Below are 222,574 nucleotides of genomic sequence, written 5' to 3' on the forward strand. Positions count from 1 at the left end.
CTGGCGGCCGACAATCTGTTCGACGCCGAGGTCGAGGTCTCCGAAACCGCCGGCGGCGTCGCCGGCTACGCCCCGCCCCGCACCCTGTCGCTGGGGGTCAGGTACGCATACTAGAAGCGAGTTCAGACGACGGCTTCGGCATTATAGGCTCGCTTTCGCAGCGCGTGGAGTTTGGTAGAACTTTAAGGTTTGGTGACTGTTACGCGATAAAGCGGATTGCAGGTGTGAGTATCGTCCAAATCCCGCTCCCTCACCCAAGCATCACTAAAACCCCCGTAGCCCTCGCTCCGGGGGTTGCTGCTTTTGGGGACCTGCCCAAGGGTCAGGAATGCTGAAGAAGGCGGACGGCCCGTTCCATACGGCGCCGAGCGCTCCCCTATTTCTGGCGCGGAGCTTCCAGGCCTTGCTCGGAGGCGTCTGAGCCGCCGTCACGCTGGGCCTGAACGGCGCGGGCCAGTTCTTCCGCCGCCAGTCGGACCTCGTCCTGAACGGCCTGGTCGCGATCCAGCGCGTCATGACTGGTCGCGTAGGGCTGCCAGTAGCCGATGTAGCGGTCGATCTCCGCGTCGGGGCCGGCCGACGACAGCTTCATCGAGATCAGCCAGTCGGACAGGGAGCGGCGCACGTTCTCAGCCCCCTCGACATCGCCGTGGACGACCAGGGCGAAGCGGCGGCCCGCCAGGTGGCGGGGATAGGGCCACCCGGCCAGTTCCAGCGCCTTGGCCATGGCGACCGTCTTGCCGTGGGTCGTAGTCGGATCCGGGTTGCCGCCGTCGGCGCACACCAGCCTGTCCATCATCAGTTTGAACGGGCTGGAGGCGTGATACCAGTTGACCGGAGTGACGATCAGGACGCCGTGCGCCCGCACCCACATCGGATAGATGTCGTTCATCCAGTCGTGAACCTGACCCAGGCTGTAGTTGGGATAGCAACTGCACGGCCAGTGGCAGAGCGCCGCCGCCGTGGAGAAGCAGGCCTTGCAGGGATGAATCTCCCGCCCGTACTCCGACGCCAGCCGCGACAGGTCGAGGACCTCGGTCTCCATGCCTGCGTGGCCCTCCACGACCTCCCGGGCGATCTGGACCAGGCGCCAGCTCTTGGACATCTCGCCGGGGCAGGAGTGCTCGGATCGGCTGGAGGCGTTGATGATCAGGATGCGCGCAGGGGCGGAAGCATCCTCGTGTCGGGCCTGGGCGTCGCGCACGGCCGCGTGGGCGTTCAGCCAGTCCAGCGCCAGCTCATAATCCGGCTCGGCGAAGCCGGGACCGGCGGGACGCGTCAGCGGCGATTTGCGCCCGCCGATGTAACCGTCCCAGGCCGCAGCGGCCAAGCGATCGATCTCGTCGCGCAGGGGATCGAAGACGGGGTCCGCGAACCGGCTGCGGAAGCGGGTTTCGAAGGTCGACCGGTCCAGCTCGGGGCTGGGCATGCCCTTGCGAGGCGCCGGGGCGGCAGGCGCTTGGGGAATGGGCATGCGGCGTCTCCTGGGCTCGGGTTCGCCCGAAACGCTGCATCTGATCGCGACGTTCCGTCGGATCGCGGGGACGTCCGAGGCCGCCCTTCAATGGCTAAGGAGAAGGGCCACGCCCGACCGCCTCATGCAGAAACTCGTCATCGGTATCCGCGTGGGTAGTTTCTCGTGCCGGTCGTTACGAGACGCTAGTGTCGTGGCATGGTTTTAAGAAAACCACAGTCTGTTCGGTTGATTGAGGCGTGGGGTAGGGTGAAAATTTAAAGAAGCATAGATTTCGTTGAGTTGTTGCTTTGTGGTTCTGGAGCTTTGAATGGTTTGGCGTTGCGGGTTTGGTCTGCGAGTGATTTTCATTTCCTAAAAAATAAGATCCCTGCACCAACGAATGTGAACACAATATGGATGAAACGGCTTCAAAACTATAACCCCGAAAGCTCGGCTATAGCGCTAGATCGGCGCCCCGAAAGACAATCGTTCTCGGGGGATGCCGAACATGACCAACACTCGCCTCAAGTCGATGCTGCTATGCGGCGCGGCTTCAATTGGACTTGGCCTGGGTCTGACGCCCGCTGCGGCCGTTGCTGACGAGGGCGTTTCCGCCGCCGTCGCTGTCGCCGACGCGGGCCAGGTCAGCGGCGTCGTGACCGACGCCGACGGGCGGAGCTATCTGGTCGGCGCCGAGGTGCGCATCGACGGCTACAGCCAAGTCGCCGTGACCGACCGCGAAGGGCGCTTCACGCTGCAGCGGGCGCCGGTGGGGCGCCATACCCTGAGCATCGCCTATGTCGGCCGCGTCACCCATCGCATGGAGGTCGACATCGCCGCCGACGCCGTCACGCCTGTGACGGCTGCCCTGGCGATCGACACCGGCGCGTCGTCGGTGGCCGACGTCGTCGTCACGGCCTCGCGCCCCATGGCTGAATCGGAAGCCGCCGCGCTGCAGATCCAGCGCTCGTCGACGTCGCTGGTGAACGTGGTGGCCGCCGACGCCATCGGCCGCTTCCCCGACCAGAACATCGCTGCGGCTCTCAGCCGTCTGCCGGGCATCGCCGTCGAGCGCGACCAGGGCCAGGAGCGCTACGTCAACCTGCGCGGCGCCCCGTCGCGCTGGACCACCATCGCCTTCGACGGCGTCAACGTCATCAGCCCCTCGGGCCGCACCGCCCGCCTCGACACCATCCCGGCCGCCATCGCCAGCTCGGTGCAGGCGCGCAAGGCCGTCACCGCCGCCATGCCGGGCGAAACCCTGGCCGGCAACATCAACATCATCACCCGCAGCGCCTTCGACTATCCGGGCCTGATGGCCGCAGCCGATCTGGGGCTGGGCTATAACGATCTGGGCGGCGGCGCCCAGTACAACGCCGGCGGCTTCATCTCGAACACCTTCGCCGACGGTCGCTTCGGCGTCCTGCTGTCGGCCTCGCGCTATGAGCGCGAGATGGTCACCGACAACTTCGAGACCGACTGGGAAACGGCGAAGGAAGACCAGGAGCCGGGCTTCGAGACCCGCACCTGGGCCGACGCGCACCAGAACAAGCTCTATCGCCTGACGCGCAGCAACACCGCCTATTCGGGTCGCCTAGACTATCGCCCGTCGGATGATCACCGCTTCTTCCTGAGCAGCATCTACACCGAGTTCACCGACGACGAGATGCGCAATGCGCATGAGTTCGACTTCGACGACGGCGCCGTGGCCACCAACAAGGCGGGGATATCCAACGGCTACGCCGATGTCCGCACCGGCAATACGGCGACGCGGGGCACGATCTACAACGTCGACCTCGACAGCACGCTGAACGTCAACCACACGACACAGAGCATCTTCACCACCACCCTGGGCGGGGATCAGCGGTTCGGCGGCTGGAACGCCTCCTGGCGGTTGAACTACACGGACGCCAAGAGCGACGGCGGCCCGTCCTTCAACTCGACCTGGAAGAGCCCGAACAATCGCCGTCCGACCGTGGTCTATGACTTCACCGACCGCGAGAACCACAGCGTCCGGTTGTATGACACCATCGTCAATCCCGACGGTTCCTTCAGCCAGGGCGAGATCAAGCGCTCGCTTGATCCTCAGGACTACGACTTCGTCAACATGCGCGTGAACGCCAGCCTGGCTCAGACCAAGGCCTATACGGCGCGCCTGGACCTGACCCGCGACATCGACCTGTTCGGCCTGCCGACGGAACTGGCCTTCGGCTTCCAGTACGACGACCGGACCAAGGAGAATAATTCCTCGCGGCTGGAGATCACGGCTGCGGCGCTGGCGGCGGCGGGCGTCGCCCTGCCGACGACCGACGATTTCGCCCTGAACACCCCCTACAAGGGTAAGCTGCCGCTGGGCTACGCCTTCCGCTACCACTCGGAAAAGGGCGCCTGGGACCTGTGGGACCGTCTGAAGCCCAACGCGGTCGACAAGCCCGACGTCGCCAATGAGAACTACTACAAGGTCAGCGAGTCGGTCATTGCCGGCTACGCCATGGCCACCACCTATTTCAACTGGGGTAATGTGGTCGCCGGCCTGCGCGCCGAGCGTGTCGAGAACACCAGCCAGGCCCTGGTGCAGATGGAAGAGGACGGTCCCTTCGAACCACTGGAGTTCAAGGACGACAACCTTGAGGTCTTCCCCAGCCTGCACCTGAACTGGGACATCAACGACGAGATGAAGCTGCGCCTGTCGGCCAACACCGGGGCCGCGCGTCCCGACTATACCGACCTGCGCCCGAACTACAGCATCAGCGACGAGGATGGCGAGATCAGCGGCGGCAACCCCTACGCCGGTCCCGAGAAGTCGATCGGTTTCGACGCCTATTTCGAATGGTATCGTCCGGGCGGCGCCTTCCTGTCGGCCGGCGTCTACTACAAGGACCTCCGCGACGTCCTGTTCGATATCGAGCGGACGCCGTACGGCAGCGACGCCCTGAACGTGCCGGGCTATGATCGCTCGGGCTATACCTACTTCACCATCGACAACGGCGGCGACGGCTTCATCCGTGGCCTGGAGTTCTCCTACTCCCAGACGATGGAGCCCTTCGCCGAGCGCCTGGGCCTGCCGGACTGGGCTGCGGGCTTCGGCGTGCGCGCCAACCTGACGCTGAACGAGTCGGAAGCCACCACGCCGGACGGCCGCAAGGTCGGCCTGCCGGGCGCGTCGGACATGATCTACAACGCCGCCCTGTCCTATGAGCGTTACGGCTTCTCGAGCCGCATCAGCTGGCAGTACCGCACCGAGTGGCTGGACGGCCTGGGCGGCGGCGACATCGTCGGCGACAGCTATTGGGATGAAGTCGGCCGGCTGGACTTCAAGGCCAGCTACGCCTTCAACGACAACGCCGAAATCTATTTCGACGCCAACAACCTGCTGAACGAGCCGGGCGTTCGCTACCAGGGCGAGACCTGGCGCGTCTCCGAATACGAGCGTTTCGGCGCCCGCTACATGATCGGTCTGCGCCTGAACTTCTAGGACCGGCTGAGCGACCGTTCGCCGTTCCTCCTCCCTGGCGGCGGACGGTCGCGCTCTCCTTCAACAGAATCTCCCTCGGCCCGTGCGGCCGCTCATTTGAACGGGGCGTCTCATGTTCAAGCGAACCCTCTTCCTTTCGGCCGGATTGGTCATGGCGCTCGGCCTGGCTGTTCCGGCGGCGGCGCAGAGCGCGGCCAGCGTCGCGCGTCCTGCGTGGGCGCCGTCGGGTCTTCCGGACCGTGTGGTCCTGAGTCCTGGCGCGGATGCTGCGCGCCAGATGGCTGTCGCCTGGCGGACCGACGCCCGTCAGGCGGACGCCGTAGCCGAGATTGTGGAAGCGATCGACGGCCCCGCCTTCGAAAACCGGGCGCGAACTGTCGACGGTCTGTCGACGGACGGCGTCGTGCGGGGCGGGCAGGGGCGTTACCACACCGTCCGCTTCACGGACCTGAAGCCGGGCGCGGGTTATCTCTATCGGGTCAAGGGCGCCGACGGCTGGTCCGAATGGCTGAGTTTCCGGACGGCTGCGGATGATGCGGCGCCGTTCCGCATCCTCTATTTCGGCGATACCCAGAACAGCATCCTGTCCAAGGGCGCCCGCACCATCCGCGCGGGTCTGATGCGGACCTCGCCGGACGTGGTGGTCCACGCCGGCGATCTGACCGGGCGATCCCATGACTGGGAGTGGGGCGAGTGGACGGCGGCCGGCGGCTACGGCTACGCCATGGTTCCGCAGATACCGGCGGCCGGCAATCATGAATACAGCGACGACGATGACGGCCGGCGCCGGCTCGGGCCGCTGTGGGCCGCCCAGTTCGCCTTGCCTGAGAACGGCGCCGAGGGCGTCGTCGAGACCAGCTACTACACCGACTATCAGGGCGTGCGCTTCATCGTCCTGGACGGAACGGCGGGAACCAGTCTGGATGCGCTGGACGCCCAGGCCCGCTGGCTGGACCGGACCCTGGCGTCGAGCACGGCCCGCTGGAACATCGTCATCCAGCACCAGCCGATCTACACCTGCGCCCGTCCCAACGACACCGAGGCACTGAAGGCGGCCTGGGAGCCGATCTACCGCGCGCGCAACGTCGACATGGTCCTTCAGGGCCACGATCATTGCTACAGCCGGATCACCGATGGCGACGGCAAGGCGTCAGGCGAGGCCCGGCGTGCGCAGGGCGCGGCCCAGGGACCTGTCTATGTCGTCTCTGTCGCAGGGCCGAAGATGTACGGTCTGAACGACCGCGCCCTGACTCAGCCGGACCGCGTGGCGGCCGACACCCAGATGTATCAGACCATCGACGTGGAGGCCGGACGGCTGCGCTATCGCGCCTATACGGTGTCGGGCGTGCTCTATGACGCCGTGGACGTCGTCCGAGCGGCGGACGGGACCAAGACTCTACGCGAACCGGTCGACAGCTTGCCGCCGCTCCGGCTTTGCGACGGCGATGTCGGGCCTGACGGGGCGCCGTGCGTGGGCAGCGCGAAGTAGCGCCACCGCCCTCAACTTCATCTCATTCAGGACAGGATTTCCCATGACGAACCTCGCGCGCCGGCTGCTGGTTTCCGCGCTTTCGGCCTCGCTGGCCGCCACCGCTTTCGCTGGGCCGGCATGGGCGCAGGCTCATGCGCCTTCCCGGGACGCCGCGGCTCCGGGACGGGCGAAGAACGTCATCCTCTTCCTGGCCGATGCGGCGGGCGTTTCCTCGCTCAACGCAGCCAGCCTGATGGCTCATGGCGAGCCGATGAAGCTGCACATCCAGCAATGGCCCCACCTGGGGTTGAGCGAAACCTCGCCGGTCGATCAGTTCGTCTCGGACTCGGCCAACGGCATGTCCTCGATCATGACGGGGGTGAAGACGCGCAACGGCGTGATCAGCCAGACCGCCGACGCCGTGCGCGGCCGTCAGGACGGCGCCCCGGCCAAGACCCTGCTGGAGTACGCCGAGGAACGCGGCCTGCGCACCGGCGTGATCTCCAGCCAGTCGATCGCCGACGCCACGCCTGCGGCGACCTACGCCCACTCGAACGATCGCGGCAAGTGGGGCGAAATCTTCCCTCAGGCCTTCTCGCCGCGCTTCGGCGACGGGGTGGATGTCCTGTTCGGCGCCGGCCGTCAGAAGATCGGCGAGCAACTGGCCGCGAGAGGGACCAGCTTCGACGCCCTGAGCCAGGCGCATGAGCGGCCGATCTACGCCCGCCTGGACGAAGCGCCCGCCTCGAACGCCCGGCCGGTGGTCGTGGCCGACCGGATGGACGTGCGCGCGGCGACCCTGAGGGCCCTGGACCTGCTGCAGGCCGCCCCCGAGGGCTATCTGCTCGTGGTCGAATGGGACGCGCATACGGATGACGTCCGCAAGGGGCTGCAGAACATCGCGGACTTCGACCGTCTGATCGCCGAGGTCGAGGGGCGCGTCGATCTCGACGACACCCTGCTGCTGTTCACCGCCGACCACTCCTTCGGCCTGCAGGTCGACGGCGGACGGCGCGGCGAGCCGGTTCTGGAAGGCTACGACGCCTGGAAGGCGGCCGGAGGCGACGACGATGTGGTCCGGCTGAAGAACGTCCTGGTCAATCGCACCCACACGGCCGAGGAAGTCCCGGCTCTGGCCATCGGCGCCGGCGCCGACGGCGTCCGAGGCTACTTCCCCAACACCCGCCTGTTCCATGTGATGATGGAGGCGTGGGGGTGGAGTGCGGCGGCGGTCGACTAATGCCGTCGAACGTTAGCCGTTGCGAAAATCGCCAGGCTTCAGATTGTGACGCTTGAGCTTGTCGTAGAGGGTCTTGCGAGGGATCTTCAGTTGGCGGATGGCGTCGTTGACGTTGCCCCCCAGGGCTTCAAGCGTATCCTTCAGTATGCGCTTTTCGAACTGGGCGACGCGATCGACGAGGCCGCGCTCCTGTTCTCCAGCCGTCTCACGACCTTCCAGACCCAGGGCGAAGCGCTGGGCGAAGTGGGAGAGCTCGCGGATGTTGCCGGGCCAGGCATGCTCCAGCAGGCGAGATCGCACGTCGTCCGTGATGATGGGCGTTTCGCCGCCGGCCTTGATCGGCGCGCGCGCCAGCAGGCTGGCGAACAGCAGGGGGATGTCGTCGCGACGCTCACGTAGGGGCGGCACGCGAAGGCGCACGACGTTCAGGCGATAATAGAGATCCTCACGCAACTGGCCGTCGGACAGGGCGTGGTCGAGGTCGCCGGTCGCCGAGGCCAGCACTCGGATATCGACGGCGCGCGGTTCGGACGCGCCGATCGGATGGACTTCGCGTTCTTCCAGCACACGCAGCATCTTGACCTGGGCGGCGGTGGGCATGGTCTCCACGGCGTCCAGAAACAGCGATCCGTTATGGGCGCGTTCGACGTGGCCGACGCGGCGTCGCAAGGCGCCGGCGAAGGCGCCCAGCTCATGGCCGAACAGTTCGCTCTCGATCAGCCCGTCCGGCAGGGCGCCGCAGTTGACCGCGACGAAGGGGTGAGGCCGGCGGCGCCCCCCGTTGTGCAGGGCGCGGGCCACGGCTTCCTTGCCGACGCCGGTCTCACCCTCGATCAGCACGTCCATGCGGGCGTCGGCGATCTGGGCGATAGTGGCGCGCAGCGACCGGATCGCCGGGCTGTCGCCCAGCAGCGGCAGCTCCAGTCCGGCCTCGGACGACAGGGCGGTCAGGCGCCGGTTGTCCAGAACCAGGGCGCGCTTCTCCAGCGCGCGCGTCAGACTTTCGGACAGGCGTTCAAAGGCGAAGGGCTTGGCCACGAAATCATAGGCGCCGCCGCGCATGGCGGCGACGGCCTCGGCCACATCGCCGTGCCCGGTGATGAGGATGACCGGCAGGGCCGGGTCCAGGGCCTGAAGCCGGCTCAGCGTCTGGCGGCCGTCCAGGCCGGGCATCCGCAAGTCCGTGACCACCACGCCGGGGAAGTCGGCGTCGATGTTCGTCAGCGCCGTCTCGGCCTTGCGATAGGCGCGCACCGTCAGGCCCTCGACCTCCATCCGCTCGGCCAGGGCGCTGCGGAAATCATCGTCGTCCTCGATCAGGGCGACGGTCTCAAGACGCGGAAACTCCATGGCGCGCGCCTCCATCACGCGGCTTTCAGGCTGACGACGAAGACGGCGCCCGTTTCGGCCGGGCGCAGATTCAGCTCGCCGCCGAATCCGGCGACGAGGTCGCGACAGATGACCAGGCCCAGCCCCAGGCCGTTGGCCTTGCTGGTCAAGAAGGGGGTGAAGAGCTGGTCGCGGATGGCGTCGGCCACGCCGGGGCCGTTGTCGGCGATGCTGAGTTCGACCAGCCCGCCGACCCGTCGGACCGTCAGATGGATCCTGCCGTCGGCGCGCCCTTCCAGCGCCTCGGCGGCGTTCTGCATCAGGTTGACGATGACCTGCTCCAGACGAAAGCGGTCGGCGATGACCTGCACGTCCCCGCCTCGGGCTCGCACCAGTCGGACGCCCCCCTGGCGCAGGCGCCCGCCCAGCAGCAGCAGGGCGCCGTCGATCGCTTCGTTCAGCGATACGGGGCGAAGCTGCGGCTCCGACTTGCGCGAGAAGGCGCGCAGCTCCTGGGTGATGGCGCCGATCCGGGCGGTCAGCTCGCCGATGCGGCCCAGGGCGCGCACCGCCTTGGCCTCCTGGGCCCGCTCCAGATAGGCCGACGCCGTCTCGGCCTGGGTGCGAATGGCGGCGACGGGCTGGTTGATCTCATGGGCCACGCCGGCGGCGATCTGGCCCAGCGCCGCCAGCTTGCCGGCCTGGACCAGTTCATCGCGCAGGGCTTCGCGACTGGCCTCGGCGCGCATCCGCTCCTCGATCTGGCGATTCAGGGCGACGTTGGCCTGACGCAGGTCGCGGGTCCGCTCCTCGATGCGACGCTCCAGCTCCTGGCGAGCGGCCTCGGCGGCGCGCTGCCGCACGACAGCCTGCTGGCGGCGACGCAGAAGCACGGCGGCGACGCCGAATGCGAGGGTCGCGATCAGGGCGGCCAGAACGCGGGCGTTTGCGACGCTCGTTTCGATGGCGCCCCGGTCGGGGGTGAGCAGATGCAGCGTCCAGCCCGGCGTCATGGTGTCGATGCGGGCGTGCATCCAGGGGCGGTCGACGCCGTCCAGAGGCGCCTCGATCAGGCGCGTGGCTCCGTTGTCAGGCGTCTGGAAGGGCAGGGGCGTCAGGGCGCCGTCGCCGAGGGTCTGGTCGGCCAGGGTCAGGCGGCGGCTTTCGGCGTCCATCGGCCGCAGGGTCCGGAAGCGCCAGGTGGGAATGCTGGTGATCAGCACCACGCCGCCGGGATCGACCACATAGGCCGGTTCGCCCGAGGCGCGCCATTCGGCCTCCAGGGCGTCGAACTCGACCTTGACGACCACGACCCCGATGGTGCGGTTCCCGTCGACGACCCGACGGGCCAGGAACAGGCCGGGCGTGCCGCTGACCGTCCCCAGGGCGAAGAACTCGGCCGAGCCGTCCCGCATCGCCTTCACGAAATAGGGGCGGAAGCTGTAGTCGGCGCCGATGAAGCTGATCGGCTGGCGCCAGTTGCTGGCGGCGCGGGTCACCCCGTCGGTCCCGATGACATAGATGGCCGAGGCGCGGGTCTGGTCGGCCAGGGCCTCCAGCCGCTGATTCAGCATCGCCGGGTCGGGGCGAGAGCTCAGCAGCAGTCTGGCGACGTCGGCGTCGGTCGCCATGGCCGGCGCCAGGGCGCGATACTTCTCCAGTTCGCTGCGCAGAACCGCGGCGTGGAGGGCGGCGGCGGACTCCGATTGGCGCGCCAGTTCGGCCGAGGCGCCCTTCCGGGCGGTCTCGCCCAGCCCATAGGCGGCCGTCGTCGCCACGACCAGCCAGGCCAGGATCAGGGCGATCCAGAGTCTCGCATGTCGCCGTACGAGGCCTTCCGAATGTGATGCAGCCGCCGGGGTCGTCATCTTCTCAATGTGCGGTATTCCGCACTTTTGCGCCACAAGTTCGAGCGGTATTTCGCACTAAACGCATGCCCTTGAAATGCGGCGCGTAAAAATAACATTTATTGTCAATGAGTTGATGAATCTTTCGGGCGCCGTTTCCTCCTGGCGGCGCTGTGGCCACACTGAGGTCGAAGCGTGGCGAAGATCGCGCCGAGAGGAAATCCGCGAGCGTGCTGCTCGCCATCAGGAGCGACCTTCTTGATTCCCATCGCGTCAGAGACGGCGGCTGTCGCGCGCCGCCCCTTCTATCGGCATCTCTATTTCCAGGTGCTCGTCGCCATCGTGCTGGGCGGCGCGATCGGCCATTTCTGGCCGAACGTCGGCGAAAGCCTGAAGCCGCTGGGCGACGCCTTCATCAAGCTGGTGAAGATGGTGATCGCGCCGGTGATCTTCCTGACCATCGTCACCGGCATCGCCGGGATGCGCGACATCGGCCGCGTCGGCCGGGTGGCGGCCAAGGCCTTTGGCTACTTCCTGGTCTTTTCGACCCTGGCGCTGATCGTCGGCCTGATCATCGCCAACGTCGTGCGGCCCGGCCACGGTCTGAACATCGATCCGGCCACCCTGGATAAGGGCGCGGTGGCCCAGTACGCCCAGGCGGCGCATGAAAGCACCATTGTCGGCTTCCTGACGGGCATCATTCCCGACACCGTGGTCAGCGCCTTTTCGACCGGCAACATCCTGCAGGTCCTGTTCGTCTCCATCCTGTTCGGCATCGCCCTGGCCATGATCGGCGATCTGGGCAAGCCGGTGATGACCTTCCTGGAGTCGGTCAGCGCGGCCTTCTTCAAACTGGTCGCCATCCTGATGAAGGCGGCGCCGATCGGCGCCTTCGGGGCCTTCGCCTTCACCATCGGCGCCTATGGCATCGCCTCGGTCGCGAACCTGTTCGCCCTGATCGCCACCTTCTATCTGACGTCCGCCATCTTCGTGGTGGGGGTGCTGGGTCTGGTCGCCATCGCCAACGGCTTCAACATCCTGAAGCTGATCCGCTATCTGAAGGAGGAGCTGCTGCTGGTGCTGGGCACCTCCAGCTCCGAGGCCGCCCTGCCCAGCCTGATCTCCAAGATGGAGCGCGCGGGCGCCGCCAAGTCGGTGGTCGGCCTGGTCGTGCCGACCGGCTATTCGTTCAACCTGGACGGCACCAACATCTATATGACGATGGCGGCCCTGTTCATCGCCCAGGCGCTGAATATCGACCTGAGCCTGCAGGACCAGATCCTGCTGCTGCTGGTGGCCATGCTGTCGTCCAAGGGGGCGGCCGGCATCACCGGCGCGGGCTTCATCACCCTGGCGGCCACCCTGTCGGTGGTGCCTTCGGTGCCGGTGGCGGGCATGGCGCTGATCCTGGGCATCGACCGCTTCATGAGCGAATGCCGCGCCCTGACCAACTTCATCGGCAACGCCGTGGCCACCATCGTCGTCGCCCGCTGGGAAGGGGAACTGGACCGCGATGCGCTGAAGGCCGCGCTGGACGGCGGGCCTCAGCCCCTGGCCGCCGCGCCGGATCCCGCCGCCGGACCGGGCGACGACCTGGTGCTGGCCGACGACTGACCCTGAACCACGACCTCAACGACATGATCGCCGCACACGGCGACTGGGAGAGAGACATGAGAAACCCATCCAAGATCGCCCTGATGGCGACGACCGCATCGACCGTCCTGTTCGCCGGGGCGGCCCTGGCCCAGGAGGCCCTGCCCGCCGAGCCCACCCAGGTCGAGGACATCGTCGTCGTCGGCACCAACATCCGCGGCGCGCGCACCACGGCGGCCCTGCCGGTGGTGGTGGCCGACCGCGAGCAGATCGAGGCCACCGGCGCCACGACCGGCGACGAGCTGATGCGGACCATCCCGCAGATGGGCGACGTCCTGTTCGATTCCGCCAACAATCCCCAGACCTCGAACTCGGCGCGCGGCGATGTGAACTCGGTCAATCTGCGCTCGCTGGGCGTAGGCAACACCCTGGTGCTGCTGAACGGCCGTCGTCTGGTCCAGCACCCGACCAGCCAGGGCACCTCGGACACGGGCACGGTGCCGGTGCTGAGCTACAACTCCAACGCCATCCCTGTGTCGGGGCTTGAGCGGCTGGAGGTCCTGCTGGACGGCGCCGCCGCCATCTATGGCGCGGATGCGGTGGCGGGCGTGGTCAACACCGTCTTGCGCGACAACATCGACGGCCTGACGGTCAGCGCCCGCTACGGCGGCGCCGAGGGCACGCAGATGCGCGACACCGAGTTCAACCTGTTCACGGGCAAGAATTTCGATCGCGGCAACGTCTCCCTGTTCGCCAACTACGCTCAGCGCACCGCCCTGTGGGCCTCGGATCAAGACTTCACCCGCTCGGACGACCTGCGCCCGCTGTTTGCCGACCACCCCGACTTCGCCGACGTCCAGTCGCTGGACGGCCGCTCCTCGCATACGCCGTGGGCGCGCCTCTCGGTCGGCTCGCGCCCGGTGATCAGCTCGAACGGCGTGGCCGTAACCAACTCAGCCGGGGCCTTCCACTATCAACCCGGCAGCTTCGGATGCGCCGTCGACGTCGGCAATGACATCTGCCTTGAGGCGGGCAACCACAACTTCAACCGTGCTCATCGCGACATGCGCTACGACACCCGTCATGAGACGACGGTGCGCCCGTCGGTCGAGCGGCTGAACCTGTTCCTGACGGGTCGCTATGACCTGACCGACAGCATCGAGGCCTTCGGCGAGGTCGGCTATTACAGCGCCCACAGCCGCGCCGTGCAGCCGCCGGTGGTCAACCTCAATGACATCTGGATTCCGGCCAGCAACTACTACAACCCCTTCGGCCCGGTGACCTTCGCCGACGGCACGGCCAATCCGAACCGCCTGCCGGGTCTGACCGGTGTTCCCGCCGAGGGCCTGCCGGTCCTGATGACCAACTACCGCTTCGTCGACACCGGCTTCCAGGTGGTGAAGGTCGACAACTACCAGGCGCGTCTGCTGGGCGGCCTGCGCGGCGAGTGGCGCGGCTTCAACTGGGAGACGGCGGTCGTCTACTCCGAGGCCGAGGCCAAGGACGTTTCGCCCAACGTCAATATGACGGCCCTGCAGAAGCAGTTGGCCCTGTCGACGCCCGACGCCTACAACCCCTTCAGCGGCGGTTGCGTCGCCACCACCAGCTATGGCGACTGCTCGCCCAGTTCGCAGGCGGCGATCGACGCCATCGTCTTCGACCTGCGTCGGGTGTCGCGCACGACCCTGACCATGGCGGATTTCAAGCTGTCGCGCGGCGACCTGTTCCAGTTGCCGGGCGGGCCGGTCGGCATGGCCTTCGGCGTCGAGGCGCGCCGCGAGACCCAGAAGGATGACCGCGACGCCAATCTGGACGGCACCTACACCTTCACCGACATGGTCAGCGGCGAGACCAACCTGTCCAACGTCTCGGCCGTCAGCCCCAACCCCGACACCTCGGGCAGCCGTGAGGTCTTCTCGACCTATGTCGAGTTCGCCGTGCCGTTGGTCTCGCCCGAGATGAACATTCCTCTGGTCTATCAGCTGGATGTGCAGCTGGCGGGCCGGTACGAGCACTATTCCGACTTCGGCTCGGTGGCCAAGCCGAAGATCGCCGCGGCCTGGGACGTGGTTCCGGGCGTGCGGGTCCGCGGCTCCTATTCGCAAGGCTTCCGCGCGCCGAACCTGGAGCAGACCCACGCCACGGAATACGCCCGTCTGGCCAGCGGCACGGACTATGTCCGCTGCGAGGCCGATCTGCGCGCCGGCCGCATCAGCAACTTCTCGCAGTGTTCGCAGAACACCTCGGGCGCCTCCCTGCTTGTCGCGGGCAACCCGGACCTGGAGCCGGAAGAGAGCACCAACACCTCCTACGGCCTGGTGCTGCAGCCCTCCTTCATCCCCGAGCGTTTCGGCGCCTTCACCTTCACCATCGACAAGTGGCGGATCGAGCAGGAGAAGATCGTCGGCCTGCTGGGCGCCCAGACGGCCCTGGCGCTGGACTACCTGAACCGCGTCGAAGGCGGCTCCAATCCGCTGGTCAACCGTCGCGCGCCGACGCCCGAGGACATCCTGCTGTTCCAGGGCACGGGCCTGACCCCGGTGGGCGAGGTGATCTCGATCAACGACCGCTTCATCAACCTTCAGCCCCAGACCGTCAGCGGCTTGGACCTGGCCGTGAACTGGTCGCTGCGTCGCACCAAGTACGGCACCTTCATCGTCAATGTGAACGCCAGCAAGCTGGACGAATTCACACGCGATCCGGGCGACATCGTCAATGAGCTGTACGCCGCCCGCGAGGCCGGAACGATCAATGCCGGCACGACCTTGCCGGACTCCTCGCAACTGGTGGGGCAGAACGGGCGTCCAGAATGGCGCCTCAACGCCAGCCTGACCTGGCGCAAGGGCCCCTGGCGCGCAGGGATGACGACCCAGTACATCAGCGACTTCCAGCAGCCCGGCCTGCTGGGCGCCTCGGGCGACCCGTGGGTCGTCGACGCCCGCCAGACCGTCAACGCCTATGTCGACTATGAATTCCCGGCCGAGACGCGACTGCGTCTGGGCGTCCGCGACCTGACGGATCAGGGACCGCCGCTGGCCGACAACGGCTATCGCGGCTCGGTGCACAGCCCGTGGGGCCGCTATTGGTACGTCACGGCCACCAAGTCGTTCTGATCTGAGGAGGCGATAGGGATGCGTCTGTTTTCGATGCTGGCGGCGGCCGCCGCCGTCACGCTGACCGGCGCGCCCTTCGCCGCCGCCCAGGATGCGCCTGCGGCCTCGTCGCCGGCGCCCGCCCCGGCCGTCTGTCCCGATTTCCTTCCTCAGCAGGCGCACTGCTGGTCGGGGCGGGCGGCCAAGGGCGGCTACTACTGGATCGCCGTGCCCGAGAATTGGAACGGCTCGCTGATCGTCCACGCTCATGGCGGGCCGCGCACGGGCGCTCCCAGGGCCGATGATCCGCTGGAGGATCTGGAACGCTTCTCCATGACGGTGAAGGAGGGGTTCGCCTGGGCGGGCTCGACCTATCGCCGGGGCGGCTACGGCGTGCGCATGGCCGTCGAGGACACCGACGATCTGCGCCAGATCTTCTGGGACGCCTTCGGACGTCCGCGCCGCACCCTGCTGCACGGCCAGTCCTGGGGCGGCAATGTCGCCGCCAAGGCGGCCGAGCTCTATGCGCGCGACGCCGAGGGCCAGGTGGTCTGGGACGGCGTGGTCCTGACCAGCGGGGTTCTGGCGGGCGGGACCGAGGCCTACAGGTTCCGCGCCGATCTGCGTGCGGTCTATCAGTATTATTGTCAGAACCATCCGGCGCCCGACGAGGCGCAGTATCCGGTCTGGCAGGGCCTGCCCGAGGGCGTCCGCCTGACCCGCGCCCAACTGGCCCAGCGGGTGCAGGCCTGCACGGGCGTCGGCCTGGCTGAGACCGAACGCTCGCCGGAGCAGAAGCGGCGGCTGGCCGATATTCTCAACGTCGTGGGCATAGGCGAGGGCCAGCTTGTCTCTCACCTGGCCTGGGGGACCTTCCTGTTCCAGGACCTGGTGCAGCGGCGTCTGGACGGCCTCAATCCGTTCGACAACAGCCGGACCGTCTATCAGGGCTCGCACGACGATGCGGCGCTGAACGCGGGGGTCGAGCGGTTCGCGGCGGACTCGATGGCGGTTGCGCGCCTGGCCTACGACGCGGACCTGTCGGGATTGATCGTGGCCCCCACGATCACCATTCACGGCAAGGACGACCCGACGGCCTTCGTCTGGCATGAGGCGGCCTATCGCGACCGCGTGGCGGCGGCGGGGCGCTCAAGCCTGCTGGTGCAGACCTTCACTGACGAGGCGTCGCACAGCGCCCTCAGCCCGCCGGAATACGTCGCGGTTTTCGAGGCCCTGATGGCCTGGATAGACGATGGAACGAAACCGGAGTCGCGCTCGGTGGCGGCGCTCTGCGAAGCTGCGCGGGCGCGCTATGACGCCGCCTGCTTCTTCGACGAGGACTATGCGCCGGCTTTGGGCGGCCAATAGCGGAGCCTGCCGAAGGCTGACTGAGAATCGGGCGCAAAAAAAGGGGCGGCTCGCGCCGCCCCTTCAGATCCTTCCGATCACGGACGCCGAGGCGTCGGCGGTCAGTCGTTGCGATAGGTCACGCCGCCCTTCATCACGTATTTGACGTGCTCCAAGGTGGTGACGTCGCTCAGCGGATCGCCCGAGACGGCGATGACGTCGGCGGCGTAGCCGGGCGTCAGGCGACCGATCTCGTCCTGCAGGCGGAAGTGGGTCGCGGCGCCGACGGTGGCGGCGCGGACGGCTTCCAGCGGGGTCAGGCCGGCCTGGACCAGCAGGGCGAACTCCTTGGCGTTTTCACCGTGCGGCGAGACGCCGGTGTCGGTGCCGAAGGCGATCTGGACGCCGGCGCGGTGAGCGCGGCGCGCCATGTCCAGCATCTGCGGACCGGCTTCCAGCGACTTCTTGCGCTGGTTCGGGGTGAAGAAGGTTTCGGGACGCGCGGCTTCGCGAGCGACGAAGTCGCCGGCCAGCAGGGTCGGCACGAGCCAGCCGTTGTTGGCCTTGAAGATGCGGATGGATTCGTCGTCCAGGAAGGTGCCGTGCTCGATCGAGTCGCCGCCGGCGCGCAGGAAGCTGTTGATGCCGTCCGTGCCGTGGGCGTGGGCGGTCACTGTGCGGCCCATGAAGTGCGCGGTCTCGACGATGGCCTGCAGTTCCTCGTTCGAGAATTGCTGGTTCAGGCCCGCGCCGGTGTCGGACAGGACGCCGCCCGTGGCCGTGATCTTGATGATGTCGGCGCCCGCGCGCACGCGCTCGCGCACCGAGCGACGGCAGTCGTCGGCGCCGGAGCAGACGCCGTTCTGACGCAGCACCGGCACCAGGGCGCTGTTCACGCCGTTGGCGTCGCCGTGGCCGCCGTGCGGAGTCACCGTGCCGGCCGAGACCAGCAGGCGCGGGCCGGGAATCTTGCCCGCCGCGATGCCGTTGCGCAGGGCGATGACGGCGTCGCTGGCGCCGCCCAGGTCGGCGACGGTGGTGAAGCCGGCCTGCAGCGTCACCAGGGCATAGGCCGCGCCCTGCACGGCGGAGTCAGCGGCGGTGTTGGTGAAGCGGGCGACGCGGTTGCCTTCGCCCTGCTGATTGGTGATGTGGACGTGGCTGTCGATCAGGCCCGGCAGCACGAACTTGTCGGACAGGTCGACCACGTCGCCCTGGCCGACGAAGCCGTTGACGATTTCACGCACGCGGCCGTTCTCGATCACCAGGGTCTGGTTCTGAGCCACGCGGCCGGTGGCCGGGTCAGCCAGCAGGCGACCGGCATGAATATAGGAGACGTTCGGCGCCGAGGCCGCCTGCTGCGCGACCGCCGGGGTCGAGGCCAGAAGGGCGGCCGCCAGGCCGACAAACCATGATTTCTTAGATGACAACTGCACTGTCCTCCTCCACGCGGCGAAGGTCGCCGCCCCATTTGAAAATGTCGCCGGCCCGCCGGGCCGGGATCAGGTGCGGCGGGACAAGATCCCGCCGCGTCTGGCTTCAGGTCTCCTGACGGAGACCTAGAAGGTCTTGGTGACCGCAACCGTGTAGTAGCGGCCGATGGTGTCGTAGTTCTGCGGGTCGTAGGTGCCGCGGACATCCCCGACCTGCGGCGGCGCCTCGTTGAACAGGTTCGTCACGGTGAAGCGCAGGGAGGTGTCGTAAGGCAACGTCACCCGGGCGTTCAGATCGAAGACGTCATAGGCGTCCACGCCGCGCGCGGTGCTGGTCGGCGAGGTCACGCGGGCGCTGTTGATCATCTCCGACATGTGGCGCCAGCGCAGGCCGACGTTCCAGCTTTCACGCGAGTAGGTGACGCTGGTCGACGCCTTCCATTCGGGGTGCGCCTGGCCGGCGTTGGCTTCGATCGCCGTCCCCCAGGTGCCGGCGTAGTCGTACGTCGGCGCGCCCGGCAGGGCCTGGATCTCGAAGCTGTTCAGGTAGCTGATCGCCGAACTGACGCTGAGCTGACCCTCGTCCGGCAGGCCAACATCGCCCAGATGCAGGCGCCAGTCCAGCTGCAGGTCGATGCCGGTGACGTTGAACTGGCCCAGGTTCAGCAGAGGCTGACGCGGGTTGATCATATAGCCGTCGTTGGTCCCGCGATCCTGCAGGGTGCAGTAGTAGTTGTTGGGATCGAACGTCGGGTTGTTGCCGCCGTCGTTGAAGCAGTAGCGGATGCCGTTGCCGACGCCCAGGACGCCGACCGCATCGGCCACCTTGATCTGATACCAGTCGATCGAGGCGCTGATGTTGCTCAGCCACGGCGACTGGAAGGTCGGCTGCAGCACCGTGCCGAACGAATAGGTGTCGGCCGTTTCTTCCTGAAGGTCGGGGTTGCCGCCGGTCAGGGCGAACACCTGGGCGGCGCCGAACTGGAAGTCGTTGATCAGGGCCGAGGGCACGCCCAGCGACACGCACAGGGCCTTGACCTTTTCGGCGTCGGGTCCGTTGCGGAACGAACTGCGGTAGTCGCAGGGATCGCCGTTGGTGTTGCTGGCGGACGGGGTGCCGATATCGACCGTGGCCGACGAGACGGGCGAGTAGAGTTCGCCGACGCTCGGCGCCCGCACCGCCCGATTGTAGCCGCCGCGCAGGCGCACGATGTCGTTCACCTGCCAGTTCAGATCGGCCTTGTAGGCATGGACGCCGCCGACGGAGCTATAGTCGGAGTAGCGATATCCCAGGTCCATCTCCAGCGACTTGACGAAGGGCAGGTCGCGCAGCAGCGGGATCAGGAATTCGGCGAAAACCTCGGTCGTGTCGACGCTGCCCGAAGACGCGCGCAACTCGCTATAGCCCAGGATGTCGCTGGTGCCGTCCGGCTGGTCCAGGGCGCTGTCGGGACGGAAGTCGAACTGGTTGTAGCGATAGCCCAGGCCGGCGGCGAAGCGGACTTCGCCGGCGGGCAGGTTGAACAGGCCGCCCTGCATGGAGGCTTCGGCCATGCGCTGGGTCAACTCATTGGTGTTGGTCGTATTGCGGCGCACATAGTTCACGCACTCGGCCGAGGGGTCGTGATTGCCGAAGGGGTTGAAGCCTCCGGCGCAGAACTCGGACCCTCCCGTCGGGCTGTACAGCAGGCGAGTGATGGCCGAACGGCTGACGCCGCCGGTCTGCACATTCTCGAAATCAGCCTGGGAGGCGCTGGCGTAGGCTTCCCAGGTCCAGTCCTTGTAGCCGACCTGACCCGACAGGCCGCCGATGAACTGATAGACGTTATAGGCGTAGGACTGCAGGCGCTCCCCTGCGAAGTCCAGGTCCTTCCACAGGGCGAAGTCGGCGGTCGGGTTCGGGCGCGATGCCAGGATATGGGCGAAATCGGCCCCGATGTAGGGATTGGTCACCGGCGCCGACAGGGCATAGGCGAGGCCCGCCAGGGTCGGGTTGAACGTCCCTTCCGACTCATAGCTGGTCAGCGAGCCCTGCAGGAAGAAGTCGATATTGGGAGCAATCTCATAATCGACGCGGCCGAACAGCGAGTAGCGCTCGTTGTCGTTCTGGATACGGCCCTTGTTCCAGCCCCACAGCATGTTGGTGCCGGCGGCGTTCAGGAAGTGGCCGTCGGTTTCCGGGTCCTTCAGGTTCATGACCGGCGAGGCGCCGCCCAGGTTGAACAGGGTCTGGTCGCCGGTGTTGAAGCCGATCTGGCCGTTATAGAAGTCGCCGGCGCCCAGCACCGGATTGACGCCGTACTGGCCGACGAAGACGTCGTTGACGGCGTCCAGCGTGGGACGGTTGCTGCCGAACCAGGCGGCGCCTTGGGCGATGATGGCGGTGTTGGACTCGCGATTGCGCGTGAAATAATAGTCCCGCTTCGACTGGTAGGCGACGTCGCGCATCGAATAGTCGAGCGAAACCACGGCCCTGCCGCGATCATTGGCGAAGCTGTCCCCGGCCGTAACCGACAGGCGGAAGGTTTCGCCGTCGCCATAGTCGCTGACGCCGTATTGCGACGCCACGGTCACGCCGCTGAAGTTGCGCTTCAGGATGAAGTTCACGACGCCCGCTGTGGCGTCGGAGCCATAGGCGGTGGAGGCGCCGCCGGTGATGACCTCGACGTTGCCGATCAGAGCTTCCGGAATGACGTTCAGGTCGACCGAGCCGTCGGGGTTCGACGGCTGCAGGCGCTTGCCGTCCAGCAGCAGCAGGGTGCGCTTGGAGCCCAGGCCGCGCAGGCTGGCGTAGGCCTGGCCGCCGTTCAGAGAGGTTGAGGACGAACCGGCCGTGCTCTGGCCCATGGCGCCCGAAAACTGCGGCATCTGGGTCAGGGCCTTTTCGACCGTCACCTGGCCGGTGTTCTCAATCGCCTCGGTTGTGACGGAGACGAGGGGACTGTTGGAAGCGTAGTCGCGGCGGGCGATACGCGAGCCGGTGACGACGATCTCGCCCACTTCGACCGCGCCGGATTCTTCGGGCGTTTCCTGGGCGGAGACGGTTCCCGCCGCGCTCATCAGGGCCAATGACGCGCACCCGCTTGCCAACAGAGCACGATACATCACGGGGCGAACGCCCCGAGAAACGCAAAACAGCATGAAATCCCCTCTGATGCTGACGATTCTTTGCCAGCAGCTCCCCTCACGGCGCCGCTTGATTTTAGAAAGATGCTTCCCATCACCAGCCTAGTTGCTGGCAATAATTTTGCCCATGGGGCAGGGATTGAAATCCAAAAATCTAAATTAATGTCTGAAAATGGCAGGCAAGACGAAATTTCCTCCTCGTCAGGGCCCGGTGAAATGGGGCTTTTTTAGGGAAGCTCCAGGCGGGGCCAGGTCGCCTCCTCGCATGGCGCGGCATCCCAGGCGCCGGCTGAGACGCTGACATCCTCCGAGGGGCTGTGCGGCCCAGAACCCGCCGTTTTTCTGCGACTGCGCCGGTTGCGTTTTTACGGCGCCGGTCCATCTCATAAGCGAGGCTCGGCTGTACGGGAGCGCCGGGCGCCAGAGGAGATAGGCGATGACCCAGCAGAATTCAGGTTCCACGACGGGCGCGGGCGCACCGGCCGTCAGTGATCGGAACTCGCTCACCGTCGGGCCGAACGGGCCGATCGTGCTGCATGACGTGCACTTCCTGGAGCAGATGGCGCACTTCAACCGGGAGAAGGTTCCCGAACGCCAGCCGCACGCCAAGGGCTCCGGCGCCTTCGGCGAGCTGGAGATCACCCACGATGTTTCAGCCTACACCAAGGCGGCGCTGTTTCAGCCGGGCGCCAAGACCGAGATGCTGGCGCGCTTCTCCACCGTGGCGGGCGAACAGGGCAGTCCTGACACCTGGCGCGACGTGCGCGGATTTTCGCTGAAATTCTACACGACCGAGGGCAACTACGACCTGGTCGGGAACAACACCCCGGTTTTCTTCGTGCGCGATCCGATGAAGTTCCCGCACTTCATCCGCAGCCAGAAGCGCCTGCCCGACTCCGGCCTGCGCGACAACCACATGCAGTGGGACTTCTGGACCAACAACCCCGAGACCGCTCACCAGGTGACCTATCTGATGGGTGAGCGGGGCCTGCCGCGCACCTGGCGCGAGATGAACGGCTACGGCTCCCACACCTATATGTGGATCAACGCGGCGGGCGAGAAATTCTGGGTCAAGTATCACTTCCACACCCGCCAGGGCATGGCCTTCTTCTCGAACGCCGAGGCGGCGGCCATGTCGGGCGCCGACGCCGACTTCCACCGCCGCGACCTGTTCGACGCCATCAAGCGCGGCGAGCATCCGTCGTGGGATCTGTCGGTCCAGGTCATGCCCTATGCCGAGGCGGCGACCTATCGGATCAATCCCTTCGATCTGACCAAGACCTGGTCGCACAAGGACTATCCGCTGATCCCGGTCGGGCGGATGACGCTGAACCGCAACCCGGAGAACTTCTTCGCCCAGATCGAGCAGGCGGCCTTCTCGCCGGGGAACACGGTGCCCGGCATCGGCCTTTCGCCGGACAAGATGCTGCTGGGCCGGGCCTTCGCCTATAACGACGCCCAACGAAACCGCATCGGGACCAACTTCCACCAGTTGCCGGTCAACCAGCCCAAGGTTCCGGTGAACACCTATATGTTCGACGGGCAGATGGCCTATCACCACTCGGGCGCCCAGCCGGTCTATGTCCCCAACAGCGGCGGCCGCGCCTGGTCGGATGAGACCGGCCCGGTCCATGACGGCTGGGAGGCCGACGGCGACCTGGTCCGCAGCGCCTATACCCTGCACGCCGAGGACGACGACTTCACCCAGCCGGGCGTCCTGGTGCGTGAGGTGTTCAACGACGACCAGCGCGCCAGACTGGTCGATCAGGTGGCGGGCAGCCTGCTGGGCGGCGTGCGCTCGCCGGTGCTGGAGCGCGCCTTCGACTACTGGAAGAGCATCGACCCCGAGGTCGGGGCTCGGATCGAGGCGGCGGTGCGCGCCGGCGGCGCGCCTCGACCGGCCGAGGGCATGGGCGAGGGCTGAGGCCCGGATTTCACGATCTGAACTGAAGACGCCCCCCGTTCCCCGGTCGGAGCGGGGGGCGTTCCGCATCTGCGGGCGCGCCCGTGCGTGTTGACAATGATTGTCGAGCGCAATGTGATGGTTTTCGCGCCTCAATCGCTCCTGCTACGGTCACAATCGCGCCAACTCGTCGCTTTGACGCAAGCGCGTCATTTCCCTTAGGAAAAACTCTGGCAGAACGAAAAGGCGCGATCCGCAGTCTTTCGGGCGCCGCCCCACAACCCATCGGAGATGATCGACACGCCCGTGCCCGCCAGCTTCCTCCTGCTCGTCATTCTCGTCCTGCCCTTTCTGGGGGCCATGATCGCCTCAGGGCTGCCGCGTCATGCGCGGACCTCTGCGGCCGTCCTGTCGTGGATCATCGCCCTGATCAGCGTCGGCTGCCTGGCGGTGCTCTGGCCCAGGTTCCAGGACGGCGAGGTGTTGAAGCTGACCCTGGCCTGGCTGCCGTCGCTTGGGGTCAATCTCACCATCCGCCTGGACGGCCTGTCCTGGCTGTTCAGCGCCCTGATCCTGGGGATCGGCGCGCTCGTGGTCCTGTATGCGCGCTACTACATGTCGCCGAAGGATCCGGTGCCGCGCTTCTTCTCCTTCCTGCTGGCCTTCATGGGCGCCATGCAGGGCGTGGTGCTGTCGGGCAATCTGATCCAGCTGGTCGTCTTCTGGGAGCTGACCAGCCTCTTCTCCTTCCTGCTCATCGGCTACTGGCACCAGAACGCCTCGGCGCGCGAGGGCGCGCGCATGGCGCTGACCATCACCGCCACCGGCGGGGTCGCCCTGCTGGTCGGCATGATTCTGATCGGCCGGATCGTCGGCAGCTATGAGCTGGACGCCGTCATCGCCGCGCGTGACGTCATCCTGGCCAGCCCCCTCTATCCGGTCGCTCTGGGTCTGATCCTGATCGGCGCCCTGACCAAGAGCGCCCAGTTCCCGTTCCATATCTGGCTGCCGCGCGCCATGGCGGCGCCGACGCCGGTCAGCGCCTATCTGCATTCGGCCACCATGGTGAAGGCGGGCGTCTTCCTGCTGATGCGGTTCTGGCCCGTCTTCGGCGAGACCGAGATGTGGTATTTCGTGGTCGGCGGCCTGGGGCTGACGACCCTGCTGGTCGGCGCCTGGTGCGCCATCTTCCAGCACGACCTGAAGGGCCTGCTGGCCTATTCGACCATCAGTCACCTGGGCCTGATCTGCCTGCTGCTGGGGCTGGGGTCGGACCTGGGCGCCATCGCCGCCATCTTCCACACCATCAACCACGCGACCTTCAAGGCTTCGCTGTTCATGGCGGCGGGCATCATCGACCACGAGGCCGGCTCGCGCGACATGCGCAAGCTCAGCGGCCTGATCCGCTTCATGCCGATCACCGCCACCCTGGCTATGGTCGCCGCCGCCGCCATGGCGGGCGTGCCCCTGCTGAACGGCTTCCTGTCCAAGGAGATGTTCCTGGCCGAGGCCCTGGCCAGCACCCAGACCTCGGCGCTGAACCAGGCCCTGCCGGTGCTGGCGACCCTGGCCAGCGCTTTCAGCGTCCTCTATTCGCTGCGCTTCATCCATACGACCTTCTTCGGCCCGCCGCCGACCGAGCTGGACCGCGTTCCGCACGAGCCGCCGGGCTGGATGCGGCGTCCGGTCGAGGTGCTGGTGGCCCTGTGCCTTCTGGTCGGGGTGTTCCCGGCGGTCACCGTCGGGCCCTTCCTGCGCAGCGCGGCCGTGACCATGCTCGGCTTCGACCTGCCCTATTACAGCCTGGCCCTGTGGCACGGCTTCAATCTGCCGCTGCTGCTCAGCGTTATCGCCATGGCGGGCGGGATCGGCCTCTATGTCGTGTTCGGCAAGGCGCTGAACGCCAATCCGCGCGGCGGCCCCTGGGGCATGAAGCGGCTGAACGGCGGCTATCTGTTCGAACGGTCCCAGGTCATCCTCATGGACCTGTCGCAGTGGATCGTGCGCCATCTGGGCGCGCAGCGCCTGCAGCCGCAGCTGCGGCTGATCCTGTTGACGGCCCTGCTTTCGGCGGCTGTGGCCGCGGCGGGCGGCTTTGTCCTGACCTGGCCCGAGTTCCGTGTTCCCCAGCCGCACAACCTGGCCTTCGCCGCCCTGTGGCTGGCGGGCGGCTCCTGCGCCCTGGCCGCCGCCTGGCAGGCCAAATATCACCGCCTGGCCGCCGTCATCCTGATGGGCGGGGCGGGCCTGGCCAGCTGCCTGACCTTCGTCTGGCTGTCGGCGCCCGACCTGGCCCTGACCCAGCTGGTGGTCGAGGTGGTGACGACGGTGCTGCTGCTGCTGGGCCTGCGCTGGCTGCCCAAGCGCCTGGCCGAAATCCATGTGCCCGAGTCCGAGCAGCGCCGCGCCCGCTGGCGTCGTCGGCTGGACCGGGTGATCGCCATCTGCGCCGGGGCCGGTGCCGCCCTGATCGCCTGGGCCGTCATGGTGCGCCCGCCGGTCGAGGGGGTGTCGCGCTTCTTCGTCGAGCGGGCCTATGAGGAGGCGGGCGGCCGCAACGTCGTCAACGTCATTCTGGTCGACTTCCGCGCCTTCGACACCTTCGGCGAGATCACCGTCCTGGGCGTCGTCGGCCTGACGGTTCTGGCCCTGCTGCGTCGCTTCCGTCCGGCCAGCGACAGCCTGTCCCAGCCGATGCAGAAGCGGGTCCAGGATGCGTCGGACCGCGCTCGTGAGGGCCGCAGCGAAGGCGACACCCTCAGCGACACCATGATGATTCCCGGCGTGGTGATGCGCTGGCTGTTCCCCTTCATCATCCTTCTGGCCGTGCACCTCTTCCTGCGCGGGCATGACCTGCCCGGCGGCGGCTTCGCGGCGGGGGTGGCGCTGTCGATCGCCTTCATCCTGCAATACATGTCGTCCGGCGCCCGCTGGGTGGAGGAGCGGCTGGAGATCCGCCCGATCATCTGGATCGGCGTCGGCCTGTTGATCGCCGCGATCAGCGGCGCCGTGGGCTGGATCTTCGATCAACCCTTTCTGACCAGCTACTTCCAGTACGCCGATCTGCCGCTGCTGGGTCGCGTGCCCCTGGCCAGCGCCGTGCTGTTCGACCTGGGCGTGGTGGTGCTGGTGGTGGGCGCCACCGTGCTGATCCTGGTCGCCCTGGCGCACCAGTCGCTGCGTCGTGCGCGCATAGAGGAGGCCGAGGCCGAAGCGGAAGCCGAGCAGAAGGGAGGGGCGCAATGACCCAGATCGTCCTGGCCCTCGCCATCGGCGTCCTGACCGCCTCGGGGGTGTGGCTGATGCTGCGCCCGCGCACCTTCCAGGTCATCATCGGCCTGTCGCTGGTCTCCTATGCGGTCAACCTGTTCATCTTCTCCATGGGGCGGCTGCGTTCCGGCGCGGCGCCGATCACCAGCAAGGGCGCCGAGGACCCGGCCCTCTACGCCGATCCGACGCCCCAGGCCCTGGTGCTGACGGCCATCGTCATCAGCTTCGCCCTGACGGCCCTGTTCCTGGTGGTGCTGCTGGCCTCGCGCGGCGAGACCGGCAGCGACCATGTCGACGGCCAGGAGGCGCCCGAATGACCGACTGGCAGGAACATCTGATCATCGGGCCGATCGTTCTGCCCATGGTCATTGCGGCGGCCATGCTGCTGTTCGACGAGCGCCGCCGCCTGCTGAAGGGGGGCCTCAGCCTCTTCGCCATGGCGGCCATCCTGGCCATGGCCCTGGCCCTGCTGCATGAGAGCGCCACCGGCGCCACGGGCGGGGGCGACACCGCGCGCGTCTATCAACTGGGCGACTGGCCGGCGCCGTTCGGCATCGTCCTGGTGGCGGACCGCCTGTCGACCCTGATGGTGGCTCTGACCAGCGTGCTGGGCGCCTGCTCCATGATCTTCGCTCTGGCGCGATGGGACCGGGCGGGGCCGCGTTTCCACGCCCTGTTCCTGTTGCTGGTCATGGGGGTCAACGGCGCCTTCTTGACGGGCGACCTGTTCAACCTCTTCGTCTTCTTCGAGATCATGCTGGCGGCTTCCTACGGCCTGGCCCTGCACGGTTCGGGCGAGGCGCGGATTCGGGCGGGCCTGGCCTATATCGCCGTCAACCTGACGGCCTCCATGCTGTTCCTGATCGGGGTCAGCCTGATCTACGGCGTCACCGGCACGCTCAACATGGCCGACCTGGCCGTGCGCATCCCCCAGATCGCCGAGGCGGACCGAGGCCTGTTCCACGTCGGCGCCGCGATCCTGGGCGTGGCCTTCCTGACCAAGTGCGCCATGTGGCCGCTGGGCTTCTGGCTGACCACCACCTATTCGGCCGCCAGCGCGCCGGCGGCCGCCGTCTTCGCCATCCTGTCCAAGGTCGGCGCCTATGTGATCATCCGCCTCAGCTTCCTGTTGTTCGCGGCGGACAGCGGCGCCTCGGCCGGATTCGGGCAACTGTGGATCCTGCTGGGCGGTCTGGCGACCATCGGCTTCGGCACGGCCGGCATCATCGCCGCGCGAGACCTGTCGATCGCCGCCGCCTACGCCGTCATCGTCTCGTCCGGCACGGTGCTGGCGGCGGCGGGCACGGGCAACGCCGACGTCCTGGGCGGGGCGGTCTTCTACCTGGTGGGTTCGACCCTGGCCTGCGGCGCCCTGTTCATGCTGGCCGAGGTGCTGAACCGGGGCCAGGACCCCGGCGCGCGCTCGGGCCGCGCCGTCTTCGAGGACGAGTATATCGATCCCTTCGACGACGAAGAGCGCAATGAGCCCGGCCTGGTCATTCCGGCCGCCGTGGCGGCCCTGGGCGGCGCCTTCCTGATCTCGACCCTGATGATCGCCGGCCTGCCGCCGCTGGCGGGCTTCATCGGCAAGCTGGCCATGATGGACGCCCTGTCAGGCCTCGCCGGCTGGGCGGGTTATGGGGTGATCGCCGCCCTTTCCCTGGCCTCGCTCGGCGCCCTCATCGGGCTGACGCGCCTGGGCATGGCGGCCCTGTGGGCGCGGGACGACGACGCCGAGCCGGCGGTCGTTGTCGGCGCGGCCGAGGGCGTGGCCATCGCCGGTCTGCTGGCGGCCTGCATCTTTCTGGCGATCTTCGGCGAGGCGGGCTTCGCCTATGCCGACCACACGGCCGACTGGCTGGTGCGCCCCGACGCCTATGTCCGCGCGGTGCTGGGAGGCGGCTCATGATCCGGGCGGTTCTGCCTCATCCCATCCTGTCGGTGGCCCTGTTCGGCGCCTCCCTGCTGCTCAGCGGGTCGGTCGCGGCGCCCGCCCTGGCCCTGGCCCTGCTGATGGCCCTGGCCGCGCCCCACATCATGCGCGCTCTTGAGGTCGAGCCGGTGCGGGTCAGAAGGCCGCTGACCCTGCTGAGCTTCGCCCTGGTCGTCACGCGCGACATCATCCGCTCCAACTGGGAGGTGGCCCTGGTCATCCTGGGGCTGAACGCCTCGCGCGAGAATCGCGTCTCGGGCTTTGTGCACATCCCGCTGGAGATGCGGGATCGATACGGCCTGGCCGTGCTGGCCGTGATCATCACCAGCACCCCCGGCACCATCTGGGTCGAGTACGAGGACGCGACCGGCGTGCTCCTGCTGCATATCCTCGACCTTCAGGCTGGCGACGACTGGGCGGACCGCATCAAGAATCGCTATGAGCGCCGCCTGATGGAGATTTTCGAATGAGCGGCGCCGTCTTCTACTGGGCGCTGGTCGTGGCGCAGCTGTTCCTAGCCGGGGCGGCCCTGATCGGCGTGTGGCGCATCGCCAAGGGGCCGCGCGCCCAGGATCGCATTCTGGGCCTGGACACCCTCTATCAGGCGGGGATGCTGCTGGTCGTCGCCTTCGGGGTGCGGACGGGCAGCCACCTGTATTTCTATGCGGCGGTGATCATCGGCATGCTGGGCTTCACCTCCTCGGTCGCCCTGGCCAAATTCCTGATGCGCGGCGAGGTGATCGAATGACCGGATTTCCCGCGAACGTCCCGGCCTGGGCGGCCCTGCTGGCGGCGTGTCTGGTTCTGGCCGGGTCCGCCCTGACCTTCCTGGGCGCGTTCGGCCTGGTGCGGCTCAAGACCTTCTATGAGCGGGTCCACGCCCCGACGCTGGGGGCGACGCTCGGCATGTTCCTGATCCTGGGCGGGTCGGTGGTCTATTTCACTGCCGCCGAGGGGCAGTTCATGCCGGTCGAACTGCTGGTGGCCGTCTTCTTTACGGTGACGACGCCCGTGACGCTGATCATTCTGGCGCGCGCGGCTCTGTTCCGCGACCGCACTGATCGTTCGGGCGACGGGGTGAGGGTGCCGCTGGAGGGCGAATGCGCCGGCGTGGTCCGTACTCCGCCGGACCTGACTACTGATCCTCGTCGAAGCGACGCGCCACAAGATCGGTGAGGGCGGCGACGGCCTCGGCGGCGTCCGGCCCTTTGGCCTTCACCTCGACGCCGCAGCCGATCCCGGCGCCCAGCATCAGAAGACCCATGATCGAGCGGGCGTCCACGGTCACCCCGTCGCGCGTCACCTGAATCTCGGCTTCGAACTCCGAGGCCAGCTTCACGAACTTGGCCGAGGCGCGGGCGTGCAGGCCGCGCTGGTTGCAGATGTTCAGGGTCGCCTGGGCGGACGGGACGACGTCGCTCATTTCTCGCCCGCCAGCACCCACGACGCCACCGAGATATATTTGCGGCCGGCGTCCTGGGCGTGGGCCACGCAGGCTTCCAGGCTTTCACGGCCGCGCACGCTGGCCAGTTTGATCAGCATGGGCAGGTTCAGTCCGGCGATCACCTCGGCGCCTGTCTGCTCCATCACCGAGATGGCCAGGTTGGAGGGGGTGCCGCCGAACATGTCGGTCAGAAGGATGACGCCCTCGCCTTCATTGACTGCGGCGGCGGCGTCGACGATGTCGCGGCGCCGGCGCTCCATATCGTCCTCGGGACCGATGCAGATGGCGGCGACGCCGCGCTGCGGCCCCACCACGTGCTCCATCGCCGACAGGAATTCGGAGGCCAGGCCCCCGTGGGTGACGATCACCAGCCCGATCATATAGGCTTCACCAAAGACATCCCCAGCTCGCCTCGACGAGCGACAAGCCTCGTTTCATAGGGCAATCGCGGCGCGGATCAAAGAGCGCTGTCGCCGCGCCGGCCCGCAGCCCTCATGGCGCGGTTGATGGCGGCCGCCACGACCAGGGGCGCGGAGGCGGGACGAGGGTCCAGAACCAGACGCGGCACGGCGACGCCGTCGATCACGTCCTGGGCCGCCTCGGGCATCCGTTCGACCGGTCCATGCGTCAGGTGCAGCGAGAGGGCGATCCGCGTCGAGGGCAGGAAAGGGCGGCTGACGACGCCCAGGCCGCGCACCTCCATCCGCCCGGCGATGGTCGCGGGCGCAGCGGCGTAGAGGGCGCCTTCGCAGGCGAAGACGTCCACCCAATCGTCGCCGACCAGCCTCCAGCCGACCTGCATCAGCCGCAGGGCAAGGTCGCTCTTGCCTGCGCCGGACGGCCCCTGGATCAGGACGCCGCGCCAGGCGTCGTCGATGCGGACGGCGGCGACTGTGGCGTGCAGGGGCTGGCGCGGCGGGGTCACGCGCGTTTTCCGGTTGCGGGCAGCCGCACTTCGAAGCGGGCCCCGACCACGGCGCCGTTTGCGTCGGTGCGGTTCTCGGCGTGGACCCGTCCGCCGTGGGCGTCGATGATCTGGCGCACGATGGCCAGGCCCAGGCCCGAGTTGGCGCCGAAGGCCGTGCCCTTGGGGCGGGAGGTGTAGAAGCGCTCGAACACCGTCTCTAGATTCTCGGCCGGGATGCCGGGGCCGTCGTCCTCGACGCGGATACGCAGGGGAACGTCGGGCTGGCTATCGTCGCGTTCCAGGCGGACCCTCACCTCGCCCTCGGACGGGCTGAAGGAGCGGGCGTTGTCGATCAGGTTGCGGAACACCTGGCCCAGGGGAATGTCGCGGCCGACCACTCGGGCGTTCTCGGCGGTTGAGGCGAAACGCACCGGCGGCTCGCCCGGCTTCTGCCCGGCTTCATAGACGCCGATGATGTCGCCCAGCAGTTCGTTCAGGTCGATGGCGCGCGGGCGATCGCGCGACAGTTCGGCGTCGAGGCGCGAGGCGTTGGAGATGTCGGTGATCAACCGGTCCAGCCGCCGCACGTCCTGTTGCAGCAGATTGGTCAGGCGGGCCCGCTGTTCTTCGGTCTTGACCAGCGGCAGGGTCTCGAGCGCCGAGCGGATCGAGGTCAGGGGGTTCTTGATCTCGTGGCTGACGTCGGCGGCGAAGCGTTCGATGGCGTCCATACGGGTCGACAGGGTGTCGGTCATGGACTCCAGGGCGCGGGCCAGGTCGCCGATCTCGTCGCGACGATCCTCGAGATCGGGCAGGGAGATGGCGCGCGCGCGCTGCAGCCGCACCTGGTCCGCCGCCGCCGACAGACGCATCACCGGTCGCGCCACGAACAGGTGCAGAACCAGGGACGCCAGCAGGTTGACCGCCAGAGCCACCAGGGCGAAAGGCGTCAGGGCGCGGCGCTGGGCGGCCAGGGTCTCGTTGACGTCACCCGCCTCCAGCGTCAGCACGCCCAGGACCTGCTGCACATGGCGCACGGGCAGGGAGACGGAGACCACCCGTTCGCCCTCTTCATTGCGACGGATGGCGGCCTGAGGCACGCCCTGCAGGGCGCGTTCGACCTCGGCCGACAGTTCGGCATCGGCGCGGGCCAGGCGCGCGGTCTCACGCGCGGACGGCTCGCTGGGCGCCAGGGCGGTTCCCGCGGGATGGGCCGGGGGGAGGGGCTCGCCCGGAATGGTGTCGCTGACCCGATAGGAATCGGACACCTCGATCCCGTCCATGTCGAACAGGCGGGCGCGCTGTCCGGCCGGAATGAAGTTGTCGCGCAGCCACAGAGCGGCCGCGCGATCGTCCAGCATGGGATAGGGGTCGCCCTGGGTGATGCCCAGTTCGCCCAGGACGTTGGCCAGCAGCTCAGCCTGGACGCCCAAGGATTCCTGGCGCGCCTCGATCAGGCCGCGCCGCCATTCGTTCAGCGCCAGGGCGCCGCCGAACAGGATCAGCAGGCTGAGGAGATTGAGGGCCAGGATGAAGCCGCCCAGGCGCGATCCGCCGAAGCGGAATCGGCGCCGCGCCGGGACGTCTTCGGCTTCAGCTCTCGCGGTAGCGGTATCCGACGCCATACAGGGTCTCGATAGCGTCGAACTCGGGGTCGACCATGCGGAACTTCTTTCGCATCCGTTTCACATGGCTGTCGATGGTGCGGTCGTCGACATAGACCTGATCGTCATAGGCGGCGTCCATCAGATTGTCGCGGCTCTTCACGAAGCCGGGGCGCTGGGCCAGGGCCTGCAGCAGCAGGAACTCGGTGACGGTCAGCTTGACCGGCCGGCCGTCCCAGGTCGATTCGTGGCGCGCCGGGTCCATCGACAGCTTGCCGCGCTTGATGGCCTTGCCGGCCTCGGCGGCGGCGGGGTCGATCGGATCCAGGCCTTCCACGCCCGCGCGGCGCAGCAGGGCCTTCACCCGCTCGATCAGCAGGCGTTGGCTGAAGGGCTTGTGGATGTAGTCGTCGGCGCCGAGGTTGAAGCCGAGAATCTCGTCGATCTCCTCGTCCTTGGACGTCAGCATGATGACCGGAATGCTGGAGGTCTGACGCAGGCGGCGCAGCACCTCCATGCCGTCCATGCGGGGCATCTTCACGTCCAGGATGGCCAGGTCGGGCGGACTGGTCTCCAGCGCTTCCAGGCCCGAGGCGCCGTCGTGATAGGCGGTCACCTTATGGCCGTGGCTTTCCAGCGCCAGAGAGACGGAGGCCACGATGTTCTCGTCGTCGTCGACCAGGGTGATGTTAGCCAAGGGCTTCTCCTTAGTGCGGGCGGGGCGATCGTCTGATCGGCCGCCTTATCCGGTAACGCGCGGCAAGCGTAACCGTTCTATGCAATCGCGGTGACTTTACGGCCACTGCAAAATGGTTCGCATGACTCTGCCTTTCAACCCGCGCGAGGAAAAGGCGAAACCTCGCCTTAAAGCCTGAAGAGGCAGGATGGCCGTCTTGTTGTCTCTGAAGGCGCCATGGCCGGTCCTGTCCACTACGAAATCTACATCCGCCGCACGCCGCCGGACGACTGGTCCCTGTCGCAGGCCACGGAGGATCGCCGCCGCGCCATGGAGACGGCCGAGGACCTGATGCGCGACCGCCAGGCCGTGGCGGTGCGCGTCACCAAGGAGACGCTCGACCCCGAGACCATGGAGTTCGCCAGCGTCGTCATCCTGACGCGGGGCGCGCCCGAACTGAACCGCAGGCGTCCGGCGCCGGTCGAGCCGCGCGGCCCGGCCTGTCGCGGCGTGCACGACCTCTACGCCCCGCATGGCCGCGAAACGATCGGCCGGGTCCTTGAGGACTGGCTGGCCCGTCAGACGGCGACGGCCTTTGAACTCCTGCATCGCCCGGATCTGGCGGAGCGGCTGGAGGCGTCGGGCGTGGAGCTGCAACACGCCATACAGAAGGTGGCCGTGCCGGAGGCCCAGGCCGTTCCCGGTCAGTCGGTGCACGATCTGATGCGCCACTATCAGCGCCTGGCCGAACAGGCGATCGAGCGGCTGCTGAAGGCCGGTCGCGACAGGGCGTTCGCCGATCTGGAGACGCAGCCTGTGGCCGATCTGGCGCAGGGCCTGGCCGGCGCGCCGGATCGGGCCTTCCTGATGGGCGGGGCGGTGGCCGGGTCCCTGCGCGGCCTGATCGGGGCGCGGGCGCGGTTGGAGCGGCTGATGGACATCTGCGACCGTGCGCCGGTCGAGGGCGCTCCGCGCGCCCTGGTGTTCGTCTCGGTCGAGCAGATCCTGTGCGAACTGCTGGGTTCGCGGGCGGGACTGGCCCAGATTCTGGGCCCCGGCCTGGATCAGGGCTCCAGCCTGGCGGCGGCGGTGCGGATGGTCGCCCCGCGCGAGGTCGGCGCCATTCTCGCTCATGATCCGCGCCTGGCCCTGCTGGTGCCGCCGGTCGAAGGTCCGCCCGCGAGACTGGGCGAGCGGCTGGCGGCGGGCGAATTCCCCCTGCTGGCGGCCGCCTTGGCGCGAATGGTGCTGCGCGAGCTGATGAGCCAGCGCCGCCTGCGGCCCGGCGATGCTGAAGGCGAGATCGACATCCTGCGCGCCCTGGCCACGGCCCTGACGGCCACGGCGGGACGGCTGCTGACGCTGGAAGAGGTGCAGACCGCCTTCATCGAACGTTCGCGCAGTCTGGTCGCCGCCGATTTCGTCGCCGCCTATGTGGCCGACTGCACGTCCGTCCTGGCCGAGGCGGAGCGCCTGACCCGTCTGTGCGAGAACGTCACGGGCGGCGCCAACAAGCGGGCGGCGGCGCGCTGGCTGGACGCCTGCGTGGCCTCCCTGCGCTTCGAAACCGAGATGCGCGGGCGCCTGACGACCGAGACCGCGCCGCCGGGACAACGCCTGCTGTCGCTGGTCGCCCTGCAGCGGTCGGTGCGCAACGCCGGCCTGCCTGAGCGCGAGACCCAGGCCATCGTCGACGCCTTGGGCATGGTCGGAGGCGCGGTCGAGGCCGACGCCCGGCTGACGACGCAGATCGCCCGCGCGCCGGTCCCGATCCCGCAGAAGCTCGCGGCCCTGCTGCGTCTGGCGGCGGCCGAGACCGGTCCGACCGGCCCGGTCGCCGAGCGCGCCCGCGCCGAGGCGATGCGGTTGATGCGCGCGCCCGACACCCGCGCGGCCCTGGGGGCCGAACCGCAGGCGGCTCAGGCCCTGCGACCCCTGATGCAGGCGGTCGGCCTGGCGGCCTGATCGCTCTTCCGCGTCAGTCGAAGATGTCGAAGATATCCAGCCGCTTCTTCTTCTTGCGGTGGTGATAGTCGTCGTCGCGGCGACGGTCGTAGTCATAGCGGTCGTCGCGATGACGCGGCGGTTCGCGATAGGTCGGCTGGCTTTCCCAGGGCTGCTGGGGCGGTTGCTGCGGCGGGGCGTAGGCCGGCGCGGCGGGCGGGGCGGCGCGGCCTTCATCGGCGGCGGCGGCCATCAGCTTTTCCAGCTCGCCGCGATCCAGCCAGACGCCGCGGCAGGTCGGGCACATGTCGAACTGGACGCCGTGGCGGTCCAGCGTCTGCATGGGCGCATTGTCGTTCGGGCACATCAGCAGGGGCATCGTCATCCTCTTTCGTCGTTGAAGCGGTCCGACATCACGCCGCCGAAGCGCCGCCAGAGGGGCCCGTCCCGCTAGAGGAAAAGACGTAGGGAGGGCCCGCCCGCGCGACAACGCGCCGCGTCGCCGCAGGCTCTGTTTTCACGCCGTCAGCAGTGCTGGCCCGCCGCCCAGCCCGACGACCAGGCCCACTGGAAGTTGTAGCCGCCCAGCCAGCCGGTGACGTCCACGACCTCGCCGATGAAGAACAGGCCGGGGACGGTCTTGGCCTCCATCGTCTGCTGGTCCAGGACGGCGGTGTCGACCCCGCCCAGCGTGACCTCGGCGGTGCGATAGCCTTCGGAGCCGACCGGCTTGACCGTCCAGGCGTTGACCGCCTCGGCCAGGGCGCGCAGCTTCTTGTCGCCGACCTCGGCCAGCTTGCCCGACAGGTTCTCACGCGCGCACAGGGCCTCGGCCAGACGACGCGGCACGACGTGGCCGACGGCCGTGTGGACCGCCTGCTTTCCGTTCTCGGTCTTGGCGGCCAGAATTTCGGCGGCGGCGTCGCGGTCGGGGGCCAGATCGACGGTGATCGCCTCGCCCTCGCGCCAGTAGGAGCTGATCTGCAGGATCGACGGGCCCGACAGGCCGCGATGGGTGAACAGTAGGCCCTCGCGGAAGACGGTTTCCTTGGCTGGGCGGCCCGCGCCCGCGTCCTTGGGCGCCTTGTGCCGCACCACAGCATCGACCGAAACGCCCGCCAGCGGCTTGAGCCGCTCCAGCAGCCCCGGCTCGAACGTCAGGGGCACGAGGGCTGGCCGAGTGTCGGTGACGCGCAGGCCGAAGCGCCGCGCCACCTCATAGCCCCAGCCGGTGGCCCCCATCTTGGGAATGGACTTGCCGCCGGTCGCCACGACCAGAGAGGCGGCCGTCACCCGCGATCCGTCGTCCAGATCGACCTGAAATCGCTCGCCCGCGCGCTCCACCGCCTTGACGCCGAGGCCCAGCGACAGGGTGACGCCCGCCGCCTTCATCTCGTCGGTCAGCATACGGATGATCAGCTTGGCGCTGTCGTCGCAGAACAGCTGGCCGAGGGTCTTCTCGTGCCAGGCGATGCCGTGGCGGTCGACCATCTTAATGAAGTCGTGCTGGGTGAAGCGCCGCAGGGCCGACAGGGCGAAGCGTGGGTTCTCGCCCAGAAAATTGGCGCCGCTCGTCCCCAGATTGGTGAAGTTGCAGCGCCCGCCGCCCGAGATGCGGATCTTCTCGCCGGGCGCGCGGGCGTGGTCGATCACGCGTACGCGGCGGCCGCGCTTGCCCGCCTCGATGGCGCACATCATGCCGGCCGCGCCGGCGCCGACGATCAGGACGTCGATGTCTGAAGACTTCATCGCCCCGCCCTAGCAGGCGGCGGGGCTTGAAGCGATGCCCTACAGGCCCAGCATGGCCCGATAGGTCGGATGCACCTGATCGGCGTATTCCGGGTGCTTCTTCAGATAGCTGGAGAAGAAGGGGCAGGTCGGCAGAATCAGCAGGTCCTTCGCCTTCAGATCGGCCAGGACGTGCTTGGCCATGCGGCTGGCGATGCCGCGGCCTTCCAGCGGGACCGGCACGATGGTCTCGGTGATCAGCCGCCCGCCCGCGACGGGGTTGTAGATGACCACGGCGGTCTCGCCGTCGACCGTCAGCTCGTAGCGCTTGGCCTCTTCGTTGTCGCGGATTTCGGGGTCCAGGCTCATGTCGTCGTCCTTGGTTGGAGTTAGTGCGCGTCGTCCCAGTTGCCGGCGGCCTTGGCTTCGACGTCCAGCGGAACGCTCAGGGCCACGGCGGGTTCGGCGGCGGTCTCCATGACGCGGCGGATCACGGCGACGGCGCGTTCGGCCTCGGCCTCGGGGGCCTCGAACACCAGTTCGTCGTGGACCTGCAGCAGCATCCGGGTCTGGAGACCGGCCTCGGCCAGGGCGCCCGGCATGCGGATCATGGCGCGGCGGATGATGTCGGCGGCGGCGCCCTGGATCGGGGCGTTGATGGCCGCGCGCTCGCCGAACTGACGCTCGGCGCCGGACTTGGAGTGGATGGCCGGGATGTGGATGCGCCGCCCGAAGACGGTGGTGACGAAGCCCTGCTCCTTCACCAGCGCCTTCGTTTTGTCCATGTAGTCGCGGATGCCGGGGAAGCGCTCGAAATAGGTCTTGATGTAGGCCCCGGCCTCGCCCTGGTCGATGCCCAGCTGGGCGGCCAGTCCGAAGGCGCTGATGCCGTAGATGATGCCGAAGTTGATGGCCTTGGCCCGGCGGCGCGTCTCGCTGGGCATGCCCTCGACCGGCACGCCGAACATTTCGGATGCGGTCGCCGCGTGGATGTCCAGACCGCTCTTGAAGGCGCGCTTCAGCTCGGGAATGTCGCCGATGTGGGCCAGCAGGCGCAGCTCGATCTGGCTGTAGTCGGCGCTGATCAGCACATGGCCCGGCGAAGCGATGAAGGCCTGACGGATCTGGCGGCCCGTTTCGGTGCGGATCGGGATGTTCTGCAGGTTGGGGTCGGATGAGGCCAGACGCCCCGTGGTCGCGGCCGCCAGCTGATAGGAGGTGTGGACCCGGTTCGTCTGCGGGTCCATGGCCGCCACCAGGGCGTCGGTATAGGTGCCCTTCAGCTTGGACAGCTGACGCCAGTCCAGAATGGTGCGGGGCAGGGGGTGGTTCTGGGCCAGGTCCTCCAGCACGCTGGCGTCGGTGCCCCACTGGCCGCTGGCGGTCTTCTTGCCGCCGGGCAGGTTCATCTCGCCGAACAGGATCTCGCCGATCTGGCGCGGGCTGCCGACGTTGAACGGGCGGCCGGCCAGTTTGTGCGCCTCTTCCTCCAGCTCGGCCATGCGCTGACCGAAGGTCGAGGACAGGGAGCGCAGCCGGTCCGGATCGACGCGCACCCCGGCCCGCTCCATGTCGGCCAGGACGGCGGGCATGCCGCGCTCCAGCGTCTCATAGACGCTCGACAGGCTCTCAGCCGCCAGGCGCGGCTTCAGCAGGCGATGCAGGCGCAGGGTCACGTCCGCATCCTCGGCGGCGTAGCAGACGGCCGATTTCAGCTCGACGTGCTTGAAGCTCTTCTGGCTCTTGCCGGTCCCCGCCACGCTCTTGAAGGTCATCGGTTCGTGGCCGAGGTGCAGGCGCGCCAATTCGTCCATGCCGTGGCCGTGCAGACCGCCTTCCAGCACGTAGGAGATCAGCATCACATCGTCGATCGGGGCGACGCGCACGCCGCGCCGGGCCATGACGGCGAGGTCGTATTTGATGTTCTGGCCGACCTTCAGCACCGACGGGTCTTCCAGCAGCTCCTTCAGCCGGGCCAGGGCCGTCGGCTTGTCGATCTGTTGCAGGGGCGGGCGCGCGTCGCCGCCGTCACCGAAGTCCAGGCCGCCGTCGCCGGTCGGTTCATGCTCATGCGTCAGGGGGATGTAGCAGGCCTCGTTCGGACCGACCGCCAGCGATACGCCGCACAGCCCGGCGTGGGTCGAGGACAGGGCGTCCGTCTCGGTGTCGAAGCCGACCACGCCCGCCGCCTTCGCCCGCGCGATCCAGCGGTCGAGGTCTTCCAGCGTCTGTACGCACTCATAGCGGTCGAGGTCGATCGCCTGGGTCTCGGCGGGGGCGGCGACCTCGGTCTGACCGTAGCACGGCGTGGCGACCGGCGCGCTGGGCTGGCGCGTGAAGGCCGAGCCTTCCTTCTGCGGCGTTTTGCCGTCGCCGACGCGGCGGGCCAGCGACTTGAACTCCATCATCTCCAGGAAGGCCGACAAGGCCTCGGGATCCGGGTCGCGGATGATGAAGTCGTCGATCGGCTCCGGAATCGGCGCCTCGCAGTCCAGCGTCACCAGTTCGCGCGACAGGCGGATCTGATCGGCGAAGTTGATCAGGGTCTCGCGGCGCTTGGGCTGTTTGATTTCGCCCGCGCGGGCCAGCAGGGTGTCGAGGTCGCCGTATTCATGGATCAGCTGGGCCGCCGTCTTGGGTCCGATGCCGGGGGCGCCGGGGACGTTGTCGACGCTGTCGCCGATTAGGGCCTGAACCTCGACCACCTTGTCCGGCGTGACGCCGAACTTTTCGAACACGGCCTCTTCTTCGAGGCGGCGGTCCTTCATCGGGTCGTACATGACCACGCCGTCGCCGATCAGCTGCATCAGATCCTTGTCGGAGCTGACGATCACCGCCTCGCCGCCCGCGTCGCGCGCCTGACAGGCATAGGTGGCGATCAGATCGTCGGCTTCGTATCCGGCCATTTCGACGCAGTGGACGCCGAAGGCCTTGGTCGCCTCGCGCACCAGGGGGAACTGCGGGACCAGGTCCTCGGGCGCCGGGGGACGATGGGCCTTGTACTGGTCGTAGAGATCGTTGCGGAAAGTCTTCTCCGAATGGTCGAAGACGGCGACCAGGTGCGTCGGTCCGTCCTCGCCCTTCATGTCCTTCAACAGCTTCCACAGCATGTTGCAGTAGCCCTGCACCGCCCCCACGGGCAGGCCGTCCGACTTGCGGGTCAGCGGCGGCAGGGCGTGATAGGCGCGGAAGATGTAGGCCGAGGCGTCGATCATCCACAGCCGCAAGGGCGGCCCGTCTTGCGTGAGGGAGCGGGCGGGGATTTCGGCGGTCGCGTCGGTCATGGCGCGAACATAGGGGGCGGCGACGCCCCCGTCATCCAGCCATGTGACGGATTACGGCTGCCAGCCGCCCGGCGTTTCGGGAATGACGTCCTCGCCTTCGTCCGAGACCTCGCCGCGGGTCTTCTTCACCTCCGCCCAGGCGGCGCGCAGCAGTTCGGTCACGCCCTCGCCCGAGACGCCGGACACCAGCATGGGGCGACGACCCGCGACGGCTTCCAGCGCCGCCGCCTTCTCCTCGCGGGCCTCGGGCGTCAGGGCGTCGATCTTGTTCAGCGCCAGGATCTCGGTCTTGTCGGCCAGGCCCTCGTCATAGGCCTCCAACTCGCCGCGGATGATGCGATAGGCCTCGACCACGTCGTCCTGCGTGCCGTCGATCAGGTGGATCAGGCTGGCCGACCGCTCGACGTGGCCCAGGAAGCGCGTTCCCAGCCCTGCGCCCTCGCTGGCGCCTTCGATCAGACCGGGGATGTCGGCGATGACGAAGCGTTCCGACGGGCTCAGGTCCACCATGCCCAGGTTGGGCGTCAGGGTGGTGAAGGGATAGTCCGCCACCTTGGGCCGCGCCGCCGAAACGGCCGACAGGAAGGTCGACTTGCCGGCGTTGGGCAGGCCCGCCAGGCCGATGTCGGCGATCAGCTTCAGCCGCAGCCAGATCCAGCGCTCCTGGCCGTCCTGGCCGGGATTGGCGTGACGCGGCGCCTGGTTGACCGGCCCCTTGAAGCGGGTGTTGCCCCAGCCGCCGTTGCCGCCGGACAGCAGCTTCACCTTCATGCCCGGCTCGTCCAGATCGACGAGCACCGTCTCCTTGTCCTCGTCCAGCACCTGGGTGCCGACGGGGACGCGCAGGACCACGTCCTCGCCCTTGGCGCCATGCATCTGGCGGCCCTGGCCGTGGTGGCCGGTCTGGGCCTTGAAATGCTGTTGGTAGCGGAAGTCGATCAGGGTGTTCAGCCCATCGGCCGCCTCGACCCAGACGTCGCCGCCCTTGCCGCCGTCGCCGCCGTCGGGGCCGCCGTTGGGAATGAATTTTTCGCGACGGAACGAGACGGAGCCCGCGCCGCCGTTGCCGGAGCGAATATAGATCTTGGCCTGATCGAGGAACTTCATGGGCGCCTTATGGCCCAGAAGCGCGGCGAATTACAGGTGGGTGCGATTCAGCCCCTTGCCCGAGTATCGGCCCAGACGCCGAAGGGGTCGCGCCAGTCCATGCCCAGGGCCTGGCCCACCGCCGGATGGGTGATCTCGCCCTTCAGTACGTTCAGTCCCCTGGCCAGGTGCGGGTCGGCGCGCAGGGCGTCCAGCCCCCGGTCGGCCAGGGCCAGTCCGAAGGGCAGGGTGGCGTTGTTCAGAGCCTCCGAACTGGTGCGCGGCACGGCGCCGGGCATGTTGCCGACGCAGTAGTGGATCACCTCGTCGACCACATAGGTCGGATCGTCGTGGGTGGTCGGGCGCGAGGTTTCGAAACAACCGCCCTGGTCGATGGCGACGTCGATCAGGACGCTGCCCTTCTTCATCGACGCCAACTGGTCGCGGCGCACCAGGGTCGGGGCCTCGGCCCCCGGCGTCAGGACGGCGCCGATGACCACATCGGCCTTGGGCAGTTCCTCCTCGATGGCGTGCAGGGAGGAATAGCGGGTGATGACCCGCCCGCCGGTCACTTCGTCGATCTGGCGCATCCGGGGAATGGAGCGTTCCAGCACCACCACCTCGGCGCCCAGACCCATGGCCATGCGTGCGGCGTTCAGCCCCACGACCCCGCCGCCCAGCACCAGCACGCGCGCCGGCGCCACGCCCGGCACGCCGCAGAACAGCAGCCCCGAGCCGCCCTTGTGCTTGAGCAGGGTCTCGGCCGCCGAGAAGACGGCGATGCGCCCAGCCACCTCGGACATCGGCGCCAGCAGCGGCAGGCCGCCGTTTCGGTCCGTCACCGTCTCATAGGCCACGGCGGCGCAGCCGGAGGCCAGCAGGGCCTTGGTCTGCTCGGGGTCGGGAGCCAGGTGCAGATAGGTGAAGAGGATGTGGTCTTCGTTCAGCAGGGCGAACTCGGCCGGCTGCAGCTCCTTGACCTTCACGATCATGTCGCTGCCGGCGAAGACCGTCCGGGCGTCCGGCGCGATGCGGGCGCCCGCCTTGACGTAGTCGCCGTCGGCAAAGCCCGCGCCTAAGCCCGCCCCGGTCTCGAGGACCACGGCGTGGCCATGGGCGACGTACTCGCGCACGGCGGCCGGCGTCAGGCCGACGCGATGTTCATTGGTCTTGATTTCTCGGGGGCAGCCGACGCGCATGTTATTTTCAAAGTCCTGGCCCTGGCATAGGGCGCGGGGACGCTAAACAAGCGGCCAGGGTCGCGCCAGTGAAAAATAAAACCCCGCCAGGCGAAGCGCGCGGCGGGGTTCCGGTGGCGTCGATCCTTCCGTGAAGGATCAGTTCTTGGCGTCCCGGGCCGCGCCTTCGACGGCTTGTCCGGCGGCCTGGGTGTCCCTGCCGACGCCCTGGATGGTGTTGCAGGCGGCGGTGGTCAGGGCGGCGGCGGCGACAGCCAGAATGATGAGTTTGCGCATAGGAAGCTCCTGAAGGTTTCGGGCTCGGCACCCGTCCCGGAAACAACGCTACGCTTGAGGGGCGGTTCCGCTGAGACGGAAGGCGGCAACCTCGCGCACCTGGGCGCCGCCGTGCGCCTCCGGCGTGGCGAAGGTCAGTCTGGCGATCAGGCCTCCTTCGGGCGCCGGGACGATCTCGGCCTCGCCGCGCAGCTGTTTGGCGAAGGCGATCATCAGGGTGCGGCCGACCCCGGCCGCAGCGGCGTCGGCCACGCCGGGGCCGTCGTCCTGCACCTCCAGGACGCTGGTGTCGCCCCGGACGCGGAAGCGCACCTGAAGGTCGCCGCCGCGTCCGGCGAAGGCGTGCTTCTGGGCGTTGGAGACGGCCTCGACCACCCACAGGGCCAGGGGCGCCAGCTTGTCGGGGTCGATGACCAGGGGATCGGCTTCGATCGTCGTGGTCACCAGGGGGCCGCGCACCGCCTCGCCGGCGATCAACTGGCCGACCAGTTCGCGAAGGAAGGTCTCGGAGTCGGCCTCGCGGACATGCTCGCTCTGGTAGAGGATGCGATAGATCAGGGCCAGGGCGGCGATCCGCTGGCGCGTGTCCCCCAGGGCCGCGCGGGCGCTGGGGTCGGCCACGGCCCGCTGCTGCATCGACAGCAGGGAGGAGATGATCTGCAGGTTGTTCTTCACCCGGTGATGGATCTCGCGCATCAGCGCGTCCTTCTCGTCGAGGGCTTCCAGAAGGGCCTTGTCGCGCCGGGTGATGTTGTCGCCCAGGACGCCGAGGGTGCGGGCCAGGACGCGGATCTCGGCCGGGGCGTGCTCGGCCTGCACGGGGCGGACCGAGAAGCGGCCTCTCGCATAGATGGCGGCGACCCGTTCCAGATAGCCGAGCCAGCGCACGACGATCCGTTCCGACAGCAGCATCACGGCGGCGAAGGTCGCCAACCAGGCGCCCAGCGGCAGAAGCAGGGTGCCGAACGGATTCAGCCGCGCCCACGACAGCAGGCCGGGCGCGGGCGCGGACAGCAGGACGAAGACGTCGCGCCCCGACAACGGCGCGCCGGCATAGACGTGACGACGGCCGCGCGCGTCCTTCGCCTCGAACAGGGCGGTGTCGCCACGCTCGGCCTGGGCGGCCCAGGCGGCGATCGCCTGGGGATCATCGAGTTGGAAGGCCGCGGGGTCGGTCGCGGTCAGCACCCGGCCGGAAGTATCGATCACCGCGGCCTGGGCTCCGAGCGGCAGGGCGGGGTCGCGGATGTCCGGCTGCAGCGCCGACAACGGCAGGACGGCGGCCATCGCGCCCTGGAAGGCGCCCATGGGACGTTCGGAACGCACCCCTACCAGCAGGGCGTTCGGCTGGCCGGAAGTCCATTCCATGGCCACGCTCTCGCCGCGCCGCAGCCGTTGATACCAGGCCCGTTCGCGCACCTGGGCCGCCGTGGGCGGGCGGGCGTCGCGGGAGGCGCAGACGGGCTCGCCCGTGGGGCTGAAGCGGGCCAGGGCGACGATGCTGTCCATCCGATCGACCAGGGCCGTCAGGCGCGGCTCGCAGTAGAAGCCGACGCCCTCTGGAGCCAGGGCGTGCAACAGCACCACGGTGCTGTCGATATTGTTCTTGGCGTGAGCGGCGCTGCGATCGGCGGCCAGTTGCAGGTCGATGCGTTGTTCAGCCGCCTGGCGGCGAAACCCGGCCTCGGTCTGGATCGCGGCCAGCAGCAGGATCGGCAGCAGGGCGATGGCCATGGCGACGCCGAGGCGGAACCGGATTCCCTGCACGCTGGGTCTTCCGAGCTTTCGCCCCAGAAGCCGGCCGACCCGCAGCACGACTAGCGCCGCCCGGAGCCGCTCAGCCTGTCGGCGTCGGCCAGGATGGAGCGCATCGCGTCCCCGGCGGACTTTCCGTCGCGGGTGTAGCCGCCGCGCTCCAGCGTGGCCTGCAGCGCCTTGCGGGCGCGGGACACCCGGCTCTTCACCGTGCCCACGGCGCACTGGCAGATTTCGGCCGCCTCCTCATAGGCGAAGCCCCCGGCTCCGACGAGGATCAGCGCTTCCCTCTGCTCCTCGGGCAGGGTCTGCAGCGCCTGGCGCAATTCGTCCAGGGCGACGGGCGCCTCGGGATCGTCGACGGCGATCAGGGTGCGCTCGGCGGCTTCCTGGTCCAGTTGGGTCTGGCGCCAGGAGCGCCGCTTTTCCGAATAGAACTGGTTGCGCAGGATCATGAAGGTCCAGGCCTTCATGTTGGTGCCCATCTGATAGCTGGCGCGCGCGTCCCAGGCCTTCATCATGGCTTCCTGGGCCAGGTCGTCGGCCGAGGTCGGATCGCCGGTCAGTGTGCGGGCGAAAGCGCGCAGATGGGGGATCAGGGTGACCAGTTCGGCCTTGAAGGCGCCGTCGTCGGCCGACGGGGGCCGGGATGGAGTGCTGGTCACTGTCCCTCCTTGGAGGACGACGCCTGATCCGCGCGTCTGAGAATCTCGAGGAACTCGTCGGGGACGGGCTCGTTCACGACCTCGTCGAACATGTGGCGCAGCTTCACGCCGATCGCCTGCTGACGCAGGCGAACCTCTTCAAGCCCTCGATCGCGCGACGGTGTCCCGTCGGGGTGAGCGGGGGTGTCCTTGGTGTTGATCATCGAGTTTACGGCTGCCGCCCAAGCCAGTTGAAACGCCTGTAGAAGCGGAAAACGCCGCCTCTTGCATACGGTTCCTAGCCTTCTGCGTTTTTATGCTCAAGCTGGCGAAGGAACTGGGAACCGTGGCGCATTTGATACGTTGAGACCGCTGGTGCGCCGACACGTGCGCGGCGCTGAGATTGTCGGGGAAAGACCGTATGAGCCTTCTGGCCAGACTTGCGCCTCATCTGCCCTATGTTCGTCGTTACGCCCGTGCGTTGACCGGCGACCAGGCCACGGGCGACAACTATGTGCGCGTGGCCCTCGAGGCGCTCGCGGCGGGCGAGCGCCAGCTGCCCACGGACATGACGCCGCGTGTCGCTCTCTATCATGTGTTTCACGCCATCTGGTCGGCCACGGGGGCGCAGCTCGAGGACGGCGCGGCGGTCGAGGGCGACGACGCGGCCCACCGTCTGATGCGGATTTCGCCGCGCTCGCGTCAGGCCTTCCTGCTGACAGCCCTGGAGGGCTTCACCCCGTCCGAGGCCGCCCAAATCCTGGCCGTCGATCCGCGCACGGTCGAACGCCTGATCGCCGAAGCGCAGTCGGACATCGACGCCGAACTGGCGACCGACGTCCTGATCATCGAGGACGAAGCCATCATCTCGGCCGACATCGAAAGCCTGGTGAAGGAGCTGGGCCACCGCGTCACCGGCACCGCCACCACCCACGATGAGGCCGTGGACGCGGTGTCGCGTCACAAGCCGGGTCTGGTGCTGGCCGACATCCAGCTGGCTGACGGCTCTTCCGGCATCGACGCGGTCAAGGACATCCTCAAGCGCTTCGACGTGCCGGTCATCTTCATCACCGCCTTCCCCGAGCGGCTGCTGACCGGCGAACGCCCCGAGCCGACCTTCCTGATCACCAAGCCCTTCCAGCCGGAAACGGTGAAGGCGGCGATCAGCCAGGCGCTCTTCTTCCATCCTTCGCGCCAGAAGCAGGCTGCGTAAGGGCGACCCGACGGGACCGTTTCGAAAGGCCCCGAGCGCCGTCTCGGGGCCTTTTCCGTGTCTGGGCCATTGAGCGAACATCCGGGTTCGCAGGCGATCGCATGTGAACCGATGTCGCTCTAGGTGGCGGGTTCGGCCAGCGCCGCAGCCGGAGCTTCGGCCGAAGCCTCGACCGGCGCGGGTTCGGAGGCGCCGTCCTGACGCGCGAAGCCGCTGTTGCTGACCGCCCACATGCCGATCAGCAGGACGGCGGCGGCTCCGGCCGAGAGCAGCAGGATCATCAGGATTCGCCGCCCGCCGCGGCCCTGGCGGACATACTGCGCCTCGACCGCATGGTGCGTGTTCACGGCGTCGGCGGAATGGGAATGCGGGTCTTGATGGGTCATCGGCTCGCCTCCTTGTCGCGGTTAGAAAACCTGTATGGCGAACGTCGCCGTCGCGCGGCCGTTCCTTCGACGTCGAGGGCGCCAGGAAGTCGGCCGGGTCGGGAACCGAGTTGCGCGCCCGTCGTTATCCGATCGCCGAGGGCTATTCCCCCGGACCGGCCTGACCGTCGGTCTTCGCCCTCGCCTCATTCTCGATGATGCGACTCCTGGCGGATCCTGAACGGGTCCGCCTTCTTTTTTGTCGGCAAGCGGGCTCCGGGACGCCTGATCCGCTTGCTCTGTGAGGAAGAGGCGTCACTATGGGTCTTGAAAGAAAACGCTCAGGGAGACGGAATGATGAGCCTGCGCAACAGACAATGGATCCTGCGTCAGCGGCCGCACGGCCTGATCCAGGACGGCGATCTGGAGCTGGTGGAAAGCCTCGTGCCGGAGTTGAAGGACGGCGAGGTTCTGGTCCGCACCGTCTATCTGTCGATCGACCCGACCAACCGCACCTGGATGAATGATTCCGAGGGCTATCTGCCGCCCGTCGGCCTGGGCGACGTCATGCGCGGCCTGACCCTGGGCGTGGTCGAGCAATCGCGCGGCGAGCGGTTCAGGGAAGGCGACCTGGTCATGCCCCTGTCGGGCGCCTGGGCCGATTACGCCGTCGTGCCCGAGGCCGGGCTGCGGCCGGTCCATCGCGCGCCGGGCCTGCCGCTGACCGCCAACCTGTCCGTGCTGGGGATGACCGGCATGACCGCCTATTTCGGCGTCACCGACGTACTGAAGGCCAAGCCGGGCGAGACCCTGGTCATCTCAGCGGCGGCGGGCGCGGTGGGCTCCATCGCCGGCCAGGTGGCCAAGCAGCGCGGCTGCCGCGTCATCGGCATCGCCGGCGGCGCCGAGAAATGCCGTTGGTTGACCGAGGACCTCGGTTTCGACGGCGCCGTCGACTACAAGAACGAGGACGTCGGCGACGCCTTGGATCGGCTGGCTCCGGACGGGGTCGACCTCAATTTCGAGAACGTCGGCGGCGACATCATGATCGCGGTGTGGAACCGGCTGAAGGTGCACGGCCGCATGGCCGTCTGCGGCCTGATCTCGGCCTATAACGCCACGCGGATGCCGCTCTCGCCCAACTTCGCACGCATCATCACCCACCGTCTGGACGTGAAGGGCTTCCTGGTCCTCGACTACGCCCATCGGGCCAAGGAGATGGTCGCCGAGATGGGGCCGTGGCTGGCGGACGGGAAGATTCACTGGAAGGTCCATGTCGACGACGGCCTGGAAGGCGCGGTCGGCTCGCTGAACCGCTTGTTCACGGGCGACCATGACGGCAAGCTGATGGTTCGGGTGTCGGAAGAACCGGCCGCCTGACCGAGGGAAGACCGCGCATGACCGAGCCGCTGCACATCCATTTCGAGGATCTCGAGATCGGCCAGGTCATCCCCCTGGGAGCTTGCGCGGTGGATGCGGCGGCGCTGGACCTGTTCGCGGAACGCTTCCTGCCGGGGTGGGACGTGGCCTATGGCGCGCCCGAGGCCATGGTCTACGCCCTGTGGAGTCGTCTGGCCGCCGACCGCACCAGCGGCTGGGCGGGCGCCAAGACCCTGGCGGTCGACGGCCTTCGCTTCCTGCGCAGCCCTCCGGCGGGCGAACTGCTGCGCGGTCGCCTGACCATCATGGGCAAGGATCCGGTCGGCGACGAGAAGGGCGTCGTCATCGCCCAGCAGGACCTGCTGGACGAGGCGGGTCGCCTGGTCTTCTCCTGCCTGACCCGCGCCTTGGTCGCACGCCGCTAGAATCCTTCTCCCCTTGCGGGAGAAGGTGGACGGCGAAGCCGGACGGATGAGGGGTTTCGCGCCCCTGACCGTCAGCCGGCGTCAAACTTCGGAGAGACCCCTCATCCGGCCCTGGCGGGCCACCTTCTCCCACAAGGGGAGAAGAATAAGAAAAACGCCCCGCCAGTGTCCTGACGGGGCGTTTGATCTTTTGGACTTCTAGCGGCCTCAAGCAGCGCGAAAGCGCGTTAGGCCCTCGAAAGAGCCCTCACGCCGCGCGAACGCGCGTTAGGCTCCTCAAAAAAAATCAGGCGTTCGCGGCGACCGGCTGCTGCTTGGCGGCGCGGGTCAGGGCCATGGCGATCAGGCGATCCCAGCCCAGCAGCGACACCAGGTGGGCGTAGATCTGGCCCAGGGCGCCGTTGTCGCGCAGTTCGGCCAGCTTCTCGGCCGGCAGGGCCTTCAGCTTGTCTTCCGAGACGGCGAAATATTCGGCGATCTTCTGCGGCGTTCCGGCCGAACCGTCGGCGTTGCGCGGGGTGTAGTTGGCCTCGCGCACCTCGAACAGGTCCAGTTCCTTCAGCAGGGCGACGAAGGACTCGCTGCGCACGCGCTCCTGCTCGAAGTTGTTGCAGAACTCCATACCGAAGTTGACGTAGCCGCTGGGCTGGCCGTTCTCGAACAGGGGGGTCTCGCCGCCTTCGACCACGAAGGGCGCGGCGCGGTCGATGCACAGCACCAGACGCTTCTGCTCGTCGTCATTGGCGAAGACGAAGGGATAGCGGCGGACGTAGGCCGGGATGTAGGCGTCGGGGCGGAAGTCGCCGTCCTCGATGAACAGGTTCTCGGCGGCGTTCAGGCCCATGGCGGCGACCGGCTGCTTGGCGTCGCCGACGAAGATGACCGGATAGGACAGGGCGGCCGGGGCGAACTCGGTCACCGTCAGCGGCACCACATTGGTCTGGGCGACGAAGGCGTAGGGCTTGTCCGCCGGGGTCACGCCCAGCTTGCCGTGGGCCTCGGCCGACAGCGGCTCGGGCTGGGAATAGAACAGGACGTTGCCCGACAGGGGGCTGTTCGCTTGGGTCGCGTCGGTCATGAAAAAGGATCTTCTGAACAGAAAGGTCGGTTCTTCTAGCCTATGGTCGGAGCCTCCGCAAACGCCGCTGTTTGGCCACATTGCGTCAGCGGTCGGCGGCGTCGCGCGCGGGTGCGACCGTGGATGCGGTTGCAGCGGCGGTCATGACCTCCTAGCTGTAGGCCATGGGTCTGGCCTGCGATCACGAACACGCTGAACACCATCTCGGCGCCGCCGAGGTGGACCGCGCCCTGGCCGCCGTCGAGGCGCGCTGCGCCGCCGACGGCGAGCGCATGACCGCCCCGCGCCGCCGGGTGCTGGAGCTGCTGCTGACGGCGGGCGAGCCGGTGAAGGCCTATGACCTGATCGCCCGCTACGGCCTGGACGGCCAGGCGGCCAAGCCCCCGACCGTCTATCGCGCGCTCGACTTTCTGGAGCGCCGAGGCCTGGCGCACCGCATCGCCTCCATCAGCGCCTATGTCGCCTGCACCGCCGACGCCCTGGGCGAGGACAAGGGGCACGCGGCCGCCTTCCTGATCTGCGATTGCTGCGGCGCCGCCGAAGAGGTGGCGGTTCAGGGCGGCGACGCCTTCGCCCGCGCCGCCGCCGGCGCCGGCTACGCCATCGAACGCACCACCATAGAAGGGCATGGCCGCTGCCCGGCCTGTCGCGTGGCGGCCTGAACCTGATGGACGCCCTGGCCCTGTCGGCGCCGCGCCGGATCAGCGTCCCCATCGACAACCGCTGGGGCGCGGGCCAGATGGCGGTGCTCGACTTCGGCGATCCCGAGCGACCGGTCGATCTGGTCTTCGTCCACGCCAACGGTTTCAACGCCCGCACCTACCGCACCCTGTTGCAGCCTCTGTCCAGCGCCCTGCGCATCTGGGCGCCTGACCTGCGCGGCCATGGGGCGACGCGTCTGCCCGCCCAGCCCGAAGGCCATCGCAGCTGGAAGGATCACCGCGACGACCTGATCGCCCTGCTGGAGGCGACCGGCGGCCCGCCCGTGGCCCTGGCCGGCCACTCCATCGGCGGGACCAGCGGCCTGTTGGCCGCCGCCGAGCGGCCGGATCGAGTGTCGCGCCTGCTGCTGCTCGACCCTGTGATCTGGCCGCGCCCCATGGTGATGGCGCTGAATCTGCCGCTGGCCGGACGGCTGTCGCGACGCTTTCCGATCGTCTCGCGCACCCTGAAACGCCGCGCCGTTTTCGACAGCCGGGAGCAGGCCCTGGCCGCCTATCGGGGGCGGGGCGCCTTCAAGGGTTGGCCGGATCTGATGCTGGCCGACTATCTGGCCGACGGCCTGATCGAGACCGACAAGGGGTTGGAACTGGCCTGCAGCCCGGCGTGGGAGGCCTCGAACTACGCCGCCCAGGCGCACGACCCCTGGCGCGCCCTGGCCCGCTATCCAGGTGCGGTGCGCATCCTCAAGGGCGAGACCGGCAGCCTGTGCGCGGTCCGGCCCGGCGGGCGTCGGCCCGATTTGCAGGTCGAGACGGTGGCGGGCGGCGGCCATCTGTTCCCCATGACCCACACAGAGATCACCCGCGACGCCCTGTTCGACCTGGCGGTCTGACGGTCTGACCCTGCGCCGGGACGTCTCCGTCGCGCCTAGAAGCAGTATGGAACCGGCTGGGAGGGAGGATCGTCATGACCTCAGAACTGACGGTGCGCCACGCGACGGCGACGGACGCCGGGCGCATCCACGCCCTGATGCGCGCTCTGGCGGAACATGAGGAACTGACGCCCTATCTCGCCGCCACGCCGAACAGTCTGGCGCAGGCGTTGTCGGCCCAGCCGCCGCGCGCCGCCTTCATTCTGGCTGAGATCGCGGGGCGGGCGGTGGGTTTCGTCTCCTGGACGCGGGTCTACGGCATCTGGCGGGGTGGAGACTACCTCAACCTCGACGACCTGTTCGTGGCCGAAGAGGCGCGCGGCGCCGGCGTAGGCGAGGCGCTGATGCGGGCGTTCGCGGCCGAGGCTGCGGGCGAGGGGCTGAGCGGCCGCTGGGAGGTTCGCGCGGACAATCACGGCGCGCGGCGCTTCTACGCCCGCCTCGGCGCCGAGCAGGAAGAGAAGGTCGTGGTGCGCTGGTCGGCCCAGGCCATGAAGACGAGGCCCTAGCCTCAGGGGTTGTCGTCGGGCGGTTCGATGCTAGTCCTGACGGACGATGACGTCGTCCGCCGCCCCTTCCCAACTGCCGCGCATCCTGCTGGGCGTCGTGATCGGCGCCGTGCTGGGTCTGCTGATGCTGGGGGTGGCGCTGGCCGCCTGGTGGCTGGCTGTGGCGCGTCATACGCCGCAGCCGATCGTCGCGCCCGAGGGGGTCGAGGCGCGTCTGGAAACGGCGGCCGGGCCCGCCGCCTTCGGCCTTGCCCCCGTCTATGTTCACGGCGCCTCCAGCGGCGCCGACTGGCTGGCGCAGATCGCCCCCGAGTTGGAATCTCAGGGGTATGACCTCCGTCCGACGCCGCCCGACGATCCCGTGCTGGCGCGCGAGATCGAGCGCCTGGCTCGCCGGTGGGCCGAGCCGCCGCGTCGTCCCCTGCTGATTTGGCGAGGGCCGACCGGCTTGGTGCTGTGCCGGTGCGATCATCCCCGCGCGCGGGCGCAGGCGCGTCAGTTGCTTGCGGCCGCAGCCTCGCTTGATGGAGCGCCGACGTTGACGCCTCCGGCCGTCGCCTCGCGCCGCGCCGCCGAACCGGCGGGCCCGGCCTATCCGCGTCTCGGGCCGCCGCCGGCCAAGACCGTTGCGCCCTCCGCGCCGCCTGCAGCCCCGGCGCGAGCTGCGCCTCCGGCCCCCGCCTTGCCGGGCGATCCGGCGCCGAGAGCCAAGGCGCCGCCCTCGCCGGGCCGATCCTCGCCCGCTCGCCCGGCCTCGCCCCGGCGCACGGATCCGCCCGAGGCCCGGCGCGACGCCGACAGCCTGTTCTTCTGATGGCCTAATCCAGCCGGGCGCAGGCGTGGATCAGCCGCGCCACGTCGTCCTCGCTCTGATACAGGCTGAAGCCGAAGCGGATCACGTCGTCGCGCACGTCGGCGATGACGTTCATCTCCTGCAGGGCCGCCTTCCAGCGCGGGGCGTCGGCGTGACGCAGCGCCAGGAAGCGGGCGCGCGGCGCCGCTCCCTCGACCGGGTTCAGGATCTCGGCCTTGTTCAACGCCCCGGCGTCTCCGCCCTGGATCGCCTTCTGGAACCGGGTCTGAAGGCCGCGTGCGTGGTCGGCGATCATCGCCGTGGTCAGGCCGTGCTGGTCCAGCATCCGGCGCACGGCGTTGAAGCGGTAAAGAGCGCTGGCGTCGAAGGTGGCCCCCCAGAAGCGGCCGCCGTCGGTGCGGTACTGGACGCCGCCGGGCGGGCCTTCCAGATGACCGAACTCGGCGAACCAGCCGGTCACGACCGGGCGCGGGCCGAAGCCGGGCGGAGCGTGCAGGAAGCAGGCGCCTTCGCCCGCCATGGCGTATTTATAGCCGCCGGCCAGATAGAAGACCCGATCCGCCACGGCCGACAGGTCCGTCGGCGTCGCCATGAAGCCGTGGTAGCCGTCCACCACCACCCACGGTCCCGCCGGATCGGCCAGCTTCGCCAGCTCGCCGATTCGCTCGAACAGGCCGCCGGTGCGGAAGAAGACCTGGCTGACGAAGATCAGGTCATGACCGCCCGCCCTGGCCGCGGCGACGAAGCGGTCGGCGAAGGTCTCGAACGGCGCCAGAGGCACGCGGGTGACGATCGCCTGTCCCGCCTCCTCCCAGCGTTCCGACTGGCGGCGGAAGGAGTGGAACTCGCCGTCGGTGGCCAGGATGCGCACGGGCGCCCTGTCGACCGCCGAGACGATGCGCAGCAGGATTTCATGCGTATTGGGCGCGAAGATCAGGCTGTCGGGGGAGGGCAGGCCCAGCTCTCCGGCTACATGGCCCTGAGCCTCGGGAATGACGTCGCCGAACACCAGGTCCCATTTTCGGTCGGCGAAGCGGTTGGCCTCGGCCCAGGCCTGAACCTGGCCGTCGAAGCTGGCGTCGGGCCACAGGTGGTGGCTGTGGGCGGCGAAATGCAGGCGTTCCGGATCAAGGCCGAGCGCGCGCGAGAACAGGAGCTTGTAGTTCATGGCCGCACGCTAACCTGCGTGGCAGGCGGCGTCACCGGCCAAAGAAAAAGGCGGGCCGCTTTCGCGAACCCGCCTCATTATCCTTAGATCAAACTACCATGGCAGTGCTTGAACTTGCGGCCCGAGCCGCAGGGGCAGTCGGCGTTGCGGCTGGTGCGCTCCCAGCCGATGGGCAGGGCTTCGACCGGCAGTTTGGAGCGGTCGTCGCCCGTCAGCTGGCCTTCGGGATTCTGAGCCATCGGGTTCAGCATCTCGTTCTCGCCGGTGCCGGGGTTCAGGTGGATTTCCTGGAACTCGGGCATCTCCATCGGCGGGGGCGCCTGGAACTGGAACTCGACCGTCATCAACCAGCGCGTGACGTTGTGGCGCAGGTCGTGCAGCAGCGTCTCGAACAGGTTGAAGGCCTCGGTCTTGTATTCGTTCAGCGGGTCGCGCTGGCCGTAGCCGCGCAGGCCGATGACGCCGCGCAGGTGGTCCAGGTGAACCAGGTGCTCGCGCCACTGCATGTCGATCATCTGCAGCATGAACTGCTTTTCCAGACCGCGCGTCTGGTCGGCGCCGATCAGTTCCAGACGCTCGGCGGCGCGGGCGTCGGCGGCGGCGAGGATGCGTTCCTCGATCTCCTCGTTGGAGACGCCTTCCTCCGCGGCCCAGTCATGCAGGGGCAGTTCGAGGCCGAGGGTGGACTTCACCCGCTCGTCCAGGCCGTTGATGTCCCACTGCTCGGCATAGGCCTTGGGCGGCATGTAGCGTTCGACCAGATCGTTGATCGCGTCGTTGCGGAAGTCGGCGACCAGTTCCGACAGATCCTCGGAGTCCATGAACTCCTGGCGCTGTTCGAACACGGCCTTGCGCTGATCGTTCACGACGTCGTCGTACTTCAGCACGTTCTTGCGCATGTCGTAGTTGCGGGCCTCGACGCGCTTCTGGGCGGTCTCGACGGCGCGGTTCAGCCAGGGGTGGCTGATGGCCTCGCCCTCGGCCACGCCGAAGGACTTCATGATGCTGTCCAGACGGTCGCCGGCGAAGATGCGCAGCAGGTCGTCTTCGCACGACAGGTAGAATTTCGAGGTGCCGGGGTCGCCCTGACGGCCGGTGCGGCCGCGCAGCTGGTTGTCGATACGGCGGCTTTCGTGGCGTTCGGTGCCCAGGACGAACAGGCCGCCGACGGACATGGCCTTCGCCTTGGCGGCGGCGATCTCGGCCTTGAATTCCTCTTCCTTGGCGGCGAGGGCTTCGGGCGTCACCTCGACGGCCATGTTGCGCTGTTCCTGGGTCCAGCGCTGGACGCGCATCTCCAGGTTGCCGCCCAGCTGGATGTCGGTGCCGCGGCCCGCCATGTTGGTGGCGATGGTCACCGCGTGCGGCAGACCCGCCTCGGCGACGATGTAGGCTTCCTGCTCGTGCTGACGCGCGTTCAGCACATTGTGCGGAATGCCGCGGCCGGTGACGTATTCCACGTCATAGGCCAGGTCGCCGGCCTTCTGGGCGTCCTTTTCGCGGCCCTCGTATTCGGGCTTCACCTTGCGCGAGACCTCGACCTGATAGTCGTAGTCCTTCAGCAGGTCGGACAGTTCCTCGGACTTCTCGATCGACACCGTGCCGACCAGGATCGGCTGGCCGCGCACGTAGCAGTCGGCGATCTGGGCGGCGATGGCGCGATTCTTCTCGGCGAAGGTGCGATAGACCTCGTCGTCGTAGTCCTTGCGCTGGATCGGGCGGTTGGTCGGCACTTCCAGGACGTCCATCTTGTAGATGTCGAGGAATTCCTGGGCCTCGGTCGCGGCGGTGCCGGTCATGCCGGACAGCTTTTCGTAGAGGCGGAAGTAGTTCTGGATGGTCACCGAGGCCAGGGTCTGGTTCTCGGGCAGGATCTTGACGTCCTCCTTGGCCTCGATGGCCTGGTGCAGACCTTCGGACAGGCGACGGCCGGACATCATGCGGCCGGTGAATTCGTCGATCAGGACGATCTCGCCGTCCTTGATGATGTAGTCCTTGTCGCGCTGATACAGGGTGTTGGCGCGCAGGGCCTGGTTGACGTGGTGGACCAGGCTGACGTTGGCCGGGTCGTACAGGTCGACGGTGTCCTCGGCGAAGTGGCCGCCCTGTTCGAGCATCTGCTCCATGCGTTCCGAGCCCAGCTCGGTCAGCAGGGCCTGGCGCTGCTTTTCGTCGAGGTCGAAGGTCGCCTTGTCCTTGACCAGCTCCTTCACCAGGGCGTCGACGATCTTGTAGAGGTCCGACCGGTCCTCGGTCGGGCCCGAGATGATCAGCGGCGTGCGCGCCTCGTCGATCAGGATGGAGTCGACTTCGTCGACGATGGCGAAGTGGTGGCCGCGCTGCACCATCTCGCGACGGTCGTAGACCAGGTTGTCGCGCAGATAGTCGAAGCCGAATTCGTTGTTGGTGCCGTAGGTGATGTCGGCCTGATAGGCCATCTGGCGCTGGCCCTGCGACAGGCCGTTGACGATGACGCCGACCTCCAGGCCCAGGAAGCGATAGACCTTGCCCATGGTGTCCGCGTCGCGGCGGGCCAGGTAGTCGTTGACGGTGACGACATGGACGCCCTTGCCGGCCAGGGCGTTCAGATAGACCGGAGCCACGGCCACCAGGGTCTTGCCTTCGCCGGTCCGCATCTCGGCGATGCCGCCCTCGTGCAGGATCATGCCGCCGGCCATCTGCACGTCATACTGACGCTGGCCCAGAACGCGCTTGGAGGCTTCGCGCACGACGGCGAAGGCCTCGTTCTGCAGCTTGTCGAGGCTTTCGCCGCCCTCGACGCGGTCCCGGAAGGTCTGCGTCATCATGCGCAGTTCATCGTCCGAGAAGGCCTCGAACTTGGATTCAAGGGCGTTGATCTTCTGGACCTGGGCCTGGAAGGCCTTGACCTTGCGGTCGTTGGAGGAACCGAGAAGTTTCTTGGCGAAGCCGAGCATGGGCGATCCGGGTCAGGCGGTCGAGCGGCTGAAGGCTCTGAGAAAGACAGGTTTCGCCCGGTCGGGAGGCCGCGATCACGCCGACCCCAGGCCTTCCCTGCAGTCAGGGCGCGCGAAGGGCCGCGCATACGATCGAAAATCCCTCGACTTGGGCGCAGGCGGGACTTAAGCACCGCCCTTACCCCTGTCAACGCGAGGGCCTTTTTAAGGGCGGCGCGGCGCAGGCGCGAACGGCCGTTCCGGCGGCCTGCCCCCAGACCCCTGTCAGGAGCGTCCGATGCGAGCGCGGCGTCCCCTCCACAGCCTGTTCCTGATCGCCGCCGTCGGGCTGGCGCTGGGCGCCGCCGCCTGCGGGCGCGGCGGGGATGAAGCCGCGCCGGAGAAGAACGACCGCGTCGTCGCCAAGGTCAACGACCGCGCGGTCTGGGCCTCGGACGTGCGCCGCGAGGCGGTGGCCCAGGGGCTGATCGGCGAGGACGATCCTCTGGACCTGTCCTCCGAACTGTTCCGCCGGGTGATGGACGAGGTGGTCGACCAGAAGCTGCTGGCCGCCGAGGCCGAACGTCGCGGCCTTGATTCCAGCCCGGCCGCCCAGCGCCGCCTGCAGGCCGTGCGCGAACGCATCCTGGGCGACATGCTGGTCGAGAAGGTGGTGTCCGGCGCCGTGTCCGACCAGGCGGTCGAACGTCTCTACGCCGAGCAGCAGCGTCTGGCGCGCACGACCGAGGAGGTTCGGGTGCGGTTGATCCTGGCGCCGACAAAGGAACAGGCCGACGCCGTTCTGGGCGTCCTGGGCCAGGGCGCGGCCTTCGAGGCGGTCGCCGCCCAGCGCTCCATCGACGACGCCACCCGCTATTCCGGCGGCGATCTGGGCTATTCGACGCTGGACGTCCTGCCGGGGGCCTACGCCTCCGCCCTGCAGGGCAAGACGCCGGGTCAGGTCGTCGGCCCGATCCAGACCGAAACCGGCTGGGCCGTGCTGAAGGTCGAGGATCGTCGCGCCGAGACGCCCCCGACCCTGGAGCAGGCGCGCCCCCAGATCGTGCGCTACCTGACCTATGAAGGCGTGCGCCAGCTGCTGGAGCAGCTGCGCGGCAAGGCCGAGGTCGAGATCACCCTGGACGAGGCGAAGACGCCGTCGCCTGCCGCCACGCCTCCCGCCCGGAAAACCTCCGCTCCTCCCGCCGCCGGAACCGCCACATGAGCCAGCCGTCCAAGTCCGCCTCGACCGGCAAGAAGATCGAAACCGTCATCGAGAAGGCGCTCGACCCGCTGGCCTCGGCGCTGAAGCGCGCGACGCAGTCGGCCGCCCAGGCGGTCGCCGCCGCGCCCGGCAAGCCCGGCCTGATGATCTCGCCGCTGGGCGTGCCCTTCCCGGCCATTCCACCGATCGGCGGGGTCGAGATCGCGACGGCGCAGGCGGGCTTCTACAAGCATGAGCGCGACGACCTGGTGGTCTTCCGCTTCCCGCAGGGCGCGTCCTGCGCGGGCGTCTTCACCCGGCACAAGGTCGGCTCGGCGCCGGTCGACTGGTGCAAGCGTCATCTGGACGCCGACAAGGGCGGCGAGGGGGTCAAGGCCCTGGTCGTCAACGCCGGCTGCGCCAACGCCTTCACCGGCAAGGCGGGCGCCGATGCGGCGCGCCGCACGGCCTCCGAGGTCGCCAAGCGCTTCGACTGCCGCCAGCGCGACGTCATGCTGGCCTCGACCGGCGTCATCGGCGTGGTGCTGGACGACAAGAAGATCACCGCCCGCCTGTCTGCGGTCGAAGCCGGTCTGAAGGCCGACAACTGGACGCAGGCCGGTCTGGGCATCATGACCACGGACACCTTCCCCAAGGGCGCCTACGCGGAGTGCGAGATCGAAGGCGTCAAGGTCCGCATCGCCGGCATCGCCAAGGGCTCGGGCATGATCGCGCCGGATATGGCGACCATGCTGGCCTTCATCGTCACCGACGCCGACATCGCCCCGCCGGTGCTGAAGGCCCTGCTGAACCTGCACGTCCGCACCACCTTCAACTCGGTGACGGTGGACGGCGACACCTCGACCAATGACACGGCGCTGCTGTTCGCCACCGGCGCGTCCGGCGCGCCGCGCATCGGCCGGGTCGGCGACCGCCGCCTGAAGGAATTCTCGGCTGCGCTGGACGACGTCATGCTCGACCTGGCCCACCAGCTGGTGAAGGACGGCGAGGGCGCGACCAAGTTCGTCAAGGTGACGGTGGAGGGCGCCGCTTCGCCCGCCTCGGCGCGCAAGCTGGCCAAGTCGATCGCCGACAGCCCGCTGGTGAAGACCGCCATCGCGGGCGAGGACGCCAACTGGGGCCGCATCGTCATGGCCGTGGGCAAGACGGAGGAGGCGGTCGACCGCGACCGCCTGGCCATCCGCTTCGGCCCCCACGTCGCCGCCGTCGACGGCGCGCCCTCGCCGACCTACGACGAGGCGGTCATGAGCGCCTATATGAAGAACCCCGAGATCGACATCACCGTCCACGTCGCCTCGGGCCGGGCTTCGGCCACCGTCTGGACCTGCGATCTGACCAAACGCTACATCGAGATCAACGGGGACTACCGCTCGTGAGCGAGACGTCCGCCGTTCCCACCGTCCTGGTCGTCGCCGTCGCCCTGATCGACCCGGACGGCCGCGTGCTGATCGCCAAACGGCCCGAGGGCAAGCAACTGGCGGGCCTGTGGGAATTCCCCGGCGGCAAGGTCGAGCCGGGCGAGCGGCCTGAACAGGCCCTGATCCGCGAGCTGAAGGAAGAACTTGGAATCGACGTGAAGGAGGCCTGCTTGGCCCCCTTCGTGTTTACCAGTCACGCTTACGAATCCTTTCACCTGTTGATGCCACTCTACCTATGCCGGCGCTGGTCCGGCGTGGTCGAGGCGCGCGAGCACGCGGGTCTGGCCTGGGTGAAGCCGGACAAGCTGTCGGCCTATCCCATGCCTCCGGCCGACGAACCGCTGATCGCCTGGTTGCGCGATCTGCTCTGACGGGCCGACGACAGGGGAGGGCCGGGCGTGAAGGGTTTCATCTGCCGGTTCCATCGCGACGAAGGCGGCGCCACGGCCATTGAATACGGCCTGATCTGCGCCCTGATCTTCCTGGTCATCATCGCCGCCGTCACCGCCTTCGCGGTGCGATCGAACGCCATGTACGACTACATCTCGACGACCATCAGCGCTGCGATCAGCGGAAGCTGAGCCTCAGTCCTCCTCGCCGGTCTGCTCCCTGACGCCCAGGGCGTCGGCGAGACGCGTCTTGGCCGAGCCGCGCCTGGCGGGCTTCTGCTGGCTCTCGTGCGGCGCCCATCCGGCCAGATGCACCATTTCGAAAGTAGCGGGGATGCGCCCGTCCGCCTCGGCGTGACGCTCGGCGTAGAGCTGGGCCGCGCGGGCCAGCACGGCGCGGCTGAGGGGGCGGATCGGCCCGGCCAGCACGTTCGTCTCGCCCATCGCCCGCAGGTCGCGCATCAGGGCGAAGGGATCGCCATAGCGCACCGTCACCCGGTCCACGTCCGTCACCGGCAGGGCGAACCCGGCCCGTTGCAGCAGGGCCGCCCCGTCGAAGCCGTCGGCGAAGGGCGAGACGCGCGCCTGGGCGCCGCCGTTGATCTCCAGCTCCGCCTCGGTCAGCACGCCGCGCAGCTCCTTCAGCGTCGCTGCCCCGAACAGGCTGGCGACGAACAGGCCGTCCGGCTTCAGCGCGCGGCGGATCTGACTCAAGGCGCCCGGCAGGTCGTTGGCCCAGTGCAGGCCCAGCAGGTTGACGATCAGATCGGCCGATCCGTCCTCAAGCCCCAGCGGTCCGGCGCCGGGCGCGGCGCGCTCGGTCGTCGAGCCGACGGCGCGCACCTGCGCCACCCGTTCGCGCGCCGGGCTGTCGGCCAGGGCGCGGGCGAAGACGCCGGGGTGCGGCGACAGGTCGACGGGCGTCTGAAACTCGCGCAGGATCACCTCCAGACTGTTCACCGCATTATCGGCGGCGCGCAGGTGCAGGAAGTCGGCGTCGGGGAAACGTCGGGCGGCGCGGCTCAGGCGCGCGGCGCGCCGTGCGGCGTCGAAGATGATCGGGGGACCGGAAGAGGGAGAGGGGGCGCTCATGTCGGTTCAGGATGGGGGCTGGAGAGGTCGATTGAAAGGCGTCGGGAGGCCTTTAGCATCCGGCGCGCGCGATGCGGGCCGGGGCCTGCTGGATATTCTGCTGCCGCCTGTGGCTCACGACAGCCGCGAGACGGCGGCGTCCGCGGGCCTTTCGCCGGACGCCTGGCGCCGGGTGGCCTTTCTGGAGGCGCCGGTCTGCGACGGCTGCGGCGCGGCGTTCGAATATGACGGCGGCGACTTTGCGACGGAGCGGTGCGTGGCCTGCGTCGCCAGCCCTTACGCCTTCGGCCGGGCGCGGGCGGCCTGCGTCTATGACGAGGCGTCGCGCGGGATCATCCTCAAGTTCAAGCACGGCGACCAGCAGCAGTTCGCCCCTCTGTTCGCCCGCTGGATCAGCCGTTCGGCCGCCCCCCTGATCGAGACGGCCGACGCCGTGCTCCCCGTGCCGCTGCATCGAGCCCGCCTGCTGTCGCGGCGGTTCAATCAGGCCGCCGAGATCGCCCGGCCGCTGGCCCGCGCGGCGCGGCTCGACTATCTGCCCGACGCCCTGATCCGTCCTCTGCCGACCGCCAGCCAGGGCGGCAAGTCCGCGCGCGGACGGCGGCTGAACGTCAAGGCGGCCTTCGCCGTGACCGAGGTCGGGCGCCGACGTATCAAGGGACGTCGCCTGCTGCTGATCGACGACGTGCTGACCACGGGGGCCACGGCCGAGGCCTGCGCGCGGGTGCTGATGGAGGCCGGAGCCCGCGCCGTGGACCTGGCCGTCATCGCGAGGGTGAAAAACGCGCGCGAACCGCTTAAGTGAGGGAGAACCTTCCCATTCGCCTTCAGGAGCTCCCCTTGGCCGACGTCGTTCTCTACACCAAACCCGGCTGCCCCTACTGCATCCGCGCCATGGCCCTGCTGGACCGCAAGGGCGCGGCCTATACGAACATCGTCGCCTCCAACGACCCCGAGAAGAAGGCCGAGATGATCGAGCGCTCGGGCGGCGCCGCCACCTTCCCGCAGATATTCATCAACGGGAAACACGTCGGCGGCTCGGACGACATCCACGCCCTGGACCGCAAGGGCGAGCTGGACGCCCTGCTGGCGGCCTAGGTGACCGACACGCTCGACATTGCGCTGATCCAGACGCGGACGCCGGCGACGGCTGCCGCGGGGCTGGCGCATGTCGAGCCCCTGATCCGCCAGGCGGCGGCTGAGGGCGCGCAACTGATCCTGACGCCCGAGGGAACCAACTTCCTCGAGCAGCGCCGGGCCTTGCGCGACGCCGCCCTGTCGGACGAGGACGCCGATCCCGCTGTCGTCGGGCTCAAGGCCCTGGCCGCCGAACTGGGCGTCTGGCTGCTGGTCGGCTCGGTCATCGTGCGCTCGGGCGCCGAGGGCGATCCGCGCGCCGCCAACCGGTCCCTGCTGATCGACCCCAGCGGGGCGATCACGGCCCGCTATGACAAGCTGCACGTCTTCGATGTCGACCTGCCGAACGGCGAGACCTATCGCGAAAGCGCCTCGGTCAGGCCGGGCGAGGCGGCGGTGGTCGCCGACAGCCCCTGGGGCGGTTTGGGTCTGACCATCTGCTACGACCTGCGTTTCCCGCATCTGCACCGCGCCCTGGCCAAGGCGGGCGCGAGCCTGATCGCCGTTCCCGCCGCCTTCACCCGCCCGACCGGCGAGGCGCACTGGGAGACCCTGTTGCGCGCCCGCGCCATCGAGACGGGCGCCTTCGTCCTGGCTCCGGCCCAGGGCGGTGCGCATGAGGACGGCCGCCAGACCTGGGGCCGCTCCCTGGTCGTCGGCCCGTGGGGCGAGGTCATCGCCCGCCTCGACCACGATGAACCGGGCGTCCTGCACGCCCGGCTGGATCTTCAGGCCGTGGAGAATGCGCGCGCCAGCGTGCCCGCCCTGCGCCACGACCGCGACTTCGACCTGCCCCTATGATCCGTTACGCCCTGTCCTGCGACCACGACCACGGCTTCGAGGCCTGGTTCGGCTCCTCGTCCGACTATGACGACCAGGCGGCGCGCGGCCTGGTCGAATGCCCCTTCTGCGGTTCGACGACGGTGAGGAAGCAGGTGATGGCCCCGGCGGTCTCGGGCACGAAGAAGAGCGCACCTGCGCCCGACGCCATGAAGCAGGTCCAGTCGATGATGATGCAGGCCGCGCGCGAGGTGCGCGACCATGTCGAGCAGAATTTCGACTACGTCGGCGACGCCTTCGCCCGCGAGGCCCGCGACATCCACGAAGGCCGCAGCGAGAAGCGCGAGATCTACGGCGAGGCCACTCCCGCCGAGGTCAAGAAGCTGAAGGACGACGGCGTGCCCTGCGCGCCCCTGCCCAGCCTGCCGCCCGATCCCAAGAAGGCGAACTGACCGCAGATGGGGGAGGGGGAGCGGTACGAGGAATTCGCCCCGCCCGAACCCTTGCGCCCCTTCGTGCGTCTGCTGTGGGCCTATGCCGCACCCCACCCCAGCGGGGGCGTGCAGCGCATCGCCCCGGACGGCTGTCCCGAACTGGTGGTCGACCTGGCCGCCCCCTATGAGGAACAGGACGCCGACGGCGTCTTCCGCCTGCAGCCGCCGGTGATCTTCGCCGGCCAGATGACCCGGCCCATGGCCATCCGTCCGGTGGGCCCGGTCGAGATCGTCGCGGCCAAGTTCGAGCCGGACGGGGCGCGGGCGTTTCTCGGCCGCCCGCTGGTCGAGACGACGGACCGGCGGCTGGACCTTGTAGCTCGGCTGGGCGGTTTCACGGCGCCGTCCGGCGATCCGGCGGGGCAGGCCGCCGCCCTGGGCGCCTGGCTGGAGGAACAGCGCCGGGCGGGCGACTGGCGCATCGATCCCGCTGTCCGCGCTCAGGTCGCCGCCGCCGAGGATGATCTGGAGGGGCCGTCCCTCAACTCGGCCGAACGCCGCGCCCTGCAACGCCGGTTCCGCGATCGCGTCGGCGTGGCGCCGCGCACTCTGCGCTCGGTCTTTCGTTTCCGCCGCATCTTCGATCATGCGATGGGCCAGGACGCCGACGCCGCCTCCTGGCTGGAGGCGGGCCTGGCCGCCGGCTATTTCGACCAGCCCCAGATGGCGCGCGACTTCCGCCGTTTCCTGGGCTGCACCGCTACCGCCTGGGCGCGCGAACAGGTGGAACTGGCGCGGCGGCTGGCGTCGCATTCCTACAAGCCCGCGCCGTGAGGGCGGCGTAGCCTTCCCTCCGTCCTTGAGGAGGGAGAGCCCATGTCCGTTTCCAGCCTGTTGGCCGCCGCCCTGTTGCAGACCGCCGCGCCCGCGACGCCTGCGCCTGATCTGTCGTGGCTGGCGGGCTATTGGCTGGACTGTTCCGGCGGGCGCGAGGCGTCCGAGACCTGGAGCGATCCGCGCGCGGGGCTGATCGTCGGCCACTCAGTGACTGTGCGCAATGGCCGCAGCGGTTTCGAGAGCGCCCGAATCGCCACCCTGAAGGACGGCGGCCTGGCCTATTTCGCTCAGCCGGGCGGGGCGCCCGCCACCCCCTTCCGCCTGATCGACAGCGGCCCGCAGCGGGCTGTGTTCGCCAATCCCGACAACGACTTTCCGCACCGCATCATCTATGAACGCGCGGGGGATGTGCTGACCGCCCGGATTGAAGGGGCGGACGACGACGAGAACCGGAGCGTGCAATGGCGATTCAACAGGGCGGAGCTGAACGCCCGCTGTCCCCTCTGACCTGGCGGCCGATGACGCCGGGCGACCTCGACGGCGTGGTCGCGGTGGCTCAGCTGTCCTTCCCCGATCATCCGGAAGAGCGCGCCTGCTTCGCCAACCGTCTGGAGCTGCACCCTGAGGGCTGCTTCGTCCTGGCCGCCGAGGACAGGCCGGTGAGGGGCTATCTGGTCGCCTATCCGTGGGTGCGGAACGCCGCCCCGGCGCTGAACGTGCTGATCGACGCCATCCCGGCCGAGGCCGAGGTCGTCTATCTGCACGACCTGGCCCTGCACCCCGACACGCGCGGCGGCGGCCACACCCGGCCGGTGGTCGAGCGTCTGGCGGAGCAGGCCAAGACGGCGGGCTGGCCGGCGGTCGCCCTGGTGGCGGTCAATGACGCATTCAGCTTCTGGGCGCGCAACGGCTTCGAGATCCAGAACCCGCCGGGCATGGCCGAGAAGCTGGCCAGCTACGGCGACGACGCCCGCTATATGGTCAGGCCGCTGTAAGCGTCTTCAGCACGAAGGCGAGGCGCTCGGCGACGGGCGCCTGGGGCAGCTCGATCAGTTCATAGCCGAAGCGCGGATAGGTCTCGGCCATGGCGTCGAAGGTGCGGCGGGCCTCGTCCAGATCCTGTTTGCGCTCGGCGTCCTGGCCGAAGATCTCGGGCCAGACCGGGGCGATGAAGACGCGCCGGTCATAGCGGATGTCCTGCGCCGCCCGCTCCACATGGGCCGGGACCGGCAGGCCGCACAGGGTCAGATAACCGACCACGTCCGGAACGCCGCGGTCGAAGAAGACGGGCCCGGCGGCGCCCTCGGCGCCGGTGTGAGCCTCAAGCTCGCGATCCAGCATCAGCTCGGCGAACAGGGCCCGGTCCTTCCACGGCAGGGCCTCGCCGTCGATCGTCTGCTGGCGGCGGATGATGGCGCGCCCGGCCTCGGGCGAGGTCGCATGGCCCGCCGCTGACAGCGCTTCCAGCAGGGAGGTCTTGCCCGAGCCGGGACCGCCGGTCAGGACGATGCGGCGCGGGCCGCTCATGCGTCGCGGGTCGCCATCATCATGTAGTTGATGCCCACGTCGTCGCCCTCGCTCCAGCGGTCGTTCAGCGGGTCATAGGCCAGTCCATAGGGGCCGGTGACGGTCAGGGGCTCGCCGTCCAGCATGGTGCGCAGTTCATCGGGCTTGAGGAACTGGCGCCAGTCGTGGGTGCCCGCCGGCACCCAGCGCAGCACATATTCCGCCGCGACCTTGCCCAGCAGCAGGCCCTTCAGCGTGCGGTTCAGGGTGGCGACGATCATCAGGCCGCCCGGTTTGATCAGTTTCGAGCAGGCGCGGATGAAGCTTGTCGGATCGGCGACGTGTTCGATGACCTCCATCGTCAGCACGACGTCGAACGGGCCGGCGCCGGCTTCCACCATCTGTTCGACCGTGGCGGCGCGATAGGCGATGTCCAGGCCGACCTGTTCGGCATGGGCGCGGGCGGTGCCGATGTTCTCGGACGAGGCGTCGATGGCCGTGACGTCAAAGCCCATGCGCCGCATCGGCTCGGCGATCAGGCCGCCGCCGCAGCCGATGTCGATCAGGCTGAGGCCGTTGAAGGGCGCGCGCGCCTTCACGTCGCGCCCAAAATGTTCTGCCGCCCGATCGCGCACGAATTTCAGTCGCGCCGGATTGAAGCGGTGCAGGGGGGCGAAAGGGCCCTTGGGATCCCACCACTCGGCCGCCTGGGCCGAAAAGCGCGCCACGTCGGCCGGGTCGATGCTGGGCCCTTCGGCACGATCGGTTGCAAAGGGTGAAAAACCCTCTTCGCTTTGGGGTTTGCGCGGATCGAGGCTGTCGTTAGAAGCGGGCATGGGCAGAGGCATGGACCGCCTTCGCCCGCCATGCAAGCAGGGGATCAGACGCCAGGATGACGCGGGCCGACACGAACCGGTTGGTGATGAAGTTCGGCGGCACGTCCATGGCCGACCTTGAACGCATCCGTCGCGCGGCGCGCATCGTCGCCGCCGAAGCCGCCAGAGGCAAGAACGTGGCCGTGGTCGTCTCGGCCATGGCGGGCAAGACCAATGAGCTGGTCGCCTGGACCGACGGCGTGGGCGCCGCGGCGCCGGGTCTGTATGGCGACGGCGCCCTGTCGGACGATGAATACGACGTGGTGGTCGCCTCGGGCGAGCAGGTGACCTCGGGCCTGCTGGCCCTGACCCTGCGCAACATGGGCCTGAAGGCGCGCAGTTGGATGGGCTGGCAGATTCCGATCCTGACCGACGACGCCCATGGCCGCGCCCGTATCGAGGAGGTGCCGGGCGATGCGCTGGGGGCCGCCGTCGACGCCGGCGAGATCGCCATCGTGCCGGGCTTCCAGGGCGTGACCCGCGACGGGCGCATCACCACCCTGGGCCGGGGCGGGTCGGACACCTCGGCCGTGGCCGTGGCGGCGGCCCTGGGCGCGCCGTGCGACATCTATACCGACGTGGACGGCGTCTATACGACCGACCCGCGCATCCAGAGCCGCGCCCGGCGTCTGGAGAAGGTGTCCTACGAAGAAATGCTGGAGATGGCGTCGCTGGGCGCCAAGGTGCTGCAGACCCGCTCGGTCGAGCTGGCCATGCACAAGCGCGTGCCGGTGCGCGTCCTGTCCAGCTTCATCGAGCCGGACGAAAACGGAATTCTGCCGCAACACGCCGGCACCCTGATTTGCGACGAGGATGAGATCGTGGAAAAGCGCATCGTTTCCGGCGTGACCATGAGCCGGGACGAAGCCCGGATCACGCTGCTGGGCCTGTCGGACCGGACGGACGCTCCGGCCGACGTCTTCACCCGCCTGGCCGAGGCCGAGGTCAACGTCGACATGATCGTGCAGAGCCAGGCCCGCACCGAAGGCGCGGTCAACCTGACCTTCACGACCGGCCGGCGCGACGCGCGCCGCGCCGCCGATCTGATGAGCGCGGCCAAGGCCGATATCGGCTTTGAGGAAATCCGCGTCGATGACGACGTGGCCAAGGTCTCGGTGATCGGCGTGGGCATGAGAAGCCACGCGGGCGTGGCCCAGACCATGTTCCGCGCCCTGGCCGACAAGGGCGTGAAGTTTCAGGCCATCTCGACCTCGGAGATCAAGATCAGCGTCCTGATCGACTCCGATTACGCCGAGCTAGCGGTTCGGGCGCTGCACGCGGCCTACGGACTGGACGCGGAAGACTAGGATAACGGAATCGCCCCCCTATCTGGGAACTGAAGGCCAGAGGGCGGCAAGGCGGGAGAGACCATGGTCAAGGGCGGGTCAGTGACGGCGAGGGGGCCTCGCCTCCTGCTGCGTCAGATCCGCGAGGCTCTGGCCGGCGCCGGCGGCGGCGCGCCGGCCCAGGATCGACTGAACATGGTGGTGCGGATCATCGCCCGCTCCATGGTGGCCGAGGTCTGCTCCATCTACCTGCGGCGCGCCTCGGGCGAGCTCGAACTGTTCGCCACCGAGGGTTTGAACCCCGACGCCGTCCACAACACCCGCCTGCGCCCCGGCGAGGGTCTGGTCGGCGAGGTAGCCCGCACCGCCGCGCCGCTCAGCCTGTCGGACGCCCAGTCGCATCCCAGCTTCTCCTACCGGCCCGAAACCGGCGAAGACCCCTATCACGCCTTCCTCGGCGCGCCCCTGCTGCGCGGCGGCCGGGCCATCGGGGTTCTGGTCGTCCAGAACCGCGCCGCCCGTCGCTATGACGAGGAAGAAGTCGAGGACATCCAGACCATCGCCATGGTTCTGGCCGAGACGGTGGCCTCGGGCGAGCTTCTGGCGCTGGAGGAGCTTCGCGACGTCGAGGTGGCGCCCCACCGCCCCGAACGGCTGAAAGGGCAGAAGTTCGCGGAAGGGTTGTCGTTCGGCCAGGCCGTGCTGCATGAGGCGCCGATCGCGCCCGAACAGCTTCTGGCCGACGACCCCGCCGCCGAGGAGGCGCGGCTGAAGGATGCGCTGGAGCGGCTGCGCACCAGTATCGACGCCCTGCTGGAGGGCAGCCAGGGCAAGCTGGGCGGCACCCCTTACGAGGTGCTGGAGACCTATCGCATGTTCGCCGACGACCGGGGCTGGAACCGGTCGCTCGAGGAGGCGGTGCGCTCGGGCCTGACGGCCGAGGCCGCCGTAGACCGCGTCCGCAACGAGCATCGCGCCCGCTTCGCCAACGCCCGCGACCCCTATATCCGCGAGCGGCTGCACGACTTCGAGGACCTGGCCAACCGCCTGCTGCGGCTGATGGCGGGCGACCATCCGGGCCAGCGCGACCTGCCCGACGACGCCATCCTGGTGGCCAAGAACCTGGGCCCGGCGGATCTGCTGGAATATCCGCGCGACCGGCTGCGCGGCCTGCTGCTCGAGGAAGGTTCGGCCGCCAGCCACGCCGCCATCGTCGCCCGCGCCCTTCAGATTCCTTGCGTCGGCCGCCTGCAGGGGCTGCGCGACCGCCTGACCGAGGGCGATCAGGTCATCGTCGACGGCGAGACGGGCGAGGCCTACCTGCGGCCCCGTCCCGACATGCTGGCGGCGGTCGAGAGCCGCATGGCCGTGCGCGAGCAGCGACGCGCCGAGTTCGACCAGCTGCGCGACACCCCCGCCGTCACGAAGGACGGCAAGCGCATCATGCTGCTGACCAACGCCGGCCTGGCGGTGGATCTGGAGAATCTGGACGCCACAGGGGCCGAGGGCATCGGCCTGTTCCGCACCGAGTTCCAGTTCATGGTCTCGGACGAACTGCCGCGTCTGGACGCTCAGACGGCCCTCTACAAGCTGGTGCTGGACGCGGCAGGGGACCGGCCCGTCACCTTCCGCACGCTCGACATCGGCGGCGACAAGGTGCTGCCCTATCTCGACAACGAGCGGGAGGAGAACCCGGCGCTCGGCCGCCGCGCCATCCGTCTGGGTCTGGATCGTCCGGCCTTGCTGCGGATGCAGCTGCGCGCCTTGCTCAGCGCCGCCGCTGGGCGCGAGCTGCGGGTCATGTTCCCGATGATCGCCACGGTGGACGAGTTCCGGGCCGCCCGCGAACTGGTCGATGTCGAGTGCGACTGGGCGCGGCGCCGGGGTCGGCCCCTGCCGTCCCTGCTGCGTGTCGGGGCCATGATCGAATGCCCCAGCCTGCTGTGGCACCTGGACGCCCTGCTGCCGCTGACCGACTTCGTCTCCATCGGCACCAACGACCTGCTGCAGTATATGTTCGCCGCCGACCGAACGAACCCCCGCGTGTCGGACCGCTATGATCCCCTGTCGCCTCCTGCCCTGCGGGCGCTGGCCGAGATCCAGCAGAAGTGCGCCGACAGCGCCACGCCCGTCTCCGTGTGTGGGGAACTGGCGGGCCGCCCGCTGGAGGCCTTCGCCCTGATCACCCTGGGCTACAATCGCCTGTCCGCCCCGGCGGGAGGGGTGGGCCCGGTCAAGCGCATGATCCTGTCGGCCGATCTGAACGCGGCGCGGCGGGGGATGAACGTCCTGCTGGGCTCCTCGGCCGGGTCGGTGCGCGGCGAGATCGAGTCGCTGGCGCGCAAGCTGAACGTCGAAGTCTGAACAAGCGCGGCCGCTTTCGCGCGTTGCCCGCGCTCTTCGCCTCGTCTAAGCGGGGATGACGGGCGCACGGGCGCCCGGCGTGACGGAACCCCGACCCTATGGACCAGGATCGGCAAGCCGCGTTCGACTTCGACGCCGACGCGACGCTGGATCAGACCCCTGAGCCGACGCCCCAGGCGGCGTCGGACGATCCCTCGGATGATTCCCTGGGCGCCTCCCTGCGCGCCGCGCGCCTGGCCTCGGGACTGTCGCTGGCCCAGCTGTCGACCATGACGCGGGTGCACACGCGCTTCCTGACGGCGCTGGAGCAGGGCGAGTATGCGGTCCTGCCGTCGCGCATCTTCTCCATGGGCTATGTGCGCGCCTATGCGGGCGCCCTGGGTCTGGACGAACTGAACGCCGTCGAACGGTTCAAGCAGGAGTACCCCGACGCGGCCGTGCCGCTGCAGCCGCCGACGGGCGCCGCCCTGCAGCAGATGCGTCAGAACTCGCCCAAGATCCTGGGCGTGATCGGCGTCTTCCTGGCCGTGGTGATCGGCTGGAACGTCTTCCAGCGCATCAACCGCATCGAGGCGCCGCACCCTTCCGATCTGGTCGCCGTGCCCGAGGACTGGGCCGAGCAGGCCGACCGCCAACGGGACCGGGCCCTCTATCTCGGCGCGCCCAGGGCCGCTCCGCCGGATCAGACTACGCCGGCCATGTACGTCACGCCGGGTCTTGAGGCGCAGCTGACGGGCGTCGATCCGGACGACCCCAACGCCGTCCCGCCGCCCGCCCCGCCGGTCCAGGCGGCCTTCAACCCGCGCGGCGCCATCTACGGCGCCTCGGCCACGGTGTCGCAGGTGACCCTTCAGGCCCGCAAGCCCGCCATCCTGGTCATCCGCCAGGGCGACGGCCGCATCCTGTTCGCGCGTCAGCTGGCGGCGGGTGAGGCCTGGCGTGCGCCGCCGAGCTTGTCGGCCACCATCGACACGCCTGATCCAGAGGCCTTCGACGTCTATCTGAACGGGGAGCACGGCGGCGTGCTGCCCGCGCCCCAGTCGCCGCTCGGCACGCTCAACAACCGCGCCCAGGCCGCCGCGCGCGAGTCCGAGGCCCGCGCCGCCGCCGCCGTCGAGGCCCGCGCCCGCGCGGCTCAGGCCGCCGCGGCCGCTGCGAGCCCGACGACGGGGCCGCAGCCGTATCAACCTGCGCCGGCGACCGCCGCTCCCCCGCCGGCCGCCTGACCCTCTGTGCCGGCCAAGGCGCGATCTTTCGCCGCCTGTCGTGGTTTTGCCGTTCTTCCTGTCCTATGTTCCCGGCGTCATGAGCGACCATTCCGAACTCGGCCACATCCGTCCCTGGCGTCACATCGATCGCCGCAAGAGCCGCCAGATCATGGTCGGCTCCGTTCCTGTCGGCGGGGGCGCGCCGATCAGCGTCCAGTCGATGACCAATACGCCGACCGCCGATGCGGCGGCGACGCTGGAGCAGATCCGTCAGCTGGAGGAGGCCGGGGCCGACATCGTCCGCGTCTCCTGCCCGGATGAGGAGTCGACGGCGGCCTTCCGCACCATCGCGCGCGAAGCCCGCGTCCCGCTCGTGGCCGACATCCACTTTCACTACAAACGCGGCATCGAGGCGGCCCAGGCGGGCGCGGCCTGCCTGCGCATCAACCCCGGCAACATCGGCTCGATCGAACGGGTGAAGGAAGTCGTCCAGGCCGCTCGCGACCACGGCTGCTCCATGCGGATCGGCGTCAACGCCGGCAGCCTCGAGAAGGAGTTGCTGGAGAAGTACGGCGAGCCCTGTCCCGACGCCATGGTCGAGAGCGCGCTGAACCACGCCCGCATCCTGCAGGACCTCGACTTCCACGAATTCAAGATTTCGGTGAAGGCCTCCGATCCCTTCCTGACGGTCGCCGCCTATCAACAGCTGGCCGAGGCGATCGACTGTCCGCTGCACCTGGGCGTGACCGAGGCCGGTCCCTTGCGCACCGGCACCATCAAGTCGGCCATCGGCATGGGGAACATGCTGTGGTCGGGCATCGGCGACACCATCCGCGTGTCTCTGGCGGCTGATCCGGTCGAGGAGATCAAGGTCGGCTTCGACATCCTGAAGTCCCTGGGCCTGCGTCACCGTGGGGTGAACATCATCGCCTGCCCGTCCTGCGCCCGTCAGGGCTTCAACGTCATCGAGACGGTGGGGATTCTGGAGGAGCGGCTGGCGCACATCTCGACGGCCATGTCGCTGTCGATCATCGGCTGCGTGGTCAACGGACCGGGCGAGGCCCTCTACACCGACGTCGGCTTCACCGGCGGCGGCAAGGGCGCGGGCATGGTCTATCTGAACGGCAAGATCGCCCACAAACAGGCCAATGACGGCATGATCGACGAGATCGTCGCCCAGGTGGAAGCCAAGGCCGCAGAACTGGACGCCGCCCGCAAGGCCGCCGAATAGTCGTGAAAGCGGAAAACGCCGGCTGAGTGTTGGAGCGGGTAGCGAGAATCGAACTCGCGACATTCAGCTTGGGAAGCTGACGTTCTACCTCTGAACTATACCCGCGCCGCGCCAAGGCGGAGGGCGAAGATATAGGGCGCGGGGCAAAAGAAAAGGCCCGGCGAACCGGGCCTTCCGTTTTTTTGCACGGCGACGGCCTCGGGTCAGTCGCGAACTTCCTCGACGGCGACGCCGCGCCTGGCCAGCATGGCCTGGACGCTGTCGGAGCCCGCCAGGTGGCCGGCGCCCACCGAGATGAAGGCCGTGCCCGAGCCTTCCAGCAGGGCCACGATCTGATTGGTCCAGTCGGTGTTGCGGCGCGTCAGCATGACCTCGTACATCTCGGGCGATTCCGCCTTCATCTCCTGGCCTATCAGGACGTCCAGGCCGTCGACGTCGCCGGTCGACCAGGCGCCGACCATACGGCCCAGGAACTCCGGCGCCTGATCGAACTCCTTCAGGCCCGACCTCAGCATGGCCAGTTGCGCCTCTTCCGACATGTCGGCGATGAAGCCGATCTGCTGAGGCATGGTCTCAAAGCCCTTGATCGGCTTGCCGGTCGCGGCGGCGCGGGCGTGCAGGACCTGGTCCCCGCCGTTCTGCGGCAGGTAGCCGGCCTTGGTGATGCTGGCCATGGCCAGCTGCAGGGCCGCGAACCACGGGCGCAGCGGGTCCAACTGGGCGGCCGTCGCGCCGATGGAGCGGGCGGCGGCGTCAAGGTCGGCCTGTTCCTCGGCGGTCAGCAGGCTGGACAGGGGGCGATCGGGCGAGACCCCCTTGGCCTGGATGATCGGCACGGCGCCGGCCGCGTCGTTCAGATCGGCGATCTCGAACCAGTATTCGTCGGCGCTGGCGAAGGCGCGGTCCAGCGTGGCGCTGCCCCAGGGCGTCTCGGGCTTCAGCACATGGACAGTGCCGAACAGATAGAGGGTGGAGTCCTCGTCCTTGACCACCCACAGGCGCGGGCCGGACCCGGCCGGAGCGGCGACCACGGCGGCCGGATCAGCGGCGGCGGGCGCCGTCTGGGCCAGGGCGGGCGTCGTGGGGGCCAGCAGGACGGCGGCGAGGGCGGCGGCGGAGACGGAGGCGGCGGCGCGGCTCCAGAGTCGATGGATCATGTCAGGCTCCTAGGGACGCAAGGGGAAAGGAAGACGCTCAGCCTTCCTCGTCGATGAAGATGGATTCGATGGGCATCTGGAACAGCCGGGCGATCTTGAACGCCAGCGGCAGGGAGGGGTCGTAGCGGCCGGTCTCCAGCGCATTCACCGTCTGGCGCGACACGCCCAGTTCCTCGGCCAGGTGCGCCTGGCTCCAATCGCGCTCGGCGCGCAGTACCTTGAGACGATTCTTCATGGCGCTCCCTCAACGGCGTCCCAGCCACCACCAGGCCCAGGCCAGGCCGTAGCCGACGAGTTGGAAACCCAGGGTGATGATCATGCCGGCGCCCACCAGATCGGCCGGGGTCTGTCCCAGGCTGGCGGGAAGGACGATGTCGGCCGGGCGCGTCGTCAGCACCAGCATGAGGACGAGGCCGACCAGCATTCCGGTGCTGCCGCCCCAGTACCAAGCCCATTTGTGCGCCTCGCGCGCGGCTTCATCCAAGCGACGCCACCACCAGAAGGACACCCCCAGAACAGCGGCCATCATCACGACTGTGAAGGCCACGGTCGTCCAGAACGCCGCCGAACCAGGGCGATCAGCCAGGAAGCCGCTGGTCAGGCCGCCGACGAATCCGATCAGCACGACCGCCCCGAACAGGATCGCCACGCCCTTCAGGCCAAGTGGTTTCGTCGATTTCATGGGCCTCGCCGCCGTGAGCTGATTTGACAAGCGAGTTTTACAGCCTGCCCGTCGAGGGTCAAGCGTGTTTGTCACATGCCGCCATCACTCCGGCGCGTTCAGCAGCTCCGGGCGGCTGAGGGCGCGGGGCGATTGCTCGACCGCATTCAGTTCTGGCAGTTCCTTGCCCTCGTGGTCGACCTTCAGGTCCTCGAAGCGGCGGGCCGAGACCATGACCTGGCTCTCTAGCGAGCCGACGAACTGGTTGTAGCGGCTGACCGCTGCATCCAGCGCCTTGCCGACCGAGGCGGCGTGGCCGCCCATGACCGACAGGCGCTTGTAGAGCTCCTTGCCCAGCTTGGCGACATCCTCGGCGTTCTTGGCCTGCTCCTCGGCGCGCCAGCCGTAGGCGACGGCCTTGCACAGGGCGAACAGGGTGGTCGGGGTCACTATGACCACGCGCGAGGCCATGGCCGTGGTCATCAGGTCCGGCTCGTGATCCAGGGCGGCGGCTAGGAAGGCGTCGCCCGGCACGAACATGGCGACGAAGTCGGGGCTGGGCTTGAACTGGTCCTGATAGGCCTTGGACGACAGTTGGCGCACATGGGTCTTCATGCTGGCGGCGGTGCGCAGGGACATGGCGCGGGCCTGGGCCTCCTCGTCGCCGTCGGCCTCGTCGGCGAAGGCCAGAGACACCTTGGCGTCGATGACGAACATGCCGCCGCCCGGCAGTTTGACGATGAAGTCCGGGCGCTGCTGACGGCCCTCGTCCGTGGCCGAGGAGTTCTGTTCCTCGAAGTCGAAACGGCCGGCCATGCCCGCCGCCTCCAGCACGTTGCGGCAGGTCTGCTCGCCCCAGCGGCCGCGACGGCCGGTGTTGCCCTTTAGCGCCTCGGTCAGGCGGCGCGCCTCGTCGCGGGTAGCGGTGGAGGCGGCCATCAACAGGCCGAGCTGCTCCTTCAGCCCGCCGGTCTCGTCGGCGCGCGCCTTCTCCAGGGCCGTCACGTGTTCCTGGAACTTGGCCAGGGTCTCTGATACCGGCTTGAGCTGAGCCTCCATCCGCTCGCGCGCGACGCGGTCCTGGGCCTGGAAGGTCTCGGTGGCGCGGGCGACCAGCTTGGACGCCACCGCCTCGGCCGACTGGGAGGCCTGTGCCTTGAGGAACTCGGCCATGGAGTCCCGGCTCTCCTCCATCAGAACCAGCCGCGCGTCGGCGGCGTCCAGCGCGCCGCGCGTCTTCTGCCAGCCCATATAGGCCCACAGGAAGCCCCCCGCGGCGACCGCTGCAAAGGCCAACAGGATGATGTCCAGCATGTTCATGCTCCGTTCCTAGCGGGAGTCGGAGCCAGGTTAAAGCGGGGTGACGTCAGGTGCGGACGCGCCTGCGCGCCCTCAGCCCAGTTCGGCTTCCAGATCGGCCAGGCGGGCGGCCTGATCCTCGGCGATCAGGGCGTTGAGCATGGGGTCGAGGTCGCCCTCGAGGATCTGCGGCAGGCTATGCAGGGTCAGACCGATGCGGTGGTCCGTCACCCGCCCCTGCGGGAAGTTGTAGGTGCGGATGCGCTCCGAGCGATCGCCCGAGCCGACCTGGGACTTGCGCGCGTCGGAACGAGCGGCGTCCTTGGCCTGACGCTGCATGTCGTACAGGCGGATGCGCAGGTTCTTCATCGCCTTGTCGCGGTTCACGTGCTGCGACTTTTCCGACGAGGTGGCGACGATGCCGGTGGGCAGGTGGGTGATGCGCACCGCCGAGTCGGTCTTGTTGACGTGCTGACCGCCCGCGCCGGACGAGCGGTAGGTGTCGATGCGGATGTCCTTGTCGAGAATCTCGATCTCGACGTCCTCGACCTCGGGCAGGACAGCGACGGTCGCCGCCGAGGTGTGGATGCGCCCGCCCGCCTCGGTCGTGGGCACGCGCTGGACGCGGTGGACGCCGCTCTCGAACTTCAGGCGGCCGAAGACGCCCTCGCCGCTGACGGTGGCGATGATTTCCTTGAAGCCGCCCGCGTCGCCCTCGGCGGCGCTGTCGATCTCGACCCGCCAGCCGCGCGTGGAGGCGTAGCGCGAATACATGCGGAACAGGTCGCCGGCGAACAGGGCGGCTTCGTCCCCGCCCGTGCCCGCGCGCACTTCCAGCACGGCCGAGGCGTTTTCATCGGCGTCGCGCGGGGCCAGCAGCAGGGCGACCTCGCGCTCAAGCTCCGGCAGGCGCTCGGTCAGTTCGTCCAGTTCGTCGGCGGCCAGGGCGGCCATTTCCGGGTCGGCGGCCATGGCCTTGAGGTCGTCCGCCTCGGCGCGGGCGCGGGCCAGGGCCTGAACGGCGTCGGCCACCGGCTTGAGCTCGGCGTGCTCCTTGGACAGGCGCACGATCTCGGCGCCGTCCGTGGCGGCGCCCATCCGAGCCTCCACCTGATGGAAGCGGTCGAGCACCTGATCGAGCCGGGCCTGTGGCAGTCGCAACGGCGTGTCCTTGCAGAGAAAATCGAGGGCGGAGCCTTACCTGCGACGCGCCGCCGTGTCGATAAAAACGCCTCTACACGCGCGCATGGAGCGATTGTGAACAGCCGTCACAAGCTTGTCAGCTCGGTTTCGTCACCGTCTCAAACGCCCTAGCTCCCACTCCAGATTAACCGGGCTGAAACGAAACGGAGACAGGGCATGACCTATGAAAAGCCCCCGGAGGGGGTCTCGGCGGGCATTGCGCCGGGCGCCGACGTCGCGCGCCTTTGCGCCCTTTACGACGGGATTCTGACGCCGGGCGGGGCGGCGCTGAGCCCGGCCGCCGAACAGGAACTGAAGGCCCTGGCCAAGATCTTCGACCTGGACGCCGAGCGGCCCGCTGTCGAACTCTGGCCCTATGTCCGCGCCGTTCTGGTGCGCCAGGCGCCGCCGGAGACCGCTTCGACGCCGGCCGAGGTCGAGCCTCGGACCGTGCTGCTGGTCGAGGACGACGCCGACGCCGCGGCCGACCTGACCGAGGCTCTGGACGCCGCCGGGCACCGCGTGGTCGGCCCGTTCCACAGCGCCGAGGCGGCCGAGGCGGCGACGGCCCTTCACCCTGTCGACCTGGCTCTGCTGGACATCAATCTGTCGGGCGAGGCGACGGGCGTCGATCTGGCCCGCAGTCTGAAATCGCGCTGGGGCGTGCCGGTCATCTTCCTGTCCGGCGACGTGACGGCGGCGGCGCACAACGCCGAACTGGCAGCCGCCATGGTCATCAAGCCTTACAGCGGCCGCGACGTGCTGGACGCCATCGCCCGGCTTGAGGTCGCCTGAGGTCCTGGCGCGAGCCATTGCCAGGCGCGTCGCGACCTGCGCCTGATGGTCGCCGAACATCCGTCGCCGAGGCGCTGAATGGACACCTTCTTCCTGTTCCTGCTGGTCGGCGTCCTGGCTCAGGCGGTCGACGGCGCTCTGGGCATGGCCTACGGCGTCATCTCCTCCTCGGTGCTGCTGGCGCTGGGCGTGCCCCCGGCCACGGCCTCGGCCAGCGTCCACGCCGCCGAGGTCTTCACCACCGCCGCCTCGGCTGGAAGCCACGCCTGGCACCGGAATGTCGAGTGGCGGCTGCTGGCGCCCCTGGCCGTGGCGGGCGTGATCGGCGGGGTTCTGGGCGCCTATGTTCTGACCGGATTGGAGGCGGCGGTGATCAAGCCCTTCGTCGTCGGCTATCTGGCGCTGGTCGGCGTATGGATTCTGTGGCGCGCCGGACATGACGTCCGCCCGCGCCATCTGCCCGCCTAGGTTACGGCGCCGCTGGGCCTGGTCGGCGGCTTTCTGGACGCCGTGGGCGGGGGCGGCTGGGGGCCGACCGTCTCGTCGACCATGGTCGGCGCCGGGCATGAGCCGCGCAAGGCGATCGGCACGGTGAACACGGCCGAATTCTTCCTGACCGTCGCCATCTCGGCCACCTTCGTCTGGGCCCTGGTCACCGGCCACTGGGAAGAGGCCGGCGCGCTTCAGAACCACGCGGCGGCCGTCGGCGGCCTGGTGGTCGGCGGCCTGATCGCCGCTCCCTTCGCCGGCCTGATCGTCAAGAAGGTGCCGCGCAAGGCCCTGGCCTATGCGGTCGGCGTCCTGCTGCTGATCCTGGCCGCCTTCCAGGCTGTCCAGCTGCTGAAGCTGATCGGCTGAACCCCGCCTAGCGCGGGAAGGTGTCGACGAAGCTGGGACGTCGCTCCAGCGCCGACTGCATGGCGACCAGGTTCGGGCGGCCCGTCTTCCAGTCATAGTCCGGATGGCGGAAGCCGATCCAGGTGACGGCGATCCCGGCCGTCAGGACGCCCATGTCCAACGCCTCGGCGTCCGGCGCGGCGGCCTCCAGCGCGTCCAGGGCGCGGCCCATGTTGACCGTCCAGCGCTCGATCCAGGACGACGAGCGCTCCTGCTCGGGCCGACGCTTCTCCAGCACCAGCTTGACCCCCATCTCCAGCGCGGCGTTGGCCAGGGTCTCCAGCCGTTTGACTCTCAGGCGCTCCGCTCCTTCGGTCGGCAGGAGGCGCGGTCCGGACCCGAGCGCGTCCAGATATTCGGCGATGACCGGGCTGTCGGTCAGCGGCCGGCCGTCCTCGGCGATCAGGGTCGGGACCTGCACCACGGGATTGGTCGACAGAAGCTCGGGCGCATTGGCGTAGGGATCGACGACGATCTCTTCGATCCGGTCCGCCAGCCCCTTCTCCCGAGCGACGATGCGGACCTTGCGCGCGAAGGGCGAGGGGGTGGTGATGTAGAGCTTCATCGTCATTCCGCCGTCTTGTCGGCCGCCGGAGGCGCCACGCAGCGCTTGTCGCGGAACAGGGCCCATTCCTCGCACTGGCGGCCGTCCTCGAAGATGCAGACGCCGTATTCGCCGCCCTGGGCGTCGCGACGGATTTCCGACCGGCCGCCCTCCTGTCCGCAATGGACCGAGGCGGGATTGGCCATGCCGACGGCCTGGGGCGACGAAGGCTCGGCCTCCTTCGGCGGAGCGCAGGCGGCCATCGTCAGCAGCGCTCCCGCCAGGATCAGGCGCGTCAGTCCTGTTCTCATACTCATCAGCGTCTTGCCTCCTTCGTTACGGCGGGGCCGTAGAACAGAGCGTTGAACAGCAGTCGCGACGACGCCCGCGCCTGGGCGCGGTTCACCACATCGGGACCCAGAATGATGACCCGGCCCTGGCCGTGCTCCAGGTCCAGCACGGCGTCGGCGCCCGACAGCCGTTCCGGACCGATGGCCCAGCCGCTGGAGACGGCGACCTGTTGCGGATAGCGCACCAGGCCGGCCCCTTCGCCCGCATGGCGGAAGCCCGTGTTGCGGTTGAAGAAGACGTTCATCTGGCGCGGGGCGCCGAAGGTCAGGGGGCGGCTGTTGTCGACCTCGGTCTTCAGCACCGCGCCGGGGATGAAGAAGTCGGTCGAGGCCAGGGGCTTGCCGTCGGCCCCCGTCAACACGTCCTGCACCGGCGCGCCCATGGCGGCGGCCAGGCGGTGGGCCGAGCCGATGGTGACGACGCTGCCGCCCGCCCGCGCGAAGGCGTCCAGCTGGGGCACGGTCGTCTCGGCGGTGATGTGGCCCAGCCAGCCGCGGTATTCGGCGGGGATGCTCTCGGGCGCCGGCTGCGGGCGCTGGGCGGCGGCGGACAGGTCGGCCGGGATCATGTCCGAGGCGAAGACCAGGACGTCGAAATCCTTGTTCAGGTCCCCGGCGTCGAGGCGCTGCGGATAGACCACCTCGAACGGATACTCGAACTGCTCCAGCATCCACTTGGTCCAGCCCGAGGCCATGGAGCCGCCGTAGCGATCGACCAGGCCGATGCGCAGCGGCTTCAGGGCGATCTGCTCGCCGCCCGGCGCGCGGGCGACCGCGTGGGCGTTCAGGCCCAGGTCGCGCACGGCCGCCTCGACGATCGGGCGGGCCTTGTCGTCGGCCGGAATCCACAGGGCGCCGGGCGGCAGGGTCGCGCGACCCGCCCGGGTTTCGCCCTCCTGCCAGTAGACGGGCAGACCCGCCGCCAGCAGGCGGTTGGTCAGGATGTAGCCGTTGACGGGCGCATGATCGATCAGCCAGCCCGCCCGGCCCGATCCCTCGATCCGGCCCGGCGGCGGGGCCATGACGTCGGCGACGCGTTCGGTCGGCGCCTCGAAGCCGTCCAGGATGCGGTCGAACTGCACGCCCATCTGCATGGCCAGGGTGTAGCCCGTGGCGTCATAGGGCAGTTTGGGCGGGCCGCCCGGATACTGCAGGTCGTGCGGGTGGTCCTGCGGCTCGAACATGTCCAGGACGTGCGGGCGATAGGCCTGGGCCGTCTTCACCACATAGGAGCCCGCCGGATAGGTCTTGCCGTCCACGGTGAAGGCCTGGGTGGCGCGATCCACATCCACGCCGGTCTTGATCAGGCTGTTGAGGAAGGCGACGGCGGTGGGCAGGTCGGCCTGGTCCGCCGGGATGACATAGCCGCGCGGGTCGCGCCGGGCCGGGTCGCGCAGCACGCTGTCATAGAGCGCCGGATCAGCCCCCTGGCGGGCGTCCGAAGGGCCGGCGACGGCCTGAAGGGCCTCGACGCTCGCAGGCGTGACGCGCCAGGTGTCGGCATTGCCCTTGTCGATGGCGTTCTGGCCCATGCGCCAGATGTTGAACAGCACCCGATCCTTGTTGCGCGAGGCGTAGTTCAGCACCGCCCGGTTGATCGATTGCGAATATTCGATCGACTGGGCGAAACGCCAGGTCTGGGGCGCGATCGGCATGGGCAGGTCGTTGCGCGGCAGCTGGTTGTCCGGGATCAGGCGGATCTGGCTGGGGGTCGGATGGCCGGTGATCTCGGTCAGCAGGCCGACCGCGTTGTGGAAGTAGGTGACGGAGCGCTCCATCCCGTTGTTCCACGTCGAATAGTTGGCCCCGCTGCGCATGGTCGAGCCGGGCTTGCCCTCCTCGATCAGGCGGCTGTGCATGGCGGCCCCGACCTCGGACAGGGTGCTCATGACCAGGGGATCGTAGTTGTAGTTGAAGGGGTCGCGGAACGGCGGCATGAAGACCACGGTCCCCGCCGGCGCCGTCTGGTGGTGGTTGTAGATGATCTGTGGGAACCACTCGCGGAAGAACTGCCGGTTGACGTTGGTCGTCTCGGTCATGGCCGACAGGTAGTAGTCGCGGTTGTTATCGTGGCCGACGTACTTCTGATACAGTACCGGGATGCTGTCGTACTCGCGCTTCAGCGGGTCCGCGTTGCGCATGTACCAGGTCGAGACCAGCTCCCACCCGTCCGGGTTCATCGGCGCGAACAGGATGACCACGTCGTCCAGGATGCGCTTGGCCTCGGCGTCCTCGGCGGTCAGCCATTCATACAGGGCGGCGATCAGGGCCTGGGGCGGCACCGTCTCGGTGGAGTGCAGGCCGCCGTCGATCCACACCACGGCCTTGCCCTCGGCGGCCAGGGCGCGGGCCTCGTCCTCGCTGATCCCCTCGGCCTTGGCCAGGCGCCGCGCGATCTCCTGATAGCGGTCGATGTTCGCCAGGTTCTGCGGCGAGGAGACGACCGAGAGATATTGCGTCCGCCCTTCGGAGGACTTGCCGATCTCCAGCAGCTTCATCCGGTCCGACTGGCCGGCCAGGGTGTGCAGATAGCGCTCGAACTGGGTGTAGGTGATCAGATGATAGTCCGCCCCGACCTCATGGCCGAACGCCTCCAGCGGGGTGGTGAGGGTGCGGGCGGGGGCGGCCGTGGCCGCGACCGGGGCCGGCGAGGCGGCGGCTTCAAGCGCCAGGACGCTGGTCGAAGAGAGGGCCAGGACGGCCAGCCCGGCGGCCAGTCGGCGTGCGGGAGCAAGGGCGGGTCGGGACATGAAGACTCCTGATGCGTTCACTCGGCGAGCCTTCTGCGAGGCCTGATTTGCAGCTTGGCGTTTTCGAGCCGCAGACGCAATTTGCCTTCAACCGTTTTCGAGCGCCGCACGGGCGCAATTTTCTTCGCGGTTTCGGGCGATGAGGGCGAGATCGCCCCTTTTCCGAATCTTCTTCTGGAGACGGCGAATTTTCCGATTTCGATCGGAAAACCCTTCGCTTTTCGATCGAAATTCGACGGCCAATCCCTGACCGGCGCGCCTAGACCTCGAGGAGTTCGTTGGAGGTCGGGGGATTTTCGTTTATTCGCTGCCTCCTCCTTTTGGGCGGGTGGGGATCCTCCATCGGTTTGTAACTGGGGTCCGGCGGCGCCGGGCCTGCAAAGCTGGACGACTTTTGTATGAAACGTTTGTTCGCCTACTTCATCGTCGGGGCGATGATATTGGGGGTCCTGACGGGCTGGGGCCTCAATCATTTTCTCACGGCTGACCAGGCCTCGGCCGCGGCCTCTAATCTCAACGTGGTGACGGATGTCTTCCTGCGGCTGATCAAGATGATCATCGCGCCGCTGGTGTTCACGACCCTGGTGGCGGGCATCGCCCATATGGAGGACGCCGCCTCGGTGGGGCGGATCGGCGTGAAGACCATGACCTGGTTCATCGGCGCTTCGGTCGTGTCGCTGGTGCTGGGCCTGGTGATGGTGCAACTGCTGCATCCGGGCTCGGGCATGCATCTGCCGGAAGCGGTTGCGGCGACGGCCCCGGCGGCCTCGACCGACGCCTTCTCCCTGCATGGCTTCATCGCTCACCTGGTGCCGACGTCGATCTTCGACGCCATGGCCAGGAACGAGATCCTGCAGATCGTCGTCTTCTCCGTCTTCGTCGGCACGGCGGTCGCGGCCCTCGACGACAAGGCGCCGGCGGTGCTGCATCTGGTCGAGCAGGCCGCCTCCATCATGCTGAAGGTGACCGAGTTCGTGATGAGGCTGGCGCCCTTCGCCATCTTCGCCGCCCTGGCCTCGACCATCGCCACCCAGGGCCTCGAGATGCTGGGCACCTACGCCAAGTTCGTCTTCGGCTTCTACGGCTCCATGGGCGTGCTGTGGTTCCTGCTGTTCCTGGCCGGCGCCGTGGTGCTGGGCAAGCGGGTCGTTCCGCTGTTCCGGGCCATCCGCACCCCGACCCTGCTGGCCTTCTCGACGGCCAGTTCGGAGGCCGCCTATCCCCGCATCCTGGAGGCCCTGCCCAAGGTGGGGGTGCGTCGTCGCATCGTCAGCTTCGTCCTGCCGCTGGGCTATTCGTTCAATCTCGACGGGTCGATGCTCTACTGCACCTTCGGGACCATGTTCATCATGCAGGCCCACGGCGTGCATCTCAGCGTGTCGCAGCAGATCTTCATGCTGCTGCTGCTGATGGTGACGTCCAAGGGCATCGCCGGAGTGCCGCGCGCCTCCCTGGTGGTGATCATGGCGACCCTGACCTACTTCGGCCTGCCCGAGGCGTGGATCGCCATCGTCCTGGGCGTCGACCACCTGCTCGACATGGGGCGCTCGGCCACCAACGTCGTCGGCAACTCGGTCGCGGCGGCCGTGGTCGCCAAGTGGGAGGGCGAACTGGACGACATGCCCGTCGATGGGGCCGACGGGACGGAGCAACCGGCCGTCGCCTGAGGACCTCTTCGACATTCAGATGGAAGCGGCGGCCTGCGAAGGCCGCCGTTTTCAATTGCGATCCAGCCTTGCGGCCAGCGTCCGCGTTCACAGATCGCGCCCATATGTGTCGAAAATTGCGCCAATCGCCGCGAAAGCTTGGCTGTAGAATGCGAAATCCGACCCATTTGGCGCAATAGGAGTGCGCCGCCTGTGGATATGTGTTAAGAATTCATGAGTGCTCAGGCGTTGTCTTCAAAACGCGGCCGGCTTCCCTGCGAGGCCGTGCGCTAGTCCTGGAGCGTTGGCGTTGGAACAAGCTGTGTGGGAGAGCCGGGCGGGACGCCGGGCTTTGGAGGGGCCGCTGTTCGCCCCGGATCGAAGATTGAATCCTGACCGTCGCCGACGGCCCTGGTCGGCGCCGTCCGATGACGCCGAAGGTCAGCGGAATCGCGCTCTGGCCGCCTGGATCGATCATGAGACGCGGGCGCGTCTGCTGGTCACGCGGGCGCTGGAGGTGGCGTGGATGAATGAGGCGGCCCGCATGCTTCAGGCGGACGACGACCTGTTCAAGGTCGAGGGCGGTCGGTTGGCGACCCGCTCCCGCGCCCTGCCTCGTCTGATGTCGCAAGCGCGCGCGGATGAGGCGCGATGCCTGACCGCGCCGGGTTCGGACGGCCGGACCTGGGTGCTGTGGGCGCGCGAGGTGGCCTCGGCGCCGAACTGCCTGATCGGCCTGACCGTGCAGTGCGTCGGCGGGGCTGTCCGTTTCCAGGCCCTGATCGAGACCCACCTGCTGTCGCCCTCCGAAGGGCGGATCGTGGAGATGCTGCTGGCGGGGCATGAGACCGGCCGCATCGCCCAGATCATGGACGTCTCGCTTGAGACCGTGCGCTCCCATCTCAAGCGGGCCTATCAGAAGATGGGCGTGCGCAGCCGGGGCGAACTGTTCGCCCAGGCCCTGGCCTTCGTCGTGCCCTGAACGAGGGGGCTTAGGGCGCGGTCGGCGCCGTCAGCGGAGCTGCTCCGCCTTCGACCGGCGCGGAGGTTGCGGCCGGAGCTTCGACCGTCTTGTCGAACAGCAACGGCCCCATGGCGAAGGCCGCGACGGCGGCGCCCGCCGACAGCGCCAGCACGGCCACGATCCCATAGGCGATCAGCGAACGCGACCGACGACGGCGAAAACCGCCCGGCCGCACGTTGCGCACCAGCACATAGGGGCGGTTCGTGAAGGCTTCGGAGCCGATGATGTTGTGCTGGGACAAGAAGACGCTCCCGACTTTCCTTGAACGGAGCGGCTCACAGAGCGGCTTCTTGGGGCCAAAGGATGGCGAACGCCGGTCAAACGACGACGGCCGCGCGAGGAACGCGGCCGTCGAAAAAGGCTCAGCTAACGGCTCAGTTTATGGCTAGGCTAACGGCTCAGTCGGGGCGGGTTTCAGCCGCCGAGCGTCACATTGACGGCCCGGCCGCCGCGCGTCTGGACCCGGCGCATCAACACCATGACGTCGTCGTCGGCCTTGACCGGGGCGATCAGGAACCAGCTTCCGTCCGGCAGGTTCGAGAAGCGGAAGCCGCCCTCGGCGCACGGCTCGGCCCGCTCGAAGGACCGGTAGTCCGCGCCCTGTTCGCCCGCCGAACGCGCGCGCACCACGGCGGCCGGGACGGCGGCGCGGTCCGAGGCGCCGTACAGGCGATCGATCCGGGCGCGGGTGTAGCGGGTGTCCGGGATCAGGCCGACGTTGCCGGCGCACTGGAAGGCGCGGCCGTCCTGGACGAAGGCCACGCGGCCCTCGATCGAGGCCTGACCCGCACGAGCGGACCAGGCGAAGTCGTCGGCGTTGAAGACGGCCGGTCCGACGGCCGCGCCGCCCATGGGCGTGGTGGCGCAGGCGGACAGGGCCAGCCCGCCGAGGGCGACGGCGACAAGGCTCTTGAAGGGGACGGGCGAGCGCGAGGAGGTGGTCATGGGGGCGGCTCCCGGTTTCAGTTCAGGCGTCGACCCGGCATGACCTTGGGGGACGGGGCGAGTCAAGGTTGCTCGCCGTCTCGTGCTGCTCCACAAGAGGACCGTAGACCGGACGAAAGAGGCCGGCCGCAAACAAAATCAGGGACTTCATGACCGTCACCATCGACGACATCCGCGCGGCGCAAAAACGCATCGCCGGCCAGGTCGACCGCACGCCCGTCCGCTATTCCCGCCGCCTGTCGCAACTGACCGGCGCCGAGATCTGGATCAAGTTCGACAATCTGCACTTCACCGGCAGCTTCAAGGAGCGCGGCGCCCTGAATCGGCTGCTGCAGCTGACGCCGGACGAGAAGAAGCGCGGCGTCGTCGCCGCCTCGGCGGGCAACCACGCCCAAGCCCTAGCCTATCACGGCGGCCGTCTGGGCGTGCCCGTGACCATCGTCATGCCCGAGGGCACCCCCTTCGTGAAGGTGGACGGCACCCGGGCCCACGGCGCCAATGTCGTCATCCACGGCCTCGACTTCTCCGGCTCGACCGAGGAGGCCAGGCGGCTTCAGGCCGAGCACGGCTATGTCTTCGTCTCGGCCTTCGACGACGAGGGCATCGTCGCCGGGCAGGGGGTCTGCGGCCTGGAGTTTCTGGAGGACGCGCCGGACCTCGACGCCCTGATCATCCCCATCGGCGGCGGCGGACTGATCGCCGGCAGCGCCATCGCCGCCAAGGCGGTCAAGCCGGACATCAAGATCTTCGGCGTCGAGGCGGCGCGCTATCCGTCCTTCACCGCACGCCGTCGTGGCGAACCGGCCCAATGCAGCGGCCAGACCATCGCCGAGGGCATCGCCATCAAGGCCGTGGGGGAAATCCCCTTCGCTCTTGCTGATGCGCTGATCGACGAGGTCTTCGTCTGCGAGGAGGCCGATTTCGAAAAGGGCGTGGCCCTGCTGGCGACGCTGGAGAAGACGGTGGCCGAGGGCGCCGGCGCCGGCGGTCTGGCCGCCATCCTGGCCAATCCCGAGCGTTTCAAGGGCATGAAGATCGGCGTCGAACTGACCGGCGGCAACATCGACGCCCGGATGCTGGCGGTGGTGCTGAACCGCGAAATGGTCCGCGAAAAGCGGTTGATCGTCTATCGCATCCTGGGCGATGACCGTCCCGGCATGCTGTCGGCGATGGCCGCCGTCATCGGCGGTCTGGGCGGCAACATCATCGACGTGGTGCACAACCGGCTGGCGCTGGACGTGCCCGCCAAGGGGGCCGAGTTCGACATCATGGTCGAGACCCGCGACTCCCGTCATGCCGAGGAAATCGGCGCCGCCTTGAAGGACCAGGGTTATGAACTTCGCATGGGCTAAGCGCCCCCTCGGCGCCGCCCTGGCCGCGTCCGCCCTTCTGGCCCTGGCCGCCTGCGGCCGCCCGTCCGCCGCGCCCGAAGACCTGGCCAAGAACGCCGCCGAATCCGCCGCCTTCATGAAGCAGAACGCGACGGAGGAGGGGGTCCAGACCCTGCCTTCCGGTCTGCAGTACAAGGTCGTGGCTTCCGGCCCGGCGGGCGGCGTCAGCCCGGATCGCAACGATCTGGTCAAGGTCGACTATGAAGGCACGCTGACCGACGGCACGGTGTTCGACAGTTCGTTCAAGCGGGGCGCGCCCGCCGTCTTCTCGCCCGAGGGCGTGGTGCCCGGCTGGACCGAGGCCCTGCAGATGATGAAGCCCGGCGACGAGTGGATTCTCTTCCTGCCGCCGGAACTGGGCTACGGCGAACAAGGCGGTCCGCCGATGATCCCAGGCAACGCCGTGCTGGTGTTCCGGTTGAAGCTGCTGGACGTGGCCCCGGTGCCCGGCGGCGGCCGCGGCGTAGGCCAGGCGAGCGTCTAATCCCTTCTCCCCTTGTGGGAGAAGGTGGCTCGCGAAGCGAGACGGATGAGGGGTGGCGTCGCGGCGGCTTGAAGGTGTGGTCGGGTGCCGCCCTTCACTTCTGAATGTCGCGCCTACACCCCTCATCCGAGCGCCTCCGGCGCCCACCTTCTCCCTCAAGGGGAGAAGGACCACTCCTGTCTGACCTCTTCGTCCGCCTCATCCGCCAGCCGCCCGGCGCGCTCGGCCTCGAACCTCTCCGGCGATAGCTGCGACAGCGCCCAGACCGCCGCCCCGCGCACCACGGGCGCCGGGTCGTCCAGCAGCCGCTCGACCGCTTCGATCAACGCCGGCTCGCTCGAGTTCCCCGCCGCATACAGCACGTTGCGAATGAACCGATCCCGCCCGATCCGCTTGATCGGGCTCTTGGTGAACAGGGCGCGGAAGGCGGGGTCGTCCAGCGCCAGCAGGTCCGCCAGCGGGGGCGACTTCAGCGCGTCGCGCGCGTGCAGCCGCGCCTCCGACGCGCCCTGCGCGAACTTGTTCCAGGGGCAGGCGGCCAGACAGTCGTCGCAGCCGTAGATGCGGTTGCCCGTCGCGGCGCGGAACTCGCGCGGCCAGGCGCCCGCGTATTCGATGGTCAGATAGGACAGGCACCGCCGGGCGTCGATCTGAAACGGCGCCGGAAAGGCCTGCGTCGGACAGGCGTCGAGACAGGCGGTGCAGCGGCCGCAGTGCTCGACCTCGGCCTCGTCCGGCTCGATCTCGGCGGCGGTCAGGATCACGCCCAGGAACAGCCAGTTGCCATGGGTGCGGCTCAGGAGGTTGGTGTGCTTGCCCTGCCAGCCCAGGCCCGCGCGCTGGGCCAGCGGCTTCTCCATCAGGGGGGCGGTGTCGACGAAGACCTTGACCTCCTGGCCCAGCCGCGCGGCGATCTGACCGGCCAGGATCTTCAGCCGCCCCTTGATGACTTCATGATAGTCGTCGCCGCGCGCATAGACGGAGATATAGCCCGCCGAGGCGTCCTCCAGCTCGGGCCGGGGGTCTTCGTCGGGGCCGTAGTTCATGCCCAGGACGATGGCGGTCCGGGCGCTGTCCCACATGGCGGTGGGGTGGGCGCGGCGCTCCAGCGTCGTCTCCATCCAGCCCATGTCGCCGTGGCGGCCCGCATCGACGAAATGGGCCAGCTTCTCGCCCGCGCTCCACGGATCGCCGGCCGAGGCGAAGCGGCACACGCCGAAACCCAGGTCGGCGGCGCGCTGTCGGATGAAGATGCGGGGATCGGCCGCCATGAGGGCGCTTTAGCCCCCGTTGACCTCAGAAGTCGAGGTCGGCGTACCAGGGCGCAGGCTGCACGCCGGGGAAGCGATCGCCGAGAAGAGGGCGGAAACAGGGGCGCGACTTCAGCTTAGAATACCACAGCTTCAGCGACGGCCAGGAGGCCCAGGCGACCTCGCCGAAATAGTCGAGCACGGACAGATGGCCCGCCGCGATCAGATCGGCCTGGCTGAGACGGCGTCCGGCCAGCCATTCGCGCCCGGCCGCCAGAGGCTCCAGCGTCGACAGGTGGCTTTTGAGCGCCTCGCGGCCTTCCCGCAGCATCCGGGCGTCGGGCGACCCCAGCCGCAGCAGGGGCTTCTCCATCCGCTCATGCAGCAGGACGGCGTCGACCTCATCGGTGAAGCGGCGGCTGAACCAGGTGGCCAGGCGGCGCGCCTCGGCGCGCTCAGCCGGATCGGACGGCAGCAGGAAGTCGCCCTTGGTGCGGTCTTCCAGCCAGCCCAGGATGGCGTCCAGTTCGCACAGGACCAGCGGACGGTTCTTCTCCGTCACGGTCAGCACCGGCGGCATTCCCGACGGATTCATCTCGAACAGGGGGCAGTCGTCCTCCCATGGGCGGACGGCTTCTTCGCTATAGGCCGTCTTGGCCTCGCCCAACGCCAGCCGCGCCGTGCGCGACGCGGGATGATAGGCGAAATGATAGAGGACGGCGGGCGTGGACATCGTCCGCCTTCATGCGCCCGCGCGCGTTAAGGCTCCGTTTACCGCGCGCGATTGTCGCAGGCTCAGGACCAGGGGCCCATACGCGACGAGGGCGCGTCCGGCGCGACCGGTTCCGACGCCGTCGGGCGGGCGGGGGCGAAGGCGCCGCCGTGCGGTTCGGCGGCTCCGCGCGGGTCGGCGTGGATCAGGATGTCGGCGTGGGGAAAGGCCTTCAGCACCCGCTTCTCGGCGTCCAGGAGGATGTCGTGCGCGGCCTTGAGGCTGAGCTCGGGGTCCAGGTCGACGTGCATCTGCACCATCAGGGCCTGGCCGGCCATGCGGGTGCGAAGCTGGTGGACGTTGGCGATGCGGGCGTCCTCGGTCACGGCGGCGACGATGGCGGCGCGATCCTCGTCCGAGGCGGCCTGGTCCAGCAGATGGCCGGCGGCGTCCTTCAGCAGGCTGACCGCGCCCCAGGCCAGCCAGACGGCGACCACCAGACCGGCCGCCGCATCCAGTCCCGGCGCCTTCAGGAAGGCGCCCGAGATCACCCCGATCAGCACCACCACATTGGCGGCCAGGTCGGCGGCGTAGTGGGCGCGGTCGCCCGCCACGGCCAGGGAGCCGGTCTTCTTCATCGCCTGGGTCTGCATCCACACTAGGCCCGCCGTGACGGCGATGGACAGGACGACCACCCCGACGGCCCAGCCGCCGGCGGTCACCGGGCGCGGATCGAAGATGCGCTGAGTCGCTTCCCAGCCGATGAAGACGCCGGAGGCCAGCACCATGCCCGACTGCACCAGCGAGGCCAGGCCTTCGGCCTTGCCGTGGCCGTAGCGATGCTCGTCGTCGGGCGGGGCGGCGGCCCAGCGCACGGCGAAGAAGGTCGCCAGCGACGCCACCAGGTCCAGGGCCGAATCCGCCAGGCTGGCCAGGATGGAGACCGAGCCGGACGCCCCCAGGGCGAAGGCCTTCATAATGATCAGCAGGACCGCCGTCGCCACCGACAAGGTGGTGATCCGGCGGGTGGTCTCATGGGCGGCGTCGAGAGGAGAGGCGGACATTTCCTCGCCCTTGTCGCCCAAAACAGCGCCCGCGCCAATGGCGGCGGCGGAGGCGGGGCGCTAAGGAGAGGCGGACGGGAGGCCGCAGGCTGCGGCGCGCCCGACAAAGAGACCGAGCGGAGCATTCATGGCGGACTGGCTGACGGCGATCCTTCTGGGTCTGGTCGAGGGATTGACCGAGTTCATTCCGGTGTCCTCCACCGGTCACCTGCTGCTGCTGGGGCATTTCCTCGGTTTTGAAAGCACCGGCAAGACGTTCGAGATCGTCATCCAGCTGGGCGCTCTGCTGGCCATCATCAGCGTCTATTTCAAGCGGCTGTGGATGCTGGCGACGCGCTGGCCCTTCGACGCGGAGGCGCGGCGCTTCCTGATCGGCCTGCTGGTCGCCTTCCTTCCCGCCGTGGTGATCGGCTTCCTGGCCTATGGCTTCATCAAGACGGTGCTGTTCGAGACGCCGCTGGTGATCTGCATCGCCCTGATCGTCGGCGGGGTGCTGCTGCTGTGGCTGGACCGGATGAACAAGATTCCGACCTATCTGGATGCGGACCGTTATCCGTTCCGAGTCTATTTCCTGATCGGCCTGTTCCAGTGCCTGGCCATGATTCCCGGCGTCTCGCGTTCGGGCGCCACCATCGCCGGCGGCCTGCTGCTGGGCACGGACAAGCGGTCGGCCGCCGAGTTCAGCTTCTTCCTGGCCCTGCCGACCATGGGGGCGGCGGTGGCCTACGACCTGTTCAAGAACCGCAACGTGCTGGACTTCAGCGACGTCGGCCTGATCGCCATCGGCTTCATCGCCGCCTTCATCTCGGCCCTGGCCGTGGTGCGCTTCCTGCTCGACTTCGTGTCCAAGCGCGGCTTCGGCCCCTTCGCCTGGTGGCGGATCGTGGTCGGCGTCGTCGGCATCATCGGCCTGGGCGTGACGGGCGCGCTGTAACGCCGTCGCACAGCGCGCAGCAAAAACCCCTCGGGACGCCGGTCTCGAGGGGTTTTTCTTGAGCCGTCGTTGAGATCAGGCGGCGGGGCTCTCGGCGTACTGGCCGCCGTTGCGGTAGCGCCACAGATAGGCCGGCGCGATGGCTTCCAGGCCTGAGGGCTCGACTCCCAGATCGGCCAGGCCCTTGGCGCCCGGCGTCACGACATTGTCGGTCTCCAGCAGCACGACCTGATCCCTGGTCAGGGCCGGACGCAGGCCGATCATGGCCGGGATCTGGGCCAGGGAGCCGATCAGACGCGCGACCGGGAAGGGCAGGGGCAGCAGGATGTTGCGGCGGTTGGTCTCGCGCAGGATGAACTTCAGGATGTCCTCGAAGGTCCAGACCGACGGGCCGCCCAGCTCATAGGTCTCGCCTTGGGCCTCGGGGGCGACGGTCGCGCGGGCGATCGCCTCGGCGGCGTCGGCGACATAGACCGGCTGGAACTTCGTCTGGCCGCCGCCGATCAGCGGCAGGACCGGCGACCAGGTGGCCATGGCGGCGAAGCGGTTCAGGAACTGGTCGCCCGAGCCGAAGACGATCGACGGGCGCACGACCACGGCGCCGGGGAAGGCGGCGCGCACGGCGGCCTCGGCCTCGCCCTTGGTGCGGGCGTAGTCGGCCTTGCCGTTGGCGTCGGCGCCCAGGGCCGAGATGTGGGTCAGACGCTTGGCGCCCGCCGCCCTGGCCGCCTCGGCGACATTGGCCGCGCCCTCGACGTGCAGGGTCTGGAACTTGCGGCCGCCGGTCTCGAACAGGATGCCGACCAGGTTGATCACGGCGTCGGCGCCGCGCACGGCCTCGGCCACCGCGGCCTTGTCCGTGATGTCGCAGCGCACGACCTGAACCTGGCCGACGTCGCCGGCCATGTGCAGCATGGGCGCGCTCTTGGCGTTGCGCGCGGCGACGCGCACGCGCCAGCCGCGACGGGCCAGGGCGCGCACCACCTGGGTTCCGATGAAGCCCGAGCCTCCGAACACGGTGACCAGACCGGGGGCGAAATCAGCCATCTCAGACGCTCCAACGCCAAGCCCCGGCCGCAACCGACGGCCGGAGACGAAATCCTATGCGCGGGGCTTAACCGAAGCGGCCCCCGCCCGCAACGAGAAGGGGCGGGATTCCGTCTGATCCGTCCGCCTCTCAGTCGGCCCGGTGGACGATCTGTCCGTCGACCACCGTCAGCACGGCCCGGCCCTTGGGAATGTCGGCGGCGGGGACGGTCATCAGGTCGATGTCGAAGGCGGTGAAGTCGCCGCGCTTGCCCACCTCGATCGTGCCCAGCTCATTCTCGCGGAAGCTGGCGTAGGCGGGCCACAGGGTGAACATCTTCAGCGCCGTCGCCCGATCCACCGCCTCGTCCGGCCGCCAGTCCGGCCCCTGGAAGCCGTTCAGATCGCGGCGCGCCACGGCGGCGTAGAACTCGATCAGGGGATCGCCGCGCTCGACCGGCGCGTCCGAGCCGCCGACCACGATCACGCCGCGTTCCACCAGCGTATGCCAGGCGTAGGCCCCGTCCAGCCGCGCGTCGCCCAGACGGTCGGCGGCGAAATGCAGGTCGCCGATGGCGTGGCTGGGCTGCATGGAGGCGATGATCGGCAGGTCGTTGAAATAGTGATAGTCGCGCGGCCGGATGATTTGGGCGTGCTCGATGCGCCAGCGCGGATCGGCCAGCTTCCACTCGGACTTGGGCACGGAACGCAGCGCCTCTTCATACCAGGCGGCGACGTCGTGATTGCCCTGATCGCCGATGGCGTGGGTGGCGATCTGGATTCCGGTCCGCAGCGCCTCCTGATACAGCGGCATGACCTCTTCGCGCGAGGCCAGCATCAGGCCGGACGTCTCGGGCCGGTCGGAATAGGGCTCGAACAGCTTGGCCCCGCGCGAGCCGAGGGCGCCGTCGGCGTAGAATTTGATCGCCCGGGTGATGATGCGCCCGTCGCCCGCGTCGCGCGGCCCGCCCGCCATCAGGGCGGGGGCGTCGCCCATGTCGATGCTGTTGTAGACCCGCAAGGGCGCCTCGCCCGCCTCGGCCATCGCCTCCAGCAGGGGCACGTCCTTCCACGGCGCGCTCATGAAATGGACGCCGGTCCAGCCATAGCGGGCGTAGACGCCGAACCCGGCGCGATAGGCCTCGCGCGTCGCCGCCGCATCCGCCTCGGGGGCCAGGCCTTCGAGCAGGGCCATGGCCCCGTCGACCAGAAGGCCGGTCGGCCGTCCGTCGGCATCCTTGAGAATCTCGCCGCCCGAGGGGGGCGGCGTCGTCGCATCGATCCCGGCCGCCGTCAGGGCGGCGCTGGACGCCGCCCGCGCATGGCCGTCGGCTCGGCTCAGCACCACCACTCGTCCCGGCGCGGCGGCGTCCAGATCGGCGGCGGTCAGGAAGCGCTTCTCGGGCCAGTGAGTCTCGATCCAGCCGCGCCCGACGATGACGCCCTCGGGGTGGGCCTCGGCCCAGGCGCTGAGCCTCGCCATGGCTTCGGCGACCGAGGCCGAACCTTCCAGGTTCAGCGTCATCTCGCGCCAGCCGATGCCGTCCAGATGGGCGTGGCCGTCGGTGAAGCCGGGGAAGAGGGTCGCCCCCTTCAGGTCCACGACCTCCAGCCCCTCGGCCGACGGCGCCGCGTCCGCCGCCCCGACATAGGCGATGCGTCCGTCGCGCACGACCACGACCTCGGCGGTCGGCCGGGCCTCGTCGCCGGTATGGATGGTCCCGCCCCGGATCAACAGGTTCTGGGCGTAGGCCGCAGGCGCGGCCGCCAGCATCAGCGCGGCCGCCAGCGGCAGGGTCGTCTTCACGGTTCGGATCATCAGCGCCTCCAGTCGCGGCGCAGGGGAGCCCCAGCCGCGCCTGGCGTCAAGCTTGCTCCTCTCCCTCCGTCATCCTCCGACAAGCCGCGAAGCGGCGCTGATCGGGGGACCCAGCGGCGCGCGTGAGCGCGAAAGATGCCGCCGCGGCGCTTGCAGCAAGATCGCCTTCGGCGCCGCTGGGTCCCCCGGTCTCCGCTGCGCTTCGCCGGAGGATGACGAAAGCGGAGGGGCGACTACGGCCGCCCCACCACCTGATCGACGGAGTTGCTCGTCACCGGGTGATACAGCGGTCGCGCTTCGGCGTAGATGCGCGTGGCGATGGGGCGGCCCCAGTCGCCTTCGGCCCACAGGGTCTGGAACAGCGGCAGGACGAATTTGCGTCGTCCCTGACTGGTCAGGAAGCGCTCGGCCGTCGCCACGGCAGGCTCGTAGCGATTGGCCAGCGCCGCCTGCAGCCAGGCGAAGGTCAGTTCGGCGTTGCCTTCGCTGTCCAGCTTCAACGTCTGCTCCAGATCAGCCATCTGGGCGGCCGTCAGCCAGTCGGCGCCGGGTTTCAGACCCTCGGGCCGCCACGACAGGAAGCGCAGGCGCTGCTGGGTGTTCCAGTCCTTCCACGGCGCAGCCGAGGCCGGGCCCTTGGCGACGTAGAAGGCCTCGGCGGCCGCGTCCACGGCTTCGAAGGCGTGCGACACGGGCGCCTGGGCGTTGGACGGCAGGCCGGGCTGGTAGATCCAGTTCTCCAACTGCAGCTCCGCCTCCAGCGCGGCGTCGCCCTTGACCAGATTCTCGCGGATGTCCTTCAGGAAGCCCACGTCGGTCATGGGCTGGAAGGCGTGTCGGTCGAAATAACCGCGCAGCCAGGCGTCGAACGTCTCGCGCCCGACGATACGCTCGATGGTGCGCAGGAAGGCGGCGCCCTTGTCATAGGGGATGCCCGACAGACCGTCGTCCGGGTCGCGCCCGGTCAGGTCCAGATGCAGGCGGGTGTCGCCCGGATCGGTGACGGCGATCTCGGCGACCAGATCGTTCCAGGCCAGGGCCTGTTCCTGCAGGGCGCGCTCGCGGCCGTAGAGCGCCTCCATGATGCGGTTCTCGAAATAGGTGGTCGTGCCCTCGTTCAGCCAGATGTCGGCCCAGGTGGCGTTGGTCACCAGATTGCCGGACCAGGAGTGGGCCAGTTCGTGCGCCACCAGCGACACCAGCGACCGGTCGCCGGCGATGATGGTGGGCGTGGCGAAGGTCAGGCGCGGGTTCTCCATCCCGCCGAAGGGGAAGCTGGGCGGCAGCACCAGCAGATCATAGCGGCCCCAGCGATAGGGGCCGTACAGCGCCTCGGCCGCATCGACCATCTGGGCGGTCGGCTCCAGCTCCCATTGGGCGGCCTTCAACCGGCTCGGCTCGGTCCACACCCCGGTGCGTTCGTCGAAGGGGGCGAAGGCGAGGTCGCCCGCGCCGATGGCGATCAGATAGGGCGGGATGGGCTGGTCCAGCTTGAAGCGCCAGGCCTTCATGCCTGAGCCTGCCGTTTCGCCGTTCGGGGTCAACTGCTCGGCCGACATGACCACGGTCAGATCGGCGGGGGCGACGATACGGGCGCTGTAGGTCTGACGGATGCCGGGGCTGTCCTGGGTCGGAATCCAGGTGCGGGTCAGGATCGCCTGGCCCTGGCTGAACAGATAGGGCTTCTGGCCGCCCGCCGTCTGTTGCGGGCTCAGCCATTGCAGGGCCGAGGCGTCAGGGCGGGTGGCGTAGGCGACGACGATCTTCTGCGTCTCGCCGCCCTGGAAGGCCGGGACGCGCACGCTCAGGGGCTGGCCCTTGATCGGATCGGCGGCGCCCAGGCTCCAGTCCAGCGGGCGGCCTTCAGCGTCGGTCACGCCCTTGATGTCCAGCATCTTGGCGTCCAGCACCACCTCGGTCGCGCCGGGGCGGCCGGTCACGTCCAGCGTCGCCGTGCCCGTCAGGGTCTTGGCCGCGAAGTCGGCGGCCAGGTCCAGATCGACGTGCGTCACCCGCGCCTCGGCCGGTCGGGCCCAGGAGTGCGGGTCGTTGACGTAAGCCGTCGCCTGGGCCGACGCGGCCGGGACCAGGGGCGACATCGGCGTCGTGTCTCCGGTCGTGGCGCAGGCGCCCAGGGACGTGGCGAGGGCGGCGGCTATAGCGAGGGCGGAAACCCGCCCGACCAGCTTCAGGGTCATCGAACGCTCCGTATCAGATGCGCCCGAAAAGGCTCCCTTGCGCCCGAAAGATCAAGCCTTTGCTGCGGTCGGCGGCAGGTGATGGGCCTTGAACAGCCGCCCCTTCTCGGCCGCCAGAACCAGCGCCAACGCCGCGACGCCCAGCAGGACGAAGCCTACGGTCATCGGCACGGTGGTGCCGTCGAACTGCTGGCCGATGGCGAAGCCCAGCAGGGCCCCGCCGATCGAGGAGATGAAGCCCTGGGCCGAGGAGGCCGTGCCCGCGATATGGCCCATCGGCTCCATGGCCATGGAGCCGAAATTGCCGGCGATGAAGCCGAAGCAGAACATCTTGCAGGCTTGCAGGGCCGCGAACACCCACAGGCTGTCGTGGCCGGTCCAGGCGATCAGGGCGTGCAGGGCGCCGAAACCGATGAAGCCGAACAGGGCCGTGTGGGCGATCAGGCGCGAGCCCAGCTTCTCGACCAGGCGCGCGTTGAGGACGGAAGCCACGGCGATGCCCGCCGCCACCAGGGCGAAGACGACGGGGAACAGGCCCGGCGCCTTGAACACGTCGAAGAAGATCTGCTGCGAGGAGTTGATGAAGCCGAACAGCGCCCCGCTGATCACGGTCATGGCCAGGGTGTAGCCCATGCCGATCCTGTTGCTCAGGGCGAAGCGGAAGGCCCCGGCGATGCGGCCGAGGTTGATCGGCATCCGGTCTTCGGGGTGCAGGGTCTCGGGCAGGCGCAGGCCCGCCCAGATCAGGAAGGCGCCGCCCGACAGGGCGAAGACGCCGAAGATCCACGGCCAGGGCGCGACCAGCATGATCGTCTGGCCCACGGCGGGCGCCAGGATGGGCACGCCCAGGAAGACCAGGAAGCTCAGCGACATGACCCGCGCCATCGTCCGCCCGGCATAGCGGTCGCGCACGATGGAGACGGCCAGCACCCGCGTCGCCGCCGCCCCGATCCCCATGCCGATCCGCGACAGGATCAGCATGTCGAAGGTGTGGGCGAAGGCGGCCAGAACGCTGAAGACGACATAGACGGCGATGCCTGTGAACAGCACAGGCCGGCGTCCATAACGGTCCGACAGCGGGCCGTAGAACAGCTGCGCCACGCCGAAGCCCAGCAGATAGGCGGTGATGACCCACTGGCGGCTGTTCTCATTGGCCACGCCCAAGTCTTCGCCGATGTAGGGCAGGGCCGGCAGCATGGCGTCGATCGCCAGGGCGTTCAGCGCCATCATCACGGCGATCAGGCAGACGAATTCGGCGAAGCCCGGCCCCTTGGGCGGAGCCTTGATCGCGGAGGAGGGGGCGCTGGTCATCGGCTCCAGATGCGGCCTGCGACAGGCTGACGCAACCCTGCAAAGGTGAAGATTTGCGCACCGCAACAATAAGTCAGGCGGCGGGCTGCGGATTCGGGGCTGTTCGTTCCTGTCACCCGGTCGTCCGGGCCGAAGTCGGGAAGAGCGGGGGCGCCTTCAGCCCTTCACCTTGATCCGCGCCGTCACCGACATGCCCGGCGCCAGCCGCTCGGCGCCCTCCTGGCCCGGATCGACGGCGATGCGGACGGGGATGCGCTGGGCCACCTTGGTGAAGTTGCCGGTGGCGTTGTCGGGGCGGATGACGCTGAACTCGGAGCCGGTTGCGGGCGAGATGCGCTCGACCTTGCCGGTCAGGACGCGTCCGCCCAGGGCGTCGACGGTGATCTCGACCGGCTGGCCGACGCGCACGTCGCGCATCTGCGTCTCCTTCATATTGGCCGTGACCCAGACCACGTCGGGGACCAGCGCCATGAACTGCGTGCCGACCGCCGCCTGCTGGCCCTGACGCACCGTCACCTCGCCCAGGCGGCCGTCGCGCGGAGCCTCGATGCGGGTATTGTCCAGATCGATCTGCGCCAGGCGCACCTGGGCGCGGGCGTTCTCGACGGCGGCCTCCAGCGAGCCCTTGCTGACCACGGCCGAGGTGACGCCGGTCTGGGCCACGTCCTCGGCGGCGCGGGCTTCGGCCAGTTGGGCCTCGGCGGCGCGCAGGGCGTTCTGGGCTGTGTCGACCTGGGCCTGGGCGACCCAGCCGCCCTCGAACAGGGCGCCAACCCGCGTCGCATCGGCGCGGGCCTTGGTCACAGCCGACTGGGCGGCGGCGATGGCGGCGCGCGTCTGGGCCACCGATCCGCGGGCCGAGGCCTGGCTCTGGGCCGAGTTGGCCAGCGCCGCCTCGGCCGAATGCAGCGAGGCCTGCGCCTGCTCCAGCCGCTGGCGATAGATCCGGTCGTCGATGGTCGCCAGAAGTTGGCCCTGCTTCACCGCCTGGAAGTCCTGCACCTCGACCGAGGTCACATAGCCGCTGACCTGGGGGCTGATGATGGTCACCTGGCCGCGCACATAGGCGCTGTCCGTGGTCTGCGGCCCGCCCGAGAAAGGCGGCAGGCGCCAGGCGTGCAGGATCAGGCTGATCCCCACAACGGCCATGGCGATCAGGGCCACGCTCCACATCACGCGGCGGCCGCTGGACGGCGGCGGCGCGGCAGGAGGCGCGGCGGGAGCGGACGGCGAGGGGGCGGCGTCGGTCATGGTTTTGTCCGGTTCAATCGACGGCCGTCGCGACGGAGGCGGCGGCGTCGGAGGCTTGCGTCTGGGCCTGGCGGGCGGCGCGGCGCGCCTCCAGCTTGGGCCGATAGTGGTTCAGGGCGACCCAGGCGGCGCCGATCGCGGCGGCCCCCGAGATCAGCAGGAAGACGTCGTTGTAGGCCAGCACCTGGGCCTGCTGGCTGACCTGCTGCTGCAGCAGGCGCAGGGCCGCGCCCTGGCGCTGGGCCGCGTCGCCGATCACATGGGCGTAGGCGCCGCCCAGCTGCTGCAGGCGCAGCACGGTCTCGGGATCGCCCAGGCTGATGCTCTCGGACAACTGGCTGGAATGGAACTTCTCGCGCAGGGTCTGGATGGTGCCGACCAGGGCCGAGCCCATCAGTCCGCCGACGTTCTGGCCGATGGAGAACAGGACGATGAAGCTGACCATGTTCTTGCCCCCGCCCTGCAGCACCTTGCCGAAGCCCAGGATCATGGTCGGGCCGATGAAAAAGGCGGCGGCGAAGGCCAGCAGGGCCTGGCTGAAATAGAGCTGGGTCGGGCGCGTCAGCACGGTGGCGTGGCTGTCGATGAAGGCGCCGACGGCGATCATGACCAGGGCGATCGAGATCGGCTTCCACAGCTTCATCGGATTGAGGGTGAAGGCGCTGACCAGGGTCCCCGCCGCCGTGGCGATCAGCATGACCACGAACAGGCCCTGCATCTGCTGCGGGACCAGCCCCATCTGCTGCAGGAAGCCGACCGCGCCGGTCGTCTGCTCGGACAACACGATGCGCACCAGCAGGATGGCCAGCAATAGCCGCACCAGATCCCGGCCTGCCAGCCACTTGAGGTCGATCAGCGGGTTGGTCCGGTTGTATTCGATCAGGACGGCGGCGGTCAGCAGCACGATCGCCCCCGCCAGGGCCCAGCCGATCCACGCCGCCTCGGTCCACCAGACGATGCGGCCCAGACCCAGCACCGCCGTCAGCAGGGCCACGCCCGGCGCGAACAGGGCGAAGGTGACGAAGTCCAGTTTCTCGAACACCCGCACCCGCTGCGACGGCGGCATCCGCAGGGCGAATACGGCGGGCAGGGCGACCAGCACCAGCCCAAGCTCGAACATGTAGAAGGCCCGCCACTGATCCAGGTCCAGCAGGCGCATGACGCCCAGCCGCGCCAGGGGAATGGCCAGGCTGGACAGGCCGACGCCGATGATGATGCCCTTCAGCCGGTGCTGCGCCGGAAAGGCCTGGATGATGTAGAGGATGCCCAGGGTCGACATCCCCGCCGCCGCCATCCCGGCCACGCCGCGTACAATCAGGGTGGAGCCGTAGTCTTCCAGAAACAGATGCGCCGCCGCCGTGGCCAGGAAGACGACCAGGATGATCTCGGTGAACAGGCGCAGGCCGTACTGCATCCGGAACTTGACCAGCAGCAGGTTCATGCAGGCGTTGGTCATGACGAAGACCACGGGCAGCCATGCCGCCTCCGTCGTGGTCACGCCCAGCGCCCCGGCCAGTTGCGGCAGGTCGGCCGTCACGGCGGCGTTGCCCAGACTTCCGGTCAGGGCCACCAGCACCCCGACGAAGGCGTAGGCCAACCGCCAGGGCGTCGTATGATCCGGCGTCGCGGGCGAACCGGGCAGGACCGGGCGCTCGTGCGGCTTCAGGGTGGCGAGGAATTCCTCCCACGGCAGGTCCCAGTGACGGCGGCTCATGCGGCCTCGCCGCGCGGCCGCACCGCGTCCAGCACCAGGGCCAGAGACCGCAGGCTGAGCGCCTCGCGCGCCTTCGCCGGGGCCGTCCGCGACGGAGCGCCCAGCATCAGGGCCAGGACGCGGATATCCTCGACCGTCAGGTCCGGACGCACCCGCCCCGCCGCCTGGGACACGGCCAGGGCCTCGGCTCCGGCGGCTTTCAGGCCCTGACGGATGGGCGCCAGGGCCTCGTCCTTCAGATCGCGGATTGCGCTGGACAAGCCCGCGCTGTCCAGCATTAGCCCGGTCATCTGCTCCAGGAACCAGATGAAGACGTCGGGGTCCTCCAGCCGCGCGCGGGTGCGTTGCGCCAGGTCGTCGATCTGCTTCAGGAAGACCGCCAGGGCGAGCTCGGAGCGGTCGGCGAAGTTTCGATACAGGGTCGCCCGTCCGATCCCTGCCTGCTCGGCGATCAGATGCAGCGGCGCGTCCAGCCCATCACGCGCAAAAGCGGTCTCCGCCGCCAGAAGCAGCTTCTCGCGACGTTCTGCGGCGTCTTGTCGCAACGGACGGGTCATGGCGCGCTAAGTGGACACTTGTGTCCGGTTAATCAAGGGGCCTCGCCCCTTTCAATGCGCAACTCGCCCGCAAGCTGCGCCGCGACGGCCTGTCGAGGCGGGATCGCCATGCTACACGTCGCACGGAAGGCCATGGAGGACGATGATGTCGGCTCGCACCTGGAAGGCCCTGACGGTCGTCGGCGCCTGCGTGATGCTGTCGGGTTGCTATTCCTGCTCGCTCAACGGCGGCTGGGAGCGGCAGATGAATCCGTTCTGCGTCGAGCGAGGCGCCCTGGTCGGCGTGGCGCCGATGTCCGTCGAGGCGTCCGCCATCCCGCCGACCGGTCGTCTGTCTGGACGGAGGACGCCGGGGAAAGCGTCGCTCTGATCCTCAAGGGGGCTTGAAAGTCAGCTGGTGCCGGTGGTCGGACTCGAACCGACACTCCTTGCGGAACCGGATTTTGAGTCCGGCGCGTCTACCAATTCCACCACACCGGCACGGCTAGGCTCAAGGCGGCGCAATCTAGCGATGACGAAGGCCGCGTCAATCGCAGACTGAAACGGCGACGTTCAACGCGGTTTGTCGCGAAACCGCGTGCCAGTGCGTTCGTCCGATGAGAAGCCCATGTCGAAATTGGTGCGGTAGGAGACGCGGGTGAGCGGCACCGGGCCCCCGTCCATATTTTCCAGACGTCCCCGGCGCGCGCCGCGCAAAGCCGCCGCGCCGAATCCACCATCGGCCGGGAATTCGGTCTCGACCACGCAGTCCGTGATCCGCCCGTCAGGGCGCGCCAGACAGGTCACCACTGCAAACCCCGCCGTATAGGTTCGGCCTTGGGGGTAATCGGGCACAGGCGCCCGGCTCCATTGAATATTCCTAGGCAATCCGTCGTCATCCAGGGCTTCCAACTCGGCATCCCGAGGATCGACCAAAGGCCTCCGGCAATCGGCCAGAGTTTGGTCGATCGCCGTGTTCGAAGGCGGCAGGTCAAGGACATACCGCAGGTTGCGTCCCTCTTCCCCCGCTCCCGCCACGACGATCTGCATAGGCCCGCCTTCGCGCATTTTGCGCGCCAGGCTGGCGGGTAACTGCGCGAAGGCCGTTTGACGGTTCTGGCCGATCATGAAGCGGTGATCGGTGATCGGCTTGTCGCCTATGCCGATGCCCAGCGTCCTTTGAGCCGATTGCAGGTCATGGGCGGGCGGCGCCTCGGGCAGGCCGCCGATCATCATCTGGAACACGCCGCGATGACATCGCGTAGCGAGGAGAATCCCATTGTCATAAACGGTGTGTGCGGCCGTCAGACGGTTCTCCGGCTGCACGATCAGATCCCAGTCCGCGGGCGCGTCCTGGGCGAGCGCGGGAACCGCAACGGCGATCGCCAGAACCGAAGCTATGTTCAGTCGATGAACGAACATCCGGCATCTGGATGATCGAGGCATGGCCAGCTCCCCCTATAATATCACCAGCCTACCCCAAGAAGGTCTATCTCGGAAACCGTTGATCTGGGAGTTCGCCAGACGATTCAGGCCGGCTCCACCGTCTGTTCGATGGCGCCGAACAGGCTGTGGTTCTTTTCGTCCAGCATTTCGATGCGGACGCTGTCGCCGTGCTTGAGGAAGGGGGTCCTGGCCGCGCCGGTCTGGATGGTCTCGACCGTGCGGATCTCGGCGATGCAGCTGTAGCCCAGTCCGCCCTCGGACACCGGCTTGCCGGGGCCGCCGTCGGCGTCCTTGTTCGACACCGTGCCCGAGCCGATGACGGTCCCGGCGCCCAGGGCGCGGGTCTTGGCCAGGTGGGCGATCAGGGTGCCGAAGTCGAAGGTCATGTCGACGCCGGCGTCGGCGCGGCCGAAGTCCTGGCCGTTGACCTGAACCAGCAGGGCGCCCGACAGCTTGCCGTCCTGCCAGCGATCGCCGAGCGCATCAGGCGTGACGAAGACCGGCGACAGGGCGCTGGCCGGCTTGGACTGGACGAAGCCGAAGCCCTTTGACAGTTCGGCCGGGATCAGGTTGCGAAGCGAGACGTCGTTGACCAGGCCCACCAGGCGGATCGCCGCCAGGGCCTCGTCGCGGGTCGCGCCCAGGGGCACGTCGCCGGTGACGACCACGATCTCGGCCTCCAGGTCGCAGCCCCAGGCCTCGTCCTTCAGCGGGATGGCGTCGCGCGGCGACAGGAAGCCGTCGGAGCCGCCCTGATACATCAGCGGATCGGTCCAGAAGCTTTCGGGCATCTCGGCGCCGCGGGCCTTACGCACCAGTTCGACGTGGTTCACATAGGCCGAGCCGTCGGCCCATTGGTAGGCGCGGGGCAGGGGGGCGGCGGCCTCATGCTCGCGGAAGCGGCCGCGCGGCACGGCTTCGTGTTCCAGGCTTTCGGCCAGGGCGCGCAGCTGGGGCTCGCAGCGCTCCCAGTCGTCCAGCGCCGCCTGCAGCGTCGGCGCGATCAGGAAGGCGTCCGTGAACCAGTTCAGGTCGTTCGAGACGATGACGAGGCGGCCGTCACGGCCGTGCTTGAGCGAGGCGAGTTTCATGGAGAGGAGGCTAGTCTCGGCCGAGGCGCTTGGAAAGCGGGGAGATGACGGCGCCGGCGCCGTTGCAGAGGGGAATTATTCGGGAGGGGTGATCACGGCCCGCGCTTCGGCGCCGGTGCGCTGAGCGGGGTCGCGCACCTCGACCTCGACGATGACGGCGCCCGCGGGCTCGTGCGCCCACAGGTAGCGGCGCTCGATCTCGACCGTGCGGCCGGACGGGGCCATGCCTTCATAGGCGTCGCCCCAGGGCGTGACGGCCTTCATCTCGTTCCAGCGCAGGCCGCAGGCGGCGTCCAGCTCCTCGATCGCCATCTCCGACAGTTCGTCGGCGTGGGGCGCGGGCGTCTCGGGGTTCACAGCCATCGGCGCACCCTCCCTTTATAGGCCTCGTATTCGGCGCCGAAACGCGCCGACAGATACCGTTCCTCGCGGGCGATGACGAAGCGGTCGATCACGATCAGGCAGGGCGCCAGCATGGCCAGGGCGATCGGGCTGTCCATGGCCACGGCGAACCCGATGTAGGTCAGGCCGAAGCCCAGGTAGATCGGGTTGCGGCTGAAGCGATATAGACCGCCGGTCGCCAGCGCCGTCGTCGGCTTCCACGGCTCGGGCGGGGTGCCGAGGCGACGGAAGGTCCCGGCCGCGATCCCATCCAGCAGCAGGCCGCCGATCACCAGAACGAAGGCCAGGCCGCGCCGCCATTCGACCGCCAGGCCCAGGGACGGCTCGCCGATCAGGCGGCCGATCCCGAACCCGGTCAGCAGGAAGGCCAGGTAGATCAGCGGCGGGGGCGCGAGGACCCCCGCATGGTCGTCCCTGGCGCTCAACGCGCGCCCTCTTCATCGCCGTAGATGGCGACGCGGGCGGGCGAGGTCGAGGAGACGGCGCCGCGATACATGCCCGAGGTGTTCATCGAGAAGGCGTGGACGCCGTCCTTGCCCATGACGATGACGCCGCCGTCGCCGCCGATGCTTCCGACCTCGGCGATCTCGGCGTCGGCGGCGGCCTGGACGGTCGCGCCCTCGGCCGTGCGGCGGCAGATGTCGCGCGCCACGGTGGCGCGGATGAAATACTCGCCCGAGCCTGTCGCCGAGACGGCGCAGCCGTCGGCGTTGGAGGCGTAGGTCCCGGCGCCGATGATCGGCACGTCGCCGACCCGGCCCCAGCGCTTGGCCGTCATGCCGCCGGTCGAGGTGGCCGCCGCCAGACGCCCCTGGCTGTCCACGGCCACGGCGCCGACGGTGCCGAACTTGCGCTCGTCCAGCGGGGCTTCATTGAGGTTGAAGGCCAGGGGCGCGGCCGGCCCCAGGCGGGTCGGTTCGGCCGGGGCGCCTTCGGGGCGCGGCGGCACGGCCTCGCCCCGATCGGTCAGGGCCTTGACCAGGGCCTGCCAGCGGCTCTCGGTGAAGAAGAAGGCGGGCGCCACCTCCTCCAGGCCGACGGAACGGGCGAAGGTCTCGGCGCCCTCGCCGATCATCATGACGTGGGGCGACTTCTCCATCACGGCGCGGGCGGCGGCGATCGGATGGCGGGTGCGGGTCAGGCCGGCCACGGCCCCGGCGGTCAGGTCCGGGCCGTTCATCACGGCGGCGTCCAGCTCGTTCTTGCCCGCCGAGGTGAAGACGGCGCCGCGCCCGGCGTTGAACAGGGGGTTCTCCTCCATCACCTCGACCGCAGCCTGGACGGCGTCGAGCGACGAGCCGCCGCGCGCCAGCACGGCCGAACCGGCGTCCAGCGCGGCTTGCAGTCCGGCGCGATAGGCGGCGTCGCGCTCGGGGCTCAGCTGGGCGCGTTCGATCACGCCGGCGCCGCCGTGAATGGCCAGCGACCATTGCGGGGCGTCTTGAGCTCCCGGAATCTGAGCAAGGGCTGGCGCGGCCAGCAGGGCGGCGGCCGCAGCGGCGGCGAAGGCGATGGATTTCATTTCAAGCTCCCCATTGTTCTTTTCCTCCCCTTTGTCGGGAGGCGGATCGGCGGCGATAGCGGACGGAGGGCGGCGCCTGACGGCGCCCGCCGCTGAAGTCTAGCGTCTATGATGCAGGCGTCGCCACAGGCGGTGGGCCAGGATGGGGGCGAAGCCGCAGACGAGGGCGGCGGCCAGGACCATCCAGAACCCGCCTCCCAGCCAGTACTCGCCCGCGAGCGCCCCGGCCCCGGCCGCCAGAAGCGGGCCGAGCCAGGGCAGCCAGTGCGGAGGCCGGAACCGCATTCAGGCGTCGACCTTGATGACGCCGCGACGGATCTGGTCCAGCTCGATCGAATCGAACAGGGCCTGGAAGTTGCCGTTGCCGAAGCCTTCATTGCCCTTGCGTTGGATGATCTCGAAGAAGATCGGGCCGAACGTATCCTGGGTGAAGATCTGCAGCAGCAGGCCTTCCTCGCCCGAACCGTCGATCAGGATGCGGTTCTTGCGCATCCGCTCCACGTCCTCGCCGTGGCCCGGCAGGCGTTTGTCGATCAGTTCGAAATAGGTCTCGATGGTGTCCTGGAAGTCGACGCCGCGTTCACGCATGGCCTCGACCGTCTCGAAGATGTTCTCGGTCGTCAGGGCGATGTGCTGGATGCCTTCGCCGTTGTAGCGACGGATGAATTCCTCGATCTGGGAATTCTCGTCCTGGCTTTCGTTCAGCGGGATGCGGATGGCGCGGTCGGGCGCGATCATGGCCTGGGAGAACAGGCCCGTCGCCTTGCCCTTGATGTCGAAATACTTCTGTTCCTCGAAGTTGAACACCGAGTTGTAGAAGCCCGACCATGTGCGCATCTCGCCGCGACGGACGTTGTGGGTCAGGTGATCCAGAATCTCCAGACCGACGCTGTTCCTGCGCTCGGCCTCTTCCCAGCCCTCGATCTCGTCCCAGGCGTCATAGAGGGAGCCGGTCTCGCCGTACTGGTCGATGACATAGAGCAGGCTGCCGCCGATGCCCTGCAGCACATAGGGGTAGTCGTTCGCCAACGCCCCGCCGTGCACGCCCTCGGCGGCGCGGGCGCCGCGCGCCAGCGCGCCATCGTAAGCCGCCTTGGCGTCAGCGACGCGGAAGGCCATGCCGTTGGCCGAGGGGCCGTGATCCCCGGCGAAGTCCGCCGCCTGTCCGGCCGGTTTGCGGTGAACCAGCATGGTGATGTCGCCCTGCTTCAGGCGGACCACGTCGTTGGCGGGATTCACATGGGTCGGGGTGAAGCCCATCAGCTCCAGACGTGAAATCATCGCTTCGGGCTCGGGGCCGGTGAATTCGACGAACTCGAAGCCGTCGACGCCGAGGGGGTTTTCCTGGTCGAGTTTGGCGGCGTCCTGCATGACGCGTCTCCTCTCTCTTATGGTTTGGCGCGGCCGGGGCCGTCATGGCGCGGCCGCTGATTGGGGCGGAACCTACTGGCGGGGCGGCATGGCGCGCAAGGCGGCTCTGGAGTGAAACGGCGCACGTTCCGGTGTCGCAGCCGCCCTTCGCCTCTCGCCCCCGCCGATGCGGCCTGCTATCGGGCGGGAGACGAGAGGCGGGGGCCTCGACCGGGACGCCTGAATGCTTCGCAAGCTCTATGACTGGGTCTTTTCCCTGGCCCGCCATCGCCACGCGACCCGATCGCTGGCCGTGGTGTCCTTCGCCGAAAGCTCCTTCTTCCCGATTCCGCCGGACGTCATGCTGGCGCCCATGGTGCTGGCCAAGCCGGAGCGCGCCTATTTCTACGCCATGGTCTGCACTGTCGCCTCAGTGCTGGGCGGGATAGCGGGCTACGCCATCGGCTATTTCCTGGAGCCGGTCGGCCTGCAGATGCTGGCCTGGCTGGGCAAGGCTGATGCGTTCGAGGCGTCCAAGGCCCTGTTCCAGCAGCACGGCGCCTGGGTCATCCTGATCAAGGGGCTGACCCCCATCCCCTTCAAGCTGATCACCATCGCCTCGGGCATCTTCCAGTTCAATCTGGCGCTGTTCATCGCCCTGTGCGTCGTGACGCGCGGCGCCCGTTTCTTCCTGGTGGCCTTCGTGCTCAAGCGCTGGGGGCCGCCCATGCTGGCGATCGTCGAGAAGCGGCTGGCCCTGTTCACCGTCCTGTTCCTGGTCCTGCTGATCGGCGCCTTCTTTATGGTCAAGCTGGTAGGACATTGATCGACGCCGGTCTCGGCCCGGTTTATGAGAGGCGCCTGGTTCCTGTGAGGCGCATATGAGCGCGATCTACAAATTGCTGACCCGCTGGTGGACGGCCTTCGCCCTGGCCGCCGCCCTGGCCATGCTGGGCGCAGCCCATGCGTTCGAGCGGTTCGGCGGCATGGCGCCCTGCAACCTGTGCCTGAAGCAGCGCGAGGTCTACTGGGCCGCCGTCGCCATCGCCGGAGCGGCCACCTTCTGGGCCCTGTTCAGCCGGGCCAGCCGGGGCACGCCGCGCATCGCCTCCTTCCTGCTGGCGGCGGTCTTCCTGACCGGGGCGATCACGGCGGGCTATCACGCCGGGGGCGAGCTGAAGTGGTGGGCCCTGCCGGCCACCTGCATGGCCGCGCCCAGCACCACCATCGACCTGTCGGCGCTGACGGCCCTGGTCGACGGCACGGGGGGAAGCGCGGGCTTCGTCTCCTGCGGCGATATTCCGTGGAGCTTCGCCGGCCTGTCGATGGCGGGCTGGAACTTTGTGATCTCCCTGGCGCTGGCTATCTTCAGCCTGCTGGCGGCGAAACGTCCCAAGGACGCCCGCGCGCCGAGGAGCTAGGATCGAAGCGTCATGACCGAAGCCGCCGCAACCGTTTCCGCCGCCCGCCGCATTCCCCTGGCGCGCCCCGGCGTGGGGCAGGACAAGGCCCGCCTGGCCGAGATGCTGCGCGTCGACCATGCGGGCGAGTTCGCGGCGGTCCACATCTACCGCGCCCAGCGCGCGGTGCTGGAAGGCCGCAAGGGCAAGGACGTCATCGCCGCCGACCTGACCGAGATGGAGGGGCATGAGGCCGTCCACCTGGCCCGCTTCGAGACCCTGCTGACCGAGAACCGGGTGCGCCCCACGGCCATGATCCCGCTGTGGAAGCTGGCGGCCACGGCGCTAGGAGCCGGGACGGCCTTGATCTCGGAAAAGGCCGCCCACGCCTGCACCGAGGCGGTCGAGAGCGTCATCGAGAAACACTACGCCGACCAGATCGAGGAGATCCGCGACCGCGACCCCGACCTGGCCGCCGAACTGACGAAGTTCCGCGAAGAGGAACTGGCCCACCACGACCACGCCATCGAGCACGGCAGCCGCGAGGCCCCCGCCTACCGCCTGCTCAGCAGCGTCATCAAGGTCGGCTGCAAGGCCGCCATCAAGATCAGCGAACGGATCTAAGCCCTTCTCCCTCAAGGGGAGAAGGATCAGCGGACGTCGAAGGCCAGCATCAGCGTCTTCTGCGCCGGATTGGCGTTGTCGTCGGACAGGATGTAGAGGCGCACGCCTTCGCCCTTGGCTTCGGCGGCGATCCCTTCGAAATTATCCGTCAGGCCCGGCAGCTTCAGCTCGACCAGCACCGGTCCCAACGTCCCGCCGGCGTCCATGCGGCGCACCCGCGCGCGCACGTTGAAGGGCGGGCGCCACGAACGCTGCACCGCGAACCAGCCGTCGCCGCCGGGATCGCGCTCCAGTCCGGTCAGCCGCCAGCTGTCGGCGGGCGGCGTCGGCTCGACCACGGTGCGGCAGCTTCCCGGCGAACAGTCCCACACGCCGCCGTCCTCGCCGCCGACACGCCAGCCGCCGGGCGCCGTCGCCAGGCCCTCCATGCCTTCATTCGGCGAAAAGTCCGCCGCCGGATACGCCCGCGCTTCGGGGCGGGCGTGCAGGCCGTCCAGCGGGCCGTAGCTCCAGATGCGGTGCTCGCGCTCGAAGCTGATCAGCACCTCGCCCTCTTCGGTCAGGGCCAGCCCCTCGGCGTCGCCCGCGACCTTGTCGATGATCGGCTCGCCCTCGGCCGTGGTCAGCCGGCGCACCCGCAGATCGTGCAGCCCTGACAGCTTGCCGTCCGCATCCAGCTCCAGCCGCCCGCGCACCAGATCGCCCGAATCCGACACGGCGACGAAGCCGTCGTCGCCGGTCAGCTTCAGGTCCGACAGGCCGTGCAGGCTGGAGGCGGGCGCCGCGATCAACTGCACTCCGCCCGCATAGCGCACGCCCTCGGCCAGTCTGGCGCCGCCCGGCCAGCCCAGGCCGACCTGCCGCGTCGACCCGCCCGCCGGCGCCCAGCCGTCGGCCGTCGCTTCGGGCGTCCAGGGATGAGATGAGACCGCCGCCCCGGCGCAGGCGGCCAGGGCGAGGGAGATCAGGGCGGCGACATAGAGGCGACGATTCACGCCGCGCGCTTGTGCGGAACGCGCCCGCCCTGGCCGCCGAGTCTTTGGCCGCTGACGGTCTTGGGCTCGGCCTCGAACAGTTCGGCCAGCTTCTCGGTCATGGCGCCCGCCAGTTGTTCGACATCGACGATGGTCAGGGCGCGGCGATACCAGCGGGTCACGTCGTGGCCGATGCCGATGGCCAGCAGTTCGACCGGGCTGCGCGTCTCGATCTTCTCGATCACCTGGCGCAGGTGCTTGTCCAGATAGAGGGCGGCGTTGGCCGACTGGGTCGAGTCGTCGACCGGCGATCCGTCCGAGATGACCATCAGGATCTGCCGCGCCTCGGGCCGGGCCAGCAGGCGGTCATGCGCCCACTCCAGCGCCTCGCCGTCAATGTTCTCCTTCAGCAGACCCTCGCGCATCATCAGGCCCAGGTTCTTCTTGGCCCGGCGCCAGGGCGCATCGGCGCTCTTGTAGATGATGTGGCGCAGGTCGTTCAGGCGGCCGGGATTGGCGGGCTTGCCCGCGCTGATCCACGCTTCGCGGCTCTGCCCGCCCTTCCAGGCGCGGGTGGTGAAGCCCAGGATCTCGACCTTGACCCCGCACCGCTCCAGGGTCCGCGCCAGGATGTCGGCGCAGACCGCCGCCACCATGATCGGCCGCCCGCGCATCGAGCCCGAGTTGTCCAGCAACAGGGTCACGACCGTGTCGCGGAAGGGGCTTTCGCTCTCCATCTTGAACGACAGGGGGCTGGTCGGGTCGGTGATGACGCGGGTCAGGCGCGCCGTGTCCAGCATCCCTTCCTCGAGATCGAACATCCAGCTGCGGTTCTGTTGCGCCAGCAGGCGCCGCTGCAGCTTGTTGGCCAGGCGTGAGACGACGCTGCCCAGGGTCGACAACTGGGCGTCCAGCAGGGCGCGCAGCCGGTCCAGCTCCATCGGATCGCACAGTTCGGCCGCGTCGATGATCTCGTCATAGGCGGTGGTGAAGGCGTGATAGACCTCGACCGCCCGGCCGTCGTCCTGGGTCTGCTGATGGTTGGGGCGATCCCCCTCGCTCAGTTCCGGGGCGTCTTCCTGGCCCTCTCCGTCCGGTTCGCCGGGGGTGCCGTCGGGGCGGGCCTGACGTTCGTCCTCGGCGGAGGAGTCGTCAGCCGTGCCGTCCAGGGACTCGCCGCCGTCGCCGCCGTCCTGTTCTTCTTGCTCGTCCGGATCGGCCTCGTCCTGATCGGGCTTGTCGGCGTCATCCTCGCCGTCCTCCTCGGGCGAGTCGCCGCCGTCGGCGTCGCCGGGGTCCAGGTCCAGCGCGCGCAGCAGATCCTTCATGCGCGCGCCGAAGGCCGCCTGGTCGTCGCCCAGGGCGGCCAGGGCGTCCAGCTCGGCGCCGGCCTTGGCCTCCAGTTCGGCGCGGACCCGGTCCAGCATAGTCTTGGCGCCGTCGGGGGCCGGCTCGCCCGTCATCCTCTCGCGCAGCAACAGGGCGGCCGCCTCGGCCACCGGCACCTGAGCCGCCTCGGCGCGCAGGGCGCCGGACTTCTCCAGCCGGGTGACCAGGGCGGAGTCGAGGTTGCGCCGCACGCCCTTCAGCTCGCGCGCGCCGACGGCCTCGACGCGGGCCTGTTCAACGGCGTCGAAGACCTCGGCCGCATTCATGTCGACCGGGCGCAACTTGGCGTCCAGCGCCGGGTCATGGTTGGCCAGACGCAGCGCCAGCCGGTCCGCCTGGCCGCGAAGGGCGGCGCTCTCCGGCGCGGCCGGGTCGCGCGGCGGGTGGGGCAGGGTCAGCACGCCGTTTGACAGTCGCGGACCGTCGCTGCCGAAATGCACTTCCAGCTCAGCCTGTTCGGCCAGCGCCCTCGCCGCGTGCGACAGGGCGCGTTTGAACGTCTCGACGGGGGTCTCTGCAGCGGCCATGGGTCACACATAGACCATGCTGCGCCGGGGGGAAGGGGACGAGGCGTCCCAGCACGGCGATTCCGGGGTGGAAAGCCCTATCGCTCGGCCGAGCGCTCCATCCGCGCCAGAAGCTCCCTGAACACGGGCGCTTTTCGGTTGGCGTGTCAGCCCACCGGCCGTCCGCCGGGAGAGCGGTCTGCGGGCCGTTCGCCCCAGCGCGACCCCTGCATTTCGCGCAACATATCCGTCGACATGCGTTCGCGTTGGCTGCTGTTGACGGGTACCTTGCGGCAGACGCGTTGCTGGATGACGCTGCCCATGGCGCGCTCCCAGTCGCAGACCGTTCGCGTCGGACCGTTCGTGACCGACGGCGGCCGCGCCGAAATGGCGCGTGTGGGCGAACTGGCGGTGATGGGGGCGCGACGTTCGGCGGCCTCTGCATCGTCGTTCTGCATCGGCGCGCCGCTGAGAACCAGTAGGGCGAGGGTCGAGATCAGCATGGCGAAAACTCCATGGGGAACATCAGACTGTCACCATGCGGGCAATCGAATGAAGTTACAACGTTGTTCTTTCAAAGGCTCCGCTTGTGATCAACGGGGCTTGAGCCGTACCCGCATGACGCCGCCGGGGCCGACCTCGACGTCGAAGCGGCCTGTGGCGCGGACCAGTTCGGACAGCTTGGCGTGGCCGTAGGTGCGCTGGTCGAAGTCGGGGTAGGTGTTGCGCAGGCGGTTGGCCACGCCGCCGATGTTGACCCAGCCGTCGCCGTCCTCGTCCATGTCGGTGATGGCGGCGGCGATCAGGGCGGCCGCTTCGGCGGGTTTGCGTTCGGCGGGGGGCGCGGCGTCGGCGTCAGCCTCGGCAGCGGCCCTGCCGGTCAGGTTCTCGGTGTAGATGAAGCGGGTGCAGGCCTGGCGGAAGCTCTCGGGCGTCTTGCGCTCGCCGAAGCCGTAGACCGGCACGCCCTGTTCGCGGATGCGCGCCGCGAGTCGGGTGAAGTCGCTGTCCGACGACACCAGGCAGAAGCCGTCGAACCGCCCCGAGTGCAGCAAATCCATCGCGTCGATGACCAGGGCGATGTCGCCTGAGTTCTTGCCCTTGGTGTTCTGGAAATTTTGCTGCCACTGGATCGCCCAGCGGGGCAGGACGTCGATCCAGCCGCGCAGCGCCGGGCTGGCCGCGTCGCCGTAGATGCGCCGCGCCGAAGCTTCGCCCAGGGTCGCGATCTCGGTGAACAGGGCTTCGGCGATGCGGGCCGAGGCGTTCTCGCCGTCGATCAGCACGGCCAGGCGCGGGGCGCGGGCGGCGGGGTTGAAGGCGTCGGTCGGCATGAAGGCTCCGGCGAGGGGAGGAGAGGGGGCGAAGGCTCGCCCCGGCCGCGCTCGGGGTCAACCGCAAAGGAAAACGGCCGACGGGTCGCCCCGCCGGCCGTCTTCATGTCCGGCCTGGTAGGAAGCGCTTACTGCGCCGTCTTCGGCGCCTCGGCGGCGCGCACCTCGACCGGCAGGCCCAGGGCGTCCAGCTGCGGCTTGACCACGGCGGCGTCGCCGACCACCACCCAGACGAAGCGCGACGGCTGAATGGCGGCGCGGGCGGCGGCGTCCATCTGCTCAGCCGTCAGGGCGTTGATGCGGCCGGCCAGGGTCTCCTGATAGTCATCCGGTCGGCCGAACAGGGCGTTCGACCGCAGGGCGTTCAGCACCTGGAACGAGGTCTCATAGCTGCCCGACAGGGCGCGGGTGTCGCCCAGGACGGTGCGCTCGCGCTCCGCCGGGGTCACGCCGTCGGCGCCGAGGAAACGTTCGTACTGGCCGATCAGGGCGGCGATCGACTCGCCCGTGCGGTCGGCCTGGACCGGGGCGTTGACGATGTAGGGGGCGCTGTTCTGCAACTGACTGATCGTGCCGCGCACGCCGTAGGACCAGCCCTTGGTCTCGCGCAGGTCGGCGTTGATGCGCGACAGGAAGTCCGTGCCCAGCACCGTATTGGCCGTGGTCAGGGTCAGGATGTCGTCCGTCCCCGACACCGGCAGCACCTGGCCGCCGTAGATCAGCGACTGCGGCGACTGCGGCCGATCGATCAGCACCACCCGCGCCGAGGTCTGCGGCAGGGCGGCGTCGAAGCCCTTGACGCCCTTGGCCGTCGTCGGGGCGCGCCAGTTTCCGAAGGCGGCCTCCAGTTGCGGCCTCAGTTCCGCCAGCGGCAGGTCGGAGACGACGAACAGCCTGGCGTTGTCCGGGCGGATCCAGCGGGCGTGTTCGGCCGCCAGATCGTCGCGCGTCAGGCCGCGGATCACCGCCTCGTCGCCCGAACCGCCGAACGGGCGGCCGTAGGGGTGGCTCTCGCCGTAGATCAGCGGGGGCAGGGCGCGGCCGGCGATGGCGGCGGGCTGGGTCTTCTCATTGGCCAGGGCGGCCAGGCGCGTGGCGCGCAGGCGCTCGATCTCGGCCGGGGCGAAGGCCGGGTTGCGTACCACGTCCGAGAGCAGGGCCAGCGACGGCTGCAGATTGGTCGTCACCGCCGACAGATTGGCCACGGTGCGGTCCATCGACGAGCCGACGGAGACGCTGGCGCCCAGACGCTCCTGCGCCTCGGCCAGGGCCTTGGAATCGCGCGTCGTCGTGCCTTCCTGCATGACGTTGAGCATCAAGGTGTGGGCGCCCAGCCGGTCGGCGCGGTCGGCCGCGACCCCGGCGTCGAACTCCAGCGCCACGCGGGTCACCGGCACGGTGGTCGAACGAGCGTAGACGATCTCGATCCCGTTCGACAGGGCGGCGCGCTCCACCACCGGGAAGTCGACGTTGGAGACCTGGCCGATGGTCGGGGCGGCGTCGCGGGCCACGCGCTGGATCGGCTCGGCCGGAACCGGGGTCGCGCCCGAGGGGGCGGCGGCGGCCTCGGCGTAGGCTTCACGCTCGCCCGGCATGACGATCTGGCCGTAGACGGGGCGGCTCAGCCACTTCTGCAGGGCGGCCTGGACCTGCGCCGGGGTCACCGCCGCATAGGCCGCCAACTCCTTCTTGTAGAAGTCCGGATCGTTCGAATACAGCTGCCCCTCGGCCAGGACCGAGGCCTTGCCGTTGGCGGTTTCCAGCCCCTGGATGCGCTGCGAGGCGTAGCGGGTGACGACGCGGTTGATCTCGTCCTGCGTCGGGCCGTTGGCGATCAGGTCGGCCAGCACCTCATCCATGCGCCGGGCCACGGCGTCCGCGTCGGCGCCCGGCTTGACCATGGCGGAATAGCTGAACATGCCGACGCGCTGGAACACCTGATTGCCGGCCGAGACGCTGGAGGCCGTCTGCTCGTCGCGCACCAGCACATTGTCCAGGCGCGAGCTGGCCAGGCCGCCCAGCACCGAGGCGCCGACGCTCAGCGGCACGGAGTCCGGATCGCCCAGGCCCGGCACCACCCAGGTGCGGCTGATGCGCGTCTGGGCCACGCGGTCGTGCAGCACCTGTTCGACCGGCGCCGCCAGGGTCGGCACGGGGGCCGCCGCCGGGGTGTTGACCGGGCCGCGCGCGATGGCGCCGAAATACTTCTCGGTCAGTTCGCGGGCCTTCGCCTCGTCGATGTCGCCCGACAGGACCAGGACGGCGTTGTTCGGGCCGTAGTTCTGGCGGAACCAGTCGCGCACCGTCTCCATGCTGGCGGCGTCCAGGTCGGCCATCGAACCGATAGTCGAGTGGCGATAGGGGTGCCCCTCGGGGAACAGGGCTTCCAGCGTGGCGTAGTAGGTCATGCCGTAGGGCTGGTTGTCGCCCTGACGCTTCTCGTTCTGGACGACGCCGCGCTGCAGATCCAGCACCTCCTGGCTGACCTGGCCCAGCAGATAGCCCATGCGGTCGGATTCCAGATACAGGGTGTAGTCCAGCGCCGGGGTCGGCACCGTCTGGAAATAGTTTGTGCGGTCGAACCAGGTCGTGCCGTTCAGGCTGGTCGCGCCTGCCGCATTCATCGTCTGGATGTGGCTGGAGGGCGAGTTCTCCGACCCGCCGAACATCAGATGCTCGAACAGGTGCGCAAAGCCGGTCGAGCCCTTGGGTTCGTCCTTCGATCCGACATTGTACCAGACCGACACGGCGACGACGGGGGCCTTGCGGTCCTCGTGGACCAGGACGGTCAGGCCGTTGTCGAGCTGGAAGCGCTTCCACGGAATGTCGACGCGGGCGATCAACTCCGACACCGGCGCCCCGCGCAGGGGCTCGGCCTGGGCGGCGGTCACGGTTGCGGCGGTGGCCGCAGGCGCGGCGATAACGGGCGTGCTCACGGCCAGCAGGGCGGCGAGCGCAACGGAAGAGGCGGCAAGGCGCATGATGTTTTCAGTCCCCAACGGATCATGTTGAGGCGGACCTTAACCGCGCACGCGTCTCCGGCAACGCGACACATTGTTGTATGAAGAATTCTTCATATTCGCCGGCGCGCCCGGCCTGCTCCAGGCCTGCTTTCTAGGTTGCGCCAAGCTTCAGCAACGCCCTTAGCGCGTCGCCGTCGCCGATCTCGCCCTCAAGGGCCGCATGTTCCCGGATCCAGACCGGTGTCGCCTTGCCGAGCGCGTTGCGGCCTGCGTCGGTCAAGGCCACCCGCCGTCCGCGTCGGTCTTTCTCGTCTACGGCTATGGTGACCAGGCCAGCGCGCTCCAACGGTTTCAAATTCGCGGTCACGGTTGAGCGGTCCATCGCCAGCAGTTCGGCCACGGCGCCGATCGTCGGCGGTTCGGGCCTGTTCAGTCCGTTCATCAACGAGAACTGGCCGCTGGTGATCCCATAAGGTCGAAACGCCTCGTCGAACCGTCGGGACAGGGCCCGCGCAGCGCGCTGAGCGTGCAAGCAAAGGCAATGATCTCGAATATGCAGTGTCTGAGAAAAGGCGGTCGGCGGGTTTGACATGACTGAAATTATGTTGATATCAAACTTTATGTCAATGCTCGGCGGCGACGTCGAGAGCCAGGACAAGCTGAAGGAGCATCCCATGATCCAGGTCACGGCGTTCAAGTGGGTGCCTGACTTCGCCCAGGGTTCAGTCCGCGACATCCGCGTCCGCTGGGCGCTGGAGGAGGCAGGCCTCGGGTATGATGATCGGCTGATTGGGTTTGAAGACCAGTCAACGCCCGCATACCGGTCCCTGCAGCCTTTCGGCCAGGTTCCCGCTTACAGCGACGGCAAGGTGCAGATGTTTGAGAGCGGGGCCATTGTTCTGTGGATCGCGCAGAATTCGTCTGAACTCATGCCTGACGACCTCGCCGGACGTGCGATGGTCATGACATGGCTCTTCGCCGCCATGAACAGCGTCGAACCTCTTGTCGCCGAACTGGCCGGGATCGATTTTTTCAACGCCGACAAGGCTTGGGCGAAGGAGCGCCGACCAGAGGTTGAGGTCGCCTTGCGCGGGCGGTTGAGCGACCTGCAGGACGCACTGGGGGATCGGCGATGGTTCGCCAACGACCGCTTCAGTGCGGCGGACATCCTGATGGCGCACGTGCTGCGGGACCTGCGTCACACGGACGTCGTCGCCAGCTTCCCTGCGCTATCCGCCTATGTTACGCGCGCCGAGGCCCGCCCTGCGTTCAAGCGCGCGCTCGCTGATCAGTTGAGGCCATTCGGCGAGTACGAGGCGATTCAGCGGGCCGCTGTGTAGGTTGAAGGCGGCCCGTCGCCGGGCTCGTTCAAAGCGTGGGCTGGGGGCCTCTTGCCTCAATCCTCGTCCATCTTCAGCGCGGCGATGAAGGCTTCCTGCGGGATCTCCACCTTGCCGAACTGACGCATGCGCTTCTTGCCGGCCTTCTGCTTCTCCAGCAGCTTCTTCTTGCGGGTGGCGTCGCCGCCGTAGCATTTCGACGTCACGTCCTTGCGCAGGGCGCGCACCGTCTCGCGGGCGATGATCTTGCCGCCGATGGCCGCCTGGATCGGGATGGTGAACATGTGGGGCGGGATCAGCTCCTTCATCTTCTCCACCATGCCGCGGCCGCGCGTCTCGGCGCGGGCGCGGTGGACCAGCATCGACAGAGCGTCCACCGGCTCGGCGTTGACCAAGATCGACATCTTCACAAGGTCGCCGACCTTGTAGTCGGTGATCTCATAGTCGAACGAGGCGTAGCCCTTCGAGATCGACTTCAGCCGGTCGTAGAAGTCGAACACCACTTCGTTCAGCGGCAGCTCATAGACCACCAGGGCGCGCGCGCCGACATAGGACAGCTCGATCTGGTTGCCGCGGCGGTCCTGGCACAGCTTGATCACGCCGCCGAGGTATTCGTCGGGGGTCAGGATGGTGGCCTTGATCCACGGTTCGCTGATCGTCTCGATCTGCATGACGTCCGGCAGGTCGGCTGGGTTGTGCAGGTCCATCTCGGTCCCGTCGCGCAGGCCGATCTTGTAAACGACCGAGGGGGCCGTCGCGATCAGGTCGAGGTTGAACTCGCGGCTCAGGCGCTCCTGGATGATCTCCAGGTGCAACAGGCCCAGGAAGCCGCAGCGGAAGCCGAAGCCCAGGGCGGCCGAGGATTCCATCTCATAGGTGAAGCTGGCGTCGTTCAGGCGCAGCTTGCCGATGGCGGCGCGCAGGTCCTCGAAATCGGCGGCGTCGACCGGGAACAGGCCGCAGAAGACCACCGACTGGACTTCCTTAAAGCCCTTCAGCGGTTCCGCCGTGGGCTTCTTCTCGTCGGTTATGGTGTCGCCGACGGCGGCGTGGGCGACTTCCTTGATCTGGGCGGTGATGAAGCCGACCTCGCCGGGGCCGAGCTGCTCGACCGGGGTGTTCTTGGGCAGGAAGACGCCGACGCGATCGACCAGATGGGTCGAGCCGGTCTGCATCATCTTGACGCGCATCCCGGCCTTCAGCACGCCGTCGAACACGCGCACCAGCAGCACCACGCCCAGGTAGGGGTCGTACCAGGCGTCAACCAGCATGGCCTTCAGCGGGGCGCTGATGTCGCCCTTGGGCGCCGGCAGGCGTGCGACGATGCCTTCCAGCACGTCCTCAATGCCCAGGCCCGACTTGGCCGAGCATTCGATGGCGTCCGAGGCGTCCAGGCCGATGACGTCCTCGATCTGGGCCTTGACCCGCTCCGGCTCGGCGGCCGGCAGGTCGATCTTGTTCAGGACCGGGACGATCTCGTGGTTGTTGTCGATCGCCTGATAGACGTTGGCCAGGGTCTGGGCCTCGACGCCCTGCGAGGCGTCCACCACCAGGATCGAGCCTTCGCACGCGGCCAGCGAACGCGACACCTCATAGGCGAAGTCGACGTGGCCCGGCGTGTCCATCAGGTTCAGGACGTAGGTCTCGCCGTCCTTGGCCTTGTAGTTCAGGCGCACGGTCTGCGCCTTGATGGTGATGCCGCGCTCCTTCTCGATGTCCATGTTATCAAGGACCTGTTCCGACATTTCGCGCGCGGTCAGGCCGCCCGTGAACTGGATCAGGCGGTCCGACAGGGTCGACTTGCCGTGGTCGATGTGGGCGACCACCGAGAAGTTGCGGATGCGTTCGATAGGGGGCGTCGTCATGGTTCGGCGCGCGTAGCACGGCTGGAGAGATTGCGCCACGTCAGCCGTATGGCGGCCTCTGGGCGAATAATGACGTGGTCGCCCGAAAAAAGTCACGACTTCGCCAACTTTATTCCGGGTGACGTTTTGATCAAATGAAAGGCCGCGCTGCGCCGTAGGCCGGACTTGCCACTCCATTTGATCGAATTTCCGCCCGGCTGACGGTCGTGCTGCAAGAATTCTCTAGAAAAATCAGAGGTTCTCTTCAGGGGAACGACGGCTGTCATCCGACGATTTGGGCCTTCGGAGGTGGAGGAGCCTCCTTTGAAACCCTTTTGATTGGAGGCAAAGAAATGCGTGCCAAAATGATGACGTCCGCTGCGGTCCTGGCTGGAGCCCTCGCCTTTGCGGGCATGGCCCAAGCCCAGTCCTCGAGCGGGCCGAACGGCGCGGTCGGCGGCAATACTTCGGCGACCGATTCCTACAACAGCGGCGGCAACAGCACGGATGTGGATCTGGGCGTCGCGGACTCGTTCAACACCGATAATTCCACCGACCTCGATGTCGGCATTTCGGATTCGCTGAACGATAATTCGGATAATTCCACCAACACCAACCTGGAGTTGGGTGTTTCGGATTCGTTCAACGACAACTCGGATAACTCGACCAATACCGAGGTCGGCATCTCCGACTCGTTCAACACCGACGCCTCGACGAATACCGACAACTCGGTGAACACCAACCTGGAGTTGGGGGTTTCTGATTCCTTCAACGACAATTCGGTGAATGACTCGGGCAACGACAACTCCACCAACATCGGCAACATCCGCGTCTCCCTGAACATGCAGGAACTCAGCGCCAACGTCAGCGACCTGAGCTTCGACATGTCGGAAGACGGCCAAGGCCCGCAAAACGGCCGGATCCGCACGGGCGACATCAACCAGAGCGGCGGCGCCTTTGCAGGCTTCGCCGGCATCCAGACGGTGAGCAACAACACCGGTCTGGCCTCGGTTGGTCAGGCGGCCACGGCGATCAGCGCCAACGCCAACGTCACGTTCGGCGGCGGCGGCAACTAGGCCTTCGTTTTCGGCGGCCGGTTCTCCGGCCGCCGAACTTCTTCCTGGGAGGGAACCATGCTCAGCCTTCTGTCGACCCTGGCGCTGCTGGGGGCGGCCGATCCGAATTCGGCCTCTCCGCCGTCGCCCCCTCCGCCCTTGATCATCATTGCGCCGACCCAGGCCGACTCCTCGGCTGCTGTCGCGGGCGCTCCGCGTTCGCTGGCGGTTGAGGAATTGGACGCCCTGCACGGCCGCCAAGGCGCGCCATCCGTCCTCATCGCCAGCGACCAGCTGCTGCAGGCGACGAACAGCGGAAACAGCGTCAACGCCAATACGGTCACGACCGGCGCCATGCGCATCGACGCCAACGCCTTTTCCGGCTTCAACGGCATCGGCAACTTCGTCATGAACAGCGGCAACAACAACAACCTGCAAGGCGCGATCACGATCAATATCGTGACGACGGCGCCGAACCCGTGACACGCTGGACCGCCCGGTTTCCGCCCGGCCTGGGGCTGGCTGTCGGGGTCAGCGTCGCGGTCCTGTGCGCGCCCTCGGCTCAGGCTGAGATTCTGCTGAACAACGGCCCGGCTGCAGGGCGGCTGAAGGTGGTCAGCTATCGCGACCTGCCGTTCCGCACAGTGGTGCGTCAGCAGTATGATTTCAGCTGCGGTTCGGCCGCTCTGGCCACCCTGTTGCGGCACCACTACGGACGTGATGTCGGCGAGGCTCAGATTTTCCGCGCCATGTTCGCCGACGGCGATCAGGAGACCATTCGCCGCGTCGGCTTCTCCCTGCTGGACATGAAGCGGTATCTGGATGCGCGGGGCTATCCCGCCGACGGCTTCCGGCTGAGCCTGGATGAGCTGATCGAGATGAACGCCCCGGCGATCGTGATGATCGACACCGCCGGCTACAAGCATTTCGTCGTCTTCAAGGGCGACGACGCGGGGCGCGTCCTGGTCGGCGATCCGGCCCTGGGGCTGAAGATCTATTCGCGCGACCAGTTCACCGACATGTGGAACGGGGTCGCCTTCGTCGTCCGTCAGCCGGCGGACACCTTCAACGACGCCGAGGAATGGCGCGTGTGGAACCGGTCTCGGCCGGGGCAGGCGCTGCAACCCATGTCCCTGGCGGAACTGACGCGGGAGTTGCCGCCGCTCTATCAGGTGACGACGCGGTTCTCCCTCGATCCCTATCTGAGGTGACGCCATGCGACGCGCGCGATCCAGCCTCCTTATGATCATCAGCCTGGCGGCGCCGATCTGCTTTGCGGCGCCGGCCGGGGCCCAGTCCGCCGCCTTCGCCGCCGAGCTAGCGGGCGGTCCCCTGTCGGAGCCTTCGGGCGCGCCGCTGCAAGCGTCGGCGCCGCCGGCGCTGACCGTGAAGGTCTCTTACGGTCCCCGGATGATGACGGACGCCGACATGGCCGAGGCGCGCGGGGGCTTCATGACGGTGGCGGGCTTCACCTTCGGCTTCGGCGTCGTGGTGCGCTCCTACGTCAATGATCAACTGGCCCTGCAGACCCAACTGACCTGGACGCCGACCGGCGCCATGACCGAACAGGTCCAGCACAACGTCCCCGGCGTCTCCGACCTGGCGGGCGCCATGGCCGGCCTGATGGCGGGCGGCGTTGATCTTCGCGGACTGAACAACGCCGGCGGCGTGGCGGTGATCGACGGGAACGGCGCCACGGCCATCCTGCACAACATCACGACCAGCCAGTTGCAGAACCTCATCATCAACAACGCCGACAACCGCGACATCCGTCAGGATATGGAGTTGAATCTGGTCCTGCCCGACCTGGGGATGATCCAGACCAACAGTCAGCGGTACAACTATGGCTCCAACATCGCCCGCGACATCGACTGGGCGGGTCTTCGGAGCCCCGGCGGCTAGGTTGGTTGGCGGCGCGAGCCAGGGCAGGGGCCGCCGCGGCGGCCCCTTCTCATGTCAGAACACGATCGGCAGCCGCAGGATGAAGCGCATGTCCGGCGCATCCTCGGTCACGCCGAACTCGAAATTGCCGTTCAGGCTATATCGGTCGTTGATCAGGTAGGACATGCCGAACTGAAGGGCTCCGACCTGCAGTTCGTCGGATTTTTCCGTGATGTCGTTCAGCTGGCTCGAGGTTGGGCGGATGTAGTTGTGCTTATAGCCCAGCGAGAAGGAGAAGCGTGGGTTCAGCGAGAAGCCGAAACCGATCGCCAGGCCGATGGCGTCGCCCGGATCGACCTTGCCGATGTGGATTTCGCCTTCTGTCTTGTCGATGTCGCGCGGCAGGTGGGCGAAGTAGCTCAGGCTGCCGAAGATGACCGCCGGGTCGCTGGGATAGAGGAAGCTGATGCTGGGCTCGACGCCCCAGAAGCCGGAGCCGGTGGCCAGGCGCGTGGCGATGCCGAACTCGTCGCGATCGATGTCGAAGGGGCCTTCGCCGGTGTCGCTCTTGACCCGCAGGCCGGCGATGAAGATGGGGCGGCCGCGCTCGCCGCCGTTGATCTGATAGCGGACGGCGGCCTCGACGTCGCCGACGCCGTCGCCGCTCAGGTCGATGGTGCGGGTCACCGCCTCGTCGCGCTGCTGCACGGTGGTGATGGTGTCGTTACGCCAGACGTAGGGGGCGCGGATCTCGGCCTCCAGTCGGGGGGCGATGCCGTATTTCGCCGCCAGGGTGACGACGCCGGTGTCCCGGTCGGCCTCATTGGCCTCGATCACGCCGATCTGCACGCCGGGCACGATCTCAATGCCGCGGAACACCAGGCGATTGGCGCTGGAGCGCGTGTACTCGGTCGACAGGTCCACCGTCAGCTTGCCCGGCTGGCTCAGCACGGCGATGCCCTCGGGGATGGCGGCCAACTGTTCGCGCCGCACCTCGGGCGCGGGCGGCGGCGGCCCCTCGGTCGGGGGCAGGGTCGGCTGAGCCGGTCCGTTGGGCGCGATGGTGCTGGCGACCTGCTGGCCGGCGCGCAGCTGGTCGAGCGTGCGATCGGCGAAGATCGCCCGGCCCGAGGCGTCGGTCTGCACCTGCCAGCGGGAATCGACGGCGGGCGGAGGGACGGCGGCGCGTTCGGCCAACAGGGCTTCCTGCGCCTCTATCCGACGTTGCTGTTCGACGACCAGGGCCTCCAGCCGCGCGACCCGGGCCGCAAGGTCCTCGTCCTGGGCGAGGGCGGCGCCGGGCGCCAACAAGGCCGCCATGGCCGCCGAAACGCCGATCATCCGCAGGGCGGAGCCGGCGCGTCCCGGCGGGCGGCGGGGGGAGAGAGGCGGACGGGGCCGAGACGGTTGTCGATAAAGGCTCATGACGCTCGCTCTCTCTTTTCGCTTCGGTTTCAGTGAAGGGCGTGTTCGTCGACGCCATAGTCGCTGGCGGCGCGCAGATAGGCCTCGTCCAGCAGGGTCACCCAGCCGCTCTGCATGGCGATCAATCGCTGGCGTCGCATCTGTCCCAGGGTGCGGCTGACATGGACCAAGCTCAGTCCCAGGGCGTCGGCCAGGGTCTCCTGGGTCAGGGGCAGATGCAGACGGTCGCTGGTGCACAGGCCGGCGCGTTGCAGCCGATCGCGCAGTTCCAGCAACAGGTGGGCCAGGCGGGCCTGGGCCGACTGCCGGCCCAGGCGCACCACATGATTCAGCAGGCAGGCTTCCTCGTAGCGGCGAGAGGTCGCCAGGGCCCGACGCAGCCGGTCGTGACGCGGGTCCTGCAAAGCGAGAATTTCGCGCAGCATCAGGGCGTCGACATATTCGACCCGCGTCAGGGCGATGACGGTCGTCTCGTCCAGTGGCCGCGGATGAAGGCTCAGCCCCATGGAGTCGCCGGGCAGCAGGAAGCCGAAGATCTGACGCTGGCCGTCGGCCAGGATGCGCTGCCGACAGGCCCAACCGCTCAGAATCAGGCGAGGCGAGGCGGCCCGCCCGTCCGGATCGAAGGCCTGACCCGCGGGAACGACTTCCTGAAAGACGCAGAGGCGTCGCACCAGGGCGCGCTCTTCATCGCTCAGCCGGTTGATGGAGGTGAGGTTGCGCAGCGCCGCCAGGTCGCCTGGCGTGGACGCCGAACGGCGCACGCTGACCGCGCGCGTCACCATGCCCCTACGGGCAGGCGCGACCGACCCCCTCCGGCGGTCCGGCTTGCGTCCCTCTCCCACACCATCTCAGGCGTTCCTCCGGGACGGGAAACGGCGACCGCACGACGGTCGTTCCTGCCAAGGCTCAAAAACGTTGATTTTAAGTTAATTTTAAGGAGGCGGCTGCGCGCATCGGCCGGACCGGCCGGATATGACCGGCTGCGATCAGCCCTTCCCTTGTCAGTGAGCGGCTGACTCCGCATGAGAGAGAAGGGCCGAAGACGAGCCGGCATGAGGGGGGCGGTAATGGTCGAAACGACGGATCGGCGACAGGGCATACAGTCGGTGGGCATCGGTCTGCGCGTGCTGGACGTGCTGGCGTCGCTGGACGGGGCGGCGGCCCTGGGCGCGATCGCCCAGGCGTCGGATCTGTCGGCGTCGCAGGCGCACCGCTATCTGGCCAGTCTGATCGCGGCGGGCATGGCGCGGCAGGACGCCGCGACGGGACGTTATGAACTGGGGCCGGGCGCCTTGCGGTTGGGGCTGGCGGCCCTGTCGCGCATGGATGTCTTCCGCGAGGCCGCCATCGCCATCGGCGACTATGTGCGCGAGACAGGCCGCACGGTGCAGATGGCCGCCCTGGGGCCGTCAGGGCCCATCGTGGTGCGCTGGATCATGGGCACGCCGCCGATCTCGACCTCGCTGACCGTCGGCGCTCCGCTGCCGCTGCTGAGTTCGGCGACGGGCCATGTCTTCCTGGCCTTCAGGCCCGAGAACCAGACCCGGGCCATGGTCGAGCGCGAGACCCAGCCGCAGTTCCAGCCCATCGACGTTGAAGCCCTGCGCGCGCGGGTCCGCCGCGACGGCTATTCCGCGATTCGCGGGGACCTGATCCCCGGTCTGCGCGCTACCGCGGTGCCGATCTTCGACCTGCAGGGCGAGGCGGTCTTCACAGCCACGGTGCTGGCCACCGATCTGTTCAAGCCGGAGAACGACGATCAGGCGCGCGATCGTCTGATCGAGGTGTGCGACCAGATCACCGCCGCGACCGGCGGCATACGTCCTCAGGTCTGACGCGAGCGTCCTTCAGGCGGCCTTGCGCAGGTCGACGGACGGATCGGATGCGATTTCGGGCTTGAGAGTCTTGCCGATCAGGCGGCGGGCGGCGGCGAAATCGCGCGGCCGGTCCAGGCAGACGGCGCCGACCAGAGCGCCCTGACGCAGGTAAAGACGCGCGCCTTCTCCACGCTCCACAACGGCGTCTGCGGCGGACGGGTCTCCGAGAATCTGCAGGTTATGCCCGCACTGGTCGGTCCAGAACCAGGGCGTCGGTTCGGGTTCGGACGGCAGGCCGAGGATCGCCAGCGCCGCCTTGCGGGCCGAGGTCTGAGCGTGAGCCCAGGTCTCCATGCGTCGCGCCGCGCCGTCCTTCAGCCGCGCCGCCACGTCGCCGATGGCGAAGACGCGCGGATCGCCCGGCGAGCGATAGTCGTCGTCCGTCAGCACGCCGCCGTCGATCGGCAGGCCGGACGCTTCCGCCAGTTCGACGCAGGGGATGATGCCGATCCCGACGACGACCAGGTCGACGTTCAGCGTCTCCCCGCCATCCAGCGTCGCCGTGACGCCGCCGTCGGGCGTGTCGTCCAGGCCGGTCAGCGAGCGGCCCAGGCGGACGTCGACGCCGATGCGCGCGTGAGCCTCGGCCAGCCACTGGGCCGCCTCGGCCGGAATGTTGCGCCCCAGAAGCCGCTCGCCCGCTTCGATCACCACGGCGGACAGGCCCATGCCTTGCAGGGTCGAAGCCGCTTCCAGACCGATGACGCCCCCGCCGACGATCAGGGCGCGCGCGCCGGGCCGAGCGCCCGCGGCCAGGGCGCGCGCATCGTCCGTGGTCCGCAGATAATGGACGGCGGGATGGTGGGGCAGGGGCAGGCGCCGCACCCGCCCGCCGGTCGCCAGGATCAGGGCGTCGAACGGCTCGGTCGATCCGTCGGCCAGGCAGACTTCGCCCTTTTCACGGTCGATCGCGACGGCGGGACTGGCGGTTTTCAGGACGGCGTTCAGCGCGCTCCAGCGTTCCGCCGGCGCCAGCCAGACGGGTTCGGGTTCGGCTCCGCTCAGGAATCCCTTTGACAGGCTTGGACGTTCGTAGGGGGGGTGCGGCTCATCGCCGATGAGGGTCAGCTTCCCGGAAAAGCCCAACTCTCTCAAGGCGATGGCGGCCATTCCGCCAGCGTGGCCAGCGCCGACGACAACGATGCGCTCCGTCATTTGTGATCTCCTCAGGTCATTGCACTACATGCAACGCATTTGACATAGATCAAAAACCACGACACCAAGGCGGTCAACGGCGACGTGAGATCGCCGCTTCGAATTGTCAGTTCGGGAGCTTTTCAGTGACCATCGCCATGCGCCCTCCAGAGGGCCGTCAAGCGCGCGCCTGGCCGGCCGATGTCGACGCCGCGGTGCCCTACTGGGTCTATACGGACCCGGAAATCTACGCCGAGGAGCTGCAGAAGATCTGGTACGGCCCCCACTGGCTGTACGTCGGCCTGGAATGTGAAATCCCCGATGTCGGCGACTGGAAGACCACGACCCTGGGCGAGAAGCCCTGCGTCATGGTCCGCTCGGGCGAGGACGAGATTTCGGTCGTCGAGAACCGCTGCGCCCACAAGGGGGTCAAGTTCTGCCAGTCGCGCTTCGGCCACTCCAAGGAGCTGATCTGCCCCTATCACCAGTGGTCCTACGCCCTGAACGGCGACCTGCAGGGCGTGCCCTTTCGCCGGGGGGTGAAGCGCCAGGGCGGGATGCCCGCCGACTTCGACCTGAAGCAGAACGGCCTGACCAAGCTGCGGGTCGAGGTGGTCAACGGCGTGGTCTGGGCCACCTTCTCGGACGAGACGCCGCCGTTCCGCGAGTATCTGGGCGAGAAGTTCTGGAAGCACTACACCCGCGTCTATGACGGCCGGAAGCTGCAGGTGCTGGGCTACAATCGCCAGCACATTCCCGCCAACTGGAAGCAGATGCAGGAGAACATCAAGGACCCGTATCACGCCGGGCTCCTGCATGTGTTCTTCGCCACCTTCGGCCTGTTCCGCGCCGACCAGAAGTCGGCCGTCGATATCGATGACGAGGGCCGCCACGGCATCCTGATCTCGCGCAAGGGCGAGCAGGAAAAGACCGAGGACATGGCGGACATCCGCAACTTCCAGGGCGACCTGGTGCTGGAGGACCCGCGCGTCATGGACGTGGTGCAGGAGTTCCCCGGCGAGGAGACCGTCGGGATGATCACCATCTTCCCCAGCGTCATCCTGCAGCAGCAGGTCAACAGCCTGACCACGCGCCAGATCGTGCCCAAGGGGCCGGGCGGGTTCGACTTCCACTGGACCCACTGGTGCTACGCCGACGACACCGACGAGATGAAGCTGCGGCGCACGCGCCAGGCCAATCTGTTCGGACCGGCGGGCTTCGTCTCGGCCGACGACGGCGAGGTTCTGGAGATGACCCAGCAGGGGGCCATGGGCTCGCCTGACGCCAACATGATCCTGCAGATGGGCGGCCGCGAGATCGCCCCGACCGACCACCAGGTCACGGAGACCGCCGTGCGCGGCATGTGGCGCTACTGGCGCAAGGTGATGGGGCTGTGAGCATGAGCGAGACCATCACCCGCGACGAGGTCCGCGACCTTTACGACGCCTATTATGCGACGCTTGACGATGTCGATCTGCACGCCTGGCCCGAGTATTTCACCGAGGACTGCCTCTATCGCGTGATCCCGCGCGAGAACCATGAGGCGGGCTACACCCTGTGCACCATGCAGGCCGAGAGCCGCGGCATGTTGAAGGACCGGGTGACGGGGCTGACGCGGACGCAGATGTACGCCCCGCGATACTACCGCCGCTTTCCCACCGCGCCGCGCATCGTCGAGCAGGACGAACAGGGCGTGCGCGTCCGCCACAACCTGCTGGTGGTGCAGACGCTGATCGACAAGCCCTCGGACATCGTGCTGTCGGCCGTCTGCCATGACCGCATCGTCCGTGACGGCGACCGGCTGCGCTTCGTCGAGCGCATCGTCGTCTTCGATTCCGAAATGATCCCGAACAGTCTGGTGTATCCCGCATGACCGATGTCGCGACCCTGTCGTGGGCGGCCGCCCTGCCGCCCTCGGCCCTGGATGAACACGGCGTGGCCAAGGCCGTCGTCAACGGCCTGAGCGTCGCCCTCTATGTCGTGGACGGCGAGTATTTCGCCACCGCCGACCTGTGCACCCACGGCCAGGCCAGCCTCTCCGACGGCTATCTGGACGGCGAACTGATCGAGTGCCCGCTGCATCAGGGCACCTTCAATGTGAAGACCGGCGCGGCCGTGGACGCGCCCTGCTCGGTCGCCGTGCGCACCTTCCCGGTGAAGCTCGAAGACGGCGTCCTGCACGTCGGCATGGAGGCCTGATCACATGACGCAGCTGACCAACGACAACCGCGCCCAGCTCGAGACCCTCTATCAGCAGATGGAGCCGGAAGGGCTCTACCCTCTGTGGGAGAAGCTGGCCGCCCTGGTCCTGCCCCAGCCGCAGTCGCCGGCCCAGGTGCACAAATGGGTCTATGACAACGCCCGCGACTATCTGATGCGCGCCGGCGACCTGATCAGCGCCAAGGACGCCGAGCGGCGGGTGCTGATCCTGGAGAACCCTGGCCTGCCGGGCCATTCGGGCATCACGCCCAGCCTCTACGCCGGCCTGCAGCTGATCCTGCCGGGCGAGGTCGCCCCGGCCCACCGCCACGCCCAGTGCGCCCTGCGCTTCGTGCTGGAAGGCGAGGACGCCTATACGGCGGTCGATGGCGAGAAGGCGGTGATGCGCCCCTTCGATCTGGTGCTGACGCCGGGCGGCCAGTGGCACGACCACGGCAATCCGACCGACAAGCCGATGATCTGGTTGGACGGTCTGGATATCCCGACCGTGCGCCATTTCGACGCCAGCTTCGCCGAGCACTATCACGAGGACCGCTTCCCGGAGCAGGCCCCGGCGGGCGACAGCCTGAACCGCTACGGCCGCAACATGCGTCCGCTGAAGGGCCACACGGCGGACCGCCGCCCGGCGCACCAGCCTCTGTTCCACTACCCCTACGCCGAGTGGCGTCCGGCCCTGGACGCCCTGGCCGAGAGCGGCGCCGAGATCGACCCGCACCTGGGTCATGCGCTGGAGTTCATGAACCCGATCGACGGCGGCCCGATCATGGCCACCATCTCGGCCCATGTCCGCCTGCTGCCGAACGGTTTCCAGACGCGTCCGCGTCGCGCGACCGACGGGACCATCTTCGTCGTCGTGGAAGGAACCGGCGAGGCCGTGATCGAGGGCGAGACCGTCGCCCTGAACCCCCGCGACATCGTTGTCGTCCCGTCGTGGAAACAGGTGGTGTTCAAGGCCGAGAGCCAGCTTGTGCTGTTCGGCTACTCGGACAAGGCCTGTCAGGAAAAACTGAATCTTTACAAGGAAGAAAACGCGTGAGCCTGCTGTTCCAACCGCAAGCGCCGGTCCTGGCCAAGACTTCGACGGGCGACGATTTCCCGGTTCGCCGCATCTTCTGCGTCGGCCGCAACTACGCCGCCCATGCGCGCGAGATGGGGCGCGACCCCGACCGCGAACCGCCCTTCTTCTTCACCGCCTGGGCCGAGACGGTCGTGCCGGATGGAACGACCATCGCCTATCCGTCCAAGACGGAGAACTTCCACTATGAGGCCGAACTGGTCGTCGCCGTGGGCAAGGGCGGGCGCGACATCGCCGTCGAGGACGCGCTGGACCACGTCTGGGGCTACGCCACGGGCCTGGATATGACCCGTCGCGACCTGCAACTGGAAGCTCGCGCCCAGGGGCGTCCGTGGGACACCGGCAAGAACGTCGAACAGTCCTCGCCGCTGGGCCTGATCCTGAAGGCGGGCGAGGGCGACTTCGACCCGAACAAGGGCGCGATCAAGCTGACCGTCAACGGCGAGGTCAAGCAGGACGCCGACCTGGCCGACCTGATCTGGCCGGTGGCGGACATCATCGCCTATCTGTCGACCCTGTGGGAGATCCAGCCGGGCGATCTGATCTACACAGGCACGCCGGCGGGCGTCGGCGCCGTGGTCGAGGGCGACGAGATGGTGGTGACCATCGACGGCCTGACGCCGCTCAGTATCAAGGTCGGTCCGAAGGCCGCCTGATCCCCTTCAACGCATCATCAGCAATCACGGAGAGGCGCGCGTCAGACGCGCCCTCCGCAGGAGGACTACACATATGGCAGCCATGGGCGAAGGAGGCGGCAACGCCGTCATCGACCGGGCCAAATTCGGCCCGCTGCAGTTCGGCGTCACGGCGCTGTGCTTCATCATCGCCATGCTCGACGGCTTCGACACTCAGTCGATCGCCTTCGTCGCGCCCAAGATCGCCGAGGACTGGGGCCTGGCCCCGTCGGCGTTCGGCCCGATCTTCGCCATCGGCCTTCTGGGCCTGACAGTCGGCGCCTTCACCCTGAGCCCGGCGGCGGACAAGTTCGGCCGCAAGACGGTCATCCTGATCTCGACCCTGATCTTCGGCCTGTTCGCCCTGCTGACGGCCTTCTCGACCTCGATGAACGAGCTGTTGATCTACCGTTTCATCACCGGGGTCGGCCTGGGCGCCGCCATGCCCAACATCATCGCCCTGACCAGCGAATACGGCCCGGCGCGGCTGCGCGCGACCCTGGTGACGGTCATGTTCTGCGGCTTCCCGCTGGGATCGACCATCGGCGGCCTGGTTTCGACCTGGCTGATCGCGACCTGGGACTGGCATTCGGTCTTCGTCGTCGGCGGCGTCCTGCCGCTTCTGCTGCTGCCGGTTCTCTACTTCATGCTGCCGGAATCCGTGCGCTTCCTGGTCGCCAAGGGCGCGCCGGAGCACAGGATCGCGCCTATCGTGAAGAAGATCGACGCCAGCGCCTCGGTCGACGAATTCATCGCCGGCCTGAAGCATGAACAGTCTTCGGCGGCCAAGGGCTTCTCGGTCTTCCAGCTGTTCCGTGAGGGCCGCACGCCCGTGACCCTGCTGCTGTGGGTCGCCTTCTTCATGAACCTGCTGGTCATGTACTTCCTGGTGAACTGGCTGCCGACCCTGCTGAAGGGAGCGGGCCTGCCGCTCAGCATGGCCATCCTGTCCACCTCGATCCTGAACCTCGGCGGCGTCGTCGGCGCCATCGTCCTGGGCCGGATGATCGACAGGATCAGTCCCTATGTCGTCCTGGGCGCGGCCTACGCCGCCTCGGCCGCCTTCATCGCCCTGCTGGCTTTCGGCGGCACCAATCTGCCGGTCCTGCTGGTCGGCGCGGCGCTGTCCGGCTTCGGCGTCGTCGGCGCCCAGATCGGCTGCAACGCCCTGACGGCGGCGGTCTACCCGACGGCCATCCGCGCCACGGGCGTGGGTTGGGCCCTGGGCGTCGGCCGCATCGGCGCCATTGTCGGCCCGCTGGTCGGCGGCGTGCTGCTGGCCGCCGGCTGGACGCCGCAGTCGCTGATCCTGCTGGCCGTCATCCCCGCCGCGATCGCCTCGATCGCCGTCTTCACCCTCGGCGGCGTGCGCCGTCGGGCCGGAGTCTGACCCCATGATCCTGCACGGCTATTTCCGCTCCACGGCCTCCTGGCGCGTTCGTATCGCTCTCGGCCTCAAGGGGTTGGAGGCCGTGCAGGTCGCCCACCACCTGCGCAAGGGCGAGCAGCGGGCGCCGGCGTACCTGGCGCTCAATCCGCAAGGGTTGCTGCCGTCGCTCGTCACCGACGACGGCGCGGTCCTGACCCAGTCCCTGGCCATCATCGAATACCTGGACGAGATCGCGCCCGAGCCGGCCCTTCTGCCCGCCGATCCGGTGCTGAAGGCCAAGGTCCGGGCCGTGGCCCAGGCCGTCGCCTGCGACATCCATCCGGTGCAGAATCTCAAGGTGCTGCAACGCCTGCGTGAACTGGGCTTGGGTGAAGAACTGGTCCAGGCCTGGGCCTCGACCACGATCGAGGAAGGTCTCGACGCCGTCGACCGACTGCTGGCGGATCAGCCGGGTCCTTTCGCCTTCGGCGACGCCCCAAGCCTGGCCGACCTGTGCATCGTGCCGCAACTGGGCAACGCTCGCCGCTTCGGCGTCGAACTGCGCTGGCCGCGCCTGCTGGCGCTTGAGGCGGCCTGTCTCGAACTGCCCGCCTTCCAGAACGCCGCGCCCGGCCAGCAGCCCGACGCCGAATAATCATCTCAACCGAACCGAGCGCGGAGACAACCGCGCCCTTTCCCGGAGGAAACCATGACCATCGCCGCTGCGGCCGCCGCCGCATTGCTTTCGCACGCCCCCATGCCCGCCGACGCCGAGGCGCCGATCCAGACCGCGCCGGCCGCCGCGCCTGCTGCGGCGCCTGCGGCTCCGGTCGCGCCGCCGCCGTTCAAGCTGATCAACCACGATGAGAATTACGCCTACCTGGCCGACCCGGCGAAGCGCAGCTCGACCTGGTCGAGGTTCAAATATGTCCCGGTCGGCGGCGAGGACAGCCCCGTATGGGCCAGCTTCGGCGGCGAACTGCGCTTTCGCGCCGAGCATCGCGACAACGAACGCTTCGGCCGCGGTCCGCAGGACACCGGCGGCGATTTCCAGACCCGCGCCCGCCTGTGGGGCGAGCTGAACCTGGGCTCTTCGCTGCGCGCCTTCGTCGACGTGCAGGACGCCCGCACCTCGGGTCTGGCCAGCGGCGAGCCGGTGATCGAGGAGAACCGCACCGACCTGCATCAGGCCTTCATCGAGGCGAAGACGGGTCTGGGCGAAGGGACGCTGCGCGTCCGCGCCGGCCGTCAGGAGTTCGGCCAGGGCGGCTTCCGTCTGTTCGACATGCGCGAGGGCGCCAACGCCCGGATGGCCCTGGACATGGTCCGGGTCATGTACGACAGCCCGACCGGCTGGAGCGGCGGCGCCTTCGCCGGCTATGCGCTGCGCGAGGGCAAGGCCTCGTGGGACGACGCCACCAATTTCGACTATCGCCTGTATGGCGCGACGGCCGCGAAGACGCTGGGGCAGGGGGCGACGGCGCCGAAGCTGGAGCTGCTCTACGCCAACACCGATCGCCTGACGACGCCGTTCGATGGTCAGCTTCCCGGCCGCGACGACCGCGACACCCTGTCGGTGCGCCTGTCGGGCAAGGTCGCGCCCTGGGACTATGAGGTCGAGGCGGTCAAACAGTGGGGCTCGTTCCGCGACCTCGACATCGACGCCTGGTTCATCTCGGCCGTCGGCGGCCGCACCTTCGCCGATGTGAAGTGGTCGCCGCGCGTGGCCGTGCGCCTGGACGTCGGCTCGGGCGACAAGAACCCGAACGACGGCAAGCTGAACAGCTTTAACCCCCTGTTCCCGCAGCCGGCCGCCCTGCGCACCGATCTGGGCTTCGCCAACCTGATCCTGCTGCAGCCCGAGGTGACGGTGCGTCCGTCGCCCAAGCTGACGCTCGGCGCCAACACGGCCGGCCTGTGGCGCCAGAGCAAGGACGACGGTCTCTACGCCCTGTCGGGTCTGGTGCTGCGCGGGGCGGATGAAGGAGAGTCGTCCTATGTCGGCTGGCGCACGGGCGTCTTCGCCCGCTACGCCCTGACGCCCTATGTCTCGCTGATGGGCGTGGCCAACTACACCAAGGCCGGCGACTTCCTGAAGGAAACCGGGACCGCCGAGAACCAGTCCTACCTGGGGACCTTCCTGACCTTCAGGTTCTGAGCGGGATCAGAACCTGCAGGCGGACAGCCTCCTGTCGAACCCGGCCTAACGTCGCGAAGGCGAGGAGAGGTGGTTCGACAGGAACAGGGCGTTGATCAGCAGACGCTCCGTCCCCAACCAGTATTTGCGGTGGGCCGGGTCGTCGGCGAACAGGACGACGTTGCCCGCGCCGATCGGGTTCACCTGAGCCCAGACCGAACCTGCCGAGCGGGCGCGCAGGGCTTCGGGCAGGTAGCCGTTGACCTGCGGGTCGGTCTCGATCCGCACGACGTTGGCGAAGGGATCGGCCACGGGCGCCAGGACGACGTCCGTCTCCTTGTTCACGAACAGGTCGCGGCGCGACAGGCCGAAGGCCAGGGGATGGCTGATGTCGGCGTCGGCCGACAGGGCGTTGCCCGCCGTCCGTTGTTCGCCCTGGATGGCGCCGCGGTCGGCGTAGTCGCGGCGCTCGACCTCGGCCTTCTTCTCGTCTTCTGAGGCGGCCTGCGGGGCCAGTCCGTTGGCGGCGGCCCAGCGCGCGGCGTTGCCGAACACCACCAGGGACCCGCCCGCCCGCACCCAGGCCTTCAGCGCGTCCACCGTCGGCTGGCCCAGGTTGTCGTAGCGCCCGCCGGACAGGACGATGCTGTCATAGTTTCCCAGCGGCACGCGGCCCAGTTGCGATGGGTCCAGCCGCGTCGCCGGGTAGTTCAGCCGCTCGCTGAGGGCGAACCAGGTCGAGCCGATTTCGGTGGCGTTGACGCCCTCGCCCATGACCAGGGCGATGCGCGGTGCGCGCACGACTTTCACGTTGTCGCTGCCTAGATCGACGCCCGCGACGCTCGCGCCGGTCGAGACGGCGTGGGCGACCACGCCCGCCTCGCGTGCGGCCGTGTCGACGGCGGTGCGCAGGGCGGCGGCGTCCAGCGATTGTCCCGCCGTGGTCACGACCAGGGAGCCGCGCCCGAAGGCGCTGTCGCCCGCCGCCGTCCTTGCGGTCAGCGGCTCGAACGCCGCGCGGACGCGCACGTCCTGACGCAGCAGGGCCGCCAGAACGCGCGGGGCGTTCAGGTCGCGCCAGTCGACGACATAGGCGTAGGCGTCCTGCGGCCCGCTGACGCCGCCGGTTGCGACGGGTGCTTCGGTCACGGCGGACCCGTGGGCGGGGACGCGGCGCAGGCCGTCGCTCTTCAGGCCATAGGCGAGGGCGACGGCGTAGGAGGTGCTGCCGTAGACGCTGCCCTTGGTCGGCGGCGTCCGGTCGAAGATGGAATGCACCAGGCGGAATTGCGGCTGGGCCGAGGGCACGACATAGGCGCTGCCCGGCTCATAGGCGCGTCCGTTCTGCGTCACCCGCTCGGTCAGCGGGTGGACCTGGATGTGGTGGGCCAGCAGCAGGTCCAGCGTCTGCCGCGTCAGGCCGGGATCGGTCGCGTCGCCGAAGACGAAGGCCTGGCTGGAATGGCGCCGTCCCTGCTCGACGGCCGAGCGGAAGAAGTCGCGCTGGAAGGCCTGAAGCCCGGCGCGCTCGGCGACGGCGCCGCGGATGGTGGCCAGGCCGACGTTGGTCTGGTTGCGGATGGTGAAGGGGAAGGTCAGCGGGCCGTTGGCCGTGTCCTGCACCAGGCCGCGCGAGCTGGCCTGTTCGACCGTCACCCCGACCCCTCCGTGGAAGTCGGGATAGGTCGAGCCGTAGACCGGCGAGAAGTTGTCGAAGACCTCGCGCGTGTAATAGAGCGAGCCGAGGCTATCCAGCGCCTGGGCGTGATACCTGGCCAGCGTCACGTTCCACTCATAGCTGGCGCGCGGCAGCAGGGGGCTTTCCATGCTGGCGGGCGAGGGCTCGAAATAATAGGTGCTGCCCGCGCCCATCTCGTGGAAGTCGATCTGGATGTTGGGCCGCCAGCGGTGGAAGGCCTCCAGCTTGGCGCGCGTCTCTTTCTGCGTCACCGCCAGCCAGTCGCGGTTCAGGTCGGTGAAATAGTGGTTGGTGCGTCCGGCGGGCCAGGCCTCGACGTGCTCCTTGTCCAGCGGGTCCGAGACGGCGGGCTGGTTTTTCCAGGCGTTGTGCCAGTTGGCGGCGCGGTCGCGGCCGTCGGGGTTCTGGGACGGGTCGATGACGACCACGGCCTTGTCCAGCCAGTCCAGCACCTCGGGCGAGCGCCCGGCGGCGAGGTAGTAGGCGGTCAGCAGGGCCGCCTCGCCGCTGGAGGTCTCATTGCCGTGGACGCTGTAGAACAGGCCGACGACGACCGGGGCGTCGGCCCCCGCCGCCGGGCCGCCGGGATCGCCCGCCGCGATATGGGCGCGCTGAATCTGGTCGATCCGGCCCTGATTGGCGCTCGAGGTGATGACCACGGACAGCAGGGGCCGCTGTTCATAGCTGCGGCCGATTTCCTCGACCGTCACCCGATCCGACAGGCGTGCCAGTTCGCGCAGGTAGTCCACGATGCGGTCGTGGCGGGTGTAGTGCGTGCCGATCGGATAGCCGAGGAAGGCTTCCGGCGTCGGGATGGCGGGGTCGAAATCGCCTGCGGCCGCCTGTGGGAAGAAATAGCCGCTCTGGGCCAGGGCCGGAGCGGGCGCCGCCAGGGCGACGCCGCCCAGCAGGATCGCCGCCGCCGCGCCGCCGGTCAGGATGCGACGGAGGGATGAACGGGCGTGTTGAACACTCATGGTGTCAGGTCTCGATGCGAAAAAGGGATCAGAAGCGGACGTCGAAGCCGACGCGGAAGTAGCGCCCGCGCAGGTCGTACTGGCCGAAGTCGTAGGGCGCGCGCACGCCGGGGAAGGAGGCGTCGTGCGGCGGCGCTTCGTCCAGCAGGTTCTCGATCTTGGCGTAGAGCGTCACGCGCTCCAGCCCGGACCACGCCGCATACAGATCGAACTGGTGATAGGCGTCCACGCGCGATTGTCCCCCGACTTCCGGCACCTGATCATAACCCGAGGTGTAGTACCAGGTCAGGTTGGCGTCGAAGACGTCGCGGTTCCAGGCCAGCCGCGTCGTCGCCTTGTGCGCCGGCAGGGTCGCGCCCCGGTTCGACCCGGCATAGTCCAGCAGCGGCCCGCCCGCCGCGTTCGGCCGCTTGTATTCCAGCAGGTGCGTATAGGCGCTGGAGACGGTGAACGTCCCCCAACCGTCTGTGCGCCAGCGCTGGCTGAAGTCCACGTCGATGCCCGACGTCTCCAGCGCCGTCAGGTTGCGATAGCGGTTGTAGACGGCCTGAAGCTTGCCGCGTTCATCGCGGACGACGTCGGCAGGGTCGTTGCCCTGGACGATGGCGGTGGTGTTGCCCGTGCCGATCAGGTTGTCGAGCTTGATCTGATACCAGTCGATGCTCAGCGCCGTGTCGCGCGTCGGGGTGAAGACGACGCCCAGATTGTAGGAGCGGGTCTTTTCCGGCTCCAGATCGGTGTTGCCCACGGTGAAGAAGGTCGGGCTCTGGCGCGAGTTGGGCAGGTCGGGATCATAGGGGTCGATGACCGAGCCGTAGGAGATCATAGTCGAGGCCGAGTTCTCCGACAGCGACGGCGCCCGGAAACCGCGTGAGGCCGAGGCCCGCAGCGCCAGCCACTCCAGCGGCTTCCACCGCACGCCCGCCTTGGGCGAGAAGGCGCTGCCGAAGTCGCTGTATTCATCCGCCCGCGCCGCGACCTGGATGTCCAGATTGCTCAGGACGGGGATGTTGAACTCGGCATAGGCGGCCCAGACGTCGCGCTCGCCGTCCACTGCGGCGATGGCGGGGCGGATCTGCAGCCCGGCGTCGATCTGCCACGGATTGCTGGAGACTAGGCTCTCATGCCGGAACTCAACCCCGGCGGCGTAGCCGACCTGACCGGCGGGCAGGTTGAACAGCTCGCCGGAAATCTTGAAGTCGGCCCCATAGAGGCGCGACTCCGCCGGACGCAGGGTCGACAGGCGGATGCCGTCCAGCACGGCCTGCGGCGTGGCGCCCGGCTCGTGCAGGTTCAGCGTGCCGTCAGCCAGGGCGTCGGCCAGGTTCCAGCGATGAGCGAAGCCGCCGGACACCGTCTCGCGCTCGTCGCTGCCCGAGGCGAAGACGGCGGCCTCCCAGTCGAAGCGGTCATGGCGCCCGCGCACCCCGGCCAGGGCGCGATAGGACTTCGACTCATTGGTCTTCAGCGTCCGGCCCAGGTCGAAGAAGGTGTATTCGATCGGCGTGGCGACGCCGTAGGGGTTGTAGGGATTATTGGCGGGCAGCAGGTTCGACACCGGCTCGGCCAGCCCGGTCTCGGCGTTCAGCGCGAACCGCCCGCCTTCCAGCGTGAAGAAGGGGCTGGAGCCGAACAGGGACGCCCCCTCGACATAGGAATAGAGCACCTCGCCGAAGGCCTCGATCTGCGGCGTCAGGCGCTTGGTCCCGAACAGATAGGCCTGATAGCGGTCGGTCGAGGGAATCAGCGTCGTGTGCGGCGCCAGGTTGATGGCGCAGGTGTCGCCGGCCAGGCCGTCGATCGGGGCGCTGGCGGTCAGCACCATGCCTTCGGGGCACTGGCCCTGGGCGTTGAGGAAGGGCACGGACCGGCCGTCGACCAGGAAGCGCGCCCCCTTGGCCGACCAGCCGTTCCAGCGGCCGCCGGGCAGGTCGTCATAGATGCCCGACTTGGTCAGGTCGCGCTGGTCCTGATCCAGCCGATTGCGGGTATAGGCCTCCAGCGACAGCAGGATGTTGTAGCCGTCCGTCTCCAGATCGCCGTGGCCCGCGACCAGTTTGGCGGTCGAGGTCTCCAGCCCGCCCTGATCGGCGAGACCGTAGCTGGCGCCGAACTCCAGGCCCTGGAAATTCTGGCGAGTGATGATGTTGGTGACGCCCGCCACCGCGTCCGAGCCATAGACGGCCGAGGCGCCGTCCTTCAGCACCTCCAGCCGCTGCGTCGCCACCATCGGCAGGGCGTTCAGATTGACGAAGGTGTCCGACAGGCCGCCGCCGGGGAAGCCGTAGTTGGCCACGCGGCGCCCGTTCAGCAGCACCAGGGTGTTCTTCTGCGACAGACCGCGCAGGCCGATGCCCGCCGCGCCTGACGACCAGCCGCTGTTCTGCGTCTCGTTCGAGCCGTTGCCGGTATTGGCCGAGATCGAGCGCAGCAGGTCCGCCGTCGTCGACTTGCCCGAGCTTTCCAGCTCCTCGCGCCCGATCACCTGGACCGGGTTGAAGCCTTCGGTGTTGGCGCGGCGGATGTTGGACCCGGTCACCACGACGTCCGCGACCGAATGAGCCGCCGCAACCTGGGCTTGGTCTGTTAGATTTTCATCGCTTCGGGCTTGTGCGGCGCCGCACGCGCCTGCGGCCGAAAGAAAGGCGAGAACGGTCAGGGAGGGCCTGATCATGGGGATGCTGCACCGCAATAAGTGTCACAATTGGGCGCGCAATAAGGCATGCCAAGCTGGCTTGCATAACTTAGAAATTCTATCTGTATGGCGAGAAACGGTAGCCGATGACACCGGCGCTGCGGTCGTTAAATGCTTCCGTCCTGCGCCCTGGACGCGGCGAGCCCTATCCTTTGCTCGGTTTGGGGCGAGGGTCGTCGCCGCCGCCCTTCTTCTTGAAGGTGTCCCCGATCTCCCGCGCGTCAGGACCGTCCGGTCCGGCGCGACGTTGAGACTCGCGCCCGACCCGGCGCACCGCTTCGTCGGGCGTGTCGGCGTCAGGCCTCCCGCCTGGAATGGCGGCGTTGCGCTCCCGTCCTTTGGATTGCTGTCTGTCGCGCATGTCTCTCTCCTGTCGTGATCACTCAGAGTGAGGCGTGGAGCCCCGGAAATGGTTCCCGACGAGGGAGCAAGGCGCGCGCCTGCCTCTAGAAGCGATGTGGCCTACGGTTTGCGAAGCGTTCATCAAACGCCTTCACGCTCCTTTAAGTTGTGAGGCTGATGCTGTTCGCGTCACGAGGTGCGATCATGCGACATGAACGGCGTATCGGGATGGCGAAGCGGCAAGGGGCGGCGGCGGTGGAGTTCGCCATCGTCGGGCCGGTGTTCTTTCTGCTGCTGGCGGGAATGATCGTCTACGGCGGCTGGTTCTGGATGGCGCATTCGGTCCAGGCGGCCGTATCCGAGGGCGCGCGCGCCGCGATCGCGGGACTGGACGCCGTGGAGCGCGAACAACTGGCGCGCGAAGTCGTGGAGACCCAGCTGAAGGACCTCGGGCTCAAGGCCGCTGACGCGGTCGTGGCGGTGCGCGCCGAGCCGGGGCGTTTCCGGGTCGAGGTGGCCTATGACGCGGGCGGACATCCGTTGATGGCCCTGTCGCCGCTGACCGTGCCGCCGCCTCGCATCATTCGCCGCACCGCCGTCATCCGCGTGGAGGAGGCGTGAGATGGGCCGGCGTCGCCGCCTTTCCAGCGATGACCGGGGCGGGGTTGCGGTCATGGCCGCCGTCTTCGGCGCCCTGATCTGCGTCCTGGCGGCCCTGGCGGTCGATGTGGGCTCCATGGTTCTGAAGGGACGCGAAGTCCAGGGGGCGGCGGACCTGTCGGCGCTGGCGGCCGCCCAAACCTTGTCCGACCCGCCCGAACGGACCGAGGCCGCAGCCCGCCTCACGGCCCAGGACAATCTGGTCGATCTGGCCGGAGCGCGGATCCAGCGGGGCGTCTATACGCCTGACCCCCGGTTGAAGCCGCGCGCGCGTTTCGCCGACGGCGGGTCCAGACCCAACGCCGCCCGCGTGACCTTGAGCGCCCCGGCGCCCCTCTATTTCGGCCGCTGGATACTGAGGCGAGACAGCGTGACGGTGTCGAAATCGGCCACGGCGGCGCTGCCCGGCGGTCCGCCCAGCGCCGTCTTCTCCATCGGTTCGCGCCTGGCGGGGCTGGACGGCGGATTGGCGAACGCCCTGCTGTCCGGCCTGCTGGGAAGCAAGGTGTCCCTGACGGTGATGGACTATCGCGCCCTGGCCGACGCTCAGGTCAACCTGCTGCAGTTCTCGGACGCCCTGGCGGCCGAGCTAGGGGTGACGGCGGGAGATTATGACGCCTTGCTGGCGCATGAAGCCCAGACGGGCCAGGTGCTGAGGGCGCTGGAGGCCGTCGCCGGGTCGGGCGCAGAAAGCGCCCTGAGCAAGCTGACCCGCCTGCCGGTGAACGCCGTGGTCAAGCTCGAGGAGCTGATCGGCGTGGATGCGGATGCGCGCAGCGGCTTGCGGCGAGGGCTGGACGCCGAGGTCTCGGCCATGGACCTCCTGATGGCGACGCTGCAGACCGCCAATCAGGATCGTCAGCTGGCCCTGGATGTGGGGGCGCGCGCCGGACTGGCGGACCTCGACGTCATGCTGGCGATCGGCGAACGTCCCAATCGCGCGCCCTGGCTGACGGTGACCGGCACAGGCGAACCGATCATCCGCACGGTGCAGACGCGCCTCTATCTTGAGGCGACGGCCTTGGACAAGGTTCCGCTCGTGGGGCTGCTGGCGCAGGTGAAGGTCCCCATCCTGATCGAAGCGGCCAGCGCCGAGGCGCGGCTCAAGGCGATCGAGTGCGAGGGAACGCCGCGCGTGCTGATCGAGGCGCGGCCCGGCGTGGCGCGCGTGCGCCTGGGCCAGATCGATCCCAAACGCCTGCGGGACTTCAAGTCCGAGCTCAAGGTCAGCCCGGCCAGGCTGGTGTCCGTATTGCTGATCACGGTGGAAGGCGTCGCGGACATCCAGGTGGCGGATCTGGAGTGGAGCGAGCTGCGCTTCACGGGAAGCGAGATCGGGTCGAGCCAGCCCAAGACCGTCCGCGCCAAGGGCTTCGTGAACGGCCTGATCGTCACCCTGCTGCGGGACACGCGGCTGACGGCCCTGGGGATACCCCTGCACCTCGTCACCCAGTTGCTGGCGGGCGTGCTGACGCCGCTCGGGCCGGTGCTAGACGGCGTGGTTCAGCCTCTGCTGGAACTGCTCGGCGTCCGGCTGGGAGAGGCGGATGTGTGGGTGCACGGCGTGCGCTGTCCCAACCAGGGCGGTGTTCCGCAACTGGTCGGCTGAGCGATCGAAGAGTGTGCGATCAGCCTTCGGCGGGACGCAGGCCGGTCGAGGCCTGCTGGACCACTGGGCGACGCTGGCCGCCGGCGGCGATGATGCGATCGATGCGGGCCTTCTCGGCGCGGAAGGCGTTCAGGTCGGCGCCGGCCAGGACGGTGCCTTCCTGGGTCTTGATGCCCGAGGGATTGATCCGCTGGCCGTTGCGCCAGATCTCATAGTGCAGGTGCGGACCGGTCGAGGCGCCGGTCGAACCGACATAGGCCACGACCTGGCCCTGGGTCACGCGCTGGCCGGCGCGCATGCCCGAGGCGTAGCGCGACAGGTGGCCGTAGCCGCTTTCCAGGCCGTTGGCGTGGCGAATGCGCAGCCAGTTGCCATAGCCGCCCCAGCGCCGGGCCTCGACCACCACGCCGTCGGCGGGCGCCACCACGGGCGTGCCGGTGGAGGCGGCGAAGTCCATCCCCTGGTGCATCTTGCGATAGCCGGAGATGGGATGGGTGCGAACGCCGAAATTGGAGCTGACGCGGCGGAAGTTCTGCAGCGGCGTGCGCATCATGGCGGTGCGCGTGTTCTTGCCCGTGGCGTCGAAATACTGGGCCGTCTTCGAGCCGGCGGGCTGGAAGCGGTAGAAGGCGTGACCCTTCAACTCGGCGTAGAGCAGTTCGCCGGTTTCGACGGTGCGGCCCGATTCCGTGACCGTGCGATCGAACACCAGGGTGAATTCGTCCGAGGCGCGCACGTCGCGCTGCATGTCGAACTTGTGGGCGAACAGTTGGCTGGCGCGACGCACCACGGCCGAGGTGGCGCCCAGTTCGCGGGCGCTGGCCGACAGGGAGCGCTGCACCTTGTCGTTGGCGACGACGGTTTCCTGGGCGATCTTCTCGTCCAGCGAGCGCAGGCGCAGCGCGCCGTCGAAACTGCGCGACACGGTCAGTTGGCTGGCCGGACCGGTGCGCATGGTCAGGCCGATCAGGCGGGCGTCGCCCAGGCCGCCGCGCGGCTTGGACACGGCGGTTTCGAAACGCAGGCCCGCGCGCAGATCCTTGAGGTCGAAGGCGCTGGCGACGGTGGCGGCCACGGCCTTGGCCTCGTCGGCGCCGATGCCGGTGCGGCGCACGGCCTGCTCAAAGGTTTCGCCGCGGCGAATCTGGACGGGGATGGCTTCCGGCGTGGTCATGCCGGCCGGCGCGGCGGCGGCGGCGTAGGCCTGGGCTTCCAGGGATTCGATCTGCTCCGCCGTCAGGGCCGGAACTTCCTCGGCCTTGACCTGTTCATACCCACGACCGGCGAACAGGGCGATGCCCACGGCGGCGCAGGTCGTCAGCAGGTGCGGCGCGAGCCGGACAGGCTGGCGGCGAGGATCGAACTGAGCCATGGGTCCCCGGCAAGTCGGCGACGCGTTCCGCGCCAAAACAGTCGAATCTCGACGCGCTTGCCGATCGTCCGGCGAACGCGAAGCGAGCCGTATAGCCCGCACGTCCCATCTTGGGAAGATGGAATGTTACGATTGGTTAACATGGCCGCGATGATCTGCAGTAATTTACCGTTCTGCGTGAGTCTCTCGCCAAACTTCGCCTTCTTGTAGTCGAGGTCGGCTGGTAGTGGCGCAGGTGTCACGTCGCAGTGCTCATTCTGCAACGACTGTTGTTGTCGCGCATTCTGTGGCGTTGTTCCCCTTCCTGTTAAGTTGAACGCCGCTCCCCTTGACCGACGACATAGCCACTTCAGGGTCCGACGCCGGATCCGCCCAGTCCCCTGGCGCGCCGTCCGGAAAGGGAAGGCCGCGACGACGGCTGGCCAGGACGTTGCTGATCGTTCTGGCGTTGCTGCTGGTGCTGGCGGCGACGCTTTATCTGAACCGGCGGGCGGCGGCGCGCGAGCTGCTGGTCGGCTGGCTGGATCGCAAGGGCATCGACGCCGACGTCGAGGTCGAGCGGCTGGAGCTCAACGGCTTTGTCGGCAAGGTCTCCATCGGCGATCCCGAGAACCCCGACTTCAAGGTCGAGCGGGTCGAGGTCGACTACGCCGTAGGCCTGCCGTGGTCGAAGGCCGGTCTGGGGGTGACGCCCCGCCGCGTCCGTCTGGTCCGTCCGATCGTGCGCGCGGCGTGGAAGGACGGCAAGCTGTCGCTGGGCAGCCTTGATCCCCTGGTCGAGGAATTCACCGGCAAGCCGCCCAGGCCGGATTCCCGCGCGCCCCTGGTCATCGTTGAAGGCGGTCAGGCGCGGCTCGACACCGAGTACGGCCCGCTGCACCTGCTGGCGGACGCCCGGATCGACGACGGCAAGCTGATGCGGCTGTCGGGACGGATGCCGGCCGCCTCGCTCAAGAGCGGCGAGACCGAGGCGCGCGGCCTGGCCGGCGTGATCGATGTGACGACCGCGGGCGACCGTACGACGGTGAAGCTGGACGCCCAGGCCGAGCGCTTCGCCGTGGCGGGCGTCGGCGGCCAGGGGGCGGCGCTGAGTCTCAGCGGCGATCTGCCCTATCCGGACATGAAGACCCGGCGCGGCGACGGTCGGGTCGGCCTCAACGCGCGCCTCACGGCGGATGAACTGGCCGGCGCCGGGACGACGGCGCGCCAGGCGGTCGCGACGATGGAGTTCGCCGGGGCGGTCGAAGGTTGGCTCAACGCCTACAGCCTCAAGGGCGAGGCGAAGGGGACGGCGACGGCGGACCGACTCCAGGGCGAGGGAATGGAAATTCGTCAGGCGGCGCTGGATCTCGGCCGCCTCGTCCTGTCGACATCAGGCGGGACGGAAGCCGAGGAGATGAAGTGGCGGGCGGCTTCGCCCCTGCGGCTGACGGCGGCGTCGGGCCGGTTCGGCGAGACCCGTTTGACCCAGGCGGTCCTCGTCTCGACCGCCCTGGAGGCCGGCGGCAAGGGGGAAGCCTTCGAGGTCCAGGGGCCGGCGACCCTGACCGTTCGGCGCCTGGCGACGGGCGATGTGACGCTGGACGGCGCGCGCGGGCGTCTGGACGTCGATCTGGTGCGGGATTCCATCACGCGGATCAGCGCCGCCGGAGCCCTGGCGGCGGATCGTGTTTCGGCGCCCGTGCTCGGCGCGCCTCAGGCTGACGACATTCCCGAACTCGCCGAGTTGAAGCGGGCGCTGGGGGCCTTCGCCCTGGATGCGCCCCAGGTGCGGATGGTCAGCGACAACGCTGGGGTGGAGCTGGTCCTGCTGCGGCCGCTGACCGCCCGCCCGGCCAACGGCGGCGAGCTGCAGTTGTCCTCAGCGAGGGCGCCGGCGCTGTCCATGAGGGCGGGCGGCGCGGCGCTGGGCGCCTTCAGCGTGGCGTCCAGACGCGGCGGCGGCTTGCCGGAAGCGCGCTTCGACGGCGTGCAGTGGCGGATGACGCCGGGCGGATTCGCCGCGACGCTGAAGGGGGAGGCGGCTCTGGATTTCGGGCCTGCGCGCGACATCGCCTTCAGCACCCGGGGCGAACTGGTCTCCACGGGCGGACGGCTGACCTATACGACGAACGACTGCATTCCCTTGACGGTGCGCAAGCTGGACCTGGGCGAGAACTCGGTTGAGGCCGTGACCGGCCGGGCGTGTCCGACATCGGACCCGCTGGTCGTGGTTCAGAACGGCCTCTGGCGCGCTCGGACGCGGCTGGTCGACGTGGCGGCCTCCGTGCATGTCTTCGAGGCGGGCCTCTCCGCCGCGGAGGGCGAGCTGACGGTCGACGGCGGGCCGAAAGGAGTGTCGATGCGCGTCGGGGTCGCCAAGGCCCAGGTCGCGGATACGGCTGATCCGGTCCGCTTCCTGCCGCTTCAAGCCAAGGGCGAGGCGCAACTGGCGGATGACGTCTGGACGGCCGCCTTTGACCTCAGCCGCCTGGACCACGCCATCGGGCGGGTCGACGTGCGCCACGACGTGCGGGCCGAGGCGGGCGGGGCGGTGATCTCGGCGCCCAGTCTGGCCTTCACCGAGCATGGGCTGCAGCCCGACGACCTCAGCCCGCTCGTCGCCGACTATGTGAAGTCGCCGGTCGAGGGCTCGGCCGGGTTCGAGGGGCGGTTCGACTGGACGGCCGAGGGCGCGACCAGTTCGGGCGTCCTGACCGTGCCGGAGCTGGACTTCACCAGCCCGGCGGGCAAGGTCCAGGGCCTGAAGGGGCGGGTGGAGTTCACCAGCCTGACGCCGCTGATCACCGCGCCGAACCAGACGCTGACGGCCGACCGGGTGCAGACGGTGACGCCGCTGACCGATCTTCAGCTGTCCTTCGGCCTGGACGAAAAGGCCCTGACCATCGGCGGGGGTCAGATCCAGGCGGCGGGCGGGCGCATCAGCGTCGAGCCCCTGTCGCTGCCGCTGACGCCGGGCGAAGGCTGGGGCGGCGTGGTCGTGGTCGAGGGCGTGCAACTGAACGAACTGCTGAAGAGCGCCAATCTTCAGGACAAGGCCGAGTTCGACGCCGTGGTGTCGGGACGACTGCCCTTCACCTACGATCCCAAGGACGGCTGGCGCATCGTCGGCGGCGTGCTGAACGGGGTGCGGCCCGGCCGTCTGTCGATCCAGCCCGAGGTGTTCGACGATCTGGCCGCAGGCGGCGGGGGCGAGGCCGGGGTTCCGCCCAACACCATGCAGGACCTGGCCTATCAGGCCATGCAGGACCTAGCGATCAGCGACCTGACCGCCGAGGTCAACAGCCTGGATGAGGGGCGCCTGGGCGTCCGGTTCCGCATCAACGGCCGCCACGATCCGCCCGAGCGAGAGCAGCTTCGCCTGACCTTCATGGAGCTGATCCGGCGCGACTTCCTGAACAAGAAGCTGAACCTGCCGTCGGACACGCCGATCGACCTGACGCTGGACACGACCTGGAACGCCAACCAGATCATTTCCGACCTGCTGGAATATGCGCGTCGAGGGGAGACGCCCGTGCTCACGACGGATGAAACGCCTTGAGTCACGGCCGCGCTTTGTTCAGAACCCATTCACACGCCGCTGCGTTTAATGGCGGCGACTTCCAACGCCGCCTTCGGAGATCGGCCACATGATCAGCAAGCGCCACATCGTCGCCATGCTCGGCCTCGGCGCCGTCAGTCTGGCCGCATGCGCGCCTACGGTGAACATCAAGTTCAGCGAGCCGCTGCAGATCTACGCCAAGCTGGACGCCGACATCCGCATCAAGCTGGACCAGGAACTGCAGAACCTGCTCCGCGAAAACCCCAACCTGTTCTGATACGAAAGGGGGCTTTAGACATGACTTACCGCAAACTCTTCGTCGCCGTGGCCGCTGTCGCTGCTCTGGGCGTCGCCGCCGGCGCCGCCGTGGCGCAGACCGCCTCGCAGAAGGCTCTGGTCGATCAGGCCAAGGCCGCCGGCGCGGCCGGCGAGCAGGCCGACGGCTATGTCGGCGTGCGCACCTCGGTCGACGGCCCTACCCAGGCCGCCATCAGCGCGACCAACGCCGGCCGCCGCCAGGCCTACGCCCGCAGCGCCTCCGACGCTGGCACCTCGGCCGAGGTGGCGGGCGCCCGGATGTTCGAGACCCAGCTGCTGCCGCGCATCAGCTCGGGCCAGTGGTACAAGAACGCCCAGGGCCAGTGGGTCCAGCGCTGAGCTGAGCCATGACGAAGACCTCCAGAGGCGGGCGACTGGTCCGGCTTCTGCGGTCGCTGGTTCTCGCCGTCGCCATATCGGCCGTCAGCACCCTGGGGCTGGCGGCCTATTGGCGTCTGATCGGCGGGGGCGAGATGAGCCTGCATGGCTGGATCGCCATGGGGCTGGGCGTGCTCGGCACGGTCGGCCTGGCCTGGGGGCTGATGGCCCTGGCCTTCCGGTCCGATCGCGAGGGCTGGGACGATCGGGTGGACAACCACCTCGATCCCGGCATCGAAAGCGCCGAGGACCGCAAGGACGACGAGCTCTACTATTGAGGTTTCAGGCGGCGGCTTCGGCCTGGCGTCCGGTCAGGGCGGGAAGGAACAGGCCGCGCGTCAGGGCCTCGACCACAGGCACGGCCACAGCGTCGCCCATCAGCTTCAGCGACGCGCTTTCGCTGGCGGGCAGGCGATAGGCGTCGCTCACCCCCATCAGCCGCGCAGCCTCGCGTCCGGTCAGGCGGCGCATGGCGATGCGTCCGCCCTCGACGATCACGACATACTGGCGCGACGACCCGCCGGACGGCGTGCGCAGGCAGCCCGCCAATCCGTCGAAGCGCATCTCCAGCCGCTGCAGCTTCTCGCCGTTCTTGACCCGCACCCGGCGGAAGGCCGCGCCGACGCGCCGCTCGCCCGAGACCTGGATCGCCTCCAGTCGGGCGCGGTGCAGCGGCGACAGCATGGCCAGCAAGGCTTGTGTCTCCGCCGGGGCGAAGCAGGGCGCGTCGCTTTCCAGCACGGTCGCCAGGTCGAGGTTGCGGCGCGGCGGAACGGCCAGCCGCCACCAGGCCCAATTCGTCTTAACCGGCTCCGGCAGGCGCTCCCAGGCGGCGATCAGGCGCAAGGAATGGAAGGGCTGGGTCGGGGCGGGCAGGCGCGGCCCCTCGACGCCGCGCATGGCGACGATGAACAGGCGCGGGCGCGACTGCGGCAGCCACAGTCCGGCGTCGATCTCCAGGGCGCCGACCGTATAGCCCGCCTCGGCCATGGCCCCGCAGACGGCGGCGAAGTCCTGCCCCTCGCCCGAGGTCAACAGGCCGACGACGTTCTCCAGCACGATGACGCGCGGCGCGCGGCTCTCGGCGTCCAGTCCCTGCATCAGCTTCCAGAAGCCCCAGAAGGCGCCCGAGCGTTGCGCCTTCAGACCGCCCCGCGCGCCCGCCAGGCTGACGTCCTGGCATGGCGATGAGGCCCAGCACAGGTCCGGCGCGCCGGGAATCTGATCCGGCGTCACGGTCCAGACGTCGTCGTGGATCAGCGGCGTGTCGGGATGGTTGGCGCGGAAGGCGCGGGCCTTGGCCGCGTCGATGTCATTGGCCAGAATGGTGTGGAAGCCTGCACCGTCCAGGCTCAGTCCCAGGCCCGCCAGGCCGCCGCCCGCGAAGAACTCGCAGGCCGTCAGGTCAGCGTCGGGGGCGGGGCGAATCGGCATGACGACACACTAACCCAGGCGAGCCGCTTTGGCGCCTGTCTTGACGGGGTGAAGGCAAACCCGGACTTTGGCCGGAAACCTTCTGAAAGGACCGCCATGCGCGTCGCCCTCTTCTCCGCCGCCGCCGTTTCTCTGGCCCTGGCCGCCTGCTCGCCGCCTGCTGAAAAGGCGACGGAGCCCGCCAAGGCCGAGCCGCGCGCCCTGGCCGGCGTCGATCTGGATCAGCCGCTACGGGTCCTGGGAACCGAGCCCTTCTGGGCCGTGGAGATCACGCCGCAGGGCCTGACCTATTCCGGCGTCGACCGGCCCGAGCAGAAGGCCGCCAACCCCGGCCCGGCCCTGCAGGGCACGGTCGCGACCTGGTCGACCAAGACCGAGGCGGGCGCGGATCTGGCCGTCACCCTGACGGCGACGGACTGCTCGGACGGCATGAGCGACCGCACCTATCCCCTGACCGCCAAGGTCGAGATCGGCGACGAGACCCTGACCGGCTGCGCCGCCGCCTCGGCCGCCATCGAGAGGGCCGGGGAGAGCGGTCGCGTAGAGTAAGGCGAAGCTGGCGCCCGGCTTGCATTGAGCGCTGTTGCGCGACCGGGCTGTCCCCGGTCGGTTCACCGGCCAGGATGGTCCCATGACGCCCGTAGCGACGCCGATCGACATCCGTCCCCTGACCTCGCTCAGGTTCCTCGCGGCCCTGTGGGTCGTGGTCTATCTGATGTGGCCCAATCTGGCGGTCGGCGGCATGCCCGCCCTGGCGGCTAAGGGCTATCTGGGGGTCGAACTCTTCTTCGTCCTGTCGGGCTTCATCCTCAGTCACGTCTATCTCCAGGCGTTCGGCGAGAAGCGCTTCGGCTACAGGGGCTTCCTGTGGGCGCGCATCGCGCGGGTCTATCCGCTGCACCTGTTCACCCTGTTCGGCGTCATGGCCCTGGGGCTGGCGGCGACGGCGGCGGGGATGGCGATCGATTCCGGCATCCTCAGCTGGAAGACGCTGCTGCCCAATCTGCTGATGGTTCACGCCTGGGGTTTCGCGGGCGAGGCGGGTTGGAACCACCCGTCCTGGTCGATCTCGGCCGAGTGGTTCGCCTATCTGACCTTTCCGCTCTTCGCCGCCGCAGCGTGGAAGCTGCGGAACCGACCCTGGCTGGCGACGGGCGCGGCGGCCTTGCTGCTGGTCGCCCTCTACGTCGGCTTCGAACGCGTCGCGGGCTATCGCTTGACCGAGGCCACGTTCAAATGGGGGGCGCTGCGGATCGTGCCCTGCTTCGCCTACGGTTGCGCCCTCTACCTGGTTTACCGGCGTGCGCCCCTGCCGCGCGCGGGCCTGCTGGCCCTGGCGGCGGCGGTCGTGATGGCGCTCAGCGCCGCCCTGATGAGCTGGGACGGGATCACCGTCCTGTCCGGCGGCCTGCTGATCCTGGCCCTGGCCGGCATTCCGGCGGACAGGGCGGGCGTCCTGGGTTCCGCCCCTGCAGTCTATCTCGGCGAGATCAGTTATGCGGTCTATATGCTGTGCGCCCCGTGGCAGATTCTGGCGGTCAATGTCGCGGCGCGCCTGACGGGGGCGGAGGACAAGCAGCTTCCGCTCGTACTGTGGCTGGCGATCATTGCAGGCTTGATTGTCGCCGCCGCGATTGTTCACCAACTGATCGAGCGTCCGGCCCGTACGTTCCTGCGCGGGTGGGCGAACAGGCGGCGATCATCTGTGGATCAGTCGGGGAAACAGTCGGAAACAGTTCTTCAACATTCTGACCCTATCGTCTAAGGCTTGTCCGCGTTCAGTCGGGAGCACGCCAGATGATGAAACGGCTCACAGCCGCCGCCCTTGCGGCGACCCTGGGATTCTTCGCCTTCAGCACCACCCCGGCCCAGGCCGGCGATCCCTACTGGCAGTGCGTGACCTTCGCGCGCATGTTCTCGGGCATTCAGATCTTCGGCGACGCCTGGACCTGGTGGCGTCAGGCCGTCAGCAAGTTCCGCACCGGCGACGCGCCTGAGACCGGCTCGGTGCTGGTGTTCCAGCCGCACGGCCGAATGAGCGCCGGCCACGTCGCCGTCGTCTCCGATGTCCTGACCGACCGCGTGATCCGCGTCACCCACGCCAACTGGGGCGGCAGCCGCGGCAAGGTCGAAGAGAACGTCACCGTCGTCGACGTCTCGTCCTCGGGCGACTGGAGCCGGGTGAAGGTCTGGTACAACCCGATCAACGATCTGGGCACCACCGTCTATCCGACCTACGGCTTCATCTACAACAACGCCCGTGACGCCTTCGCCAACGGTCGCCAGATGGCCGCCAACGCCGTCGCTGACGACCGCGCCGCCAACTAGTTTCTCAAGTCAAAAAGGGTCTGGCCCCGCCCGGCTGATCGGGCGATAGCTGGCGTATGACCGACGCAAACGACATTCGCGGACACGCAATTGAAACGGCCAAGCATGAGCCGCAGGGCGTGACCTACGCCGGCTATCTGGCCCTCGACGACATCCTGTCCGCCCAGAAGCCGCGCTCCGACCAGCATGACGAGATGCTGTTCGTCATCATCCACCAGACCAAGGAACTGTGGCTCAAGCAGATCCTGCACGAGGTGGCGCTGGCGCAGACGCTGGTGCGGGCCGGCGATCTGGTGCCCGCCTACAAGAGCCTGGCGCGGGTCAGCCGCATTCAGGCGGTGATGACCCAGAGCTGGGACATCCTGGCCACCATGACGCCCGCCGACTACCTGAAGTTCCGCGGCGATCTGGGCGCCAGTTCGGGCTTCCAGAGCGACCAGTTCCGACGCCTCGAGACCATGCTGGGCCTGAAGGACTCGCGCTTCCTGCGCTTCCACGCCGAGCGTCCGGCCGCCCACGCGGCGCTGCAGGCGGCGCTGGAATCGCCCAGCCTCTATGACGACGCCCTGCGCCAACTGGCCAAGGCGGGCCTGCCGGTGCCCGACGCGGTGCTGAACCGCGACGTCAGCCAGTCCTATGAGGCGAATGAAGGCGTCGAGGCCGCCTGGCTGGAGGTCTATCGCGACACCGAGCGCTGGTGGCCTCTCTATCAGCTGGCCGAGAAGCTGGTCGATCTGGACGACGCCCTGCTGACATGGCGGCACAAGCATGTGGTGACGGTCGAGCGCATCATCGGCCGGCGTCAGGGCACCGGCGGCACCGACGGCGTGGGCTATCTGGTCGAGACGCTGAAGCGCCGCTGCTTCCCCGAGCTCTGGTCTCTGCGCACCAAGCTTTAGGGCAGGGCGCAAGGCGCAACCTTCGCCGCTGGCAGGGGTTTTCCTCTGGGACAGCAACGGAGGTTTCCGATGGCCGGCAACAGCCACGACATCAAGATCCTCAACGGCTTGGTCGAGGGGCTGGTCGACAGCGCCGACGGCTATCACCAAGCCGCTCTGGAGGCGGCCGACGACGCCTATCGCACCTGGTTCGAGGCGCGAGCGGGCGAACGGCTGCGTCTGGCCGAAGCGTTCAAGGCGGCGGTGCGCGAACGCGGCGGGTCGCCGGAGGAAGATCGCTCCATCCTGGCCAAGGCGCAGCGCGCCTTCAGGGACGTCAGCCACGCCTTGCTGCGCAGCGAGGTCTCCATGATCGACACGATCGAAAACGGAGAGGAGCAGTTGAAGGCGAGGTTCGAGCGGGCGCTGGCGGACGACGCCCTGTCGGCCACGACAAAGGAGAGCATTCGCCGCGCTTACGAGGAGGTTCGGGCGGGGCGCGATCAGACGAGCGCGCTGAAGCGCGGCCTCGACGCCCGGCGCGAGGCGGATGATCCGCTGTATCCGAAATAGTCGCGCCTTCCTCCCGACGGGCGAGGGGCGTTCGCGAACAATAAAAAGCCCCGGCGTTTCCACCGGGGCTTTTGATCTTCAGCGCGAAGCCGAAGCCTGAAATCAGGCCTCGTCGCCGGCCTTCTCGGTCGTGCCGGTGGCCGGGACGGCGACCTTGCGGGCCGTCTGGCGCTCGGCGATCCGGGCCGACTTGCCGCGACGGTCGCGCAGGTAATACAGCTTGGCGCGACGGACGACGCCGCGACGCTTCACTTCGATGGAGTCGACGTTCGGCGACAGGATCGGGAAGCGACGCTCCACGCCTTCACCGAACGAAATCTTGCGGACCGTGAAGGTCTCGTTCACGCCGCCGCCGTCACGGGCGATGCAGACGCCTTCGAACGCCTGGATGCGTTCGCGCTCGCCTTCCTTGATGCGCACGTGGACACGCAGGGTGTCGCCGGGCTGGAAGTCGGGGATGGTCTTGCCTTCGAGCAGGCGGGCTTTTTCTTCGGCAGCGAGTTGCTGGACGATGTTCATGTCATTTCTCCGGAGCTTGTTTGCTCTTTACCTGTAAGTTGGCGAGATGCCGCTCCCAGAGATCCGGGCGCCGCTCCCGCGTCGTTCTTTCCCTTTGTTCCTGACGCCATTTGGCGATCTTCTTGTGATCGCCTGACAACAGGACTTCCGGGATGTCGTGGCCCTCGAACGTCCGCGGTCGCGTGTACTGCGGGTGTTCAAGCAGGTCGTCCTCGAAGCTCTCGGTGGACAGGCTTTCCGCCGCACCCAGAACCCCCGGAACCAACCGGACGCACGCCTCGATCGCCACCATGGCCGCCGCCTCGCCGCCGGCGAGCACCGCGTCCCCGACGGAGACCTCCTCGAACCCCCGGGCGTCGAGCACCCGCTGGTCCACCCCCTCGAAACGGCCGCACAGGACGACGATGCCGTCGGCCTTGGCCCATTCCGTAACCCGCGCCTGCGTCAGGGGCCTGCCGCGTGCGCTCATGTACAAAAGCGGCCGGGGCGGGCCTTCCAGGCTGTCGAGAGCCCTGGCCACCACGTCCGCTTTAAGCACCTGACCGGGACCGCCACCCGCAGGGGTGTCGTCCAGGAAGCCGCGCTTATCTTCGGAAAACGCGCGAATGTCCAGCGTCTGCAGGTCCCACAGTCCCTTCTCGCGCCAGGCGGTGCCGATCAGCGACACCCCCAGCGGTCCGGGAAAGGCCTCGGGGAACATGGTCAGGACGGTGGCGGTAAAGGGCATGGCGGCCCTTTACCGCTCTACTGTCGCAAACGCGAGCCTCAGGCGGTCGGGTGGCCGCCGCCCTTGGCGATCCAGGCGTCGACCAGGTCGTCCAGCACGACCAGCGGCACGGCGCCCGAGCCCAGGACCACGGTGTGGAAGTCCTTGATGTCGAACTTGTCGCCCAGCGCCGCCTCGGCCTTAGCGCGCAGTTCCTCGATCTTCAGCTCGCCGATCTTGTAGCTGGTCGCCTGGCCGGGGTTGGTGATGTAGCGCTCGACCTCTTTCTGGATGTCGCGCTCGGACAGCAGGGAGTTGTGACGGAAGTAGTCCATCGCCTGCTCGCGGCTCCAGCGCTTGGCGTGCAGGCCGGTGTCGGTCACCAGACGCACCGCGCGCCACAGCTCGGTCGAGAGGCGGCCGAAGTCGGAATAGGGGTCCTGATAGAAGCCCATCTCCTTGCCCAGACGCTCGGCATACAGGCCCCAGCCTTCGGAATAGGCGCCGTAGCCGCCGAAGCGGCGGAAGCTGGGCAGGTGCTCCATCTCCTGCGCATAGGCGATCTGGAAGTGGTGGCCCGGCGCGCCCTCGTGATAGCTGATGCCCTCGATCTGGGGCTTCAGCACCTGGGTCATGTCCGACAGGTTGACGTAGTAGATGCCGGGGCGGGAGCCGTCCGGCGCAGGCGAGTTGTAGAAGGCGATGGAGGCCGTCGCCTCACGGAACGGCTCGACGGCGCGGACCTCAAGCGGGGCCTTGGGCAGGTTCGAGAACCACTGCGGCGCCACGGCCATCACCTGGGCCACGAAGGCGCGGGCGTCGGTCAGATAGGCTTCCTTGCCTTCCGGCGTGTTCGGATACTGGAACTGCGGATCGGTCTTCAGGAAGGCGAAGAACTCCTGCAGCGTGCCGGTGAAGCCGACCTGGGTCTTGATCGTCTCCATGTCGCGCTGGATACGGGCGACCTCGTCCAGGCCGATCTGGTGGATCTGGTCGGCGGTCAGGTCGGTGGTGGTCGAGAGCTGCAGGCGCGCGTTGTAATAGGCCTCGCCCTGCGGCAGGCGCCACACGCCCGCGTCGCTGTCGGCCTGGGTCTGCACCTGGCCGAGCGCCGTCAGAACCGTGTCGAAGCCGCGCTTATAGGGGCCGGTCAGGGCTTCGCGGGCCGAGGCCAGCAGGCGGTCCTTGGTCGCCTGATCGGCGTCGAGGACGGCGATCTTCTTCTGGAAGTCGGCCCAGACCGGGTTGTCGGCGCCGCCGTCGAACGGCGCTCCGGCGATCACCGCGCGGGTGTTGTCGATCGAGGGCTCGAAGACGAAGCGCGGCGAGACCACGCCCTTGCCGGCGCGCGCCGTCAGGGTGTCGGCCACCTGGCCCATGTAGCGTTCGGCGGCGTTCAGGCGGGCGACATAGGCCTCGGCGTCCGAGACGCTTGAGATGCGGTGGTTGTTGATCAGGAAGACCGGCAGGCTGGTGGTCGGGTTGCCGTTGGCGGCGAACTGGAAGCCCCAGTCGCGCCACTGGTTCGACAGGCGCGCCTGCTGCACGCCGTGTTCGAACAGGCGCCAGGACAGGCGGCTCTGCTCGCTCAGCTTGGTCGGATCGAACTGGGCCTTCATCTGGGCCAGCTGGGATTCCTGCAGGGCCAGCGAGCGTTCGGCGGCGGCGTCGGAGACGTCGTCCAGCTTGTCATAGTCTGTCTTGCGGCCCAGCGAGGTCATGCGTTGGGGGCTCAGCGCCACGCGCGCCTCGAAGGCCTGTTCGAAGAAGGCGTTGAGCCGGGCGTCCTCGCTCTGGGCCTGGATGGTCGCGGCGGCGGACGCGGCTCCCTCGGCCATAGCAGCGGGCGCAGCGGCGCAGAGCGCCAGGGCGGCGGCGGATGAAATCAGAAGACGACGCATGAGAAAGACCCCCCTCGGTACAATAAGGGCGGCACTGTTCCCCGAAGCGCCGTCGCAGGCAAGCTGCGGCGGCTAAGGTTCTGCGTCAGGCGCCGCGCAGGTCGGTGATCGTGCGGCCCGGCGCGATCTGTTCGGCGTCAGTGATCAGGTGGACCAGGGCGGGGCGGCCGCTCGCCGCCGCCTCGCGTGCCGCCGTCAGGGCCGCCGGGAAATCGCCGGTCGTCTCGCAGCGCACGGCGAAGGCGCCGAAGGCTTCGGCGTACTTCACGAAATCGGGGTTCTTCAGGTCGGTGGCGATGACGCGGGTCGGATATTCCCGCTCCTGGTGCATGCGGATGGTGCCGAAGGTGCCGTTGTCCACGACCACGACAATGACGCCGAGGCCGTACTGGGCGGCGGTCGCCATCTCATTGGCGCTCATCATGAAGTCGCCGTCGCCGGCGATGCAGACGACCTCGCGCGAGGGCTGGGTCGCCTTGGCGCCGAGCGCGGCCGGATAGCCGTAGCCCATGGCGCCCGAGGTCGGGGCCAGCTGGGTGCGACGGGCCTGATGGCGGTGAAAGCGGTGCAGCCAGGCGGCGAAATTGCCCGCGCCGTTGGTCAGGATGGCGTCTTCGGGCAGGGCCTGCGCCAGATGGGCGATGACCTCGCTCATATTGACCGCGCTCTCGATCTCGATGGGCGAGGAGAAGGCGAGGAAGTCGGCATGGGCCGCCGCGCCCTGATCGTTCCAGGCTCGGCCCGGCTTGATCGCTGACAGGGCCAGCGCCGCCAGCGCGTTGTCCGCCGCCGCCGACAGGGCAGGCGCCCAGACGCGGCCCAGCTCTTCCGGTCCCGGATGGATGTGGATCAGGGTCTGCGCCGTCTTGGTGCGGTCCAGCAGGGTGTAGCCCTGCGTCGGGTTCTCGCCCATGCGCGCGCCTATAACCAACAGCAGGTCGGCGTCCTTGACCCGAGCCACCAGCTTCGGGTTCGGTCCGAGGCCGAGGTCGCCCGCATAGCCGGGGTGGTCGTTACGGATCAGATCCTTGCGGCGGAAGGACAGTGCGAGGGGCAGGCCCAGACGTTTTGCCCAGTCGGAAATCGCGTCGGTCGCTTCATCGGTCCAGCCCGAACCGCCCAGGATCAGCATCGGGCGTTCGGCGCGCGACAGGCGCTCGCGCACCTGTTCGACGAAGGCCGGGTCCAGCGCGGCCTTGGCCGGGACGACGGGGCGGATCGGCGCGGGGCCGCCGTCTTCGTGCAGGGTGTTCTCGGGCAGGGCGACGACGACCGGACCCATGCGGCCCTGCTGAGCGGTGGCGAAGGCGCGTTCGACCACTTCGACGGTGCGTTCAGGGCTTTCGATCTCGGTGGCCCATTTGGCCAGGCCGCCGAAGACCTCGCGGTAGTCGACCTCCTGGAAGGCGCCGCGGCCGCGGTCGGTCAGGGCGATCTGGCCGACGAACAGGATCATCGGGGTCGAATCCTGATGCGCCGTATGCACGCCGATCGAGGCGTGGGTCGCGCCCGGCCCGCGCGTGACCATGCAGACGCCGGGACGGCCGGTCAGCTTGCCGTAGGCCTCGGCCATGTTGGCGGCGCCGGCCTCGTGGCGGCAGATGATGACCTCGATCTGGTCGCGGACATCGGCCAGGGCGTCGAGCACGGCCAGATAGCTTTCGCCCGGCACGCAGAAGACCTTGTCGACCCCGTTCATCACCAGGGTTTCGACCAAACGGCGGGCGGCGGTTCCGGAAGCTTGCGTCATGGTTTCGCCGTTAGCAGATTGGAGGATGAATTGGCCATGCAACCTTATGGCCAAGCTTCACGTTGAAGCGCCAAATCGACCACGGGGATTTCATCATGCGCAAGCTCATTGTTTTCGGCGTCATCGCCGCCGCCCTGGCCACCGCAGCCTGCAACACCGTTTCGGGCATCGGCCGCGATCTGTCAGCCGCCGGCCAAGCCGTTACCTCCGGTTCGGAACGCGCCAAGAGCTGACGTCGACGGCGTCGCCGTGATCGCGGCGCCGTCTTTTACCTTCCGGCCACAAATCCGCAGAGGAAGTCTGTCATTCTGGCGGCGCAAATCGGAGGAATTGAGATGGGACTTCTGGATAATGTTCTGGGCGGCCTCGGCGATGACGCCGCCGGCGGCCTGGCCGACCTGCTGAAGGGGCAGGGCGGCGTGGCGGGTCTGGCTGAAAAGTTCGGCCAGAACGGTCTGGGCGACGTGGCCGCTTCGTGGATCGGCAAGGGCGGCAACGCTGCGATCAGCCCCGAGCAGATCGCCGCCGTCATCGGCTCCGGCCCGATCGCCGACTTCGCCCGGAAGCTGGGCGTTTCGCCGGAACAGGCCAGCGAGACCCTGGCCGGACTGTTGCCGGAAGCCATTGACCGCCTGACGCCGAACGGCTCGGCGGAGGGCGCGGACGACATGCTCGGCGGTCTGTTGAACAACCTGCCAGGCGGCCTCGGCGGCGCCCTGGGCGGCCTGTTCAAACGCTGAAGCCTGGGGTCAGGCCTCGGCCTCATAGGTGACGCCCGTCAGATAGAGACCGTCTGACGGCGCCACCGGGCCGCATCGCGCGCGGTCCTTGGCCGCCAAGGCATCGGCCAGATCGGCCGGGCTCCAGCGATTGAGGCCCACTTCGACGATGCTGCCCGTCATGGACCGCACCTGACGGTGCAGGAAGCTGCGCGCCTCGAACACCAGATGCACCTCTTCGCCGACGCGGGAGACGCGGGCGACGTCCAGCGTCTTGAGCGGGCTGGCCGCCTGACAGGCGGCGTCGCGGAAGGTGGTGAAGTCGTGATGGCCGATCAGGTGTTGCGCGGCGGCGTGCATGGCCTCGGCGTCCAGGGGCTTCCTGACGTGCCAGACACGGCCCCGGTCCAGCGCCGGACGGCCGGGCCGGTTCAGGATGCGATACAGGTATTTGCGCCCATTGGCGGTGAAGCGCGCGTGCCAGTCGTCGCTGACCGGCGTGCAGTCCAGCACCGCCACGGCCTCCTTCACCAGATGGGCGTTCAGGGCGTTCATCACCGTCTGCGCCGGCCAGTCGCGCTCCAGATCGACATGACAGGTCTGGCCCGTGGCGTGGACGCCGGTGTCGGTGCGCCCCGCGGCGGCGATGCGGACGGTCTGGCCGCTGAAGGCCGTGATCGCCGTCTCGATGGCGCCCTGCACGGTCGGCTGGTCGACCTGGGCCTGAAAGCCGTTGTAGGCCGAGCCGTCGTATTCGATGGTGAATCTGTATCGGGGCATGACGCCCTACAGGCCGCGTCGGGTCGAGAAGGCGGAGCCTTCTGACCGCGCCCCACTCAGAATGGTTCCGACAGGAACCGGAAAGCCGCGCAGCATTTCCTCGGCCGATTGCGCCGCCTTGCCGGGACGCTGCACGCGGGTCAGGCGCACCGCGCCGTCGCCGCAGGCGATGGTCAAGGCGTCGTCCAGCACCTGACCGGGCGCGCCTTCGCCTTCAGCCAGGACCGACATCAGGGCCTTGACGCGCACCGGCTCGCCGTCGGCCTCGACCTCGAACCAGGCGCCGGGGAAGGGCGACAGGCCGCGGATGTGGGCGTCCACCTCGGCGGCCGGGCGGCTCCAGTCGATGCGGGCTTCGGCCGAGGTGATCTTCTTGGCGTAGGTCGGCTCGCCCGTCTGCTGCGTCTCGGTGAAACCGCCCCGTTCGATGGCGGCCAGGGCGCGCGGCCACAGGGCGGCGCCGACATGAGCCATACGGTCGCCCAGAGAGGCGGCGGTGTCGTCGGCGTGGATGTCCATCAGTTCGGACAGGATGATGGCCCCTTCGTCCAAGCCCTCGCTCATCCGCATGATCTGGGCGCCGGTCTGACGGTCTCCGGCCATGATGGCGCGCTGGATCGGGGCGGCCCCGCGCCAGCGCGGCAGCAGCGACCCGTGCAGGTTGAAGCAGCCCAGACGCGGCGCCTCCAGCACTTCAGGCTTCAGAATCTGGCCGTAGGCGACGACGCAGGCGGCGTCGAGGTCCAGGCTCTTGAAGACGTCGATGGCTTCGGCCGCCTTCATGCTCTCGGGTGTGAAGACCGGCAGACCCATGGCCTCGGCGAAGGCGTGAACGGGCGACGGCGTCAGCTTTTGGCCCCGGCCCTTGGGGCGCGGCGGTTGCGAATAGACGGCGACGATCTCGTGCCCCGAGGCGATCAGCTCGGCCAGGGACGGCACGGCGAAGTCGGGGGTTCCCATGAAGGCTAGGCGCATGGGCACGCCTTTAGACCGTGGGGCCGATTACATCCAGCGGGTATAGACGCCGCCGCCCTCGTCCCACTCGCCGCCGGCGTCCAGGGCGTCGTCGAAATCGAGCAGGCGGTCGATGACCAGACCCGCCACCACGCCGACGGCGGCGACAGCCAGCAGAGTCGCCAGACTGGCCGCGCCGACCTTCTCGTTGCGGGTCAGGCGGCGACGGCCCCCTCTATTGACGATTCTGGGATCGATGTTGCGGGTCTTGCGAGCCATCAGGCGGCCATCCTCGCTTGCTTCTTGACCTTGGCGACCGCGCGGTCACGGCGCAGGCGCGACAGGTGGTCGATGAACAGGACGCCGTTCAGATGGTCCAACTCGTGCTGGAAGCAGACGGCGTAGAGGCCCTCGATCTCTTCCTCGATCGTCTCGCCCTGATAGTTCATGTAGCGGACCCGCACGCGCGCCGGACGCTCGACCGAGTCGTAATAGGTCGGCACCGACAGGCAGCCCTCTTCGTAGGAGAACATCTCCTCGGACGACCACAGAATCTCGGGGTTGACGAAGAAGCGCGGGTTGCGGCGCTCCAGCGCCTCTTCCTCGGTCTGCGGCTCGTCAGCGGCGCCCTCGACCGGCTTGTCGCCCAGGTCCATGACGACCACGCGGGTCAGCTCGCCGATCTGCGGCGCGGCCAGACCAATGCCCGGCGCGTCGTACATCGTCTCCAGCATGTCATCCATCAGGGCGCGCACGGCGTCGGTGACGCCGCCTTCCACGGGCGCGGCGACAGTCTTCAGGATCGCCAGATCGGCGGCGTTATCGATAGTCAGGATACGACGAATGGCCATGCGGGGGAGGTAGGGCCGCCGCCCCCGAACGTCAAGAATTACCGACTGTCGGGCTGGGACTTCCGATCAGCGTCAGGCCGGGGGCACTTCACGCGGCTTGCGGTCCTGATCGATGGCCACATAGGTGAAGACGCCCTCGGTCACGCGGACCGACTGGGCCTCGGCCTGACCGCGCGCGCGTTTCCAGGCCTCGACGTGGACGCGGATCGAGGTGCGGCCGACGCGGATGATCTTGGCGTAGGTGGAGACTTCGTCGCCGACCGAGACCGGCTGGTGGAAGACCATGCCGTCCAGGGCCACGGTGGCGCAACGGCCGCCCGCGCGCTCGAACGCCGGGGTCGCCCCAGCCAGGTCCATCTGCGCCAGAAGCCAACCGCCGAAGATGTCGCCTTCCGGATTGGTGTCGGCGGGCATGGCGATGACGCGGCCGACAGGCTGGCCTTCGGGCAACAGGGCGGCGGCTTTGTCGGCGTCGGACACGGATGACCTCTCGGGCGGCTTCGTCAGGGCCGGTTCATGCGCCCTGACCTGGAATGACGCAAGCCATTGGCCGGTTGCGGCCTCCGGAGATCCCCGCTTCAACCCGAGCAGACGGCGACGACGCCGATGACGGCAGCGGCGACCGCCACCGAAAGCGGCAGGACGAAGATCTGTATCAGGGCGGTCCGCCGCGTGGCGCCGCCTTCGGGCGTGTCCTCGCCCTCGAAGAGACGGCGTGGCCGGGGCGAGGTCGTCTTGCGGCTGGACGGCGGCATCGTGTTGAACCCTTTCACACCCATGCGGCGACGGCCGCGATCAGGTCCGAGGGTGGCGACAAGCCGGATGGTCTAGAAGTTCCAGTTTGGATTGATCGATCAGGCCGGTTGCGCCGCCTTCAGCCGGTCGACGGCGCGGACCAGTTCCGTCCCGTCCAGACTGGCGAAGCCGATGCGGAAGGCGTTGGCGGCGGCGCACCCCTTGGGGCCGGGTTCAAGCTGGAGCTGGCGGCCGTGGGTCAGGATCAAGCCGGATCGCTCAGCCTCGGCGGCCCAGGCGGCGGCGTCGATGTCCGGGTTCACGCGCAGCCACAGCGCCAGCCCGCCCGCCGGCCTGTCGAAGGCGACGGCGTCGTCCAGCCGGGCGGCGATCTCGGTGCACAGCAGGTCGCGGCGCTGCTCATAGATCTTGCGCGCCTTGCGGGCGTGGCGGCCCAGGTCGCCGTCGTCGATCAGCCGGGCCAGCGCCCGCTCCAGCGGCAGGTCGCCCTGACGGTCGATGGCTTCGCGCCGCGCGGTCATGGCCTGGATCAGGTCCGGCGCGCCTGTCGCATAGCCGATGCGGACCACGGGCGAGAGCAGCTTGGACACCGATCCGATATGGATGATGCGGTCCTGATCGCCTCCCTGATTCAGGGCTCGGGCGGCCAGCGGCAGGACCGGGCGGCCCTCGAAACGGTATTCGTGGTCATAGTCGTCCTCGATCAGGATCAGGCCATGACGACGCGCCATTTCCAGCAGGCGCAGGCGCCGCCCGGCGCCCAGCGTCACCGTGGTCGGGAACTGATGATGGGGCGTGACGTAGACGGCGCGGATCGTCGGGTCGCGCGTCAGCAGGGCCTCCAGTTGCTCTACGTCCAGCCCCTGCGTATCGACCGGGGCGCCGACCACGCGGGCCCCGGCCGCACGAAACGCCTTCCAGGCCAGAGGATAGCCGGGATCTTCGACGGCGATTGCGTCGCCGGGGTTCAGGACGGCGGCGGCCAGAAACAGGGCCATCTGGCTGCCGCGCGTGATCAGGATGTCGTCGGCCCCGACCGTCAGGCCGCGCTCGGCCGACAGGTAGCGGGCCAGCGCCGTCCGCAGCGACGGCGCGCCGCGCGGGTCGCCGTATCCGGGCAGCGACTTGAGTTCGGCGCCGGTCAGCGATCGGCGGAAGGCCCTGGCCAGTTCCAGCCCCGGCATCAGGCGCGCATCGGGGGCGCCGTCTGAGAACTGCATCGGCGGCGGCGCAGGCCGGGTCTGCGGCAGGGGCGAGGCGAGGCGGGCGGCGGCGGCGGGGCGAGCGCCCCAGTTCTGCGTACCCAGATCGGGCAGGTCGCGGGCGACGAAGGTGCCGCGCGACGCCTCAGCCGTCAGCCAGCCCTGCAGCACCAACTCCTGATAGGCGGCGTCGACGGTGTTGCGATGAACGCCCAGCGTGCGGGCCAGGGCGCGGGTGCCGGGCAGACGGTCGCCGGGTTTCAGCCGTCCACGCTCGATCTCGCGTATCACCGACCCCGCTAGATTGATGAACAGGGGCCGGGCGGGGTCTTCGATCAGTTCAATGACGACGGCGCTGCGTCCCATGATCCGGCCTATCAGGTTTCAGGAAAGCGGCTCTTATGACAGGGCCGATAGGCCGGGTATCCCACGCGCATTCCCCGGCAGCAACACCGCTGCGGGATCAGAGACAAGGGATAGGGCCATGGCCGAGAAAGCCGTTTTCTATCACGCAGGCTGCACCGTCTGCGTCGACGTCGAGCAGCGCTTCGTCGGCGCGATGAACCCGGCGGCCTATGACGTCGAGGTGGTTCACCTGGGCGAGGCGCCGCAGCGTCTGGCCGAAGCCGAGGCTGCCGGCGTGCAGTCGGTTCCGGCCATCGTCATGGGCGGCGCCGTCTACCACATCAATCACGGCGCGGACCTTTCGGCCCTGCGCTGACGCTCTTCGGCCTGGCTTCAGTCCCCCGAAGCCAGCCGCTCGGCGGGTCGGCGACCCTCCTCCTCAAAGGCCGACCCGCCGCCTTTTTCATTCGAACGGCGGAGACGACATGGCTTTCGATCTGGCGACGCGGGCCCTGGACCCGGAATTGGCTCATGCCCTGACCCTGGAGCAGAAACGCCAGCAGGACAGCATCGAACTGATCGCGTCCGAGAACATCGTCAGCGCCGCCGTGCGTCGGGCGCAGGGCTCGGTCCTGACCAACAAATACGCCGAGGGCTATCCGGGCCGCCGCTACTACGGCGGGTGCGAGGCGGTCGACATCGCCGAGAAACTGGCCATCGAGCGCGCCTGCACCCTGTTCGACACGGCCTACGCCAACGTCCAGCCGCACTCGGGCGTCAACGCCAACCTGGCCGTGCTGTTCGCCCTGATCAAGCCGGGCGACCGCATCATGGGGCTGGACCTGGCCTGCGGCGGCCACCTGACGCACGGCTCGCCGGTCAGCCTGTCGGGCCAGTGGTTCGAGGTCAGCGCCTATCGGGTGCGCGAAGACGACGACCTGATCGACTATGACGACATGGAACAGCGCGTCCTGCATGACCGGCCGCGCCTGATCTATGCGGGCGGTTCGGCCTATCCGCGCCGCATCGACTTCGCCCGGATGCGCCAGATCGCGGATAAGGTCGGGGCATACCTGGTGGCCGACGTGGCCCACTACGCCGGGCTGATCGCGGCGGGCCTCTATCCCAATCCGACGCCGCACGCCCATGTCACCACCTCGACCACGCACAAGACCCTGCGCGGCCCGCGCGGCGGCCTGATTCTGTGCAACGACCCGGAGTTGGCGCGGCGCATCGACAAGGCGGTCTTCCCCGGCACCCAGGGCGGACCGCTGATGCACGTCATCGCGGGCAAGGCGGCGGCCTTCCATGAGGCGCTGCAACCGGACTTTGTCGAATACTCCAGGGCGGTGATCGAGAACGCCCGCGTACTGGGCCAGACGCTGGCGGACGGAGGCCTGCGCCTCGTGTCGGGCGGGACGGACTGCCATCTGGTGCTGGTCGACCTGCGCCTCTTCGGTCTGACCGGCAAGGCGGCGGTCGAGGCGCTGGAGGATCACGGCCTGATCGCCAACAAGAACTCGGTCCCTTACGACACGGCTTCGCCCATGGTGACGTCGGGGCTGCGGCTGGGCTCGCCGTCCTCGACCTCTCGCGGGTTCGACGCCGAGGCGTTCCGCACGGTCGGCGGCATGATCCTGACCATCCTCAAGGGCCTGCGCGACGGCGATCTCGACAGCGCGGCGGTGAAGGCGCAGGGAACAGAACTGACGCGGGCCTATCCGATCGCCGGACCGGCGCTGACGCCCGCTTAAGGAGGTTCCGAACGCGCGTGCGGGTCATCTCGATTCAGAGCCAGGTCGTCTACGGCCACGTCGGCAACAGCGCGGCGGTCCAGCCGATGCAGGCCATGGGGCTGGAGGTGGCGGCTGTGCCGACCACCCTTTTGTCCAATCACCCGCATTATCCCACCATGCGCGGCCGGATTCTGGAGACGGAACTGGTCGCCGACCTGCTGCTGGGGGTCGAGGAGCGCGACCTGTCGATGACATCCGGGGCGGTGGTCACGGGCTATATGGGCTCGGCCGCCAATGCGGCGGCGACGGCGGGTTTCCTGCGGCGCTGGAAGGCGAAGAACCCGGCCCTGCTGCACATCTGCGACCCGGTGATCGGCGACGATGATCTGGGCGTTTTCGTCGCGGATGGCCTGATCGAGCAGTTCCGCGACGAACTGACGCCGATGGCCGACATCATCACCCCCAACCAGTTCGAACTGGGCCGACTGGTCGGCGAACGGCCGGACACCGTCGAGGGGGTGATCGAGGCGACGCGCATCCTGAACGCGCGCGGCACGGGGCGGACGGTGGTGACGGGTTGCGTCCTGACCGACACGGCGCCCGGCGAGGTCGAGACGGTGGCGGTCGAGGGCGGCCTCGCCCATCGCACCTCCATCCCCCGCATTCCGATCCGGCCCAGCGGCACCGGCGATCTGTTCACCGCATACCTGACCGGCTGGCTGATGCGCGGCGAGACCCTGCCGCAGGCCGCCGCCCGCGCCACCGCCGGGGTCCAGACTGTTCTGCTGCGGACCCAGGCGGCGGGCGCCTTCGAGATGCGCCTGACCGAGGGCTGAAAGCCCTCAGCCGAAGCTGGCGACGGCGGCGATCACCCGGTTCTGAACGGCCTCGTCCAGATAGGCGCTCATCGGCAGGCTGACGACCCGTTCCGCCCTGGCCTCGGTCACGGCCAGACCGCCGGGGCCGACCGGGTGCTGGCGATAGGCGGGCTGGCGGTGCAGGGGGATCGGATAATAGACGGCGGTCGGCACGCCCTGCGCCTTCAGATGGGCGGCCAGGGTGTCGCGATCGTCATGCTCGACGGTGAACTGGGCCCAGACCGAGCGGCCGCCGGGAATGACCACGGGTGTCGCCGCCACATGACCGGCCAGCCCCTGCACATAGCGTTCGGCGATGCGGTTGCGGCGCTCGATCTCGTCGGAGAAGATCTTCAGCTTTTCCAGCAGGACGGCGGCCTGCAGGGTGTCCAGCCGCCCGTTCATGCCCAGACGCGGGTTCAGATATTTGGGGTCGTGGGTGAAGTCTTGGGCCGCCGCATCCGCCGCCGTCGCCTGACCGTGAACACGCAGGGAGATGAGGTGATCCATCAGCGCCGCCTCCTTGACCAGCACCGCCCCGCCGTCGCCATAGGCACCCAGCGGCTTGGCCGGGAAGAAGCTCAGCGTCGTCGCGTCGGCCCAATGGATCGGGTGCTGGCCATTCAGGGTGCAGCCGAACCCTTGCGCCGAGTCCGCGATCAGCTTCAGCCCGTGTTTCTGGGTGATGTCCGACAGGGCGGGATAGTCGGCGGGCTGGCCGAACAGGTCCACGGCGATGACGGCGCGAGGCTTCAGCACGCCCTCGCGCTCAACCGCCTCGACGGCGGCGCGCAGGTGGTCGGGGTCCATCGTCCAGGTGTCGGGACGGATGTCGATGAAGACCGGCGTGGCGCCCGCCAGCGCGACCACCTCGGCCGTGGCGGCGAAGGTGAAGGCGGGGCAGAAGACGGCGTCTCCCGGCCCCACGTCCCACGCCATCATCAACAGCACCAGCGCATCCGTCCCGTTGGAGCAGGACAGGGCGTGGGGCGCTTCTCCGAAATCGCACAGGGCCTGTTCAAAGGCGCCGACCGCCGGACCCATGATGTACTGGCCGCTGGCGGCGACCTCCATCAGGGCGGCGTCGATGGTCGCGCCGATGCGCTGGCGCTGGCTGAGAAGATCGATGAAGGGAATGGTCACGCGCTTACTCCGGGGAGGGAAGGTTGGTCAGGCCAGTCGGCTCTCAGGCCAGGCCGGGCCAGTAGTGGGCGTTCGGCGTCGGGCGCGGGCCGAAGATGGCCTGTCCGACCCGCACCACGGTCGCGCCTTCGCGCACCGCCAGTTCGTAGTCGCCGGTCATCCCCATCGACAGGCCGGTGATGCGCGCATCGATGCGCTCGGCCCTGTCGCGCAGGGACCGCAACAGGGTGAAGCAGGGCCGCACCCGGTCGGGGTCGTCGCTGAACACCGCCAGCGTCATCAGCCCCTGCGGCTTCAGCCGGGGAAAGGCTTCCAGCCGTTCGATGAAGTCCAGCGCGTCGTCGGGGTGCAGGCCGAACTTGCTCTCCTCGCCCGAGGTGTTGACCTGGACATAGACCTTCATGTCGCGCCCATCCGTCTCCAGTCGCTTGTTCAGCACCTCGGCCAGTTTGAGGCTGTCCAGCGCATGAAACTCGTCCGCCAGACGGGTCAGGTATTTGACCTTGTTCGACTGCAGGTGGCCGACGACGTGCCAGCGCATCGACAGGTCGGCCATGGCCTCGGCCTTGTCGCGGGCCTCCTGCAGCTTGTTCTCGCCGAAGTCGGTGACGCCCGCGGCCCAGGCCAGACGCAGGATCTCGGCCGGAACCGTCTTGGTGATCGGCAACAGGCGCACGCTGTCGATCGGCCGCCCGACCTGTTCGCAGGCGGCGGCGATGCGGCGATGGACCAGCGCCAGATTGGCGGCGAACCGCTCGCGCGGATCAGGCCCGAAGCGTTCGAGATTTTCAGGCGAAAGGGTCACGAAACATACTCCCGACACAAGCGGCGGCCCAGCCGCGCGATGACTTCATAGTCGATGGTCGCGCCGTCCAGCGCCAGTTGTTCCGGCGTGCGGTTGGGGCCCAGAAGTTCCACCTGATCGCCCGCCTTCAGCGCATCGGGGGACAGGGCGCTGATATCTACGACCAGACTGTCCATCGAGATGCGGCCGACGAAGGGCAGCAACCGTCCTTCGAATGCAGCGGCGCCGCTCGCCGACAACTGGCGCGGCCAGCCGTCGGCATAGCCCACGCCGATGGTGGCCAGCCGCATACCCTTCGCCGCCGTGACGGCCCAGTCGTAGCCGACGCCCGCGCCCGCAGGCACGGCGCGGGTCTGGATGACGCGGCCCGTCGCCTCGACCACCGGCTGCATGGCCTTGGCCGAGGGCGAGGCGTCCAGCCCGAACAGGGCCGCCCCGACCCGGCACAGGTCATAGTGATAGTCTTCGCCCAGCCAGCACCCGGCCGAGTTGGCCAGCGAGCACGGCACGTCCGGCGGCGCGTGGGCCAGAATGCGCTCGAAGGCCTGACGCTGGCGCGCATTGCCTGCGTGGCCGGGCGTGTCGGCGACGGCCAGATGGCTGAGGATCAGGCGCGGTTCGATCCAGCGGATCGGGCCATCCGGGCCGAAGGCGAAGGCGGCGTCCTCGGGCGGCAGGCCCAGCCGCGACATGCCGGTGTCGAACTGGATCGCCGCCGCCAGCGGCCGCCCGACCGCCCGGCCCAGACGCGCCCAGCCCTCCATCTGTTCAAAGCTGTTCAGCACCGGGATCGCCCCGGCGGCGAGGGCCGCGTATTCGGCGCCCGGCGCCAGACCGTTCAGCACGAACAGGTCGGCGTCTGCGGCCAGGACGCGGCGCAGATCCACCGCCTCGAACAGATGGGCGACGAAGAAGGCGCGGCATCCGGCGTCATACAGGGCAGGCGCGATGCGGGCGGCGCCCAGACCATAGGCGTCGGCCTTGACCACGGCGGCGCAGGCGGCGGGGGCGACCTGGTCGCACATGGCGCGATAGTTGGCGGCGACGGCGCTTAAGGACACGCGAATCCGGCCGCCGCCGTGGTCGGATCGGCGGCCCGGCTGGTCGGTCGGGAACAGGGCGAGGGCAGGCAAGGGATAGAAGCTTTCACGGCATCGGCTGACCGCCGACCTCCGCACCCTAGGCCGCCGCATCCCGGCCATTCCCCGCCACGTCGGCGCAGATCGTCAGACCGCTTTGTAAGCGTCGATCACGCGGGGAAGATTTTCACCAGCCGGTCGACGGCGGCGTCGATCTCGGCCGGGGTCGAGGCGGCGAAGCCCATCAGCCAGCCGGGACGGCCCGCGCCCGCGTCATGCAGGGGCGTCAGGCCGGTCAGATGAACGCCGACGCGCCGGGCCGCGCGCACCGTCTCGGCCTCGTCGAAGCCGTCCTTCAGGAAGCAGGGCATCTGCAGCCCTCCGACAGGCCGGTCGGGCGTGACGACGTGGGGCAGGCGCGTGTTCACCGCTGCCTCCAGCGCGTCCAGCCGTTCCGCATAGACGCCGCGCATGGTGCGGACATAGGCGCCGAACCGGCCGTCCTCGATGAAGCGCGCCAGCGTCAGCTGCGCCACCGAGGCGGTGAAGCCGTCCATCAGGCTGCGCGCCGCGACCATCGGCTCGACCAGCGGTCGCGGCAGGATCAGATAGGCCAGCCTCAAGCCCGGAAACAGCGACTTGGTGAAGGTGCCCAGATAGAGGGTCCGGTCGTGCGGGTCCAAACCCTGGACGCAGGCGGTGGGCCGCCCGGCGTAGTGGAACTCGCTGTCGTAATCGTCTTCCAGAATCCAGGCGTCATGCTCTGTCGCCCACTGGATCAGGGCCAGCCGCCGGTCCAGCGACAGGGTGCGTCCGGTCGGAAACTGGTGCGAGGGGGTGACGAAGACCGCCCGTCCGTCCTCGCGCCGGGCCAACAGGTCGTCAGTCCGCAGCCCCTGCGCGTCGACCGGCACAGGCAGGCGCTTCAGCCCCGCCGCCTCCAGCGCCTTGGCGGCGCCCTGATAGGCCGGGTCTTCGATGAAGACGCCGTCGCCGGGATCGGCCAGCACCCGCGCGCACAGGGACAGGGCCTGCTGCGAACTGGTCAGGATCAGGATCTGGTCGGGATCGGCCCGCGCCCCGCGTTCCAGGTTCACATAGCCGGCGATGGCGCGGCGCAGGCGCGGATGGCCCTGCGGGTCGCCGTGGTGCAGGGCGGCGGCGCCTTCCTCGCGCAGGGTCTGGCGGTGCAGCCGGTCCCACTGTGCGAAGGGAAACAGGCGCGTCTCGGGCACGCCGGGCGAGAAGGCCAGCGGGGCGTAGGGATCGCGCAGACCCCCGCTGTCGGCCATCGCCTGCCCGCGCTTGCTGAGCGTCGGCGCCGCCGCCGGTTGCAGGACGGGGCGGCGGCCCGCCGGGCGCAGCACCCCGCGCTTCAGGCCCAGTTCGGTCAGCTCGCAGACGAAGCTGCCGCTGCCGACGCGCCGCTCGATGAAGCCCTCGGCGTGAAGCTGGGCATAGGCCGTCTCGACCGTATCGCGCGACACGCCCAGCGACCGGGCCAGCGTCCGCGACGAGGGCAGGGGCCGCCCCGCCGTCAGCGACCGCTCCACGATCAACTGGCGCACGGCGCGCTGGATGCGGGCGTGCAGGGGCAGGCCGGACTGGGCCGGGTGGTCCATGAAGGCCTGAACGGATTCCAGCTGGGCGCGCTTCAGCAATGGTCTGCAGTTTCTTTCCAAAGTGGCCGGAATGATCCGGCCAATCCAGCGTTAGGTGTCACGCCCCCGGCGGGATGGCAATGTCGCCGCCCGACCTGTGATGGGATGTGATGTCATGGGCGCTTTCGACTTCGCCGACTTCTTCAGCCGCGATCTGGACGATCTGAAGCAGGAGGGCCGCTATCGTGTCTTCGCCGATCTGGAGCGGCTGGCCCCCGACACCCCCTATGCCCGCGATCACCGGCGCGGGCGGACCATCACCATCTGGTGCTCGAACGACTATCTATCGATGGGCGTCCACCCCGAGGTGGTCGAGGCGGCGCAAGGGGCGATCCGGACCTATGGCGCGGGCGCGGGCGGCACGCGCAACATCTCGGGCACCAGCCACGAGCACGTTCTGCTGGAACGCGATCTGGCCGATCTGCACGGCAAGGAAGCGGCGCTGCTGTTCACCTCGGGCTATGCGGCCAATGACGCGGCCCTGTCGACGCTGGCGTCGCGCCTGCCGGGGGCGGTGATCTTTTCCGACGCCCTGAACCACGCCTCCATGATCGAGGGGATGCGCCGCTCGGGCGTGGAGAAGCACATCTTCGCCCACAACGACTGGCGCGATCTGGACCGGCTGATGAGCGGGGTCTGTCGCTATCGGCCCAAGCTTGTCTGTTTCGAGAGCTGCTATTCGATGGATGGCGATTTCGCCCCTATCGCCGCCCTCTGCGACGTGGCCGAAAAGCACGGCGCCTTCACCTATCTGGACGAGGTTCACGCCGTGGGCCTGTACGGCGCGCGCGGCGCGGGCGTGGCCGAACGCGACGGCCAGTCGCACCGCATCAGCATGTTCCAGGGCACCCTCAGCAAGGGGTTCGGCGCCATGGGCGGCTATGTGGCGGGCGATGCGGCGGCGGTCGACTTCGTGCGCAGCCACGCGCCGGGCTTCATCTTCAGCACGGCCCTGCCGCCCTCGGTGGTGGCCGGGGTGCGGGCGGCTTTGCGGCATCTGAAGGCCGAGGGCGCGCCGCGCCGGGCGCTGGCCGCACGCGCCGCCTCGATCAAGGCGGGGATGCAGCGGTTGGGCCTGCCGGTCCTGCCCAGCCCCAGCCACATCCTGCCGGTGATGATCGGCGATGCGGCCACGGCGCGGGCGGTGACGGACGCCCTGATGGATGAGCACGGCGTCTATATCCAGCCGGTCAACTTCCCCACCGTGCCGCGCGGGACCGAGCGGCTGCGCGTCACGCCGACGCCGCTGCACAGCGACGACGACGAGGATCATCTGCTGGAGGCTCTGGCCGCCGTCTGGGCCGACAACGCCGACTGGCGCCGGTTTTCGGCCTCGGCCCTGCGGACGCTGGAACCGGCCTGAACCTCAGTCGGCGGTCGAAGCTTTCCACCGCTCCAGATACTCCAGCCGCCTCAAGACTTTTGAGCCGGGGTCCAGCAGGATGTGCGCGCCCTGCGGCGCCTCGAACGTCGCGCGGCCGTCGGTCATGGGCAGGGCGCGCAGGACGCCGTCCGTCTCGACCTCGACCGGCAGGGGGAAGGGGCGGCCGTTTCCTGTCTTCCATTCCAGCGTCATCTGCTCGCCCTGTCGCGTCATGACCAGATCGGGCAAGGCCGCCTGATAGAGGTAGACGTCGAAGAACCAGCCCATGTCGCGCCCCGTCACCTCATTGACGATGGCGACATACTCCGGCGTCGTGGCGTAGCGCGGCTGGAAGTTGCCCGGCTTCGGATCGGGGCGGCCGTAGACCAGGCGACGCAGGCTCTCATAGAAGGCGTCGTCGCCGATATGCAGGCGCAGGGTGTGGGCGATCAGCGCGCCCTTGTAATAGAGATCCAGCGCCGGGCCGGTCTTGTCGTCATAGACGGTCGCGGCGTCCTGCGACTGGCCGGACACGACCGGGAAGCGGTTGGCCAAGGTCAGCCGCATGGTCTGAAGCTCGGCCTGCATGGCCCGCTCGCCGTTCAGCCAGCGGGCGTACAGCGGCTGCATGTATGTGCCGAAGCCCTCGTGCAGCCACATGTCGTCCCAGTCGGCGTTGGTCAGCTGATTGCCGAACCACTCGTGCGCCAGTTCGTGCTGCAGCAGCCAGTCGTAGCCCTTGCCGTCCAGCTTGTAGCCGTTGCCGTAGGCGTTGATGGTCTGGTGCTCCATGCCCAGGTGCGGGGTTTCGACCACGCCCATCTTCTCGTCGCCGAAGGGGAAGGGGCCGACGGTCGCCTCATAGAAGTCGAGCATCTGCGGGAATTCGTCGAACAGCGCCTGCGCCTTGGCCGGATCGGCTGAGGCCAGTCGCCAGAAGCGCAAGGGGATGACGTTTCCGAACCGGCTCTGATAGTCGGCGGCCATCTCCACATAAGGGCCGACGTTCAGGCTGATGGCGTAGGTGTCCGGCTGGCGCGCGGTCCAGTTCCAGGTGGCCGTGCCGTCGTCGTTGTCGGTCTTGCCGAGGAAGCGGCCGTTGGCGGGGGCGCTGAGGGTCGAGGGGACGGTGATGTGAAGGTCGACCTGTTCCGGCTCGCCCTGCGGATGGTCGATGCAGGGCCAGAACAGGTCGCAGCCCTCGCCCTGAACCGCGCTGGCGATCCACGGCTGGCCGTCGGGCGTCGTGGTCCAGACGAAGCCGCCGTCCCACGGCGCGCGCTTGGCCTGATGCGGGCGGCCGGAATAGGCGATGCGGACCGAGACGCTTTCACCCGCCGACAGCGGGCGGGGCAGGGGAATGGTCAGCCGCCCCTCGGGGTTGGACCAGTCGGCGACCGCCTGCCCGTCCACGGCGATGGCGGCGATGGCGAAAACCGCGTCCAGCTCGACCACGACCGCCGATGTCGGCGCCGTGGCGGCGAAGTCGAGGACGGCGACGCCTTCGAGTGATTGAGTCTCTGGAAGCAGCCGGAAGGACAGGTCCGCCTTGTCGAAGCGCAGGGCCAGCTGCTCCGCCGTGCGGGGCGTGCCGCTGGACAGGGTGAAGGCGGTGGTTTCGCGCGCCGGCTCCTGCGCCAGAACGGGCGACGACAACAGGGCCGTGGTCAGGCAGAGGGCGGCGAGAGGGCGCAAGGCTGAGGCTCCGGCTGGACGAGCCCTGAGGGTAGCGGGAGCGCGTGCAAAAGAAAAAGGCCGGTGTTTCCACCGGCCTCTTCAAAATCCGTCAGTCGACGCCGATCAGGCGGCGGCTTGCTCGGCCAGCTTGGCGCGGACCTGGCGCTTGATGCGCAGGGCGGCGGTCGACAGCTGCTCGTCGCGGGCCTTGACGATGAAGGCGTCCAGGCCGCCCTTGAAGTCGAGGGTGCGCAGCGCGGCGTTCGAGATGCGCAGCGAGAAGGTTTGGCCCAGAGCGTCCGACTGAACCTTGACCGTCTTCAGCGACGGCAGGAAACGGCGCTTGGTCTTGATGTTGGAGTGGCTCACGTGATTGCCGACCATGGGGCCGATACCGGTGAGTTCGCAGCGACGCGACATCTTAAGATCCTCAAGGTCACATCCGCCATACCGGTGCGGACGCATGAAACAGGGACGCAGCGAGCGACGGGGCCCGCGCGAGAGGGGGCCGTATAGAGGAAGGACTCGCCGGGCGTCAAGACTGGAGTCGTCATCCCGAGCGACAGAGTCATTGTGAAGGCGAGGGATCGCCTTCGTTCAGCAGTCGTTCAAGCCGTGACTATATAGAGCAGACCCATGATGAGTCCCATGAACGGCAAATCGATGAAGACCTTGATCCCCTTCGCCCGTCTGATGGCGGTCGCCGCCCCGGTGGTCGCCGGGGCCGTCATGCTGGCCGCGCCTGCGTCGGCGCCCCAGGCGCAGTCGGCCGCCCAGTCCGAAGTCCTGCCCGGATACTGGGAATACACCACCAGCGTCATGGGCGCGCGCGACACTGAACAGAAGTGCGTGCGCCCCAGCGAGATCAACCGCTTCTTCGGCGGCCTGTCGACGCGCAAGTGGCAGTGCACCTATCCGACGCGTCAGGTCGGCGACGGCCGCGCCCGCTTTGAAGGCAGCTGTCAGGACCGCAAGGGCCGCCGCATCAATGTGCGCCTGAACGGCACCTATGAGGAACAGGCCTTCCGCTTCAACGGCGGCGCCCAGCTGGCGCGCGGCACGCCCTACATCCCCGCCAGCATCACCGCGCGACGCCTGGCCGCCCAGTGCCCGGCCGGGGCGGAATATTTCTGATCTGCGCAAAAAGCACGGAGGCCGGGATGGATGTCCCGGCCTCTTCTTTCGTCTCAGCCGGCCGGGCGTTCCGGCGCGTGGCGGCCGGACAACAGGCTCTGGGCCCATGTGACGAGCCCGCCGTTCAGCGCCGCATAGGCGATCAGGCCGATCACCAGTCCCCAGAAGGCCCCGCCGATCCCGAACAGCTGGATATTGGCCGCCGCCGCCAGAAAGGTGATCAGGGCCGCCTCGCGCGATGACGGCTTGGTCAGGGCGCCCGCCAGACTGCCGCCGATGGCCCCCAGCAGGGCCAGTCCCGCCAGCGTGGTGATGAAGACGGCGGGCAGGGCCATGAAGACCGCCGCCAGCGTCACGCCGAACACCCCGATCAGGATGTAGAACACCCCCGCGGCCACGCCCGCGATCCAGCGCTTGGACGGGTCTTCATGCGCCTCCTTACCGGTGCAGATGGCGGCGGTGATGGCGGCCACATTGAAGGCGTGCGAGCCGAAGGGGGCCATCAGCAGCGACCCCAGTCCCGTCACCGTCACCAGAGGACTGGCGCTGACCTGATAGCCGTCGTTCCGCAGCACCAGCATCCCCGGCATATACTGGCCCGTCAGGGTGATCAGGAACATCGGGATGGCCAGACTCAACAGGGCCTTGAACGAGAAGGCGGGCATGGTGAAGACGGGCGCCGCCAGCTTCAGCTCCAGCCCCGACAGGTCGACCCGCCCCTGCGTCAGCAGGAAGCCCAGTCCTAAGACCAGTATGCCCACCACCGCATAGCGGGCGGTGAACCGCTTCAGCACGACGTAGGTCAGGATCAGCAGGCCCGCCAGCAGAGGATCGACGCCCACGCCGCCGAAGGCCTGAACCCCGAACGGCAGCAGGATGCCCGCCAGCAGGGCGGCGGCGATGGCGGGCGGGATCAGGCGGATCACCCTGTCGAACCCGCCCGACAGCCCCAGAACCACGAAGGCCGCCGCTGAAATCAAATAGGCGCCGATCGCCTCGGCATAGGATGCAGCGGCCAGCGCCGTGACCAGAAAGGCCGCCGCGGGCGTCGACCATGCGGTGATGATCGGCGCCTTGTAGCGCCAGCTCAGCCACAGCCCCGTCGTCCCCACGCCGATGGAGATCGACCAGACCCATGATGCTGTCAGTTCAGGGCTGAGACCCGCGACCCTGGCCGCCTGGAACACCAGAATGAAGGTGCCGCCATAGTTGACGATGACCGAGATCAGCCCGGCGACGACCGGATGCAGCAGATCGCTCCATCGCAGGGATGGAGAGGGGGCGGGTATGGACATGGGGCGAAGCCTCTGCGAACGACGATGCGCGCGCTCCTAGAGGATCAATGGCCGGTCCAGCCTGTCCATTCAGGTGTAGTTGAGCAGACCATTTCGTTTCTTCGGCGGCGCGCGGGCGCACCGGATTCGCCCTCAGCCATGAAAAAGGCCCGGCGTCGCCGCCGGGCCTTTTGTCGATTCGCCATCGCGCCTGCAATCAGGCGGCTTCGGCCTCGGCGGCCGAGGGGACGGGCTTCTTGGCGCTGAGCGACTTGCCCAGCAGGGCCATGGCGGCGTCCTTGTCGATCTTGTTGGCGGCGGCGACTTCGCGAGCCATGCGGTCCAGAGCCGATTCATAGAGCTGGCGCTCGGAATAGGACTGTTCCGGCTGGGTCTCGGCGCGGTGCAGGTCGCGGACCACTTCGGCGATGGAAATCAGGTCGCCTGAGTTGATCTTGGCTTCATACTCCTGGGCGCGGCGCGACCACATGGTGCGCTTGACGCGGGCGCGGCCCTTCAGGGTGGTCAGGGCCTTGGACACGGTGTCGTCGGCGGCCAGGGTGCGCAGACCGGCGGTCTTGGCCTTCTTGGTCGGGACGCGCAGGGTCATTTTCTCGTGTTCGAAGGTCACGACATAGACTTCCAGCGCCATGCCGGCGACTTCCTGAGTCTCGATCGCGGCGACCTTGCCGACGCCGTGCGCGGGATAGACCACCGCATCGCCAACCTTGAATTCCAGACCGGTCTTGCTCGTCATGTCATTCCTTTCCCGAACCGAAGGGAGAGATCGTCGCCGCGTCTTTCGAAAGCAAAAACCGCCCGTCCGCCGGACCTGGGTCAGGCGGTTGAGCGGAAGGTCGCATTGTCAGACGCGAAAGCGGATCACCGAACCTCTGGCCGACCCCGTCCTCGCGGCGAGGTTCTGTCGTAAATGCGGGCGGCGCGCAGGACTGCGGAACCGCCCGTTTCGAATAGGGAGGAACCTATCATAAAATTAGGAAATCTCAAAACATCCACAGGGCGGTCGACGACGACCGGCACATTGTGACTGCATTGTGGCGAATTCTTAGGAGCCCTTGCCCGGCTTGGGGCTGAAATACTTCTCGAACTTGCCGGTTTCGCGCTCATACTGCTCGCGATCCGCCGGGGGCACGCCCTTGACCGTAATGTTCGGCCAGACCTTGGCGTATTCGGCGTTGACCTGCAGCCACTTGCCGTCGGGTTCGTCCTCGGTGTCGGGGACGATGGCGTCGACGGGGCATTCCGGCTCGCATACGCCGCAGTCGATGCACTCGTCGGGGGCGATGACCAGGAAGTTCTCGCCCTCGTAGAAGCAGTCCACCGGACAGACCTCAACGCAGTCCATGAACTTACATTTCACGCAGGCGTCGGTGACGATGTAGGTCATGGCGTTCGGGCGGGCCTGTGGCAGCGAGGAGGTCGAGGGCGGGCACATGGCCCCGACGGAACCAACTGTCAACCGAAGGCGCTGTTGCAAAGCTGTTCAGGCTCGACGGCGCCGGGCCGCGCTTCATCTTCGTGACGCCGGATCACCATCCGCTCGGAGGCCTGTCCTCATGCGTTTCAACCAAGGTTTCATCACCCATTCCGCCATCGGCCGCATCGGCGCGGCCAGTCTGGCCCTGAGCCTTCTGGCCGGCGGCGCGGTCGTCGCCCAGGCCGCCCTGACCAGGGTTCCGTCCGAGGTCCAGTCCGGCGACTACAAGCTGGATCCCGAGCACGGCAAGATCACCTGGTCGGTCGATCACCTGGGCTTCTCCACCTATGTCGGCCAGTTCGTGAACGTCCAGGCCGAGCTGAAGCTGGACCTCGCCAACCCGTCCGCCAGCACCCTGACCGCGACCATTCCCCTGACGGACGTGGCGTCGAATTCGGACGGGCTGAACCGTCATCTGCAGACGGCGGACTTCTTCGACACCGCCAACCACCCGGTCGCGACCTTCCGATCGACCCGGATCGTGGTCGACCCCGACGACCGCGACGAGGCCACGGTCCATGGCGACCTGACCCTGCGCGGCGTCACGCGCCCGGTGGTCATGGAGGTCGAGTTCAATCAGGCCGGCCCCACGCGCGGCGGCTACAAGGCCGGCTTCGACGGCGAGGCGACGATCAAGCGTTCGGACTTCGGCATCACCTTCGGCCTGCCGGCCCTGGGCGACGAGGTGAAGCTGCACATCGAGGGCGAGTTCGTGAGGGCGGCGGGCTGAGCTTTCCTCCCCATTTCATGGGGAGGGGGACCACGAAGTGGTGGAGGGGCTTGGTGACGGCGGACCCAAGCAGCCCCTCCGTCTCGTCGCCTGCGGCTCCGATCCACCTCCCCATGAAATGGGAAGGAGAGCGGTTACTGCAGCGTCTCATAAAGGGCGCGCGCGTCTTCGGCCGAGCCGCGCCGTTCGCCCATCTGCACCACGCGGACAGCGATCAGCCGCCCGCCCTGGGCGAACATCACCTCGTCGCCGGGATGGACGCTGCGGCTGGGCTTGTCGAGGCGGGTCTGGGCGCCGTTGTGCGTCAGGCGGATGGCGCCCTTCTCGACCATGGCGGCGGCCAGGCTGCGGGTCTTGGCGAAGCGCGCCCGCCACAGCCAGACGTCGATGCGGCAGCTCTCCAGGCTCATTCAGCGGCCTTGCCGCCCGCCGTCCGCCGAGGACGCCGACGTGGCCTGCGCGCCGTCTTGGGCTTGGCGGCGGGGCGCACGGGCTGCGTCAGTTGGGCCAGGGCGGCGAAGGGGGAATCCTTGGGCGGCGGCGTCGGCTTGCCGGGGCGCGGCGCCCGATCGGCGCGCGGGGTGCGCAGGGCGGCGTGGATCGCCCTGGCCTGATCCGCCGTCCAGCCGAGCGCGTTCAGCGCTTCATCCGACAGCGGCGCCTTGCCCGCCGCGCGCTGGGCCTCGGCCAAGGCCTCCAACGCCTCGACCGGGGCGGTCCAACGGTCGACGGCGCGTCGCCCGAAGGCCGCCAGGGCCCGTGCCGTCGGAGCCGGTTCCGGCAGATTTAGGAGGCCATCGCCCGCCAGCCCGTTCGTCGTCTCGCGCGGAAGGAAAGCCTGAGCCAGCGCCGCGCCGCGCGGCTTCATCACGCCGGGCAGCCACACCGAATGGGCGCCGACCCGGATGGCGAAGGTCTTCAGCGTGCGCCGCTCATGCTGGCTCAGGGCCGCCAGATCGCGCTCCACCTCGCGCCGGGGGATCAGGCCCCCCGCCTCGATCAGCCGGAAGGCCAGACCGCGCGGCAGGCCGGTCAGGGCGCCGCTCTCGATGGCGTGGCGCAGCCGTTTCAGCGGCTTCAGCGCCCGTCCGGCCTCGGCCGCCAGCCAGGCCTCCATGCGCCGCTCGGCCCGCTCGCGCGCCGCCGCCGGCCCCAGTTCGCCCAGCAGCCGCACGCGCGGCGAGAAGGGGTCTTCATTGACGATGCGTCCAGTCAGGGCGCCGGTCCACAGCACGCCGCCGTCGGGCGTGACGGAGAAGGCCGCGTCGTCGTCCGCCGCCAGCCGTCCCAACCGCCGCGCCACCTCCGGCCCCACGGCCCGCGTCGCCGCCTGCCGCAGCGCCCGGTCGGCCAGGGCCGATCCGCCCGCATCGACGGTGAAGCAGACGCCGTCCAGATAACCGACGACCTCGCCCTCGACCGTGACCTCGCCGTCCTCGGCCACGCCCGCCAGCACGTCGGAGCGCACGTTCAGCGCCCGCATCAGCGCCGCCGTGCGCCGATCGACGAAACGCGCCGTCAGCCGTTCGTGCAGCACGTCGCTGAGCCGTTCCTCCAGCGTCTTGGTCCGGTCGCGCCATTCCTGCGCCCCCGTCATCCAGTCGGGCCGGTTGGCGATGTAGCTGAGCGTCCGCACCCCCGACAGCCGCGCCGAAAGCTGGTCGATCTGCCCATCGTCGCGGTCCAGATCGTTGAAGCGCGGCGCCACCCAGTCCTCGGTCAGCCGCCCGCGACGGCTGGTCAGGGCGGTGAATATCTCCTTCGACAGGCGGGCGTGTTCGTCCAGGGTCGTCTTCTGGAAGTCCGGCAACTGACACGCCTCCCACAGGCGCATCAGGGCGCCGCGCGAGCGGGCGATCTTCCTGACGTCCTCATCGACCGCAAAGCGCCGCAGCAGGGTCTCGTCCAGCGCCTGGGCCGTCAGCCGCAATCCATGCCGCTCCGGCGTGACCGTCAGCGACCGCAACAGGTCGGGCAGGGTGTCGAAGTCCAGCCGACCGCTGCGCCACTCGGCCGCCTCGACCGGATCGAAGCGGTGCTCGACCACCTGTTCGACCAGATCCTCGTCCAGCTCTTCCGCCTCGCCGGTGACGCCGAAGGTGCCGTCGCGCAGGTGTCGCCCCGCGCGCCCGGCGATCTGGCCGATCTCGGCGGCGTGCAGCCAGCGCGTGCGCCGCCCGTCGAACTTCCGCAAACCGGCGAAGGCCACATGGTCCACGTCCATGTTCAGCCCCATGCCGATGGCGTCGGTGGCGACCAGGAAGTCCACCTCGCCCGACTGGAACAGCTCGACCTGGGCGTTGCGGGTGCGCGGACTGAGCGAGCCCATGACCACGGCCGCCCCGCCCCTCTGACGACGCAGCAGTTCGGCGATGGCGTAGACCTGCTCGGTCGAAAAGGCGACGACGGCGCTGCGGCGCGGCAGGCGGGTCAGCTTCTTCGATCCGGCGTAAGACAGCGTCGACAGCCGGTCGCGGGTGACGATCTCCGCATCCGGAACCAGCGACCGCATCAGCGGCGCCATCGTGCCTGCGCCCAGGAACATGGTCTCGAACCGGCCGCGCGCGTGCAGCAGTCGCTGGGTGAAGACGTGACCGCGCTCGGGATCGGCGACCAACTGGATCTCGTCCACCGCCAGAAAATCGACCGACCGCTCCAGCGGCATGGCCTCGACTGTGCAGACGAAATAGGCGGGACGCGCCGGGACGATCTTCTCCTCGCCGGTGATCAGGGCGACCGAGGCCGCCCCGCGTCGCTTGACGATCCGCTCATAGATCTCGCGCGCCAGCAGGCGCAGCGGCAGGCCGATCATGCCCGAGGCGTGGCCCAGCATCCGCTCGACCGCCAGATGGGTCTTGCCGGTGTTGGTGGGGCCCAGGATCGCCGTGACGCGCGAGGGGGCCATGCCTGCGGAACGGTCGCTCATGACCGGCCCAAGGTGGCGAACCGCGTCAGCTTTCACAAGCGCCGCAGCGGCGGGATGCGAACGGAGAGAGAAGGGTAAGCGGAACCTTACCGGCGCCTGGAACACGGGCGAAACGAATCATGACCGAATCAGCGACGTTCGCCGATTCAGGCTTTGTTCCCTACTAGGGATTGTAGCTTAACGGCCTTTAACCACAAGACGAAACCGGGGCGGGCGTCTTGGCGCTCGCCAAGTCTCCCTGAGGGCTTCCCTGCGGCGGCAACCTCCTTTAGGCAGTGCGCCGTGGCCCCGTAGCTCAGCTGCATAGAGCAAGGCTTTCCTAAAGCCGAGGTCGGAGGTTGGAGTCCTCCCGGGGTCGCCATTCCCCTATCGAGACCACTTAGAACCTGCTCAATACACACTAAGGGTCGCTCAAAGTGCGAGTCGCTCTCAAGAGTGGGCGGCTCTGTGCAGCCAAGGTCAGCAGCGCGCCAGGAGCGGACACTGATCTAACTGCCGGAAGCGGACGTTGGCCTCGGGCGATGTGATCCTTCAACGGACATTCGAGCCTTTCAACAGATCCTGCGATCGCGTCGATCGTAACGGAACGGCAACCGAGACGATTGAAGACGAGAGGTGACCCTGGGGGATTTCAAGCGTGGCGGAAAACTTCAACTACATCTCAATCGGCGGCTGGGACGGCGAGGATCTCAATGATCTGAGCATGGGGCGGGGGCGAATGTTCGAATATACGCCGACCGACATCCAACAGCGCCTCGCCAAGCTGGATTCGACGGCGACCGACTATCTCGAAGCCCTACCGACCTTCGTCTGCAGCGAGGTGGACCGCACGCCGCAAGGAAGCGCCTTGCGCGTCCGCTATGGACGGGTCTCGATCGTCAGAGTCGGCAATCGCAGCCTGGAGTTTGTCTTCACGACCGAGACGAACTTCGGTGAGCTCACCTTCGAAGACATCGAAGCGGCGCGAGCAGTCTTCAGCGCAGACCCATTCCAAATGTTCCGCACCCATTGGGCGGTGCGCACCGGGGACGTCCAGTCCATTCTGGACCGATTGTCCGCCGCCCAATCGGCGACGGCCGCACCGGTCGCCGCCACAGCCCCCGACCCTGCAGCCTCGCCTGCGGCGCCGCCACGAAGCAAGGACATCCTCGGCTCAGCCGACAGTGTCGAGGGTTTCCTCAAGTTGCTCTACGAGGCGCTCAACGACGATGACGTCGAGACCTTCTTTCGGGGTCACGAGAACGCCGCCTTCGAACTCGTCCCGTCGCTGCTGCGCAAATGGGCCGACGGAAACTGGCAGTTCATGCCGAAGGAAGATCGGCTGTGTCAGGACCTCCTGATCAGCCACCACGACGAGTTCCAGTCAGACACCTATTGCTTCGACCGTCTAGTGCGAATGCAGCATTACAAGCTGCCGACCCGGCTTCTCGATATCACCAGCAACCCGCTCGTAGCCCTGTTCTTCGCCTGCCACAGTTTTCCGGAGCCCCTCGACGTCGACGGCGAGGTTATCATCCTACAGGTCGCTTCAGAGCGGATGCGCTACTTCGACTCCGACACGGTGAGTTGCGTTGCCAATCTCTCCAGACTCACATACGTGCAGAAGGATAGGCTCGATCTCGACCTGGACCTCGAGCCGTTCAACACAACCGAGATGGCTGGCAAACTGCTCCACCATATCCGGTCCGAGAAAGGGTATTTTGAACCGCGCATTGATCCCGCAGATCTGGGTTCCATCCTCTGCGTCAAAGCCAAGCACAGCAATAGCCGCATCAGGTCCCAATCCGGTGCCTTTCTTCTGTACGGCCATGGTGCGACCCTCCCTGACGAGGGCGAGGAGGGTATCGCCATCAAGCGCGTCACAATCACCAACAAGGGCGAGATTCTGAAGCAGCTCGATCGGATCAACATCAACGCAACCACCGTCTATCCGAGCATCGAACAGACCGCCGTTCACTTGAGAGATCTGTACCGTATTCCAGACGTCGCGCCCGCGCCGGCGGCCTGAGACCAAAGCAACGTCTCGTTTGACGCGGCGTCATGGCAGGTGAGCGTCTTGCCCGGCCCCGATCCGTTCCCGGCCTGCGCGATGGTGCGGATGTCGGTCCCCCTTTGGAAATTCATCCTTCTCGAGCCTGTTCCCAGCTATGACGGAGTAAGTCACAGCCCAGGCGACTGAAGGCGCTGGAACAGCGGAGGAATCCAACATGACCAGCTTTCAGGAAGCGTTCGATCTTTCGCTCGAGGAAATATTCGCAGGCCAGGATGCCGCGCATGAACTCCTCGGATCAATCCGGGGGCGGCTCTTCCACGACACGCTCAACATCTGCGCGCCGGGTGTGGCTGCGGCCTCGCACACGGCGATCAAGAACCAGGCGTTCAATCTCTTATCCAGAACCGGCTACGCCACCTTTTTCGGGCTTCACCGGGACACCCCGAGCGCCGTCTCGAGCCTGAAAGATCTCTGGTCGGCGCTACTATCTCAGCCCGCCGTCTTTCACGATCTGGCGGAATGGTGCTTCGCCTTTGCGGCCCTCGACGCCTCATCCCGCTTTCAGTCGGACCTCTGCCCTTCGCCCAACAACGAAAACGGCTTGTCCACCGCCCTGGTCGCCTACCTCGCCCATGCGTGCGACGCCTGGGCCAAGACGATGCAAGGGCCCCTGTCCCGCCGTGGCGGTCACCTCGCGCTTCGCCACCTCGACCTGTCGATCCTAGGAGGCGAGCAGAGCACCGGCGGCGACTTCGGCCTCATTCTGGAGTTCGACGGCGCTACGGCGACACCGGGTTCCGATCCTCGCCCCTCGAAGGGTGCCATCCCGATCGTCCTTCAGGCCAAACGCTATACCGGCGACCTCGCGGACGTCTCCCAGCATCATGCAGTCCGTGGCTACCAGTACAGTTATCTGGCCGGCAACCCCTGCGCTTCAGCCTATGTCTTCTACGACAACGGCACGATCCAGAATGACGCTCCGCTCCCCCCAATCGTCAAGCCGGTCGGCAAAGTCGCCGGCCCGGGACGCACGCCCGTTCAGTCGGACAGCCTTGACCTGCCCGCCTATCTTCTGACCGCGATCGCCGACGCGAGGCTCGCCCCCCGCGCAGACGACCCTGATCAGGCTCTGAAGATGATCTTCGCCGAGGCCGCCCCCGGTCAATTGTCGACCTTGGCGGTCATCTCCGCCGATCTCGGCGCCGAGTGGCGCTATGCGGCGGCGCTCCGGAGACTGGCTGACCTCGGATTGGAACGGGAAACCTTGCGTCACTGATCGCTCTTCGCCGGTTCTGTCCGAAACGGTTAGGGACGCCCTCAACTGCCGCTCAGCCATCCGGCAAAGGGTGATGCCTCCGGTACGAGGTCATCGAAGCCTTAACCCCGAGCCCAGGTCGCGAGGTCGGAGGCACTTATAAGCCCCCGACCAACCCAGAACTCACGGGTGATTCTGGGCATCAGACTAGAGCCGCGTTTGATCCTGTCGGGCTTTCAGGTTTGACGCCCACTGCTCCAACGCCGTGATTTCCTGCTCGATGGCCTCGGGGCGCGGCAATGGGCGGTTTCGGTCAGCGGCTTCGCTATGGAGCATTTCGGAGCAACGACCATAGCCGTCGCGCATGGCTTCACAGTCTGCAGTCGTGATCACGGTCAGCTTCACGAGGTTCTTGGTGTCCACCTTGTTCGATAGCCGGCGGATGACGCTGGATAGGGCCTGCTCGACCGCGATTTCCCAGCTATCCCGAAGGGTGCCCAGAATGGACTTCAGCGTCTTCCGCCACTCGTCCTCGTTCCCTTCGTCGTAATGGCGTCGCTCGTTCGCGAGCTGACTTGAAAGCGATGCGACGATCTGTTCGACCTTCCGGGCTTTGAACGGCGGGTTCGGGTGAGTGAAGCCCGCTTTGTCCCGTCCTCTGGCGACCGAGTTCACCGTCATATCGTTGAAATTGGCGTCGCGGGCTGCCTGCTCCAGCTCGAACAGGAAAGCCAAGTCGTGGGTGAAGACCACAACTTGGCGGTTCGCGGCTTCGGCGACCAGACGCTGGGCGACAGCCTCCCGGTGGATGTGGTCGAGCGAGGAGACCGGATCGTCGAAAACGATTCCGGATTTGCTTTCGGTGGTCGAGAGCTCAGCCAAAAAGGCTGCCAGCGCTGTGCACCGGTGTTCGCCCTCGCTTAGCACTTGCGCCACTTTCGCATCCGGCTTCCGGATCAAGGCAACCTTGAAACGGGGCATGCCTTCCCGGCTGTTCTGCTGGCGCAGCTCCAACGCAAGGTCGGCGATCTTGAAACTCCCTACTTCGATGGTGAACTGAGCGCGGAGCGCATCTGTCACCAAGGCGCCAGCGACCTCTGTGCTCTTGGTGGTGATGCGGGCAGTCGAGGTTTGCTTCTGCGCCGTTTCCAATGCGGTGATCTGTTTTCTTCGTTCGATTTCGGCGAGCACATCAGCCTTCATGCCAGCCAGCCACTGTCGGTCGGCTAGCTCTGCCTTCTCGCTGAGCAAAGCTAATCGTTCCGCCGATCCGGCGTCTGCCAGAAGGCTCGCAACCCGCCCGTCCAACACGGCCAAGCAGTCGGCGATGCCCTGTCGGTTATAGGTGTTCGGAGCCGCCGTGACCGCTGCCCCATGTTGCAGGTGCCGAAGTATCTGCCGATGTCGCCAAGCCGCCTGAACAGTCGCCTTCCTCACCTCGGAGGCCAATCTAGCTTGCTTCAATTCATCCCGGATCGTGGCCGTTATGTCCCCGATCTCACGGATCGACAGGCCAGCGCCCTGGAACGTCTCCATCGCAGCAGTCAGACGTTGGCGGGCTTGCTCTGCCCGGAGCTGGCTATCGTCTCGAACGAACTCATCGAACCGCTTCAAGCGGTGACTGGCGGCGTGAGAGAGGTCTTGCTGACACAGCACGCAGACGCCGTTCTCCGTTACCGGGAAGATGCGTTCTGGGTAAGCATCCTGCTCCGAAAAGGCGCGCGCGCTGTCCCATAACATATGCCAGGCCTCAGTCCCGATCTGGGGAATGGGCTCATCGCGGAAGAGTGCCGCTGACGCCGCATTTGCCGCTTGCCGCGCTGTCTCCGCATCGCGGACCAGTTGACCGATGCGTGCCACCTCTTGATCCGTCACACTGGCGAACAAGCGGTCGAGCTGTTGGATCTGTCCTTCGACTTTGGTCTTGAGTGCACCGAGTTGGCGTGCCACGCGCTGGGGGTCATCGGCCAGGTCGGAGGTGAGCTGTGCGTGACGGTCCCGCTCCTCCTGCGATAAGGTCGAGAGGGTTTCGATCCGGTCGGGAGCAGTGGTCCCGGACAGTGCAGCGACCAGCTTGCCGACGGTCGTCTCTGGAGAACAGGTCGGGTTCGTCAGCCCGATAGGCGTCTGCTCTTTAAGCCGGGTGACATCGGCCACCAGTTTGTCTTTGACTGGCTTACAGAGTCCCGCGAGCTGAGCCAGCATTTTGAGGGGCATCGGGGTGTAAGCGACGTCGTTGGTATCATCGACGTGGACGTTGGCGGTGCGGGAATCGAACACGCTGACGTCAGACAAAGCTGCGTCCGCAGGGGTTCCTAGCTGCCAAGCACAGGAGCGGTTCTGACCGCCGATGGCGTAATCGATGGTGGCGCTCGGGATGCCTGGGTTCTGCTCGTAGATGTCGGGGATGACTTCCTCGACCTTCTCAACGTTTCGTGCGCGGCATGCCTTTTTCAGGATGCGCGCGTAGCCAGATTTTCCGGAGCCATTATCACCGTAGACGACCGTCAGGCCATCTTTACGGATCGAAAGCCGCTGCCCGGGCGCGAGCGCGCTGACGTGACTGACGGCACTGATGCCCCGGAGATAGACGTCTCCCTGATCTCGATTCACATCGCGAAGGTGTCCGGCCTCTAGAGGGACGCCGGGTTGCACACCCTTACAGATCGCGGCGAGTTCGTCGATTTCGGCGGGCTCGATACTCTGTTGTGTTGCCAGCCGCCGGAGCGCATCGCGCTGCCATGCGGGCGAGTCAGCCGACCACGCCAGTATCCCTGCAAGTGCTTCTGCTTCGGTCGCCATATCGCTTCGCCGCCCCATCTACTGCCAGCCGTTGAACCGGCTGATTGGCTTGTCCGTCCATGCTGACGCGCGCGTGCGGTGCACGAATGATCAACTAGGGATAGCAGCGATACTCGCATAACGTCTCGGTAATTTTGTTTCGATTCCACCACTGCGACCCTGCCTTCGACCGGATGTCACGGCCTGAAAAGCCGAGCGAAGAACCGGCCCTTGAAGCGAGGTCGCAGCTTTCGTCTTCCCCCGCCGAGCTTGTGCCGATCCGGCGGCGTCAGGAAGCTCGACCCCTAGCGATCCAGCTCTTCAGCCTGGGATTGCGTTGGGTTTATCGCGAAGAAGCGCGAGGTGGCTTCACTGGCGCTGCCGCTCTCCCGTCCCCCCTTCGATCTCTTCTTCCGACGGGCGACGGCGGCGAAGCGCGCTCTGACGCCCAAGGACGACTGATTTAATACGCCGCAGATGCAGCGTGGATGGCAGCGGAGGCTTAAACTGACCCAGGCTGTCAGAGTTGCGCGGCAGACTAGGGTTCAGACTCATAACCACCAACAGATGATGGCGGCGAGAGCGATGGCTGCGGCGTATGTGCAGGCGAGTTTGTCGTAGCGGGTTGCGACGCGTCGGAAGTCCTTGATGCGGCAGAAGGCGCGCTCGAGGAGGTTCCTGCGCTTGTAGCGTTCGGGGTCGAAGGAATGCAGGCGTTTGCGCCGCGGGCCGTTCGGGATCACGGGGCGGGTTCCGCGATCCAGCAGCAGGCGGCGCAGGGCGTCTGAATCATAGGCTCGGTCGGCGGCCAGGGTGGCGGAGGCGGGCGCGGCCTGGATCAGGTCGGCGGCGACGGGAGCGTCGCCGCGCTGGCCGGGCGTGATGACAAAGGCGACAAGACGGCCCAGCCCATCGACCAGGGCATGCAGCTTGGTGGTCGGTCCGCCCCGCGACCGACCTATGGCGTTGGCTGAAGCCCCCCTTTTCCGCCCGTCGCCAAGCGATGAGCCTTGGCTCAGGTCGAGTCCAGCATCAGTTCGGCAGGCGGTCCGCCGCTGGCGGCCAACTCTTCGAACGCGCGCCTCGACCTCCGATGTCGCGTTAGCCCGGAATACGTTCTGGGCCCATCTTCGCAGGGCGATCCGCTTTGCGATCCATGGCATCATGGTCTGGCTAGGGACCCCAGTTGCGTATCCCTGCCTCGCCGTCGGCGATCATCGAATCGATGTCACTGCTGGAGGGATTGGGCAGAGGACGGTCGGACGTCTGCAGGTGCTGGGCCCAAAGGTCTTGCGTTCCCGTCGCCATCGTCGGAGCGGCCTTGATCTGGTCTTCGACCTTAGACCGCTCCCGTCCAAAAAGCGGACGCGCTGAACGGCCGCCATGAGTCAGTTTTGGCCTCAGGTCTGGATTTGGCCAATCCTCGCGTTGAGGGGGCATTGCAGGCTGCGCTGTTGGGCGGCCAGCGCTGGCTCCTGGTTGCGCTGGTATGCACGAGTGCGAGAGTGCGGCGAAAATCTACTGTCTTAGAATATATAGCATACTATATATTTACTTAACAGGCTGATGCCGGTTCGAGGGAGTGCTCACTCTGGACTTGGACTCGTGCCCACATTGATGACATCATAGCTGTTGCGTTTGGCGAATCCTTGCCGCGCTTCAGGCTAAGAAAATGCCTGCGACTGTCGCCTGGAAGAGGAGGTCGCCTTGCGCCCGCCCTGATTAATCAATCACGCCCGCGGCTTAGCCCGGAAACAACTCGAGCCCAGAGCTAATGCCCTAGGCCCGGTTGAGGACTGATCATCCTGTCGTTTCGACCCGACCTGAAGATCATCCTTCCAATCGGCTGCCTGGTCAAGCGCGTTTCTTAAGAAACGGGCAGCGATGGCGCCTGAGTTGATGACATCTCTCAGAACATCAGGAGTTTCAGATGGAGCCCATCCATCCTCACTCTGTCGCGCATCTGCGGCAGAGCTCGACAGCGCTCGACCATGCCATTCAGGATTATGCTCACGAGAATGCGTGCGCGCTTTCATGGCAGAGCCTGTCAGCGACAGCGACCCTCGTCAAAACAAGAGACGGCTCGCCCATACGGTCCATCATAACTGGCCGGCGGCGCGTTACCACTGGATCGTACACCAGCCGCAAAGCTGGGCGCAGTCTACCCTACGAGAGCATGGGGGAGCGCGCCCTGTTCATGGAGAGCGAAGTCGATACGGACGTCGTGGATTACCGCGCGCAACCGTTTCGCTTTGAGTTCCTCGGAGATGGCCAAAAGCGGATCTACATCGTCGATTGCGTGCGCCTGCTGAGCGACGGCTCGATCGAGATCGTCGAGGTTAAGCATGATGCAAAAGGCCTACGCGATCCGGACTACGCCGCCAAACTGCAGGCAGTAAAACTGATCTGCGAGCGGGTCGGTTGGCGCTTCCGCGTAGTGCTTCAGAAGGCGCTACGAACGTCACAAGCCTTCGACGACATCGTGGATATCCAGTCCTGGCGTTTCACGAACTTCAGCAAGGGTGATGTGTTCAGGGTCGCCTCAACGCTGGGCAACGATGCGTTAGCCCTTGGCGATCTGGCGGATGTCTTGGGCACCCTTGCTCCATCGTCCGGACATGGCGGGCGAGCGCTCGCTGTAGCCAAGCTGAAGGCAATGGTCGTTCAGCGCATCGTCCGCTTCGATCTCTCCGAACCTCTCTCACCTCGAACGAAGGTCGCGCTGGTCGCTGACAACGCGGAGCTTCTGCAATGATCAAAATTCAACTGACCAAAGGCGATGTTTGGGACATCGCTGGGGAGCGTCACGTCTTCGAACGGGAAATGGGAAGTGGATTCTTATTCTTCATGTCGGAGCGGACTTCAGCCCCATATCAAATCGAACTTGATACCGGCGAGTTCGTCACTCCGACATCGACCTGGTTCCGGGAAGAGTTTTCCGCGGGGCGGGTTAGGCGGCTGTCTCCGATGCCCAGCCGATCGGCGCAACAGCAGGCGATGGAACGCGAGGACGACTACGACGCGATCCTGGCTCGAGATCCGGAGGCGCTCGTCAGGCAAATTGTTCTGGACTCACTGGATAGAAAAAACGGCTTCTCCAAAAGCGATGAAGCGATCCGTCGTGAGCTCGCCGTCATATGGGAAGCGAAGCCTAGGCATCTCGCAGGCAAGAAACCTCCTAGCCCGTCCACGGTACGCTCTTGGCTGAAGGCTCGCGGGCAGACGGGGGAAAGGCCGCTTCGTGCCATGACGTCCATGAGTGGGCGTTGCCAGCGTTCGAAGCGGCTAGCGCCCTCCGTTCATCGTCGCATGGCGGAGGAGGCGATTGCCTATTGGAGCGACCACAAGCGGTCGATGAGGCAGAGCTTTGATGAGCTGAAAGTCTATCTGGATGGACTGAACCGCTATCTGCTGGATCGCGGCGGAGCGGGCTTCCAGGTCCCGGTGTTCGAGACGTTCCGGCGCCTGGTCAACTCGCTAGAATGCTACGATACCGTCGCCACGAAGTGGGGCGTCGCGGAAGCCAGAAAACGCTTCAAAGCTGTCGGCCAAGGCTTGGCCGCCAAGCGCCCGCTCTTACTGGGCGCCATGGATCACACGGAACTCGACGTGCATCTGGTCATGGATGCCGAAGGGTTACGCTACGTCGGGTGCGCTTGGCTCACCGTGCTGATTGATGTCCATTCAAGATGTATCGTTGGCTGGGTGCTTAGCTGGGAACCGCCGTCAATCTACTCTGTCGCAGAGTGCATCAAACGAGCCAATCGGCCGAAGCTCTGGATGGCCGAGTTTCACGAGAATGCGCCGGATTTGGTCGATATCCACGGCAAGTTCGATGAGATCATTGTCGACAACGGAATGGAGCTTGCCGGGTGCGCATTCCAGTCGAGTATGACCGATGTGGGGACAAGCGTTCGATGGGCACCGGTCGAAAAGCCTCAACATAAGGCGATCATTGAGAGATTTTTCGGGACGCTGAATGAACTGCTCTGCAAACGGCTGCCGGGCGGTCGTTTTCCGATCGACAAGCTCAGAGACTGGGGCCTGAACCCGCAGGCTGACGCGGTAATGACCTTGGAGGAGCTGACCGAGCTGCTCGACTTCACCATCGGGGTTTATCATCAGAGCCTTCACAGCACGCTAGGTGAAGCGCCGCTCAAGGCTTGGAACCGTGGCGTGCGTGGAGCCGGCGGCATCCAGGTCATCGGCGATGATAGTCAACTCGACAAAATGATCGGCAAAGAAACCGAGCGGGTGCTGGATCGCTCGGGGATCGAGATTTTCAATCACACCTACCACGATGAGGCGATCACCCAGGTCTTGCTTGAGGATCTCGCCTCCGGTCAGCCAAAGCGCAATCGTAGAAAGGGATCGGCCACCTGTCTGGTGAAGCTGAAGTATAATCCTGCCAACATCGGATCCATCCACGTCTGGAACCCCAAAAGGCGCATCTTCCAAACATTGCCCTGCACTGACCCTGAGGTCGAAGGCGTAGGCGAGTGGCAGGCTAGTGTCGTCCAGCGCTGGGTGCGGGAGGAGCAGGGCGTTACAAAAGCTCGGGAGCGCGAGCTGCGATGCGCCCTGTACGAGAAGATCAGGGGGCTAACCTCGGCCGGAACCCATAAGCGGATTCAACGAAACGAAGCTCGGCTTCTCAGCTCTCCAAAAGTGCACGAGGTCATGTCGGAGCACTTGAGGGTCGAGTACGCTGAAACGCGTCACGATGGGATGGCTCCGATCATCCCTACGGTGCCGCTGGCCCCCGAACGTTCCGATGATCACGTCAAACCGAAGCGTCCTCCAAGGGGACGGCGAAAGACTGCCGCCAAGCCTGCTGCGTCCCCCAAGCCGTCGTCCGAGCCTGCGGTCCAATGGATGCGCCGCGATAGCCAGCAGGGTGAGTGGGAGGGGCTCCAATGAGCACTTTCAGAACCCCGCTCGATCTGAACGAGGCAATCGCCGAGAAGCTGGCTCGCTTCAAGCGAGTGTTCATACCCTATCCTCCTCACGTGCACTTCCATGAACGCTTGGACTACCTCCAACGGTTGGGACGACGGTGCAGGGGCGAGCCTCAAATGGGGCTCCGCGTTCTCGCTCCCACCGGCTCGGGCAAAAGCACGGCTGCGTTGGCTTACATCGCCTTTGTCGAGAGTCTGCGCCCAAGAACCGAGACCTTCATACCGGTCATCAAGATCGAGCTTGAGAGGAACTCAACATCCAAAAAGTTGATGATGTCCATCCTCAATGCGTTGGGCGATCCCTACTCACATCACGGCAATGAACTCACCCTCAAGCGGCGCGTGCTGGAGTATTTCAAACGCTTCGGCGTCGAGCTCCTGATCGTCGATGAGGTTCAACACCTGAACTATCGTGGCAGCCCGAGGAACGACGTCACGGACGCCCTGAAGGTGCTGCTGGACAGTGGAGTGGTCCCGATCGCGTTTCTGGGGACGCTGGAAGCCAAGGTGCTGTTTGAGCGCAATCTCCAGCTCAACGGTCGTCTGCTGCCGCCCTGCGACCTACAGCCCTTGGATAGTAAACGAGCGGGTGATCGTGACCTGTTCGCACGGTTCGTGGATCGGCTGGATCACGCCATTGTCGAGCAGGGGATCCTGCCGAACTTGTCCAACCTCGAAAGTGCGGGCCTTCTCCCCGCGTTGTTCGAAGTATCTGATGGCGTCGTTGGCAGGGTGTCCCGACTCCTGCAGGTCGCACTGGAAGCGGCGCTTCGGCGCGATGCGCAGTGTCTGGAACGTGCCGACATCTCTTGGGGCATCGACCACTGGGCGGTGCCGCAGTCCTTTATCAAAGCCAATCCATTGATTGGGGCGACATATGGCTGACGGATCGATCATGTTGCCTGCGGCGACGGGATCGGTGACGGGGAGGAGGCTTCTCTTCCCCGTCATGCCCGCGCCAGGGGAGACCTTGCCTGGGTATCTTCTTCGGAATGTAGAGCCCAACTTCCTGTCCAGTATCCGCCCCTTGCTCAGTGTCGCGGGAGTGGACGTCGCTCTCGCCGGAAACTGCATCGATAAGCTGAGCCGAGTTTCTTGGCGCTTATACGACAACTTCGGCGTTCCGGAGCACGCCTGGAACGGGTTGTGGGGCGTCGAAAGTGAGCAGGGCGGGCGCCGTCGGCTAGGCGGAGTTTGGCTTGCTCCGGATCAGGTCGAGAGTGGTCGGCGCCGTGTGCCGCCGAGCCATGTCCCTGGCGCGCCGGACAAAGCCATTTGGATGGTGCGCGACCTTGGGTTCTGCCCGACCAGCTGGGAGATGTTGATCGACTGCTGCCCTCGCCCGACCTGTAATTTGCTGACCTGGATGAACGCGACAGCGCTCCACGTTTGCGGTTACTGCAGGACGCCGGTTTCAGCGCTAAAGCGGCGCACAGTGCCGAGAGCGTATCGGCCGGCGCTCAGCTGGGTAGTGGGGCTGTTCGGTGATGATGCTGAGCAGGAGCGGTCGATGAAGGCTTTGCCGCCGATGTTCGGCGCTGAGACGCCGACCGACGCCTATGAGCTCCTGCTGGGTATCGCCCGCCCGCTGCGCGTTGCTCGCGATCCCTCGATACATGGGCGAGTAAAACTGGACCTTCTCGATGTCGCGAGGGCCTGTCGTTACCTCCTGGATCATCCCCGGTCGCACTGGGATCTGCATCAGCAGGGCGGCGAAGTCGTTTCGGCATTTCGCGCGCGGTTGGAGGCGCAGCTTCGGTTTTCCCAGCGCCCCGTAGTCAGGTCGGACTTAGTCCGCGTCCTGCAATACGGTTGGCCTAGGAAGAGCACGGTCGATCCAGGGTGGGAAGCCGAATGGGTCAGCGTAACGGAAGCAGCGGCTATACTTCGCCTGGAACGGCGCAAAGTAAGGTCGCTCATTGATGCTGGCCTACTCCATGAGGATAGCAAGCTAGGCGGCCAGCACCGGATGCATAGCTCGCTCCAGAGGGTGAACGTGGATAGGCTCCGAGGTGAGCTGATGGCGCAAATGCCGCTGAGGGAGTTTCAGTCCCGCACGGGTTTGAGCCGATCTGCCGTCGAACAACTTCTCGGGCTCGGTCTACTTGCCGAAACAACCAGTGCGGCCACGAAGCTGGTTTATCAGGGCTTTCATATTGAACGGGAAAGCGCTGAGGCGCTTTTGGACGGCCTAGCGGCCGCGTCCGACGTTGAGCCTGGTGAGGGCGACGTGCCGATCTGGGAGGTCATGCGTGGGGTCGGGGGGAGGCGGAAACCATGGGCCCGTCTGTTGAGGGCTGCTCTAGATGGCAAACTGCCGGGCGGCCTCCGAGGCGCGCGTGGCAGCAAGATCACCGATCTGACCCTCCACCCAGTGACGGCGCGGCACTTGGTCATGGGCGGGGTCGAAGCCGGCCATCCGTTCGAGTTTCAGGCTGGTGATCTGGGGCAGTGGGAGCGGTCCGACATGGCCTCGTGCGAAGTCGAAGAGTACCTGAACTGCACGGCTCAGGATGTGTGCTGGCTTCGGCAGCGGAAATATCTCCAGTCGCTGAGCGCCAAGGGCGAGGTCGCACAATACGCCAGACATGAGGTCGAGACTCTGGGGCGACGGATGATCACGACGCGAGAGGTCGCCGCTCGTATCGGAAAGCCGCCCGCTAAGCTCTGGCCGGAACTACAGGCCTTCAGCGTCGGAGGGAGCTTGGGGCAAGGCTTCTACGAACGAGCTCTCATCGAGCCTTGGATGGCGCCGGCATGAATAACGAACGCAAACGCCGGGTACGACAGCGTCAAATCCTTCACTGGGCTCAGGGCGGTCGTTGTGCGGGATGCGGCAAGCCCATGGGACTGAAGCGTGGCCTGCCGAGGGATCGACCCGATTATCCCACCTACGACCACATAGTGCTCAAGTGCCGTGGCGGCGGGCACGGGCTGATAAACGGTCTGCTGAAGCATTTCGCCTGCAATATGCGACGGGGATCAGACCCACCGACAGGATGTGATCGGATCTGGCACGCCGTGGTGCTGGAGCGTCTCTACTCTCAGGCCGCCACCAAACGGTGGCGGCTGGAAATGGATACGCCGGAGATGTTTGTGATCGGACGCCGGGAGGAAGGCTGAGCGGGGCGCTTTGCGCCTAAGCGGCATTTTCTGAAGCAAGCTGCTTCAGGCTCCTTCTGACTCGAAGCTCACCTTCGAAAGGTCTCTTGGTGGACATTGATCCGAACTTCACCGCGCCAGTCCGCTTCAGACTTAGAGGGCTGTTGGGAACGTCGGCTGCTAGCCGCGCATACGCTACGGCTTTCTCTGGCTATATGGCGGGCTTATCTGTGGGCGCTCTTCCTGACACCGACTGGCATGGCTTGCTTGTGGGGGCCTGGTCAGCCGATCTGCAGCTGGACTGGTGTCTGGTTGGCGATCTGGATCGCCGCATGGAGGTCTACGGTGGCGTCGTCGGAGGTGATCGAGACTACGAGCGCATAGCGAGCCTTCCGGTCCCACTGGCCGAGGGAGGTCCTGTTCTTCCACCAACCAGCCACGGGGTAGACGGCGATCACGTTGCGTGCCGCTAGGTCGACCGCTGGGCCTTCCCAGACATCGCAGTGCAGGGATCCGGCCGCGATGCTCTGCGTCCCGAACTTCCACCGGTTGTCGGTCTCGGCCTTGGGCCTGACGACGTCCTTTACCCGCTCGCTTTGATTGAAGCGGCGGACGAAGTCCGGGGTGGATTCCGTCGGCCGCTTCAGATCGTACCGTAGTCCGAACGACTGGTACCGAGACGGCGTGACCGGGGCCAGGTCGCCGGGGCTTGGCTCGACAAAGTAAGACAGCACCACCTTCAGCTGGACGTTCTTGTCCAGCGCCTCTAGCGCGGCCTTCGGCCAGGGAAGATCGTAATAGTGAGCGACATTTAGGGTAGGTGCCTGCAAGACATTCCTGCCATCCTTGTCGACCTTGCGCTCGCGCTTGAACGGCTGCAGTTCTCCCTGGGCGATCAGCGCGACATCATTGCGAGCTGACGACAGTGCGCGTTCCAGTTGTGGGACGCCGTAGCCGAACTGGCGGGCTTCCTTGATGCACGCTCCCTTGGTCTTGCAGCTCTTCAACCGCTCCAGCATGCGAGGAGTCCATTGGGCGCTGTGGACCATCAGGGCTCTTACCGTTTCGGGCCACAGGTCCGGCTGATCGGCCATGATTGTGGCGGCGAAGCTAGCGGCTTGGGCCGTGGCAGGGCTGGTCGCCCAGATCGTTGTCAGAGGCAGTTGGTCGAACTCGCGGGCGGTAGTGAGCAGGGAGAGGGAGTCCAACCCGGCGACGATCTCCGTCCCGGCCGCGTTCAGCGCCCTGTTGCCCGCCTCGAACACGACCTCGGGCTTGATCGGCGTCACCGAATGAGACCAGTCGACAGAGTTCCGGCTGAAGGGACTGACGTCTCCAACGCCCGCAGCCACGGTCCAGCCGTCATAGCCGCCGTCTTTGATATCGACCTTATCGGTGAAGCCGCCGACGGACAGCGCGTTCCAAGCCTGGGCTGGATCTTCGATAGGGAATTCGTCGGCGTCGGAAATCAAGTCCGGATCGGACTCGTCCTGGATGTTACCAGCAGAGATGACGAACAGGCGCCGCTGGGCACCCGCGACCGCATCGCCGGGCATGATCCCGGCGCAAATCTGGTCGACCGCCGCGCTCCAACTGGTCGGCCGTTCCCCCGAAACGTCAAAATTGGTGACCGCCATGCAGAACACTCGGCCCACAGCCGGCGCTGCGATCTCCGTAAGCGAAATCGCTGATTGGGTGATGCTCCCGTAATTCTCTGGCTCGGTCTTAGGGAAGCCTGGGGGAGGGAGAATTTTCACTGACTCGAGCCCATGCGCGAGGTCGATCGGCGCGCTGCTCGCGATCGGATAAGTCAGGTCTCCGTAGAGCGCGACGCCCGCCATACCAGTACCGTGTCCGAGAGGGCTGGTGTCGTCCACAAGCCAGGCGGCGTCTACCGCATGACATTCGTTCAACGTCAGCACGGTCGCCAACAAAGGGTGGTCGTAGGCGACGCCGCCGTCGAGCACGCAGACCGTCGGCGCATTAGCGGCCGGCGCGACCACACGGCCCACAAGGTCGTCAGACCAAGCGGACTGGTCCCGCCGGAATACGGTGTGGAAGACATGCGGCGAGTCCTCCGCGCGCCGCAGTTCCTCGATTGCGTCGCAGTTCTGGAGGAGACGCTGGATGTCGGCGCGCGATCCATAGACCGGGACGACCACGTAGTCGGGGAACTTCAGACGCCGTTCGCTCACTCGCAGCTTCAGCCCACGAGCTGCCTTCAGCATGTTCGCGACGCGATCCTTCCAGCACCAGCACTCCCACCAAAGCGTCTCGTCGACGACAGGCAGAGGACGCTGGTCGGTCCAGAGGCTGGAAATCGCACCCGGCCGGATCGTCTCGAGCGGATCCATCTTGGATCGATGTCTCGCTTTCTGATCCGGAGGCGTGTTCGTGTATTCCGCGACCTTGGTCAGCAGGTAATCGGTGCTGGCGAGCGGCACGAAGACGGCGCCTACTTCGACGCCCTTATCGTTCACCTTGACCGCACCCATGCGGATGTCTTTCTGGACCCACGACAGGTCGGGCAGTCCCTCACCGGCTCTGGCTTCGACCTCGACGTACAGGCCGGCCTTGCCGGCGGCGCTGGCGGTCTCGCGGAGGACCAAACCGGCCCGGGCTGCCGTGAAGGCTTCCGTGAACGCCTGCGTCAGGCGAGGGCCATTGGTCTTGTGATCCTGGACCTTGATGGCCTCGCTCATGTCGCGGTTGGGCGCGCTGTAGTCGCCGACCTTGCGCCGCCCGTCGATCCTGACGTGCTTCAGATTGTGGGGAGCGGGGTGCGAATCAGCCATGGGACGAATTCACGCACGACTATGTGCGCTGTCTAGGTCAGAAATCGCCGATCTTTCAGATCTCAGTGAGTGAAGCTAGGGTCTCACGAACCATGCGACGTTCGTGCAGGGCGCCCGTAAGGGCGTCGGTCTGGACTGTCTTGAGGTCGTTCAGGATAGCGTCTTTGATCACTTCGTCGGCGGCGCGAGACAGGTCGGCCTGGCTCAGGCCATGCGCGGCTTCAACGATCTTCGACCATGCCATCCGCGCGCCTTTGAAGCGACCCAGCCGGGCCTCGAGCAGGGCGCGCACGGCCTTATCGTCGGGCAGGCCGTATTCGAGCGCGTCGTCGAAGCGCCGGAACAGCGCGCGATCAAGCAGTTCGGGGTGGTTGGTGGCGCAGACCACGAGGCTGTCTGTGGAGTTGGGCTCTTCCAGGAACTGGAGGAAGGAGTTGAGCACCCGTCGCATCTCGCCGACGTCGTTGTCTGCGGTTCGGCGGCCCCCGATGGCGTCGAACTCGTCGAACAGATAGACACCCCGGACATTGGCGACTTGATCGAAGACTAGCCGTAGCTTTGCAGCGGTCTCGCCCATGAAGCGGGTAATGAGGGTATCCAGCCGGATCGTGAACAGGGGCAGCCTAAGCTCGCCCGCGAGCGCGGACGCGGTCATGGTCTTGCCCGCTCCCGGCGGACCGACGAACAGCAGGCGGGAGTTCGGTGTCTGGTTATGCGCGCGCAGGCGATCGCGATGCCGCTGCTGCAGGAGAATGCGAGACAGCCGATCGGACAGTTCCTGACGAAGGACGACGTCACTCAGCCTCGTCTTCGGATAGGTGGTATTCAGCAGGTTCTGGAGTTCACCGCGCGGCCGCGAGATCGGGATGCTGACTTCATCGGCGGCGACGGCGGTGGGACCGATCGTTCGCTTGCGATCGCGCGCGGTGTCGACCAGCCGCTTGAGCTCGTCGGCGACCTCATTGCGGCCCCGGCGTGATTCCGCGGCAGCGACTTGCAGGGCGATCGAGAGGAACTGCTCCTCTTCGCCCTGAACATGACTGTTCAATAGCGCAACGATTTGTCGAGCAGTGGCCATGCGGAATCCGTTTTGCCGACGCACCATCGGCCGCCGGTCCCTATGACGAGGTTAACGGGTTCGAACCACGTTCGCGAGCGTTGGTTGTGCGATTTGGACCGCTGCGGCCAGTTCCCGCCATTCTGCATCTAAAAAGCGAGCTTGCCGGCCGGGCTGTGCTTGAGGCTGAACCGCTTTAGGCTCTCGTGCTTAGCGCTGGCTCGCACAAACTGAGTTCGAGCGGATCGAGGCCGTCGAGGTCGATGTCGGTCATGGCTAGGTTCGATATAGGGGCCGCCGCGGATAGACGCGCGCCGTCGGGACGACAAGTGGGGCCGATCTGGTCGTTCAAGTGCATGCGCAAAGGTCTGGTTTCCGGATGGCTATGAATGACCGCTCATGGCGCGTAGTAGACGCGGTCAGGGGCGAGCGACTGAGCCACTCTTAGGTGGTCTCGTGCGGATTTGAGCCGCCCTTAAGTGGTCGCGCCAGTTGGTCAGAGCCGGCTAGACGCAGCGGCTATCGGCCTTCGGTGAGCCGCTCTTAAGTGGTCCGGATATCCCCTTTATTTTCGACGGATTCGGGCGGGTCGACAGGCCGCGACCGGGCTCCGGTTGGGCCGAAGCCAGGCGGGCTCTAGACGATCTTCTCCAGGGCGCGATCATACCGTTCTCGCGCAACCGCCAGGGTGGCGCGCGCCTGGGTCTTGGCCGACGGCTCGTCCAACTGGCGGCGGTACGCCTCATGCGCGGCGCGCAGGCCCTCAAGGGCGTTGTCCCACTCGACGTAGATGGGGGCGTTGTAGTCGATCATCCCTCTGATCCTCCCGTGGACATGGAGGGGGAACGGATGTCGGGCCGCCTCGGTCATGCGGCTAATCTTCGCGCCTCGCCTGACGCTGTTCGGCCATGCGGGAAAAGCGGGGTCAGGCGAGGGCTTAGAACAGCAGGTAGGACCCGAGTTCGACGATGAAGACGATGTCCGCGATCACCAGCGCGGCGAGAATGGCGATCAGGATGTAGTGCGGTTCGGGGCGTGCTGCGTGGTCGTTCATGGCGCTCTCCTTCCGAGAAGCAATGCTCCAGCACGCCAACCGATCCGGAAATTCTGCGAGAAAGGCTTTAGAACCAGGCCTTGACGCCGACGACGAGGCGCGTGTCCTCCGGATCCTGGCCTCTGGCCCTGGCGTAGTCGGCGGTCTCCCCCAGCGAGCGGCTCCATTCGACGCCGACGTAGGGGGCGAACTCCTTGCGGATTTCATAGCGCAGACGCAGCCCCGCCGTGACCGAAGTCAGGCCCGAGCCGATCTCCAGCTCCGGGATGTCGCCGGCTGACAAGGCCATCTCGATCGCCGGCTGCAGGATCCATTTCTGGGTGATGCGCTGGTCGTACTCGGCCTCGACGCGGGCGGTCAGGTCGCCTTCGGTCGACAGGAAGGCGGCCGCGCCCATCTCGAACCAATAGGGGGCGACGCCCTGGACGCCGATGGTCAGGTGGGTGGCGTCCTCGCCATCCGGACGGAAGTCCTGGCGCACGCCCGCCTGCACGTCCCAGAAGGGCGCGATGGCGCGGCTGTAGAGGGCCTGGACCTCGACTTCGTGCAGTTTGCCGTCGATCTCGCCTTCGCCCTCGGTCTTCCACCAGAAGCGATTGATGTCGCCGCCGGTCCAGCCTTGGGCGCCCCAGCTGTAGGTGTCGGCGCCGTCGCCGAACCCGGCCTCGAGGGAGTCGATCAGCACGGCCGTCGAGCGGATGTCGCCGTTCTCGGCCAGAAGCTGCTTGCGCGCCGCCGCCATGACAGCGGGGTCGAACAGCAGGTCGGCGGCGTGGGCCGGAGCCGAGCGAGCGGCGGCCGGAGGCGGCGTCTCGACCATGCGGCCGCCGACGGCGTCCACGCTGGTCGGGATGTTCGGCCCGCCGCGCGCGACGCTCATGTCGTGACCCGCATGCGGATCTGCGGGCGCAGCGCCATGCCCGGCGTGCGGATCGGCCTGAGCCGCCGGAGTTGGAGCCATGTCGTGACCCGCGTGGGGGTCGGTCGGGGCCGCGTTGTGACCGGCATGCGGATCGGCTTGAGCGGCTTGGGTCTGGGTTTGGGCCATGTCGTGGCCGGCGTGGGGATCGGCCGCAGCCGCGCCATGTCCGGCATGGCCGCTCATGTCATGACCGGCGTGCGGATCGGCCTGAGCGTCGGAGGCGGCGGCGCCGTGCATGGGGCAGGGCTTTCCGTCGCGCATCATGGGACAGTCGGGCGCGGGGGCGGCGGCCGGCGTCTGGGCGGCAGGTGTCGGCGACGCCGCGGGAGCATGACCGGCATGGTTCTGAGCGACGGCGGATCCGGCCGCGATCATCAGGGGCAGAGCCGCGACGGCGGCGAACAGGGCGCGGCTCATCGGGCGGCTCCATCCAGCGGGCGAACGGTGACGACGTTGAACATGCCCGCGTGCATGTGCATCAGCAGGTGACAGTGGAAGGCCCAGTCGCCGGGCGCGTCTGCGGTCAGGTCGAAGGTGACCTTGCCGCCGGGGGCGACGTTGACCGTGTGCTTCAGCGGCTGATGGCCGTCGTGGCCGTTGACCAGTTCGAAGAAGTGGCCGTGCAGGTGGATGGGGTGGGCCATCATGGTGTCGTTGACCAGGGTCACACGCACCCGCTCGTTCAGTTCGAAACGGATAGGCTCGACCAGTTCCGAGAATTTGCGGCCGTCAAAGCCCCACATGAACCGCTCCATATTGCCGGTCAGGTGGATTTCCATGGTGCGCGACGGCGCGCGGCGGTCCCGGTTCGGCGTCAGGGCGCGCAGGTCGGCGTAGACCAGCACGCGGTGGTCGACGTCTTCCAGGCCCTGAGGCCGGTCGGCCAGCCGGTTGGACGGGGCGGGCGAGATCATGTCCACGCCGACGCCGACCGCCATGTCGGCCGGGGCGTTGTTCGGATCGCGCATGCTCATGCCGCCATGATCCATGCCTGCGTGATCCATGGGGGCGGCGGGGCCATGTCCCATGGCCGAATGATCCATCCCCGCCATTGAGCCGTGATCCATGCCGCCCATGCCCCCGCCCATGCCCATATCCTTCATGGTCAGGTTCGGAACCTGGCGCAGGGGCGGAACCTCGGCCGTCATGCCCAGGCGGGGCGCCAGGGTGGCGCGACCCATGCCCGAGCGGTCTATGGCTTCGGAGACGATGGTGTAGGCGCGGTCCTCAAGCGGACGGACGATGACGTCATAGGTCTCGGCCACCGAAATCTGGAACTCGTCCACCTCGACCGGGCGGACATGCTCGCCGTCAGCCTGGACCACGGTCATGGGCAGGCCGGGAATGCGGACGTTGAAGATCGACATGGCCGAGGCGTTGATGATGCGCAGGCGAACGCGCTCGCCGGGCCGGAACAGGCCGGTCCAGTTCTCGTCCGGGCCATGGCCGTTGACCAGATAGGTGTAGGTCGTGCCGTTGACGTCGAGGATATCGCGCGGGTCCATCCGCATCGAGCCCCACATCCGCCGCTCGGACAGGCTCATGCGGTCCGAACCGTCCAGCAGGCCCGCCAGGGTCGTCTTCTGCTGGTTGAAGTAGCCGGGGCTCTTCTTCAGCTTGTCGAGGATTTCGTGCGGATGCAGGAAGCTCCAGTCCGACAGGACCAGGACGTGCTCGCGGTCATAGGCGACCGGGTCGGCGCCGGCCGGGTCGATGACGATGGGGCCGTAGTGGCCCATGGCCTCCTGAAGGCCCGAATGGCTGTGATACCAATAGGTGCCCGACTGCTTGATCGGGAACTCGTAGACGAAGGTCTCGTGCGGCTTGATGCCGGGGAAGCTGACGCCCGGCACGCCGTCCATCTGGAACGGCAGCAGCAGGCCGTGCCAGTGGATGGAGGTGTCCTCCTCCAGATGGTTGGTCACCGACAGGCGCACGTTCTGGCCTTCGCGCATACGAAGCAGGGGCGCGGGCAGCAGGCCGTTGACCATGAAGGCGTGGCCGGTGCGGCCGCCGACGGTGAAGTCGGCATGGCCCACGCTCAGGTCGATGTTCGGCCCCGTCAGCGTCGGCAGGTCGGCGCGCAGGCCCGGCGATCCGGTCTGGGCCCAGGCGGGCAGCAGGCCCTGCAGGCCCAGTATGCCGCCGCCCATGGCCGCGCCTCGCAACAGGGTTCGCCGGTCCAGTGATGTTGTCGCCATGAGGGTCTCGGAGCAGGCCGCTCGCCGCGGGGCGGAGCGCAAAGGGGGGTTCGTCGGGAATACGCGGCCCTGGCCGTCATCCCTCATTCGACAGATAGCGTCAGGACGTCGCAGGTCCGACCTCAGCGTAAAAGCCGCAGATTCAACTTCTGCCGGGCGCGGGCGATGCGGGTTTCCACCGTCTTGGGCGTGACGCCCAGCACCTCGGCGATCTCGGCGTGGCTGCGACCCTCCAGCGAAGCCAGCAGCAGGGGCGCCTTGAGGTGGTCGGGCAGGTCGGCCAGGGCGCGGTCCATCGCGGCCATGCGGCGGAGGTCGTCCAGCCGGGTTTCGGCTTCCGGCGCATCCTCGCCCACAGCCATGGCTTCAGGCGTGTCGAGGCCCATAACGCCGCGCACGATGCGGCGCACCGCGCGCTTGCGACCCCAGTCGCGGCATTTGTTAACGGCGATCGAGCGCAGCCAGGTCGCGAACGGTCGGGTCGGGTCGTAGCGTCGGATGGCCAGCCAGGCGGAGACATAGGCCTCCTGCAGCAGGTCGTGAGCCTCGTCCGCATCGCCGACATAGCGTCGAACGAAGCGATGCAGGTCGCCGCTGGTCGCGGCCATCAGGCGGGAGAAGGCCTGGCGGTCCCCGCGCGCGGCGCGCGCCTCGTCTGTGTCGTCGTCGGCCGCCACCTCGGCCTTACCGAGGCTCTTGCGTAAGAGCGCCGGCGATTTCCTTGTCGAAGACGCGGGCCTGTTCCGGCGTTAGGACCGCGCGCATCTCGAACACATGGGCGATGGTGGCCTTCTGCAAGGCGCCCATGGCGTCGTGGAAATGGTCGACCGCGGCGCGGACCTCGGGGCTGTCGCCCTGGCTGGCGGCGATCGCGTTGGCCAGTTCGCGATTGGCGGCGCGGACGTCGGCCTCCAGCTTTTCGCGTCGTTCGGCGAAGCCGGCCTCGATCTGGTCCAGGCGGGCGTCCTGGTCCGCAGTCAGCTCGAGCTTCCGGTGAACGATCTCGTGCAGGCCGGGGGTCTCATGCTGCCTCATCATCCAGCCTGCGCCCAGCCAGGCGCCGCCGGCGCTGGCCAGGGCGGCCAGGACGACCGTCAGGGCGATCGACTTCCAGTTGGTCGTCATCCGCCGACCTCGAAGCTGGTCATCGGCGACAGCCCCGCCGAGACGCTGAAGACGTGAATGTCCGAGGGACGCGGCTTGAACGCCTGTCCCAGGACGCCGCCGTTGGTCACGCCGACCAGCAGGGCGACAGCCATGACCGCCAGCCGCACCTGACCAGCGCTGCGCTGCGCCTGGTGCTCCTCGATCCGGCGCCAGACGCGCCCCTCCAGATCAGCCAGTCGGGCGTCGTCGCCGGGAAGCGGTCTCGTCAGCATCCGCTCGATGTCGTCGGTCATTGCAAAATCCTCGCGGCCTCAACGGAGAATACGCGGCCTGTCGCTGTTTCCCTTGAAAGCGCATGAGGGCGCGCGCGTCGATAGGCGTATAGGTTTCATTCGGCCGTTGCGGCCGCGGCGCCTTGAGCTTGAGGGGAAGCGATGAAGGTTCTGCGTTACTCGACCCAGATTCACAAATGGGTGGGCCTGGTGGTGGGCCTGCAGGTGCTGTTCTGGGTCGGAGGCGGCCTGGTCATGACCGCGATCCCGATCGAAACGGTGCGCAGCGAGCACCGGCTGAAGGCGTCGACGCCCGCCGCCCTGCCGCTGGAGAAAATTCTTCGGTTGGCTGAGGTTTCGCGTCTTTCCGAGGTGACGCCGGTGCGGGCCGAACTGAAGATGACGCAGCGCGGCCCCGCCTGGATCATGACGCCGGTCGAGGGCGCGCCCGTTACCCTGGACGCCGAGACCGGCCGGCCTTTCGCGGGGATGAGGGCGGACGAAGCCTCGGCCCTGGCCGCCGCAGCCTATCGTGGCGAAGCGGCGCCCAGGTCGGCCGTCCTGCTGGATCAGGCGCCGAAGGAAACCGGCCGCGACGGGCCGATCTGGCGTGTGGACTTCGATGATGCGGAACGCACGGCCTTCTATCTGTCGCCGCAGACGGGGGAGGTGGTCACGCGGCGCTCGGCGGTCTGGCGCTTCTATGACTTCTTCTGGCGGCTCCACATCCTCGACTTCAAGGACGGCGACAACTTCAACCATCCGTTGCTGGTCGGCCTGACCGTGCTGACGCTCAGCATGGTGGTGACGGGCTTCATCCTGTTGTGGATCCGGTTGGCGCGCGACCTGAAGACGGCGGGGGCGGTGCGGGCGGCCCGTCGCAAGGCCGCCCTCTAGGAAGACGTCGTTACAGCGCCGCTGGGGGCGGCAGGGTGCCCATGACGGCGATTACGGCCAGGATCGTCAGGGCCAGGACGAATTCGACCGCCAGGCTCCTTTTCAGGTGCGGCAAGGCCTGGCCGGCGTCCCTGGCCATCAGGGGCGCCAGGCGGAAGCGGTGAGCCGCCGCCAGGGCGACCATCAGGCCGAACAGCACCAGCTTGATCATCAGAAGGACGCCATAGGGGCTGTCGCCCAGGCTGAGCGCCCTGGACAGGCCGACCAGATAGGCGCTGTTGATCAGGCCGGTCACGACCAGGGCGCCGACGGCCGCCGCGCCGACCCCGGCGAAGCCGGTCAGGCTGCGCGCCACGCCCGCGTCCCAGGCGGCGTCGCCCGACGGCCGACGCAGGATCAGGACGGCGAAGGCGGCCAGGGCGCCGATCCAGACCGAGGCGGCGACAGCGTGAACGATGTCCGAGATCAGATGCACCGCATGGCCTGATCCTTCGGTCGCCGCGCCGTGGCCGGTCCAGGCGAAGCTGGCCGAGATGATGACGCCCAGCAGCGTCAGCCCGCCCCACATCAGACGACCCGGTCGCAGCAGCAGGGCGGCCGCCAGCGCCAGAACGGCGGCCAGCGTCCGCACGACCATGGCCTTGCCCAGTCCCATGCCGGTGATCATGAAGCTCAGCGAGGCGGGTTTGACGGCCTCGCTCAACGACCCGGCCATCATGGCGGTCTGAGCCAGCAAGGCGGCGGGCGCGGCCAGCGTCAGCGCGGCCGCCGCCCAGATCAGGGCGGGGCGCGGCCAGCGCAGATTCAGCGGCCCGATCGCTCGCGCGCTGTAGAGCATGAAGGCGGGCAGGCCGAGCAGCAATGCGCCGGCGGCGTATTGCACGCCGCGCAGGATGACGATCCAGACCTCGATCATCTCAGCGGACGACGAAGTCGTAGCTGCCGGTCATGCGGTGGCCGTCAACGGAGGCGATGCGCCAGTTGACGACATAGGCGCCGGCGGCCAGCGGACGCGCCAGCGCGCCGGTAATGGTCTTGCCGTCTTGGCTGACCTCGGTGCGGATCGTCGCCTTCGTCCCGGCGGCGTTGACCACGTCGAAGCTGGAAAAGGCCGGGGCCACACGCTCGCTGAAGGTCAGGGTCACCGTGCGCGGCGATGCGACGGTCGACTTGGCGGCGGGCGTGACGCTGACCAGGCGGGCGTGCGCCTGAGCCGCGATAGGGGTCAGGACGGCAGAAGCCAGGGCGACGGCGACGGCGACGGCCAGGCTGGGGTAGGCGAGGGGGCGAAGGAAGGGCATGACAGGCTCCGGTTCAGAAGGGGGCTCAGTCAAACTACGCAGCGATACGGGGCGTCCCTCGCGAAGCCGCCTGGAGGTCAGCCTGAACCGGCGGCGCGGGGGAACTCCTTTCCGCGACGCGCGCTGCTCCCGGGAAGGAGGTCGCCGTGGCTCAAATTCCCTCGCCCGCGCACCCGGATGGCGACATCGGCCTCCTGAAGGCGGCGCCGGAGGCGTTCGACCTGATGCTTGGGCCTTCCCCGATGGAGAGCGGCGCTCACGGCGGGCCCGACCGCCGGTGAGCCGGGCGAGCGACAGGCCGGAGAGGCCGGGCGAGACCCATCCCCTCAAGGAGAACATCGTCCTCCTCGGCGCGCTGGCCGCCAATCTCGGCATCGCCGTCGCCAAGTTCGTCGCCTCGGCGATCAGCGGCTCCTCCTCCATGCTGACCGAGGGCGTGCATTCGCTCGTCGACAGCGGCAATCAGATCCTGTTGCTCTACGGCCAGCATCGCGCGAAGCGCCCTGCGGATGGGCTTCACCCCTTCGGCTACGGACGCGAGCTCTATTTCTGGGCCTTCGTTGTCGCCATCCTGATCTTCGCCGTGGGCGCCGGCGTGTCCATCTATGAAGGCTGGCTCCACATTCGAGATCCGGAGCCACTGGGCGATCCGCGTATCAACTATGTGGTTCTCGCGGTGGCGGCCCTGCTCGAGGGCGGCTCCTGGGCCATCGCCGTGAAAGCGTTCAACGCCAAGCGGCAGGGGGCCGGCTGGTGGCGCGCGGTGCGACGCTCCAAGGATCCGGCGGGGTTCATCGTCCTGTTCGAGGACAGCGCCGCCCTTCTCGGCCTCGCCATCGCGGCGCTGGGCGTATGGACGAGCCATGCCCTGGGCGAGCCGCGCATCGACGGCATCGCCTCGATCGCCATCGGCCTGATCCTCGCCCTGGTCGCCGCCCTCTTGGCCCGCGAGGCCAAAGGGCTGCTGATCGGGGAAAGCGCCGACCCGGAACTGGTCGGCGGCATCTGGGCCGCCGTAGAGCGAAGCCCCGGCGTGGCGGCGGTGAACCATGTGCGCACCATCCATACCTCGCCGGACGCGGTGTTCGTCGCGGTCAGCGCGGATTTCGAGGACGGCCTGGCGATGGGGGAGGCCGAGACCCTGATCGAGGCGCTCGAAACCGAATTGAAGCAGCGGTATCCGCAGCTCACCTCGATCTATATCCGGCCTGAAAAGGCGGAACTGGCGCTGCGGCAGGCGCCGCCCACGGCCGCCCGGGTCGGCTAGAGGCTTGGGAACGGCGAGGCTAGGGTCTTGATGTCCGGTTGGCAGGCCCGCTTCCGGCGCCTAGTGGAAATCCCGCGATCCCGGCAGGATGCGGACGTCCCGCGGATGCCGGTGCGACGGGCGTCGCGGCGGTTGCGGGTTAGCGACGACATCGGCGCGGGCGAGCTGGATGTCGGTCTCATGGTTCTCTGACAGGCGGGACAGCTCGGCGCTGCGGTCGATGACGTGGCGGGCGACGACGTGGATCACGCCTTCGGGACTTTTCTCGACGACGCCTTCGATCTGCATCAGGCGGGCGCCCATGACCTCGCGCCGGAACTGGTCCAGCATCCGCGCCCACAGGATCACGTTGGTGATGCCGGTCTCGTCCTCCAGGGTCACGAAGACGGCGTTCCCCTTGCCCGGCCGCTGACGCACCAGGACCACGCCGGCGACCCGCACGAGGGAGCCGCCGCGCTTGGCTTCGGCGGCCGCGCAGGTCAGCACCCGGTCGGCGGCGAAGACGGGACGCAGGATGGCCATGGGGTGGGCCTTCAGCGACAGGCGCGCGGTCTGATAGTCGGCGGCGACGTGCTCGCCCAGCGGCATCGTGGGCAGACGAGCGTCGGGCTCGGCGCCCAGTTCGCGCGCGCCCCGTTCGCGCGCCTCGGCGGCGGCGAACAGGGGCAGGGGATCGTCGTCGGGCAGGCGGCGCACCGCCCACAGGGCCGCGCGACGGTCCTGGCCCAGGGAGCGGAAGGCGTCGGCGTCGGCCAGCTTGCGCATGGCGGCGGCGGGCAGTTCGGCGCGCCGGGCCAGAGTTTCGACATCGGCGAAGGGCGCCTCGGCTCGCGCCGTCGACAGGGCCTTGGCCCAGTCCTCTTTGAAGCCGTCGATCTGGCGCAGGCCCAGACGCAGGATGGGCGCCTTCTCAGGCCCCTCCAGACTGTTGTCCCAGTCGCTGTGGGAGACGTCGATGGGGCGCACCTCGACCCCGCCGACCTCCTGCGCCTCGCGCACGATCTGTGCGGGGGCGTAGAAGCCCATGGGCTGGCTGTTCAGTAAGGCGCAGGCGAAGGCCGCCGGGTGGCGGTGCTTGATCCATGACGAGACATAGACCAGCCGCGCGAAACTGGCGGCATGGCTTTCAGGAAAGCCGTAGGAGCCGAAGCCCTTGATCTGTTCGAAACAGCGCTGGGCGAAGGCCGGGTCATAGCCGCGTTCGACCATCCGTCCGACCATGCGCGTCTCATAGGTGTGAAGGCTGCCGTCGCCCCGGAAAGTGCCCATGGCCTTGCGCAGGCCGTTGGCCTCGCCGTCGCTGAACTCGGCGGCGACGATGGCCAGCTTCATCGCCTGTTCCTGAAACAGGGGCACGCCAAGGGTCTTGTGCAGCACCTGTTCCAGTTCGTCGGGCGGGCCGTGATCGGGGGAGGGCGAAGAATAGACGACCTCCTCCTCCTTGTTGCGCCGACGCAGATAGGGATGGACCATGTCGCCCTGGATCGGGCCAGGCCGCACGATGGCGACCTGAATGACGAGGTCGTAAAGACAGCGAGGCTTCAGCCGGGGCAGCATGTTGATCTGGGCACGGCTCTCGACCTGGAAGACGCCGATGGACTGGCCTCGACACAGCATGTCGTAGACAGCAGAATCTTCGCGCGGAAGCGTATGTAGCTCCCAATCCTTCTTCTCATGCGCGCGGATCAGGTCGAAGGCCTTGCGGATGCAGGTCAACATGCCGAGCGCCAGGACATCGACCTTCATCAGGCCTAGGGCGTCGATGTCGTCCTTGTCCCATTCGATGAAAGTCCGGTCCGGCATGGCGGCGTTGCCGATGGGGACCATCTCGTCCAGATGGTCCTGGGTCAGGACGAAGCCCCCGACATGCTGGCTGAGGTGCCGGGGGAAGTTCAGCAGACGTGAGGCCATATCGACCGCGCGGGCGATCATGGGGTTGGCTGCATCCAGTCCTGCCTGAATGACGTGGCGATCGCCGATCTCGGTCCCCCAACTGCCCCAGTGGCTGGAGGCCAGGCGAGCGGTGACGTCTTCGGTCAGGCCTAGCGCCTTGCCGACCTCGCGGATGGCGCTGCGGGGGCGGAAGTGGATGACGGTGGCGGCGATGCCGGCGCGATCGCGGCCATAGCGTTCGTAGATATGCTGGATGATCTCTTCGCGCCGCTCATGCTCGAAATCCACATCGATGTCGGGCGGTTCGTTTCGATCCTCGGAGAGGAAGCGCTCGAACAGCAGGTCGGATTCCATCGGGTCCACCGAGGTGATGCCCAGGACGTAGCAGACCGCCGAGTTCGCCGCCGAGCCTCGTCCCTGGCACAGGATGCGCTTGTCTCGCGCCACGCGGACGATGTCGAAGATGGTCAGGAAGTAGGGGGCTATCTTCTTGCGGGCGATGAAGGCCAGTTCCTTGTCCAGCAAGACCCGAACCTTGTCGGGAACGCCGTCGGGATAGCGCATGGCGGCATGACGGTCGGTCAGGTTCTCCAACCAGGCTTGGGGATTCCAGCCCGGCGGGACCGGCTCTTCCGGGTATTGGTAGCTGAGTTCGGACAGGTCGAAGCTTGCCCGCGACAGGAAGGCGGTCGTCTCGGTCATCGCCTCGGGCGCGTCTTTGAACAGCCTCGCCATTTCATCTTCGGGCTTCAGCCAGCGCTCGGCGTTGGCTTCCAGCCGGCGGCCGGCGGTTTCGATGGTCGCGCCTTCGCGGATGCAGGTCAGGATGTCCTGCAGGTCGCGGTCGTCGGGAGCGGCGTAGAGGACGTCGTTGAGCGCCAGCAGGGGAACGCCCGCTCGCTCCGCCATGGCCTTGAGCCGGGCCAGCCGGCGCCGGTCGTCGCCGCGCCTGTGCAGGGCGGCGCCCAGCCAGACCGCGCCCGGCGCCGCCGCGCTCATGCGGGTCAGCGCCTCTTCCAGCCCCGTCAGCCGGTCCGGCGGGACGAGGATCAGTAGCAGGCCTTCGGGATCGGCCAGCAGGTCGCGCAGGCCGATCTCGCACTCGCCCTTCCTGGCCCGTCTGTTGCCCAGGGTCAGCAGGCGCGTCAGCCGGCCCCAGCCCGCCCGCGTCTCCGGATAGGCGATGACGTCGGGAGCCCCGTCGTTGAAGACCAGCCGCGCCCCGGTCAGCAGGCGGAAGTCCGCCGCGCGGCGCTTCACCTCTTCGGACAGGGCCGGATCGTTCAGCGGGGCCTCGATGAAGGCGATCTCGCCGGGACTGCCGCCGTCGCGCATCCTGTCCGGCGGGGCCAGACCCTCAACGCGAATCTCCTTCAGCGCGCTCCAGGCCCGCACCACGCCCGCTACAGTGTTGCGATCGGCCAGCCCCAGACCGGCATGGCCGCGCTGGATCGCTGTCAGCACCAGGTCCTTGGGATGCGAGGCACCGCGCAGGAAGGAGAAGTTGCTGGCCGTCGCCAGTTCGGCGTAGGCGCCGCAAGGGTCGAGCCTCCTCACGCGAACAGGCCGTGGATGAACCAGCGCGGCTCGAGCGTCTCGCCATAAAGGCCCTGGCGGAACAGCCAGAAGCGACGGCCGTCCCGGTCTTCGACCCGGTAATAGTCGCGGGTGCGCTGGTTCGGGGCACGCCACCATTCGCCGCTGATCCGCTCGGGCCCCTCGGCGCGGGTCACCTCGTGCAGGACGCGGCGCCAGCGGAACTTCAGCGGATAGCCGTCGGGAACCTCGGCGAGGGTTTCGACCGGCTGGGGCGGGTCGAACATCTGCAGCGGCCGCAAGGGCGGATCGTCGGGATCAAGGTCGGGCCAGGGCTCGTCGCCACGATGGGCGGCGGCTGGGACTAGCCGCGCGGCGCGTTCGGGAATGTGCGAGGCGAAGGGCTTGAAGCGTAGCACGGCCTCGGGTCCCAGGCGCGCGGTCAGCCGGTCGACCAGACGGCTGAAGGCCTCTTCGCCGGGCGTCTCGCGTTCCAGCCCCTGCTGGGTCGGCGCCAAAGCCTGAGTCCAGGGCACGGACATCCGCATCTGATCGAAGCCGAAGCCGGGGTCCAGCGGGGCGGCCAGGGCCGCCATCCGCTCACGGAACAGCCGCAGGGTCGCGGGAGCGTCGCGGGTCGGACGGCCGGTGCGGACGACGATGCGGCGGGTCGCGCCGTCCACGCGATAGAAGCCGGCCTCGAAGGCGCGGCCGCCCAGGTCGGTCTGATCCAGCCGGTCCATGGTCTCGATTAGCAGGTCGGACAGGACCCGCTCTACGTCCTCGGGCGCCGAGATCGGCTCGAAGAAGACGCGGTCGACGATCACGGGCGCAGGCGGGCGATGCGGGGTGATGCGCATGTCCTCGTCGCCCAGAACCCGCGCCAGTCGGGTCGGGAAGTCGGCGCCGAAGCGGGCGGCCAGGGGCGCGCGGGGCCGGTCGTCCAGGTCGCCCAGCCGCTTCAGGCCCAGACGGCGCAGGGCCTCGTCCTCCTTGTCCGAAAGCTCCAGGGCGGCGACCGGCAGGCGGCGCGCAGCGGCGCGGTCCTGGCCGGGCTCGAACCGGCCGCCGGGGCTGAAGCGGGCCAGGGCGCGCGCGACCTGGGGCGTGCCGGCCAGGGCGCACCGGATTTTGAGACCGGCGCGTTCGGCCCGCGCCTGGACCGTCCGCATCAGGCCTGTCTCTCCGCCGAACAGGTGGGCGCAGCCGGTCACGTCCAGCATCAGGCCGTGCGGCGGGTCCAGCGCGATCATGGGGGTGAAGCGACCGAAATCCTCCAGCACCCGCGTCAGCAGGGCGTCGTCGAGGTCCGCTCGATGGGCGACGACGCGCAGGGCGGGGGTCCGCGCCCGCGCATCGGCCAGGGCCAGGCCGGGGGTCAGTCCCGCCCGCGCCGCCGCCGGATCGACGGCCGTCAGCCTCAGCGCGCCCTTGATCTTCTCGGCCAGGACGACGGGCGGCGCATCCTCAGGCGGCGCGCCGTCCCGCTGCTCCTGGCGTCGCAGCCGGTCGCTGGGCAGCCAGGGGAACCAGACCGCCAGATAGCGGCGCGGGCGGGCGGAAGGTTCGCTGTTCACGATCCCACTCCATGATCCAGGTTCCGGTCGCCCCGCCGCCGCGCCGCCGCAGCAGGGTCGCCGAAAAAGACGGCCGCCCCGGCGCTCCGCCTTCCAGAGGTTCTGACGCGCAGGACGCCACCGACCAGCGGGTCTCGGCCGCGCTGGGACAGGGCAGGGCGCTCGCCCGCGCCAGGAACAGGGTCGCGCCGCCCGTCTCGGCCGCCAGAGCCAGTCGGCGGCTGGCCGTCAGGCTGAAGGCCCTGGCCTCGCCCCAGGCGCTCAACAGCACGGCGCCCACGGCGGGACTGCGCAGGGCTTCTTCGCCGACGGCCAACAGGGTCTGCACGTCGCGTGTCCGCACCAGCAGCAGGTCGCGCGGCGCCAGGCCCATCTCATGCAGGCCCGGACCGTGGGGCCGTCCCGCCTCCTGGGCCATCATCTCATGCAGGCCCCAGACGATGGGCCGCCCCGCCGCCGCCCGCAGCGCCATCCCCAGCCCGAAGGCGTTGACCGCCACCGCGTCGGCAGGGGCGACGGCGTAGAGATCATGCAGAACGCCCGTGGCCAACGGTGCAAATGCGTCGTCGCTTCCCGCGCGCACGCCCGCGTCGACGCGACGACCGCCCGCCCGATCCAGGGCCTCCAGGCGAGTCTTCAGCGCCGCCAGAGCGTCAGGCTGAGAATGAATGTTCCGCATATGTTCTTATATGCGCCCTGACCCCGGGAGGGAGTCAAGCGGGGCGGCGGCCCATGCTTCATTTTGATTTCAGACGGCCTATGACCTAGGTCGTTCCCGAAGGGCTGACCGCAGCCTAGAAGCAGGCATCGCCAACCGTCGCAAAGAGTCAAATGAAGACCAGCCCACAAGTTGGCTGGGCGCTCATGACGCAACGAGATGATCGTCAGACGGACGTGAAAGGGCGGCCAACCAACGACGCAGTATCTCTAAGTCTTTGAAAGAGAATGGTGGACGCGACAGGGATTGAACCTGTGACCCCTACGATGTCAACGTAGTGCTCTCCCGCTGAGCTACGCGTCCGCCTGTTCTGCGGCCCCTCGGCGTGTGCGCCGGTGGGCGGGAAGGCGGCGTCTATAACCCGCCGTTTGCGGGGGCTGCAAGGGGCTTTGACGCCTTTGTTCGACTTTTCTTTCGGTTAGGCCGCGATCATGCGTTCGACCTCGTTCACCAGGTCGCGCAGGTGGACGGGTTTGGACAGGACCTTGGCCTGGGGCGAGGCTTGGGCGGCGCTGAGGGCGACCGCCGCGAAGCCGGTGATGAACATGATGCGCAGGCCCGGCTGGCGGGCGGCGGCGACGCGGGCGACCTCGATGCCGTCGGCGCCCGGCATGACGATGTCGGTCAGCAGCAGGTCGTAGGGACCCTGGTCCAGCGCGTCGATGGCGTCGTCGCCGTTTTCGCAGGCCACGACCTCATGGTCGGCCCGCTCCAGGGCGCGGGTCAGGAAGCCGCGAAGAGAATTGTCGTCTTCGGCCAGAAGAATGCGCGCCATGATCGAATCGAAACCGTTGGGAAATTGGCGGCCAGCCTAGGCCCTGCGGAGTAAACCGGCGGTGAAGACGAAGGCGGGCGCAATGGCTTCGGGCGCGCCTTTCGCGACAAAGCAGGCTATGGCCAAGGCATGGATGCGCATCAGCCGCCCTTCTGGATCGTTCCGGCCGAGACCGGGCGGGCGACGCCTCTGGTGTTCGCCTCGCCGCACTCGGGCGACCTCTATCCCGAGGACATGCAGGCGGCGGCCTCGATGCGCGCGGTCCGCAGCGCCGAGGACGCGGCCGTCGATCAGTTGATCGACGGCGGTCCGGCAGAAGGCGCGGCCCTGATCGCGGCGCGGATCGGTCGAGCCTACGTCGATCTGAACCGGGCGCCGGACGAGTGGGATCCGGCGTTGATCACGGACGCCGTCGCGCCGCGCTCCAGCGCCAAGGCTCAGGCGGGGTACGGCGTGGTGGCGCGATTGGCGGGGGACGGCACGCCGCTCTACGATCGACGGCTGACGTGGGGCGAGGCCGAGGCGAGGGTGGCGCGGGTCCATGCGCCCTATCATGCGGCCTTGCATGAGATGATGGAGACGGCGCGGTCGCGGTTCGGACGAGCGGTGCTGATCGACTGGCACTCCATGCCGGCGCGGGCGACGAACGGGGCGGTGGACGTGGTGCTGGGCGATCGGCACGGGACCAGTTGCGAGGCGTTGCTGACGCGGCGGCTGCGGCGGCTGTTCGAGGCGCAGGGGCTGACGGTCGGCCTGAACCGGCCCTATGCGGGCGGCTATGCGACCCAGCGCTGGGGGCGGCCGGACGAGGGCTTTCAGGCGATCCAGGTGGAGCTGAGCCGGGGCCTGTACTGGGATGAGGCGGCCTGGGCGCCCTCGCCGGGCTGGACGCGATGTCGCTCGGCCTTGCGGCGGGTCATCGCCGGCCTGTGCGCGGACCAGAGCGCCTGACGACCGCGAACGAGGCAAAAAAAGAGCCGCGCCAAACGGCGCGGCTTTGGAAAGTCTATAGGGAGGAAACGCCCAGGAAGGGCAAGACGCTCGAAAGCGTCGAAAAACAAGTTAGTTTGCAGCGCACAAAAATACAAGCGCCGAGTCAATCTTATACAATCACGGGGTGTTACGAAGTCTGACGTCGCCTCTCGGCGGCGCGGGGCGGCGATGGCGATTTCGCATATGCGAGATAATCATCCGCGTTCAAGCAGACGGCGGGCCTGGCGAATGGCGCTGGCGGCGGGCGAGGCCAGCTGACGCCAGGCCAGAAGGGCGAAGACCGACACCGCGCCCAGCATCAGCCACAGCGGCCCGAACAACCAAGCGGCGGCGGCCAGGGCGAAATAATAGCCGCGAACGCCCTGGTTGAAATTGGTCAGTGCGGGGTTCAGCAACCGCCCCACGGCGCGGCCATAGGCGACGCGATCGGCCTCTTCGTGGATTTCCGGCGCGGCGCCGATCAGGGCCAGGGTGTAGTTCAGCTGGCGCAAGGCCCAGATGAAGTCGAGGAAACCGCGCGCCAGGCAGACCAGGACCAGGGCCAGCTTGGCCTCCATCAGGCGCGGAGCGACGGGCTCGGCCCCGACGGCGGCGAAACCGCGCATCGCCGCCTCGCCCCCGAACAGCACGCCGGCCACGGCGGCGATCAGCAGCAGATTGGTCGAGGCGAAGAAGGAGGCCGAGTTGATCGAATGGCCCATCAACTGGCTGTCGATCAGCCGCATTTCACGATGAGTCATGGCGCGCATCCAGGCGTCGCGCACCGACAGCATGTCCATGTTGAGCGAGCCGCTGCGCCGCGCCACCAGGCGGATCAGCGGGCCATAGCCCAGCCAGGCGACGACGAAGACGAACAGGGCGATCCAATCGAACAGACTCATGTCTGGATTGACGCCACGTCAGCCGCCGCAAGGCAAGCGTGATCGCCGCGACGCTTGCCGTAAAGCCGCGCAAAGCTTATCACGCGCGTCAATTCTCCCCGTTCGCACCTGCAATAAGAGCGTACCATGAACATCGACGCCATCCCGGTCGGCCCTAACGCGCCGTGGGACATCAACGTCATCATCGAGATTCCGCAGGGCGGACTGCCGGTGAAGTATGAGATGGACAAGGAGTCGGGCGCCCTGTTCGTCGACCGCTTCCTGCACACCGCCATGTACTATCCGGGCAACTACGGCTTCGTGCCGCACACCCTGTCGGACGACGGCGATCCCTGCGACGTGATCGTGCTGAACCCGACGCCGGTGGTGCCCGGCTGCGTCATCCGTTCGCGCCCGATCGGCGTGCTGAAGATGGTCGATGAAGCCGGCGGCGACGAAAAGATCCTGGCTGTGCCGGTCGACAAGCTGAACCCCTACTACACCGAGGTCTCCAGCTACCGTCAGCTGCCCGCCATCCTGATCGAGCAGATCGAGCACTTCTTCACCCGCTATAAGGATCTGGAGAAGGGCAAGTCGGTCAAGGTCAACGGCTGGGGCGACGCCGGCGAAGCCGCCGAACTGATCGCGGCGGGCATGAAGGCTCACCAGGCCAAGCTGGCCGCCAAGGCCGACGCCGCCGCCTGAGGCGAGCCTGTCGCTGAACAGAAGAAAGACCCCGTCGGGCGAGCCGGCGGGGTCTTTTTTGTGCGTTGCCGCTCGTCCCATTGAGCGCCGTTTCTGAAGGGGAGGGAGAGGGTCAGCCCTTCGCCCGGAACGCCGCGATCGCCTCGACAGTCTGGCGCACCTTGGCCTCGATGCCGGCCCAGTCGCGCGCCTGGATCGCGGCCTCGGTGATCAGCTTGGAGCCCATGCCGGTCGCCACGATGCCGGCCCCGAACCATTTGGCGATGGAGGCTTCGTCCGGGTCGACGCCGCCCGTCGGCATGATCTTGCTCCAGGGCATGGGGCCCAGAACCGCCTTGACGAAGTCCGGCCCGCCGACGGAGGCGCCGGGGAACAGTTTGACGATCTCGCAGCCCAGCTCCTGCGCCTCGGAGATGTCGCGCACCGAGCCGCAGCCGGGCGAATAGGCCACCTGTCGCCGATTGCAGACCCTGGCGACGTCGGGAACCAGGCAGGGGCTGATGACGAAGCGCGCGGCCGAGGCCAGGTAGAGGGCCGCCGTCGGCGCATCCAGGATCGAGCCCACGCCCATGATGATGTCGGGATCCGTGCGGCTGAATTCCTTGGACAGGGCGGTGAAGGTCTCCCAGGCGAAGTCGCCGCGGTTGGTGAACTCGATCGCCTTGGCGCCGCCGCGGGCGCAGGCCCGGATCACCTCGGCGCAGACCTCCTGGTCGGGGTGATAGAAGACCGGCACCACGCCCTGGGTTTCAAGGGCGGTCAGCACGCTGAGGCGGTCGTGGCGCATGGAGGTCTCCTTCAAGATCCGAGGCCCGCAGATCGGCGCGCGACGCCCCTGACGTCAAGGGTAACCGGGATCAATCCTGGTAAGCGCCGCTATTCGGCGGTCGCCAGCTCCACCAGCCGCTTCACCATGGCGCTGTCGGGATCGGCCAGCGGGTCCAGGACGGTGAAGTGGTCGGCGCCCTCTACGATCTCGACGCGGGTATCGGCGCCCTTGCCGCCCCAGGCGGCGGCCATCTCGCGGCTCTGGCGCACAAACTCATTGCTCTCGTCGCCGCCGACCCAGCAGTCGAGCGCCGTGCCGCCGGGCGTCGAGCCGTTCGGCGCGGGCCAGTGAATGGGCGACAGCGCGCGCGCGATCGGCGCGTCCAGTCCCAGGGCTTCATTCAGCGAGGTGTGGACCAGCGGCTCCAGATCGAACACGCCCGAGATCGCCAGCGCCGCCCGCGCTCGGCCCTCGGACAGCATGCCCGCCGCCATATGGCCGCCGACCGAATGGCCGAAGACCAGCGGCCGCTTGCCGGTGCGGGCGCGCACCGCCTCCGTCGCCTCGCGCATCTGGCTGATGATCTTGCCGACCGAGACGCCGGGCGCGAGATCATATCCCGGCACGGCGACGCTGATTCCATGCTCCAGCAGGGCGGGCGCGACCCAGGCGAACCAGCCCCGATCCAGAGACTGCCAATAGCCGCCGTGCATGAAGACGGCGACCGGCGCGCCGGACCCGGCGTCGAACCACTCCATCTTCTGCCGCTCGGACGGGCCGTATTCGATCGTCTCGGGCCGGCGGGCGTCGATCACCCGCAGCGAGTCCTTGCGCCAGCGATCCAGGATAGCGGGGTGCCCCGGCACGCGGGCGCGGTTGTTATAGGCCGCCTCATAGGCCGCGGCCCGTTCCATCGTCAGCGTCGCCTCGGGCGACAAAGCCTTACCCATGTCGTCTCCATCCGCTAGAGACCTCCACTTGAACGGGAGGCTTGAAGGCCATGATGACCGCCATTTTCGTCTTCATCAAATGCGAGTTGGGCCATGCCCACGATGTTGCGGCCGATCTGGTCGACAATGTCGAGAATGTGAGCGAGGTCTATTCGACCTCGGGCCAGCACGACCTGCTGGCCAAGTTCCAACTGCACCGGGACGCCGACATCGGCGCCTTCGTCACCAAGCAGGTGCAGACGCGTCCGCACATCCGCGACACCTTCACCGTCATCACCTTCTCGCCCTTCATGCCCACCAAGAAGTAGGTTCCGTTTCCAAAAAGGACCGGCTAGCGTCCTCTCCAAGCAAGAACGCGAGGGAGGGCGGCCATGGCCGATCTGGAGACGTTCCGCGCCGAGACGCGCGCCTGGCTGGAGGCGAACTGCCCGCCTGAATGTCGCGGCGCCGCGCCGGGCGAGGCCGAGATGGTCTGGGGCGGCCGCAACGCCGTCTTCCCGACTCCTGCGCACAAGGTCTGGCTGGACCGCATGGCCGAGCGCGGCTGGACCGCGCCGGAATGGCCGCGCGAATACGGCGGTGGCGGGCTGAACCGCGAGGAGGCCAAGGTGCTGGCGTCGGAGATGCGCCGCATCAAGGCGCGGCCGCCGCTCTACAGCTTCGGCGTCTGGATGCTGGGCCCGGCGCTTCTGGCCTTCGGGACCGAGGAACAGAAGCAGCGCTTCCTGCCGCCCATCGTGCGCGGCGAAATCCGCTGGTGTCAGGGCTATTCCGAGCCGGGCGCAGGCTCCGACCTCGCCTCCGTCCAGACCCGCGCCGTGGATCAGGGCGACCACTGGATCGTCAACGGCCAGAAGATCTGGACGTCCTACGCCGACAAGGCCGACTGGATCTTCTGCCTGGTCCGCACCGATCCCGAGGCGCCCAAGCATCTGGGCATCAGCTTCGTCCTGTTCGACATGGCGACGCCGGGCGTGACGACGCGGCCCATCACCCTGATCAGCGGCAAGTCGCCCTTCTGCGAGACCTTCTTCGACGACGTGCGTGTGGAGAAGGAGAACCTGATCGGCACGCTGAATCGCGGCTGGGACGTGGCCAAGGCCCTGCTGGCGCATGAGCGGACCATGATCGGCGCCATGGGCGATACCGGGGTCGGCCGACCGCTGGGTCAGGTCGCGGCTGATCATCTGGGGCTGGACGAGGCCGGGCGGCTGGATGAGCCGCTGCTGCGCGCCCGCATCGCCGACTACGACATCGACGCCGCCGCCTTCCGTCTGGCGATGGAGCGGGCAGGCGATCAGATGAAGGCGAAACAGGCCCATCCGGCCATCGCCTCCATGCTCAAATACTACGGCTCAGAACTGAACAAACGCCGCCACGAACTGGCCATGGCGGCGGGCGGATCGGACGCGCTGGAATGGGAGGGCGAGCGCTCGAACGACGGCCAGGCCGCCCGCGACTGGCTGCGCACCAAGGCCAACTCGATCGAAGGCGGGACCAGCGAAGTCCAGCTGAACATCATCGCCAAACACCTGCTGCAACTACCGGGAGCCTGAGCCCATGCCCCTGATCCTGACCGAAGAGCAGACCCTGCTTCAGGACGCCGCCGACGGCTTCCTCAACGAAAACGCGCCCATCGCCCATCTGCGCCAACTGCGCGACAGCCGCGACGCTGACGGCGTCTCACGCGACCTGTGGCGGGCGTTCGGCGAGATGGGCTTTTCCGGCGTCGTCATTCCTGAGGAAGACGGCGGCTCGGGCCTCGGCGCCGTCGAGGCGGGCGTCATCGCTGAAAGTCTGGGTCGCACCCTGACGCCGTCGCCCTTCATGGGCTCGTCCGTGCTGGCGGTGACGGTTCTGAAGGCGGCTGGGTCAGAGACGCAGAAGCAATGGCTGGGCCGGATCGCGGCGGGCGAGGCCATCCTCAGTCTCGCCGTCGACGAAGGGCCCAAACACGCCCCGGCGAAGATCGCTGCGCGCGCCGAACGCTCCGGCAACGGCTTCAAGCTGAACGGCGCCAAGGGCTTCGTGTTGGACGGCCACATCGCCGACGCCCTGATCGTCGCGGCGCAGACCGAAGACGGCCTGACCCTGTTCCTGATCGATCGGGCGACGCCGGGCGTCTCGGTCGAGCGCACCGTCATGGTCGACGCCCACAACGCCGCCCGCGTGACCTTGAGCGAGGTTCAGGTCGACGCCGACGCTGTCATCGGCGCGGTGGGCGAAGGGCAGGGGCCGCTGGACGCCGCCCTGACGCTGGGCCGCGCCTGCGCCGCTTCGTCGCTGGTCGGGGCGGGGGATCAGGCGTTCAGGACGACGCTGGATTACCTGAAAACCCGCAAGCAGTTCGGCAGGCTGATCGGCGAGTTCCAGGCCCTGCAGCACCGCGCCGCCCACCTGTTCACCGAACTGGAGCTGGCCAAGGCGGCCACGCTGGCCGCGCTTCAGGCCATCGACGCGGGCCGTCCCGACGCCGAACAGGCCGCCGGAATCGCCAAGGCCAAGGCGGGCCGCGTCGCCGAACTGGCGGTGCAGGAGGCGGTCCAGATGCATGGCGGCGTCGGCATGACGGACGAGTTCGATGTCGGCCTGTTCATGAAGCGCGTCCGCGTCCTGAACGAACTTCTCGGCGACGCCCATTTCCACGCTGAACGCCTGGCCAGGATGCAAGGATTCTGACGATTTCCGTTTGATCCAGGGCAAAGCCGTGCGGCTCGGGGTGACGGTTTCGCGGCGATCGCTTACATCTCCCGGCAAGGGAGAAACGACATGACGCGATCCAACGCGCCCGCCTATCAGAGCGGTTTCGCCAATCATTTCGCGACGGAGGCGGTGGACGGCGCCCTGCCGGTGGGTCGCAACTCGCCGCAGCGTCCGGCGCTGGGCCTCTATGCCGAACAGCTGTCGGGCACGGCCTTCACCGCCCCGCGCGACCATAATCTGAGAAGCTGGCTCTATCGCCTGCGGCCGTCGGCCCAGCACGGACCCTATCAGCCGTTCGCGCAGGGGAGGGTGCGCTCCGGTCCCTTCACCGAGACGCCGCCCAATCCCAACCGGATGCGCTGGGACCCGCTGCCCATGCCGGACCAGCCGACCGACTGGGTCGAGGGGCTGACCACCTATGGCGGCAACGGCGACGCCGATTCCGGGACGGGGGTGGGCGTCCACCTCTATGTCGCCAACCGTTCGATGGTGGACCGGGTCTTCTATTCGGCCGACGGCGAGCTGCTGATCGTGCCGCAGCAGGGGGCGCAGCGCTTCGTCACCGAGATGGGCGTGATCGAGGTCGCACCGGGCCACGTGGTCGTCATCCCGCGCGGCGTGCGTTTCCGCGTCGAGGTCGACGGTGAGGTTCGCGGCTATGTCTGCGAGAACTACGGCGCGCC

At 67.9% G+C, this 222,574-nt stretch carries 204 protein-coding genes, 4 tRNA genes and 1 pseudogene; 96 read left to right on the forward strand and 113 right to left on the reverse strand.

Annotation, left to right across the window (positions count from 1 at the left end; translation table 11 throughout):
* Window positions 1–376: 376 nt before the first annotated feature.
* A complete protein-coding gene (locus tag ACWIDZ_RS13450; protein WP_453989892.1) occupies window positions 377–1,474 on the reverse strand; it encodes a flavodoxin family protein in 1,098 nt (365 codons plus the stop codon).
* Between the two features lie 490 nt (window positions 1,475–1,964).
* On the opposite strand from ACWIDZ_RS13450, the gene ACWIDZ_RS13455 reads away from it, so the two are divergent.
* The 3 genes from ACWIDZ_RS13455 to ACWIDZ_RS13465 all read left to right on the forward strand — a co-directional run bounded on the left by ACWIDZ_RS13455 (window position 1,965) and on the right by ACWIDZ_RS13465 (window position 7,642).
* Window positions 1,965–4,931, forward strand: coding sequence for a TonB-dependent receptor (locus ACWIDZ_RS13455; RefSeq protein WP_453989890.1), 2,967 nt, complete (start codon window positions 1,965–1,967; stop codon window positions 4,929–4,931).
* A 112-nt stretch (window positions 4,932–5,043) separates the two neighbouring features.
* The gene (locus ACWIDZ_RS13460) at window positions 5,044–6,420 is read left to right on the forward strand and encodes a metallophosphoesterase (protein ID WP_453989888.1); all 1,377 of its coding nucleotides are present in this window, start codon (window positions 5,044–5,046) and stop codon (window positions 6,418–6,420) included.
* Between the two features lie 43 nt (window positions 6,421–6,463).
* The gene (locus tag ACWIDZ_RS13465; protein ID WP_453989886.1) at window positions 6,464–7,642 is read left to right on the forward strand and encodes an alkaline phosphatase; all 1,179 of its coding nucleotides are present in this window, start codon (window positions 6,464–6,466) and stop codon (window positions 7,640–7,642) included.
* 12 nt (window positions 7,643–7,654) lie between these two features.
* On the opposite strand, the gene ACWIDZ_RS13470 is transcribed toward ACWIDZ_RS13465, so the two are convergent.
* Window positions 7,655–8,992, reverse strand: coding sequence for a sigma-54-dependent transcriptional regulator (locus ACWIDZ_RS13470; RefSeq protein WP_453989884.1), 1,338 nt, complete (start codon window positions 8,990–8,992; stop codon window positions 7,655–7,657).
* A 14-nt stretch (window positions 8,993–9,006) separates the two neighbouring features.
* Entirely contained in the window at window positions 9,007–10,839 is a 1,833-nt protein-coding gene (locus ACWIDZ_RS13475) for a sensor histidine kinase (RefSeq protein WP_453989882.1), read from the reverse strand.
* A 237-nt stretch (window positions 10,840–11,076) separates the two neighbouring features.
* On the opposite strand from ACWIDZ_RS13475, the gene ACWIDZ_RS13480 reads away from it, so the two are divergent.
* From ACWIDZ_RS13480 to ACWIDZ_RS13490, 3 genes are read left to right on the forward strand one after another with little or no spacing between them, the layout of a single operon-like run.
* Window positions 11,077–12,432: a dicarboxylate/amino acid:cation symporter gene (locus ACWIDZ_RS13480; RefSeq protein WP_425543258.1), complete on the forward strand. Its 1,356-nt coding sequence runs from the start codon at window positions 11,077–11,079 to the stop codon at window positions 12,430–12,432.
* 56 nt (window positions 12,433–12,488) lie between these two features.
* Complete coding sequence (locus tag ACWIDZ_RS13485; RefSeq protein WP_453989880.1) at window positions 12,489–15,524, forward strand: TonB-dependent receptor plug domain-containing protein; 3,036 nt, start codon at window positions 12,489–12,491, stop codon at window positions 15,522–15,524.
* 18 nt (window positions 15,525–15,542) lie between these two features.
* Window positions 15,543–16,871, forward strand: coding sequence for a hypothetical protein (locus ACWIDZ_RS13490; protein WP_453989878.1), 1,329 nt, complete (start codon window positions 15,543–15,545; stop codon window positions 16,869–16,871).
* 101 nt (window positions 16,872–16,972) lie between these two features.
* Here the strand turns inward: ACWIDZ_RS13490 and ACWIDZ_RS13495 are convergent, their stop codons facing one another.
* Together ACWIDZ_RS13495 and ACWIDZ_RS13500 are read right to left on the reverse strand one after the other, a co-directional pair.
* Window positions 16,973–18,286 (reverse strand): amidohydrolase family protein, encoded by a 1,314-nt coding sequence (locus ACWIDZ_RS13495; protein ID WP_453989876.1) that lies wholly within the window; start codon window positions 18,284–18,286, stop codon window positions 16,973–16,975.
* A gap of 123 nt (window positions 18,287–18,409) precedes the next feature.
* Window positions 18,410–21,343 carry a TonB-dependent receptor domain-containing protein gene (locus tag ACWIDZ_RS13500; protein WP_291779880.1) on the reverse strand — a complete coding sequence of 978 codons (2,934 nt, stop codon included), beginning with the start codon at window positions 21,341–21,343 and terminating at the stop codon, window positions 18,410–18,412.
* A gap of 502 nt (window positions 21,344–21,845) precedes the next feature.
* Here ACWIDZ_RS13500 and ACWIDZ_RS13505 point away from each other — a divergent pair.
* The 7 genes from ACWIDZ_RS13505 to mnhG all read left to right on the forward strand — a co-directional run bounded on the left by ACWIDZ_RS13505 (window position 21,846) and on the right by mnhG (window position 29,691).
* A complete protein-coding gene (locus ACWIDZ_RS13505) occupies window positions 21,846–23,333 on the forward strand; it encodes a catalase (protein ID WP_453989874.1) in 1,488 nt (495 codons plus the stop codon).
* Between the two features lie 270 nt (window positions 23,334–23,603).
* On the forward strand, window positions 23,604–26,558 hold the full coding sequence (locus ACWIDZ_RS13510; protein ID WP_453989872.1) for a monovalent cation/H+ antiporter subunit A: 2,955 nt from the start codon (window positions 23,604–23,606) through the stop codon (window positions 26,556–26,558).
* Window positions 26,555–26,899 (forward strand): Na+/H+ antiporter subunit C, encoded by a 345-nt coding sequence (locus ACWIDZ_RS13515; RefSeq protein WP_291778524.1) that lies wholly within the window; start codon window positions 26,555–26,557, stop codon window positions 26,897–26,899. The genes ACWIDZ_RS13510 and ACWIDZ_RS13515 overlap by 4 nt, the downstream gene beginning before the upstream one ends.
* Window positions 26,896–28,491 carry a monovalent cation/H+ antiporter subunit D gene (locus ACWIDZ_RS13520; protein WP_338577724.1) on the forward strand — a complete coding sequence of 532 codons (1,596 nt, stop codon included), beginning with the start codon at window positions 26,896–26,898 and terminating at the stop codon, window positions 28,489–28,491. The genes ACWIDZ_RS13515 and ACWIDZ_RS13520 overlap by 4 nt, the downstream gene beginning before the upstream one ends.
* Complete coding sequence (locus tag ACWIDZ_RS13525; RefSeq protein WP_453989870.1) at window positions 28,488–28,985, forward strand: Na+/H+ antiporter subunit E; 498 nt, start codon at window positions 28,488–28,490, stop codon at window positions 28,983–28,985. The genes ACWIDZ_RS13520 and ACWIDZ_RS13525 overlap by 4 nt, the downstream gene beginning before the upstream one ends.
* A complete protein-coding gene (locus tag ACWIDZ_RS13530) occupies window positions 28,982–29,263 on the forward strand; it encodes a K+/H+ antiporter subunit F (RefSeq protein WP_291778532.1) in 282 nt (93 codons plus the stop codon). The genes ACWIDZ_RS13525 and ACWIDZ_RS13530 overlap by 4 nt, the downstream gene beginning before the upstream one ends.
* Window positions 29,260–29,691, forward strand: coding sequence for a monovalent cation/H(+) antiporter subunit G (mnhG, locus tag ACWIDZ_RS13535; RefSeq protein ID WP_291778536.1), 432 nt, complete (start codon window positions 29,260–29,262; stop codon window positions 29,689–29,691). Before ACWIDZ_RS13530 ends, mnhG begins: the two co-directional genes overlap by 4 nt.
* Here the strand turns inward: mnhG and ACWIDZ_RS13540 are convergent.
* The 5 genes from ACWIDZ_RS13540 to ACWIDZ_RS13560 all read right to left on the reverse strand — a co-directional run bounded on the left by ACWIDZ_RS13540 (window position 29,651) and on the right by ACWIDZ_RS13560 (window position 33,167).
* Window positions 29,651–29,938 (reverse strand): HPr family phosphocarrier protein, encoded by a 288-nt coding sequence (locus ACWIDZ_RS13540; RefSeq protein ID WP_453989867.1) that lies wholly within the window; start codon window positions 29,936–29,938, stop codon window positions 29,651–29,653. The genes mnhG and ACWIDZ_RS13540 overlap by 41 nt on opposite strands.
* Window positions 29,935–30,339 carry a PTS sugar transporter subunit IIA gene (locus ACWIDZ_RS13545; protein ID WP_025976949.1) on the reverse strand — a complete coding sequence of 135 codons (405 nt, stop codon included), beginning with the start codon at window positions 30,337–30,339 and terminating at the stop codon, window positions 29,935–29,937. Before ACWIDZ_RS13545 ends, ACWIDZ_RS13540 begins: the two co-directional genes overlap by 4 nt.
* Window positions 30,340–30,416: 77 nt before the next feature.
* Window positions 30,417–30,884 carry an HPr kinase/phosphorylase gene (locus ACWIDZ_RS13550; RefSeq protein ID WP_453989865.1) on the reverse strand — a complete coding sequence of 156 codons (468 nt, stop codon included), beginning with the start codon at window positions 30,882–30,884 and terminating at the stop codon, window positions 30,417–30,419.
* Complete coding sequence (locus ACWIDZ_RS13555; protein WP_453989863.1) at window positions 30,881–32,491, reverse strand: ATP-binding protein; 1,611 nt, start codon at window positions 32,489–32,491, stop codon at window positions 30,881–30,883. Before ACWIDZ_RS13555 ends, ACWIDZ_RS13550 begins: the two co-directional genes overlap by 4 nt.
* On the reverse strand, window positions 32,460–33,167 hold the full coding sequence (locus ACWIDZ_RS13560; protein ID WP_291778555.1) for a response regulator transcription factor: 708 nt from the start codon (window positions 33,165–33,167) through the stop codon (window positions 32,460–32,462). The genes ACWIDZ_RS13555 and ACWIDZ_RS13560 overlap by 32 nt, the downstream gene beginning before the upstream one ends.
* A 216-nt stretch (window positions 33,168–33,383) precedes the next feature.
* Between ACWIDZ_RS13560 and ACWIDZ_RS13565 the strand changes: the two genes are divergently transcribed.
* Window positions 33,384–35,111, forward strand: coding sequence for a hypothetical protein (locus ACWIDZ_RS13565; protein ID WP_453989861.1), 1,728 nt, complete (start codon window positions 33,384–33,386; stop codon window positions 35,109–35,111).
* Between the two features lie 13 nt (window positions 35,112–35,124).
* On the opposite strand, the gene ACWIDZ_RS13570 is transcribed toward ACWIDZ_RS13565, so the two are convergent.
* From ACWIDZ_RS13570 to nepR, 10 genes are all read right to left on the reverse strand, one after another.
* A complete protein-coding gene (locus ACWIDZ_RS13570) occupies window positions 35,125–35,469 on the reverse strand; it encodes a TFIIB-type zinc ribbon-containing protein (RefSeq protein WP_453989859.1) in 345 nt (114 codons plus the stop codon).
* 146 nt (window positions 35,470–35,615) lie between these two features.
* Window positions 35,616–36,839: an NAD(P)/FAD-dependent oxidoreductase gene (locus ACWIDZ_RS13575; RefSeq protein ID WP_453989857.1), complete on the reverse strand. Its 1,224-nt coding sequence runs from the start codon at window positions 36,837–36,839 to the stop codon at window positions 35,616–35,618.
* A gap of 39 nt (window positions 36,840–36,878) precedes the next feature.
* Complete coding sequence (locus tag ACWIDZ_RS13580) at window positions 36,879–37,187, reverse strand: GNAT family N-acetyltransferase (RefSeq protein WP_338577731.1); 309 nt, start codon at window positions 37,185–37,187, stop codon at window positions 36,879–36,881.
* A gap of 20 nt (window positions 37,188–37,207) precedes the next feature.
* Window positions 37,208–40,102 (reverse strand): DNA polymerase I, encoded by a 2,895-nt coding sequence (polA, locus tag ACWIDZ_RS13585; protein WP_453989855.1) that lies wholly within the window; start codon window positions 40,100–40,102, stop codon window positions 37,208–37,210.
* Window positions 40,103–40,153: 51 nt separating this feature from the next.
* Window positions 40,154–41,209 carry a GTPase ObgE gene (obgE, locus tag ACWIDZ_RS13590; protein ID WP_343831619.1) on the reverse strand — a complete coding sequence of 352 codons (1,056 nt, stop codon included), beginning with the start codon at window positions 41,207–41,209 and terminating at the stop codon, window positions 40,154–40,156.
* Window positions 41,210–41,256: 47 nt separating this feature from the next.
* Complete coding sequence (ald, locus tag ACWIDZ_RS13595) at window positions 41,257–42,387, reverse strand: alanine dehydrogenase (protein ID WP_453989853.1); 1,131 nt, start codon at window positions 42,385–42,387, stop codon at window positions 41,257–41,259.
* 138 nt (window positions 42,388–42,525) lie between these two features.
* Window positions 42,526–42,663 carry an entericidin A/B family lipoprotein gene (locus ACWIDZ_RS13600; RefSeq protein ID WP_003169829.1) on the reverse strand — a complete coding sequence of 46 codons (138 nt, stop codon included), beginning with the start codon at window positions 42,661–42,663 and terminating at the stop codon, window positions 42,526–42,528.
* A gap of 48 nt (window positions 42,664–42,711) precedes the next feature.
* Entirely contained in the window at window positions 42,712–44,397 is a 1,686-nt protein-coding gene (gene phyK / locus ACWIDZ_RS13605) for a sensor histidine kinase PhyK (protein WP_343831622.1), read from the reverse strand.
* An 83-nt stretch (window positions 44,398–44,480) separates the two neighbouring features.
* Window positions 44,481–45,083, reverse strand: a complete 603-nt coding sequence (locus tag ACWIDZ_RS13610; protein WP_312219402.1) for a sigma-70 family RNA polymerase sigma factor — start codon at window positions 45,081–45,083, stop codon at window positions 44,481–44,483.
* Window positions 45,080–45,286, reverse strand: a complete 207-nt coding sequence (nepR, locus tag ACWIDZ_RS13615) for an anti-sigma T factor NepR (protein WP_291778589.1) — start codon at window positions 45,284–45,286, stop codon at window positions 45,080–45,082. The genes ACWIDZ_RS13610 and nepR overlap by 4 nt, the downstream gene beginning before the upstream one ends.
* A 197-nt stretch (window positions 45,287–45,483) precedes the next feature.
* On the opposite strand from nepR, the gene phyR reads away from it, so the two are divergent.
* Window positions 45,484–46,275, forward strand: a complete 792-nt coding sequence (gene phyR, locus ACWIDZ_RS13620; RefSeq protein WP_291778592.1) for an anti-anti sigma factor/receiver protein PhyR — start codon at window positions 45,484–45,486, stop codon at window positions 46,273–46,275.
* Window positions 46,276–46,394: 119 nt separating this feature from the next.
* Here phyR and ACWIDZ_RS13625 read toward each other — a convergent pair whose 3' ends face one another.
* Window positions 46,395–46,661: a hypothetical protein gene (locus ACWIDZ_RS13625; protein WP_291778595.1), complete on the reverse strand. Its 267-nt coding sequence runs from the start codon at window positions 46,659–46,661 to the stop codon at window positions 46,395–46,397.
* Window positions 46,662–46,997: 336 nt separating this feature from the next.
* Between ACWIDZ_RS13625 and ACWIDZ_RS13630 the strand changes: the two genes are divergently transcribed.
* Both ACWIDZ_RS13630 and ACWIDZ_RS13635 read left to right on the forward strand, forming a co-directional pair.
* Entirely contained in the window at window positions 46,998–48,020 is a 1,023-nt protein-coding gene (locus ACWIDZ_RS13630) for an NADP-dependent oxidoreductase (RefSeq protein ID WP_453989850.1), read from the forward strand.
* Window positions 48,021–48,037: 17 nt separating this feature from the next.
* Window positions 48,038–48,445 (forward strand): MaoC family dehydratase, encoded by a 408-nt coding sequence (locus ACWIDZ_RS13635; RefSeq protein ID WP_291778600.1) that lies wholly within the window; start codon window positions 48,038–48,040, stop codon window positions 48,443–48,445.
* A 286-nt stretch (window positions 48,446–48,731) separates the two neighbouring features.
* On the opposite strand, the gene ACWIDZ_RS13640 is transcribed toward ACWIDZ_RS13635, so the two are convergent.
* Window positions 48,732–49,523: a SapC family protein gene (locus ACWIDZ_RS13640; RefSeq protein WP_291778603.1), complete on the reverse strand. Its 792-nt coding sequence runs from the start codon at window positions 49,521–49,523 to the stop codon at window positions 48,732–48,734.
* 164 nt (window positions 49,524–49,687) lie between these two features.
* On the opposite strand from ACWIDZ_RS13640, the gene ACWIDZ_RS13645 reads away from it, so the two are divergent.
* The 4 genes from ACWIDZ_RS13645 to ACWIDZ_RS13660 all read left to right on the forward strand — a co-directional run bounded on the left by ACWIDZ_RS13645 (window position 49,688) and on the right by ACWIDZ_RS13660 (window position 52,440).
* Entirely contained in the window at window positions 49,688–50,185 is a 498-nt protein-coding gene (locus ACWIDZ_RS13645) for a Fur family transcriptional regulator (protein ID WP_291778606.1), read from the forward strand.
* 5 nt (window positions 50,186–50,190) lie between these two features.
* Window positions 50,191–51,078, forward strand: a complete 888-nt coding sequence (locus tag ACWIDZ_RS13650) for an alpha/beta hydrolase (protein ID WP_453989847.1) — start codon at window positions 50,191–50,193, stop codon at window positions 51,076–51,078.
* 74 nt (window positions 51,079–51,152) lie between these two features.
* Window positions 51,153–51,626: an N-acetyltransferase family protein gene (locus ACWIDZ_RS13655; protein ID WP_453989845.1), complete on the forward strand. Its 474-nt coding sequence runs from the start codon at window positions 51,153–51,155 to the stop codon at window positions 51,624–51,626.
* A gap of 46 nt (window positions 51,627–51,672) precedes the next feature.
* Window positions 51,673–52,440 (forward strand): hypothetical protein, encoded by a 768-nt coding sequence (locus ACWIDZ_RS13660; protein ID WP_453989843.1) that lies wholly within the window; start codon window positions 51,673–51,675, stop codon window positions 52,438–52,440.
* Window positions 52,441–52,444: 4 nt separating this feature from the next.
* Here the strand turns inward: ACWIDZ_RS13660 and ACWIDZ_RS13665 are convergent, their stop codons facing one another.
* Both ACWIDZ_RS13665 and secA read right to left on the reverse strand, forming a co-directional pair.
* On the reverse strand, window positions 52,445–53,608 hold the full coding sequence (locus tag ACWIDZ_RS13665) for a kynureninase/PvdN C-terminal domain-containing protein (protein WP_453989841.1): 1,164 nt from the start codon (window positions 53,606–53,608) through the stop codon (window positions 52,445–52,447).
* Between the two features lie 83 nt (window positions 53,609–53,691).
* Window positions 53,692–56,544: a preprotein translocase subunit SecA gene (gene secA / locus ACWIDZ_RS13670; protein ID WP_338577738.1), complete on the reverse strand. Its 2,853-nt coding sequence runs from the start codon at window positions 56,542–56,544 to the stop codon at window positions 53,692–53,694.
* Between the two features lie 277 nt (window positions 56,545–56,821).
* Here secA and ACWIDZ_RS13675 point away from each other — a divergent pair, with 277 nt between their 5' ends.
* The 4 genes from ACWIDZ_RS13675 to ACWIDZ_RS13690 are packed head-to-tail and all read left to right on the forward strand — an operon-like array spanning window position 56,822 to window position 59,747.
* Window positions 56,822–57,748 carry a peptidylprolyl isomerase gene (locus tag ACWIDZ_RS13675; protein WP_343831632.1) on the forward strand — a complete coding sequence of 309 codons (927 nt, stop codon included), beginning with the start codon at window positions 56,822–56,824 and terminating at the stop codon, window positions 57,746–57,748.
* Entirely contained in the window at window positions 57,745–59,124 is a 1,380-nt protein-coding gene (argJ, locus tag ACWIDZ_RS13680) for a bifunctional glutamate N-acetyltransferase/amino-acid acetyltransferase ArgJ (protein ID WP_453989839.1), read from the forward strand. The genes ACWIDZ_RS13675 and argJ overlap by 4 nt, the downstream gene beginning before the upstream one ends.
* Window positions 59,121–59,537: a (deoxy)nucleoside triphosphate pyrophosphohydrolase gene (locus ACWIDZ_RS13685; protein ID WP_453989837.1), complete on the forward strand. Its 417-nt coding sequence runs from the start codon at window positions 59,121–59,123 to the stop codon at window positions 59,535–59,537. Before argJ ends, ACWIDZ_RS13685 begins: the two co-directional genes overlap by 4 nt.
* A gap of 27 nt (window positions 59,538–59,564) precedes the next feature.
* Complete coding sequence (locus ACWIDZ_RS13690) at window positions 59,565–59,747, forward strand: Flp family type IVb pilin (protein WP_291778631.1); 183 nt, start codon at window positions 59,565–59,567, stop codon at window positions 59,745–59,747.
* Between the two features lie 3 nt (window positions 59,748–59,750).
* On the opposite strand, the gene ACWIDZ_RS13695 is transcribed toward ACWIDZ_RS13690, so the two are convergent.
* Window positions 59,751–60,647: a methyltransferase domain-containing protein gene (locus ACWIDZ_RS13695; RefSeq protein WP_453989835.1), complete on the reverse strand. Its 897-nt coding sequence runs from the start codon at window positions 60,645–60,647 to the stop codon at window positions 59,751–59,753.
* On the opposite strand from ACWIDZ_RS13695, the gene ACWIDZ_RS13700 reads away from it, so the two are divergent.
* The 7 genes from ACWIDZ_RS13700 to ACWIDZ_RS13730 are packed head-to-tail and all read left to right on the forward strand — an operon-like array spanning window position 60,646 to window position 64,830.
* The gene (locus tag ACWIDZ_RS13700) at window positions 60,646–61,452 is read left to right on the forward strand and encodes a phosphoribosyltransferase family protein (RefSeq protein WP_453989833.1); all 807 of its coding nucleotides are present in this window, start codon (window positions 60,646–60,648) and stop codon (window positions 61,450–61,452) included. The genes ACWIDZ_RS13695 and ACWIDZ_RS13700 overlap by 2 nt on opposite strands.
* 35 nt (window positions 61,453–61,487) lie before the next feature.
* Window positions 61,488–61,745, forward strand: a complete 258-nt coding sequence (gene grxC / locus ACWIDZ_RS13705; RefSeq protein WP_312219941.1) for a glutaredoxin 3 — start codon at window positions 61,488–61,490, stop codon at window positions 61,743–61,745.
* Window positions 61,746–62,585 carry a carbon-nitrogen hydrolase family protein gene (locus ACWIDZ_RS13710; protein WP_453989831.1) on the forward strand — a complete coding sequence of 280 codons (840 nt, stop codon included), beginning with the start codon at window positions 61,746–61,748 and terminating at the stop codon, window positions 62,583–62,585.
* On the forward strand, window positions 62,582–63,016 hold the full coding sequence (locus ACWIDZ_RS13715; protein WP_291778644.1) for a DUF1178 family protein: 435 nt from the start codon (window positions 62,582–62,584) through the stop codon (window positions 63,014–63,016). Before ACWIDZ_RS13710 ends, ACWIDZ_RS13715 begins: the two co-directional genes overlap by 4 nt.
* A gap of 6 nt (window positions 63,017–63,022) precedes the next feature.
* On the forward strand, window positions 63,023–63,832 hold the full coding sequence (locus ACWIDZ_RS13720; protein ID WP_453989829.1) for an AraC family transcriptional regulator: 810 nt from the start codon (window positions 63,023–63,025) through the stop codon (window positions 63,830–63,832).
* Between the two features lie 42 nt (window positions 63,833–63,874).
* Window positions 63,875–64,342, forward strand: a complete 468-nt coding sequence (locus ACWIDZ_RS13725) for a DUF6265 family protein (protein WP_346522312.1) — start codon at window positions 63,875–63,877, stop codon at window positions 64,340–64,342.
* On the forward strand, window positions 64,297–64,830 hold the full coding sequence (locus tag ACWIDZ_RS13730) for a GNAT family N-acetyltransferase (protein WP_453989827.1): 534 nt from the start codon (window positions 64,297–64,299) through the stop codon (window positions 64,828–64,830). Before ACWIDZ_RS13725 ends, ACWIDZ_RS13730 begins: the two co-directional genes overlap by 46 nt.
* Here ACWIDZ_RS13730 and ACWIDZ_RS13735 read toward each other — a convergent pair.
* Window positions 64,817–65,362, reverse strand: a complete 546-nt coding sequence (locus ACWIDZ_RS13735) for an AAA family ATPase (RefSeq protein WP_453989825.1) — start codon at window positions 65,360–65,362, stop codon at window positions 64,817–64,819. The two genes, ACWIDZ_RS13730 and ACWIDZ_RS13735, sit on opposite strands and share 14 nt — an antisense overlap.
* Window positions 65,359–66,177 (reverse strand): bifunctional 2-polyprenyl-6-hydroxyphenol methylase/3-demethylubiquinol 3-O-methyltransferase UbiG, encoded by an 819-nt coding sequence (gene ubiG, locus ACWIDZ_RS13740; RefSeq protein WP_453989823.1) that lies wholly within the window; start codon window positions 66,175–66,177, stop codon window positions 65,359–65,361. Before ubiG ends, ACWIDZ_RS13735 begins: the two co-directional genes overlap by 4 nt.
* A gap of 56 nt (window positions 66,178–66,233) precedes the next feature.
* Between ubiG and ACWIDZ_RS13745 the strand changes: the two genes are divergently transcribed.
* From ACWIDZ_RS13745 to ispG, 4 genes are all read left to right on the forward strand, one after another.
* Window positions 66,234–67,523 carry an aspartate kinase gene (locus ACWIDZ_RS13745; protein WP_453989821.1) on the forward strand — a complete coding sequence of 430 codons (1,290 nt, stop codon included), beginning with the start codon at window positions 66,234–66,236 and terminating at the stop codon, window positions 67,521–67,523.
* A gap of 63 nt (window positions 67,524–67,586) precedes the next feature.
* Entirely contained in the window at window positions 67,587–69,866 is a 2,280-nt protein-coding gene (gene ptsP / locus ACWIDZ_RS13750) for a phosphoenolpyruvate--protein phosphotransferase (protein WP_291778665.1), read from the forward strand.
* Window positions 69,867–69,964: 98 nt separating this feature from the next.
* The gene (locus ACWIDZ_RS13755) at window positions 69,965–71,092 is read left to right on the forward strand and encodes a helix-turn-helix domain-containing protein (RefSeq protein ID WP_453989819.1); all 1,128 of its coding nucleotides are present in this window, start codon (window positions 69,965–69,967) and stop codon (window positions 71,090–71,092) included.
* Window positions 71,093–71,171: 79 nt separating this feature from the next.
* Entirely contained in the window at window positions 71,172–72,305 is a 1,134-nt protein-coding gene (gene ispG, locus ACWIDZ_RS13760) for a flavodoxin-dependent (E)-4-hydroxy-3-methylbut-2-enyl-diphosphate synthase (RefSeq protein ID WP_453989817.1), read from the forward strand.
* A 30-nt stretch (window positions 72,306–72,335) separates the two neighbouring features.
* Here the strand turns inward: ispG and ACWIDZ_RS13765 are convergent.
* The 6 genes from ACWIDZ_RS13765 to prfA form a co-directional block, all read right to left on the reverse strand.
* Window positions 72,336–72,410 (reverse strand) — tRNA-Gly (locus ACWIDZ_RS13765).
* Between the two features lie 98 nt (window positions 72,411–72,508).
* Window positions 72,509–73,462 (reverse strand): TraB/GumN family protein, encoded by a 954-nt coding sequence (locus ACWIDZ_RS13770; protein ID WP_453989815.1) that lies wholly within the window; start codon window positions 73,460–73,462, stop codon window positions 72,509–72,511.
* A gap of 37 nt (window positions 73,463–73,499) precedes the next feature.
* Window positions 73,500–73,697 (reverse strand): helix-turn-helix transcriptional regulator, encoded by a 198-nt coding sequence (locus ACWIDZ_RS13775; protein WP_291778678.1) that lies wholly within the window; start codon window positions 73,695–73,697, stop codon window positions 73,500–73,502.
* A gap of 9 nt (window positions 73,698–73,706) precedes the next feature.
* The gene (locus ACWIDZ_RS13780) at window positions 73,707–74,144 is read right to left on the reverse strand and encodes a hypothetical protein (protein WP_312219439.1); all 438 of its coding nucleotides are present in this window, start codon (window positions 74,142–74,144) and stop codon (window positions 73,707–73,709) included.
* An 84-nt stretch (window positions 74,145–74,228) separates the two neighbouring features.
* A complete protein-coding gene (locus tag ACWIDZ_RS13785) occupies window positions 74,229–75,443 on the reverse strand; it encodes a DNA recombination protein RmuC (RefSeq protein ID WP_453989812.1) in 1,215 nt (404 codons plus the stop codon).
* A 72-nt stretch (window positions 75,444–75,515) separates the two neighbouring features.
* Window positions 75,516–76,583, reverse strand: coding sequence for a peptide chain release factor 1 (gene prfA / locus ACWIDZ_RS13790; RefSeq protein WP_291778685.1), 1,068 nt, complete (start codon window positions 76,581–76,583; stop codon window positions 75,516–75,518).
* 198 nt (window positions 76,584–76,781) lie between these two features.
* Here prfA and ACWIDZ_RS13795 point away from each other — a divergent pair, with 198 nt between their 5' ends.
* Window positions 76,782–77,399, forward strand: coding sequence for a response regulator (locus ACWIDZ_RS13795; protein WP_453989810.1), 618 nt, complete (start codon window positions 76,782–76,784; stop codon window positions 77,397–77,399).
* A gap of 78 nt (window positions 77,400–77,477) precedes the next feature.
* Window positions 77,478–78,257: pseudogene (locus ACWIDZ_RS13800) on the forward strand (sulfite exporter TauE/SafE family protein).
* 7 nt (window positions 78,258–78,264) lie between these two features.
* Here the strand turns inward: ACWIDZ_RS13800 and ACWIDZ_RS13805 are convergent.
* The 3 genes from ACWIDZ_RS13805 to ACWIDZ_RS13815 are packed head-to-tail and all read right to left on the reverse strand — an operon-like array spanning window position 78,265 to window position 81,940.
* Window positions 78,265–78,867, reverse strand: coding sequence for a glutathione S-transferase N-terminal domain-containing protein (locus ACWIDZ_RS13805; protein WP_346486264.1), 603 nt, complete (start codon window positions 78,865–78,867; stop codon window positions 78,265–78,267).
* Window positions 78,864–79,157, reverse strand: coding sequence for a putative hemolysin (locus ACWIDZ_RS13810; protein ID WP_291778695.1), 294 nt, complete (start codon window positions 79,155–79,157; stop codon window positions 78,864–78,866). The genes ACWIDZ_RS13805 and ACWIDZ_RS13810 overlap by 4 nt, the downstream gene beginning before the upstream one ends.
* Entirely contained in the window at window positions 79,157–81,940 is a 2,784-nt protein-coding gene (locus ACWIDZ_RS13815; protein ID WP_453989807.1) for a M14 family metallopeptidase, read from the reverse strand. The genes ACWIDZ_RS13810 and ACWIDZ_RS13815 overlap by 1 nt, the downstream gene beginning before the upstream one ends.
* A 398-nt stretch (window positions 81,941–82,338) precedes the next feature.
* On the opposite strand from ACWIDZ_RS13815, the gene ACWIDZ_RS13820 reads away from it, so the two are divergent.
* Together ACWIDZ_RS13820 and ACWIDZ_RS13825 are read left to right on the forward strand one after the other, a co-directional pair.
* Entirely contained in the window at window positions 82,339–83,607 is a 1,269-nt protein-coding gene (locus ACWIDZ_RS13820; RefSeq protein WP_453989805.1) for a dicarboxylate/amino acid:cation symporter, read from the forward strand.
* A gap of 364 nt (window positions 83,608–83,971) precedes the next feature.
* Window positions 83,972–84,568, forward strand: a complete 597-nt coding sequence (locus ACWIDZ_RS13825) for a helix-turn-helix transcriptional regulator (protein WP_343831665.1) — start codon at window positions 83,972–83,974, stop codon at window positions 84,566–84,568.
* A gap of 10 nt (window positions 84,569–84,578) precedes the next feature.
* On the opposite strand, the gene ACWIDZ_RS13830 is transcribed toward ACWIDZ_RS13825, so the two are convergent.
* Window positions 84,579–84,851 (reverse strand): hypothetical protein, encoded by a 273-nt coding sequence (locus ACWIDZ_RS13830; RefSeq protein ID WP_346486258.1) that lies wholly within the window; start codon window positions 84,849–84,851, stop codon window positions 84,579–84,581.
* A 173-nt stretch (window positions 84,852–85,024) separates the two neighbouring features.
* The gene (locus ACWIDZ_RS13835; RefSeq protein WP_346486257.1) at window positions 85,025–85,555 is read right to left on the reverse strand and encodes a hypothetical protein; all 531 of its coding nucleotides are present in this window, start codon (window positions 85,553–85,555) and stop codon (window positions 85,025–85,027) included.
* Window positions 85,556–85,704: 149 nt separating this feature from the next.
* Here ACWIDZ_RS13835 and ACWIDZ_RS13840 point away from each other — a divergent pair, with 149 nt between their 5' ends.
* Both ACWIDZ_RS13840 and ACWIDZ_RS13845 read left to right on the forward strand, forming a co-directional pair.
* Window positions 85,705–86,907 carry a threonine ammonia-lyase gene (locus ACWIDZ_RS13840; RefSeq protein ID WP_453989802.1) on the forward strand — a complete coding sequence of 401 codons (1,203 nt, stop codon included), beginning with the start codon at window positions 85,705–85,707 and terminating at the stop codon, window positions 86,905–86,907.
* Window positions 86,888–87,430: an FKBP-type peptidyl-prolyl cis-trans isomerase gene (locus ACWIDZ_RS13845; protein ID WP_346486254.1), complete on the forward strand. Its 543-nt coding sequence runs from the start codon at window positions 86,888–86,890 to the stop codon at window positions 87,428–87,430. Before ACWIDZ_RS13840 ends, ACWIDZ_RS13845 begins: the two co-directional genes overlap by 20 nt.
* A 155-nt stretch (window positions 87,431–87,585) precedes the next feature.
* On the opposite strand, the gene queG is transcribed toward ACWIDZ_RS13845, so the two are convergent.
* The 3 genes from queG to ACWIDZ_RS13860 form a co-directional block, all read right to left on the reverse strand.
* On the reverse strand, window positions 87,586–88,701 hold the full coding sequence (gene queG, locus ACWIDZ_RS13850; RefSeq protein WP_453989800.1) for a tRNA epoxyqueuosine(34) reductase QueG: 1,116 nt from the start codon (window positions 88,699–88,701) through the stop codon (window positions 87,586–87,588).
* A 25-nt stretch (window positions 88,702–88,726) separates the two neighbouring features.
* Entirely contained in the window at window positions 88,727–89,413 is a 687-nt protein-coding gene (gene fzlA / locus ACWIDZ_RS13855) for an FtsZ-binding protein FzlA (RefSeq protein WP_312219418.1), read from the reverse strand.
* A gap of 62 nt (window positions 89,414–89,475) precedes the next feature.
* The gene (locus ACWIDZ_RS13860; protein WP_452112400.1) at window positions 89,476–90,456 is read right to left on the reverse strand and encodes a cation diffusion facilitator family transporter; all 981 of its coding nucleotides are present in this window, start codon (window positions 90,454–90,456) and stop codon (window positions 89,476–89,478) included.
* A gap of 127 nt (window positions 90,457–90,583) precedes the next feature.
* On the opposite strand from ACWIDZ_RS13860, the gene ACWIDZ_RS13865 reads away from it, so the two are divergent.
* A complete protein-coding gene (locus ACWIDZ_RS13865; protein ID WP_453989798.1) occupies window positions 90,584–91,390 on the forward strand; it encodes an undecaprenyl-diphosphate phosphatase in 807 nt (268 codons plus the stop codon).
* Between the two features lie 75 nt (window positions 91,391–91,465).
* Here the strand turns inward: ACWIDZ_RS13865 and ACWIDZ_RS13870 are convergent, their stop codons facing one another.
* The 7 genes from ACWIDZ_RS13870 to ACWIDZ_RS13900 form a co-directional block, all read right to left on the reverse strand.
* Window positions 91,466–92,437: a complex I NDUFA9 subunit family protein gene (locus ACWIDZ_RS13870; RefSeq protein ID WP_453989796.1), complete on the reverse strand. Its 972-nt coding sequence runs from the start codon at window positions 92,435–92,437 to the stop codon at window positions 91,466–91,468.
* A 130-nt stretch (window positions 92,438–92,567) separates the two neighbouring features.
* Window positions 92,568–94,235, reverse strand: coding sequence for an amidohydrolase (locus ACWIDZ_RS13875; protein ID WP_453989794.1), 1,668 nt, complete (start codon window positions 94,233–94,235; stop codon window positions 92,568–92,570).
* 233 nt (window positions 94,236–94,468) lie between these two features.
* Window positions 94,469–96,433 (reverse strand): M1 family metallopeptidase, encoded by a 1,965-nt coding sequence (locus ACWIDZ_RS13880; RefSeq protein ID WP_453989792.1) that lies wholly within the window; start codon window positions 96,431–96,433, stop codon window positions 94,469–94,471.
* Between the two features lie 51 nt (window positions 96,434–96,484).
* A complete protein-coding gene (locus ACWIDZ_RS13885; RefSeq protein WP_346486246.1) occupies window positions 96,485–97,744 on the reverse strand; it encodes a multidrug effflux MFS transporter in 1,260 nt (419 codons plus the stop codon).
* A 156-nt stretch (window positions 97,745–97,900) separates the two neighbouring features.
* Window positions 97,901–98,995, reverse strand: a complete 1,095-nt coding sequence (locus ACWIDZ_RS13890; RefSeq protein ID WP_453989790.1) for an HlyD family secretion protein — start codon at window positions 98,993–98,995, stop codon at window positions 97,901–97,903.
* Window positions 98,996–99,008: 13 nt separating this feature from the next.
* Window positions 99,009–100,709, reverse strand: coding sequence for an efflux MFS transporter permease (locus ACWIDZ_RS13895; RefSeq protein ID WP_312219513.1), 1,701 nt, complete (start codon window positions 100,707–100,709; stop codon window positions 99,009–99,011).
* Window positions 100,706–101,266: a TetR/AcrR family transcriptional regulator gene (locus ACWIDZ_RS13900; protein ID WP_453989788.1), complete on the reverse strand. Its 561-nt coding sequence runs from the start codon at window positions 101,264–101,266 to the stop codon at window positions 100,706–100,708. Before ACWIDZ_RS13900 ends, ACWIDZ_RS13895 begins: the two co-directional genes overlap by 4 nt.
* Before the next feature lie 145 nt (window positions 101,267–101,411).
* Between ACWIDZ_RS13900 and ACWIDZ_RS13905 the strand changes: the two genes are divergently transcribed.
* Window positions 101,412–101,636, forward strand: a complete 225-nt coding sequence (locus ACWIDZ_RS13905) for a hypothetical protein (RefSeq protein ID WP_453989786.1) — start codon at window positions 101,412–101,414, stop codon at window positions 101,634–101,636.
* Between the two features lie 25 nt (window positions 101,637–101,661).
* Here ACWIDZ_RS13905 and ACWIDZ_RS13910 read toward each other — a convergent pair.
* From ACWIDZ_RS13910 to hppD, 8 genes are all read right to left on the reverse strand, one after another.
* Window positions 101,662–101,746: transfer RNA gene (locus ACWIDZ_RS13910), tRNA-Leu, on the reverse strand.
* Window positions 101,747–101,818: 72 nt separating this feature from the next.
* On the reverse strand, window positions 101,819–102,571 hold the full coding sequence (locus tag ACWIDZ_RS13915) for a hypothetical protein (RefSeq protein WP_453989784.1): 753 nt from the start codon (window positions 102,569–102,571) through the stop codon (window positions 101,819–101,821).
* 203 nt (window positions 102,572–102,774) lie between these two features.
* The gene (locus ACWIDZ_RS13920) at window positions 102,775–103,782 is read right to left on the reverse strand and encodes a fumarylacetoacetate hydrolase family protein (RefSeq protein WP_343831690.1); all 1,008 of its coding nucleotides are present in this window, start codon (window positions 103,780–103,782) and stop codon (window positions 102,775–102,777) included.
* Between the two features lie 75 nt (window positions 103,783–103,857).
* Window positions 103,858–104,145 carry a hypothetical protein gene (locus ACWIDZ_RS13925; RefSeq protein WP_291778756.1) on the reverse strand — a complete coding sequence of 96 codons (288 nt, stop codon included), beginning with the start codon at window positions 104,143–104,145 and terminating at the stop codon, window positions 103,858–103,860.
* The gene (locus ACWIDZ_RS13930) at window positions 104,136–104,609 is read right to left on the reverse strand and encodes a methyltransferase family protein (protein ID WP_453989781.1); all 474 of its coding nucleotides are present in this window, start codon (window positions 104,607–104,609) and stop codon (window positions 104,136–104,138) included. The genes ACWIDZ_RS13925 and ACWIDZ_RS13930 overlap by 10 nt, the downstream gene beginning before the upstream one ends.
* Entirely contained in the window at window positions 104,606–105,706 is a 1,101-nt protein-coding gene (locus ACWIDZ_RS13935) for an isoaspartyl peptidase/L-asparaginase family protein (RefSeq protein ID WP_453989779.1), read from the reverse strand. Before ACWIDZ_RS13935 ends, ACWIDZ_RS13930 begins: the two co-directional genes overlap by 4 nt.
* Before the next feature lie 99 nt (window positions 105,707–105,805).
* On the reverse strand, window positions 105,806–105,991 hold the full coding sequence (locus ACWIDZ_RS13940; RefSeq protein WP_125900454.1) for a hypothetical protein: 186 nt from the start codon (window positions 105,989–105,991) through the stop codon (window positions 105,806–105,808).
* Entirely contained in the window at window positions 105,992–107,077 is a 1,086-nt protein-coding gene (gene hppD / locus ACWIDZ_RS13945) for a 4-hydroxyphenylpyruvate dioxygenase (RefSeq protein ID WP_453989777.1), read from the reverse strand.
* A gap of 223 nt (window positions 107,078–107,300) precedes the next feature.
* Between hppD and ACWIDZ_RS13950 the strand changes: the two genes are divergently transcribed.
* From ACWIDZ_RS13950 to ACWIDZ_RS13960, 3 genes are read left to right on the forward strand one after another with little or no spacing between them, the layout of a single operon-like run.
* Window positions 107,301–107,882, forward strand: coding sequence for a YqaA family protein (locus ACWIDZ_RS13950; protein WP_453989775.1), 582 nt, complete (start codon window positions 107,301–107,303; stop codon window positions 107,880–107,882).
* Between the two features lie 55 nt (window positions 107,883–107,937).
* Window positions 107,938–108,477 carry a disulfide bond formation protein B gene (locus ACWIDZ_RS13955; protein ID WP_338577819.1) on the forward strand — a complete coding sequence of 180 codons (540 nt, stop codon included), beginning with the start codon at window positions 107,938–107,940 and terminating at the stop codon, window positions 108,475–108,477.
* A 12-nt stretch (window positions 108,478–108,489) separates the two neighbouring features.
* Window positions 108,490–109,080 carry a demethoxyubiquinone hydroxylase family protein gene (locus tag ACWIDZ_RS13960; RefSeq protein ID WP_453989773.1) on the forward strand — a complete coding sequence of 197 codons (591 nt, stop codon included), beginning with the start codon at window positions 108,490–108,492 and terminating at the stop codon, window positions 109,078–109,080.
* Window positions 109,081–109,106: 26 nt separating this feature from the next.
* Here ACWIDZ_RS13960 and ACWIDZ_RS13965 read toward each other — a convergent pair whose 3' ends face one another.
* The 6 genes from ACWIDZ_RS13965 to ACWIDZ_RS13990 form a co-directional block, all read right to left on the reverse strand.
* The gene (locus ACWIDZ_RS13965; protein ID WP_453989771.1) at window positions 109,107–110,075 is read right to left on the reverse strand and encodes an esterase-like activity of phytase family protein; all 969 of its coding nucleotides are present in this window, start codon (window positions 110,073–110,075) and stop codon (window positions 109,107–109,109) included.
* Window positions 110,072–111,970, reverse strand: coding sequence for a cobaltochelatase subunit CobT (gene cobT / locus ACWIDZ_RS13970; RefSeq protein ID WP_453989769.1), 1,899 nt, complete (start codon window positions 111,968–111,970; stop codon window positions 110,072–110,074). The genes ACWIDZ_RS13965 and cobT overlap by 4 nt, the downstream gene beginning before the upstream one ends.
* Before the next feature lie 146 nt (window positions 111,971–112,116).
* Entirely contained in the window at window positions 112,117–112,452 is a 336-nt protein-coding gene (locus ACWIDZ_RS13975; protein WP_343831706.1) for a hypothetical protein, read from the reverse strand.
* A gap of 90 nt (window positions 112,453–112,542) precedes the next feature.
* Window positions 112,543–113,283 carry an NYN domain-containing protein gene (locus ACWIDZ_RS13980; protein ID WP_343831707.1) on the reverse strand — a complete coding sequence of 247 codons (741 nt, stop codon included), beginning with the start codon at window positions 113,281–113,283 and terminating at the stop codon, window positions 112,543–112,545.
* Window positions 113,284–113,411: 128 nt separating this feature from the next.
* Window positions 113,412–116,264, reverse strand: a complete 2,853-nt coding sequence (locus ACWIDZ_RS13985; protein WP_453989766.1) for a M16 family metallopeptidase — start codon at window positions 116,262–116,264, stop codon at window positions 113,412–113,414.
* Between the two features lie 133 nt (window positions 116,265–116,397).
* Entirely contained in the window at window positions 116,398–116,934 is a 537-nt protein-coding gene (locus ACWIDZ_RS13990; RefSeq protein ID WP_453989894.1) for a MarR family winged helix-turn-helix transcriptional regulator, read from the reverse strand.
* On the opposite strand from ACWIDZ_RS13990, the gene ACWIDZ_RS13995 reads away from it, so the two are divergent.
* A complete protein-coding gene (locus tag ACWIDZ_RS13995; protein ID WP_453989764.1) occupies window positions 116,921–117,586 on the forward strand; it encodes a glutathione S-transferase family protein in 666 nt (221 codons plus the stop codon). The genes ACWIDZ_RS13990 and ACWIDZ_RS13995 overlap by 14 nt on opposite strands.
* Window positions 117,587–117,642: 56 nt before the next feature.
* Here ACWIDZ_RS13995 and lepA read toward each other — a convergent pair whose 3' ends face one another.
* Window positions 117,643–119,451: a translation elongation factor 4 gene (gene lepA / locus ACWIDZ_RS14000; protein WP_312218833.1), complete on the reverse strand. Its 1,809-nt coding sequence runs from the start codon at window positions 119,449–119,451 to the stop codon at window positions 117,643–117,645.
* 206 nt (window positions 119,452–119,657) lie between these two features.
* On the opposite strand from lepA, the gene ACWIDZ_RS14005 reads away from it, so the two are divergent.
* Genes ACWIDZ_RS14005 through ACWIDZ_RS14020 form a run of 4 tightly spaced genes read left to right on the forward strand, consistent with a single transcriptional unit; the run spans window position 119,658 to window position 122,387 of the window.
* A complete protein-coding gene (locus ACWIDZ_RS14005; RefSeq protein WP_453989762.1) occupies window positions 119,658–120,506 on the forward strand; it encodes a hypothetical protein in 849 nt (282 codons plus the stop codon).
* Between the two features lie 57 nt (window positions 120,507–120,563).
* Entirely contained in the window at window positions 120,564–120,968 is a 405-nt protein-coding gene (locus tag ACWIDZ_RS14010) for a hypothetical protein (protein ID WP_346486225.1), read from the forward strand.
* Window positions 120,965–121,696, forward strand: a complete 732-nt coding sequence (locus ACWIDZ_RS14015) for a C39 family peptidase (RefSeq protein WP_453989760.1) — start codon at window positions 120,965–120,967, stop codon at window positions 121,694–121,696. The genes ACWIDZ_RS14010 and ACWIDZ_RS14015 overlap by 4 nt, the downstream gene beginning before the upstream one ends.
* Before the next feature lie 4 nt (window positions 121,697–121,700).
* The gene (locus ACWIDZ_RS14020; protein ID WP_453989758.1) at window positions 121,701–122,387 is read left to right on the forward strand and encodes a hypothetical protein; all 687 of its coding nucleotides are present in this window, start codon (window positions 121,701–121,703) and stop codon (window positions 122,385–122,387) included.
* Window positions 122,388–122,441: 54 nt separating this feature from the next.
* On the opposite strand, the gene ACWIDZ_RS14025 is transcribed toward ACWIDZ_RS14020, so the two are convergent.
* Both ACWIDZ_RS14025 and ACWIDZ_RS14030 read right to left on the reverse strand, forming a co-directional pair.
* Window positions 122,442–123,707, reverse strand: coding sequence for a transporter (locus ACWIDZ_RS14025; RefSeq protein WP_453989756.1), 1,266 nt, complete (start codon window positions 123,705–123,707; stop codon window positions 122,442–122,444).
* 113 nt (window positions 123,708–123,820) lie between these two features.
* Entirely contained in the window at window positions 123,821–124,576 is a 756-nt protein-coding gene (locus tag ACWIDZ_RS14030; RefSeq protein WP_291778820.1) for a Crp/Fnr family transcriptional regulator, read from the reverse strand.
* 270 nt (window positions 124,577–124,846) lie between these two features.
* Between ACWIDZ_RS14030 and ACWIDZ_RS14035 the strand changes: the two genes are divergently transcribed.
* Complete coding sequence (locus tag ACWIDZ_RS14035; protein WP_453989754.1) at window positions 124,847–125,629, forward strand: IclR family transcriptional regulator; 783 nt, start codon at window positions 124,847–124,849, stop codon at window positions 125,627–125,629.
* Between the two features lie 12 nt (window positions 125,630–125,641).
* On the opposite strand, the gene ACWIDZ_RS14040 is transcribed toward ACWIDZ_RS14035, so the two are convergent.
* Complete coding sequence (locus ACWIDZ_RS14040; RefSeq protein ID WP_453989752.1) at window positions 125,642–126,826, reverse strand: NAD(P)/FAD-dependent oxidoreductase; 1,185 nt, start codon at window positions 126,824–126,826, stop codon at window positions 125,642–125,644.
* Between the two features lie 125 nt (window positions 126,827–126,951).
* On the opposite strand from ACWIDZ_RS14040, the gene ACWIDZ_RS14045 reads away from it, so the two are divergent.
* The 8 genes from ACWIDZ_RS14045 (at window position 126,952) to ACWIDZ_RS14080 (ending at window position 134,301) form a co-directional block, all read left to right on the forward strand.
* Entirely contained in the window at window positions 126,952–128,202 is a 1,251-nt protein-coding gene (locus ACWIDZ_RS14045) for an SRPBCC family protein (RefSeq protein WP_453989750.1), read from the forward strand.
* A gap of 2 nt (window positions 128,203–128,204) precedes the next feature.
* Window positions 128,205–128,678: an aromatic-ring-hydroxylating dioxygenase subunit beta gene (locus tag ACWIDZ_RS14050; protein WP_291778833.1), complete on the forward strand. Its 474-nt coding sequence runs from the start codon at window positions 128,205–128,207 to the stop codon at window positions 128,676–128,678.
* Window positions 128,675–129,004, forward strand: a complete 330-nt coding sequence (locus ACWIDZ_RS14055) for a non-heme iron oxygenase ferredoxin subunit (RefSeq protein ID WP_291778837.1) — start codon at window positions 128,675–128,677, stop codon at window positions 129,002–129,004. Before ACWIDZ_RS14050 ends, ACWIDZ_RS14055 begins: the two co-directional genes overlap by 4 nt.
* 4 nt (window positions 129,005–129,008) lie before the next feature.
* Entirely contained in the window at window positions 129,009–130,061 is a 1,053-nt protein-coding gene (gene gtdA / locus ACWIDZ_RS14060) for a gentisate 1,2-dioxygenase (protein WP_343831728.1), read from the forward strand.
* The gene (locus tag ACWIDZ_RS14065; protein WP_453989747.1) at window positions 130,058–130,756 is read left to right on the forward strand and encodes a fumarylacetoacetate hydrolase family protein; all 699 of its coding nucleotides are present in this window, start codon (window positions 130,058–130,060) and stop codon (window positions 130,754–130,756) included. The genes gtdA and ACWIDZ_RS14065 overlap by 4 nt, the downstream gene beginning before the upstream one ends.
* 73 nt (window positions 130,757–130,829) lie before the next feature.
* Window positions 130,830–132,164, forward strand: a complete 1,335-nt coding sequence (locus tag ACWIDZ_RS14070; protein WP_343831731.1) for an MFS transporter — start codon at window positions 130,830–130,832, stop codon at window positions 132,162–132,164.
* 4 nt (window positions 132,165–132,168) lie between these two features.
* The gene (gene maiA, locus ACWIDZ_RS14075) at window positions 132,169–132,798 is read left to right on the forward strand and encodes a maleylacetoacetate isomerase (protein WP_453989745.1); all 630 of its coding nucleotides are present in this window, start codon (window positions 132,169–132,171) and stop codon (window positions 132,796–132,798) included.
* A 54-nt stretch (window positions 132,799–132,852) separates the two neighbouring features.
* Window positions 132,853–134,301, forward strand: coding sequence for an alginate export family protein (locus ACWIDZ_RS14080; RefSeq protein ID WP_453989743.1), 1,449 nt, complete (start codon window positions 132,853–132,855; stop codon window positions 134,299–134,301).
* Between the two features lie 45 nt (window positions 134,302–134,346).
* Here ACWIDZ_RS14080 and ACWIDZ_RS14085 read toward each other — a convergent pair whose 3' ends face one another.
* The 3 genes from ACWIDZ_RS14085 to ACWIDZ_RS14095 all read right to left on the reverse strand — a co-directional run bounded on the left by ACWIDZ_RS14085 (window position 134,347) and on the right by ACWIDZ_RS14095 (window position 140,012).
* The gene (locus tag ACWIDZ_RS14085) at window positions 134,347–136,956 is read right to left on the reverse strand and encodes a M14 family zinc carboxypeptidase (protein WP_453989741.1); all 2,610 of its coding nucleotides are present in this window, start codon (window positions 136,954–136,956) and stop codon (window positions 134,347–134,349) included.
* 28 nt (window positions 136,957–136,984) lie between these two features.
* A complete protein-coding gene (locus ACWIDZ_RS14090; protein ID WP_453989739.1) occupies window positions 136,985–139,495 on the reverse strand; it encodes a TonB-dependent receptor in 2,511 nt (836 codons plus the stop codon).
* Window positions 139,496–139,796: 301 nt separating this feature from the next.
* A complete protein-coding gene (locus ACWIDZ_RS14095; RefSeq protein WP_453989737.1) occupies window positions 139,797–140,012 on the reverse strand; it encodes a hypothetical protein in 216 nt (71 codons plus the stop codon).
* Between the two features lie 209 nt (window positions 140,013–140,221).
* Here ACWIDZ_RS14095 and ACWIDZ_RS14100 point away from each other — a divergent pair, with 209 nt between their 5' ends.
* Together ACWIDZ_RS14100 and ACWIDZ_RS14105 are read left to right on the forward strand one after the other, a co-directional pair.
* Window positions 140,222–140,614, forward strand: coding sequence for a TadE/TadG family type IV pilus assembly protein (locus ACWIDZ_RS14100; protein ID WP_312219798.1), 393 nt, complete (start codon window positions 140,222–140,224; stop codon window positions 140,612–140,614).
* Window position 140,615: 1 nt separating this feature from the next.
* A complete protein-coding gene (locus ACWIDZ_RS14105) occupies window positions 140,616–142,262 on the forward strand; it encodes a TadG family pilus assembly protein (RefSeq protein ID WP_453989735.1) in 1,647 nt (548 codons plus the stop codon).
* Between the two features lie 19 nt (window positions 142,263–142,281).
* On the opposite strand, the gene ACWIDZ_RS14110 is transcribed toward ACWIDZ_RS14105, so the two are convergent.
* A complete protein-coding gene (locus ACWIDZ_RS14110; RefSeq protein ID WP_312219796.1) occupies window positions 142,282–143,634 on the reverse strand; it encodes a M23 family metallopeptidase in 1,353 nt (450 codons plus the stop codon).
* Window positions 143,635–144,064: 430 nt separating this feature from the next.
* Here ACWIDZ_RS14110 and ACWIDZ_RS14115 point away from each other — a divergent pair, with 430 nt between their 5' ends.
* The 4 genes from ACWIDZ_RS14115 to ACWIDZ_RS14130 all read left to right on the forward strand — a co-directional run bounded on the left by ACWIDZ_RS14115 (window position 144,065) and on the right by ACWIDZ_RS14130 (window position 148,149).
* Complete coding sequence (locus tag ACWIDZ_RS14115) at window positions 144,065–147,175, forward strand: intermembrane phospholipid transport protein YdbH family protein (protein ID WP_453989733.1); 3,111 nt, start codon at window positions 144,065–144,067, stop codon at window positions 147,173–147,175.
* 88 nt (window positions 147,176–147,263) lie between these two features.
* Window positions 147,264–147,452 (forward strand): YnbE family lipoprotein, encoded by a 189-nt coding sequence (locus tag ACWIDZ_RS14120; RefSeq protein WP_291778878.1) that lies wholly within the window; start codon window positions 147,264–147,266, stop codon window positions 147,450–147,452.
* Between the two features lie 20 nt (window positions 147,453–147,472).
* On the forward strand, window positions 147,473–147,832 hold the full coding sequence (locus ACWIDZ_RS14125) for a YdbL family protein (protein ID WP_291778881.1): 360 nt from the start codon (window positions 147,473–147,475) through the stop codon (window positions 147,830–147,832).
* A gap of 8 nt (window positions 147,833–147,840) precedes the next feature.
* A complete protein-coding gene (locus ACWIDZ_RS14130) occupies window positions 147,841–148,149 on the forward strand; it encodes a hypothetical protein (RefSeq protein ID WP_291778884.1) in 309 nt (102 codons plus the stop codon).
* 4 nt (window positions 148,150–148,153) lie between these two features.
* Here the strand turns inward: ACWIDZ_RS14130 and ACWIDZ_RS14135 are convergent, their stop codons facing one another.
* Window positions 148,154–149,305: a DNA cytosine methyltransferase gene (locus ACWIDZ_RS14135; RefSeq protein WP_453989730.1), complete on the reverse strand. Its 1,152-nt coding sequence runs from the start codon at window positions 149,303–149,305 to the stop codon at window positions 148,154–148,156.
* A gap of 96 nt (window positions 149,306–149,401) precedes the next feature.
* Between ACWIDZ_RS14135 and ACWIDZ_RS14140 the strand changes: the two genes are divergently transcribed.
* The 5 genes from ACWIDZ_RS14140 to ACWIDZ_RS14160 all read left to right on the forward strand — a co-directional run bounded on the left by ACWIDZ_RS14140 (window position 149,402) and on the right by ACWIDZ_RS14160 (window position 153,084).
* A complete protein-coding gene (locus tag ACWIDZ_RS14140; RefSeq protein ID WP_453989729.1) occupies window positions 149,402–149,854 on the forward strand; it encodes a COG3650 family protein in 453 nt (150 codons plus the stop codon).
* Between the two features lie 82 nt (window positions 149,855–149,936).
* Window positions 149,937–151,070, forward strand: a complete 1,134-nt coding sequence (locus ACWIDZ_RS14145) for an acyltransferase family protein (RefSeq protein WP_453989727.1) — start codon at window positions 149,937–149,939, stop codon at window positions 151,068–151,070.
* Between the two features lie 32 nt (window positions 151,071–151,102).
* Complete coding sequence (locus ACWIDZ_RS14150; protein WP_046652349.1) at window positions 151,103–151,633, forward strand: CHAP domain-containing protein; 531 nt, start codon at window positions 151,103–151,105, stop codon at window positions 151,631–151,633.
* A 56-nt stretch (window positions 151,634–151,689) separates the two neighbouring features.
* Window positions 151,690–152,532, forward strand: coding sequence for a tryptophan 2,3-dioxygenase (locus ACWIDZ_RS14155; protein ID WP_312219474.1), 843 nt, complete (start codon window positions 151,690–151,692; stop codon window positions 152,530–152,532).
* Between the two features lie 69 nt (window positions 152,533–152,601).
* Window positions 152,602–153,084 (forward strand): PA2169 family four-helix-bundle protein, encoded by a 483-nt coding sequence (locus ACWIDZ_RS14160; protein WP_453989724.1) that lies wholly within the window; start codon window positions 152,602–152,604, stop codon window positions 153,082–153,084.
* 102 nt (window positions 153,085–153,186) lie between these two features.
* Here the strand turns inward: ACWIDZ_RS14160 and rplS are convergent, their stop codons facing one another.
* From rplS to ACWIDZ_RS14180, 4 genes are all read right to left on the reverse strand, one after another.
* Entirely contained in the window at window positions 153,187–153,603 is a 417-nt protein-coding gene (gene rplS / locus ACWIDZ_RS14165) for a 50S ribosomal protein L19 (RefSeq protein ID WP_291778912.1), read from the reverse strand.
* 1 nt (window position 153,604) lies between these two features.
* Window positions 153,605–154,330, reverse strand: coding sequence for a tRNA (guanosine(37)-N1)-methyltransferase TrmD (trmD, locus tag ACWIDZ_RS14170; protein WP_312219476.1), 726 nt, complete (start codon window positions 154,328–154,330; stop codon window positions 153,605–153,607).
* A 38-nt stretch (window positions 154,331–154,368) separates the two neighbouring features.
* Entirely contained in the window at window positions 154,369–156,210 is a 1,842-nt protein-coding gene (locus tag ACWIDZ_RS14175; protein WP_453989721.1) for a DUF885 domain-containing protein, read from the reverse strand.
* 85 nt (window positions 156,211–156,295) lie between these two features.
* Window positions 156,296–157,960, reverse strand: coding sequence for a thiamine pyrophosphate-binding protein (locus ACWIDZ_RS14180; protein ID WP_453989719.1), 1,665 nt, complete (start codon window positions 157,958–157,960; stop codon window positions 156,296–156,298).
* A gap of 95 nt (window positions 157,961–158,055) precedes the next feature.
* Between ACWIDZ_RS14180 and ACWIDZ_RS14185 the strand changes: the two genes are divergently transcribed.
* Together ACWIDZ_RS14185 and ACWIDZ_RS14190 are read left to right on the forward strand one after the other, a co-directional pair.
* Window positions 158,056–158,193 carry an entericidin A/B family lipoprotein gene (locus tag ACWIDZ_RS14185; protein ID WP_291778924.1) on the forward strand — a complete coding sequence of 46 codons (138 nt, stop codon included), beginning with the start codon at window positions 158,056–158,058 and terminating at the stop codon, window positions 158,191–158,193.
* A 75-nt stretch (window positions 158,194–158,268) separates the two neighbouring features.
* Entirely contained in the window at window positions 158,269–158,700 is a 432-nt protein-coding gene (locus tag ACWIDZ_RS14190) for a YidB family protein (protein WP_291779882.1), read from the forward strand.
* Between the two features lie 9 nt (window positions 158,701–158,709).
* Here ACWIDZ_RS14190 and truA read toward each other — a convergent pair whose 3' ends face one another.
* The 7 genes from truA to pdxR (ACWIDZ_RS14225) form a co-directional block, all read right to left on the reverse strand.
* Complete coding sequence (gene truA, locus ACWIDZ_RS14195; RefSeq protein ID WP_453989717.1) at window positions 158,710–159,459, reverse strand: tRNA pseudouridine(38-40) synthase TruA; 750 nt, start codon at window positions 159,457–159,459, stop codon at window positions 158,710–158,712.
* A gap of 6 nt (window positions 159,460–159,465) precedes the next feature.
* On the reverse strand, window positions 159,466–160,434 hold the full coding sequence (gene fmt, locus ACWIDZ_RS14200) for a methionyl-tRNA formyltransferase (RefSeq protein ID WP_453989715.1): 969 nt from the start codon (window positions 160,432–160,434) through the stop codon (window positions 159,466–159,468).
* A gap of 27 nt (window positions 160,435–160,461) precedes the next feature.
* A complete protein-coding gene (locus tag ACWIDZ_RS14205) occupies window positions 160,462–160,692 on the reverse strand; it encodes a hypothetical protein (RefSeq protein ID WP_338577856.1) in 231 nt (76 codons plus the stop codon).
* Entirely contained in the window at window positions 160,692–161,264 is a 573-nt protein-coding gene (gene def, locus ACWIDZ_RS14210) for a peptide deformylase (RefSeq protein ID WP_346486175.1), read from the reverse strand. Before def ends, ACWIDZ_RS14205 begins: the two co-directional genes overlap by 1 nt.
* A 72-nt stretch (window positions 161,265–161,336) precedes the next feature.
* Window positions 161,337–161,744: an acyl-CoA thioesterase gene (locus tag ACWIDZ_RS14215; RefSeq protein ID WP_312219485.1), complete on the reverse strand. Its 408-nt coding sequence runs from the start codon at window positions 161,742–161,744 to the stop codon at window positions 161,337–161,339.
* 98 nt (window positions 161,745–161,842) lie between these two features.
* The gene (locus ACWIDZ_RS14220; RefSeq protein WP_454071105.1) at window positions 161,843–162,019 is read right to left on the reverse strand and encodes a hypothetical protein; all 177 of its coding nucleotides are present in this window, start codon (window positions 162,017–162,019) and stop codon (window positions 161,843–161,845) included.
* 99 nt (window positions 162,020–162,118) lie between these two features.
* Window positions 162,119–163,588: a MocR-like pyridoxine biosynthesis transcription factor PdxR gene (gene pdxR, locus ACWIDZ_RS14225; RefSeq protein WP_453989710.1), complete on the reverse strand. Its 1,470-nt coding sequence runs from the start codon at window positions 163,586–163,588 to the stop codon at window positions 162,119–162,121.
* A gap of 118 nt (window positions 163,589–163,706) precedes the next feature.
* Here pdxR (ACWIDZ_RS14225) and ACWIDZ_RS14230 point away from each other — a divergent pair, with 118 nt between their 5' ends.
* The 3 genes from ACWIDZ_RS14230 (at window position 163,707) to pdxY (ending at window position 166,139) form a co-directional block, all read left to right on the forward strand.
* A complete protein-coding gene (locus tag ACWIDZ_RS14230) occupies window positions 163,707–163,943 on the forward strand; it encodes a thioredoxin (protein ID WP_453989709.1) in 237 nt (78 codons plus the stop codon).
* Window positions 163,944–164,052: 109 nt separating this feature from the next.
* Window positions 164,053–165,321 carry a serine hydroxymethyltransferase gene (gene glyA / locus ACWIDZ_RS14235; protein ID WP_453989707.1) on the forward strand — a complete coding sequence of 423 codons (1,269 nt, stop codon included), beginning with the start codon at window positions 164,053–164,055 and terminating at the stop codon, window positions 165,319–165,321.
* A 17-nt stretch (window positions 165,322–165,338) separates the two neighbouring features.
* Window positions 165,339–166,139: a pyridoxal kinase gene (gene pdxY, locus ACWIDZ_RS14240; RefSeq protein ID WP_453989705.1), complete on the forward strand. Its 801-nt coding sequence runs from the start codon at window positions 165,339–165,341 to the stop codon at window positions 166,137–166,139.
* Between the two features lie 6 nt (window positions 166,140–166,145).
* On the opposite strand, the gene ACWIDZ_RS14245 is transcribed toward pdxY, so the two are convergent.
* The 4 genes from ACWIDZ_RS14245 to pdxR (ACWIDZ_RS14260) all read right to left on the reverse strand — a co-directional run bounded on the left by ACWIDZ_RS14245 (window position 166,146) and on the right by pdxR (ACWIDZ_RS14260) (window position 170,848).
* Window positions 166,146–167,303, reverse strand: a complete 1,158-nt coding sequence (locus tag ACWIDZ_RS14245; RefSeq protein ID WP_453989703.1) for a DegT/DnrJ/EryC1/StrS family aminotransferase — start codon at window positions 167,301–167,303, stop codon at window positions 166,146–166,148.
* A 43-nt stretch (window positions 167,304–167,346) separates the two neighbouring features.
* Window positions 167,347–168,108: a YggS family pyridoxal phosphate-dependent enzyme gene (locus ACWIDZ_RS14250; RefSeq protein WP_453989701.1), complete on the reverse strand. Its 762-nt coding sequence runs from the start codon at window positions 168,106–168,108 to the stop codon at window positions 167,347–167,349.
* On the reverse strand, window positions 168,105–169,241 hold the full coding sequence (gene alr / locus ACWIDZ_RS14255) for an alanine racemase (RefSeq protein ID WP_453989699.1): 1,137 nt from the start codon (window positions 169,239–169,241) through the stop codon (window positions 168,105–168,107). The genes ACWIDZ_RS14250 and alr overlap by 4 nt, the downstream gene beginning before the upstream one ends.
* A 116-nt stretch (window positions 169,242–169,357) precedes the next feature.
* The gene (pdxR, locus tag ACWIDZ_RS14260) at window positions 169,358–170,848 is read right to left on the reverse strand and encodes a MocR-like pyridoxine biosynthesis transcription factor PdxR (protein WP_453989697.1); all 1,491 of its coding nucleotides are present in this window, start codon (window positions 170,846–170,848) and stop codon (window positions 169,358–169,360) included.
* 115 nt (window positions 170,849–170,963) lie between these two features.
* Here pdxR (ACWIDZ_RS14260) and hemA point away from each other — a divergent pair, with 115 nt between their 5' ends.
* The gene (hemA, locus tag ACWIDZ_RS14265) at window positions 170,964–172,211 is read left to right on the forward strand and encodes a 5-aminolevulinate synthase (protein ID WP_453989695.1); all 1,248 of its coding nucleotides are present in this window, start codon (window positions 170,964–170,966) and stop codon (window positions 172,209–172,211) included.
* A 3-nt stretch (window positions 172,212–172,214) separates the two neighbouring features.
* Here the strand turns inward: hemA and ACWIDZ_RS14270 are convergent, their stop codons facing one another.
* Both ACWIDZ_RS14270 and rpmB read right to left on the reverse strand, forming a co-directional pair.
* On the reverse strand, window positions 172,215–173,906 hold the full coding sequence (locus ACWIDZ_RS14270) for a M1 family metallopeptidase (protein ID WP_453989693.1): 1,692 nt from the start codon (window positions 173,904–173,906) through the stop codon (window positions 172,215–172,217).
* Between the two features lie 105 nt (window positions 173,907–174,011).
* Entirely contained in the window at window positions 174,012–174,308 is a 297-nt protein-coding gene (rpmB, locus tag ACWIDZ_RS14275) for a 50S ribosomal protein L28 (RefSeq protein WP_291778975.1), read from the reverse strand.
* A gap of 228 nt (window positions 174,309–174,536) precedes the next feature.
* Here rpmB and ACWIDZ_RS14280 point away from each other — a divergent pair, with 228 nt between their 5' ends.
* Window positions 174,537–175,022, forward strand: coding sequence for a DUF3617 domain-containing protein (locus ACWIDZ_RS14280; protein WP_233126829.1), 486 nt, complete (start codon window positions 174,537–174,539; stop codon window positions 175,020–175,022).
* Window positions 175,023–175,075: 53 nt separating this feature from the next.
* Here ACWIDZ_RS14280 and ACWIDZ_RS14285 read toward each other — a convergent pair whose 3' ends face one another.
* The 3 genes from ACWIDZ_RS14285 to fdxA form a co-directional block, all read right to left on the reverse strand.
* The gene (locus ACWIDZ_RS14285; protein WP_453989690.1) at window positions 175,076–176,317 is read right to left on the reverse strand and encodes a benzoate/H(+) symporter BenE family transporter; all 1,242 of its coding nucleotides are present in this window, start codon (window positions 176,315–176,317) and stop codon (window positions 175,076–175,078) included.
* Between the two features lie 196 nt (window positions 176,318–176,513).
* Entirely contained in the window at window positions 176,514–177,053 is a 540-nt protein-coding gene (locus ACWIDZ_RS14290) for a CarD family transcriptional regulator (protein WP_291778987.1), read from the reverse strand.
* A gap of 309 nt (window positions 177,054–177,362) precedes the next feature.
* Window positions 177,363–177,704, reverse strand: coding sequence for a ferredoxin FdxA (gene fdxA, locus ACWIDZ_RS14295; protein ID WP_003166185.1), 342 nt, complete (start codon window positions 177,702–177,704; stop codon window positions 177,363–177,365).
* A gap of 169 nt (window positions 177,705–177,873) precedes the next feature.
* Here fdxA and ACWIDZ_RS14300 point away from each other — a divergent pair, with 169 nt between their 5' ends.
* Window positions 177,874–178,524, forward strand: coding sequence for a YceI family protein (locus tag ACWIDZ_RS14300; protein ID WP_453989688.1), 651 nt, complete (start codon window positions 177,874–177,876; stop codon window positions 178,522–178,524).
* A 134-nt stretch (window positions 178,525–178,658) separates the two neighbouring features.
* On the opposite strand, the gene ACWIDZ_RS14305 is transcribed toward ACWIDZ_RS14300, so the two are convergent.
* Both ACWIDZ_RS14305 and ACWIDZ_RS14310 read right to left on the reverse strand, forming a co-directional pair.
* Window positions 178,659–178,934 carry an RNA-binding S4 domain-containing protein gene (locus ACWIDZ_RS14305; protein WP_453989686.1) on the reverse strand — a complete coding sequence of 92 codons (276 nt, stop codon included), beginning with the start codon at window positions 178,932–178,934 and terminating at the stop codon, window positions 178,659–178,661.
* On the reverse strand, window positions 178,931–181,450 hold the full coding sequence (locus tag ACWIDZ_RS14310) for a helicase-related protein (RefSeq protein ID WP_453989685.1): 2,520 nt from the start codon (window positions 181,448–181,450) through the stop codon (window positions 178,931–178,933). The genes ACWIDZ_RS14305 and ACWIDZ_RS14310 overlap by 4 nt, the downstream gene beginning before the upstream one ends.
* Window positions 181,451–181,734: 284 nt before the next feature.
* Between ACWIDZ_RS14310 and ACWIDZ_RS14315 the strand changes: the two genes are divergently transcribed.
* From ACWIDZ_RS14315 to ACWIDZ_RS14325, 3 genes are all read left to right on the forward strand, one after another.
* Window positions 181,735–181,811, forward strand: a tRNA-Arg gene (locus ACWIDZ_RS14315).
* Between the two features lie 276 nt (window positions 181,812–182,087).
* Entirely contained in the window at window positions 182,088–183,458 is a 1,371-nt protein-coding gene (locus tag ACWIDZ_RS14320) for an FRG domain-containing protein (RefSeq protein ID WP_453989683.1), read from the forward strand.
* Between the two features lie 199 nt (window positions 183,459–183,657).
* Entirely contained in the window at window positions 183,658–184,719 is a 1,062-nt protein-coding gene (locus ACWIDZ_RS14325; RefSeq protein ID WP_453989681.1) for a hypothetical protein, read from the forward strand.
* Between the two features lie 186 nt (window positions 184,720–184,905).
* Here the strand turns inward: ACWIDZ_RS14325 and ACWIDZ_RS14330 are convergent, their stop codons facing one another.
* Both ACWIDZ_RS14330 and ACWIDZ_RS14335 read right to left on the reverse strand, forming a co-directional pair.
* Complete coding sequence (locus tag ACWIDZ_RS14330; protein ID WP_453989679.1) at window positions 184,906–187,500, reverse strand: AAA family ATPase; 2,595 nt, start codon at window positions 187,498–187,500, stop codon at window positions 184,906–184,908.
* Between the two features lie 530 nt (window positions 187,501–188,030).
* Window positions 188,031–188,645, reverse strand: a complete 615-nt coding sequence (locus tag ACWIDZ_RS14335; RefSeq protein ID WP_453989677.1) for an IS5 family transposase — start codon at window positions 188,643–188,645, stop codon at window positions 188,031–188,033.
* Between the two features lie 1,010 nt (window positions 188,646–189,655).
* On the opposite strand from ACWIDZ_RS14335, the gene ACWIDZ_RS14340 reads away from it, so the two are divergent.
* The 5 genes from ACWIDZ_RS14340 (at window position 189,656) to ACWIDZ_RS14360 (ending at window position 195,560) form a co-directional block, all read left to right on the forward strand.
* The gene (locus tag ACWIDZ_RS14340; RefSeq protein WP_453989675.1) at window positions 189,656–190,234 is read left to right on the forward strand and encodes a TnsA endonuclease N-terminal domain-containing protein; all 579 of its coding nucleotides are present in this window, start codon (window positions 189,656–189,658) and stop codon (window positions 190,232–190,234) included.
* Complete coding sequence (locus ACWIDZ_RS14345; RefSeq protein ID WP_453989673.1) at window positions 190,231–192,399, forward strand: hypothetical protein; 2,169 nt, start codon at window positions 190,231–190,233, stop codon at window positions 192,397–192,399. The genes ACWIDZ_RS14340 and ACWIDZ_RS14345 overlap by 4 nt, the downstream gene beginning before the upstream one ends.
* Window positions 192,396–193,322 carry a TniB family NTP-binding protein gene (locus ACWIDZ_RS14350; protein WP_453989671.1) on the forward strand — a complete coding sequence of 309 codons (927 nt, stop codon included), beginning with the start codon at window positions 192,396–192,398 and terminating at the stop codon, window positions 193,320–193,322. Before ACWIDZ_RS14345 ends, ACWIDZ_RS14350 begins: the two co-directional genes overlap by 4 nt.
* A 469-nt stretch (window positions 193,323–193,791) precedes the next feature.
* A complete protein-coding gene (locus ACWIDZ_RS14355) occupies window positions 193,792–195,198 on the forward strand; it encodes a helix-turn-helix domain-containing protein (RefSeq protein ID WP_454071103.1) in 1,407 nt (468 codons plus the stop codon).
* Window positions 195,195–195,560 carry a hypothetical protein gene (locus ACWIDZ_RS14360; RefSeq protein WP_453989667.1) on the forward strand — a complete coding sequence of 122 codons (366 nt, stop codon included), beginning with the start codon at window positions 195,195–195,197 and terminating at the stop codon, window positions 195,558–195,560. Before ACWIDZ_RS14355 ends, ACWIDZ_RS14360 begins: the two co-directional genes overlap by 4 nt.
* A 260-nt stretch (window positions 195,561–195,820) precedes the next feature.
* Here the strand turns inward: ACWIDZ_RS14360 and ACWIDZ_RS14365 are convergent, their stop codons facing one another.
* The 8 genes from ACWIDZ_RS14365 to ACWIDZ_RS14400 all read right to left on the reverse strand — a co-directional run bounded on the left by ACWIDZ_RS14365 (window position 195,821) and on the right by ACWIDZ_RS14400 (window position 204,968).
* Window positions 195,821–198,334, reverse strand: a complete 2,514-nt coding sequence (locus tag ACWIDZ_RS14365; protein ID WP_453989666.1) for a S8 family peptidase — start codon at window positions 198,332–198,334, stop codon at window positions 195,821–195,823.
* 55 nt (window positions 198,335–198,389) lie between these two features.
* Window positions 198,390–199,412 carry an AAA family ATPase gene (locus ACWIDZ_RS14370; RefSeq protein ID WP_453989665.1) on the reverse strand — a complete coding sequence of 341 codons (1,023 nt, stop codon included), beginning with the start codon at window positions 199,410–199,412 and terminating at the stop codon, window positions 198,390–198,392.
* A 615-nt stretch (window positions 199,413–200,027) separates the two neighbouring features.
* On the reverse strand, window positions 200,028–200,204 hold the full coding sequence (locus ACWIDZ_RS14375; RefSeq protein ID WP_312218230.1) for a hypothetical protein: 177 nt from the start codon (window positions 200,202–200,204) through the stop codon (window positions 200,028–200,030).
* A gap of 308 nt (window positions 200,205–200,512) precedes the next feature.
* On the reverse strand, window positions 200,513–201,784 hold the full coding sequence (locus tag ACWIDZ_RS14380) for a copper resistance protein B (protein WP_453989664.1): 1,272 nt from the start codon (window positions 201,782–201,784) through the stop codon (window positions 200,513–200,515).
* Window positions 201,781–203,568, reverse strand: coding sequence for a copper resistance system multicopper oxidase (locus tag ACWIDZ_RS14385; protein WP_453989663.1), 1,788 nt, complete (start codon window positions 203,566–203,568; stop codon window positions 201,781–201,783). Before ACWIDZ_RS14385 ends, ACWIDZ_RS14380 begins: the two co-directional genes overlap by 4 nt.
* A gap of 122 nt (window positions 203,569–203,690) precedes the next feature.
* On the reverse strand, window positions 203,691–204,245 hold the full coding sequence (locus ACWIDZ_RS14390) for an RNA polymerase sigma factor (RefSeq protein ID WP_453989662.1): 555 nt from the start codon (window positions 204,243–204,245) through the stop codon (window positions 203,691–203,693).
* 7 nt (window positions 204,246–204,252) lie between these two features.
* Complete coding sequence (locus ACWIDZ_RS14395; RefSeq protein WP_312218236.1) at window positions 204,253–204,693, reverse strand: Spy/CpxP family protein refolding chaperone; 441 nt, start codon at window positions 204,691–204,693, stop codon at window positions 204,253–204,255.
* Window positions 204,690–204,968, reverse strand: a complete 279-nt coding sequence (locus ACWIDZ_RS14400; RefSeq protein WP_453989661.1) for a hypothetical protein — start codon at window positions 204,966–204,968, stop codon at window positions 204,690–204,692. The genes ACWIDZ_RS14395 and ACWIDZ_RS14400 overlap by 4 nt, the downstream gene beginning before the upstream one ends.
* Before the next feature lie 141 nt (window positions 204,969–205,109).
* Between ACWIDZ_RS14400 and ACWIDZ_RS14405 the strand changes: the two genes are divergently transcribed.
* Window positions 205,110–205,844, forward strand: a complete 735-nt coding sequence (locus ACWIDZ_RS14405) for a PepSY domain-containing protein (RefSeq protein WP_453989660.1) — start codon at window positions 205,110–205,112, stop codon at window positions 205,842–205,844.
* 10 nt (window positions 205,845–205,854) lie between these two features.
* Here ACWIDZ_RS14405 and copD read toward each other — a convergent pair whose 3' ends face one another.
* On the reverse strand, window positions 205,855–206,760 hold the full coding sequence (copD, locus tag ACWIDZ_RS14410) for a copper homeostasis membrane protein CopD (protein WP_453989659.1): 906 nt from the start codon (window positions 206,758–206,760) through the stop codon (window positions 205,855–205,857).
* A 1-nt stretch (window position 206,761) separates the two neighbouring features.
* On the reverse strand, window positions 206,762–207,145 hold the full coding sequence (gene copC / locus ACWIDZ_RS14415; RefSeq protein WP_453989658.1) for a copper homeostasis periplasmic binding protein CopC: 384 nt from the start codon (window positions 207,143–207,145) through the stop codon (window positions 206,762–206,764).
* A gap of 277 nt (window positions 207,146–207,422) precedes the next feature.
* Here copC and ACWIDZ_RS14420 point away from each other — a divergent pair, with 277 nt between their 5' ends.
* Window positions 207,423–208,412, forward strand: a complete 990-nt coding sequence (locus ACWIDZ_RS14420) for a cation diffusion facilitator family transporter (protein ID WP_453989657.1) — start codon at window positions 207,423–207,425, stop codon at window positions 208,410–208,412.
* 60 nt (window positions 208,413–208,472) lie between these two features.
* Here the strand turns inward: ACWIDZ_RS14420 and ACWIDZ_RS14425 are convergent, their stop codons facing one another.
* From ACWIDZ_RS14425 to cpdR, 5 genes are all read right to left on the reverse strand, one after another.
* A complete protein-coding gene (locus tag ACWIDZ_RS14425; protein WP_453989656.1) occupies window positions 208,473–211,862 on the reverse strand; it encodes an error-prone DNA polymerase in 3,390 nt (1,129 codons plus the stop codon).
* The gene (locus ACWIDZ_RS14430; RefSeq protein WP_453989655.1) at window positions 211,859–213,418 is read right to left on the reverse strand and encodes a Y-family DNA polymerase; all 1,560 of its coding nucleotides are present in this window, start codon (window positions 213,416–213,418) and stop codon (window positions 211,859–211,861) included. Before ACWIDZ_RS14430 ends, ACWIDZ_RS14425 begins: the two co-directional genes overlap by 4 nt.
* Window positions 213,309–214,097, reverse strand: a complete 789-nt coding sequence (locus ACWIDZ_RS14435) for an ImuA family protein (protein WP_453989654.1) — start codon at window positions 214,095–214,097, stop codon at window positions 213,309–213,311. The genes ACWIDZ_RS14430 and ACWIDZ_RS14435 overlap by 110 nt, the downstream gene beginning before the upstream one ends.
* Window positions 214,098–214,364: 267 nt before the next feature.
* Window positions 214,365–214,439, reverse strand: a tRNA-Val gene (locus ACWIDZ_RS14440).
* Window positions 214,440–214,554: 115 nt separating this feature from the next.
* Entirely contained in the window at window positions 214,555–214,911 is a 357-nt protein-coding gene (gene cpdR / locus ACWIDZ_RS14445) for a cell cycle two-component system response regulator CpdR (RefSeq protein WP_003166166.1), read from the reverse strand.
* A 129-nt stretch (window positions 214,912–215,040) separates the two neighbouring features.
* Here cpdR and ACWIDZ_RS14450 point away from each other — a divergent pair, with 129 nt between their 5' ends.
* Entirely contained in the window at window positions 215,041–215,862 is an 822-nt protein-coding gene (locus ACWIDZ_RS14450) for an N-formylglutamate amidohydrolase (RefSeq protein WP_453989653.1), read from the forward strand.
* Between the two features lie 236 nt (window positions 215,863–216,098).
* Here ACWIDZ_RS14450 and ACWIDZ_RS14455 read toward each other — a convergent pair whose 3' ends face one another.
* Window positions 216,099–216,785, reverse strand: a complete 687-nt coding sequence (locus ACWIDZ_RS14455) for a DUF599 domain-containing protein (protein ID WP_291779066.1) — start codon at window positions 216,783–216,785, stop codon at window positions 216,099–216,101.
* A 126-nt stretch (window positions 216,786–216,911) separates the two neighbouring features.
* Here ACWIDZ_RS14455 and ppa point away from each other — a divergent pair, with 126 nt between their 5' ends.
* Window positions 216,912–217,469: an inorganic diphosphatase gene (gene ppa, locus ACWIDZ_RS14460; RefSeq protein WP_291779068.1), complete on the forward strand. Its 558-nt coding sequence runs from the start codon at window positions 216,912–216,914 to the stop codon at window positions 217,467–217,469.
* A 112-nt stretch (window positions 217,470–217,581) separates the two neighbouring features.
* Here the strand turns inward: ppa and ACWIDZ_RS14465 are convergent, their stop codons facing one another.
* Both ACWIDZ_RS14465 and ACWIDZ_RS14470 read right to left on the reverse strand, forming a co-directional pair.
* Entirely contained in the window at window positions 217,582–218,256 is a 675-nt protein-coding gene (locus tag ACWIDZ_RS14465; RefSeq protein ID WP_453989652.1) for a bifunctional 4-hydroxy-2-oxoglutarate aldolase/2-dehydro-3-deoxy-phosphogluconate aldolase, read from the reverse strand.
* Between the two features lie 89 nt (window positions 218,257–218,345).
* The gene (locus ACWIDZ_RS14470; protein ID WP_312219854.1) at window positions 218,346–219,188 is read right to left on the reverse strand and encodes an alpha/beta hydrolase; all 843 of its coding nucleotides are present in this window, start codon (window positions 219,186–219,188) and stop codon (window positions 218,346–218,348) included.
* Window positions 219,189–219,238: 50 nt separating this feature from the next.
* On the opposite strand from ACWIDZ_RS14470, the gene ACWIDZ_RS14475 reads away from it, so the two are divergent.
* From ACWIDZ_RS14475 to ACWIDZ_RS14490, 4 genes are all read left to right on the forward strand, one after another.
* A complete protein-coding gene (locus tag ACWIDZ_RS14475) occupies window positions 219,239–219,496 on the forward strand; it encodes an Lrp/AsnC ligand binding domain-containing protein (RefSeq protein ID WP_343831832.1) in 258 nt (85 codons plus the stop codon).
* Between the two features lie 63 nt (window positions 219,497–219,559).
* On the forward strand, window positions 219,560–220,744 hold the full coding sequence (locus ACWIDZ_RS14480) for an acyl-CoA dehydrogenase family protein (protein ID WP_453989651.1): 1,185 nt from the start codon (window positions 219,560–219,562) through the stop codon (window positions 220,742–220,744).
* 4 nt (window positions 220,745–220,748) lie between these two features.
* Window positions 220,749–221,867 carry an acyl-CoA dehydrogenase family protein gene (locus ACWIDZ_RS14485; RefSeq protein WP_453989650.1) on the forward strand — a complete coding sequence of 373 codons (1,119 nt, stop codon included), beginning with the start codon at window positions 220,749–220,751 and terminating at the stop codon, window positions 221,865–221,867.
* Between the two features lie 90 nt (window positions 221,868–221,957).
* A partial coding sequence (locus tag ACWIDZ_RS14490) for a homogentisate 1,2-dioxygenase (protein ID WP_453989649.1) occupies window positions 221,958–222,574 on the forward strand: 617 nt, incomplete at its 3' end.

The sequence above is a fragment of the Brevundimonas sp. NPDC055311 genome (genome assembly GCF_053645695.1).

Bases quoted from the DNA above. Each gene is read 5' to 3' on its own strand.
- ACWIDZ_RS13450 (WP_453989892.1), bottom strand. From the start codon at position 1,474: ATGCCCATTCCCCAAGCGCCTGCCGCCCCGGCGCCTCGCAAGGGCATG.
- ACWIDZ_RS13455 (WP_453989890.1), top strand. From the start codon at position 1,965: ATGACCAACACTCGCCTCAAGTCGATGCTGCTATGCGGCGCGGCTTCA.
- ACWIDZ_RS13460 (WP_453989888.1), top strand. From the start codon at position 5,044: ATGTTCAAGCGAACCCTCTTCCTTTCGGCCGGATTGGTCATGGCGCTC.
- ACWIDZ_RS13465 (WP_453989886.1), top strand. From the start codon at position 6,464: ATGACGAACCTCGCGCGCCGGCTGCTGGTTTCCGCGCTTTCGGCCTCG.
- ACWIDZ_RS13470 (WP_453989884.1), bottom strand. From the start codon at position 8,992: ATGGAGTTTCCGCGTCTTGAGACCGTCGCCCTGATCGAGGACGACGAT.
- ACWIDZ_RS13475 (WP_453989882.1), bottom strand. From the start codon at position 10,839: ATGACGACCCCGGCGGCTGCATCACATTCGGAAGGCCTCGTACGGCGA.
- ACWIDZ_RS13485 (WP_453989880.1), top strand. From the start codon at position 12,489: ATGAGAAACCCATCCAAGATCGCCCTGATGGCGACGACCGCATCGACC.
- ACWIDZ_RS13490 (WP_453989878.1), top strand. From the start codon at position 15,543: ATGCGTCTGTTTTCGATGCTGGCGGCGGCCGCCGCCGTCACGCTGACC.
- ACWIDZ_RS13500 (WP_291779880.1), bottom strand. From the start codon at position 21,343: ATGAGCGCGGCGGGAACCGTCTCCGCCCAGGAAACGCCCGAAGAATCC.
- ACWIDZ_RS13505 (WP_453989874.1), top strand. From the start codon at position 21,846: ATGACCCAGCAGAATTCAGGTTCCACGACGGGCGCGGGCGCACCGGCC.
- ACWIDZ_RS13510 (WP_453989872.1), top strand. From the start codon at position 23,604: ATGATCGACACGCCCGTGCCCGCCAGCTTCCTCCTGCTCGTCATTCTC.
- ACWIDZ_RS13515 (WP_291778524.1), top strand. From the start codon at position 26,555: ATGACCCAGATCGTCCTGGCCCTCGCCATCGGCGTCCTGACCGCCTCG.
- ACWIDZ_RS13520 (WP_338577724.1), top strand. From the start codon at position 26,896: ATGACCGACTGGCAGGAACATCTGATCATCGGGCCGATCGTTCTGCCC.
- ACWIDZ_RS13525 (WP_453989870.1), top strand. From the start codon at position 28,488: ATGATCCGGGCGGTTCTGCCTCATCCCATCCTGTCGGTGGCCCTGTTC.
- ACWIDZ_RS13530 (WP_291778532.1), top strand. From the start codon at position 28,982: ATGAGCGGCGCCGTCTTCTACTGGGCGCTGGTCGTGGCGCAGCTGTTC.
- mnhG (WP_291778536.1), top strand. From the start codon at position 29,260: ATGACCGGATTTCCCGCGAACGTCCCGGCCTGGGCGGCCCTGCTGGCG.
- ACWIDZ_RS13540 (WP_453989867.1), bottom strand. From the start codon at position 29,938: ATGAGCGACGTCGTCCCGTCCGCCCAGGCGACCCTGAACATCTGCAAC.
- ACWIDZ_RS13545 (WP_025976949.1), bottom strand. From the start codon at position 30,339: ATGATCGGGCTGGTGATCGTCACCCACGGGGGCCTGGCCTCCGAATTC.
- ACWIDZ_RS13555 (WP_453989863.1), bottom strand. From the start codon at position 32,491: ATGGCGTCGGATACCGCTACCGCGAGAGCTGAAGCCGAAGACGTCCCG.
- ACWIDZ_RS13565 (WP_453989861.1), top strand. From the start codon at position 33,384: ATGGCCGGTCCTGTCCACTACGAAATCTACATCCGCCGCACGCCGCCG.
- ACWIDZ_RS13570 (WP_453989859.1), bottom strand. From the start codon at position 35,469: ATGCCCCTGCTGATGTGCCCGAACGACAATGCGCCCATGCAGACGCTG.
- ACWIDZ_RS13575 (WP_453989857.1), bottom strand. From the start codon at position 36,839: ATGAAGTCTTCAGACATCGACGTCCTGATCGTCGGCGCCGGCGCGGCC.
- ACWIDZ_RS13580 (WP_338577731.1), bottom strand. From the start codon at position 37,187: ATGAGCCTGGACCCCGAAATCCGCGACAACGAAGAGGCCAAGCGCTAC.
- polA (WP_453989855.1), bottom strand. From the start codon at position 40,102: ATGACCGACGCGACCGCCGAAATCCCCGCCCGCTCCCTCACGCAAGAC.
- obgE (WP_343831619.1), bottom strand. From the start codon at position 41,209: ATGAAGTTCCTCGATCAGGCCAAGATCTATATTCGCTCCGGCAACGGC.
- ald (WP_453989853.1), bottom strand. From the start codon at position 42,387: ATGCGCGTCGGCTGCCCCCGAGAAATCAAGACCAATGAACATCGCGTC.
- ACWIDZ_RS13600 (WP_003169829.1), bottom strand. From the start codon at position 42,663: ATGCGCAAACTCATCATTCTGGCTGTCGCCGCCGCCGCCCTGACCACC.
- phyK (WP_343831622.1), bottom strand. From the start codon at position 44,397: ATGGCCATCGCCCTGCTGCCGATCCTGCTGCTGGCCGCGATCCAGACC.
- nepR (WP_291778589.1), bottom strand. From the start codon at position 45,286: ATGATCAACACCAAGGACACCCCCGCTCACCCCGACGGGACACCGTCG.
- phyR (WP_291778592.1), top strand. From the start codon at position 45,484: ATGAGCCTTCTGGCCAGACTTGCGCCTCATCTGCCCTATGTTCGTCGT.
- ACWIDZ_RS13625 (WP_291778595.1), bottom strand. From the start codon at position 46,661: ATGACCCATCAAGACCCGCATTCCCATTCCGCCGACGCCGTGAACACG.
- ACWIDZ_RS13630 (WP_453989850.1), top strand. From the start codon at position 46,998: ATGAGCCTGCGCAACAGACAATGGATCCTGCGTCAGCGGCCGCACGGC.
- ACWIDZ_RS13635 (WP_291778600.1), top strand. From the start codon at position 48,038: ATGACCGAGCCGCTGCACATCCATTTCGAGGATCTCGAGATCGGCCAG.
- ACWIDZ_RS13640 (WP_291778603.1), bottom strand. From the start codon at position 49,523: ATGACCGACGCGACCCAAGCGAACAGCCCCCTGTCGGGCAACGTCCTG.
- ACWIDZ_RS13645 (WP_291778606.1), top strand. From the start codon at position 49,688: ATGGGTCTGGCCTGCGATCACGAACACGCTGAACACCATCTCGGCGCC.
- ACWIDZ_RS13650 (WP_453989847.1), top strand. From the start codon at position 50,191: ATGGACGCCCTGGCCCTGTCGGCGCCGCGCCGGATCAGCGTCCCCATC.
- ACWIDZ_RS13655 (WP_453989845.1), top strand. From the start codon at position 51,153: ATGACCTCAGAACTGACGGTGCGCCACGCGACGGCGACGGACGCCGGG.
- ACWIDZ_RS13660 (WP_453989843.1), top strand. From the start codon at position 51,673: ATGACGTCGTCCGCCGCCCCTTCCCAACTGCCGCGCATCCTGCTGGGC.
- ACWIDZ_RS13665 (WP_453989841.1), bottom strand. From the start codon at position 53,608: ATGAACTACAAGCTCCTGTTCTCGCGCGCGCTCGGCCTTGATCCGGAA.
- secA (WP_338577738.1), bottom strand. From the start codon at position 56,544: ATGCTCGGCTTCGCCAAGAAACTTCTCGGTTCCTCCAACGACCGCAAG.
- ACWIDZ_RS13675 (WP_343831632.1), top strand. From the start codon at position 56,822: ATGCGAGCGCGGCGTCCCCTCCACAGCCTGTTCCTGATCGCCGCCGTC.
- argJ (WP_453989839.1), top strand. From the start codon at position 57,745: ATGAGCCAGCCGTCCAAGTCCGCCTCGACCGGCAAGAAGATCGAAACC.
- ACWIDZ_RS13700 (WP_453989833.1), top strand. From the start codon at position 60,646: ATGTCGGTTCAGGATGGGGGCTGGAGAGGTCGATTGAAAGGCGTCGGG.
- ACWIDZ_RS13695 (WP_453989835.1), bottom strand. From the start codon at position 60,647: ATGAGCGCCCCCTCTCCCTCTTCCGGTCCCCCGATCATCTTCGACGCC.
- ACWIDZ_RS13715 (WP_291778644.1), top strand. From the start codon at position 62,582: ATGATCCGTTACGCCCTGTCCTGCGACCACGACCACGGCTTCGAGGCC.
- ACWIDZ_RS13720 (WP_453989829.1), top strand. From the start codon at position 63,023: ATGGGGGAGGGGGAGCGGTACGAGGAATTCGCCCCGCCCGAACCCTTG.
- ACWIDZ_RS13725 (WP_346522312.1), top strand. From the start codon at position 63,875: ATGTCCGTTTCCAGCCTGTTGGCCGCCGCCCTGTTGCAGACCGCCGCG.
- ACWIDZ_RS13730 (WP_453989827.1), top strand. From the start codon at position 64,297: ATGGCGATTCAACAGGGCGGAGCTGAACGCCCGCTGTCCCCTCTGACC.
- ACWIDZ_RS13735 (WP_453989825.1), bottom strand. From the start codon at position 65,362: ATGAGCGGCCCGCGCCGCATCGTCCTGACCGGCGGTCCCGGCTCGGGC.
- ubiG (WP_453989823.1), bottom strand. From the start codon at position 66,177: ATGCCCGCTTCTAACGACAGCCTCGATCCGCGCAAACCCCAAAGCGAA.
- ACWIDZ_RS13745 (WP_453989821.1), top strand. From the start codon at position 66,234: ATGACGCGGGCCGACACGAACCGGTTGGTGATGAAGTTCGGCGGCACG.
- ptsP (WP_291778665.1), top strand. From the start codon at position 67,587: ATGGTCAAGGGCGGGTCAGTGACGGCGAGGGGGCCTCGCCTCCTGCTG.
- ACWIDZ_RS13755 (WP_453989819.1), top strand. From the start codon at position 69,965: ATGGACCAGGATCGGCAAGCCGCGTTCGACTTCGACGCCGACGCGACG.
- ispG (WP_453989817.1), top strand. From the start codon at position 71,172: ATGAGCGACCATTCCGAACTCGGCCACATCCGTCCCTGGCGTCACATC.
- ACWIDZ_RS13770 (WP_453989815.1), bottom strand. From the start codon at position 73,462: ATGATCCATCGACTCTGGAGCCGCGCCGCCGCCTCCGTCTCCGCCGCC.
- ACWIDZ_RS13775 (WP_291778678.1), bottom strand. From the start codon at position 73,697: ATGAAGAATCGTCTCAAGGTACTGCGCGCCGAGCGCGATTGGAGCCAG.
- ACWIDZ_RS13780 (WP_312219439.1), bottom strand. From the start codon at position 74,144: ATGAAATCGACGAAACCACTTGGCCTGAAGGGCGTGGCGATCCTGTTC.
- ACWIDZ_RS13785 (WP_453989812.1), bottom strand. From the start codon at position 75,443: ATGAACATGCTGGACATCATCCTGTTGGCCTTTGCAGCGGTCGCCGCG.
- ACWIDZ_RS13795 (WP_453989810.1), top strand. From the start codon at position 76,782: ATGACCTATGAAAAGCCCCCGGAGGGGGTCTCGGCGGGCATTGCGCCG.
- ACWIDZ_RS13805 (WP_346486264.1), bottom strand. From the start codon at position 78,867: ATGACGATGAAGCTCTACATCACCACCCCCTCGCCCTTCGCGCGCAAG.
- ACWIDZ_RS13810 (WP_291778695.1), bottom strand. From the start codon at position 79,157: ATGAGTATGAGAACAGGACTGACGCGCCTGATCCTGGCGGGAGCGCTG.
- ACWIDZ_RS13815 (WP_453989807.1), bottom strand. From the start codon at position 81,940: ATGTCCCGACCCGCCCTTGCTCCCGCACGCCGACTGGCCGCCGGGCTG.
- ACWIDZ_RS13820 (WP_453989805.1), top strand. From the start codon at position 82,339: ATGAAACGTTTGTTCGCCTACTTCATCGTCGGGGCGATGATATTGGGG.
- ACWIDZ_RS13835 (WP_346486257.1), bottom strand. From the start codon at position 85,555: ATGACCACCTCCTCGCGCTCGCCCGTCCCCTTCAAGAGCCTTGTCGCC.
- ACWIDZ_RS13840 (WP_453989802.1), top strand. From the start codon at position 85,705: ATGACCGTCACCATCGACGACATCCGCGCGGCGCAAAAACGCATCGCC.
- ACWIDZ_RS13845 (WP_346486254.1), top strand. From the start codon at position 86,888: ATGAACTTCGCATGGGCTAAGCGCCCCCTCGGCGCCGCCCTGGCCGCG.
- queG (WP_453989800.1), bottom strand. From the start codon at position 88,701: ATGGCGGCCGATCCCCGCATCTTCATCCGACAGCGCGCCGCCGACCTG.
- fzlA (WP_312219418.1), bottom strand. From the start codon at position 89,413: ATGTCCACGCCCGCCGTCCTCTATCATTTCGCCTATCATCCCGCGTCG.
- ACWIDZ_RS13860 (WP_452112400.1), bottom strand. From the start codon at position 90,456: ATGTCCGCCTCTCCTCTCGACGCCGCCCATGAGACCACCCGCCGGATC.
- ACWIDZ_RS13865 (WP_453989798.1), top strand. From the start codon at position 90,584: ATGGCGGACTGGCTGACGGCGATCCTTCTGGGTCTGGTCGAGGGATTG.
- ACWIDZ_RS13870 (WP_453989796.1), bottom strand. From the start codon at position 92,437: ATGGCTGATTTCGCCCCCGGTCTGGTCACCGTGTTCGGAGGCTCGGGC.
- ACWIDZ_RS13875 (WP_453989794.1), bottom strand. From the start codon at position 94,235: ATGATCCGAACCGTGAAGACGACCCTGCCGCTGGCGGCCGCGCTGATG.
- ACWIDZ_RS13880 (WP_453989792.1), bottom strand. From the start codon at position 96,433: ATGACCCTGAAGCTGGTCGGGCGGGTTTCCGCCCTCGCTATAGCCGCC.
- ACWIDZ_RS13885 (WP_346486246.1), bottom strand. From the start codon at position 97,744: ATGACCAGCGCCCCCTCCTCCGCGATCAAGGCTCCGCCCAAGGGGCCG.
- ACWIDZ_RS13890 (WP_453989790.1), bottom strand. From the start codon at position 98,995: ATGACCGACGCCGCCCCCTCGCCGTCCGCTCCCGCCGCGCCTCCTGCC.
- ACWIDZ_RS13895 (WP_312219513.1), bottom strand. From the start codon at position 100,709: ATGAGCCGCCGTCACTGGGACCTGCCGTGGGAGGAATTCCTCGCCACC.
- ACWIDZ_RS13900 (WP_453989788.1), bottom strand. From the start codon at position 101,266: ATGACCCGTCCGTTGCGACAAGACGCCGCAGAACGTCGCGAGAAGCTG.
- ACWIDZ_RS13905 (WP_453989786.1), top strand. From the start codon at position 101,412: ATGTCGGCTCGCACCTGGAAGGCCCTGACGGTCGTCGGCGCCTGCGTG.
- ACWIDZ_RS13920 (WP_343831690.1), bottom strand. From the start codon at position 103,782: ATGAAACTCGCCTCGCTCAAGCACGGCCGTGACGGCCGCCTCGTCATC.
- ACWIDZ_RS13925 (WP_291778756.1), bottom strand. From the start codon at position 104,145: ATGGCTGTGAACCCCGAGACGCCCGCGCCCCACGCCGACGAACTGTCG.
- ACWIDZ_RS13935 (WP_453989779.1), bottom strand. From the start codon at position 105,706: ATGAAATCCATCGCCTTCGCCGCCGCTGCGGCCGCCGCCCTGCTGGCC.
- ACWIDZ_RS13940 (WP_125900454.1), bottom strand. From the start codon at position 105,991: ATGCGGTTCCGGCCTCCGCACTGGCTGCCCTGGCTCGGCCCGCTTCTG.
- hppD (WP_453989777.1), bottom strand. From the start codon at position 107,077: ATGCAGGACGCCGCCAAACTCGACCAGGAAAACCCCCTCGGCGTCGAC.
- ACWIDZ_RS13950 (WP_453989775.1), top strand. From the start codon at position 107,301: ATGCTTCGCAAGCTCTATGACTGGGTCTTTTCCCTGGCCCGCCATCGC.
- ACWIDZ_RS13955 (WP_338577819.1), top strand. From the start codon at position 107,938: ATGAGCGCGATCTACAAATTGCTGACCCGCTGGTGGACGGCCTTCGCC.
- ACWIDZ_RS13960 (WP_453989773.1), top strand. From the start codon at position 108,490: ATGACCGAAGCCGCCGCAACCGTTTCCGCCGCCCGCCGCATTCCCCTG.
- cobT (WP_453989769.1), bottom strand. From the start codon at position 111,970: ATGGCCGCTGCAGAGACCCCCGTCGAGACGTTCAAACGCGCCCTGTCG.
- ACWIDZ_RS13975 (WP_343831706.1), bottom strand. From the start codon at position 112,452: ATGCTGATCTCGACCCTCGCCCTACTGGTTCTCAGCGGCGCGCCGATG.
- ACWIDZ_RS13980 (WP_343831707.1), bottom strand. From the start codon at position 113,283: ATGCCGACCGACGCCTTCAACCCCGCCGCCCGCGCCCCGCGCCTGGCC.
- ACWIDZ_RS13985 (WP_453989766.1), bottom strand. From the start codon at position 116,264: ATGCGCCTTGCCGCCTCTTCCGTTGCGCTCGCCGCCCTGCTGGCCGTG.
- ACWIDZ_RS13995 (WP_453989764.1), top strand. From the start codon at position 116,921: ATGATCCAGGTCACGGCGTTCAAGTGGGTGCCTGACTTCGCCCAGGGT.
- lepA (WP_312218833.1), bottom strand. From the start codon at position 119,451: ATGACGACGCCCCCTATCGAACGCATCCGCAACTTCTCGGTGGTCGCC.
- ACWIDZ_RS14010 (WP_346486225.1), top strand. From the start codon at position 120,564: ATGCTCAGCCTTCTGTCGACCCTGGCGCTGCTGGGGGCGGCCGATCCG.
- ACWIDZ_RS14020 (WP_453989758.1), top strand. From the start codon at position 121,701: ATGCGACGCGCGCGATCCAGCCTCCTTATGATCATCAGCCTGGCGGCG.
- ACWIDZ_RS14025 (WP_453989756.1), bottom strand. From the start codon at position 123,707: ATGATCGGCGTTTCGGCGGCCATGGCGGCCTTGTTGGCGCCCGGCGCC.
- ACWIDZ_RS14030 (WP_291778820.1), bottom strand. From the start codon at position 124,576: ATGGTGACGCGCGCGGTCAGCGTGCGCCGTTCGGCGTCCACGCCAGGC.
- ACWIDZ_RS14035 (WP_453989754.1), top strand. From the start codon at position 124,847: ATGAGGGGGGCGGTAATGGTCGAAACGACGGATCGGCGACAGGGCATA.
- ACWIDZ_RS14040 (WP_453989752.1), bottom strand. From the start codon at position 126,826: ATGACGGAGCGCATCGTTGTCGTCGGCGCTGGCCACGCTGGCGGAATG.
- ACWIDZ_RS14050 (WP_291778833.1), top strand. From the start codon at position 128,205: ATGAGCGAGACCATCACCCGCGACGAGGTCCGCGACCTTTACGACGCC.
- ACWIDZ_RS14055 (WP_291778837.1), top strand. From the start codon at position 128,675: ATGACCGATGTCGCGACCCTGTCGTGGGCGGCCGCCCTGCCGCCCTCG.
- gtdA (WP_343831728.1), top strand. From the start codon at position 129,009: ATGACGCAGCTGACCAACGACAACCGCGCCCAGCTCGAGACCCTCTAT.
- ACWIDZ_RS14070 (WP_343831731.1), top strand. From the start codon at position 130,830: ATGGCAGCCATGGGCGAAGGAGGCGGCAACGCCGTCATCGACCGGGCC.
- maiA (WP_453989745.1), top strand. From the start codon at position 132,169: ATGATCCTGCACGGCTATTTCCGCTCCACGGCCTCCTGGCGCGTTCGT.
- ACWIDZ_RS14080 (WP_453989743.1), top strand. From the start codon at position 132,853: ATGACCATCGCCGCTGCGGCCGCCGCCGCATTGCTTTCGCACGCCCCC.
- ACWIDZ_RS14085 (WP_453989741.1), bottom strand. From the start codon at position 136,956: ATGAGTGTTCAACACGCCCGTTCATCCCTCCGTCGCATCCTGACCGGC.
- ACWIDZ_RS14095 (WP_453989737.1), bottom strand. From the start codon at position 140,012: ATGCGCGACAGACAGCAATCCAAAGGACGGGAGCGCAACGCCGCCATT.
- ACWIDZ_RS14100 (WP_312219798.1), top strand. From the start codon at position 140,222: ATGGCGAAGCGGCAAGGGGCGGCGGCGGTGGAGTTCGCCATCGTCGGG.
- ACWIDZ_RS14105 (WP_453989735.1), top strand. From the start codon at position 140,616: ATGGGCCGGCGTCGCCGCCTTTCCAGCGATGACCGGGGCGGGGTTGCG.
- ACWIDZ_RS14110 (WP_312219796.1), bottom strand. From the start codon at position 143,634: ATGGCTCAGTTCGATCCTCGCCGCCAGCCTGTCCGGCTCGCGCCGCAC.
- ACWIDZ_RS14120 (WP_291778878.1), top strand. From the start codon at position 147,264: ATGATCAGCAAGCGCCACATCGTCGCCATGCTCGGCCTCGGCGCCGTC.
- ACWIDZ_RS14125 (WP_291778881.1), top strand. From the start codon at position 147,473: ATGACTTACCGCAAACTCTTCGTCGCCGTGGCCGCTGTCGCTGCTCTG.
- ACWIDZ_RS14130 (WP_291778884.1), top strand. From the start codon at position 147,841: ATGACGAAGACCTCCAGAGGCGGGCGACTGGTCCGGCTTCTGCGGTCG.
- ACWIDZ_RS14135 (WP_453989730.1), bottom strand. From the start codon at position 149,305: ATGCCGATTCGCCCCGCCCCCGACGCTGACCTGACGGCCTGCGAGTTC.
- ACWIDZ_RS14140 (WP_453989729.1), top strand. From the start codon at position 149,402: ATGCGCGTCGCCCTCTTCTCCGCCGCCGCCGTTTCTCTGGCCCTGGCC.
- ACWIDZ_RS14145 (WP_453989727.1), top strand. From the start codon at position 149,937: ATGACGCCCGTAGCGACGCCGATCGACATCCGTCCCCTGACCTCGCTC.
- ACWIDZ_RS14150 (WP_046652349.1), top strand. From the start codon at position 151,103: ATGATGAAACGGCTCACAGCCGCCGCCCTTGCGGCGACCCTGGGATTC.
- ACWIDZ_RS14155 (WP_312219474.1), top strand. From the start codon at position 151,690: ATGACCGACGCAAACGACATTCGCGGACACGCAATTGAAACGGCCAAG.
- ACWIDZ_RS14160 (WP_453989724.1), top strand. From the start codon at position 152,602: ATGGCCGGCAACAGCCACGACATCAAGATCCTCAACGGCTTGGTCGAG.
- rplS (WP_291778912.1), bottom strand. From the start codon at position 153,603: ATGAACATCGTCCAGCAACTCGCTGCCGAAGAAAAAGCCCGCCTGCTC.
- trmD (WP_312219476.1), bottom strand. From the start codon at position 154,330: ATGCCCTTTACCGCCACCGTCCTGACCATGTTCCCCGAGGCCTTTCCC.
- ACWIDZ_RS14175 (WP_453989721.1), bottom strand. From the start codon at position 156,210: ATGCGTCGTCTTCTGATTTCATCCGCCGCCGCCCTGGCGCTCTGCGCC.
- ACWIDZ_RS14180 (WP_453989719.1), bottom strand. From the start codon at position 157,960: ATGACGCAAGCTTCCGGAACCGCCGCCCGCCGTTTGGTCGAAACCCTG.
- ACWIDZ_RS14185 (WP_291778924.1), top strand. From the start codon at position 158,056: ATGCGCAAGCTCATTGTTTTCGGCGTCATCGCCGCCGCCCTGGCCACC.
- truA (WP_453989717.1), bottom strand. From the start codon at position 159,459: ATGCCCCGATACAGATTCACCATCGAATACGACGGCTCGGCCTACAAC.
- fmt (WP_453989715.1), bottom strand. From the start codon at position 160,434: ATGCGCCTAGCCTTCATGGGAACCCCCGACTTCGCCGTGCCGTCCCTG.
- ACWIDZ_RS14205 (WP_338577856.1), bottom strand. From the start codon at position 160,692: ATGGCTCGCAAGACCCGCAACATCGATCCCAGAATCGTCAATAGAGGG.
- def (WP_346486175.1), bottom strand. From the start codon at position 161,264: ATGGCCATTCGTCGTATCCTGACTATCGATAACGCCGCCGATCTGGCG.
- ACWIDZ_RS14220 (WP_454071105.1), bottom strand. From the start codon at position 162,019: ATGCCGCCGTCCAGCCGCAAGACGACCTCGCCCCGGCCACGCCGTCTC.
- pdxR (WP_453989710.1), bottom strand. From the start codon at position 163,588: ATGGGACGCAGCGCCGTCGTCATTGAACTGATCGAAGACCCCGCCCGG.
- ACWIDZ_RS14230 (WP_453989709.1), top strand. From the start codon at position 163,707: ATGGCCGAGAAAGCCGTTTTCTATCACGCAGGCTGCACCGTCTGCGTC.
- glyA (WP_453989707.1), top strand. From the start codon at position 164,053: ATGGCTTTCGATCTGGCGACGCGGGCCCTGGACCCGGAATTGGCTCAT.
- hemA (WP_453989695.1), top strand. From the start codon at position 170,964: ATGGGCGCTTTCGACTTCGCCGACTTCTTCAGCCGCGATCTGGACGAT.
- rpmB (WP_291778975.1), bottom strand. From the start codon at position 174,308: ATGTCGCGTCGCTGCGAACTCACCGGTATCGGCCCCATGGTCGGCAAT.
- ACWIDZ_RS14280 (WP_233126829.1), top strand. From the start codon at position 174,537: ATGAACGGCAAATCGATGAAGACCTTGATCCCCTTCGCCCGTCTGATG.
- ACWIDZ_RS14285 (WP_453989690.1), bottom strand. From the start codon at position 176,317: ATGTCCATACCCGCCCCCTCTCCATCCCTGCGATGGAGCGATCTGCTG.
- ACWIDZ_RS14290 (WP_291778987.1), bottom strand. From the start codon at position 177,053: ATGACGAGCAAGACCGGTCTGGAATTCAAGGTTGGCGATGCGGTGGTC.
- fdxA (WP_003166185.1), bottom strand. From the start codon at position 177,704: ATGACCTACATCGTCACCGACGCCTGCGTGAAATGTAAGTTCATGGAC.
- ACWIDZ_RS14300 (WP_453989688.1), top strand. From the start codon at position 177,874: ATGCGTTTCAACCAAGGTTTCATCACCCATTCCGCCATCGGCCGCATC.
- ACWIDZ_RS14305 (WP_453989686.1), bottom strand. From the start codon at position 178,934: ATGAGCCTGGAGAGCTGCCGCATCGACGTCTGGCTGTGGCGGGCGCGC.
- ACWIDZ_RS14310 (WP_453989685.1), bottom strand. From the start codon at position 181,450: ATGAGCGACCGTTCCGCAGGCATGGCCCCCTCGCGCGTCACGGCGATC.
- ACWIDZ_RS14325 (WP_453989681.1), top strand. From the start codon at position 183,658: ATGACCAGCTTTCAGGAAGCGTTCGATCTTTCGCTCGAGGAAATATTC.
- ACWIDZ_RS14330 (WP_453989679.1), bottom strand. From the start codon at position 187,500: ATGGCGACCGAAGCAGAAGCACTTGCAGGGATACTGGCGTGGTCGGCT.
- ACWIDZ_RS14335 (WP_453989677.1), bottom strand. From the start codon at position 188,645: ATGATGCCATGGATCGCAAAGCGGATCGCCCTGCGAAGATGGGCCCAG.
- ACWIDZ_RS14340 (WP_453989675.1), top strand. From the start codon at position 189,656: ATGGGGGAGCGCGCCCTGTTCATGGAGAGCGAAGTCGATACGGACGTC.
- ACWIDZ_RS14345 (WP_453989673.1), top strand. From the start codon at position 190,231: ATGATCAAAATTCAACTGACCAAAGGCGATGTTTGGGACATCGCTGGG.
- ACWIDZ_RS14350 (WP_453989671.1), top strand. From the start codon at position 192,396: ATGAGCACTTTCAGAACCCCGCTCGATCTGAACGAGGCAATCGCCGAG.
- ACWIDZ_RS14360 (WP_453989667.1), top strand. From the start codon at position 195,195: ATGAATAACGAACGCAAACGCCGGGTACGACAGCGTCAAATCCTTCAC.
- ACWIDZ_RS14365 (WP_453989666.1), bottom strand. From the start codon at position 198,334: ATGGCTGATTCGCACCCCGCTCCCCACAATCTGAAGCACGTCAGGATC.
- ACWIDZ_RS14370 (WP_453989665.1), bottom strand. From the start codon at position 199,412: ATGGCCACTGCTCGACAAATCGTTGCGCTATTGAACAGTCATGTTCAG.
- ACWIDZ_RS14375 (WP_312218230.1), bottom strand. From the start codon at position 200,204: ATGATCGACTACAACGCCCCCATCTACGTCGAGTGGGACAACGCCCTT.
- ACWIDZ_RS14380 (WP_453989664.1), bottom strand. From the start codon at position 201,784: ATGAGCCGCGCCCTGTTCGCCGCCGTCGCGGCTCTGCCCCTGATGATC.
- ACWIDZ_RS14385 (WP_453989663.1), bottom strand. From the start codon at position 203,568: ATGGCGACAACATCACTGGACCGGCGAACCCTGTTGCGAGGCGCGGCC.
- ACWIDZ_RS14395 (WP_312218236.1), bottom strand. From the start codon at position 204,693: ATGACGACCAACTGGAAGTCGATCGCCCTGACGGTCGTCCTGGCCGCC.
- ACWIDZ_RS14400 (WP_453989661.1), bottom strand. From the start codon at position 204,968: ATGACCGACGACATCGAGCGGATGCTGACGAGACCGCTTCCCGGCGAC.
- ACWIDZ_RS14405 (WP_453989660.1), top strand. From the start codon at position 205,110: ATGAAGGTTCTGCGTTACTCGACCCAGATTCACAAATGGGTGGGCCTG.
- copD (WP_453989659.1), bottom strand. From the start codon at position 206,760: ATGATCGAGGTCTGGATCGTCATCCTGCGCGGCGTGCAATACGCCGCC.
- copC (WP_453989658.1), bottom strand. From the start codon at position 207,145: ATGCCCTTCCTTCGCCCCCTCGCCTACCCCAGCCTGGCCGTCGCCGTC.
- ACWIDZ_RS14435 (WP_453989654.1), bottom strand. From the start codon at position 214,097: ATGCGGAACATTCATTCTCAGCCTGACGCTCTGGCGGCGCTGAAGACT.
- cpdR (WP_003166166.1), bottom strand. From the start codon at position 214,911: ATGGCGCGCATTCTTCTGGCCGAAGACGACAATTCTCTTCGCGGCTTC.
- ACWIDZ_RS14450 (WP_453989653.1), top strand. From the start codon at position 215,041: ATGGATGCGCATCAGCCGCCCTTCTGGATCGTTCCGGCCGAGACCGGG.
- ACWIDZ_RS14455 (WP_291779066.1), bottom strand. From the start codon at position 216,785: ATGAGTCTGTTCGATTGGATCGCCCTGTTCGTCTTCGTCGTCGCCTGG.
- ppa (WP_291779068.1), top strand. From the start codon at position 216,912: ATGAACATCGACGCCATCCCGGTCGGCCCTAACGCGCCGTGGGACATC.
- ACWIDZ_RS14465 (WP_453989652.1), bottom strand. From the start codon at position 218,256: ATGCGCCACGACCGCCTCAGCGTGCTGACCGCCCTTGAAACCCAGGGC.
- ACWIDZ_RS14470 (WP_312219854.1), bottom strand. From the start codon at position 219,188: ATGGGTAAGGCTTTGTCGCCCGAGGCGACGCTGACGATGGAACGGGCC.
- ACWIDZ_RS14475 (WP_343831832.1), top strand. From the start codon at position 219,239: ATGATGACCGCCATTTTCGTCTTCATCAAATGCGAGTTGGGCCATGCC.
- ACWIDZ_RS14480 (WP_453989651.1), top strand. From the start codon at position 219,560: ATGGCCGATCTGGAGACGTTCCGCGCCGAGACGCGCGCCTGGCTGGAG.
- ACWIDZ_RS14485 (WP_453989650.1), top strand. From the start codon at position 220,749: ATGCCCCTGATCCTGACCGAAGAGCAGACCCTGCTTCAGGACGCCGCC.